196 protein-coding genes, 4 tRNA genes and 4 pseudogenes (2 of these 204 running past the window's edge) are annotated in these 227,950 nt (G+C 60.4%); 94 read left to right on the top strand and 110 right to left on the bottom strand.

Translation table 11 applies throughout. The features are described from left to right. On the top strand, positions 1–683 hold the 3' portion of the coding sequence (locus ACNYC6_RS28765; protein ID WP_419710269.1) for a class II aldolase/adducin family protein. It extends 112 nt beyond the left edge of the window; the window shows 683 of its 795 coding nt (coding positions 113–795); its start codon lies off the left edge, out of view; it ends in the stop codon at positions 681–683. A gap of 123 nt (positions 684–806) precedes the next feature. Here the strand turns inward: ACNYC6_RS28765 and ACNYC6_RS28770 are convergent, their stop codons facing one another. Continuing rightward, positions 807–1,895, bottom strand: coding sequence for an LLM class flavin-dependent oxidoreductase (locus ACNYC6_RS28770; RefSeq protein WP_419710270.1), 1,089 nt, complete (start codon positions 1,893–1,895; stop codon positions 807–809). Between the two features lie 382 nt (positions 1,896–2,277). Here ACNYC6_RS28770 and ACNYC6_RS28775 point away from each other — a divergent pair, with 382 nt between their 5' ends. From ACNYC6_RS28775 to ACNYC6_RS28805, 7 genes are all read left to right on the top strand, one after another. Beyond that, positions 2,278–3,162 carry an ABC transporter permease gene (locus ACNYC6_RS28775; protein ID WP_419710271.1) on the top strand — a complete coding sequence of 295 codons (885 nt, stop codon included), beginning with the start codon at positions 2,278–2,280 and terminating at the stop codon, positions 3,160–3,162. Between the two features lies 1 nt (position 3,163). Then, entirely contained in the window at positions 3,164–3,964 is an 801-nt protein-coding gene (locus ACNYC6_RS28780; protein ID WP_419710272.1) for an ABC transporter ATP-binding protein, read from the top strand. Between the two features lie 37 nt (positions 3,965–4,001). Continuing rightward, a complete protein-coding gene (locus ACNYC6_RS28785) occupies positions 4,002–5,027 on the top strand; it encodes an ABC transporter substrate-binding protein (RefSeq protein WP_419710273.1) in 1,026 nt (341 codons plus the stop codon). Between the two features lie 48 nt (positions 5,028–5,075). After that, positions 5,076–5,876, top strand: a complete 801-nt coding sequence (locus tag ACNYC6_RS28790) for an energy transducer TonB (protein WP_419710274.1) — start codon at positions 5,076–5,078, stop codon at positions 5,874–5,876. An 86-nt stretch (positions 5,877–5,962) separates the two neighbouring features. Beyond that, entirely contained in the window at positions 5,963–6,685 is a 723-nt protein-coding gene (locus ACNYC6_RS28795) for a MotA/TolQ/ExbB proton channel family protein (RefSeq protein WP_419710275.1), read from the top strand. 1 nt (position 6,686) lies between these two features. Further along, entirely contained in the window at positions 6,687–7,088 is a 402-nt protein-coding gene (locus ACNYC6_RS28800; protein WP_419710276.1) for an ExbD/TolR family protein, read from the top strand. 806 nt (positions 7,089–7,894) lie between these two features. Beyond that, positions 7,895–8,551 carry a trypsin-like peptidase domain-containing protein gene (locus ACNYC6_RS28805; protein WP_419710277.1) on the top strand — a complete coding sequence of 219 codons (657 nt, stop codon included), beginning with the start codon at positions 7,895–7,897 and terminating at the stop codon, positions 8,549–8,551. 109 nt (positions 8,552–8,660) lie between these two features. Here the strand turns inward: ACNYC6_RS28805 and ACNYC6_RS28810 are convergent. Beyond that, positions 8,661–8,748: transfer RNA gene (locus ACNYC6_RS28810), tRNA-Ser, on the bottom strand. Between the two features lie 123 nt (positions 8,749–8,871). On the opposite strand from ACNYC6_RS28810, the gene ACNYC6_RS28815 reads away from it, so the two are divergent. Beyond that, positions 8,872–9,543: a Bax inhibitor-1/YccA family protein gene (locus tag ACNYC6_RS28815; RefSeq protein WP_338581136.1), complete on the top strand. Its 672-nt coding sequence runs from the start codon at positions 8,872–8,874 to the stop codon at positions 9,541–9,543. Positions 9,544–9,610: 67 nt separating this feature from the next. On the opposite strand, the gene ACNYC6_RS28820 is transcribed toward ACNYC6_RS28815, so the two are convergent. Beyond that, positions 9,611–10,048: an Lrp/AsnC family transcriptional regulator gene (locus ACNYC6_RS28820; protein ID WP_007987480.1), complete on the bottom strand. Its 438-nt coding sequence runs from the start codon at positions 10,046–10,048 to the stop codon at positions 9,611–9,613. Between the two features lie 136 nt (positions 10,049–10,184). On the opposite strand from ACNYC6_RS28820, the gene ACNYC6_RS28825 reads away from it, so the two are divergent. Further along, positions 10,185–11,078, top strand: a complete 894-nt coding sequence (locus ACNYC6_RS28825) for a DMT family transporter (protein ID WP_419710278.1) — start codon at positions 10,185–10,187, stop codon at positions 11,076–11,078. Between the two features lie 8 nt (positions 11,079–11,086). Here ACNYC6_RS28825 and ACNYC6_RS28830 read toward each other — a convergent pair whose 3' ends face one another. Together ACNYC6_RS28830 and ACNYC6_RS28835 are read right to left on the bottom strand one after the other, a co-directional pair. Next, positions 11,087–12,067, bottom strand: coding sequence for an FUSC family protein (locus tag ACNYC6_RS28830; protein WP_419710279.1), 981 nt, complete (start codon positions 12,065–12,067; stop codon positions 11,087–11,089). A gap of 104 nt (positions 12,068–12,171) precedes the next feature. Then, the gene (locus ACNYC6_RS28835; protein WP_419710280.1) at positions 12,172–13,797 is read right to left on the bottom strand and encodes an NADP-dependent glyceraldehyde-3-phosphate dehydrogenase; all 1,626 of its coding nucleotides are present in this window, start codon (positions 13,795–13,797) and stop codon (positions 12,172–12,174) included. Positions 13,798–14,054: 257 nt separating this feature from the next. Here ACNYC6_RS28835 and ACNYC6_RS28840 point away from each other — a divergent pair, with 257 nt between their 5' ends. From ACNYC6_RS28840 to ACNYC6_RS28880, 9 genes are all read left to right on the top strand, one after another. Continuing rightward, complete coding sequence (locus tag ACNYC6_RS28840; RefSeq protein ID WP_419710281.1) at positions 14,055–14,942, top strand: Dyp-type peroxidase; 888 nt, start codon at positions 14,055–14,057, stop codon at positions 14,940–14,942. A gap of 147 nt (positions 14,943–15,089) precedes the next feature. Next, positions 15,090–15,842, top strand: coding sequence for a GntR family transcriptional regulator (locus ACNYC6_RS28845; RefSeq protein ID WP_419710282.1), 753 nt, complete (start codon positions 15,090–15,092; stop codon positions 15,840–15,842). After that, complete coding sequence (locus ACNYC6_RS28850; protein ID WP_419710283.1) at positions 15,839–17,569, top strand: fumarate reductase/succinate dehydrogenase flavoprotein subunit; 1,731 nt, start codon at positions 15,839–15,841, stop codon at positions 17,567–17,569. Before ACNYC6_RS28845 ends, ACNYC6_RS28850 begins: the two co-directional genes overlap by 4 nt. A 26-nt stretch (positions 17,570–17,595) precedes the next feature. Then, entirely contained in the window at positions 17,596–17,841 is a 246-nt protein-coding gene (locus ACNYC6_RS28855; RefSeq protein WP_003180418.1) for a 4Fe-4S dicluster domain-containing protein, read from the top strand. Positions 17,842–18,067: 226 nt separating this feature from the next. Next, positions 18,068–19,474 carry an ABC transporter substrate-binding protein gene (locus tag ACNYC6_RS28860; protein WP_419710284.1) on the top strand — a complete coding sequence of 469 codons (1,407 nt, stop codon included), beginning with the start codon at positions 18,068–18,070 and terminating at the stop codon, positions 19,472–19,474. Between the two features lie 138 nt (positions 19,475–19,612). Beyond that, complete coding sequence (locus tag ACNYC6_RS28865) at positions 19,613–20,395, top strand: ABC transporter permease (protein ID WP_419710285.1); 783 nt, start codon at positions 19,613–19,615, stop codon at positions 20,393–20,395. Next, positions 20,395–21,243 carry an ABC transporter ATP-binding protein gene (locus ACNYC6_RS28870; RefSeq protein WP_419710286.1) on the top strand — a complete coding sequence of 283 codons (849 nt, stop codon included), beginning with the start codon at positions 20,395–20,397 and terminating at the stop codon, positions 21,241–21,243. The genes ACNYC6_RS28865 and ACNYC6_RS28870 overlap by 1 nt, the downstream gene beginning before the upstream one ends. Continuing rightward, positions 21,240–22,202, top strand: coding sequence for a HEAT repeat domain-containing protein (locus ACNYC6_RS28875; protein WP_419710287.1), 963 nt, complete (start codon positions 21,240–21,242; stop codon positions 22,200–22,202). Before ACNYC6_RS28870 ends, ACNYC6_RS28875 begins: the two co-directional genes overlap by 4 nt. Further along, entirely contained in the window at positions 22,199–22,471 is a 273-nt protein-coding gene (locus tag ACNYC6_RS28880) for a DUF971 domain-containing protein (RefSeq protein ID WP_419710288.1), read from the top strand. Before ACNYC6_RS28875 ends, ACNYC6_RS28880 begins: the two co-directional genes overlap by 4 nt. 122 nt (positions 22,472–22,593) lie before the next feature. Here ACNYC6_RS28880 and ACNYC6_RS28885 read toward each other — a convergent pair whose 3' ends face one another. Together ACNYC6_RS28885 and ACNYC6_RS28890 are read right to left on the bottom strand one after the other, a co-directional pair. Then, entirely contained in the window at positions 22,594–23,331 is a 738-nt protein-coding gene (locus ACNYC6_RS28885) for a TorF family putative porin (protein WP_419710289.1), read from the bottom strand. 108 nt (positions 23,332–23,439) lie between these two features. Next, a complete protein-coding gene (locus ACNYC6_RS28890; RefSeq protein ID WP_419710290.1) occupies positions 23,440–25,182 on the bottom strand; it encodes an amidohydrolase in 1,743 nt (580 codons plus the stop codon). A 103-nt stretch (positions 25,183–25,285) separates the two neighbouring features. Between ACNYC6_RS28890 and ACNYC6_RS28895 the strand changes: the two genes are divergently transcribed. The 5 genes from ACNYC6_RS28895 to ACNYC6_RS28915 are packed head-to-tail and all read left to right on the top strand — an operon-like array spanning position 25,286 to position 31,988. Next, positions 25,286–26,209 (top strand): LysR substrate-binding domain-containing protein, encoded by a 924-nt coding sequence (locus tag ACNYC6_RS28895; protein WP_419710291.1) that lies wholly within the window; start codon positions 25,286–25,288, stop codon positions 26,207–26,209. A 47-nt stretch (positions 26,210–26,256) separates the two neighbouring features. After that, the gene (gene lexA, locus ACNYC6_RS28900; RefSeq protein ID WP_419710292.1) at positions 26,257–26,874 is read left to right on the top strand and encodes a transcriptional repressor LexA; all 618 of its coding nucleotides are present in this window, start codon (positions 26,257–26,259) and stop codon (positions 26,872–26,874) included. After that, positions 26,874–27,491 carry a translesion DNA synthesis-associated protein ImuA gene (gene imuA / locus ACNYC6_RS28905; RefSeq protein ID WP_419710293.1) on the top strand — a complete coding sequence of 206 codons (618 nt, stop codon included), beginning with the start codon at positions 26,874–26,876 and terminating at the stop codon, positions 27,489–27,491. The genes lexA and imuA overlap by 1 nt, the downstream gene beginning before the upstream one ends. Positions 27,492–27,498: 7 nt before the next feature. Next, on the top strand, positions 27,499–28,914 hold the full coding sequence (locus ACNYC6_RS28910) for a Y-family DNA polymerase (protein WP_419710294.1): 1,416 nt from the start codon (positions 27,499–27,501) through the stop codon (positions 28,912–28,914). Next, entirely contained in the window at positions 28,911–31,988 is a 3,078-nt protein-coding gene (locus ACNYC6_RS28915; RefSeq protein ID WP_419710295.1) for an error-prone DNA polymerase, read from the top strand. Before ACNYC6_RS28910 ends, ACNYC6_RS28915 begins: the two co-directional genes overlap by 4 nt. Positions 31,989–32,114: 126 nt before the next feature. On the opposite strand, the gene ACNYC6_RS28920 is transcribed toward ACNYC6_RS28915, so the two are convergent. The 7 genes from ACNYC6_RS28920 to ACNYC6_RS28950 form a co-directional block, all read right to left on the bottom strand. Continuing rightward, on the bottom strand, positions 32,115–32,777 hold the full coding sequence (locus ACNYC6_RS28920) for a flavin reductase family protein (RefSeq protein WP_419710296.1): 663 nt from the start codon (positions 32,775–32,777) through the stop codon (positions 32,115–32,117). 12 nt (positions 32,778–32,789) lie between these two features. Next, positions 32,790–34,277 (bottom strand): amidohydrolase family protein, encoded by a 1,488-nt coding sequence (locus ACNYC6_RS28925; RefSeq protein ID WP_419710297.1) that lies wholly within the window; start codon positions 34,275–34,277, stop codon positions 32,790–32,792. Next, positions 34,274–35,470, bottom strand: coding sequence for an amidohydrolase family protein (locus ACNYC6_RS28930; protein ID WP_419710298.1), 1,197 nt, complete (start codon positions 35,468–35,470; stop codon positions 34,274–34,276). The genes ACNYC6_RS28925 and ACNYC6_RS28930 overlap by 4 nt, the downstream gene beginning before the upstream one ends. A gap of 157 nt (positions 35,471–35,627) precedes the next feature. Continuing rightward, positions 35,628–36,677, bottom strand: a complete 1,050-nt coding sequence (locus ACNYC6_RS28935) for an extracellular solute-binding protein (RefSeq protein WP_419710299.1) — start codon at positions 36,675–36,677, stop codon at positions 35,628–35,630. A 17-nt stretch (positions 36,678–36,694) separates the two neighbouring features. Next, positions 36,695–37,483, bottom strand: a complete 789-nt coding sequence (locus ACNYC6_RS28940) for an ABC transporter permease (protein WP_419710300.1) — start codon at positions 37,481–37,483, stop codon at positions 36,695–36,697. Then, on the bottom strand, positions 37,480–38,397 hold the full coding sequence (locus ACNYC6_RS28945; protein WP_419710301.1) for an ABC transporter permease: 918 nt from the start codon (positions 38,395–38,397) through the stop codon (positions 37,480–37,482). Before ACNYC6_RS28945 ends, ACNYC6_RS28940 begins: the two co-directional genes overlap by 4 nt. Position 38,398: 1 nt before the next feature. Next, positions 38,399–39,484 carry an ABC transporter ATP-binding protein gene (locus ACNYC6_RS28950; RefSeq protein ID WP_419710302.1) on the bottom strand — a complete coding sequence of 362 codons (1,086 nt, stop codon included), beginning with the start codon at positions 39,482–39,484 and terminating at the stop codon, positions 38,399–38,401. Positions 39,485–39,624: 140 nt separating this feature from the next. On the opposite strand from ACNYC6_RS28950, the gene ACNYC6_RS28955 reads away from it, so the two are divergent. Beyond that, entirely contained in the window at positions 39,625–40,314 is a 690-nt protein-coding gene (locus tag ACNYC6_RS28955) for a GntR family transcriptional regulator (RefSeq protein WP_419710303.1), read from the top strand. A gap of 199 nt (positions 40,315–40,513) precedes the next feature. Next, complete coding sequence (locus ACNYC6_RS28960) at positions 40,514–42,625, top strand: ATP-binding protein (protein WP_419710304.1); 2,112 nt, start codon at positions 40,514–40,516, stop codon at positions 42,623–42,625. A gap of 48 nt (positions 42,626–42,673) precedes the next feature. Here ACNYC6_RS28960 and ACNYC6_RS28965 read toward each other — a convergent pair whose 3' ends face one another. Genes ACNYC6_RS28965 through ACNYC6_RS28990 form a run of 6 tightly spaced genes read right to left on the bottom strand, consistent with a single transcriptional unit; the run spans position 42,674 to position 48,095 of the window. Continuing rightward, positions 42,674–44,617 (bottom strand): response regulator, encoded by a 1,944-nt coding sequence (locus ACNYC6_RS28965; RefSeq protein ID WP_419710305.1) that lies wholly within the window; start codon positions 44,615–44,617, stop codon positions 42,674–42,676. After that, positions 44,607–45,482, bottom strand: coding sequence for a sensor histidine kinase (locus ACNYC6_RS28970; RefSeq protein WP_419710306.1), 876 nt, complete (start codon positions 45,480–45,482; stop codon positions 44,607–44,609). Before ACNYC6_RS28970 ends, ACNYC6_RS28965 begins: the two co-directional genes overlap by 11 nt. Next, positions 45,475–46,479: an ATP-binding protein gene (locus tag ACNYC6_RS28975; protein WP_419713033.1), complete on the bottom strand. Its 1,005-nt coding sequence runs from the start codon at positions 46,477–46,479 to the stop codon at positions 45,475–45,477. The genes ACNYC6_RS28970 and ACNYC6_RS28975 overlap by 8 nt, the downstream gene beginning before the upstream one ends. Next, positions 46,476–46,880 carry an anti-sigma regulatory factor gene (locus ACNYC6_RS28980; protein WP_419710307.1) on the bottom strand — a complete coding sequence of 135 codons (405 nt, stop codon included), beginning with the start codon at positions 46,878–46,880 and terminating at the stop codon, positions 46,476–46,478. The genes ACNYC6_RS28975 and ACNYC6_RS28980 overlap by 4 nt, the downstream gene beginning before the upstream one ends. Further along, complete coding sequence (locus ACNYC6_RS28985; RefSeq protein ID WP_338581101.1) at positions 46,877–47,239, bottom strand: STAS domain-containing protein; 363 nt, start codon at positions 47,237–47,239, stop codon at positions 46,877–46,879. Before ACNYC6_RS28985 ends, ACNYC6_RS28980 begins: the two co-directional genes overlap by 4 nt. A 4-nt stretch (positions 47,240–47,243) precedes the next feature. After that, complete coding sequence (locus ACNYC6_RS28990) at positions 47,244–48,095, bottom strand: STAS domain-containing protein (RefSeq protein WP_419710308.1); 852 nt, start codon at positions 48,093–48,095, stop codon at positions 47,244–47,246. Between the two features lie 260 nt (positions 48,096–48,355). On the opposite strand from ACNYC6_RS28990, the gene ACNYC6_RS28995 reads away from it, so the two are divergent. Next, positions 48,356–48,580, top strand: a complete 225-nt coding sequence (locus ACNYC6_RS28995) for a hypothetical protein (protein WP_419710309.1) — start codon at positions 48,356–48,358, stop codon at positions 48,578–48,580. Between the two features lie 58 nt (positions 48,581–48,638). Here the strand turns inward: ACNYC6_RS28995 and ACNYC6_RS29000 are convergent, their stop codons facing one another. Next, entirely contained in the window at positions 48,639–49,163 is a 525-nt protein-coding gene (locus ACNYC6_RS29000; protein ID WP_419713034.1) for a DUF4142 domain-containing protein, read from the bottom strand. Positions 49,164–49,371: 208 nt separating this feature from the next. On the opposite strand from ACNYC6_RS29000, the gene ACNYC6_RS29005 reads away from it, so the two are divergent. After that, positions 49,372–49,605, top strand: a complete 234-nt coding sequence (locus tag ACNYC6_RS29005) for a DUF465 domain-containing protein (RefSeq protein ID WP_150700636.1) — start codon at positions 49,372–49,374, stop codon at positions 49,603–49,605. A gap of 163 nt (positions 49,606–49,768) precedes the next feature. On the opposite strand, the gene ACNYC6_RS29010 is transcribed toward ACNYC6_RS29005, so the two are convergent. The 10 genes from ACNYC6_RS29010 to ACNYC6_RS29055 form a co-directional block, all read right to left on the bottom strand. Next, entirely contained in the window at positions 49,769–51,724 is a 1,956-nt protein-coding gene (locus tag ACNYC6_RS29010; RefSeq protein ID WP_419710310.1) for an acetoacetate--CoA ligase, read from the bottom strand. Positions 51,725–51,861: 137 nt separating this feature from the next. Next, positions 51,862–52,635, bottom strand: coding sequence for a 3-hydroxybutyrate dehydrogenase (locus ACNYC6_RS29015; protein WP_419710311.1), 774 nt, complete (start codon positions 52,633–52,635; stop codon positions 51,862–51,864). Positions 52,636–52,642: 7 nt separating this feature from the next. After that, positions 52,643–54,034, bottom strand: a complete 1,392-nt coding sequence (locus tag ACNYC6_RS29020) for a GntP family permease (RefSeq protein WP_419710312.1) — start codon at positions 54,032–54,034, stop codon at positions 52,643–52,645. A gap of 265 nt (positions 54,035–54,299) precedes the next feature. Then, on the bottom strand, positions 54,300–55,715 hold the full coding sequence (locus tag ACNYC6_RS29025; protein WP_419710313.1) for a sigma-54 interaction domain-containing protein: 1,416 nt from the start codon (positions 55,713–55,715) through the stop codon (positions 54,300–54,302). A 53-nt stretch (positions 55,716–55,768) separates the two neighbouring features. After that, a complete protein-coding gene (locus ACNYC6_RS29030) occupies positions 55,769–57,349 on the bottom strand; it encodes an ABC transporter ATP-binding protein (RefSeq protein WP_419710314.1) in 1,581 nt (526 codons plus the stop codon). A 27-nt stretch (positions 57,350–57,376) separates the two neighbouring features. Next, a complete protein-coding gene (locus ACNYC6_RS29035) occupies positions 57,377–58,399 on the bottom strand; it encodes an ABC transporter permease (RefSeq protein WP_419710315.1) in 1,023 nt (340 codons plus the stop codon). After that, positions 58,399–59,457 carry a microcin C ABC transporter permease YejB gene (locus tag ACNYC6_RS29040; protein ID WP_419710316.1) on the bottom strand — a complete coding sequence of 353 codons (1,059 nt, stop codon included), beginning with the start codon at positions 59,455–59,457 and terminating at the stop codon, positions 58,399–58,401. The genes ACNYC6_RS29035 and ACNYC6_RS29040 overlap by 1 nt, the downstream gene beginning before the upstream one ends. Then, entirely contained in the window at positions 59,457–61,325 is a 1,869-nt protein-coding gene (locus ACNYC6_RS29045) for an extracellular solute-binding protein (protein WP_419710317.1), read from the bottom strand. Before ACNYC6_RS29045 ends, ACNYC6_RS29040 begins: the two co-directional genes overlap by 1 nt. 134 nt (positions 61,326–61,459) lie before the next feature. Further along, entirely contained in the window at positions 61,460–61,741 is a 282-nt protein-coding gene (locus ACNYC6_RS29050) for a peptidylprolyl isomerase (protein WP_419710318.1), read from the bottom strand. Positions 61,742–61,847: 106 nt separating this feature from the next. After that, entirely contained in the window at positions 61,848–62,729 is an 882-nt protein-coding gene (locus ACNYC6_RS29055) for an esterase/lipase family protein (RefSeq protein WP_419710319.1), read from the bottom strand. A gap of 337 nt (positions 62,730–63,066) precedes the next feature. Here ACNYC6_RS29055 and ACNYC6_RS29060 point away from each other — a divergent pair, with 337 nt between their 5' ends. After that, positions 63,067–64,101: a hypothetical protein gene (locus ACNYC6_RS29060; protein WP_419710320.1), complete on the top strand. Its 1,035-nt coding sequence runs from the start codon at positions 63,067–63,069 to the stop codon at positions 64,099–64,101. Positions 64,102–64,150: 49 nt separating this feature from the next. Here ACNYC6_RS29060 and ACNYC6_RS29065 read toward each other — a convergent pair whose 3' ends face one another. Beyond that, positions 64,151–65,239: a 3-deoxy-7-phosphoheptulonate synthase gene (locus tag ACNYC6_RS29065; protein WP_419710321.1), complete on the bottom strand. Its 1,089-nt coding sequence runs from the start codon at positions 65,237–65,239 to the stop codon at positions 64,151–64,153. A gap of 338 nt (positions 65,240–65,577) precedes the next feature. Beyond that, the gene (locus ACNYC6_RS29070; RefSeq protein ID WP_419710322.1) at positions 65,578–65,706 is read right to left on the bottom strand and encodes a hypothetical protein; all 129 of its coding nucleotides are present in this window, start codon (positions 65,704–65,706) and stop codon (positions 65,578–65,580) included. Between the two features lie 152 nt (positions 65,707–65,858). On the opposite strand from ACNYC6_RS29070, the gene ACNYC6_RS29075 reads away from it, so the two are divergent. The 7 genes from ACNYC6_RS29075 to ACNYC6_RS29105 all read left to right on the top strand — a co-directional run bounded on the left by ACNYC6_RS29075 (position 65,859) and on the right by ACNYC6_RS29105 (position 70,768). Beyond that, complete coding sequence (locus tag ACNYC6_RS29075) at positions 65,859–66,302, top strand: GNAT family N-acetyltransferase (RefSeq protein WP_419710323.1); 444 nt, start codon at positions 65,859–65,861, stop codon at positions 66,300–66,302. Positions 66,303–66,429: 127 nt separating this feature from the next. Next, a complete protein-coding gene (gene uvrY / locus ACNYC6_RS29080; RefSeq protein WP_008015884.1) occupies positions 66,430–67,071 on the top strand; it encodes a UvrY/SirA/GacA family response regulator transcription factor in 642 nt (213 codons plus the stop codon). A gap of 2 nt (positions 67,072–67,073) precedes the next feature. Next, positions 67,074–68,897: an excinuclease ABC subunit UvrC gene (gene uvrC, locus ACNYC6_RS29085; RefSeq protein ID WP_419710324.1), complete on the top strand. Its 1,824-nt coding sequence runs from the start codon at positions 67,074–67,076 to the stop codon at positions 68,895–68,897. Between the two features lie 32 nt (positions 68,898–68,929). Next, complete coding sequence (pgsA, locus tag ACNYC6_RS29090; protein WP_419710325.1) at positions 68,930–69,490, top strand: CDP-diacylglycerol--glycerol-3-phosphate 3-phosphatidyltransferase; 561 nt, start codon at positions 68,930–68,932, stop codon at positions 69,488–69,490. A gap of 63 nt (positions 69,491–69,553) precedes the next feature. Beyond that, positions 69,554–69,629: transfer RNA gene (locus ACNYC6_RS29095), tRNA-Gly, on the top strand. Positions 69,630–69,674: 45 nt separating this feature from the next. Further along, a tRNA-Cys gene (locus ACNYC6_RS29100) sits at positions 69,675–69,748 on the top strand. A 933-nt stretch (positions 69,749–70,681) separates the two neighbouring features. Continuing rightward, a tRNA-Leu gene (locus tag ACNYC6_RS29105) sits at positions 70,682–70,768 on the top strand. Between the two features lie 88 nt (positions 70,769–70,856). Here the strand turns inward: ACNYC6_RS29105 and ACNYC6_RS29110 are convergent. The 11 genes from ACNYC6_RS29110 to ACNYC6_RS29160 form a co-directional block, all read right to left on the bottom strand. Continuing rightward, positions 70,857–71,267 (bottom strand): hypothetical protein, encoded by a 411-nt coding sequence (locus tag ACNYC6_RS29110; RefSeq protein ID WP_419710326.1) that lies wholly within the window; start codon positions 71,265–71,267, stop codon positions 70,857–70,859. Between the two features lie 217 nt (positions 71,268–71,484). Then, a complete protein-coding gene (locus tag ACNYC6_RS29115) occupies positions 71,485–71,754 on the bottom strand; it encodes a hypothetical protein (protein ID WP_419713035.1) in 270 nt (89 codons plus the stop codon). A 145-nt stretch (positions 71,755–71,899) separates the two neighbouring features. Further along, complete coding sequence (locus tag ACNYC6_RS29120; protein ID WP_419710327.1) at positions 71,900–72,100, bottom strand: hypothetical protein; 201 nt, start codon at positions 72,098–72,100, stop codon at positions 71,900–71,902. A 258-nt stretch (positions 72,101–72,358) separates the two neighbouring features. Further along, positions 72,359–72,643, bottom strand: coding sequence for a hypothetical protein (locus ACNYC6_RS29125; RefSeq protein WP_419710328.1), 285 nt, complete (start codon positions 72,641–72,643; stop codon positions 72,359–72,361). 205 nt (positions 72,644–72,848) lie between these two features. Continuing rightward, on the bottom strand, positions 72,849–73,079 hold the full coding sequence (locus tag ACNYC6_RS29130) for a hypothetical protein (protein WP_008031039.1): 231 nt from the start codon (positions 73,077–73,079) through the stop codon (positions 72,849–72,851). A gap of 129 nt (positions 73,080–73,208) precedes the next feature. Continuing rightward, complete coding sequence (locus tag ACNYC6_RS29135; protein WP_419710329.1) at positions 73,209–73,430, bottom strand: hypothetical protein; 222 nt, start codon at positions 73,428–73,430, stop codon at positions 73,209–73,211. A gap of 72 nt (positions 73,431–73,502) precedes the next feature. Next, positions 73,503–74,522 (bottom strand): DNA topoisomerase IB, encoded by a 1,020-nt coding sequence (locus tag ACNYC6_RS29140; protein WP_419710330.1) that lies wholly within the window; start codon positions 74,520–74,522, stop codon positions 73,503–73,505. A gap of 75 nt (positions 74,523–74,597) precedes the next feature. Next, on the bottom strand, positions 74,598–75,677 hold the full coding sequence (modC, locus tag ACNYC6_RS29145) for a molybdenum ABC transporter ATP-binding protein (protein ID WP_419710331.1): 1,080 nt from the start codon (positions 75,675–75,677) through the stop codon (positions 74,598–74,600). A gap of 3 nt (positions 75,678–75,680) precedes the next feature. After that, positions 75,681–76,361: a molybdate ABC transporter permease subunit gene (modB, locus tag ACNYC6_RS29150; protein ID WP_419710332.1), complete on the bottom strand. Its 681-nt coding sequence runs from the start codon at positions 76,359–76,361 to the stop codon at positions 75,681–75,683. Next, positions 76,362–77,129: a molybdate ABC transporter substrate-binding protein gene (gene modA / locus ACNYC6_RS29155; protein ID WP_419710333.1), complete on the bottom strand. Its 768-nt coding sequence runs from the start codon at positions 77,127–77,129 to the stop codon at positions 76,362–76,364. Positions 77,130–77,267: 138 nt separating this feature from the next. Beyond that, on the bottom strand, positions 77,268–78,332 hold the full coding sequence (locus ACNYC6_RS29160) for an NAD(P)H-dependent flavin oxidoreductase (RefSeq protein WP_419710334.1): 1,065 nt from the start codon (positions 78,330–78,332) through the stop codon (positions 77,268–77,270). A gap of 266 nt (positions 78,333–78,598) precedes the next feature. On the opposite strand from ACNYC6_RS29160, the gene ACNYC6_RS29165 reads away from it, so the two are divergent. Continuing rightward, on the top strand, positions 78,599–79,582 hold the full coding sequence (locus ACNYC6_RS29165) for an MDR family oxidoreductase (protein ID WP_419710335.1): 984 nt from the start codon (positions 78,599–78,601) through the stop codon (positions 79,580–79,582). Positions 79,583–79,601: 19 nt separating this feature from the next. Here the strand turns inward: ACNYC6_RS29165 and ada are convergent, their stop codons facing one another. From ada to ACNYC6_RS29190, 5 genes are all read right to left on the bottom strand, one after another. Next, positions 79,602–80,666 carry a bifunctional DNA-binding transcriptional regulator/O6-methylguanine-DNA methyltransferase Ada gene (gene ada, locus ACNYC6_RS29170; protein WP_419710336.1) on the bottom strand — a complete coding sequence of 355 codons (1,065 nt, stop codon included), beginning with the start codon at positions 80,664–80,666 and terminating at the stop codon, positions 79,602–79,604. A gap of 86 nt (positions 80,667–80,752) precedes the next feature. After that, positions 80,753–81,418: a DNA oxidative demethylase AlkB gene (gene alkB, locus ACNYC6_RS29175; RefSeq protein WP_419713036.1), complete on the bottom strand. Its 666-nt coding sequence runs from the start codon at positions 81,416–81,418 to the stop codon at positions 80,753–80,755. Positions 81,419–81,423: 5 nt separating this feature from the next. Beyond that, entirely contained in the window at positions 81,424–82,128 is a 705-nt protein-coding gene (locus ACNYC6_RS29180; protein ID WP_419710337.1) for a 2OG-Fe(II) oxygenase, read from the bottom strand. Between the two features lie 120 nt (positions 82,129–82,248). Then, positions 82,249–82,422, bottom strand: a complete 174-nt coding sequence (locus ACNYC6_RS29185; protein WP_191630475.1) for a hypothetical protein — start codon at positions 82,420–82,422, stop codon at positions 82,249–82,251. Between the two features lie 29 nt (positions 82,423–82,451). Beyond that, on the bottom strand, positions 82,452–82,754 hold the full coding sequence (locus ACNYC6_RS29190; RefSeq protein WP_007912251.1) for a DUF1883 domain-containing protein: 303 nt from the start codon (positions 82,752–82,754) through the stop codon (positions 82,452–82,454). Between the two features lie 213 nt (positions 82,755–82,967). Here ACNYC6_RS29190 and ACNYC6_RS29195 point away from each other — a divergent pair, with 213 nt between their 5' ends. Both ACNYC6_RS29195 and ACNYC6_RS29200 read left to right on the top strand, forming a co-directional pair. Further along, on the top strand, positions 82,968–83,324 hold the full coding sequence (locus ACNYC6_RS29195) for a hypothetical protein (protein WP_419710338.1): 357 nt from the start codon (positions 82,968–82,970) through the stop codon (positions 83,322–83,324). A 72-nt stretch (positions 83,325–83,396) separates the two neighbouring features. Continuing rightward, positions 83,397–83,627 carry a hypothetical protein gene (locus ACNYC6_RS29200; RefSeq protein WP_338580573.1) on the top strand — a complete coding sequence of 77 codons (231 nt, stop codon included), beginning with the start codon at positions 83,397–83,399 and terminating at the stop codon, positions 83,625–83,627. Between the two features lie 11 nt (positions 83,628–83,638). Here the strand turns inward: ACNYC6_RS29200 and ACNYC6_RS29205 are convergent, their stop codons facing one another. Further along, positions 83,639–83,920, bottom strand: a complete 282-nt coding sequence (locus ACNYC6_RS29205; protein WP_419710339.1) for a hypothetical protein — start codon at positions 83,918–83,920, stop codon at positions 83,639–83,641. 139 nt (positions 83,921–84,059) lie between these two features. Next, entirely contained in the window at positions 84,060–84,248 is a 189-nt protein-coding gene (locus ACNYC6_RS29210; RefSeq protein ID WP_338580575.1) for a hypothetical protein, read from the bottom strand. Positions 84,249–84,538: 290 nt separating this feature from the next. Here ACNYC6_RS29210 and galU point away from each other — a divergent pair, with 290 nt between their 5' ends. The 3 genes from galU to gorA all read left to right on the top strand — a co-directional run bounded on the left by galU (position 84,539) and on the right by gorA (position 88,467). Beyond that, positions 84,539–85,378 (top strand): UTP--glucose-1-phosphate uridylyltransferase GalU, encoded by an 840-nt coding sequence (gene galU / locus ACNYC6_RS29215; protein WP_008065368.1) that lies wholly within the window; start codon positions 84,539–84,541, stop codon positions 85,376–85,378. A gap of 117 nt (positions 85,379–85,495) precedes the next feature. Then, the gene (locus ACNYC6_RS29220) at positions 85,496–86,914 is read left to right on the top strand and encodes an IS1182 family transposase (RefSeq protein ID WP_419708291.1); all 1,419 of its coding nucleotides are present in this window, start codon (positions 85,496–85,498) and stop codon (positions 86,912–86,914) included. A 194-nt stretch (positions 86,915–87,108) separates the two neighbouring features. Further along, on the top strand, positions 87,109–88,467 hold the full coding sequence (gene gorA, locus ACNYC6_RS29225) for a glutathione-disulfide reductase (protein WP_419710340.1): 1,359 nt from the start codon (positions 87,109–87,111) through the stop codon (positions 88,465–88,467). Here the strand turns inward: gorA and ACNYC6_RS29230 are convergent. Then, positions 88,464–89,477 carry a DNA-binding protein gene (locus ACNYC6_RS29230; RefSeq protein WP_419710341.1) on the bottom strand — a complete coding sequence of 338 codons (1,014 nt, stop codon included), beginning with the start codon at positions 89,475–89,477 and terminating at the stop codon, positions 88,464–88,466. The two genes, gorA and ACNYC6_RS29230, sit on opposite strands and share 4 nt — an antisense overlap. 177 nt (positions 89,478–89,654) lie before the next feature. On the opposite strand from ACNYC6_RS29230, the gene ACNYC6_RS29235 reads away from it, so the two are divergent. The 3 genes from ACNYC6_RS29235 to ahpF all read left to right on the top strand — a co-directional run bounded on the left by ACNYC6_RS29235 (position 89,655) and on the right by ahpF (position 92,988). Continuing rightward, entirely contained in the window at positions 89,655–90,593 is a 939-nt protein-coding gene (locus ACNYC6_RS29235) for a site-specific integrase (protein ID WP_419710342.1), read from the top strand. Positions 90,594–90,731: 138 nt separating this feature from the next. After that, the gene (gene ahpC, locus ACNYC6_RS29240) at positions 90,732–91,295 is read left to right on the top strand and encodes an alkyl hydroperoxide reductase subunit C (RefSeq protein ID WP_007975937.1); all 564 of its coding nucleotides are present in this window, start codon (positions 90,732–90,734) and stop codon (positions 91,293–91,295) included. Between the two features lie 127 nt (positions 91,296–91,422). Continuing rightward, positions 91,423–92,988 (top strand): alkyl hydroperoxide reductase subunit F, encoded by a 1,566-nt coding sequence (gene ahpF, locus ACNYC6_RS29245; protein ID WP_419710343.1) that lies wholly within the window; start codon positions 91,423–91,425, stop codon positions 92,986–92,988. Positions 92,989–93,059: 71 nt separating this feature from the next. Here ahpF and gloA read toward each other — a convergent pair whose 3' ends face one another. After that, positions 93,060–93,581 (bottom strand): lactoylglutathione lyase, encoded by a 522-nt coding sequence (gene gloA / locus ACNYC6_RS29250; RefSeq protein ID WP_416127085.1) that lies wholly within the window; start codon positions 93,579–93,581, stop codon positions 93,060–93,062. Positions 93,582–93,726: 145 nt separating this feature from the next. Here gloA and ACNYC6_RS29255 point away from each other — a divergent pair, with 145 nt between their 5' ends. Continuing rightward, a complete protein-coding gene (locus ACNYC6_RS29255; RefSeq protein ID WP_419710344.1) occupies positions 93,727–94,248 on the top strand; it encodes a DUF4946 domain-containing protein in 522 nt (173 codons plus the stop codon). Positions 94,249–94,423: 175 nt separating this feature from the next. Here the strand turns inward: ACNYC6_RS29255 and ACNYC6_RS29260 are convergent, their stop codons facing one another. The 3 genes from ACNYC6_RS29260 to ACNYC6_RS29270 all read right to left on the bottom strand — a co-directional run bounded on the left by ACNYC6_RS29260 (position 94,424) and on the right by ACNYC6_RS29270 (position 97,541). Continuing rightward, positions 94,424–94,789 carry a histone-like nucleoid-structuring protein, MvaT/MvaU family gene (locus ACNYC6_RS29260; RefSeq protein WP_008075430.1) on the bottom strand — a complete coding sequence of 122 codons (366 nt, stop codon included), beginning with the start codon at positions 94,787–94,789 and terminating at the stop codon, positions 94,424–94,426. A gap of 234 nt (positions 94,790–95,023) precedes the next feature. Then, positions 95,024–96,556 carry an EAL domain-containing protein gene (locus tag ACNYC6_RS29265; RefSeq protein ID WP_419710345.1) on the bottom strand — a complete coding sequence of 511 codons (1,533 nt, stop codon included), beginning with the start codon at positions 96,554–96,556 and terminating at the stop codon, positions 95,024–95,026. 112 nt (positions 96,557–96,668) lie between these two features. Beyond that, positions 96,669–97,541: a LysR family transcriptional regulator gene (locus ACNYC6_RS29270; protein WP_419710346.1), complete on the bottom strand. Its 873-nt coding sequence runs from the start codon at positions 97,539–97,541 to the stop codon at positions 96,669–96,671. A gap of 78 nt (positions 97,542–97,619) precedes the next feature. Between ACNYC6_RS29270 and ACNYC6_RS29275 the strand changes: the two genes are divergently transcribed. Both ACNYC6_RS29275 and hppD read left to right on the top strand, forming a co-directional pair. Continuing rightward, positions 97,620–98,549 carry a DMT family transporter gene (locus ACNYC6_RS29275; RefSeq protein WP_419710347.1) on the top strand — a complete coding sequence of 310 codons (930 nt, stop codon included), beginning with the start codon at positions 97,620–97,622 and terminating at the stop codon, positions 98,547–98,549. Positions 98,550–98,815: 266 nt separating this feature from the next. Then, positions 98,816–99,892, top strand: a complete 1,077-nt coding sequence (gene hppD / locus ACNYC6_RS29280) for a 4-hydroxyphenylpyruvate dioxygenase (protein ID WP_419710348.1) — start codon at positions 98,816–98,818, stop codon at positions 99,890–99,892. 66 nt (positions 99,893–99,958) lie between these two features. Here the strand turns inward: hppD and rarD are convergent, their stop codons facing one another. The 3 genes from rarD to ACNYC6_RS29295 all read right to left on the bottom strand — a co-directional run bounded on the left by rarD (position 99,959) and on the right by ACNYC6_RS29295 (position 103,555). Continuing rightward, entirely contained in the window at positions 99,959–100,840 is an 882-nt protein-coding gene (rarD, locus tag ACNYC6_RS29285; RefSeq protein WP_419710349.1) for an EamA family transporter RarD, read from the bottom strand. A 196-nt stretch (positions 100,841–101,036) separates the two neighbouring features. Then, complete coding sequence (locus ACNYC6_RS29290; RefSeq protein WP_419710350.1) at positions 101,037–102,050, bottom strand: aldo/keto reductase; 1,014 nt, start codon at positions 102,048–102,050, stop codon at positions 101,037–101,039. A 194-nt stretch (positions 102,051–102,244) separates the two neighbouring features. Next, positions 102,245–103,555, bottom strand: coding sequence for an MFS transporter (locus ACNYC6_RS29295; RefSeq protein WP_419710351.1), 1,311 nt, complete (start codon positions 103,553–103,555; stop codon positions 102,245–102,247). 160 nt (positions 103,556–103,715) lie between these two features. On the opposite strand from ACNYC6_RS29295, the gene ACNYC6_RS29300 reads away from it, so the two are divergent. Next, positions 103,716–104,837 (top strand): sugar diacid recognition domain-containing protein, encoded by a 1,122-nt coding sequence (locus tag ACNYC6_RS29300; protein ID WP_419710352.1) that lies wholly within the window; start codon positions 103,716–103,718, stop codon positions 104,835–104,837. A gap of 115 nt (positions 104,838–104,952) precedes the next feature. Continuing rightward, the gene (locus tag ACNYC6_RS29305; protein WP_419710353.1) at positions 104,953–106,095 is read left to right on the top strand and encodes a glycerate kinase; all 1,143 of its coding nucleotides are present in this window, start codon (positions 104,953–104,955) and stop codon (positions 106,093–106,095) included. Between the two features lie 124 nt (positions 106,096–106,219). Here ACNYC6_RS29305 and ACNYC6_RS29310 read toward each other — a convergent pair whose 3' ends face one another. Continuing rightward, positions 106,220–106,579: a DUF6124 family protein gene (locus ACNYC6_RS29310; RefSeq protein WP_419710354.1), complete on the bottom strand. Its 360-nt coding sequence runs from the start codon at positions 106,577–106,579 to the stop codon at positions 106,220–106,222. 415 nt (positions 106,580–106,994) lie between these two features. Between ACNYC6_RS29310 and ACNYC6_RS29315 the strand changes: the two genes are divergently transcribed. From ACNYC6_RS29315 to ACNYC6_RS29325, 3 genes are all read left to right on the top strand, one after another. Then, on the top strand, positions 106,995–108,182 hold the full coding sequence (locus ACNYC6_RS29315) for a pyridoxal phosphate-dependent aminotransferase (RefSeq protein WP_419710355.1): 1,188 nt from the start codon (positions 106,995–106,997) through the stop codon (positions 108,180–108,182). Between the two features lie 133 nt (positions 108,183–108,315). Continuing rightward, complete coding sequence (locus tag ACNYC6_RS29320; protein WP_419710356.1) at positions 108,316–108,690, top strand: hypothetical protein; 375 nt, start codon at positions 108,316–108,318, stop codon at positions 108,688–108,690. 202 nt (positions 108,691–108,892) lie between these two features. Continuing rightward, positions 108,893–111,094: an autotransporter outer membrane beta-barrel domain-containing protein gene (locus tag ACNYC6_RS29325; RefSeq protein ID WP_419710357.1), complete on the top strand. Its 2,202-nt coding sequence runs from the start codon at positions 108,893–108,895 to the stop codon at positions 111,092–111,094. A 470-nt stretch (positions 111,095–111,564) separates the two neighbouring features. On the opposite strand, the gene ACNYC6_RS29330 is transcribed toward ACNYC6_RS29325, so the two are convergent. The 5 genes from ACNYC6_RS29330 to ACNYC6_RS29350 all read right to left on the bottom strand — a co-directional run bounded on the left by ACNYC6_RS29330 (position 111,565) and on the right by ACNYC6_RS29350 (position 118,174). Continuing rightward, the gene (locus tag ACNYC6_RS29330; RefSeq protein WP_419710358.1) at positions 111,565–112,173 is read right to left on the bottom strand and encodes a LysE family translocator; all 609 of its coding nucleotides are present in this window, start codon (positions 112,171–112,173) and stop codon (positions 111,565–111,567) included. 38 nt (positions 112,174–112,211) lie between these two features. Further along, positions 112,212–113,066 carry an AraC family ligand binding domain-containing protein gene (locus ACNYC6_RS29335; RefSeq protein ID WP_419710359.1) on the bottom strand — a complete coding sequence of 285 codons (855 nt, stop codon included), beginning with the start codon at positions 113,064–113,066 and terminating at the stop codon, positions 112,212–112,214. A gap of 76 nt (positions 113,067–113,142) precedes the next feature. Next, positions 113,143–113,784, bottom strand: coding sequence for a DUF1345 domain-containing protein (locus ACNYC6_RS29340; RefSeq protein ID WP_419710360.1), 642 nt, complete (start codon positions 113,782–113,784; stop codon positions 113,143–113,145). A 118-nt stretch (positions 113,785–113,902) separates the two neighbouring features. After that, complete coding sequence (locus tag ACNYC6_RS29345) at positions 113,903–117,001, bottom strand: multidrug efflux RND transporter permease subunit (protein ID WP_419710361.1); 3,099 nt, start codon at positions 116,999–117,001, stop codon at positions 113,903–113,905. Positions 117,002–117,016: 15 nt separating this feature from the next. Further along, on the bottom strand, positions 117,017–118,174 hold the full coding sequence (locus ACNYC6_RS29350) for an efflux RND transporter periplasmic adaptor subunit (protein ID WP_419710362.1): 1,158 nt from the start codon (positions 118,172–118,174) through the stop codon (positions 117,017–117,019). 229 nt (positions 118,175–118,403) lie between these two features. Between ACNYC6_RS29350 and ACNYC6_RS29355 the strand changes: the two genes are divergently transcribed. Both ACNYC6_RS29355 and ACNYC6_RS29360 read left to right on the top strand, forming a co-directional pair. Continuing rightward, positions 118,404–119,105, top strand: coding sequence for a response regulator transcription factor (locus ACNYC6_RS29355; RefSeq protein ID WP_057714693.1), 702 nt, complete (start codon positions 118,404–118,406; stop codon positions 119,103–119,105). A gap of 4 nt (positions 119,106–119,109) precedes the next feature. Continuing rightward, complete coding sequence (locus tag ACNYC6_RS29360) at positions 119,110–120,426, top strand: ATP-binding protein (protein WP_419710363.1); 1,317 nt, start codon at positions 119,110–119,112, stop codon at positions 120,424–120,426. Here ACNYC6_RS29360 and ACNYC6_RS29365 read toward each other — a convergent pair. Genes ACNYC6_RS29365 through ACNYC6_RS29375 form a run of 3 tightly spaced genes read right to left on the bottom strand, consistent with a single transcriptional unit; the run spans position 120,415 to position 122,261 of the window. Next, the gene (locus ACNYC6_RS29365; protein WP_419710364.1) at positions 120,415–121,176 is read right to left on the bottom strand and encodes an anti-sigma factor family protein; all 762 of its coding nucleotides are present in this window, start codon (positions 121,174–121,176) and stop codon (positions 120,415–120,417) included. The genes ACNYC6_RS29360 and ACNYC6_RS29365 overlap by 12 nt on opposite strands. After that, positions 121,173–121,673 (bottom strand): RNA polymerase sigma factor, encoded by a 501-nt coding sequence (locus tag ACNYC6_RS29370; RefSeq protein WP_419713037.1) that lies wholly within the window; start codon positions 121,671–121,673, stop codon positions 121,173–121,175. Before ACNYC6_RS29370 ends, ACNYC6_RS29365 begins: the two co-directional genes overlap by 4 nt. A gap of 54 nt (positions 121,674–121,727) precedes the next feature. Beyond that, the gene (locus ACNYC6_RS29375) at positions 121,728–122,261 is read right to left on the bottom strand and encodes a tetratricopeptide repeat protein (RefSeq protein ID WP_419710365.1); all 534 of its coding nucleotides are present in this window, start codon (positions 122,259–122,261) and stop codon (positions 121,728–121,730) included. Positions 122,262–122,558: 297 nt separating this feature from the next. Between ACNYC6_RS29375 and ACNYC6_RS29380 the strand changes: the two genes are divergently transcribed. Further along, positions 122,559–123,371 carry a crotonase/enoyl-CoA hydratase family protein gene (locus tag ACNYC6_RS29380; protein WP_419710366.1) on the top strand — a complete coding sequence of 271 codons (813 nt, stop codon included), beginning with the start codon at positions 122,559–122,561 and terminating at the stop codon, positions 123,369–123,371. Positions 123,372–123,378: 7 nt separating this feature from the next. Then, on the top strand, positions 123,379–124,209 hold the full coding sequence (gene nudC / locus ACNYC6_RS29385) for an NAD(+) diphosphatase (RefSeq protein ID WP_419710367.1): 831 nt from the start codon (positions 123,379–123,381) through the stop codon (positions 124,207–124,209). On the opposite strand, the gene ACNYC6_RS29390 is transcribed toward nudC, so the two are convergent. From ACNYC6_RS29390 to ACNYC6_RS29405, 4 genes are all read right to left on the bottom strand, one after another. Continuing rightward, positions 124,177–124,956, bottom strand: coding sequence for a TSUP family transporter (locus ACNYC6_RS29390; protein WP_419710368.1), 780 nt, complete (start codon positions 124,954–124,956; stop codon positions 124,177–124,179). The two genes, nudC and ACNYC6_RS29390, sit on opposite strands and share 33 nt — an antisense overlap. A 102-nt stretch (positions 124,957–125,058) precedes the next feature. Further along, on the bottom strand, positions 125,059–125,598 hold the full coding sequence (locus ACNYC6_RS29395) for a hypothetical protein (protein WP_419710369.1): 540 nt from the start codon (positions 125,596–125,598) through the stop codon (positions 125,059–125,061). Positions 125,599–125,948: 350 nt separating this feature from the next. Then, positions 125,949–126,425, bottom strand: a complete 477-nt coding sequence (locus ACNYC6_RS29400) for a DUF1348 family protein (RefSeq protein ID WP_419710370.1) — start codon at positions 126,423–126,425, stop codon at positions 125,949–125,951. Positions 126,426–126,481: 56 nt separating this feature from the next. Next, the gene (locus ACNYC6_RS29405; protein WP_419710371.1) at positions 126,482–127,045 is read right to left on the bottom strand and encodes a TetR/AcrR family transcriptional regulator; all 564 of its coding nucleotides are present in this window, start codon (positions 127,043–127,045) and stop codon (positions 126,482–126,484) included. 216 nt (positions 127,046–127,261) lie between these two features. Between ACNYC6_RS29405 and pssA the strand changes: the two genes are divergently transcribed. Next, positions 127,262–128,605, top strand: a complete 1,344-nt coding sequence (pssA, locus tag ACNYC6_RS29410; protein ID WP_419710372.1) for a CDP-diacylglycerol--serine O-phosphatidyltransferase — start codon at positions 127,262–127,264, stop codon at positions 128,603–128,605. A gap of 136 nt (positions 128,606–128,741) precedes the next feature. On the opposite strand, the gene efeO (ACNYC6_RS29415) is transcribed toward pssA, so the two are convergent. From efeO (ACNYC6_RS29415) to efeU, 4 genes are read right to left on the bottom strand one after another with little or no spacing between them, the layout of a single operon-like run. Continuing rightward, entirely contained in the window at positions 128,742–129,566 is an 825-nt protein-coding gene (gene efeO / locus ACNYC6_RS29415; RefSeq protein WP_419710373.1) for an iron uptake system protein EfeO, read from the bottom strand. 24 nt (positions 129,567–129,590) lie between these two features. Further along, positions 129,591–130,889 (bottom strand): iron uptake transporter deferrochelatase/peroxidase subunit, encoded by a 1,299-nt coding sequence (gene efeB, locus ACNYC6_RS29420; RefSeq protein ID WP_419710374.1) that lies wholly within the window; start codon positions 130,887–130,889, stop codon positions 129,591–129,593. An 18-nt stretch (positions 130,890–130,907) separates the two neighbouring features. After that, the gene (gene efeO, locus ACNYC6_RS29425) at positions 130,908–132,107 is read right to left on the bottom strand and encodes an iron uptake system protein EfeO (RefSeq protein WP_419710375.1); all 1,200 of its coding nucleotides are present in this window, start codon (positions 132,105–132,107) and stop codon (positions 130,908–130,910) included. Between the two features lie 8 nt (positions 132,108–132,115). Further along, positions 132,116–132,955, bottom strand: coding sequence for an iron uptake transporter permease EfeU (gene efeU / locus ACNYC6_RS29430; RefSeq protein WP_419710376.1), 840 nt, complete (start codon positions 132,953–132,955; stop codon positions 132,116–132,118). Positions 132,956–133,227: 272 nt separating this feature from the next. Here efeU and ACNYC6_RS29435 point away from each other — a divergent pair, with 272 nt between their 5' ends. From ACNYC6_RS29435 to ACNYC6_RS29460, 6 genes are all read left to right on the top strand, one after another. Beyond that, the gene (locus tag ACNYC6_RS29435; protein ID WP_419713038.1) at positions 133,228–134,244 is read left to right on the top strand and encodes an AraC family transcriptional regulator; all 1,017 of its coding nucleotides are present in this window, start codon (positions 133,228–133,230) and stop codon (positions 134,242–134,244) included. Between the two features lie 246 nt (positions 134,245–134,490). Continuing rightward, the gene (locus tag ACNYC6_RS29440; protein WP_419710377.1) at positions 134,491–136,155 is read left to right on the top strand and encodes an AMP-binding protein; all 1,665 of its coding nucleotides are present in this window, start codon (positions 134,491–134,493) and stop codon (positions 136,153–136,155) included. A 16-nt stretch (positions 136,156–136,171) separates the two neighbouring features. Further along, a complete protein-coding gene (locus ACNYC6_RS29445) occupies positions 136,172–136,933 on the top strand; it encodes an SDR family NAD(P)-dependent oxidoreductase (RefSeq protein WP_419710378.1) in 762 nt (253 codons plus the stop codon). Positions 136,934–136,945: 12 nt separating this feature from the next. Next, positions 136,946–138,139 (top strand): acetyl-CoA C-acyltransferase, encoded by a 1,194-nt coding sequence (locus ACNYC6_RS29450; RefSeq protein ID WP_419710379.1) that lies wholly within the window; start codon positions 136,946–136,948, stop codon positions 138,137–138,139. Between the two features lie 66 nt (positions 138,140–138,205). After that, entirely contained in the window at positions 138,206–139,333 is a 1,128-nt protein-coding gene (locus ACNYC6_RS29455) for an acyl-CoA dehydrogenase (protein WP_419710380.1), read from the top strand. Positions 139,334–139,349: 16 nt separating this feature from the next. Next, positions 139,350–140,123 carry an enoyl-CoA hydratase gene (locus ACNYC6_RS29460; RefSeq protein ID WP_419710381.1) on the top strand — a complete coding sequence of 258 codons (774 nt, stop codon included), beginning with the start codon at positions 139,350–139,352 and terminating at the stop codon, positions 140,121–140,123. A gap of 123 nt (positions 140,124–140,246) precedes the next feature. Here the strand turns inward: ACNYC6_RS29460 and ACNYC6_RS29465 are convergent, their stop codons facing one another. The 7 genes and pseudogenes from ACNYC6_RS29465 to ACNYC6_RS29495 form a co-directional block, all read right to left on the bottom strand. Continuing rightward, a complete protein-coding gene (locus tag ACNYC6_RS29465) occupies positions 140,247–141,398 on the bottom strand; it encodes an acyl-CoA dehydrogenase family protein (RefSeq protein ID WP_419710382.1) in 1,152 nt (383 codons plus the stop codon). 3 nt (positions 141,399–141,401) lie between these two features. Continuing rightward, entirely contained in the window at positions 141,402–142,508 is a 1,107-nt protein-coding gene (locus ACNYC6_RS29470; protein ID WP_419710383.1) for an enoyl-CoA hydratase/isomerase family protein, read from the bottom strand. Positions 142,509–142,701: 193 nt separating this feature from the next. Beyond that, positions 142,702–143,409, bottom strand: a complete 708-nt coding sequence (locus tag ACNYC6_RS29475) for an HPP family protein (RefSeq protein WP_419710384.1) — start codon at positions 143,407–143,409, stop codon at positions 142,702–142,704. Positions 143,410–143,569: 160 nt separating this feature from the next. Continuing rightward, positions 143,570–144,748: an MFS transporter gene (locus ACNYC6_RS29480; RefSeq protein WP_419710385.1), complete on the bottom strand. Its 1,179-nt coding sequence runs from the start codon at positions 144,746–144,748 to the stop codon at positions 143,570–143,572. Positions 144,749–144,900: 152 nt separating this feature from the next. Next, positions 144,901–145,239, bottom strand: a pseudogene (locus ACNYC6_RS29485) (MmgE/PrpD family protein); the annotation flags it as partial. Beyond that, positions 145,152–145,748 (bottom strand): annotated as a pseudogene (locus tag ACNYC6_RS29490) (hypothetical protein); the annotation flags it as partial. The pseudogenes ACNYC6_RS29485 and ACNYC6_RS29490, both read right to left, overlap by 88 nt. Positions 145,749–145,855: 107 nt before the next feature. Then, positions 145,856–146,158, bottom strand: a complete 303-nt coding sequence (locus tag ACNYC6_RS29495) for a hypothetical protein (RefSeq protein WP_419710386.1) — start codon at positions 146,156–146,158, stop codon at positions 145,856–145,858. On the opposite strand from ACNYC6_RS29495, the gene ACNYC6_RS29500 reads away from it, so the two are divergent. Then, on the top strand, positions 146,148–146,423 hold the full coding sequence (locus tag ACNYC6_RS29500; RefSeq protein WP_419710387.1) for a hypothetical protein: 276 nt from the start codon (positions 146,148–146,150) through the stop codon (positions 146,421–146,423). The two genes, ACNYC6_RS29495 and ACNYC6_RS29500, sit on opposite strands and share 11 nt — an antisense overlap. A gap of 80 nt (positions 146,424–146,503) precedes the next feature. On the opposite strand, the gene ACNYC6_RS29505 is transcribed toward ACNYC6_RS29500, so the two are convergent. Continuing rightward, entirely contained in the window at positions 146,504–147,880 is a 1,377-nt protein-coding gene (locus ACNYC6_RS29505) for a UDP-glucose dehydrogenase family protein (protein ID WP_419710388.1), read from the bottom strand. A gap of 181 nt (positions 147,881–148,061) precedes the next feature. Here ACNYC6_RS29505 and ACNYC6_RS29510 point away from each other — a divergent pair, with 181 nt between their 5' ends. Beyond that, positions 148,062–149,000 carry a site-specific integrase gene (locus ACNYC6_RS29510; protein ID WP_419710389.1) on the top strand — a complete coding sequence of 313 codons (939 nt, stop codon included), beginning with the start codon at positions 148,062–148,064 and terminating at the stop codon, positions 148,998–149,000. 33 nt (positions 149,001–149,033) lie between these two features. Here the strand turns inward: ACNYC6_RS29510 and ACNYC6_RS29515 are convergent, their stop codons facing one another. The 7 genes from ACNYC6_RS29515 to ACNYC6_RS29545 all read right to left on the bottom strand — a co-directional run bounded on the left by ACNYC6_RS29515 (position 149,034) and on the right by ACNYC6_RS29545 (position 156,335). Continuing rightward, positions 149,034–150,104: an ABC transporter ATP-binding protein gene (locus tag ACNYC6_RS29515; protein ID WP_419710390.1), complete on the bottom strand. Its 1,071-nt coding sequence runs from the start codon at positions 150,102–150,104 to the stop codon at positions 149,034–149,036. Continuing rightward, positions 150,101–151,699 (bottom strand): ABC transporter permease, encoded by a 1,599-nt coding sequence (locus ACNYC6_RS29520; protein ID WP_419710391.1) that lies wholly within the window; start codon positions 151,697–151,699, stop codon positions 150,101–150,103. Before ACNYC6_RS29520 ends, ACNYC6_RS29515 begins: the two co-directional genes overlap by 4 nt. Before the next feature lie 3 nt (positions 151,700–151,702). After that, positions 151,703–152,716, bottom strand: a complete 1,014-nt coding sequence (locus tag ACNYC6_RS29525; protein ID WP_419710392.1) for an iron ABC transporter substrate-binding protein — start codon at positions 152,714–152,716, stop codon at positions 151,703–151,705. Positions 152,717–152,853: 137 nt separating this feature from the next. Continuing rightward, positions 152,854–153,411, bottom strand: coding sequence for a PqiC family protein (locus ACNYC6_RS29530; RefSeq protein ID WP_419710393.1), 558 nt, complete (start codon positions 153,409–153,411; stop codon positions 152,854–152,856). A gap of 17 nt (positions 153,412–153,428) precedes the next feature. After that, positions 153,429–155,105, bottom strand: a complete 1,677-nt coding sequence (locus ACNYC6_RS29535; protein WP_419710394.1) for an intermembrane transport protein PqiB — start codon at positions 155,103–155,105, stop codon at positions 153,429–153,431. After that, complete coding sequence (locus ACNYC6_RS29540; protein ID WP_419710395.1) at positions 155,086–155,742, bottom strand: paraquat-inducible protein A; 657 nt, start codon at positions 155,740–155,742, stop codon at positions 155,086–155,088. Before ACNYC6_RS29540 ends, ACNYC6_RS29535 begins: the two co-directional genes overlap by 20 nt. Further along, complete coding sequence (locus ACNYC6_RS29545) at positions 155,739–156,335, bottom strand: paraquat-inducible protein A (protein WP_419710396.1); 597 nt, start codon at positions 156,333–156,335, stop codon at positions 155,739–155,741. Before ACNYC6_RS29545 ends, ACNYC6_RS29540 begins: the two co-directional genes overlap by 4 nt. Before the next feature lie 205 nt (positions 156,336–156,540). Between ACNYC6_RS29545 and ACNYC6_RS29550 the strand changes: the two genes are divergently transcribed. Then, a complete protein-coding gene (locus tag ACNYC6_RS29550; protein WP_419710397.1) occupies positions 156,541–158,514 on the top strand; it encodes a BCCT family transporter in 1,974 nt (657 codons plus the stop codon). Between the two features lie 52 nt (positions 158,515–158,566). Here ACNYC6_RS29550 and ACNYC6_RS29555 read toward each other — a convergent pair. The 3 genes and pseudogenes from ACNYC6_RS29555 to ACNYC6_RS29565 all read right to left on the bottom strand — a co-directional run. Next, positions 158,567–159,934, bottom strand: a pseudogene (locus ACNYC6_RS29555) (NAD(P)/FAD-dependent oxidoreductase); the annotation flags it as partial. Further along, positions 159,865–160,953 carry a polyamine ABC transporter substrate-binding protein gene (locus tag ACNYC6_RS29560; protein ID WP_419710398.1) on the bottom strand — a complete coding sequence of 363 codons (1,089 nt, stop codon included), beginning with the start codon at positions 160,951–160,953 and terminating at the stop codon, positions 159,865–159,867. The gene ACNYC6_RS29560 and the pseudogene ACNYC6_RS29555, both read right to left, overlap by 70 nt. A gap of 172 nt (positions 160,954–161,125) precedes the next feature. Then, positions 161,126–162,484 carry a glutamine synthetase family protein gene (locus tag ACNYC6_RS29565; RefSeq protein WP_419710399.1) on the bottom strand — a complete coding sequence of 453 codons (1,359 nt, stop codon included), beginning with the start codon at positions 162,482–162,484 and terminating at the stop codon, positions 161,126–161,128. A gap of 161 nt (positions 162,485–162,645) precedes the next feature. Between ACNYC6_RS29565 and ACNYC6_RS29570 the strand changes: the two genes are divergently transcribed. Next, on the top strand, positions 162,646–163,575 hold the full coding sequence (locus ACNYC6_RS29570; protein ID WP_419710400.1) for a helix-turn-helix domain-containing protein: 930 nt from the start codon (positions 162,646–162,648) through the stop codon (positions 163,573–163,575). Here the strand turns inward: ACNYC6_RS29570 and ACNYC6_RS29575 are convergent. Together ACNYC6_RS29575 and ACNYC6_RS29580 are read right to left on the bottom strand one after the other, a co-directional pair. Continuing rightward, a complete protein-coding gene (locus ACNYC6_RS29575; protein ID WP_419710401.1) occupies positions 163,572–164,168 on the bottom strand; it encodes a cupin domain-containing protein in 597 nt (198 codons plus the stop codon). The genes ACNYC6_RS29570 and ACNYC6_RS29575 overlap by 4 nt on opposite strands. Positions 164,169–164,243: 75 nt before the next feature. Further along, positions 164,244–166,205, bottom strand: a complete 1,962-nt coding sequence (locus tag ACNYC6_RS29580) for an FAD-dependent oxidoreductase (protein ID WP_419710402.1) — start codon at positions 166,203–166,205, stop codon at positions 164,244–164,246. A 232-nt stretch (positions 166,206–166,437) separates the two neighbouring features. Here ACNYC6_RS29580 and ACNYC6_RS29585 point away from each other — a divergent pair, with 232 nt between their 5' ends. The 18 genes from ACNYC6_RS29585 to ACNYC6_RS29670 all read left to right on the top strand — a co-directional run bounded on the left by ACNYC6_RS29585 (position 166,438) and on the right by ACNYC6_RS29670 (position 188,843). Continuing rightward, positions 166,438–167,229 (top strand): class II aldolase/adducin family protein, encoded by a 792-nt coding sequence (locus ACNYC6_RS29585; RefSeq protein ID WP_419710403.1) that lies wholly within the window; start codon positions 166,438–166,440, stop codon positions 167,227–167,229. Positions 167,230–167,449: 220 nt separating this feature from the next. After that, the gene (locus ACNYC6_RS29590; protein WP_419710404.1) at positions 167,450–168,097 is read left to right on the top strand and encodes a TetR family transcriptional regulator C-terminal domain-containing protein; all 648 of its coding nucleotides are present in this window, start codon (positions 167,450–167,452) and stop codon (positions 168,095–168,097) included. A gap of 92 nt (positions 168,098–168,189) precedes the next feature. Then, positions 168,190–168,906: a response regulator gene (locus ACNYC6_RS29595; protein WP_419710405.1), complete on the top strand. Its 717-nt coding sequence runs from the start codon at positions 168,190–168,192 to the stop codon at positions 168,904–168,906. Next, positions 168,906–169,685 carry a substrate-binding periplasmic protein gene (locus ACNYC6_RS29600; RefSeq protein WP_419710406.1) on the top strand — a complete coding sequence of 260 codons (780 nt, stop codon included), beginning with the start codon at positions 168,906–168,908 and terminating at the stop codon, positions 169,683–169,685. The genes ACNYC6_RS29595 and ACNYC6_RS29600 overlap by 1 nt, the downstream gene beginning before the upstream one ends. Further along, the gene (locus tag ACNYC6_RS29605; RefSeq protein WP_419710407.1) at positions 169,682–171,943 is read left to right on the top strand and encodes an ATP-binding protein; all 2,262 of its coding nucleotides are present in this window, start codon (positions 169,682–169,684) and stop codon (positions 171,941–171,943) included. Before ACNYC6_RS29600 ends, ACNYC6_RS29605 begins: the two co-directional genes overlap by 4 nt. Before the next feature lie 207 nt (positions 171,944–172,150). Further along, the gene (locus ACNYC6_RS29610) at positions 172,151–173,563 is read left to right on the top strand and encodes an amino acid permease (protein ID WP_419710408.1); all 1,413 of its coding nucleotides are present in this window, start codon (positions 172,151–172,153) and stop codon (positions 173,561–173,563) included. Positions 173,564–173,895: 332 nt separating this feature from the next. Continuing rightward, positions 173,896–174,687, top strand: a complete 792-nt coding sequence (locus ACNYC6_RS29615; protein WP_419710409.1) for an enoyl-CoA hydratase/isomerase family protein — start codon at positions 173,896–173,898, stop codon at positions 174,685–174,687. Positions 174,688–174,729: 42 nt separating this feature from the next. After that, complete coding sequence (locus ACNYC6_RS29620; protein ID WP_419710410.1) at positions 174,730–175,890, top strand: acyl-CoA dehydrogenase family protein; 1,161 nt, start codon at positions 174,730–174,732, stop codon at positions 175,888–175,890. 18 nt (positions 175,891–175,908) lie between these two features. Further along, positions 175,909–178,008, top strand: a complete 2,100-nt coding sequence (locus ACNYC6_RS29625) for an acetate--CoA ligase family protein (RefSeq protein ID WP_419710411.1) — start codon at positions 175,909–175,911, stop codon at positions 178,006–178,008. A gap of 10 nt (positions 178,009–178,018) precedes the next feature. Beyond that, the gene (locus ACNYC6_RS29630; protein WP_419710412.1) at positions 178,019–179,626 is read left to right on the top strand and encodes a 5-guanidino-2-oxopentanoate decarboxylase; all 1,608 of its coding nucleotides are present in this window, start codon (positions 178,019–178,021) and stop codon (positions 179,624–179,626) included. A gap of 24 nt (positions 179,627–179,650) precedes the next feature. Then, positions 179,651–180,841, top strand: a complete 1,191-nt coding sequence (locus tag ACNYC6_RS29635) for a pyridoxal phosphate-dependent aminotransferase (protein ID WP_419710413.1) — start codon at positions 179,651–179,653, stop codon at positions 180,839–180,841. Continuing rightward, on the top strand, positions 180,834–182,249 hold the full coding sequence (locus ACNYC6_RS29640; RefSeq protein ID WP_419710414.1) for an aldehyde dehydrogenase family protein: 1,416 nt from the start codon (positions 180,834–180,836) through the stop codon (positions 182,247–182,249). The genes ACNYC6_RS29635 and ACNYC6_RS29640 overlap by 8 nt, the downstream gene beginning before the upstream one ends. 98 nt (positions 182,250–182,347) lie before the next feature. Next, the gene (locus tag ACNYC6_RS29645; protein ID WP_419710415.1) at positions 182,348–183,949 is read left to right on the top strand and encodes an ABC transporter substrate-binding protein; all 1,602 of its coding nucleotides are present in this window, start codon (positions 182,348–182,350) and stop codon (positions 183,947–183,949) included. Between the two features lie 79 nt (positions 183,950–184,028). Beyond that, the gene (locus ACNYC6_RS29650; protein WP_338581011.1) at positions 184,029–184,988 is read left to right on the top strand and encodes an ABC transporter permease; all 960 of its coding nucleotides are present in this window, start codon (positions 184,029–184,031) and stop codon (positions 184,986–184,988) included. Positions 184,989–184,991: 3 nt separating this feature from the next. Further along, positions 184,992–185,819 carry an ABC transporter permease gene (locus ACNYC6_RS29655; RefSeq protein ID WP_419710416.1) on the top strand — a complete coding sequence of 276 codons (828 nt, stop codon included), beginning with the start codon at positions 184,992–184,994 and terminating at the stop codon, positions 185,817–185,819. Positions 185,820–185,821: 2 nt separating this feature from the next. Next, positions 185,822–187,468, top strand: coding sequence for an ABC transporter ATP-binding protein (locus ACNYC6_RS29660; RefSeq protein ID WP_419710417.1), 1,647 nt, complete (start codon positions 185,822–185,824; stop codon positions 187,466–187,468). Positions 187,469–187,477: 9 nt separating this feature from the next. After that, the gene (locus ACNYC6_RS29665; protein WP_419710418.1) at positions 187,478–188,188 is read left to right on the top strand and encodes an NAD(P)H-dependent oxidoreductase; all 711 of its coding nucleotides are present in this window, start codon (positions 187,478–187,480) and stop codon (positions 188,186–188,188) included. A gap of 199 nt (positions 188,189–188,387) precedes the next feature. Further along, complete coding sequence (locus ACNYC6_RS29670; RefSeq protein ID WP_419710419.1) at positions 188,388–188,843, top strand: hypothetical protein; 456 nt, start codon at positions 188,388–188,390, stop codon at positions 188,841–188,843. Positions 188,844–188,856: 13 nt separating this feature from the next. Here ACNYC6_RS29670 and ACNYC6_RS29675 read toward each other — a convergent pair whose 3' ends face one another. From ACNYC6_RS29675 to ACNYC6_RS29685, 3 genes are read right to left on the bottom strand one after another with little or no spacing between them, the layout of a single operon-like run. Next, positions 188,857–189,894, bottom strand: a complete 1,038-nt coding sequence (locus tag ACNYC6_RS29675; RefSeq protein WP_419710420.1) for a DUF2955 domain-containing protein — start codon at positions 189,892–189,894, stop codon at positions 188,857–188,859. Then, entirely contained in the window at positions 189,884–191,020 is a 1,137-nt protein-coding gene (locus tag ACNYC6_RS29680; protein ID WP_419710421.1) for an HlyD family secretion protein, read from the bottom strand. The genes ACNYC6_RS29675 and ACNYC6_RS29680 overlap by 11 nt, the downstream gene beginning before the upstream one ends. Further along, positions 191,013–192,551, bottom strand: coding sequence for an efflux transporter outer membrane subunit (locus ACNYC6_RS29685; RefSeq protein WP_419710422.1), 1,539 nt, complete (start codon positions 192,549–192,551; stop codon positions 191,013–191,015). The genes ACNYC6_RS29680 and ACNYC6_RS29685 overlap by 8 nt, the downstream gene beginning before the upstream one ends. 240 nt (positions 192,552–192,791) lie before the next feature. Between ACNYC6_RS29685 and ACNYC6_RS29690 the strand changes: the two genes are divergently transcribed. From ACNYC6_RS29690 to ACNYC6_RS29710, 5 genes are all read left to right on the top strand, one after another. Further along, a complete protein-coding gene (locus ACNYC6_RS29690) occupies positions 192,792–194,795 on the top strand; it encodes an aminotransferase class I/II-fold pyridoxal phosphate-dependent enzyme (RefSeq protein WP_419710423.1) in 2,004 nt (667 codons plus the stop codon). 25 nt (positions 194,796–194,820) lie between these two features. Next, positions 194,821–195,603, top strand: a complete 783-nt coding sequence (locus tag ACNYC6_RS29695; protein WP_419710424.1) for a transporter substrate-binding domain-containing protein — start codon at positions 194,821–194,823, stop codon at positions 195,601–195,603. Between the two features lie 152 nt (positions 195,604–195,755). After that, positions 195,756–196,469 (top strand): ABC transporter permease, encoded by a 714-nt coding sequence (locus ACNYC6_RS29700; RefSeq protein ID WP_416127006.1) that lies wholly within the window; start codon positions 195,756–195,758, stop codon positions 196,467–196,469. Positions 196,470–196,487: 18 nt separating this feature from the next. Further along, entirely contained in the window at positions 196,488–197,186 is a 699-nt protein-coding gene (locus ACNYC6_RS29705) for an ABC transporter permease (protein ID WP_419710425.1), read from the top strand. Further along, positions 197,186–198,190 (top strand): DMT family transporter, encoded by a 1,005-nt coding sequence (locus ACNYC6_RS29710; protein WP_419710426.1) that lies wholly within the window; start codon positions 197,186–197,188, stop codon positions 198,188–198,190. The genes ACNYC6_RS29705 and ACNYC6_RS29710 overlap by 1 nt, the downstream gene beginning before the upstream one ends. Here ACNYC6_RS29710 and ACNYC6_RS29715 read toward each other — a convergent pair. Continuing rightward, positions 198,146–198,685: pseudogene (locus tag ACNYC6_RS29715) on the bottom strand (TetR/AcrR family transcriptional regulator); the annotation flags it as partial. The gene ACNYC6_RS29710 and the pseudogene ACNYC6_RS29715 overlap by 45 nt on opposite strands. 107 nt (positions 198,686–198,792) lie before the next feature. Between ACNYC6_RS29715 and ACNYC6_RS29720 the strand changes: the two are divergent. From ACNYC6_RS29720 to aspT, 3 genes are all read left to right on the top strand, one after another. Next, positions 198,793–199,809, top strand: a complete 1,017-nt coding sequence (locus ACNYC6_RS29720; protein WP_419710427.1) for a succinylglutamate desuccinylase — start codon at positions 198,793–198,795, stop codon at positions 199,807–199,809. Between the two features lie 185 nt (positions 199,810–199,994). Next, positions 199,995–201,605 (top strand): mechanosensitive ion channel family protein, encoded by a 1,611-nt coding sequence (locus ACNYC6_RS29725; RefSeq protein ID WP_419710428.1) that lies wholly within the window; start codon positions 199,995–199,997, stop codon positions 201,603–201,605. Between the two features lie 25 nt (positions 201,606–201,630). Continuing rightward, a complete protein-coding gene (gene aspT, locus ACNYC6_RS29730) occupies positions 201,631–203,322 on the top strand; it encodes an aspartate-alanine antiporter (RefSeq protein WP_419710429.1) in 1,692 nt (563 codons plus the stop codon). A gap of 34 nt (positions 203,323–203,356) precedes the next feature. Here aspT and ACNYC6_RS29735 read toward each other — a convergent pair whose 3' ends face one another. From ACNYC6_RS29735 to ACNYC6_RS29780, 10 genes are all read right to left on the bottom strand, one after another. Next, complete coding sequence (locus tag ACNYC6_RS29735) at positions 203,357–205,453, bottom strand: HlyD family efflux transporter periplasmic adaptor subunit (protein ID WP_419710430.1); 2,097 nt, start codon at positions 205,451–205,453, stop codon at positions 203,357–203,359. After that, on the bottom strand, positions 205,453–206,799 hold the full coding sequence (locus ACNYC6_RS29740; RefSeq protein WP_419710431.1) for an efflux RND transporter periplasmic adaptor subunit: 1,347 nt from the start codon (positions 206,797–206,799) through the stop codon (positions 205,453–205,455). Before ACNYC6_RS29740 ends, ACNYC6_RS29735 begins: the two co-directional genes overlap by 1 nt. Next, positions 206,796–207,602, bottom strand: coding sequence for an efflux RND transporter periplasmic adaptor subunit (locus ACNYC6_RS29745; protein WP_419710432.1), 807 nt, complete (start codon positions 207,600–207,602; stop codon positions 206,796–206,798). The genes ACNYC6_RS29740 and ACNYC6_RS29745 overlap by 4 nt, the downstream gene beginning before the upstream one ends. Then, positions 207,583–209,118: a TolC family protein gene (locus tag ACNYC6_RS29750; protein ID WP_419710433.1), complete on the bottom strand. Its 1,536-nt coding sequence runs from the start codon at positions 209,116–209,118 to the stop codon at positions 207,583–207,585. The genes ACNYC6_RS29745 and ACNYC6_RS29750 overlap by 20 nt, the downstream gene beginning before the upstream one ends. Positions 209,119–209,161: 43 nt before the next feature. Continuing rightward, a complete protein-coding gene (locus tag ACNYC6_RS29755; protein WP_419710434.1) occupies positions 209,162–220,507 on the bottom strand; it encodes a VCBS domain-containing protein in 11,346 nt (3,781 codons plus the stop codon). Between the two features lie 389 nt (positions 220,508–220,896). Continuing rightward, positions 220,897–222,213: a spinster family MFS transporter gene (locus tag ACNYC6_RS29760; RefSeq protein ID WP_419710435.1), complete on the bottom strand. Its 1,317-nt coding sequence runs from the start codon at positions 222,211–222,213 to the stop codon at positions 220,897–220,899. A 69-nt stretch (positions 222,214–222,282) separates the two neighbouring features. Next, a complete protein-coding gene (locus ACNYC6_RS29765; RefSeq protein WP_419710436.1) occupies positions 222,283–223,746 on the bottom strand; it encodes an amidase in 1,464 nt (487 codons plus the stop codon). Between the two features lie 93 nt (positions 223,747–223,839). After that, positions 223,840–225,168 (bottom strand): carbohydrate porin, encoded by a 1,329-nt coding sequence (locus ACNYC6_RS29770; protein WP_419710437.1) that lies wholly within the window; start codon positions 225,166–225,168, stop codon positions 223,840–223,842. Positions 225,169–225,423: 255 nt separating this feature from the next. Beyond that, complete coding sequence (locus tag ACNYC6_RS29775) at positions 225,424–226,980, bottom strand: PLP-dependent aminotransferase family protein (RefSeq protein WP_419710438.1); 1,557 nt, start codon at positions 226,978–226,980, stop codon at positions 225,424–225,426. After that, positions 226,941–227,950, bottom strand: the 3' portion of a protein-coding gene (locus tag ACNYC6_RS29780) for an efflux transporter outer membrane subunit (RefSeq protein ID WP_419710439.1). The gene runs 415 nt beyond the window's last position; only the last 1,010 of its 1,425 coding nucleotides appear in the window; its start codon lies beyond the right edge, outside the window — the gene reads right to left on this strand; it ends in the stop codon at positions 226,941–226,943. Before ACNYC6_RS29780 ends, ACNYC6_RS29775 begins: the two co-directional genes overlap by 40 nt.

Here is a 227,950-nt window from a genome sequence, read left to right on the forward strand (position 1 = left end):
TGTTCAAGTGGACCGACCACATCTACACGCACTTTTCCGCCCGGGTGCCGGGGCCGGACGAACATTTCCTGATCAACGCCTTTGGGCTGTTGTTCGACGAAATCAGCGCCTCGAATCTGGTCAAGGTCGACATCGATGGCACCGTCGTCGATGACCCCACCGGGCTCGGCATCAATCCTGCCGGCTATGTGATCCATAGCGCGATTCACGCGGCACGTCCCGACCTGCAAGCCGTCCTGCATACCCATACACGCGACGGCATTGCGGTGTCCGCGCAGCGCGACGGGTTGTTGCCGATCTCCCAGCATTCGATCGGTTTTTCCGGGCGGGTGGCCTATCACGGTTACGAGGGTGTGGCGCTGGACCTGGACGAGCGTGAGCGTCTGGTGGCGGATCTCGGTGATAAAAGTGTGTTGATCCTGCGCAATCACGGCTTGCTCACTGCGGGCGTCAGCGTCGAGCATGCGTTTCAACAGCTGCACGGTCTGGAGCGGGCCTGCAGCATTCAGATCGCGGCGCAGGCTGCTGGCAACGTCGAATTGATTTTCCCGCCGGCGGAAGTGGTGGCCAAGGTCGAGAAGCAAGCCGAGGTGTTCAAGAGCGGTGACGGGCCGGGTGTGGCGCGGCACTGGGATGCGTTGATCCGTCAGTTGGAGCGCAGTGATACCGACTACAAAAACTGAGCCTCTCCTACAGCGTTCCGTGATGAACACAACCCTTGTGGACACCCGGAACAACTGTGGGAGATTCTATGTTGCAGGGGAGCCCTGCAACATAGAATCTCCCACTTTGGATAGTTGCTGTTCTTAAGCGACTTTTTCCGCCGCTTGCCGCTCACGTTCCGCCACCAGTTTGCGGGTCAGCGGGATCAGGCGTTTGCCGTAATCGATGGCGTCTTCAAGCGGATCGAAACCACGGATCAGGAACGTAGTGATGCCCAGGTCGTAGTAGTCGAGCAAGGCTTCGGCCACTTGTTCCGGGGTGCCAACCAGTGAGGTCGAGTTCCCTTGTGCGCCCAGCAGCCCGGCGATACCGGTCCAGAGTCGTTTGTCCAGGCGTGAGCCTTGGGCGGCAGCAGCGAGCAGACGACGAGAGCCCTCATTGGGAGGTTCGCGGCGCACAAATCCGTTCTGCTCAGCCAGCGCGGTGGCCTGTTGCAGGATGCGCTCGGCACGTTCCCACGCCTGGTCTTCGGTGTCCGCCAGAATCGGGCGTAACGATAAACTGAAGCGAATGCTGCGACCATGCCTGGCGGCCTCGGCACGCACTTGCTTCACCACGTCGCGCACTTGTTCGTAGGTTTCACCCCACAGCGCGTAAACGTCCGCATGCTTGCCCGCCACTTCGATGGCCGCCGTCGATGAACCGCCGAAATACAACGGTATGTGCGGCTGTTGCGGCGATTTCACGGCTGAGTGCGCACCTTCGACCTGGTAGTACTTACCCTCATAATCGAAGGGTTTTTCGCGGGTCCATTCCTGACGCAACACACTGAGGTATTCATCGGTGCGAGCGTAGCGCTCGTCCTTGCCGATGTAGCTGCCATCGGCACGCAGTTCGCGATCATCGCCTCCGGTGATGATGTGGACAGCAGTGCGTCCGCCATTGAAGACGTCGAGGGTGGTGAACTGTCGTGCGGCCAGAGTCGGCGCGGCAAAACCCGGTCGATGGGCAATCAGGAACTTGAGGTTTTTCGTCACGCTGGCGGCGTGCGAGGCAATCAACGTGCTGTCCGGGCTGTTGGAGTGGAAGGCTACCAAGGCTCGGTCAAATCCGGCTTCGTCATGGGCGCGGGCGACTTTTTCCACATACTCGGGTTGCAGGACAGGACCGCTGCGAGGGTGGATTTCCGAAGAATGGTGACCGCCGATGTAGCCGATGAATTCAATACTCATGGGAGTTCCTTGTCGTTGGATTGGCGTGATTTAAGCCTCCACCTGGCATTGGGGTCGGTCTGTGGGATCAAAAATAGGCGTAGCGGGTGTGCGTGTGAAATGCCGTTTGGTTCTAAGTTAATTATTAAAATACAGAATGAATAAATGTATTTTGTATAAAAAATGCGCATTTTAGGCAGGGACTGCCATGCAGCCCGCAGCGGACAAGGAAAGCGCATATTTATTATGCAAAGAATTTATTAGGCTGTCCTGATATCTAATTTTTAATCATATTAGGTTATTCCTAAAAAGAATTTCACTGAGGTTTTTTATGCGAATAGCATGAAAACCGAAGCTGATGCATGGCACCTCTGGCCATGTTCTTTTTGAGGAAGGAAGCCTGATGACTGAAAAGACCTTCGATACATCGAGCGCCAGCAGCTCGTTTTCCGTCACCAAGGCTGCTCGCCATCCAGGTGAGTTGCAGGGCGCGTCGAAGCTGCTGCCCAATGGGTTGCGTAACTGGCGGACACCTGAAGTGCTACTGCGTTTGCTCAGCCCGATCGCACTGTTGCTGTTATGGGAATTGGCGTCGCAAGCAGGGCTGATCCCGCAACGTGTCATCGCCGCGCCCTCGCAGATCGGCGGCACGCTCTGGGCGATGATTGCGTCCGGCGAACTGGGCAAGCACTTGCTGGTGTCACTGCAACGGGCGTTGGTGGGCCTGAGTATCGGCGTCAGCATAGGTGTCGTCGCGGCCCTGATCAGCGGGTTGTCCAAGCGCGGCGAGGTGATACTCGATTCGCCGCTGCAAATGCTGCGCACCATTCCGTCGCTGGCGTTGGTGCCGCTGTTCATTCTCTGGTTCGGCATTGGCGAATTCACCAAGATCGCGCTGATCGTCACCGGCACGACCTTTCCGGTGTACCTGAACCTTTTCGCCGGTATCCGCAACATCGACCCCAAGCTGATCGAGGCCGCCAACACCTTGGGCCTGAGCCGCCGCGAGTTGATCTGGCACGTGATTCTGCCGGGCTCCTTGCCTTCCTTCTTTGTCGGCCTGCGCTACTCCCTGGGGATTTCCTGGTTGGCGCTGGTGTTCGTCGAGCAAATCAATACCACCGCCGGCATCGGCTTCCTGGCCAGTGATGCGCGGGATTTCATGCGCACGGACGTGATCGTCATTTGCCTGCTGATTTACAGCGTCCTCGGTCTGTTGATCGACGGACTGATCCGCACGCTGGAGCGTTTCGCCCTGGCCTGGCGCCCAACTTTTGTGAGGAATTGATATGTCGAGCATTGATCTTCTGGACGCGTCCAAAACAATACATTCGGCAGCACCGGTACAACTGCGCAATGTGGTTCGCCAGTTCGGCCAGCAGCGGGTTATCGATGGTCTGGATCTGGATATCGCCCCCGGCGAATTCGTCGCATTGCTGGGGGCCAGTGGTTCGGGCAAGACCACGTTGCTGCGCAGCCTGGCCGGGCTCGACAGTATTGACAGTGGTCAATTGCTGGTGCCGAAGGCGAGGGCGGCGGTGTTTCAGGAACCGCGTCTGATGCCCTGGAAGCGCGCCTGGAAGAACGTGATTCTTGGTCTGCACATCCCTGATGCCAAGGCTCGCGCAGTGCAGGCGCTGACCGAAGTGGGATTGGCTCACCGGCTCGAAGCCTATCCGGCCACGCTCTCCGGCGGTGAAGCACAACGCGTGGCCCTGGCCCGTGGTTTGGTTCGCGAGCCCAAGCTGTTGCTGCTGGATGAACCGTTCGCCGCACTTGATGCGTTGACCCGGATTCGCATGCATCGGCTGATCATCGAGTTATGGCGTAAACATACACCGGCCGTGCTGTTGGTCACCCACGATGTGGATGAAGCCATTTTGTTGGCCGACCGGGTCATCGTTCTCGCCAATGGCAAGATCGCCGACCAATTGACCATCGATCTGCCTCGGGCCCGAGACACCGGCCAGGACGGTTTTCAAGCCATCCGCGCGCGGCTGTTAGGTTTGCTGGGGGTTGAAGTGGAAACCACGGCCGTCGCTGAGCGCCGGGCATCCCACACATCGGTCCGGCGTTTCGCCCATGGCTGATTCCGTTTCCGGTTTTTTGATCCAGGGAGGGTCCACCATGTTGCAACGAGTCTGGAAATCTGCAGCTTTTTTGCTCTCGGGAGCCGCACTGCTGCTCAGCGGTTGCGGTGAAGCGGTCGACAACAAATCCGCATCCGCCATCCAGGCCGACTTGTCCGGTGTGACGCTGGTGCTGGGCGATCAAGCCAAAGGCTTGCGCACGGTGGTCGAAGCTGCGAATGCGTTGGAAGGCATCGACTACAAGGTCGAGTGGGCGAACTTCCAGGGCGCGGCGCCGTTGTTCGAAGCCTTGCGCGCCGGCGCTGTCGATCTCGCGCCGGCCGGTGATACGCCAGTGCTTGCGGCTGCCACGGGCGGCACGCCGTTGCGCATCGTCGCCGTGCGGCGCAGTCAGTCGAGGGGGATTGCGATCCTGGTGCCCGCCGATTCAGCCATTCATAGCGTCGCGGATTTGAAAGGCCGAAACGTTGTGGTGTCTTCGGCCCGAGGCAGCATTTCCCAGTATCTGTTGATTCGTGCGCTGGCCAATGCCGGGGTCGACGAGAAAGACGTCAACATCGGATTCGTCCTGCCGACCGACGCTCTCGCAGCGTTCAATGCCGGCAAGATCGAAGCCTGGGCAACGTTCGGTATCTATCAGGCTTTTGCCGAGCAGCAGGGTGCGCGGGTGTTGATCAGCGGCGAAGGCATCAATACCGGGCTGACGTTCCTTACTGCTTCGGACGAAGCCCTCACTGACCCGCTCAAGCGTAAGGCGCTCAGTGACGCGTTGCAGCGTTTCGCCAAGGCGTTCGAGTGGGCCCGGCAGAACCCTGACGAGTACGCCCGGGTGTTCGCCAAGGTCAACGACATTCCTCTGGACGTCTCGAAACGCCTGCGCAGTTGGGGCGATGAGTCGCTGCTGCCACTCGAACCGCGAGATGTTCAGGCGTTGCAGCAAGTCGATGATCTATTCGTGGAAAAGAACATCTTTCCCCATCGTGTCGACGTCGAGAAGCTCACGGACACCGCAGTGTTCTGCGCAGCACCGTTGACGGTGACGCAGTCCGGGTCGGTGCGCTAGTCCGGGTCGCGGTACGCGTTCTATTTGAAGCATTACAGGAGTCTTTCAATGGGCAATGTCCAGAGCGCCACCAGTGCCCTAGAGGTGTTTCGACGCCCGTTACCCGGTGGCGAACTGCTCGATATCGGTCGGGTTTTCCGCGAACCCCTGGCGTTGTCGCGTCTGCACAGCACGCCCAAGCGTGTGTTGAGTCGTCGTGAGGTGGTCTTGCTGGGGGTGTTTGCGCTGGTGCTGCATGGTGCGGTGATTGTCTGGCTCAACCAGGCACCGCCGCCGCAGCTGCCGGTGGTGCCGCCGGAGATTCCGCCGATGACCATCGAGTTCTCGCAACCGGCACCGCCCGTGGTGGTACCGCCGCCCGAGCCGATTCCGCAGCCAGTGGTCGAGCCGCCACCGCCGGTGGAGGATGAACTGGCCGTGAAACCACCGCCGCCGAAACCGGTTCCCAAGCCAAAACCGGTGGTCAAGCCCGTGCTTAAACCCGTGGCGAAACCGGTGGAGCAACCACCGGCACCGCCACAACCGGTCGCCGCGCCAGCTCCACCCGCACCGCCTGCACCGAAACCGGTGACGCCGGCCTCGGCCAGCGCCGCTTACTTGAAGAATCCGGCACCGGAATACCCATCGCTGGCGATGCGTCGCGGCTGGGAAGGCACAGTGTTGTTGCGGGTGCATGTGTTGGCCAGTGGCAAACCGGGTGAAATCCAGATCCAGAAAAGCAGTGGCCGCGATCAACTCGATGACGCGGCGCTGGCAGCAGTGAAGCGCTGGAGTTTCGTTCCGGCCAAGCAGGGCGATGTCGCCCAGGACGGCTGGGTCAGCGTGCCGATCGATTTCAAAATCAAGTAACTCAAACCTACTGAAGTACACCGCGGGCTACCTGACACAAGGCGCATCGCTACAACCGATCCAATGCCTTGCTGGAGAGCCTGACCATGAACATGATCGCATCCCCTTTCGAATCCATCGAACACGCCGTCATCTGGCTGTTGATCCTCTTTTCCGTCGCGACCTGGGGCCTGGCGTTGCTCAAGGGTTTGCAGTTCACTCGCCTGAAGACGCAAGACCGAAAATTCCATAAACAATTCTGGGCCGCTTCCAGCCTGGACTCGGCCGCCGAACTCGCCAATAGCCAGCCCGGCGCGGCGGCCCGCGTGGCGCTTGCTGGTTATGCAGCGATTCAGGTCAGCGATAATCAGAACACCGATTTGAGTCAGTCGATCAACCATCAAGACCGTCTCGAGCGCGCCTTGCGTCAGCAGATCGTGCGTGAGCGGCGTTCGCTGGAAAGCGGCCTGGCGATCCTTGCCAGTATCGGCAGCACGTCGCCCTTTATCGGTCTGTTCGGGACGGTGTGGGGAATCATGTCGGCGCTCAAAGGCATTAGTGCGGCGGGCTCGGCGAGCCTGGAAACGGTCGCCGGGCCGATCGGTGCGGCACTGGTCGCCACGGGCGTCGGCATTGCTGTCGCGGTACCGGCGGTGCTGGTTTACAACTACTTTCTGCGTCGCCTGAAATTGACTGCGGCCGACCTCGACGACTTTGCCCATGACTTCTACAGCCTGGCGCAAAAGCATTCGTTCCGCGTGCTGTTGCACCCGGTTTTGAGCAAGTCCGGCGCCACCGTCGCCGGTCAGAAAGTCAAGGAGGCTTCCTGACATGGCATTTTCCACACAAGATAGCGATGAAGTGCTCAGTGAGATCAACGTCACACCCTTGGTGGACGTCATGTTGGTGCTGCTGGTGGTGTTCATCGTCACCGCGCCGTTGCTGACCAACTCGATTCCGATCAACTTGCCGAAGACCGAAGCGGTGGCGCCGGTGGAGCAGAAAGACCCGCTGGTGGTGAGCATCGACGACAAAGGCAAGGTGTTCATCAACAAGGATGAAATCCAGCCTGACTTGTTGGAAGTCAATCTCAAGTCCGCCAAGACCAAAGATGCGGAGGTGCGCGTGCAGCTTCAGGCGGACAACGGGGTGAATTATGGCGAAGTGGCCCGCGCGATGGCCTCGATCGAGCGGGCGGGGATTACCAAATTGTCGGTGATTACAGCGAAGTGATTTCAGGCTCTAACGCGTGTTGAGAATGAACTAAAAAACAAGAGGCTCAGGCCTCTTGTTTCGTTTTATTGAGCCGCCATTTTCAGTGATCTAGCCAAGCCAGCCATTGCTGCCGATATAGATGTTCTTACGCTTGCGATCGCTGGCGCTTGTCCAACTCATGTCTCCCTGAAAACAGTGCAGAACGGTGCAGTAAGTGAGGGCGCCGTTATATATTCCATCGTGAATTTCGTTGGCGTAGTTCCATCCTTCGTTACGCATATCCGCTGATATTGTCCATATAAACATTATGCGGGCCACGGTTAATCAAGCCGTCTCCGTTATTGTCGCGAACAACCAGATCGCGAACAAAGCCTTCATCTTGATCGGCAACCGAAGCGTTGCTGGAATCCCCTTGGAATTACCAAGGTGCCCGCTACATAGGTTCGAGCGCCAAGACGTACCGTGCGGGCGTTGGAGTGAAACAGGTGTAAACCTATTTCAGGACTAGACATTCATCAGGCTTTCTACGGGTAGACAATTTCAGCGGACTCAGTTGATCCGTAAACCGTCGAGGAGTCTAGAGTGGATCCAAGTTTCTGTTTTCATTGTTGGCGTTTTTATGGCGCCAGATATTTGAATCTTTGAAGTTGATCAAAAGGCGATTGGCCTTAGTGCGATTTGTTCATGCGCGTCGTGGCAATCTGAACCATAAGTAAAATAACGTCCAGCTATCGCCAGCGGCGAGGAGTTCTGCTACCCGACAAAAGACAAAATAATGACAACAAAAAACAGCCGTACTCTCCCTATTAAGTCGGTGATCTATCATGATCAAGATCATGGCCTGCTTTCTAATAGGAGCTTTAACTGCAGGATGCAATGGCATCGTCAAACCCGACTTTTCGGGTCCTGTTAATGATTCATACTTCCTGATCTACTCAGGCTTTCCTCTGCCCTATGTATACATGGCCTCGGCCGTGCAGTGGAACGATGACTACGCCGTCACCATCCGCCACATACCGTTCATCCCCAACGTTAAATACAGTTGCAGCACAGGCTGCGATCTGGTCTTCATCCAGCACAAGGCCAATGGCCGCTACCCGTCCTGGCGCGCACCGCGTGCGGGCGAGAGCATAACGGCCGTGGGGGTGAGTCCTTACCTCGTGACTACGACCGGGACAGGCAAGGTCTATCAGACGCCGTTCATCAACGCCGATGAACAGAGCGGTGAACACTATGCCATCCATGATGCCCCGCTGATCAAGGGCATGTCGGGTGGGCCGGTCATCACCAGTGACGGCAGTGTCGTCGGCATCAATATCGGTTTCTACTCAACCATACTGAACGACGTGAGCAATCACTCCGGCATAAACAAGGCTGAAAGGATCAGCATCTTCATTCCTTACTCGATCATTCAGCGCGAGTGGGGGATGTTACAGGCAAAGCTTGGGGATTCGCGGGGGACGAAATATGTGGCGAAGTAGGTTTCGGTGTTCCGTCGGATGCGGAGCACGCGTCTGAAGGGTGTGAGAGGTTTCACCAAACCCCAGAAACGACAAAGCCCTGAAAAATCAGGGCTTTGTCGTATAAAGATGGCGGAGGCGATGGGATTCGAACTCATGGACCTGTTACAGTCGACGGTTTTCAAGACCGTTGCCTTAAACCACTCGGCCACACCTCCGTTTGCGTTGCGGGCGCCATAATACCTGAATGAAACACACTGTCAAACTCTCTGCATCGCTTGTTACAGAGCGTCTGTTATTATCTTTGCGACTGAACGTTTCAAACCAACAGGAGTGTCGCCATGCGCGAACAGGATTACGCAGTTAATAACAGCTTGCAGGCTGAGCAGCTAGAGGTTAGCCGCGTCCTGCGCAACACATACGGCTTGCTCGCACTCACCCTCGCATTCAGCGGTGTGATGGCCTTCGTTGCACAGCAGATGCGCGTCGGTTACCCGAACATTTTCGTGGTGCTGATCGGCTTCTATGGCCTTTTCTTCCTCACCAACAAACTTCGTGATTCCGCCTGGGGCCTGGTGTCGGCATTTGCCCTGACCGGTTTCATGGGTTTCCTGCTCGGCCCGATCCTGAACCGCTACCTGGGCATGCAGGGCGGCGCTGAAGTCGTCAGCTCGGCCTTCGCGATGACGGCGCTGGTGTTCGGCGGTCTGTCGGCCTACGTGCTGATCACCCGCAAGGACATGAGCTTCCTCGGCGGATTCATCACCGCAGGCTTCTTTGTCCTGTTGGGCGCGACGCTGGCGAGCTTCTTCTTCCAGATCAGCGGTCTGCAACTGGCGATCAGCGCAGGTTTCGTGCTGTTCTCCTCGGTCTGCATCCTGTTCCAGACCAGCGCCATCATCCATGGCGGCGAGCGCAACTACATCATGGCGACCATCAGCCTGTATGTATCGATCTACAACCTGTTCATCAGCTTGTTGCAGCTGTTCGGCATCATGAGCCGCGATGATTAATCGTCGGCACTGAGTTAAAAAACCCGCTTCGGCGGGTTTTTTATTGTCTGCAATTTGCTGAAAACGGCTAGGCCATCGGCGGCAACCGGCGCTTTACCGGGGTTTTCTTGACGATCGCGGTGTTGGTTTCGGCGTGGGTATTGAGACGGTCGAGCAGGGTGTCCAGTTGTTCCATCGAGCGCACGTGCAGGCGGGCGATGAAGCAGTCGTCGCCGGTGACCTTGTCACACTCGGTGAACTCGGGAATCGCCATGATCTGCCGTTCGACCTCCTGCAACTGGCCCGGCAGCGGGCGAATGCGCACGATGGCCTGGAGTTGATAGCCGAAGCATTTCGGGTCGATTTCCACAGTGTAACCCTTGAGCACGCCGCGCTCTTCGAGGCGACGCAGGCGTTCGGCGACGCTGGGCGAAGACAGGCCGCTGATTTGCGCCAGGGCCTTGAGCGAGCGGCGCGAGTCTTCCATCAATGCCGTGATCAGCACTTGGTCGATATCATCGGTCATGGCCAAAACCTCGATTAGGCATTTCTTAAAAATGGCCTTCGTATTAAAGGCAAATTTCAAGTTTAGCCTGCTTTTTGCGCTGGAGAAGCCCCTTGGCTGATCGGCATAATTTGCCCATCAACAAAGGGGTCTGAAGATGGACAACACAATACGCCGCGGCTCGCTCGAAATGACCGCCGCCATGCTGATCTCCGGGACCATCGGCTGGTTTGTGCTGGTGTCAGGGCAACCGGTGCTGGACGTGGTGTTCTGGCGCTGCCTGTTCGGCGCCGGCACGCTGCTATTGATTTGCGCGGCATTCGGCTTCCTGCGCCCCGACATTCTGACCCGCACCACGTTCCTGTTGGCCGTGCTCAGCGGGGTGGCGATTGTCGGCAATTGGGTGCTGCTGTTCGCTTCCTATTCCCGCGCCTCGATTGCCATCGGCACTGCGGTCTATAACGTTCAGCCGTTCATGCTGGTGGGGCTGGCCGCGGTGTTTCTCAACGAGAAGATCACCTTGCAGAAAATGGCGTGGCTGGGTGTCTCGTTTCTCGGGATGCTGGCGATTGTCAGTGCCCATGGCGGGCAGGGCGAGAACGGCAACGAGTATTTGCTGGGTATCGCTCTGGCGCTGGGCGCTGCGTTCCTCTACGCGATTGCCGCGTTGATCATCAAACGTCTGACCGGCACGCCGCCGCATCTGATCGCGTTGGTCCAGGTGAGCACCGGCATGCTGTTGCTCGCACCGTTCGCGCACTTTTCAGCGCTGCCGCAAGCGCCGAGTGCCTGGGCCAGCCTGATCACGCTGGGTATCGTGCACACGGGCGTGATGTATGTGCTGCTGTATGGCGCGATCCAGAAGCTGCCAACGGCCTTGACCGGTGCGCTGTCGTTCATTTATCCCATCGCAGCGATTTTCGTCGACTGGTTTGCCTTCGGTCATCGTCTGGAGCCGCTGCAATGGCTCGGGGTTGCCGCCATTCTGCTGGCCGCTGCGGGCATGCAGCAGGGCTGGAGCCTGAAGTTTCGGCGGGCGGCAACACAATAAAATGTAAATCAGATGTTCCAGCGTGGCGCGGTTTTGGCCAGTCGCTGGCGCATCTCGCCAATGTTCGCGGCCAGTTGCTGAGTCAATAAACGGTAACCGTCCAGGGCGTTGTAGACCGGAGCATCGAGGCTGACGGTCGGCAACGCCATGGGGCGATTCAAACGGTGGACGACGCCGGTCTTCAGCGACCGGGCCATGCCGATCAGTTGCACATGGATCAGCCGGTGCTCTGCTGTCAAGGCCGAGCGCAGGCGAGCCACCGTCTCGGGGTCACTGGTATCCGGTCGGGTGTTGGCGAGAATCTCCAGCGTGCTGACACACAGGCGTAGCTGACGCTGAATGGCATCGAGTTCGTTCATGGAAATCTTCACCTCCTTGGATACCGATGGCATCAGCGAACGCTGTTGCACCATCACGGTATTCAGGCGCCCCATCAGCTTGAGGTGTTCGTCAGCGGTGACGGGTTGGCCGTTGATAATGCGCGCGTAGATCGTCGCGCAATCACGCAGGGCGTCAGCCAGGTTGTAGCGCCAGGAGTAGACCGCATACAGCGGTAGGGCGAAGGAAAACGCCAAGGCCAGGGCAATGCCGATCAGGATGTCCACTCCGCGCCACAACCCGTCAGCGACTGGATTGTCACCGTGCCCTGCGACGATGAATACGGTAATGCCGGCCAGTAGCGCGGTGTAGCCGCCTTTGCCGATGGCATGATACGAGAAAAATCCGCACACCACGGCCATGGCGAAATAGGTCAGCCACGGCATGCCGAGCCAGGATTGCTGCACCACCAGGACAAGGCCGACAGCCGCTCCGACCAGGGTGCCGATGGCCCGTTCCGCCGCTTTTTTGCCGATGTTGCCGTGATGCTGCAAGCCGCCGATCACCACCAGCATCGTCACCGACGCCCACTCACCGTGAGGCAGGTTGATGCCGGTGGTCAGCGCGATCGACGCCAGTAACCCGAGTGACACGCGGACCGCATGGATCATCCGTGCATGGCGATAGCGCCGGTACGGGTCCAGCAGCGGACGCAGTAACCGGCGCAGTAGTGGTGGCAGGCGATGCGCAGTGGATGTGCTCAGGTTTGCGCTCCTCAGAAAATGTAATCAGTGGTCAGGAAGCTCGAGCTGCGGCCGCTGATGATCTCGCTGATCAGGTCCTTGTTGGTCTCCTGGAATTTGGTCGCCACTAACGTACGGATCGAAAACACCCGCAAGGCGTCATGCACCGACAAGGTGCCCTCGGCGGAGTTTTTGCGGCCGTTGAACGGGTACGTGTCGGGGCCGCGCTGGCACTGGGCGTTGAGGTTGATGCGCCCGACCTGATTGGCAAAGGTGTCGACCAATCGGCCAACCGCGACCGGGTTGGTGCCGAAGATGCTCAGTTGCTGGCCGAAGTCTGATTCCAGGACGTAATCGATCACCGTGTCCAGATGACGGTACGGCACGATCGGCACCACCGGGCCGAATTGTTCTTCCTGATAGACACGCATCTGCGGCGTCACCGGATACAGCACGGCGGGGTAGAAGAACGATGCGCGAGCTTCGCCGCCATGGGGGTTTACCACTTTTGCCCCTTTGCCGACCGCGTCCGCCACTAGAGAGTGCAAATAATCGACCTTGCCCGATTCCGGCAGCGGCGTCAGGGCCACGCCACTGTCCCAGGGCATGCCCGGTTTGAGGGTGGCGAGTTTGGCGTTGAATTTCTCGATGAAGGCATCGACCACGTCTTCATGGACGAAGAGGATTTTCAGCGCGGTGCAGCGCTGGCCGTTGAAGGACAGGGAGCCGGTAACGGCTTCATTCACGGCGTTGTCCAGATCCACTTCCGGCAACACGATGCCGGGGTTCTTCGCATCCAGCCCCAGCGCCGCACGTAAGCGGTGAGGGCGCGGATGCAGTTTTTTCAGGTCGCTGGCAGCCTTGTTGGTGCCGATGAACGCAAAGATATCGATGTTGCCGCTGGCCATCAGCGCGCTGACCGTTTCGCGGCCGCTGCCGTAGATCACGTTGATCACCCCGGCCGGGAAGCTGTCGCGGAAGGCCTCCAGCAACGGACGAATCAACAGCACGCCGAGCTTCGCCGGTTTGAATACGACGGTGTTGCCCATGATCAGCGCCGGAATCAGCGTGGTGAAGGTTTCGTTCAACGGATAGTTGTAAGGCCCCATGCACAGTGCCACGCCCATCGGTACGCGGCGGATCTGGCCGAGGGTGTCCTGCTCCAGTTCGAAGCGGCTGGAGCGGCGGTCGAGTTCCTTCAGGGCGTTGATGGTGTCGACGATGTAATCGCAGGTGCGGTCGAACTCTTTTTCCGAGTCCTTGAGGTTCTTGCCGATTTCCCACATCAGCAACTTGACCACGGCCCCTCGCTGCTCACGCATGCGCCCGAGGAAGGTTTCGACGTGCTGAATGCGTTCGGCCACGCGCATCGTCGGCCACAAACCCTGGCCACGGTCGTAGGCGCGCACGGCGGCGTCGAGGGCGGTCAAAGCGGTTTCGGCGTCAAGCAGCGGCGTGCTGCCGAGGATCACTTGTTCGTCGCCATTCGCCCCGCTCAGGTATACCGGACTGCGGACTTGGGCGAGGGCGCCCGGCCAGGTTTTCAGGACGCCGTCGACCAGGTATTCGCGCTGCTCGATCTGGCCGTCGAGACGGTATTTTTCCGGGATGCTGCCGGCCTCGGGAAACAGGTTGCCAAGGAGATCTGCTGTGCTCATGTCGCTACCCCGTGTGAAATGTCAGCCGTACGCTGATGACTTGCCGTTCGGTAATCGCTTCAAAGGTTATACGCCCTAATGACCCGACTTTTTAAGTCAATCGAGCGGCGATGGGCAGAGTAGAGGGGTTAAGGGTTTGAATCTTGTGCCTCAAGCGTAGACCGCTTTACCCGGTTCTTGAAACGCGACTTTTGACCTTTGAGCACACAACAGCCGGTGCTGCGGTTAAACTTCGCGCTCTTTCTAAAGGAGTTCACATGAGTCACTACCAGCCGGGCATTCTCGCCACCCCTGTTCCGCCTCACGCCCGCCACATGTTCTTTGCTCTCGAATCTGCTGCTGAATTGCCGGCGGCACTCGACAAGTTGATGCAGCTGGCGGACGGCAAATCGGCAGTGGTGGGTTTCGGTGAATCCCTGGTCAAAGCGCTCGATTGCAACATTGAAGGGCTGCGGGTGTTCCCGGCGATGACCGGCGTCGGCGTGGACAATCCCTCGACGCAGCAGGCGCTGTGGTGCTGGCTGCATGGCACCGACCGCGGTGAATTGCTCAATCGCAGCAACGCGTTTGCCGCCGCACTGGCACCGGCGTTGCGCCTGGTGCAGGTGACCGAAGGTTTCCGCCACCGCGATGGCCACGACTTGACCGGCTACGAAGACGGCACCGAGAACCCACGCGACGAAGCCGCTGCGGCTGCCGCGCTGGTGGGCCAGGGCGCTGAAGGCATGATCGGCGGCAGCTTCGCCGCGATCCAGCAATGGCAGCATGACCTCAAGCGCTTTCACGCGATGCCGTCCCATGAAACGGACGACATCATGGGCCGCCGCCTTAGCGACAACGAAGAGCTCGATGACGCGCCGATCTCCGCCCACGTCAAACGCACCGCCCAGGAAAGCTTCGCCCCCGAAGCGTTCGTGGTCCGTCGTTCGATGCCGTGGATCGAAGACGAGCGTGCCGGCCTGATGTTCCTTGCCTTCGGTTTCTCCCTCGACGCCTTCGAAGTTCAGCTTCGCCGCATGAGCGGTCTGGAAGACGGCATCACTGACGGCCTGTACCGCATCAGCCGACCGATCACTGGCGGCTACTACTGGTGCCCGCCGCTGAAGGACGGCCGACTGGATCTGCGTGCCTTGCGCATCGGCTAACGGGTCTGTAGCAGCTGCCTCGCAAGCTCGACAGCTGCTACCAAAATCCGTGGTTGCCGAATCTAACCTTATGCTCAAACAGTATTTCTCAAGCCCGTCATTAGAACTCTAAGATCACGTCATTACTCGTTATGACAAGTGATCTTCATGACCGATAACGTTCTATCCCTCAGCAGCGTCCCGTTGCACACCCAATTGCGCGACGTATTACGTGCGCGCATTCTCGACGGCGAATACCCGCAAGACAGCCAGATGCCTTCCGAAAGCGAGCTCGGCGCGCTGTTCAAGGTAAGCCGCATCACCGTGCGCCAGGCGCTCGGTGATCTGCAGAAGGAAGGGCTGATCTTCAAGATCCACGGCAAGGGCACGTTCGTCGCCAAGCCGAAAACCTTCCAGAATGTCAGCACCCTGCAAGGCCTCGCCGAGTCCATGACCGGGCGTGGCTACGAGGTGATCAACCGCCTGCGCAGTTTCAAATTCATCGCCGCCGACAAACTGGTCGCCGAGCGTTTGCAGGTCGCCGAAGGCGAGACTGTGGCGCAGATCAAACGGGTGCGTTTGATCAACCGCGAGCCGATTTCGCTGGAAATCACCTACCTGCCCAAAGCCATCGGCGAGCGCCTTGAGAAGGCTGATCTGGTGACCCGCGACATCTTCCTGATCCTGGAAAACGACTGCGGCGTGGCGCTCGGTCATGCCGATCTGGCCATCGACGCAGTGCTGGCCGACAGCGACCTGACCCAGGCGCTGAATGTTGAAGCGGGCTCGCCGATCATGCGCATCGAGCGCCTGACCCACGATGCAGCAGGCCAGCCACTGGACTTCGAACACCTTTACTACCGTGGCGATGCCTTCCAGTACCGCCTGCGGATCGACCGGCAAAAAGGGGAGCAGGCATGACGCGAAACACCCTCGAACAGGAATACGACATCGTCGTCATCGGCGGCGGCACGGCCGGCCCGATGGCAGCGATCAAGGCCAAGGAACGCAACCGCGATCTGCGGGTTTTGTTGATCGACAAGGCCAACGTCAAGCGCAGCGGCGCGATCAGCATGGGCATGGATGGCCTGAACAACGCGATCATTCCCGGCCACTCGACACCGGAGCAGTACACCAAGGAAATCACCATCGCCAACGACGGCATCGTCAATCAGGCGGCGGTGTATGCCTATGCGACACACAGCTTCGAGACCATCGAGCAGCTGGACCGCTGGGGCGTGAAATTCGAGAAGGACGAGACCGGCGACTACGCGGTGAAGAAGGTCCACCACATGGGCGCTTACGTGCTGCCGATGCCGGAAGGGCACGACATCAAGAAAGTCCTGTATCGTCAGTTGAAACGGGCGCGGGTGAGCATCACCAATCGCCTGGTCTGCACCCGTTTGCTCACGGATGAAGAGGGCGCAGTCAACGGCGTGATGGGTTTCGATTGCCGCACGGCTGACTTCCATGTGATCAAGGCCAAAGCGGTGATCCTCGCCTGCGGCGCCGCCGGACGCTTGGGCCTGCCGTCCTCGGGTTACCTGATGGGCACCTACGAAAACCCGACCAACGCCGGCGACGGATACTCGATGGCCTACCACGCCGGGGCCGAGCTGGCGAATCTGGAGTGCTTCCAGATCAACCCGCTGATCAAGGATTACAACGGCCCGGCTTGTGCCTACGTCACCGGTCCCCTGGGCGGCTACACCGCCAACAACAAGGGCGAGCGCTTCATCGAGTGCGACTACTGGAGCGGGCAGATGATGTGGGAGTTCCATCAGGAGCTGGAAAGCGGCAATGGCCCGGTGTTCCTCAAGCTCGATCACCTGGCCGAGGAAACCATCCAGAACATCGAAGAGATCCTGCACAGCAACGAGCGCCCGAGTCGCGGCCAGTTCCACGCCAATCGCGGCACCGATTACCGCACGCAGATGGTCGAAATGCACATCTCCGAGATCGGTTTTTGCAGCGGTCACTCGGCCTCCGGTGTGTGGGTCAACGAGAAGGCCGAGACCTCGGTCAAGGGTTTGTACTCGGCGGGCGACATGGCTGCCGTGCCGCACAACTACATGCTCGGCGCGTTCACCTACGGCTGGTTCGCCGGCAACAACGCGGCGGATTTTGTCGCCGGGCGTGAGTTTTCCGCGCTGGATGCCGCGCAGATCGAAACCGAAAAACAACGGGTCTACGCACCGCTGGACCGGGAACACGGACTGCCACCAGCCCAGGTCGAATACAAGCTGCGGCGCTTCGTCAACGACTACCTGCAACCGCCGAAAGTGACCAAGAAGATGCAGATCGGCCTGCAACGTTTCAGCGACATCCAGCGCGATCTCGATCAGATCAAGGCTCACAACGCCCACGAACTGATGCGCGCCATGGAAGTCAGCATGATCCGCGACTGCGCCGAAATGGCCGCCCGTGCCTCGCTGTTCCGTGCCGAAAGTCGCTGGGGGCTTTACCACTACCGGGTCGATCACCCGCAGCGCAACGACAGTGACTGGTTCTGCCATTGCCACCTGAAGAAGGGTGAAAACGGGCTGATGACCAGTTTCAAGAAAGCCGTCGAGCCTTACATCATCCCGCTTGACGTGGACGAAATGCAGGCTTACGACCGGTTACGGGTCGGTGCCGATGCGGCTTGAGCAAGACACTAGAGAGAAACCGTGAAATGGCCTACCAACCCCAGGAAATCTTCTTCCGCTCCAATGCCCCCGTCACGGTCGACGAGGACAAATGCATCGCCCACAAGGGCTGCACCGTGTGCGTCGACGTCTGCCCGATGGACTTGCTGGCGATCAACCCGGCCACGCAAAAGGCCTACATGGCCTTCGATGAATGCTGGTACTGCATGCCCTGTGAAAAAGACTGCCCGACCGGGGCGGTGAAAGTAGAAATCCCGTATTTGTTGCGTTGAAACACTGACCCTGTGGGAGCGAGCCTGCTCGCGATAGCAGTGGGTCAGGCAATGAAATGTTGGATGTGTCATCGCCATCGCGAGCAGGCTCACTCCTACATGGGTGACAACACCCAAAAGCTACCCGGCAACACCGGACGCCTGCTTCAAAACACCCCTCGTTTCCCACCGCGCCCTGATCGTGGCGGAGACGAACATCCTATAAATGATTCGAGGGGAAACACTCATGATGTTGCGTGCAGCTTTGGCCGGTCTGGTACTGGCTTCATTCACCTTGTCGGCTTCGGCCGAAACCATCCGCATTGCCATCGGCACCCAGGACACCACGATCAACTGCGCCGCCGGCGGTCTGTTGATTCGCGAACTCGGTCTGCTGGACAAATACCTGCCCCACGACGGCCCATACAAAGACGCCAGGTACGAGGTGGAGTGGAAGAACTTCACCAGTGGCGCGCCGCTGACCAATGAGATGGTCGCCGGCAAACTCGACTTCGGCGCCATGGCCGATTTCCCGGGTTCATTCAATGGCGTGGCGTTCGAAGCGGCGGGCAAGCACAGTCTGTTTATCAGCGTGTTGTCGGGCAGCACCAAGGGCAGTGGCAACGGCATTGTGGTACCGAGCGCTTCGGGCGTGCAGTCGCTGGCCGAGCTCAAGGGCAAGACCATTTCCGTGCCGTTCGCTTCCACCGCCCATGGCATGTTGCTGCGTGCCGTGGCGGCTCAAGGCTGGGACCCGCTCAAAGACGTGAACATCATCGCCCAGCCGCCGGAAGTCGCCGGTTCTGCGTTGCAGGCCGGCAAGATCGATGCCCATGCCGACTTCGTGCCGTTTGCCGAGCTGTTCCCGAGCCGGGGCTTCGCACGCAAGATCTACGACGGTTCCCAGGCCGGTGCGCCGACCTTCCACGGAGCGTTGGTCGATCAGGCCTACGCGAAAAAGTACCCGGAGATTGTCGTCGCTTATCTGCGCGCCAGCATCGAAGCCAATCAACTGCTCGCCGCCGAGCCTGAGAAGTACAGCGAACTGATCGCCAACGTCACCGGCGTCGATGCCGAGGTCAACTACCTGTTCCACGGCCCGCTGGGTGTGCAAACCCGTGACCTGAGCTGGAAACCGGAATACCGTCAGGCCGTCGGCACTGCCATCGACACCCTCAAACTGTTGAAGAAGGCCGATCGCGGTCTCGATTTGAACACCTTCATCGACGACCAATACATCCGCGCCGCCTTCAAGGCGTCGAACCTGGATTACACCGCGCAACTGGCCAACTACGCCCAGACGCCACTCAAGGCCGTGGATGCTTCCAGCGGCAAGGCCATCACCGACTTCAGCCATGTGGCCGAAATCTGGGTACGCGGCGAGCCGAAAGTCCGTCAATACGCCTCGGCGCAAGCGGCGTTTGCGGCGCTGGCCACCCTGAAACAGGAAGGCAAGAACATCCGCGCGGTGTACGCCCAGGCCAGTGACAGCGGGATCAAGTTGCTGGCCGATCAGGCGTGGTTCGCCAGTGATGCCAAGGGCCGTCTGAGTGCGTTCCTGCTCAAGGGCCAGGCCCAGCAATTTGCTACCGCGCAGGGTGGCAAGGTGTTCGACTTCACGGATGCCACTGCGCAGGCTGTGGCGGTGCGCTAACCCCCGAAACACCGCAATCCCCTGTGGGAGCGAGCCTGCTCGCGATAGCGGTGGGTCAGTCGACATCAATGTTGAATGTGATACCGCCATCGCGAGCAGGCTCGTTCCCACAGGTTTATCGGGTTGAGAGGAAGAATTGTGTACGGATCAATTTCACGCTGGATACCAAGAACGGCTTCACTGGTTTTCTGCCTGCTGTTCTGGCAACTCGCCGCCAGCCACCACTGGAACCTCGGCCTCGTCACCTTCGCCAACGTGCCCACGCCGCTGTCGGTGATCGACGCCGCATTCGGCCTCGGCGACTCGGGCAAACTCGCCCGGCACCTGAGCAGCAGCCTGAGCCGGGTCTTCGCCGGTTACCTCGCGGCGCTGATCACCGGCGTCGCGTTGGGCCTGGCGATCGGCCGCTCGAAATGGGCCGAGGATCTGTTGCTGCCGCCGCTGGAAGTGCTGCGGCCGATACCGGCCGTGGCGTGGATCCCACTGGCGATCCTGATGTTCCCGTCGTCGGAGCTGTCGATGGTGTTCATCACCTTCACCGGGGCCTTGTTTCCGATCCTGCTCAACACCGTGCACGGCGTGGAAGGCGTTGATCCACGGCTGATCGCTTCGGCAAAAAGCCTCGGGGCAGGGCGCCGGGCGATGTTGCTGGAAGTGATTCTGCCGGGCGCCGCGCCGAGCATCATCACCGGCCTTGCCATTGGCATGGGCACCTCGTGGTTCTGCCTGGTGACCGCCGAGATGATCTCCGGGCAATACGGCATCGGCTATTACACCTGGGAGTCCTACACCATCCAGAACTACCCCGACATCGTGGTCGGCATGTTGCTGATCGGTGTACTCGGGATGGGCAGCAGTCTGCTGATCAAACGCCTGGGCGGGTTGTTCACGCCCTGGCATCGACCACGAGGAAAAGCCTGATGAGCGTTTTTCAACACCCGCAAGGGCGTATCGATATTCGCGGCCTTTCGATCAGCCTGGGCGAGGGCCGCGCGGCCTTCGAAGCCGTGCAGGGCCTCGACTGTCAGATCGAACCGGGGCAGTTTGTGTGCATTCTCGGACCGTCCGGTTGCGGCAAATCCACGTTGCTCGGCGCCTTGGCCGGGCATCTGCAACCGCGTACCGGCAGCCTCAGCGTCGACGGCGCTGCGGTGTCTGGCCCGTCGCCGCAGCGCGGCATGGTGTTCCAGCAGCACACATTGTTTCCCTGGCGCACGGTGCGTGACAACGTCGCCTTCGGCCTGAAAATGCGCGGCGTCGGCAAGGCCGAACGGCACCGGGCTGCCGATGACATGCTCGCCCTGGTCGGCCTCGAAGGTTTTGCCGAGCGTTGGCCGGATCAGCTTTCCGGCGGCATGCAGCAACGGGTGGAAATTGCCCGGGTGCTGGTCAATCGTCCACGGCTGTTGCTGATGGACGAACCCTTTGGCGCCCTCGATGCCTTGACCCGGTTGAACATGCAGGAACTGTTGCTGGACATTTGGACGCGCATTCGCACCACCGTGGTGTTCGTCACTCACGACATCGACGAGGCGCTGTTCCTCGCCGATCGCTTGCTGGTCATGAGTACACGGCCCGGTCGGATCATTGAAGACCTGCGCCTGGATTTCCCCCGGCCACGCACCACTGAACTGGTGACGAGCCATGAATTCTCCCGTTTGAAGCGTCACTGCCTCGAACTGTTGCGTCACGAAGACGGTCGGCAGTTGCCTCGCCTGAACCCTCTCGGACTTCCCCCAGAAAACAAACTGCCGCGATTTGCCCTATGACCTCACTATTCGATGTAACCGATAACGAAGACATTCTCGCCCTGCAATCGCGCCTGACTGATGACGATGCGGGCGTGCGCCGCATCGCGCTGATCGAGCTGGCCGATCTGGAAGAGCCGGACGGCCTGCTGTGGCTGGTCAATCGATTGGCCCAAGACCCGGCCCCGGAGGTCCGCGCCGAAGCCGCGCGTTTGCTCGAAGCCTGGGAGGACGCGCCGGTGGTCGAGGCGCTGTGCCAGGCGCTCACCGATCCATCGGACGCGGTGCAAGCTGCCGCCGCGCAAAGCCTCAGCCTGCTCAAGAGTGAAGCGGCGGGGAAGGTGATTTTGCCGTGGACCGGGCATGCCGACCGCGGCGTGCGTATCGCGGCGTTCAGGGCCTTGCGCGAATTGCGCTTTGCCGAGGCGGCGCCCGCGGCATTGCTCGCGTTGGATGACAAGGACGCGAGCGTTCGGCGTGAAGCGGTCGGTGTGCTGGGCTGGCTCAAACAGCTCGATGCCTTGCCGGCACTGGCGCGTCTGGCCAGCGCGGACACGGACGTCGAGGTCCGCCGCGCCGCCACCGGGGCATTGGGCCTCGCCTCTGACGAGCAAGTCTTGCCGGCGCTGCGTCAGGCGCTGCGGGACGATGCCTGGCAAGTGCGCGAGGAAGCCGCCACCACGCTGGGCAAGGTCGGGCACGTTGACGCGGGCTTGGCGCTGGTCGACGCCTTGAGCGACGATTACTGGCAAGTACGCCTGCGTGCCACCCGCAGCCTTGGTCGCTTGCGCTACGCGCCGGCCCTCGATGCGCTGATCGAAACCCTCGGCCATCGCATCAGCAACCTGCGCAAGGAGGCCGCGCTGGCCCTTGGCGAATTGAACGATCGTGGCGCCATCGCGCCATTGCAGGCCGCACAGGACGACGGCGACCCGGAAGTGCGCAAAGCCGTGCGCATCGCCTTGAGTCAATTGCAATGAACCCGGTGGCGATTGGCAACTCCCGGAGCAAACAGCAGTTGCGATTGGGCTGGCCGGACGGTCGTGAACAATGGCTCGGTCACGCCGAACTGCGCCGGCAGTGTCCGTGTTCGCAATGCCGGGCGTTTCGTTTACGCGGGATGACGCCGCTGGTTGATGAGCGTGTGTGCGTGGTCGAACTGAACCCGCAGGGATATGGTTTGCAACTGGTGTTCAGTGACGGGCATGAGCGCGGGATTTATCCGTGGGATTATCTGGCGCAACTCTGAAGCGACCACATAACTCCTGTAGGAGCGAGCCTGCTCGCGATAGCGGACGGTCATTCGACATTGATGCTGAATGTGCCGGCGTCATCGCAAGCAGGCTCGCTCCTGCAGGGGATTAGTGGTGGTTAGAAGGACTTGCTGACGCTCGCCACCACTGTCGCGCTGCACACATCATCGAAGCCCCAATTACTGGCGCACTGGCTCTTCGACAAATCAGTATCGATGTAACTCAGTCCGAGCATGACCCCAGCCAACTCGTGGGTCAGTTTGACCTCCCATTCACGGTACGAGTCTTCGGCCTCACCCGAGCGCGAGTACAGGTGCGGGTCCTTGAAATCCATGTCGCCGTAGCGCAGCTTCAGGCCCACGCCGTAAGGCAATTCGGTTTCGTAACCGACGTAGCTGTAGAGCGAGTTCTGTTCGCTGTCGATACCCGGTGCATCGGCGGAGTAATAGGCCGCCAGTTTCACCCCGTAGACGCTGAGAATGCCGTAGGCCTCGCTCTGGTTGAACTGACTCTCCTTCGGATACGAATACTTGAGATAGCCCAGGTCCAGGCTGACGTCATCGGTGGCCTGCCACAGCCAACCGGCGTAGTAGTCGACTTCCTGACGGGTTTTCAGGCCGCCGCCAAAGTCGACGTTGGATGTCCACGCGCCCAGGTACAGGCCACTGCTGTGGGCCAGGGTCATGCCGAATTGAAGGGTCGGGTCGTTCTGGGTCTGCGAGATGCCGCGGGTGCGGTAGTCGCTGGCCAGGGTTGCGTCCAGCAACAGTGAAAAATCATCGTTCAAGGTGATGGCCTGGCTGCTCAAGGGCAGCAAAGTCAAGGAGCCGAGGGCTAACAGGGTGAAGGCTTTCATGAGGTGCGTCCCGCTATTGTGATTGTTATGGGCAGATTCGAAGCAAAGCTGCGCCGGGCCTCGTGCTGAAAAACACGAGGTCGGGCAGCGGGGTGGTGGCGGTTTTTGTTAGAGAGTCGGTGCGTAGACTTGGCGACCGGCGAACCAGGTTTGCAGCACTTGAGTGTCGTGCAGGGCTTTCTCATCGACGCTGAACACGTCGCGGTCGAGCACGATGAAGTCAGCCTGTTTGCCGGCGCTCAGCGAGCCGATGGTTTTGTCCAGGCCAATGGTGCGCGCAGCGTTGAGGGTGTAGGCGTAGAACATGGTTTCGCGATCGATGCGCTCGTCGGCGTTGAGCACACCCAACGGACCGACCCGCGTCATGGCCTGGGCCATGGCGTTGAACGGGTTGGGCGACGACACCGGCCAGTCGCTGGCGCCGGCGATGGTCGCGCCCTGTTTGAGCAACGAGTGCGCCGGGTACTGGTAACGGAACGCCAGGGCGCTGACGTAAGGCTTGATCATGTCGGTGGTGTAGTCATCGGCAGCGGCCCAGAGCAATTGCATTGAAGCGATGACGTTGAGTGGCTTGAACCGGGCGAATTCTTTCGGGTTGACCATTTGCAGGTGCGTGATGGAGTGAGTCACGCCGCTCTGCCGGTCTTTGCGTGCCTGTGCGATACCGTTCAGCGATTCACGTACCGCGCGGTCGCCGATGGCGTGGATATGCACCAGCCAGCCTCGCTGGTCGATGGCGCTGACCAGCTCGCCGAAGTGTTTTGGATCGATCAGCAGCTCGCCCTGTTTGTGCGAGTTGCTGTAGGGGTCGATCATCGCCGCGCTCTGCGCCGGGTACTCGATCACGCCGTCGGCGAAGATCTTGATGCCGGGCAGCGTCAGGTTGGGGATGCCCTGAAATTGTTGGCGAACCTTGTCCAGGGTGTCGAGATCGGCGGGCACGCTTTTCGAGTTGGCCACCAGCAGCGCCGCGACGTGGGCGGTCAGGCCGCCGCTTTTGGCCAGTGCCTTGTAAACCGGCAAAACGCCGACGGTTTTTTCCGTGGGCTTGAGGGCGAACACCGGCTCGCCCGGCGCAGCGTTGGCAGCGGGGTCCATCCACGCGGTAATGCCGACGCTGTTGTTGTAGCTCACGGCGGTTTGCGCAGCCTTGAGCATGTCGGCGGCACTCGGCGCTGGCGTTTTCGAGGCGACCCGGTCCCAACCGGCGTCTACCAAAAAGCCGTTGGGCCTGCCGTCCTTGAGCTTGCCGATGGTGCCGTCTTCAGCCGTCGGCAATGACTTGATCAACGCGGCATCGACCCCGGCGCGCTTGAGCATCACGTCGTTGGCCCAGGCCGTGTGGTGGTCACTGCCGATAAACACAACGGGCACGCTGGCCCATTCGCCGCCGTTGAATTTCTTGCCCAACGCTTCGGCCTGCGCCCAGTACGCCGAGCTCATGCCGGCAATGCTGAGCACGTCGCCGTGCTTCGCCGTGCCGTTATCGCGCCAGGTGCGCAGGCGTTTTTCCAGTTCGTCGAGCTCGACCACTTCATCCGCCATGTTGGCCGAGACCATTTCCAGACCGCCGAAAATCGCGTGGGAGTGGCTGTCGATCAGGCCGGGCATCAAGGTCTTGCCCTGTAGATCGATGACCTGGGTTCCCGATTCGATCAAGGCTTTGATCTGCGCATCGCTGCCCACTTGCAGCACTTTGCCGTCCTGCACCGCCAGCGCCTGAACCTTGGGTTGGTTGCGGTCGGCAGTGAATATCTTGCCATTGAACAACACCAGGTCAGTCGCCGCCATGGCTTCCAGCGAGGCAAAACTCACTGCGGCCACCAAGAGATTCGGGATGAATCTTTTCATTGAATGTTTCCTTGTTATTGCGTCTGATGGCCAGATTAGTGGCTTGCCGTGCTCGGCAGAACGCCTCGCGCACGAAAAACATTTTTGCCTGAATGGAAAAAGTATGGACAAGCTGGGTGCATTGAAAATGTTCGTGGTCACGGCGCAACTGGGCAGTTTCAGTCGCGCCGCCGAGCAATTGGGCAAGACCCCGTCGGCGCTGACCAAAGCGGTCAATCACCTGGAGGCGGAGCTCGGTGCGCGGCTGTTCGAGCGCAGCACCCGGCGAATATTGTTGACGGAATCCGGGCGGCTCTATCTGGAAACCGCGCGTCAGGTGTTGCAGCGGTTGGACGAGGCCGGTGAGGAAATCGAGCAGTTGCAGCATGGTTTACGCGGCAGCCTGAAAATCACCGCGCCGCTGGCTTACGGGCAGGCTTTTCTCGATCAGGTGTGTGGCGGTTTTCTTGAGCAGTATCCGCAGATCAACCTGCAAGTGGACTTGTGCGATGAGTTCGTCAATCTGCTGGAGAGCGGCTATGACCTGGCCTTGCGTGAGGGCCACGACGATTTGCCCGGGCTGATCGCCCGCGTGGTCGGCAGCAATCGCCTGGCACTGTGCGGCAGCCCGGAATACCTGGCGCGCAAGGGTTTACCGGTCACCCCGCAGACCCTCGATGACCACGAATGGTTGCTGTATCGCCATCCGTTGCTGAGTCGCGAATTCTGGTGGGCCGAGCGTGACGGGCAGCGCCTGAGCCTGCCGCAACCCCAGGCACCACGCCTGCGCAGCGACAATTACGACTTGCTGCTGGCCAATGCCCTGGCCGGGCGCGGCTTGCTGCACACACCGTTGTGGAGCGCTGCACCGTACATCGCCGATGGACGACTGGTGCGGGTCATGGCCGACTACGACATCGACCCGGACAGCTTTGGCCCGGATATTCTGGCGGTGTACCCGAGCCACCGACGGGCTACGGCCAAGGTATTGGCGTTCATCGATTACATTGCAGGGTTTCTGGCGTCACGTGGATTGAGCAGCGACTGAACGGAACTCCTACAAGTCCTTGCCAGGAAAATGCCAAAAGAGTACAAATGTACTCCATGACGACGCTCACTCCCCGCCGTACCGCCATCCTGACCTTCATCCGCGAACGCATCGCCGAACACGGTCAGTCCCCGAGCCTCGCTGAAATCAGCGAGGCGTTCGGTTTCGCCTCCCGCAGCGTGGCGCGCAAGCATGTGCTGGCGCTCACCGAAGCCGGGTTTATCGAGGTCAATCCGCATCAGGCCCGGGGCATTCGCCTGCTCGGGCAACCGCCGCGCCCCGAACTGCTGGACATCCCGGTACTCGGCCGGGTGGCGGCCGGTGCACCGATCGGTGCCGATGCCGAAGTCCATAGCCGCTTGCTGCTCGATCCGTCGATCTTCTCGCGGGTGCCGGATTACATGCTGCGGGTGCGCGGTGATTCGATGATCGAGGACGGCATTCTCGACGGCGACCTGGTGGGCGTTCACCGCAGCCCCGAGGCGGTCAACGGCCAGATCGTCGTGGCGCGACTCGACGGCGAAGTCACCATCAAGCGCTTCGAGCGGGTCGACGACACGGTTCGCCTGTTGCCGCGCAACCCGGCTTATCAGCCGATCATCGTCGAAGCCGACCGGGACCTCGCTATCGAAGGGGTGTTCTGCGGTCTGGTGAGGCAAGGCTGATGGGCGCCGTCGTTGCGTTGGATACGCTGTTCAATGGCGGCCAGGTCTGGAGGGGCCGGCCTGCGCCGCCGGCCGTCAGCCCGCAACCCACCGGGCATGCCGCGCTGGATGCGGCGCTACCCACCGGTGGCTGGCCCGAGGCGGCGCTGACGGAAATCCTCCTGGCCGGGCAGGGCGTCGGCGAGTTGCAACTGGTATGGCCGGCGCTGGCGCGGCTGTCGGCGGCGGGCGAGCGCATCGTGCTGGTGGCGCCGCCTTACGTGCCATACCCCCAGGCCTGGCAGAGCGCCGGGGTCGATCTGCGTCAGTTGTCGATCATCCAGGCCAGCGAGCGCGATGCGCTGTGGGCTGCGGAGCAATGCCTTCGTTCGGGCAGTTGCGGTGCGGTGCTGTGCTGGCCGCACAAGGCCGATGATCGCGCCTTGCGTCGTTTGCAGGTGGCGGCGGAAACCGGCCAGACCCTGGCGTTTGCCTATCGCTCGCTCAATGAAGCGATCAACCCGTCGCCCGCGGCCCTGCGCATCGCCATCGATGCCAGGCCTGCGCAATTGCGGGTGCTCAAGTGCCGGGGCGGGTTGGCCCGTTCGGCGCCGATTGCCTTCGCCGTGGGGCATTGAGGTTGCCATGCGCTGGGTCTGTATTCTTTTCCCGCAATTGGCGCTGGACGCGGTACTGCGTCAGCGCGCCGATCCCGATGAGCCATTGGCGCTGCTGACCGGTCCGGCCCAACGCCGGGTATTGCAGGCGGTCAACGGCCCGGCGCGGGAACTGGGCTTGCGCCCCGGCCAGTCCATGAGCGCCGCGCAGGCCTTGAGCAAAGGCTTTGCCACCGCGGAGTATGACGCCGCTCAAATCGAACACTGGCAGCAGTTTCTGGCCGCTTGGGCCTATCGGTTCAGCGCCCAGGTCAGCGTGCATTACCCACGGGCGCTGGTGTTCGAGATCGAGTCCAGCCTCGGCCTGTTCGGCAATTGGTCGCAGTTCGAGGCGCGTTTGCGTCGTGAACTCGGCGAACTGGGTTTTCGCCATCGCATCGTTGCTGCGCCCAACCCGGTGGCGGCACGAATGCTGGCCAACGCCTACGACGGCCTGGTGGTGCCCGACGATCAAGCCTTGCAGCATCACCTCGGGCAAATGCCCGTCGACCGCATCGGCCTGGAGACCAGCGTCGCCACGGCGTTGTCGCGCATGGGGCTGCGCACCCTGAATCAGCTGCAGGCGTTGCCCCGGCAGAGCCTGGCCCGGCGTTTCGAGGCTCAGGTGCTCAAGCATCTGGACGTCTTGCTCGGGGTGCGGCGGCTGGCGCTGGCGTTCTATCTGCCGCCGGACCGTTTCGATGTGCGCATCGAACTCAACTTTGATGTGCAATCCCATCAGGCCCTGCTGTTTCCGCTGCGCCGGTTGACCGGTGACCTGTCGGCGTTCCTGTGCGGTCGTGACAGCGGCGTGCAGCGTTTCGACCTGCACCTGGAGCACGCCGGATTGCCGGACACGGTCATCAAGGTCGGCCTGCTCAGCGCCGAGCGCGATCCGGCGATGCTGTTCGAACTGGCCCGGGGGCGACTGGAGCAAGTTCAGGTCGAGGCGCCGGTACGCGGTTTTCGTCTGCGCGCCGAAGACTTGCCGGCCTTCGTGCCGCAGTGTCAGGAACTGTTCGACGACCGCCCGCAGCAGTCCTTACCCTGGGAGCAACTGCGCGAACGCCTGCGCGCACGGCTGGGAGATGACGCGGTGCATGGCCTGCGTTTTCAGGCCGATCACCGGCCCGAGTGCGCGTGGCAGGCCAGTGCCGACAGTCATCCCTGCGGCGGATTCCCGACCGTGCAGCGACCGGGTTGGCTGCTGACGGAACCGCTCGCGGTGCACGAAGGTTCGACCCGCATCCTCATGGGACCGGAACGCATCGAGTCAGGCTGGTGGGACGGTGCTGATGTGCGCCGCGATTACTACCTGATCGAAACCCGTGCCGGCCAGCAGGGCTGGGCTTATCGGGCGGTGGGTGAAGACGGCCCGTTGTGGTTGCAGGGCTGGTTCGCATGAGCGCCGAATATGCCGAGTTGCACTGCCTGTCGAATTTCAGTTTCCAGCGCGGTGCCTCCAGTGCCCTTGAGCTGTTTCAACGGGCGAAAAAACAGGGTTATCAAGCCCTGGCGATCACCGACGAGTGCACCTTGGCCGGCATCGTCCGTGCCTGGCAAGCGGCGAAGTCCGTGGAGTTGCCGCTGATCATCGGCAGCGAGATTCGCATCGAGAACGGTCCGAAACTGGTTCTGCTGGTGGAGAACCTCGAGGGTTACCAGACGCTGTGCCGGCTGATCACCCGCGCCAGACGGCGCACGCAGAAAGGTCAGTATCAAATACTGCGGGATGACTTCAGCGAGCCGTTGCCGGGGCTGTTGGTGTTGTGGGTGCCGGACGCGGTCGATGATGTCGAGCAGGGCCACTGGTTGAAGCAGGTGTTCGCCGAACGCCTGTGGCTGGCGGTGCAGTTGCATCGTGGCCAGGACGACACCCGGCGCCTCAACGATCTGCTGACCTTGGCCCGGGAGCTGCAAATTACTCCGGTGGCCAGCGGCGATGTGCACATGCACGCGCGCGGACGGCGGGCCTTGCAGGACACCATGACCGCGATCCGTCATCACCTGCCGGTGGCCGATACCGGGTTACGCCTGCACCCCAACGGTGAACGGCATCTGCGCAGCCTCGACGTTCTCTCCAGCCTGTACCCGCCAGCCTTGCTTGATGAAACGCGGGTCATCGCCCGGCGCTGCACGTTCGACCTCGGCCAGTTGCGTTATCAATATCCACGGGAGTTGGTGCCCGTCGGACATACGGCCACGTCGTGGCTGCGTGACCTGACCGATAAGGGCATCGCGTGGCGCTGGCCAAAAGGTCCGAAAGTCGAGGTGCTGGAGCAGATCGACAAAGAGCTGGAGCTGATTGCCGAGCTAGGCTACGAAAGCTATTTCCTGACGGTCCACGACATCGTGCGCTTCGCCCGTGACCAGCAGATCCTGTGTCAGGGACGCGGGTCCGCAGCCAACTCGGCGGTGTGTTTTGCCCTGGGTATCACCGAAATCGACCCGGATCGCACCACGCTGTTGTTCGAACGTTTTCTGTCCAGGGAGCGCAACGAGCCGCCGGACATCGACGTCGACTTTGAGCACGAGCGCCGTGAAGAAGTCTTGCAGTACGTGTTCCAGCGTTACGGTCGGGCCCGGGCTGCGCTGACCGCCGTGGTCAGCAGCTATCACGCGTCTGGCGCCGTGCGCGATGTGGCCAAGGCGTTGGGCCTGCCGCCGGACCAGATCAACGCCCTGGCTGACTGCTGCGGTCACTGGAGCGATGAAACGCCCCCCGTGGAACGCTTGCTTGAGGGCGGTTTCGACCCCGAAAGTCCGATTCTGCGGCGGGTGCTCAGCCTCACGGGACAACTGATCGGTTTCCCCCGGCATCTGTCCCAGCACCCCGGTGGTTTCGTGATTTCCGAGCAACCGCTGGACAGCCTGGTGCCGGTGGAGAACGCGGCCATGGCCGATCGCACCATCATCCAGTGGGACAAGGACGATCTGGACGCGGTGGGCCTGCTCAAGGTTGATATTCTCGCGCTGGGCATGCTCAGCGCGATTCGCCGCTGCCTGGATTCGTTGCGTCGCCACCGCAATCTCGACCTGAGCCTGGCGACGATCCCGTCCGAAGATGCGGCCACCTACGAAATGATCGGCCGCGCCGACACCATCGGCGTGTTCCAGATCGAGTCGCGGGCGCAGATGTCGATGCTGCCGAGGCTGCGCCCCAAGACGTTCTACGACCTGGTGATCGAGGTGGCGATCGTGCGCCCCGGTCCGATCCAGGGCGGCATGGTGCATCCGTACCTGCGGCGGCGAAATAAAGAAGAACCGGAGATTTACCCGTCGCCCGAGCTGGAAGTGGTGCTCAAGCGCACCCTCGGTGTGCCACTGTTTCAGGAACAGGTGATGCAGATTGCGATTGTCGCCGCCAACTACAGCCCGGGCGAGGCCGATCAGTTGCGCCGCTCCATGGCGGCCTGGAAACGTCACGGCGGACTCGAACCGCACAAGGAACGGCTGGCCGCCGGCATGAAGAAAAACGGCTACACGGCTGAGTTCGCCGCGCAGATTTTCGAGCAGATCAAAGGCTTCGGCAGTTACGGTTTTCCCGAATCCCACGCCGCCAGTTTTGCCTTGCTGACCTATGCCAGCTGCTGGTTGAAATGCCATGAACCGGCAGCGTTCGCCTGTGCGCTGATCAATAGCTGGCCCATGGGTTTCTACAGCCCGGACCAGATTCTGCAGGACGCACGCCGTCATCATTTGCAGATTCGCCCGGTGGACGTGCGGGCCAGCGACTGGGATTGCAGTCTGGAGCCGATGACCGGTGCGCAGCCGGCGATTCGCATGGGCCTGCGCATGATCAAGGGCTTTCGCGAGGACGATGCTCGACGCATCGAGGCGGCGCGCTCAAGAGGCGCGTTTGCCGACATCGCCGACCTCGGCGAACGGGCGCGACTCGATGCCCGCGCCCAGGAGCAACTGGCCGATGCCGGTGCGCTGCGCGGGTTGGCCGGTGATCGTCATCGGGCGCGCTGGGAAGTGGCGGGGGTGCAGAAACAGCTTGGGTTGTTCGCCGGGCTGCCGAGCCAGGAAGAGGGCGCAATCGCGCTGCCCAAACCCACCGTCGGCGAAGACCTGCGGGCCGATTACGCCAGCGTCGGCACCACCCTCGGGCCGCATCCGTTGGCGTTGTTACGCGCTGAATTGAAAGCCCGGCGTTGCCGCAGTTCGAAGGAGTTGCTGGAGGTCGAGCACGGACGACCGGTGAGCGTCGCGGGGCTGGTGACCGGTCGACAACGGCCGGCCACCGCCAGTGGCGTGACCTTCGTCACCCTGGAAGACGAGTTCGGCAACGTCAACGTGGTGGTGTGGCGCGACCTGGCCGATCGGCAGCGAAAGGTATTGGTCGGCTCGCAGTTGCTCAAGGTTGATGGGCGCTGGGAGAAGGAGGGCGAGGTGCGTCATTTGATTGCCGGGCGCTTGAGTGACTTGAGCCCGCTGCTCGATGGCATCAGCGTGCGCAGCCGGGATTTCCACTGAAACACGCATTCCCCTGTAGGAGCGAGCCTGCTCGCGATGGTGGATAACGATAACGCGGCCTTTCTGAATGAACGCGGCGCTCTCAAGTCCATCGCGAGCAAGCTCGCCCCTACAGGGTTGTGTGTGCTACTTGGTCACGGGCCAAAACCGCTCGCCACCCCCCGGTGCATCGGTCCACGCCTGCAACGAACGTGTCGGCAAATCGAAGTAATCCCGCGTACGCGCATAGCCATGCCCGCCCATTCGACCAATCGCATCAAGCCCCAGTTGATCGATGTACAGGGTTTTCGGGTCGATCAATTCATCCCGCACATGAGCCATCAGCACTTCACCAAAGATGATCTCCCGGGATTGACCAATGTTCAGCGCCATCATCCGTCGGCATTCCAGCGCAACTGGAGCTTCGCCGATGCGCGGGCATTTGACCGTGGTGCCGGGGATGGCAGTGAGGCCAGCGGCGGTCAGTTCATCGAAGCCGGGAGCGAAGGGCACTGCACAGACGTTCATGGCTTCCACCAGCGCATCGCTGACGATGTTGACGGTGAATTCCTGGTTGAGCTGGATGTTGCGCGTGGTGTCCTTGGGGCTCTGGTCGCCGTAGTTTTCCACGCCCAGCGCCAGGATCGGCGGATCGGCTGACAGCGCGTTGAAGAAGCTGAAGGGTGCGGCATTGATGCGGCCTTCACCGTCGATGGTGGTGACCAGGGCAATCGGCCGTGGCACCACACTGCCGATCAGAATCTTGTATTTTTCCCGTGGGCTCAGTTGACTGAAGTCGAAGCTTTGCATGGGCAGAAATCTCTAAAGAAGTGGATCAATCGCGCTCAGTGGCGCTTGCGCGCTGTAGTCGTCGGCGAACGGAATGGCCGGTTGGAAAAGACGTTTCCAGTCCGGTTGGCCGAAGGCCCGGTCGCTGTGACTGCGCATCAGTTTTTCGAATTGAAGCTGGGCCTTGCGTTGCAGGGCGGGGTAGTCGACACCGTTGACCTGACCGTTGTGCATGACGCAGCGGCCATCGATGTAACTGGCGATGCAGTCATCTCCGCGCCCAGCCAGCACGAGGTTTTTCAGTGGATCGAACAGCGGCCCCAGGTGCAGGCCGCGCAGGTTGAACACGGTGATGTCGGCTTTTGCCCCCGGCGCGAGACGCCCAAGGTCGTCGCGGCCCAAGGCTTTGGCCCCGCCGAGGGTGGCGGCGTTGTACATGTCCAGCGTGCAGGTCAGTGCATTGCCGCCCTCCATCAACCGGGCGATGTTCAGACCCTGACGCATGTTTTCAAGCAAATCCGCCGGCCAGGTATCGGTGCCCAGTGCGAAGTTGATGCCCTTGGCCCGATAGCGCCCAAACGAGTTCAGTGCCTCGCCGTCCCGGGCAAACACCACCGGGCAATGCACCAGGCTCGCGCCGCCATCCACCACTCGTTGCAGGTCGTCATCGCCACGGGTGTAGATGCCGTGGGGCAACACGCTGCGTGGCGTCAGCAGGTCCAATTGCTGCAACCAGCCCAGCGGTGAGGCCCCACGCAGTTGCTCGACCATCGCCACTTCGCCGAGGCCCTGGCAGCAATGAAGACGCATCGGCGCGTTGAGTTCTCGGCTCAGTGCGGCGGTACGTTGAAGCAAGGCGGGCGTGCAGGTCTGGATGCGATCCGGCAGCAATGCGCCGCGAATCAACCCTTCATGAGCGCCGTCGAAATCCCGGAAAAACCGCTCGGCGGCATCGAGCCCGGCCATGCCCCGGTCTTCATCCCAGTGGTGGGCCAGCGCGCCGTCGGCTCGCCAGTAACTCATGCCGCTCATGTAGCAGGGGCCGAGGTACGTGCGCAGCCCCAGTTCAGCCGCCACATCGGCGACTGCGGCACATTCATCGTAGGTTTCCGCCCACTCGCGGTAATACATCGAAGTGATCGGCATGGCCGTGGTGATGCCGTTGCGGATCAACTGCGTGAAGGCATAGCGGTATTTGAAAACCTCTTCTTCGGGGCTGTAGCTTTCCCGCGATCCACGCGCCAGATATTGCGCCGACCACATCCGGCCCATGTCGCGCTCGTCGCCGTTGTCCAGGGTCAACACCGTGGAATCGAGATCGCCCAGCGCATCCAGGTCGATGAATCCCGGACCGATCAACGCGTTGCCGTAGTCGATCCACTGATCCACCGGACCTGCATAACCGCGCCCGACGAACTCAATGCGCGAACCTTCGAAGACCACTTCGCCGTCGCGCCATAAAACATGCTGCGTACCGTCGAAGCCGACCACGCAGCTGGCCCGTAAGCCGATGCGTTTCACAGGCGTCTGTCCAGCAAACGACCGCCCGACGCGATCAACTGTCCGCCGCGATAAACCTGGCGCAGCGGCCGCGAAACCACCGCTTCACCGAGCGTTTGCACCGGCATCAGCAAAAAGTCCGCCGGTCTGCCGATGTCTACGCCATACCCGTCGCAACCCAGTGCGCGAGCGCCATTGACCGTCGCGGCGTCGAAGGCCGCCGCCAGTTCTTCGTCCTTGTTCAAATCAAAACGGAACGCCAGCAACATCGCCCGTTCCAGCATGTCGCCGTTACCCATCGGCGACCAGGCGTCGCGAATGCCATCGGAGCCCAGGCACACATTGACTCCGGTTTCGCGCAGGGCGAGGAACGGCGGCACCGCGCAATCGGCCGGCGCCGAACTCATCAGTGAAATACCCAGCGTTGCCAGACGTTCAGCCACCGGTTTGACCTGACTCCACGGCAGCATGCCGAGGCAATAGGCATGGCTGATCATCACTCGGCCCTGACGTGCGAAACGCTCGGTGTAGTCGGCGATCAACGCGATCTGCCACAGGCCCAGCTCAGCCTTGTCGTGCAGGTGAATGTCGACGCCACGGTCGAACTCGCTGGCCAGTTTGAACACGAAATCCAGTTGCGCGACGGGGTCGTTGTCGATGCCGCACGGGTCGAGTCCACCGACGTTTTCCACGCCCAGAGCCATGGCTTCACGCATCAGCTCGGCAGTGCCGGGCCGGCTGATCAGGCCGGTTTGCGGGAACACCACCAGTTGCAGGTCGATCAGGTCGCGGTATTTTTCGCGCAGTTGCTGCATGGCTTCGACGTGACGCAGGCCGAATTCCGGGTCGATGTCGACGTGGCAGCGCATGGTCAGCGAGCCACGGGCGATGCAGTTTTCCAGCAGCGCGCCGGCCCGTTGCGCAATGGGTGTGGTGACTTCGCGCAGGATGCGCCGCTCGTTGGCGATGTAGTCCTTAAGGGTGGGGCCCGCGCTGTTCGGGCGCCAGGGTTGGCCCCAGAGGGTTTTGTCCAGGTGCACGTGGCTTTCCACCAAGGCCCCTGTGAGCAGTTGGTTCTGGCCGTCGATGTCGGTGGCGAGCAGTTCGGTGGTCGAGGCCGGGCGGCGTTGGGTGAAGTGGCCGTTTTCGATCAGCAGGTCTTCGGCGGGTGCGCCGTAGCGGCGCACGTTGCGTAGCCAGCGGGGTTGGGTCATACAAACCTCATTCATTCTTTTAATCAGCGGTGTTCCGGCCGACCTGATCGCTAGCTGGCTAGCTCCCACAGTGGTTTTGTGTGGGACACAGAATCCGGGGCAACCCCGAATCCTGTGGGAGCTAGCCTGCTAGCGATGGCCACGACCCGGTCTCGGATCAGCCCTTGAGCTTGGCCCAGATCCGGTCCTGCAGCTCCCGCGCTTTGTTGCTGCATTCCTTCTCGGGCCGTAGGCGCGAGGCGAATTCGTCGGGCATGTTGATGGCGTCCATCACTCGCCACTTGGCGTCGATCAGCTTGTCGCTCTGGATGCCGTTGGCGTAGGCGATGGCGTTGGACACGGCGGCGGCGTTTTCCGGTTTCATCATCCAGTCGATGAAGATCCTGGCGTTGCCCGGATGCGGCGCGCTTTTCGGCACGGCGAAGTTGTCCTGGAACATCGCCAGGCCTTCCTTCGGATACACGTACTTGATCGTGCTCTTCTGCAAGGTGGCCCGCGCGGTAGAACCGTTCCAGTTCTGCATCATGATCACTTCACCCGAGGCCATGCGGTCGACGGTGTTGTCCGAGCTGTACATTTTCAGGAACGGTTTCTGTTTTTGCAGCAGTTCGAGAATGCGCTTGGCGTCCTGCGGGTTTTCACTGCATTCGTCGACGTTCAGGTAGTGGCTGGCGGCGTTGATCACGCTGCTGGACGTGTCGAGGGCGGCGAGCTGGCCTTGCAGCTCCTTGCGTGGTTCGAAGAACTCTTTCCACGAGTCGTCCAGTTTGCCGCCGGGCACCCGCGCGCTGTCATAGGAAAACCCTGTGGTGCCCCACAGATACGGTGCCGAGAATTTGCGGCCCGGGTCGAAGCTCGGGTCGCGGAACGCCGGTTTGACGTACTGGAAGTTGGGCAGGGCCGAGGCGTCGATTTCCAGCAGCAGGTTCTGGTTGATCAGGGTGCGCATGATCGACTGCGACGGCACGATTACGTCATACGCCGCGCCACCTGCCTGCAACTTGGCCAGCAGGGTTTCGTTGCTGTCGTAGCCGTCCATGGTGACCTTGATTCCGGTCTCCTTTTCGAACTTGGCCAGCAGTTCGATCGGGTAGTAGTCGGTCCAGTTGTAGAAAAACAGTTCCTTGGGTTCGGCGGCCTGGGCGCTGAAGGCGGTGAAGCAACTCAGGGCCAGACCGGCAACGGCGAAACGCATGTTTTTTTTCATCAGAGAACGCTCCAGGTTCATTGTTGTTTGCCGCGCTGTCCCAGCCAGAAGGCCAGCACCACCAGCACGATGGAAATCACCAGCATCAGGGTCGAGATCGCGTTGATCTCCGGTGTCACGCCGGCCTTGATCGCCGAGAAGATGTACACCGGCAACGTCGTGGAACCGGGGCCGGCAACGAAAAAGGTCATGATGAAATCATCGAGGCTGACCACGAACGCCAGCACCGAACCCGACAGCACCGCCGGCCACAGCAACGGCAGCGTCACCCGGCGAAACACTTGCCACGGGTTGGCATATAGGTCGTTCGCCGCTTCCAGCAGGCTCTTGTCGAGGTCATTGAGCCGCGCACGGATCGGCAGGTAGGCAAAGGGAATGCAGAAGCCGATGTGCGCGATGATCACCGTCAGCAAACCGAGCTTGATCCCCAGCGCCATGAACAGCAGCAGGGTCGCCACGGCGGTGACGATCTCCGGCAGGATCAACGGCAGGTTGATCCCGCCCTCGACCATTTTCTGCCCGTAGAACGGCCGGTACGTCGCCAATGCCGCGAGCAAGGCAATCGCCGTGGCGCAGACCGTGGCGATGCTGGCGACGATGATCGAGTTCAGCGCCGCCGTCTGGATCGACGGGTTGGCGAGGATGCGTCCATACCAGTCGAACGAGAACTCGGTCCACACCGTCGCCGAGCGGTTGGCGTTGAAGCTGTAGGCAATCAACACGAAGATCGGCAGGTACAGATAGGCCAGGATCAGCAGGCTGATTTCCCGTGTAAGCGGCAGTTTTTTCAGGTGCAGGGCGATCATGCTTGGGCTCCTGAGCGTTGGGTCTTGGCGGCATTGCGGCTATAGAGGGCGTAGAGCACCAGGGACACCAGCATGATCCCCAGCAACAGGAACGACAGCGAACTGCCCAGCGGCCAATTGCGCGCAGTGCCGAACTGCTGCTGGATCAGGTTGCCGATCATCAAGGTCTTGCCGCCGCCGAGAATCGCCGGGGTGATAAAGGCACCGAGGCTCGGCACGAACACCAGCAGGGAACCGGCAATCACCCCCGGCATCGACAGCGGCAAGATGATCCGCCGCAGCGCGTGCCAGCGGTTTGCGCCCAAGTCGTAGGCCGCCTCTACCAGACGCCAGTCGAGTTTTTCCAGGGTCGAATAGATCGGCAGGATCATGAACGGCAGGAAGCTGTAGACCAGCCCGACGCTGACCGCGAAGTCGTTGTAGAGCAGGGTGATGCCACCGGCCTGGGGGAGCAGCGCGTTGAGGCTCTGGGCGACCCAGCCGTGTTCACGCAGGATGATCAGCCACGCGTAGTTGCGGATCAGCAGGTTGGTCCAGAACGGAATGGTGATCAGTAACACCATCAGGTTGCGCCGGCGCGGCGTCAGGCTCGACATCCACAATGCCACCGGAAAACCGAACAGGAAACACAGGACCGTGGTGCCACCGGCCTGGAACACCGAGCGCAGCAACGCCTGGGCGTAGACCCAGTTCAGCTCCAGTTCACCGTCGAAACCTTCCTGGAAAAACAGCTGCACGTAACTTTGCAATTGCCAGTCGGCCTGCCAGTCGACGCCGCCATAGACGTTGCGCGGCAACAGGCTGATGTAGCCCATGATGCCCAGCGGAATGGCGATCAGGGCCAGCAGGGTCAGGACCACCGGGCTGAGCAACAGCGCGCGGTTGAGGGCTGGGGAAGTGCTGCTGACGCTCATCTCAGGCCTCCATCAACAGGCAGGCGTGGGGCGGCAAGTTGACCGCGACGCGATCGCCGACCACCCGGCCATTGTTCAGGCCTTCGTTGTTCTCGCGCAGCATGACCTTGATGTCGTTGTTCAACCGGCATTGGTAAAGCGTCGCGGTGCCGACATACAGCACGGCTTCGATCACGCCACGCAGATGGTGCGGTTGCGTCGGGTCAACCAATTGTGAACGCTCGGGACGAAACGCCAGTTGCACCCGCGAACCGTCGAAGCCTTGAGGCGGGCAGGGGATTTCCACCGGCATGCCGTTGGGCACGAAGAGGTTTTCGTTTTGCTGGCCGCGCTTGAGGTGGCCGGGCAGGAAATTGATGTCGCCGATGAATTGCGCGACGAACTGATGTTGCGGGCGTTCGTAGATCTCGTTGGGCGTGCCGATCTGCAGGATCTTGCCGGCGGACATCACGGCAATGCGGTCAGACAGGGTCAGCGCTTCTTCCTGATCGTGGGTGACAAAAATGAAGGTGATCCCTGCTTCTTTCTGCACGCGCTTGAGTTCGACCTGCATTTCCTTGCGCAACTTGAGGTCCAGCGCCGACAGCGGTTCGTCCAGCAACAACACTTTTGGTTTCGGCGCCAAGGCCCGGGCCAGAGCCACGCGCTGCTGTTGTCCGCCGGACAGTTCGGCCGGTTTGCGCTTGGCCAGGTGTTGCATTTGCACCAGCGCGAGCATTTCATCGACACGCTGCGGAATCAGTTTGCGCTCAAGACCCTGCATCTCGAGGCCGAAGGCGATATTCTGCGCAACACTCATGTGCGGAAACAGCGCGTAACTCTGGAACACCGTGTTGACCCGGCGCTTGAACGGCGGCAAATCGTTGACCGGTTCACCGGCCAGACGAATCTCACCCTCGCTGACCTGTTCGAAGCCGGCGATGGTGCGCAACAGGGTGGTTTTGCCACAGCCGGAGGGGCCGAGCAGGGTGAAGAATTCGTTGTCGGCAATGTCGACAGAAACGTTGTCCAGCGCTGGGGCCAGCCCCGGATCGTCGGAATACCGTTTTGAAACGTTGCGCACTTCAATTGCAACTGGATGACCCATAATGGTGCATTCCTCTGATTATTGTATGCAAAATCTGGATGCAATTTAGAAATACCCGGATTAACCTGTTCGTGCAAGCCCCTTTTTCAATGGCTGTTCATTTGCCAGGGTCGGTTGCACTGGGCGTAAGGAGTTGATGAATGACGGAAAAGAAACTGGAAACCACGGTCGACCGCGTCTACCAAGGGGTTTACGAGGCGATCAGCAAACGCTCGCTGCGTCCGGGGATGAAGCTCGGCGAAGCCTCGTTGGCCGAACTTTTCAATGTCAGCCGCACGTCCGTGCGTGCCGCACTCAAGCAGTTGGAAGCCGATGGACTGGTCACCACCGAGCCCAACAAAGGTGCGTCGGTGTCGTTGCCGAGTGACGAAGAGATTCGTTCATTGTTCGAAACCCGGCGTCTGATGGAGATCGGCATCGTCAGTGAGCTGTGCCGTCGTCGCGATACCGCGGTGACCCAGGATCTGCGCGATCACCTGCTGCTGGAGGACGAGGCGCATCAAAGCGGGGATCATGAACGGCTGATCCATTTGCTCGGTGAGTTCCATATCAAACTGGCCCGCAGCCTGAACAATCCGGTGCTGCTCGACTGGTTCCAGAAACTGATCTCCCGCGCCTCGCTGTACGCCGCTGCGCTGGATGACGACAGCCACGAAGCCTGCCGCGACGATGAGCACCTGCGGCTGATCGAGTACATCGAGGCGGGCAACCAGAGCGCGGCCATTGAGCTGACTTGCATGCATTTGAATGGCATCGAAAAGGCGATTCTCGATGTGGCGGCGACGTTGAAAAGCAGCTACAACCCGCTCAAGCATTTGATTGAGGTGTAAGGCACACTGAAAATCAAACTGTAGGAGCGAGCCTGCTCGCGATAGCGCCGGCACAGTCAGCATCGATGTCATCTGATACACCGCTTCGCGAGCATGGGATCTCCAGTGGCCCGTGAGATTCAGCTATACCTCTATGAAACGAATAACGATCACCGTGCTCGAAACAAACGGGTGCGGATGACCGGGATAGAGACAAGCGATGCAGTTTCTAGACGATAGCCACGGGTGTTCCGGCTGGAGCGGCGAAATGGCCGGGCGCATTCGTGCGTTCGACTGGAGCCGGACCGAGTTGGGGGCACTCGATGCCTGGACCCGGAGCCTGAGCAGCGCGGTGCAACTGATGCTCGCGTCGCCCCTGCCGATGGTGATGCTCTGGGGCCAGCCCGGCTACATGATCTATAACGACGCCTATTCGACATTTGCCGGCGGGCGCCATCCTTATTTGCTGGGTTCTCCAGTAGAACTGGGCTGGCCGGAAGTTGCCGAGTTCAACCGGCATGTGGTCGATACATGCCTGGCCGGGGGAACGCTGTCCTATCGCAACAAAGAGCTGGTGCTGCTGCGCGACGGGGTTCCCGAACAGCTCTGGTTGGACCTCTATTACAGCCCGGTTGCCGATGATGACGGACGTCCGGCCGGGGTCATGGCGATGGTGGTCGAAACCACTGAACGGGTGAATTCCGAGCAACGCCGCCAAACTGCCGAAGATGCCTATCGCGCCGACAACGAACGGGTGCGCCTCGCGCTCAATGCCGGGGCCTTGCTCGGTTCCTTCGTCTGGGACATCAAGGCCAACGTGCTGTCCGGCGATGAGCGTTTTGTTCGAACCTTTTCCTTCCCGCCGGGGCAAGACCTGAGCAACCTGTCACAGGCATTCGCCGAAACGCGGATCCATCCGGATGACCGCAGTTGGGTGCAAGAGCGGGTCAAGCTGTCGGTTGAAACCGGTGAGACCTATAACGTCGAGTACCGCATTCTGCGCCCCGACGGCGGTTACCTGTGGGTCCTGGCCAGCGGTTGTTGCGAGTTCAACGAGCAGGGCGAGCCGTTTCGGTTCCCCGGTGTATTGATCGATATCCATGAACGCAAGATCGCCGCAGAGTCGCTGCTCAGGTTCACCCGCAACCTGGAGCAACGGGTGGCCGACGAAGTCGAAGCGCGGTTGGCGGCCGAAGAGCAATTGCGCCAGTCACAAAAGCTCGAGGCCATCGGTGGCCTCACCGGTGGCGTGGCCCACGACTTCAATAACCTGCTGCAAGTGATCGCTGGCAACCTGCACTTGTTGGCGCGGCATGAAGCGGGCAACGCCAACGTGCAGCGTCGGGTCAGCGCTTCCATTGCCGCCGTCGAGCGCGGTGCTGAGTTGTCCTCACAGTTGCTGGCTTTCGCGCGCCGCCAGCCGCTGTCCCCGGCGATTTGCACGCCACAGCAGATTTTCGACGGCCTCGGTGAACTGTTGCAGCGAGCGCTGGGGGAAACAATCCAGGTGAACATGGCCGGCCCCGAAGATTGCTGGCCGGTGTTCGTCGACCGCAATCAACTGGAAAACGCCATCCTCAACCTGGCGATCAACGCCCGCGATGCGATGAAGGGCGAAGGTACCATCGAACTCAGCGCCGACAACCTCAGCCTCGATCGCGGGTTTTGCGCAGGCAAAGGCATTGTGGCCGGGGACTATGTGCGGGTCTGCGTGGCTGACACGGGTGTCGGCATGCCCGCGCAAGTACTCGCGCAGGCCTTCGAGCCGTTTTTCACCACCAAACCCGACGGTCAGGGCACGGGGCTGGGTTTGAGCATGGTGTTCGGTTTCGTCAAGCAGAGTGGCGGCCATATCGAGATGTCCAGCGTCGTCGGCGAAGGCACGCGGGTGCAACTGTATTTCCCCCGCAGCTTGCGTGCGATGGACAGTGAAACAACCATGCCGGACGCGCCTCAGCGGGGCGGACACGAGCGGGTGCTGGTGGTGGAGGACAACGAAGCGGTGCGCGCTTCGTCGGTGGAGTTGCTGTGTGAAGAAGGCTATCAGGTGCTGACGGCTGCCAACGCCGACATCGCCATGCAAATGCTGCTGGAGGGCGCGCAGGTGGACTTGATCTTCACCGATGTGGTCATGCCCGGCCTGATCAAGAGTTCCGATCTGGCCGCATGGGCCAAGGTGCAAAATCCTCCGGTGGCAGTACTGTTCACCTCGGGGCATACCCGTGACATTATCTCGCGCAATCACCAGCTCAGCCCGGATACCCATTTGTTGAGCAAACCCTATGGCCCGCAATCGCTGGCTCGAATGATTCGCACCGTGCTTAACGGCTGAACAAAAAACGGAAGGTGCGAGCCTGCTCGCGATGGCGGCTGTCAGCTTTCATGCGCCGTCGATGGTACGCCGAACCTTGTCCAGCAGTTCATTGATCTGGAACGGCTTGATCAGCATTTCCATGCCTTCCCCCAGAAACACCTGACGGTTGATCGCGGTTTCGGCGTAGCCGGTCATGAACAGGATCGGCAATTCATTGCGCCAGCCTCGGGCGACATCGGCCAGTTCGCGGCCGCTCATGCGCGGCAGGCCGACGTCGGTCAGCAGCAGATCGATGGTTTGGTCATTCTGCAGTCGCTCCAGAGCCCCCTCGATGTCACCCACTTGCGTGCAGCGGTAACCGGCGTCCACCAACACTTCAGCCACGAACATACGCACGGACGGCGTGTCCTCGACGATCAAAATATGCTCGCCGGCCCCTTGCGGATCGACAGCGGTGGGCAACACTTCGCTGGCCGTCGGATCGGAGCTGGCCGGCAGCATGATGGTCACTTCGGTGCCACGCCGCGCCACGCTGCGGATGTGTGCATCGCCACCGGACTGACGGGCGAAACCATAGATGGTCGACAGCCCGAGCCCGGTGCCCTGGCCCAGCGGCTTGGTGGTGAAGAACGGATCGAACACCTTGTCGATCACGCTGTGCTCGATACCGGTACCGTCGTCGCGCACCGACAACGCGACATACGCGCCATCGGCCAGGTTGGGATCACCATGGGAGTACGCCGCATAGGTGTTGACCCAGATATTGCCGCCAAGGGGCAGGGCGTCGCGGGCGTTGATCACCAGATTGAGTACGGCGCTTTCCAGCTGGATCGGGTCGACCAGGGCAATCGCGGCTTTGCTCGTCAGTTCAAGTTTCAGGGCAATGCGTTCGCCGATGGTCCGCACCAGCAGTTCTTCAAGGGAGCGGATGTGCTCGTTGATGTCCACGGGGCGGGTGTCGAGCGGCTGTTGCCGGGCGAACGCCAGCAGGCGATGGGTCAGGGAGGCTGCACTCATCGCCGAACTCAACGCGGCCTCGGCGTAGAACTGAACCTTGTCGATACGCGCATCGGCGACTCGCTTCTGGATCAACTCCAGGCTGGTGATGATGCCGGTGAGCAAGTTGTTGAAATCGTGGGCAATGCCTCCGGTGAGCTTGCCCAGTGCATCCATTTTCTGCACCTGCAACAACTGGGCTTCGGTGCGCACGCGTTCGGCGACCTCCTTGGCCAGTTGAGTGGTGGCGTCGTCCAGGCGAGCCAGGTGCGAGCGCTCGCGGTGGCGATGCTCGGTGACGTCCTCGACAAACACCAGGTTGAGTTCCGGTGAACGGTAGGGCGAGATCTGCCACTCGGTTTCGCGGTTTTCGCCCTGGACCCGCATGCTCAAGGTGCCTTTCCAGCGTTCGCCGTAGCTCAGGCGCAGACGCAGCTCGTCGATGATGCCGGATTGATCGTCAGCGAAGCATTCGCGCAGCGTGTCAGGGGTGAGGTTGTCCTGAATCAACCGCGAGAAGGCATGGTTGCATTCATGCACCTTGAGCTGGGCATCCAGCACAGCAATGGGCGCCGACACATTGATGAAAATCTCGCGAAAGCGCGCCTCGCTTTCGCGCAGGGCGTTTTCCGTTTCACGCACCCGCAGCAAGGTGCGCAGGGTCGCCAGCAGTACGTCCGGGTCCACCGGGTGGATCAGGTAGGCATCGGCGCCGGCATCCAGGCCGGTGATGATGTCGCCAGTCTGGATCGATGCGGCCGACACGTGGATCACCGGGAGCAGGGCGGTCGCGGGGTCCGAGCGTAGAATGCGGACGATGTCGAAGCCACTCATGTCGGGCAGGTTGACGTCGAGAATCAGTGCGTCGAGGGTGACACTGTCAATCAGCTCCAGGCCCTCGCTGCCTGTGCCGGCTTCGAGCACTTCATAGCCATGACGCTCCAGGCGTCGGCGCAGGGCATAGCGCGTGGCGACGTTGTCGTCGACGATCAGCAGGCGCAGGTCACGTTTCATCGGCAGGCTCCGTGGCGATGGCCAGCGGGATGATCACGAAAAAGGTCGAGCCAGTGCCCGGTGTACTCTGCACGCCGACTTCGCCACCCAGTAAGCCGGCGAAGCGCTTGCACAGGGAGAGTCCGAGCCCGGTGCCACGCAGACGCTTTTGCAGCGGTGAGTCGACCTGGGAAAAGTCTTCGAACAATGCGCCATGTAGCTCGGCAGCGATACCTATTCCGGTGTCGCTGACCGCAAATCGCACCTTGGAGCTGTTTTCCAGACGCGCCGACACCCGAACTTCTCCGCGGGTGGTGAACTTCAGCGAGTTGGAAATGAAATTGCGCAGGATTTGCGCGAGTTTCTTGTCGTCGGTGTATAGCCGAGGCAGTCCCACCGGTTCTTCGAAAATCAAGTCCACGGCGGTTGCGTCGACAATCGGCCGGAACATGCCGCGCAGCGCCGCGAACAGGTCGAGCATGTCGAACCACGCCGGGGAAATGGTGATGCGCCCGGCTTCAATTTTCGCCAGGTCCAGCAGGTCGTCGACCATATCGCTCAGCTCGCGGGCGGAGCTGCTGACGAACGCTACCTGTTTGTGCTGTTCGGGGCTCAATGGCCCGTCGAGCTCGTCGGTCAACAGGCTGGCGATGCTCAGGATCGAGCCCAACGGGGTGCGAAACTCATGGCTCATGTAAGAAAGAAAGCGACTTTTCAGGTCCGAGGCTTGACGCAATTGTTCGGCCTGGGTGTCGAGTTCCGCGTACAGCGCCAGTACGCCCTGATTGGTTTCATCCAGTTCCGAGCGCAGGGCCTCGGCTTCGTTTTGCAGCCGGGTGATCAGCGCCGCTTGTTCGTCAGTCTGACTCATCGGTGCTTCAGGCATGGGCGGCCTCCAGAGCAATGACCAACACCGTGACATCGTCCCGTCCACGACAGAAATCACGGTGCAGAATGGCGGCGATCACGGCGGGGTGGCGGTGCACCAGACCGGGGTAATCCTGCAGGTTCCAACGCGACTGCAGACCGTCGCTGTACATGATCAACAGCTGTCCACTCACCTGAGCATAGTCAAAGGCTTGCGCCTTTCGATACTGGCCGCCGACGATACCGGGATGGGAGGCCAGCCCGCGGGACTTGTCCGCCGCCATCAGGCAAGCACCGATATTGCCGATGCCGAGGAACTCCAGTGCGTCGCCGTCAAATTGCGCGATGGCCACTGCACCGCCACGGGTGCCGATCATGGCGTGATGCATCTCCTCCAGTACCAGCACCGGTGACGCGAAAGGCGACAGTGCGAAGGCCTCCTCGCCGGCGCGAGCGGCCCGTTCGGCTTCTTCGCCGTGGCCCAGACCGTCGATCACCAAGGCGCAGATACGTGCCCCGTCGAACGCCAGGTGCCAGGCGTCGCCGCAGGCCGGGTCGTTGTGCAACGAATGCTGGCTGATGCCGACGCGTCGATCCGGGGCCTTGTCCTGGCGTGGATACAACCGGGTCAGCAGCACGGCACCCCGTGAATCGGCGTAGACGTCGAACACTTCGGTCTGACGCGACACGGCGCCCAGCCCGATGCCCTGGGTCCCGCCAGTGGAGAAACCATCGGTCAGGCATGCGTGCAAATCAAAGCCTTGGGCGCGGTCGACGGCAAGCATTTCGATGCCGGCGCCAGCCGCCCGGGGCAGCACCCTCAAGTGCAGCTCGCCGTGGGTCGCATGCTTGAGAATGTTGCTGGCAAGCTCGGTCGCCACCAGCGCCACGCGCCCGGCATCGGTGCTGTCGAAGCCGTTTTTTTCCGCTAGTTTTTGCGCAGTACGCCGTGCGTGGCCGATCTGACTGCTGTCTTCGATCACCAGCACCTGCGTCAGCGAACTGCCAATGTTCATGTCCATCGCGTGATCGTCACGCGAGTGCCCTGGCCCGGCGCGGTGTCGAGTTCGAACTCGTCCACCAGACGCTTGGCGCCGGTCAGGCCCAGGCCGAGGCCATTGCCGGACGTCCAGCCGTCGGTCATCGCCAACTTGATGTCGGGGATGCCGGGGCCTTCGTCGCGAAACACCAGGCGCAGACCGCAGCGAGCTTGGTCGTCGAGGATCTGCCAGTCCATGTTGCCACCACCGCCATACACCATGGTGTTGCGCGCCAGTTCGCTGACGGCGGTCACCAGTTTGGTCAGGTCGATCAGGCGCATGCCGCATTCTTGCGCGAGCTTGCGCGCCAGTTGCCGGGCCAGGACCACATCCTGTTCGATATGAATCGGATGAGTGCCACTGCTGCGTACGTTCATTGGTCACGTACTCGATCCTGAAGCAGTTTCATCCCGCGTTCGACATTCAGCGCGGTGCTGACCCCCGGCAGTGTCAGGCCAAGCTCCACCAGGGTAATGGCCACCGCCGGTTGCATGCCGACCAGCACGGTCTGGGCATCCATGATTTTCGACAGCCCGGAAATCGTCCCGATCATCCGGCCGATGAACGAGTCCACCATGTCCAGCGCTGAGATATCGATCAACACGCCACGGGCGGAGGTCCGGCTGATGCGTTCGGACAGGTCGTCCTGCAGGGTCAGGGCCAACTGGTCATGCATGTCGACCTGGATGGTCACCAGCAGGAAGTCGCCCATCTGCAAAATCGGAATGCGCTCCATGGGCTCATACCGCCTTGCTGATGGTCATTCCCAACCGGGTCAGGGCCAGTTTCAGGGCGTCGGCCAGATTGGCCTTGGTGACGACGCCTTGCAGGTCGAGGCCTAAATGCACGATGGTCTGGGCAATCTGCGGGCGCACACCACTGATGATGCAATCGGCACCCATCAGGCGAATGGCGGTGACGGTCTTGAGCAGGTGTTGCGCCACCAGGGTATCGACGGTCGGCACACCGGTGATGTCGATAATGGCGATTTCCGATCCGGTGTCGACGATTCGCTGCAACAGCGATTCCATCACCACTTGGGTGCGTTGCGAGTCCAGCGTGCCGATCATTGGCAGCGCCAGTACGCCATCCCAGAGCTTGACCACCGGGGTCGACAATTCCAGCAGCTCTTCCTGTTGACGCTTGATCACCGCTTCGCGGGATTTCTGGAAGGTGCGGATGGTGTGCATGCCCAGGGCGTCGAGCAATTCGGAGATTTCCCACAGTTGTTCGGCCAACATCGCCGGACTGTCCTGATAGTGATTTTGCAGCAGCGCAAACAATGGGCCTTTCAGGGCGAAAATGAAACTGGCGGTCTGCTGCGAGTCCTGGCCGAGCAGGGCACGGCTATGGGAGAGCTTTTCCAGAAACAGGCGAATTTCGTCCCAGCCGGAGGCCGCGATGTTTTGGCCGTTGCCGCCCTGCAGGCCCGAGACGATCAGTTGCAGGAATTGCGACGTCTGCTGTTGCAAGTCCTGGTCTTTGAGATTGCGCGTGGCGCCACTGGCTTCGAGGCCGGCTGTCCATTCGGTAAGCAGTTGCGCCTGATTCTTTTGCATCGCATCGAGAGTGCTGGATTGCAGTGCCGCCATGAGACTTGACTCCTTGTAGTGTAAGCGCCGACTCCCCAAAAAATGACCGGCGCAAATCAGTGACATTTGCCGGATGAAATAGTTGTTTGCTTTCGAGAGCATTTTTCATCCGCTGCACATGGACTGTAGTCGGCGCCGGTTCTTACGGCAGTTTTTCATGGCAAATCAGCGGCCCGAGGGAACCCTGCCGGCCAGGCGACTTCGAACCTTCAAGGCTCGACTATTCCGGCCGCGCACATGCAGTGACGAGCGAGGTAGTGATGAAAGACCCAACGATGACACCGCAAAGGGATCGAGCGCAGAGCGAAAACCTTGGCGAACCCCTGGAAAGCACCCCGGAGCCGCAAAGCGGTGATGAGGCCGTTGATCAAAAAAACCGCCATACCGACAACGACAATGAATTCAGCCCCGGCTTCAAGCCCAATCCGGATCGACCCAAGCCCAGTGATGACACCGATGCCGATATCGATACTGATGGCGGTTAGGTGATCCTTCAAACATAAAAGCCGCATCCTGGATGCGGCTTTTGCAAGTGCAGCGTGATTATTTGCTCGGATGCGCAGCCTGGAGTTTTTTCGCCATATCCAAGTGCTTTTCCAGACCCGGCAGCATTTTCTGCGCGAATCCTTTGAGTTCAACCGCGCCATTGGTTTTGTCGTCCGTCACGGTGTTGGCTTCTTTTTTGAACAGCTCAATAGCTTCTTCATGAGCCTTGACCTGATTGTTGGCATACGCCGCATCGAAGGATTCGTCACGCATGTCGAGGATCTTTTCCTTGGCCTGCTTCACCAGCGTCGTGCTGTCCGGCACTTCGATATCGTTCTTCTTCGCGATGGTCGCCAGTTCGTCATTGGCGTTGCCATGATCAGTGATCATCATGTTGGCGAATTCTTTGATGTCCGCCGATTGGCTTTTTTCAAGCGCCAGCCGACTGGCCTCGATTTCGGCGATGCCACCGGCAGCGGCCTTGTCGACAAAATCATTGGAAGTTGCGGCAAATGCCGCGCCCATCATGCCGGTGCTCAACGCAACGGCCATAGCGAGGTGGCGCAGGTTAAATCCGTCCATTGGTGTTTCTCCACGCAGATGATCAGGGTGATCGTTAACCAGTGGAGGCCGGCGCTTGGGCAAAGGTTTTATCCCATTTGCCGGAGGACGACGAATGGACACCGCTGGTCTGACAGACGGTCGACAGAACCGGCTAACCGAGGCCATTCTGATAGTTGGCGAGCGCAATCAGTCGCGTTTGCTACCGATCAACAAACGGAGGTGTTCCATGCCGGTGTCCCATGACCTTTATCAGGACCTGAGTTGCACAAAGGAAGAAATCCAGCAGAAACGCACCAAGGATCCGTTATTGGATTCGCTGATCAACAAGTATTCCCTGGCAGATGCCGAGGTGGTGAAGGCGGAGCAGGCCAAATCCAGCGATGACGCGGTGACAAAGCTCAAAGCGAAGCGCCTGGAGGTCAAGGACAAAATCGTCAAACAACTGCAGTCGCCGTCCTGACCCATGGTCATGAGTCACCGACGACCGGTGACTGAAACGTCGGAACGGCGATAAACATCGGCACCTCGAATGTTCAGAACCCGACAAGACGGGCGGCAGGCGAGGTGCCTCTTGAAACAGAAGTATCCCGATGAGCCGGCGCGTTCCTACCGGGAAACGAATTTCAATCCTTCAGTTCCGGCCGGTCGCGAAATTGCTCCAGCGCCTCTGGATTGGCCAGCGCATCGGTGTTCTTCACCTTCTGCCCATGCACCACATTGCGCACCGCCAACTCGACGATTTTGCCGCTGATGGTCCGGGGAATATCCGTCACCGCAACAATCTTCGCCGGTACATGGCGCGATGTGGTGTTGGCGCGAATGACCTGGCGAATCTCTTGCTGCAACGCGTCGTCCAATGCCACGCCGTCGGGCAAACGCACGAACAGCACCACCCGCACGTCGTCCTGCCATTGCTGACCGATAGCCACGCTGTCCAGTACCTGCGGGACTTTCTCCACCTGACGGTAAATCTCCGCCGTGCCGATGCGCACGCCGCCGGGGTTGAGCACGGCGTCGGAACGGCCGTGGATCATCATTGCGCCGTCAGGCAATTGCTCGGCGTAATCGCCTTGGGCCCAGACTCCGGGAAACTGGCTGAAATAGGACGCCTTGAGCTTTTCGCCGTCCGGGTCGTGCCACAGGCCGATGGGCATCGCCGGAAAGTGCCGGGTGCAGACCAGCTCGCCTTTTTCACCCACCACCGGTTGGCCGTCGTCGTTCCATACCTCGACGGCCATGCCCAGGCTTTTGCCCTGCATTTCGCCACGGCGCACCGGTTGCAGCGGATTGCCATTGGCAAAACACGAAACGATATCGGTGCCACCGGACATCGAAGCCAGGCACACATCAGCCTTGAGGTCTCGATAAACGTAATCGTAACTCTGTGGCGAAAGCGCAGAACCGGTGCAAAGCAAGGTTTTCAGACTGCCCAGGTCATGGCTGTGCATGGGTCTCACACCGCTGCTTTGCAGCGTGGCAAGGAATTTTGGGCTGGTGCCGAAGACACTGATGCGCTCGTCATCGATCAGATCGATCAAACGCTCGGGATCAGGCTGGAATGGCGAGCCGTCGTACAGCACAACGGCGCTGCCCACCGCGAGGGCCGACACCAGCCAGTTCCACATCATCCAGCCGCACGTGGTGTAGTAGAACAGGCGTTCGCCGGGGCCGAGGTCACAATGCAGGCCGTGTTCCTTGACGTGTTGCAGCAGCACGCCACCGGTGCTGTGGATGATGCATTTCGGTACGCCGGTGGTGCCGCTGGAATAGAGAATATAGAGCGGATGGGCAAAGGGCACCGGGACGAAGACCGGTTCGCCGCCGGGGAAGTAGAAGTCGTCCCACAGCGTGACGTTGGCCACCGTGTGGAAATCCTCGATGCGCGCCTCGTGTCGTGCGTAAGGGACGATGACCAATTGCTGTAACGTCGGCAGGCGTTCAAGGATTTCATTGATCTTGACGGTCTGGTCGATCTCTTTGCCGGCGTAGCGATAGCCGGCGCAGGTGACCAGCACTTTGGGTTCGATCTGGCCGAAGCGGTCGATCACCCCCTGCGTACCGAAGTCCGGCGAAGAGCAGGACCAGATCGCGCCGAGGCTGGTGGTGGCGAGCATGGCCACCAAAGTCTGCCAGGTGTTGGGCATACACGCCGCCACCCGATCACCAAGACCGACGCCGGCGGCGACCAAGCCGCTTTGAAAACCGGCGACATGCTCCGCCAGTTCGGCCCAGGTCAACTGTTCGCGCTGGCCGTTTTCCGCCACAGCCACCACCGCCACGGCGTCGTCGCGACGGCGCAGCAAGTGTTCGGCGAAGTTCAGGGTCGCACCGGGAAACCACTGGGCGCTGGGCATTTGCGCGCCTTCGAGCAATACCGCGTCGGGTTGCTCATGGAAGCGAATATCGAAGACGTCGACGATGGCTTGCCAGAAATCCTGGCGCTGATTGATGGACCAGTGATGCAGGGCAGGGTAGTCGTCGATGTGCAGGTGATGCCGCTGATTGATGAAACGCCGAAAGGCTTCCATGCGCGTCTTGCCGATGCGTTCGGCGCTGGGTTGCCACAGGATCTCGGACATGGTTTGCCTCGCATTGATTGGTTTTTTGTGGCGAGGGAGCTTGCTCCCGTTGGGTGGCGAAGCCGCCCCAAAAAGAGTTGCGACTGCTATGCAGCCGAGCGGGAGCAAGCTCCCTCGCCACAGGGGCCAGCGGTTACTTACTGCGCCAACCACCCACCATCAATATTCCACGCCGCCCCCCGCACCTGAGCCCCGGCTTCGCTGCACAAAAACAGCACCAGTTCGCCCAGTTGCGGTGGGGTCACAAACTCGAGTGACGGCTGTTTCTCAGCCAGCAGGTCATGCTGCGCCTGCTGCGGGTCGATCCCGGTCGCGGCACGATCATCGATCTGTTTCTGTACCAGCGGCGTCAGCACCCAACCCGGGCAAATCGCGTTGCAGGTGACGTTGCTGGTCGCGGTTTCCAGGGCGACCACTTTGGTCAGCCCAATCACGCCGTGCTTGGCTGCAACGTAAGCGGCCTTGCCCGTCGAACCGACGAGACCATGCACCGACGCAATGTTGATCACCCGGCCCCAGCCCTTGGCACGCATGCCCGGCAAACTCAGGCGAGTGCTGTGAAACACCGACGACAGGTTGATCGCGATGATCGAGTCCCAGCGCTCCACCGGGAACTCGTCCACCGGCGCCACGTGCTGGATGCCGGCGTTGTTGACCAGAATGTCGACGCCGCCGAACGCACGCTCGGCATAGGCAATCATGTCGGCGATCTGCGCCGGGTCGCTGACGTCGGCCGGGTGATGGCCGACCTTGCCGCCGAATTGCTGTACTTCGGCGATCACTGTGGATGCATCGCCAAAACCGTTGAGGATCAGGTTGGCGCCAGCCTTGGCCAGGCTTAAAGCAATGCCCAGGCCGATGCCGCTGGTGGAGCCGGTGACCAGTGCGGTCTTGCCCGAAAGAGTCGTCATGAATACCTCACACAATGCCAGTGGCGTAGAAAGTACCGATCACCACGAAAACCGCCAGGGTCTTGATCAGCGTAATACAGAAAATGTCTTTGTAAGCCTCGCGGTGGGTCAGGCCGGTGACCGCAAGCAAGGTAATCACCGCGCCGTTGTGCGGCAGGGTGTCCATGCCACCACTGGCCATCGCGGCTACGCGGTGCAGCACTTCCAGCGGGATGTTGGCGGCGTGCGCCGCCGCGATGAACTGCTCGGACATGGCCGCCAGGGCGATGCTCATACCGCCCGATGCCGACCCGGTGATACCCGCCAGCAAGGTGACGGTGATCGCTTCGTTGACCAGCGGGTTGGGAATGCTCTTGAGCCAGTCGGCCAGCACCAGGAAGCCTGGCAGGGAGGCGATCACGGCACCGAAGCCGTACTCGGACGCGGTGTTCATCGCCGCCAACAATGCACCGCTGACCGCACTTTTGCTGCCTTCGGCGAGTTTGCTGCTGATGGCTTTATAGCCGAATGCCAACACCATGAGGATGCCGACCAGCAGCGCCGCCTGAACCGCCCAGATCGCGGTGAGTTTGGCGATTTCGGTGGTCACCGGTGCGGCCATGCCCGGCAGCGCCAGACTGTGGGTCTTGCCGTACCACTGCGGAATCCACTGGGTGAACAGCAGGTTCATGATGCCCACGGCCAACAGCGGCGACAGGGCGATCCAAGGGTTGGGCAGTTTGATGTCGGCGGCGGTTTCCGGCTCGTTGCGCAGGTCAATGCCATAGCCTTCACCGGAGCGCTGGGCCTTGTTGCGTTGGCGCTGGAGGAACAGCATGCCGGCGCAGAAGACGAAAATCGTCCCGATCACACCCAGCCACGGCGCCGCCCAGGCGGTGGTGTTGAAGAACGTGCTGGGGATGATGTTCTGAATCTGCGGGGTGCCGGGCAGGGCGTCCATGGTGAACGAGAAGGCGCCGAGGGCGATGGTCGCCGGGATCAGGCGCTTGGGGATGTTGCTCTGGCGGAACATTTCAGCGGCAAACGGATAGACCGCGAACACCACCACGAACAGCGACACGCCACCATACGTGAGCAAGGCGCAAACCAGCACGATCACCAGCATCGCCTGACGGGTGCCGAGCAAGCGGATGGCGGCGGCGACGATGGAGCGCGAGAAACCGGACAGTTCGATCAGCTTGCCGAACACCGCGCCGAGCAGGAACACCGGGAAGTACAGTTTGATGAAACCGACCATTTTCTCCATGAACACGCCGGTGAAGGCGGGTGCAACGGCGGAAGGGTCAGTCAACAGGACAGCGCCGAGGGCGGCAATCGGGGCAAAAAGGATAACGCTGTAGCCGCGGTAAGCAGCCAGCATCAGCAGCGCGAGGGCTGCCAAGGCAATGATCACACTCATGGTGTGTCTCCTGGATTGTTATTTTTGTAGATGAAGCATTGGGTAGGAGAGGCGTTAGCGAGTTTCGTGCCAGATAGTTAAGATGTTGAAATATAAGGATTTATATTTGTTTTTGGTGTTGTGCTTTTGTGGTTTGTCTCTGATTGGAGACTCTTGTGGGTTGGGATGGCCTCATTGCGAGCAGACTCGTTCCTACAGTTGACCGATTTTTGTAGGAACGAGCCTGCTCGCGATGGGTTTTCTAATAATGGAGATTAATATCTCGTTATAGAGACTCTGCAATCCCCAGCGCCACCATCTTCTTGTATAAGGTCGACCGTCCCAACCCCAGCCGTGCCGCTGCGTCGATCACCTTGCCCCCGCATTGCGCCAGGGTCGCTTCGATCAATTGCCGGTCGAAACGCTCCCGCGCCGCGCTGAACGTCTCGTGTTCCAGCGGTTCGATGGACAACGGCGCGACACGCTCTACCGGGGTAAACGTGCCGATCGCCGCGCGGATGTCTGTTGCCGAAAGCCGCAGGTCATCACTGAGCAGTGCGGCCCGTTCCAGCACATTGCGCAATTCGCGAATATTGCCCGGCCAGGCGTGCTGACCCAAAAGCGCCAGCGCTTCGCCGTGGAGTTCGTGTTGGCTGCGCAGCTCTTCAAGGATCGCTTCGCTGAGGGCGGGCAGGTCGTCGAGGCGATCGCGCAGCGGCGGAACGTGGATCGGCAGGACGTTGAGGCGGTAATACAAGTCGGCGCGAAATTCGCCGCGTTTGATCGCCGCTTCCAGATCGGTAGAGGTGGCGGCAATGACCCGCACATCGCTCTGGATCACTTCATTGGAGCCGACGGGTTCAAATTCCTTTTCCTGCAATACCCGCAGCAGTTTGCTTTGCAGCGGCAGCGGCATGTCACCGATTTCATCAAGGAACAGCGTACCGCCCTGAGCGATCTGCAATTTGCCGGCGCGGCCCTTGCGATCGGCGCCGGTAAAGGCGCCGGGCGCGGTGCCGAAAAATTCGGCTTCAAGCAATGACTCCGGGATCGCCGCGCTGTTGATGCTGACAAACGCCTTGTGTGCACGCGGCGAGGCATTGTGGATCGCCTGCGCCAGCAACTCTTTGCCAGTGCCGGTTTCGCCGAGCAGCAGCACTGGCGACTCGGTGCTGGCGCTGCGCCGGGCGCGACGTTTGACTTCCAGGCTGGCGGCGCTGGTGCCGATGAAGTGAGCGAAGTTGTATTTGGTCTGCCTTGCCCGCAACAGCGAGCGAGTCGACGCCAGTTCTTCCTGCATGCTCATGTAGCGCTTGAGCATCGGCGACAGGCTGCGCAACTCGTCGAACAGGGCAAAACCGATGGCGCCGATCACCTCGCCGGCATCATCGTGAATCGGCAGGCGCATGACCACCAGCGGCTCTTTGGGCGTGTCTTGCATGTCGAGCAGAATCGGTCGGCCAGTGCGCACCACCTCACGCAACAGACTGCCGGGGATCACGCTTTCGCAGGCCTTGCCGATGGCGCCCTCGGCCGATTGCAGGCCGAAGCGCCGGGCATAACGCTCGTTCATCCAGACGATGTTGGCGTCGCGGTCGACAATCACCGTGCCTTCACTCGACTGCTCGATGATCTCGAACAACGAACGGATCGCCAGCAGGCGAACGCGCTGGTAGTCCTTGAGGCTTTCGGTGGTGTTCATGGTGTGCATCCATTTCTAGAATCAAGGTCAAAAGATCGCAGCCTTCGGGAAGGTTATACCTGCCCCACATGCGCCGCCGCCAACAACTCCTTGGTATACGGATGCTGCGGCGAATCGAACACGTCGTGGCTGGCACCGCTTTCCACGACTTTGCCGTCCTTGACCACGATCATGTCATGGGCCAGGGCGCGCACCACCGCCAGGTCATGACTGATGAACAGATAGGTCAAACCGTGTTTTTCCTGAAGCTGACGGAGCAAGGCAACCACCTGTTTTTGCACGGTGCGGTCCAGCGCCGAAGTCGGTTCGTCCAGCAGGATCAGCGCCGGTTTCAGCACCAGTGCACGGGCGATCGCGATGCGTTGGCGTTGGCCACCGGAAAATTCGTGGGGATAGCGGTGGCGGCTTTGCGGATCGAGACCTACTTCTTTCAATGCACGAATCACTTCGGCGTTGCATTCCTCAGCGCTCAACTCGCTATGCACTTCCAGGCCTTCGCAAATGATCTGCTCCACTGACATCCGTGGGCTGAGGCTGCCGAACGGATCCTGGAACACCACTTGCATTTTCTTGCGCCACGGCCGCAATTGCTTCTGCGTCAAGCCGTCCAGTGATTCGCCCTGGAAGCGAATGCCGCCCTCGGAATCGAGCAGGCGCAGGATCGCCTGGCCCAGCGTGGATTTGCCGGAGCCGGACTCGCCGACGATGCCCAGTGTCTTGCCACGCTGAATGCTCAAACTGATGCCGTCGACGGCTTTCAGATACGTCTTGCGCTGGAACAGTCCGCCGCCAACGGGAAACTGCACGCGCAGATTGTCCACCTCCAGCACGTTTTCACGCTCGTCACGGGGCAACGCTTCGCCTTCCGGCTCGGCGTTGAGCAGCACGCAGCTGTACGGGTGTTTCGGTTCGGTAAACAGGGTTTCGCAGGTGGCCTGCTCGACAATTTCCCCGGCTTTCATCACGCAGACGCGTTGGGCGATGCTGCGCACCAGATTGAGGTCATGGCTGATCAGCAGCAGCGACATGCCGAGCCGCCGTTGCAGCGACTTGAGCAGCAACAGAATCTTGCGCTGCACGGTGACGTCGAGAGCGGTGGTGGGTTCGTCGGCGATCAACAGCTCCGGCTCGCAGGCCAGGGCCATCGCGATCATCACCCGCTGACGCTGGCCACCGGACAATTGATGCGGGTAGGCCTTGAGGCGTTCCTTGGGTTTCTGGATGCCCACCAGGTGCAGCAACTCAAGAATCCGTGCCTGCGCCGCTTTGCCGGCCATACCTCTGTGCACCAGCAGGGTTTCGCCAATCTGCTTTTCGATGCTGTGCAGCGGATTGAGGGAGGTCATCGGCTCCTGGAAGATCATCGCGATGCGGTTACCGCGCAGTTCACGCAACTTGCGGGTATCGGCGCCGACCAGTTCCTTGCCGCGATAGCGGATGCTGCCGGTGGTTTCAGTGCCACATTCAGGCAGCAATTGCAGGATCGAATGGGCGGTCACCGATTTGCCCGAACCCGATTCACCCACCAGCGCCAGGCATTCGCCGCGGCGGATGTCCAGGCACAGGTTGCGCACCACGGTCTGGCCGCTGAAGGCCACGCTGAGGTCACGGATTTCGATCAGGTTGTCACTCATATCAACAGTCCGCGTCAGGCTCTTGGATCAAGAGCGGGGGTCAAAGGCATCGCGCAACGCTTCGCCGATGAACACCAGTAAAGAAAGAATCAATGCCAGGGTGAAAAACGCCGTCAGGCCCAGCCACGGCGCTTGCAGGTTCTGCTTGCCCTGACCGATCAACTCGCCCAGGGACGCACTGCCGGCGGGCATGCCGAAACCGAGGAAATCCAGGGCGGTGAGCGTCGAAATGGCCCCGGTCAGAATGAACGGCAGGTAACTCAAGGTCGCGTTCATGGCGTTGGGCAGGATGTGCCGCACGATGACTTTGCGATCGGTCAGGCCCAGTGCGCGGGCGGCCTTCACGTATTCCAGATTGCGTCCGCGCAGGAACTCGGCACGCACCACGTCCACCAGCGCCAGCCAGGAGAACAGTGCCATTATCCCCAGCAACCACCAGAAATTCGGCTCGACAAACCCTGACAGGATGATCAGCAGATAAAGCACCGGCAACCCGGACCAGACTTCCAGCAGCCGCTGACCGAGCAAGTCGACCCAGCCCCCGTAATAGCCTTGCAGCGCACCGGCGGCGATGCCGATCAGCGCACTGACGAAGGTCAGCATCAAGGCAAACAGAATCGATACCCGCGCGCCGAAAATCACTCGGGCCAACACGTCCCGTGCCTGATCGTCGGTGCCCAGCCAGTTCACATTCGTTGGCGGGCTTGGGGCGGGCTTATTGAGGTCGTAGTTCGGCGTGTCGTCGCTGAAAGGGATCGGCGGGAACAGCAGCCAGCCGCCGTCCTTTTTGATCAGGTTCTGCACGTAATCGCTGCGGTAATCGGCCTGGAATGGCAGTTGTCCGCCAAACTCCTGCTCGGTGTAGCGCTTGAGCGCAGGGAAGTACAGCGTGCCTTGATAGCTGACGATCAGCGGTTTGTCGTTGGCGATCAGCTCGCCGCCGAGGGTCAACAGGAACAGGCCGACAAACAACCACAACGACCACCAGCCACGGCGGTTTTTCTTGAAGCGTTCGAAACGACGACGGCCTAACGGCGAAAGCTTGAACATCAGGCGTTCCTCGCGGCGAAGTCGATCCGCGGGTCGACCAGGGTGTAGCACAGGTCGCCAACCAGTTTTATCAGGAGGCCGAACAGGGTGAAGATGAACAGCGAGCCGAACACCACCGGATAATCCCGTGAAACCGCCGCTTCATAGCTCATGCGGCCCAGGCCATCGAGGGAGAAGATCACCTCGATCAACAGTGAACCGGCAAAAAACACGCTGATGAACGCCTGCGGAATCCCCGACACCACCAGCAGCATCGCATTACGGAACACATGGCCGTACAGCACGCGACGCTCGCTCAACCCCTTGGCGCGAGCGGTGACGACATACTGCCGGGTAATTTCATTGAGGAACGAGTTTTTGGTCAGGATGGTCAGGGTCGCGAATCCACCGATCACCAGCGCCGTCACCGGCAGCACCAGGTGCCAGAAGTAATCGGTGATTTTACCCAGGGTCGACAGCGACTCGAAGTTGTCCGACACCAGGCCGCGCACCGGGAACCAGTTCAGCGAAGTGCCACCGGCGAAGACAACGATCAGGAACATCGCAAACAGGAACGCCGGCATGGCGTAGCCGATGATGATCGCGGTGCTCGTCCAGATATCGAAATGACTGCCGTGGTGTACCGCCTTGCGGATGCCCAGCGGGATTGACACCAGATAGGTGATCAGCGTCGCCCAGAGCCCCAGGGAGATGGTCACCGGCATTTTCTGCAGGATGAGGTCGGTGACCGTGGCGCCGCGGAAGAAGCTCTTGCCGAAGTCCAGTCGGGCGTAACTGGTGAGCATCAGCCACAGGCGCTCGTGTGCCGGCTTATCGAAACCGTACTGTTTTTCGATGTCCTTGATCAGTTGCGGATCGAGGCCGCGACTGGCGCGGGAGCTGGGCATTGCCTCGCTCGAACTGCCGCCGACACTGGCACCGCCAATGCCTTGCAGGTGCGCGATCGCCTGTTCCACCGGCCCGCCCGGTGCGGCCTGCACGATGACGAAGTTGACCAGTAGGATGATCACCAGTGTCGGAATGATCAGCAGCAAACGCCGCAGTATGTAAGCCCACATCAATGCGGCCCTCCGGGTCTGCCACGGCGAATGCGCTCGGCGGTCATTTCCTGGTTGGTCAGCGGCGTGGTGCTCACTTCCCACCAGCTCTCGATGGCTTCGTCATTGCTGGCTTGCACGTCGGGAATGCCGAAGCGGTTCCACCACACGGTGGATGTTCCCGGCGGGTAATAGTTGGGGATCCAGTAGTAGTTCCATTGCAGCACCCGGTCCAGCGCATGGGCGTAGCGCAGCATGTCCTGTTGGGTGTTGGCGCGCACCAGGCCGTTGATCAAAGTATCCACTGCCGGGTTTTTCAACACCATGTAGTTGTTGGAGCCGGGATCGTTGGCCGCGGCCGAGCCGAAATAGTTGAACAATTCGCCGCCCGGAGAGGTGGTAACCGGGTAGCCGGTGACGATCATGTCGTAGTCGCGGCTCATCAGGCGGTTGACGTACTGGGACGAGTCGATGCGACGGATGTTCAGGTCGATACCGATCTGTTTCAGGGTGCGTTTGTACGGCAGCAACAACCGATCCATGCCGTTCTGGCTGACCAGGAAGGTAAAGCTCAGCGGCTTTCCATCCGCGTTGACCAGTTGATCACCCTTGGGTTTCCAGCCGGCCTGTTCGAGCAGGTCCAGGGCCTGGAGCTGCTTGTCGCGAATCAAGCCGCTGCCATCGGTTTTCGGCGCTTCGAACACTTTGGTGAAGACTTCGTCGGGGATCTGCCCGCGCAAGGGTTCGAGAATCGCCAGCTCGCCGGCATCCGGCAGCTTCCGCGCGGCGAGGTCGGTATTGGAGAAGAAGCTCTGCTGGCGGATGTACATGTTGCGCATCATCTGCCGGTTGCTCCATTCGAAATCCCAAAGCATGACCAGCGCCTGGCGTACGCGGCGGTCCTGGAACATCGGATTCTGCAGGTTGAACACAAAGCCCTGGCTTGGTTGCGGGGCTTCTGTGGCCAGGTGGGATTTTTGCAGGCGACCGTCGCTCAGGGCCGGGCTTTCGTAACCGATGGAATACCCGGTGGCGGAAAACTCGCGGTTGTAATCGTAGGCGCCACCGCGCAGGACCTGGCGGGCCACGTCGGTATCGCCGAAATACTCGATTCTGAAATGATCGAAATTGTACAGGCCGCGACTGACCGGCAAGTCCTTGCCCCACCAGTCGGCGTTGCGCTCAAAGGTGATGCTGCGCCCGGAATCGACCTTGCCCACTTTATAGGGGCCACTGCCCAGCGGAGCCTCGTAACCGCCGCCACCGGCGAAATCGCGGCTCTTCCACCAATGCTCGGGAAACACCGGCAGGGTGGCGATGTCCAGCGGCAGGGTACGGTTTTCGTTGTTCTTGAAGTCGAAGCGCACGGTCAGCGGTGACTCGACTTCGACGCCTTTGACGTCGGCGAATTGCGTGCGATAACGCAGGCTGCCCTGGGTCATCAACAGATCGAAGGTGTAGCGCACGTCTTCGGCGGTGATGGGTGTGCCATCGGCAAAACGTGCCTTGGGATTGAGAAAGAAGCGCAGGGAAAGTCCGTCATCGGAGCGTTCCATCTGCTGAGCCACCAGGCCATACACGGTGTAAGGCTCGTCGAGTGAACGCTGGGCCAGGGGCGAGTAGAGCAGGCCATCAATCTGCGTGACGCCGATGCCTTTGTCGATGTATGGCAACACATGATCGAAGTGACCGATCTCGATCGCCGAGCGACGCATCGTGCCGCCCTTGGGGGCCTGCGCATTGGTGTAGGCGAAGTGGCTGAAGCCGGCAGGGTACCTGGCCGGTTCACCGTATACGGTCAGCGCATGTTGCGGTGCAGCATCCACACCGGCGGCGCCCAGCAGCAGGGCCACGGCAGTGAATAACACAGTAGGGAAAGCGAGTCGCATTGTCAGCCTTAGAGCCGGGTGTCGTTATCGACAATTTGTACGCTAGCGGCGCGTCCCTCGCCAGCCGAATTACGTATATGAAACACAACGGCCCACCAGAAGGCGGGCCGTTGAGGAACAAAGTCAGGCGTCGATCAGTCCTGACGGCTGGTCACTTCCAGCAGGTGATAGCCGAACTGGGTCTTGACCGGGCCTTGCACGATGTTGATCGGTGCGCTGAAGACGACGGTGTCGAATTCCTTGACCATCTGGCCCGGACCGAACGAACCCAGGTCGCCGCCCTGGCGGCTGGAAGGGCAAGTGGAGTTGGCCTTGGCGACTTCGGCGAAGTCTGCACCAGCCTCGATTTGGGCCTTGAGTTCGTTGCACTTGGCTTCGCTGGCTACGAGGATGTGGCGGGCAGTGGCTTTAGCCATGGGAAAATACTCCTTTCAATGTTCGGTAAAATGTCGAGCGTACCGCAATCAGTGAGCTATTTCTCCTCATAATTCCGTGCGATGCGCCGTAGTCTGCCGGCATTCGTTAAAGACCGGCTTTTTTCAGGCGCTCGGCGTGCTCCACGTACAACTGAATCGGGTCGATGCCTTTTACCACGGGAACGCCTGCCTGGCGGAGGGTACCCAGATGGTCGAGCGGATAGTCGGAGCGGATGACGGTCCCAAGATGAGAGCTGCAGCGACCGACCATGCCATCGTTTTGATCGGCTTCGGTGATGAAGTAACGGGAAAAGGCCCGCAAAAATCCGTGCAGTGGGTCAAGGGCATTGACGCCTTCATCCAGAGGGTTTGCCGACAGAATGCCGCTCCAGGAGTAATAACGGACGCCATTGACCCGCTCGCAACCATTGCCGCCCCAGGTTTTCGGTAGTCCTTGCGGGTACTTGTCGTTGAATTCGCCTACACCCTCGGTGGTCAATGCGTTCAGTGCCGCGACAGCGTCCTGGGGCAGGCGAGGGTTGCCACTGAGTAACGACAGAAAGTCTGCAAACAGGGTCGCGACCGTTTCGGCGATCTGCTCCGGCAGGCTTTCGGGCGTCAGGGCCTTGCGCAGGAAGTCGGCCAGCTCCGAGCCATGATTTGGGCCGCTGACTGAAGTCACCGAAGCGATCGACGTCGGCGCAACCGCGGCCGCATAGCGAGCAGCGAGTGCGCCCTGGCTGTGACCTATGAGGTTGACTTTTTTTGCGCCGGTGCCTTCCAGAACCCGGTCGATCTGCCAAAGCAACTGCTCGCCCCGAGCTTCGTTGCTGTGGGTCGCCGACAATTGCGGCACGAGCACTCTTGCCCCAGCGCTTCTAAGCGCCTGTTTGACGTCATGAAACAGCTCGAAGGAGCCGATCCGGTCGAAGCCGAAAAGTCCATGAACCAGCAACACTGGATAAAGCGTGCTTGCATTCCTTTGCATGTTTTTTTCCTTTTTGAGCGGTCAGGGAGTTGCCTTGGGCCTCACTCTAAAGCACTCGGACATGCGCGCGATGTATGAAAAAGCCGCTGTAACTTGAGGAAAACGGAATAGAAAAGTGTCGAAAAGTCAGATGTGCCTGAGGGCCTAGTCGGAATGTGTCGCCATCTTTTCATCGGCTTGAGGACGCTTTTGATCATTGACCTACCTCGCTGACGTCATTTATCCGTGCGATCCGAAGCGTTCTCCCGACATCGCCGTTCCTGCTGATGGGGTTCAATGGGCTTCGTTGTGATGCCCGTTCGCACAGGGCATCTATTCCAAGGACTGGAGCCTTCAGATGAACACGTATGAAACCGATTTGAACTTGTCCATACCGGTGATGGAGCAGGCTGAAAATGCCATGCTCGATCCCTCCGAAAGGAAAGCTGTCATTAAGGTCAGGCCATATCTCGGCATGGCCTGTGGAGACAAGTTGGTGTTGTTCTGGACAGGACTGGATTTCGAGGGGCTGGTCTACAAACATGAAGTGATGCGTTTTGTCAGCGATGGACAGGCAGGCACGGACCTGGTCTTTATCGTTCCCGCCACACATATCGCAGCACTTGATGGCGGCTCGGTTGAGGTTTACTACACGCTAGAAAGTGCACAGCGGCCTCAGCCTGTGCAATCCCGGCGATTGCAGTTGAGTGTCGGCGATGCCCGGCAAGACCTGTTGCCAGTGATTGCGAACGATTCAGTGGGCAACACCCTTGACCCTGACCGGGTCGAAGAGGGGGCACTGGTGACTATCAAGCCTTATGCGCGGATGGCCATGGGAGATCAGGTTCTGCTGAGCTGGGCAGGTGTTTCGGCTCAGGCCAGCTTCAATGACATGCTGAGAGTCGAGTCGTTTGCGGTGGGCGGTGAACTGTCGTTCTGGATCAGCCCGGAGTACATCGCCCCCAACCTCGGCTCCAGCGTCACCCTCGGTTACTGTGTCTTGCAAGAGGGGCGGGTCGCTCGTTACTCGGAAACGGCTCAACTGCTGATTGGTCCTCTGACGCGTCAGCCCCTTTCCGCGCCTGAGGTGCTGGAGGCCGATGAGGGCTTGCTGGACCTGCAAGATGCGATGGATGGCATCACCGTCGTGATCGATGACGCGCGGGCAGAAGAGGGCGAGCTGGTCTACCTGAAATGTGATGGCGACTATTTCAATCACCGGGATGATCGCGAGATATCGAGGGACACGGCCGGTCAACCATTGGTGTTTATCGTTCCCTACCGGTTTTGGCGGGAGCATCGGGATTCAACTATCCGTGTCTCCTATTCGGTCGAACGTCTCGATGATGTCAGCCAGTTGTCAGACGTCACGTTGGTGAAGGTGCAGTCTTAGTGCTGCTACCGCCAACCAGTCTTTTCTGAAGACTGGTTGGCGGGCGAGGTCATGCCGGTTGTTGAGTTTCGTTTTGAGCGCGCAGGCGCTTCGCCGCCTGCCGCAACAGTTGCTCGGTACCGTCCCAGCCCAGGCAACCATCGGTGACCGACACGCCGTATTTCAGAGAGGGAGTCAGCGGCTGGCAACCTTCGAACAAATGACTCTCGATCATCATGCCGATCAGCGAACGATCGCCTTGCAGGCGTTGCTCAAGCACATCATTGAACACCGCGGGCTGACGCAGCGGGTCTTTACCGCTGTTGGCGTGGCTGCAGTCGACCATGATCCGGGCCGGGATCTTCAGCCTGGTCAAGTCGCTGTGCACCCTGGCAACGCTGGCACGCTCGTAGTTCGGTCCGTTATGACCTCCGCGCAGCACCAGGTGGGAGTCTTCATTGCCCGGAGTCTGGATGATCGCGGGGTGTCCCTGGCTGTCGACGCCGAAGTGGCGATGCGGATGGGCTGCTGAACGCATGGCATCGCTGGCGACGGTAACACCGCCATCGGTGCCGTTCTTGAAGCCGACCGGCATGCTCAGACCGCTGGCCATCTCACGGTGGATTTGCGACTCGGTGGTGCGGGCCCCAATAGCGACCCAACTGAGCAAGTCGTCGAAGTAGCCGGCGGCCATGGGCTGCAGCAGTTCGGTCGCGACCGGCAAGCCCATCAGCAACATTTCGCGCATCAGTTCACGCGACAGCGTCAGGCCAGCGGCCATGTCATCGCTGCCATCGAGATGCGGGTCGTAGGCCAGGCCTTTCCAGCCGATGGTGGTGCGGGGTTTTTCGACATAGGCGCGCATCACCAGCAGCATTTCGTCACTGACGTCAGCGGCCAGGCGGGCCAGATTGCTTGCGTATTCGAGCGCGGATTTCGGGTCATGAATCGAGCAGGGACCGACGATGACCAACATTCGGGAGTCTTCACCGTTGAGGATCGCGCGGACCGCTTGGCGGTGGGCGGCGACTTGCCGGGTCAGGACGTTGGTGAGCGGCAGTTGCTGTTTGAGTTGCAACGAGCTTGGCAGGCGCAGGGTCAGCGCTTCATTGGCTGGGCTCAGGGTGGACAGTGGCAGAGCAGAGACGGACGAGTTCATGTTCAGGCTTCCTGGGCTGGCGGCGGGTTCGTTCCCGCGCGCTCGGCCCTAGTGGGGTGTTCGACAATTGGCCGGATTGGCTGCGTGTGTGTGCTTGCCACCTGTGGGTGACCGATCGGAGGCGGCAGGCTGTCCCGAACGGAGGGTGGTAAATCGCCAGGCGGTAAAACTGTCGTAACGGTAATAAGTGGCGTAGTTCATGTTCTTGATCCTCTAGATGTCTGGTGTGTCGTTAAAAAACAGGTGGGGCTGAAAAAACAAAACCCCCGGTCGGGAGGCCGACCGGGGGTTGAGAATTCTCTGGTGGCGACCCGTTTGAAGTGGGCGCCGTGTGGGTATCAGGCGCGCCAGTGGCTAAACCAATACCCAAAATAAAAGCTTGCCGGAGCGCAAACGTCGTTCACCCGGGCAGCCGCAACCGAGCGCAGGGCGCTGGCGGAAGAAAGCTGTGTGAGGGCGTTGAACATGGTCTGTCTCCGATGGATGCACCGAGCTTACTAGAGGCCGGTGCGTGCATTCAATCAGAAAATGCTATCGGACACAGAAGGCGCTTTCTATCACTTGAGCGGGCCGGCGGTTGTGACACACTTCGTGATCCCGCAACGACCCTGGAGTCCAGATGGAATTTGAATGGCGTCCGACGACGGATCACGACCTCGGTTTCGCCCGCGAACTGACCTGCCGGAACATGCTGCGCTATTACATTCAGCACGATCTGTTGTGGCAGGACGAAGCCTTTGATGTTGCCTGGGCAGGGCGCGACAACCGATTGATCATGCGCGGCGAAAGTCGGGTGGGGTACGTCAGTCTGAGTCGGGACGCCAGGGCCCTCTACATTCGTGAACTACAAGTCGTCGAAGCGTTTCGCGGGCAGGGCGCAGGTTCCTGGGCAATCGATCAGGTATTTGCCTTGGCATGCAGCGAGCATCGTCCGGCATTGCGCTTGACGGTGTTTGAAAACAACCCGGCGCGGGCGTTGTATGAAAGAAAAGGACTACAGGTAGTCGGAACGGACGAGTGTTTCCTGAGAATGCAACGCGACGTTGAAGGCATGCATCGCTGAAACACGCTTGGCACAGGCCTTTCAAGATAAGTTGAAACTTTTTATATGACGCTTTCCGCTAGGTCTGCCAGTTGCTTTTTTGCTAAGGTGTCGGCAACCCAATAAGACCATATCGCGAGGTGTCTGCTTGATTAGGGTGCTAGTAGTCGATGACCATGATCTCGTTCGTACAGGCATTACACGAATGCTGGCTGACATCGATGGCCTGCAAGTGGTCGGCCAGGCTGAATCAGGGGAAGAGTCCCTGCTCAAGGCGCGTGAACTCAAGCCCGACGTGGTGTTGATGGACGTCAAGATGCCGGGAATTGGTGGTCTTGAAGCCACTCGCAAATTGTTGCGCAGTCATCCGGACATCAAAGTCGTCGCGGTGACCGTGTGCGAGGAAGATCCGTTTCCCACTCGACTGTTGCAAGCGGGTGCCGCAGGTTACCTGACCAAGGGCGCCGGTTTGCCGGAAATGGTCCAGGCCATCCGCCTGGTGTTCGCCGGGCAGCGCTACATCAGTCCGCAAATCGCCCAGCAACTGGCGATCAAATCTTTCCAGCCAACCAACGATTCGCCGTTCGACGCTTTGTCCGAACGGGAAATCCAGATCGCATTGATGATCGTCGGTTGTCAGAAGGTCCAGATCATTTCCGACAAGTTGTGCCTCTCGCCGAAAACCGTGAACACCTACCGTTACCGCATCTTCGAAAAGCTTTCGATCAGCAGTGATGTCGAGTTGACGCTGTTGGCGGTTCGTCACGGCATGGTTGATGCCAGCCTCTGAAAATGACTGAGACCTTTGATCCAAGCGCCTTCCTGTCGACCGTCAGTGGGCGTCCCGGTGTGTACCGCATGTTCGACAGCGATGCGCGCCTGCTTTATGTCGGCAAGGCCAAGAATCTCAAGAATCGCCTGTCCAGCTACTTTCGCAAAACCGGTCTCGCACCGAAAACTGCCGCGCTCGTTGCACGTATCGCCCAGGTCGAGACGACCATCACGGCCAACGAAACCGAGGCGTTGTTGCTTGAGCAGACGCTGATCAAGGAGTGGCGGCCGCCGTACAACATCCTGTTGCGCGACGACAAATCCTATCCGTATGTTTTTCTATCCGACGGGGCGTTCCCACGTCTGAGCATCCATCGCGGTGCGAAAAAGGCCAAGGGCAAATACTTCGGCCCTTATCCCAGCGCCGGTGCGATTCGCGAAAGCCTGAGCTTGCTGCAGAAAGCATTTTTCGTTCGCCAGTGTGAAGACAGCTATTACAAGAACCGTACGCGTCCTTGCCTGCAATACCAGATCAAGCGCTGCAAGGCGCCTTGCGTCGGGCTGGTGGAGCCCGAGGTGTATGCCGAAGATGTACGGCACTCGGTGATGTTCCTTGAGGGCCGCAGCAATGCGCTGGCAGACGAGTTGTCCGCCGCAATGGAAGAGGCCGCGATCAACCTGGAGTTCGAGCGTGCCGCCGAGTTGCGCGACCAGATCTCGCTGCTGCGTCGGGTTCAGGACCAGCAGAGCATGGAAGGCGGGACGGGTGATGTCGATGTGATCGCTGCATTCGTCAATCCTGGCGGTGCTTGTGTGCACCTGATCAGCGTGCGCGGCGGGCGAGTGTTGGGCAGCAAAAACTTTTTTCCGCAAGTCGGTATTGAAGAAGATGTATCCGAAGTCATGGCGGCGTTTCTTGGCCAGTACTTCGTCAGCAGTCCTGAGCGCGACTTGCCGAGCGAGTTGATCGTCAACGTGGTTCATGAGGACTTTCCGACACTGATCGCGGCCATCGACGAACTGCGTGGTCGCGAACTGACCATCAGTCACCGGGTGCGCGGTACGCGAGCACGCTGGCAGCAACTGGCGGTGACCAACGCCGAACAGGCCTTGAGCGCGCGCCTGGCGAATCGTCAGCACATCACGGCACGCTTCGATGCCCTGGCAGAAGTGCTGAAGCTGGACGAACCGCCGCAGCGCCTCGAGTGTTACGACATCAGTCATTCCAGCGGCGAAGCGACCGTGGCGTCCTGTGTGGTGTTCGGTCCTGAAGGCCCGATCAAGTCTGACTACCGTCGCTATAACATCGAAGGCGTGACGGCCGGGGATGACTACGCCGCAATGCACCAGGCACTGACCCGACGCTTCAGCAAACTGAAGGACGGGGAGGGCAAACTGCCGGACATTCTTCTGGTGGATGGCGGCAAGGGGCAGCTATCCATGGCCCGTGACGTGCTCAATGAGCTGGCGGTGCCCGACCTGATTCTCCTCGGTGTGGCCAAGGGAGCGACGCGCAAGGCTGGTTTCGAAACCTTGTACCTCAATGATGCCGCCCATGAATTCACGTTGCGCGGTGATTCCCCCGCGCTGCATTTGATCCAGCAAATTCGTGACGAGGCTCACCGCTTTGCCATTACCGGGCACCGCGCCCGTCGTGGCAAAACCCGCCGTACGTCTACACTCGAAGGCGTCGCCGGTGTCGGACCGACTCGTCGGCGTGATTTGTTGAAACATTTTGGTGGATTGCAGGAGCTGTCTCGTGCCAGCATCGACGAAATTGCCAAAGCCCCCGGGATCAGTAAAAAGCTCGCAGAGTTGATTTATGCAAATCTGCACAGCGAGTAGAATGCCCCCTCACCTCGTAGCCAGTTGTGCCGATGAATATCCCTAATCTGATTACCGTTCTACGCGTCCTGCTCATACCGATTTTCATTTTGCTGTTCTACCTGCCTTACCAATGGAGTTACGTGGCCTCCGCCTCGGTCTTCGCATTCGCTGCCGCCACAGACTGGCTGGACGGGTATCTGGCCCGCCGTCTGGAGCAAAGCACGCCGTTCGGGGCTTTCCTCGATCCCGTTGCCGACAAGCTGATGGTTGCGGTTGCATTGGTGTTGCTCGTACAAGAACACGGCAATCTGTGGCTTACCCTACCGGCCGCCGTGATCATCGGCCGCGAGATCGTCGTCTCGGCACTTCGCGAGTGGATGGCCGAGCTCGGTGCTCGTGCTCACGTTGCCGTATCGAACCTCGGTAAATGGAAAACCGCTGCACAGATGTTGGCGTTGGTGATCCTGCTGGCGAATCCGTCCGACTTCACCTTCTGGGTCTTGCTCGGTTATGCCTTGCTGATGGTGTCTGCCGGCCTGACTTTGTGGTCGATGGTCCAATACTTGCGAGCTGCCTGGCCGCATCTGAAGACCGACGTTGAAAAGAAATAAAACTTTTTTGAATCAAGGGGTTGACGGGGCTTCTGGATTCTATAGAATGCGCCACACCAAGACGCGGGAATAGCTCAGTTGGTAGAGCACGACCTTGCCAAGGTCGGGGTCGCGAGTTCGAGTCTCGTTTCCCGCTCCAATTTGTACGCATTTGATGTTGTGCTACTGACAGCAAATGTTTTGAGGCCGAGTAGCAAAATGGTTATGCAGCGGATTGCAAATCCGCCTACGCCGGTTCGATTCCGACCTCGGCCTCCACTAATAAACAACCCCGTAGATTAACGTCTACGGGGTTTTTTATTGGTGCGCCAGGCATGGCGCGTTGCGCGTAAGCGCAACCAGCTTGGCTGTGGTGGCCACGCTGGTGACTTGGAGGTGAAAGTCCTCTACACACCCGGCAAGGGGAAGTGTTAGCCAGAGGCAAGGGTGTCGCGGGTGACTGCGAATCTGAAGGAAGCCCGAGGCAAAATGCTGGCCTGACGAACAGGAAGCGGATTAGGCGGTGCAGCGGGGTAAGAAGGCCAATATCTTCAAAGCCCAATACTTGTACGGAACGCTGTGACGTAGATCCGACAGGCATAAGCAGGAAGGTCGCGCGAATTACCCAGGGAGATCTGTATAGCCTGCCATGTGCTACCGGCGTCGCGAGATGACGGGATGGGCGACAGAAGTCAGCAGAGGCCGTAGTAGTTGCTCGACACCGGAGTAACGAAGGGCTGAACCTGCCATGAGTGGATAGTCGGGTGTGATCTCTGTTGGAGCGTAAAGCAGAAACACCGCATAGCGGGGGTCGAGACCATCAGGAGGTAGGAGCCGGAAGCTCCGAGGGCCGGTCTGGGCGCTTAGATACCACAGGCGACACATCAACGGAACCAAGCTCGCTGACGTTGTATGTCAGTAGGCAGGAACCGCCGTATACGGAACCGTATGTACGGTGGTGTGAGAGCACGGCGGGGGCAACCCCGCCTCCTACTCGATCCCGCAGGAAAGTGCCTGGGGGAACACTTGTCTGCTGTTGGCGACACCTTCATGAAAAAACCACCCATAAACGGCAGTCATTCGTAGATCCATGATTTACTGAGCTTTTTTTATTTCGGTGTTAGTAAGATTTAGTCTCGAAAATTGCACATGCAACCTTGCTTCACCGGAGCTGGGTGTATATATTTCCCCCCTCTGATTCACCGCGCTACCGCCCGAATGGCGAAACTGGTAGACGCATGGGACTTAAAATCCCCCGCTCGTAAGGGCGTGCCGGTTCGATTCCGGCTTCGGGCACCATGAATATCAAGGGCTTGCGTGAGATACCTCATGCAAGCCCTTATTTTTTGCTCCGCAAAAATCAACCACAATCGAAATTGTCAGAACGTCATTTACACGCGGTGGTGACTGCCTTTTCCGCACGCTGTATTTCCTGTTTGACGTCGGTGGTGATCCGCTGCTCTTTGAGCTGTTGCCCGAGGAATGGTTGATCGCCGCGCGATTTCACTTCCGCGTCTGTTGCGGCCACCTGCGCTTCGACCGTGGCAGAGTGCTCCGATATGACGGCTTCCGCCTCTTCTTTGTTCTTGGCGTTATCCAGGGCGTGGATGAGCTTGCCCACTTCGGCCTTTTCCGCCTCGGCGTACCCTTCGACAGACAGCCCGGCCGCCATGGCCCGAGCCTGGATTTCAATGGCCTTCAGATGATCTTGCGCGACCTTGCACAGCTCATCCTGCCGCTGGTTTTTACTGGCCTCCCAAGTGCTTAGTCCGTAGGCGAGGACGCCCACTGCGGTCATGACGACTGTCGCGCCAATCAATCTGCCTTTCACTATTTACGTACCCACAAAAGACCAGGGAAAGTGGAGTGATCTCAATTCCATTTTAGAGTTGAAAGACTAGCCCAGGATACGGGGGACGATTGCCGATTAAATCGGTTGCAAAGAAAAGACCGCGCCGGGAAGCGCGGGCTGGGGTGTTGCACCTTGATGCTTAGCCGCCGGAATCGATACTGGGCTATTTTTTTTCGACGTCTTTCGGCTTGCTCGAAGATGCCGCTTCTTTCTCCAGGGTTTTCGAATCAGCCCCGGAGTTTGAGCCCGACGCTTCCTCGCCCTTTTTGTCGGCCTTGTCCTCATTGGACTCAGCGCCTTGGGCCTGATTGATTCCGGGCAGGGCGGTCGGCGGAAGGGCGGATCCCTGCTTGATCGTCTCCGCGGCCAATGCGTAGAGCGATCCGCTCGACAACAGGCCAGCGAGCGTGAGAACAGCCAGTTTTCTGTTCATCATTTTTTGTCTTCCGCATAAAGGGGAGGGTATAGCGTTGGAAGATCGGCACAGGGGAAGGTGCGGACCACCTGACGAATGGCAAAAACCAACAAGCCCGGCATTGGGCCGGGCTTGTGAGTGTTTGTCGTTTACTGTCGTCGACTTAACCGTCGGTGTCCGGTTCAGCCTTGCGTCGATCACTGCCGTCAGGGTTGCCGCTGTTGAGCAGCCTTCTTTCCAGCAAAATGTTTTGCAGCGCCTGACGGTCTGACGGTTCTAGCTGATGCTCTCGCTCCTTGAGTTCGAGCAGGATCGGGCTGGACCACTGGCGATAGGTGTGTTCGGCACTACGAATGGATGACATCGTTTCCTCCTTGATCAGGCTCCTGCCAATTAAGGCACCGCAGTTCGATACGAAAGACACCCTAGTCGAGGAAGTTGATTGCCGCCAATGCAGCACATCGGCGTTTAGCCCCATGAAGCCAGATACACGTTGCCGCCGTGCGCCGGACGTACTCGGAAAAGTCTCGCGCCGGCCGCCCCAAGGCAGCGGGTGTACCCGCACAGTGCAGCCAGCGGCGGCCGCGCCAAATCCGTTCGATCCGGCCGCCGAAGCTGTCGACTAAACGAAAGGCTGGTCGGTGAAGCCGCGGGGCAGTCTTTGCAGCCCGGGCAGGGCGGTCAGGCGTTCGGTCCAATCCTGGCGCCAGTCAGTCACGGTCGGGGTAGCCTTGGCTTTGCGAGCGGCGCGTCGTGCAGCGTTACGCTGATCTTTGCGCGCTTCTTTATATGCGTCGGTATTGCGGCAGCTTCTGCATTTGACCCGGTTGAGCTCGCGGGTGGAGGTAAGGTTGTTGCCTTTGTGACCGCAGGCAAGGTGCCCGCTGATTTTGAAGTGAGTGACCATCGGAACGTCTCCTGGTGACGTGTGATCGTTGGACCACCCGTGCGCGGTGACGTTCGCTGCTTTTAACGGCACAAAAAAATCCCAGCGCCTGGCTGGGGTGGGGACAAGCACAGAAGCGACAGACAGGGAGACGCTCGGTGACGATACGGTCGCCGATCATCTGTCCCGTGTCAGGCTGTAGAACGGATCGTGTGCCCGGATCAAATCATCTGAACCGTGGCAGCGGTGGTTCGACAGGTTTGAGCGACGACAAGGTGTTGCGGATCAGCGGCGTGTCCTTTTCGATGTCGTTCAGACGATCGCGGATTCTAAGGGCAGTCGGATGTCCGCCTTGGTGATCGACCCAATCGGCGATTTCCTTGCACGCCGCAGCCAAGCGAACCTGGCGGGAATCAAGCAGGGTGAGCAGGGTGGTGATGGACTCTTTTTCGGACATGGGAAACACCTCCGTTGAAGACACCTGGCAGGGCAGTAAAAAGCCCGCCGGGAGCGAGCTGTCTACTGATGGGACGCTAGTCCGTCAGCTCCCATCAGTATAGACCCGTTACAGGCGCGTGCAGGCTCATCAGCCTTGGCGGGCCGTAACGTGTGATCTGGCATTCAACTGTCGGCAAACATGCCGTGCGTCCTCTTCAAGATCGTAGCCGTCACCGATGAAACCGTTGGTACGAGTATCGGCGATGCGATACCAGACGGCGGCGTCAGGCGGTTGATGAGCAGATTCTCCGACCCGGCGACCATGAACGATGATCTTGTTGCAGCGCTTCACGACGAATATGTCTTCCATGGCTTCACCGCAGCTGATTCGTGTACAGATCAACTATAGAAGTCATTTGTAATCGTGCAAAAAATAGGCAGGTCAATTCGTCGGTTCAGACGCTAGTTTCTCCAGCAACATGGCCAGCCCGACTTCTTCGGCTCGCAAGCCTTTGCGCGTTCTCGGCCTGGGTAGCTCGGCCAGTGCACCCAACAGGAAGCCTTCGAGCACGCCCGGATGGATGTAGCACTTGCGGCATACCGCGGGGGTGTTGCCCAACTGTGTGGCGACGTTTTTCACCATGTCCACCACGTGCCGTTTCGCTTCCGACTCCGGTTGCCACTGCAATTTGCGCAACACTGCCAAGGCCAGGGCGCTGCCGGCCCAGGTGCGGTAGTCCTTGGCGGTGAAGTCGGCACCGGTCAGGGTTTGGAGGTAGGCGTTGACGTCAGCGGAGGTGATGGTGTGCCGCTCGCCGTTTTCATCGAAGTATTGAAAGAGGTTTTGCCCGGGGATTTCCTGGCAGCGTTTGATGATCCTCGCCAGGCGCCGGTCCTTGACGGTGATTTGATGTTCGACGCCGCTTTTGCCGCGAAACTGGAACAGGATCGCACTGCCGTTGATCTCCACATGGCGGCTGCGCAAGGTGGTTAAGCCGTAGGATCGGTTGTCCCGGGCGTATTGAGTGTTGCCGACCCGGATCAGCGTGGCATCGAGTAAGGTGATGACAGTGGCCATCACCTTGTCGCGGCTGAAACCTGGCGCGGCCAGCAACGCTTCCAGTTGCTGGCGCAGTTTCGGCAGGGCCAGGCCGAAATCCCGCAGGCGCGAATACTTGTCGCTGTCACGTACCTCGCGCCAACGCGGGTGATAGCGGTATTGCTTGCGACCGCGAGCGTCACGGCCGGTGGCTTGCAAATGTCCACGCGGATCGGTGCAGATCCACACGTCGGTGTAGGCCGGCGGTACGGCGAGGGCGTTGATGCGCTGGATTTCATCCGGGGCGGTAATGCGTTGACCTGCCGGGTCGAAATAGCAGAATTTGCCACGCAGTTTCTTGCGGGAAATGCCCGGCTGGGTGTCATCGACGTAGTGCAGGTCGCAAGGCAGCGCATCGGGCATGGCGAGAGTCCTCGGCGTGGGATCAGGGGCCGTTACAGCCATTGACCCCACGCCGCCGCAGTCGTGCCAGTGAAGTTAGGCGAGCACGGCCACAGCTTTGATCTGCGCCCAGAGTTGCTGGCCCGGATGCACGTTCAACTGATCGCGGGAGAACCGCGTGATCCGCGCCAGCAGTGGCGTCCCCGCCGCGTCCAGGCGCAACAGCACATGGGCGGCGTTGTCGGCCCCCATTTCACTGACCACGGTCACGGGCAAGCGGTTGAGGATGCTGCTGTGTTCGGCATTGTGCAGGCTCAGGCTGACATCCCGAGCCTGAATCTTGCAGCGCAACGTTTGGCCCGGCGCCATCGGCGTGTGGGCCACGCGAATGTTCAGGGCCGTGTCCGGCAGTTGCAAGGTGAGCAATTGGTAGTCGGCGTCGTAGGCGCTGACACGGCCTTCGATCACTACGCCAGCGTCGTCGCCCAGCGCCAAAGGCAAGTCAAGGCGCGCCAGTGTCTGGCCGATGGGGCCACTGGCCAGCGCCTTGCCCTCACTGAGCAGGACGATATGGTCGGCCAGTTGCGCCACTTCATCCTGGGAATGGCTGACGTACAGCACCGGAATGTCCAGTTCATCGTGCAGCCGTTGCAGGTAAGGCAGGATTTCGCTTTTGCGCTTGGTGTCCAGTGCCGCGAGTGGTTCATCCATCAGCAGCAGTTTGGGGCTGGTGAGCAGGGCGCGAGCGATACCGACACGTTGCCGTTCGCCGCCTGAAAGATGTTGCGGATGACGATCCAGCAGATGACCGATTCCCAGCAACTCGGTGGCGTGTGCCAGATCAACCCGGCGCTGTTGTTTCGGGATGCGCTTGAGACCGAACGCCAGATTGGCCAGCACCGACAGATGTGGAAACAGACTGGCTTCCTGAAACACGTAACCCAGGGCACGTTTGTGCGGCGCGACGAAAATCTTTTTGTCGCTGTCCTGCCAGACTTCATCGTTGACCTGGATAAAACCCTGGTCGACGCGCTCCAGCCCCGCGATGCAACGCAGGCACGTGGTCTTGCCCGAGCCGGAATGCCCGTAAAGCGCAGTGACGCCGCGACCGGGCAGCTGCAAATCAACGTCCAGGGCGAATCCCGAATAACTCAACTTCAAACGCGTGTGAATCATCGATCAGCTCCAGCCTGCTTTGGTTTTACGGCTGGAGTACAGCGCCAGCAATACTGCAAAAGAGAACACCAGCATCGCTCCGGCCAGCCAATGGGCCTGGGTGTATTCCATGGCTTCGACGTGATCGTAGATCTGCACCGAGACCACGCGGGTCTTGTCGGGAATATTGCCGCCGATCATCAGCACCACGCCGAACTCCCCGACGGTATGGGCGAAACCGAGGATGGCGGCGGTGATGAAACCGGGGCGCGCCAGCGGCAGCGTTACGCTGAAGAAAGTGTCCCAGGGATTGGCGCGCAAGGTCGCGGCCACTTCCAGCGGGCGAGTACCAATGGCGGAAAAAGCGTTTTGCAGCGGTTGGACCACGAACGGCATCGAGTACAGCACCGAGCCGATCACCAACCCCGCAAAACTGAACGTCAGGGTGCCGAGTCCGAGTGATTGGGTGAACTGGCCGACAATCCCGTGAGGGCCTAGCGCCAGCAACAGGTAAAAACCGATCACCGTGGGCGGCAGCACCAGGGGCAGGGCGACGATCGCCCCGACCGGGCCGCGCAACCAGGACTGGGTGCGCGACAGCCACAACGCCAGCGGAGTGCCAATGATCAAAAGGATGACGGTCGTCAGGGACGCCAGTTTCAGGGTCAGCCAGATGGCAGAAAAATCGGCACTCGATAGCGACATTTAGATTTGATAACCGTAGGACTTGATGACAGCCGCCGCTTTCGGCCCCTTGAGGTACTCAACCAGTGCCTTGGCGGCCGGATTGTCCTTGCCCTTGTTGAGGATGACCGCGTCTTGTTTGATTGGGTCGTGCAGCTCGCCCGGAACGATCCAGGCCGAACCGCTGGTGATTTTGCCATCTTTGTAGATTTGCGACAGGGCAACGAAGCCCAATTCGGCGTTACCGGTGGACACGAACTGGTAGGCCTGAGTGATGTTCTGGCCTTCGACGATCTTGTCCTTGACCTTGTCGGTCAGGCCTTGCCTGGCCAGGACTTGGGTCCCCGCCAGGCCATAAGGCGCGGTCTTCGGGTTGGCGATGGACAGGTGCTGATACTGATTGTCGGCCAGCACGTTGCCCTTGGCATCGACGTAGCCTTCTTTGGCCGACCACAGCGCCAGGGTGCCAATGGCGTAGGTGAAGCGCGAGCCCTTGGCGGTATCACCTTCTTTTTCCAGTTTTTCCGGGGTGGTGTCGTCCGCCGAGAGGAAGACTTCGAACGGCGCACCGTTCTTGATCTGGGTGTAGAACTGACCGGTCGCACCGAACGAGGTCACCAGTTTGTGGCCGGTGTCTTTTTCGAAGTCGGCCGCGATCGCCTGGATCGGCGCGGTGAAGTTGGCAGCGACCGCCACCTGGACCTCGTCCGCATGGGCAACGCCGAAAGCGAAAGTAGCGAGCAGGGTTGCCAGGCAGGTAGGGGCAAAACGTGAGGCACGCATGGTCATGTAACGGCTCCGTGATAGGCAAGTGCAGCAAGGGGGTAAGCGCTATGTATGGAAATATATAGCGAAATGCCTGCAAACGGAAAGCGGGAGCTTTTGTAGCCGCTGCCGAAGGCGGCGTTCGGCAGCGGCTACACGGCGTTAGCGGCGGAGCAGTTTTGCCAGGCCTTCCTCGGCCAGGCGCCGGGTCAGTTCTGCGGTGGTCAGGTCGACCCCCAACGTAAAGGCCTGTCCGGCCCAGAGATTGCTGAAGTCTGCTTCGCCCTTGGCGCGCAACGGCATCAGCGCCCCACCCGCGAGCGGGAAGGTGGGCGCCTTGGAACTCATCGGACCGAGCTCGCGCATCACCCGATTGAGAATCCCCCGCGCCGGTCGACCGGTGAAAATGTTGGTGACGGCCGTCTCGCTTTCCTTGGCGGTACGCAATGCCTTGTGATGCGAAGCGCTGACCTTGGCCTCCGGGGTGAACAGATACGCCGTGCCCACTTGCACCGCCGAAGCCCCCAGCATGAACGCCGCCGCGACTCCCCGTGCGTCGGCGATACCGCCCGCGGCAATTACCGGCACTTTCACCGCATCGACGACCTGCGGCACCAGCGCGAACGTGCCGACCTGGCTGCTCAGATCATCACTGAGAAACATTCCGCGATGGCCGCCCGCTTCGTAACCCATGGCGATGATCGCGTCGCAGCCATGCTGCTCAAGCCAGATGGCTTCCTCGACCGTGGTGGCCGAGGACAGTACCTTCGCCCCGGTGGCTTTCACCCGATCGAGCAGGGATTTTTCCGGCAGGCCAAAGTGGAAACTCACGACTTGCGGGCGAAACGCTTCGATCACCTCGCAACCAGCGGCGTCGAACGGCGCGCGATTGGACACCGGGGTCGGCGCATCGAAATCGACGCCCAGTTCCCGATAATAGGGTTCCAGCAGGTTTTTCCAGTCTCGCGCGCGTTGCTCGTCAAGTGGCGGTGGTTGATGGCAGAAGAAGTTGACGTTGATCGGCCGCTGGCACTGTTGGCGAATGGTCTTCAGTTCTTCGCGCAACTGCTCGACGCTCAGCATGGCCGCTGGCATGGAACCGAGGCCACCAGCGTTGCTCGCCGCGATGACCATCGAAGCATTGGTAGCACCGGCCATGGGGCCCTGGATGATCGGCAGTTCGATCCCGAGCAGGTCAAGAATGCGGGTGTCTGGCCATTGACTCATTTTGGGGTTCTCCGACGTTAAACCGGGCAGGGCGGCAAGAGCGGTTTTGTAGCAGCAATGACTGACCAAAAGCCAGTCATGTTTACCCCCCGATGTCGCCCGCCACCGCCACCGAGCGATGGCATTTCAGAGCCGCGAAAAAAGCATAGCCGCAGGTCACGGAAAAACCGGCGGATCGGTGAATTGGCTTAAAGTCGAGTACGGTGTTTTTTTGCGATGTGGTATTTAATTCAAACCACAACGGGTGATCCCACCAGGAGGCAGCAATGTTCCAAGGTATTTTGATCGACAAAGATGAAAGCGGTTACCGGGCCACACTGCAACAGATCAATGACGATCAATTGCCCGAGGGCGATGTGACGGTGCGGGTGGCGTACAGCACGCTGAACTTCAAGGATGGCCTGGCGATCACTGGCAGCAGCCCGGTGGTGCGAAAATTCCCGATGGTGCCGGGGATCGATCTGGCAGGGACTGTCGAAGTCAGCGGGCATCCGGACTACAAGGTCGGTGACAAAGTCCTGCTCAATGGCTGGGGTGTAGGCGAAGGGCATTGGGGCGGATTGGCGCAGAAAGCCCGCCTCAATGGCGACTGGCTGATTCCATTGCCCGATGCATTCACCGCTGCGCAAGCCATGGCCATCGGCACCGCAGGTTACACGGCGATGCTGTGCATCCTCGCGTTGGAGCACAACGGTGTGATGCCCGAGCAAGGCGAAATCCTGGTCACCGGCGCCAATGGCGGCGTCGGCAGTTTTGCCATCGCGCTCTTGAGCCGGTTGGGTTACCGAGTGGTTGCGTCCACCGGCCGCACCTCGGAGCACGACTACCTCAAGCAATTGGGCGCCAGCGAAATCATCGACCGCGCCACGCTTTCCGAACCGGGCAAACCGCTGGCGAAGGAGCGCTGGGCGGCGGTCATCGATTCGGTTGGTAGCCACACCCTGGCCAACGCCTGTGCCAGCACCAAGGCCAACGGCACAGTCGCGGCGTGCGGTCTGGCGCAGGGCATGGATTTTCCGGCGTCCGTCGCACCGTTCATTTTGCGTGGCGTGACCCTGGCGGGTATCAACAGCGTGACCCAACCGAAGGCCAAACGCGTAGACGCGTGGAATCGTCTGGCCCAGGACCTGGATTTCAATCTGCTGCCGCTGATCAGCCGCGAAATCGGTTTGAGCGAAGTGATCGAAGCCGCACCGCGCTTGCTGGCCGGGCAATTGCGCGGACGGGTTGTGGTGGATGTGAATCGCTAACAGGCTGCGAACTGTTGATTCACTGCGTTTCGCGCTCCAGCAACTGCCGTTTGCGCTCTACTCCCCAGCGATACCCCGAAAGATTGCCATCGCTGCGCACCACGCGATGGCAAGGGATTGCCACCGCCAGACTGTTCGCGCCGCAGGCTTGTGCCACGGCGCGAACGGCTTTCGGTGCGCCAATACGCTGGGCAATGTCGGCGTAGCTGGCGGTGCTGCCGACGGGAATCTCTTTCAGTGCTTGCCAGACCCGCTCCTGAAACGCCGTGCCGCGCACATCCAGGGGCAAGTCCAGGCCGAGGGCGGGGGCTTCGATGAAGCCGACAACCTGTGCGATCAGTTGCTCAAAGTCTTGATCGGCGCCAATCAGATTCGCTCGGCGAAACGTGTCCTGCAGGTCGCAGACCAGTTGCTGCGGATCATCACCCAACAGGATCGCGCACACCCCGCGTTCACTTTGCGCCACCAGAATCGCCCCAAGGGAGCACTGGCCGACCGCAAAGCGAATGTCGTTGTTCTGCCCGGCTGCGCGGTAGTCGGTGGGCTTCATGCCCAACACCTGATCCGCCGCTTCGTAGAAACGGCTGTTGGAGTTGAAACCGGCATCGTACAAAGCGTCCGTCACCGAACTGCCATCGGCCAGTCGCTCGCGCACCCGGCGTGAGCGATGGGCGGCGGCGTAGCCTTTGGGTGTCAGGCCGGTGACAGCCTTGAACACCCGATGAAAGTGAAAACTGCTCAGCCCTGCGGCTTCAGCGAGTTCGCTCAGCGCAGGCAGCGCCTCGGCGGTTTCGATCTGGCGGCACGCGGCGGACACGGTGGCGGCATGTTGCGCGGCGATGTCGCTTTGATCTTTCGCTGTGCGCTTGCTCGGACGATAACCCGCCGCTTCGGCAAGTTCGGCGCTGTCGAAGAATTCGACATTCTGCGGTTTCGGCAAGCGCGACAGGCTGCTGGGATTGCAGTAGACCCCGGTGGTTTTCACCGCATAAACAAACTGCCCGTCGGCCTGCGGATCGCGGGCGACAACGGCGGCCCAGCGTGGATCGTTTTCGGTGGTGATTTTTGTCGATTGGCTTGTCATGGTTTACATCCGTTGACCCGTTTGCCGCAGATTAACCACCGACCGGTCGTCCCACACTCCGGCGCTTGCGGTCAAACTCCAGGGCTTCATCGCGCTGTACGAAAAGTGAAGTTGATTCGCTGCCCACCCAGTTTCGGGTGCTGGCCATCCTTGATCGGCAAGACGCCGTGATAACGCAGGCGATCTACGCCGCCCCAGACCACGATGTCGCCATGCAGCAACGGCACTCGCCGGCTTTTATCGCTGCGTTCAAAACCACCAAACAGAAACATCGCCGGCAAGCCCAGCGACACCGAAACGATGGGCGCCGCGTAGGATTTTTCATCCTTGTCCTGATGCAATGACATTTTCGCGCCGGGGACATAGCGATTGATCAGGCAGGAATCCGGCACAAAATCGGTAAAACCGGCCTCGCGCGCTGCCGCGTGTGCCAACTCGAAGAAGACGTCGGGCATGGGCGGCCAGGGCAGGCCGGTTTGCGGATCGTTGCGACTGTAGCGATAACCGCTGCGGTCGGTGGTCCAGCCCCATGCGCCGCAACTGCTCAGGGCCACCGACATGGTGAAACCGCCGGGCGTGATCATCTGCCGGAATGGCGCGGCCGCCAGCACCGCGTCCAGAGCGGGCAGCAAGCGCTCCAGCCACGGCAGGGCAAAGCCTCGCAGAACGAAGGATTGTTCGCCGATCTGCTCGGATTTGGGCTGCTGCTCAGGCTCAGCATCGGCAAACAGATCGAAGGTCGTCGGGGTCATGGTGTTCATGATGCGTCGTGAAAGATGATGCCTAGGGTATGCCGTTTTCCACTGTGCAGGCGACTGACGCCGTGGCGCAGGGTCACACGATAGTAGCCGCGCACGCCTTTGACCGGGCGCTGGTTGACCGCGAAGATCAAGCCGTCACCTTTCTTCAGGCCGATGACCTGCGGGCGCGACTGCATTCGCGGGCGTTGCTCGGTCAACACGAACTCGCCACCGGTGAAATCTTCACCCGGCGCTGACAGAAGAATCGCCACTTGCAGCGGGAATACGTGTTCGCCGTACAGATCCTGATGCAGGCAGTTGTAGTCCTGCGGCCCATACTGCAGCAGCAACGGTGTCGGGCGTTGTTGGCCGGCGGCATGACAGCGTTCGAGGAAGGCTTGATGGCTGGCAGGGAAACGGACTGGCAGGTCCATTTGCTCATGCCAGCGATTGGCCAGTGGTACCAGTCGCGGGTAAAGCGCGCTGCGCAGACGGGCGACGAGACCCGGCAAAGGGTACTTGAAGTACTTGTACTCGCCGCGACCAAAACCGTGGCGGGCCATGATCACTTGTGATCGGAAGGGCTCCGACTGGGCATACAAGGCGCTGATTTCATCGCAGGCCTTGTGGCTCAACAGTGACGGGATGATCGCGCAGCCGTCCTGATCGAGTTGCTGTTCCAGCAGGGGCCAGTCCAGTCTGTCCAGATATTGCTCACTCATTGCCGGGCCTCACGTTGTTGAGGTGGCGAGTCTAGGAGGCCTTGAGGGTGCGAACACTCCGACACTTGCGGTCGAATTTTCCCAGGGAGCAGACGTCCATGTTGTCGCTCCGGGCAGATGTTACAGCGCTTTGCTGACGCTGATTTCGCTGATCACGTCGTCCTGCCCATGAATGGCGTCCAGGGCTGCCTTGGCTTCTTCGGCAGTGCCGTTTTCGAGCTGGGCGAACTCGAAGCGGCGTTCGCCGTTGAGTTTGTATTTGATGACGTACTTGGTCGTTTGAGCCACGGTCATACCTGTCTGTCTGCGTGTGGGGGCGTTACTCAGCTGAGTTTCGTGCTGGAGCGACGGATGATTTTGATCGAGTGGGTCAGGGTCGGCTTGCGGGTCACGCTGATCGCACGGCGGTTGACCGTGTCGATGGTGATGTTCCAGAAACCGGTGCTCGGCGCGGTAATGCGGGCCGGGAAAGTGTCGAACGCGCCGCCGTGGTAAGTGTGGCGACCACCGTTTTTGAAGCTGCGGAAGTTGGCGTCGTTCATCAAACGGATGTTGCACATTTGCGAGCATTGGATGACGACGATGTCGTCTTCGTTGAGGTGCTCGCGCTGGTGAATAAATTTCATGGGCGCCTCCAGAAGGGCTTTTTCTACAAAATCAAAACGATAGCAATGGGCGATGCGGCGCAGTTTATCAGCCTCGGCACGTTATTATCCGGCTGCGGTTAAGCGGTTTGACAATAAAACACAGTTATTCGGCATTCAAAGCGCGATAAATGCGCTCGTCTTCGGAGAAAAACCGCAATGGCGCTGTCGGAGGATCTTTATCGGAGGTTTCGTATGAAGTGGGGTGTGTGGTTCCTGCCAGTGGCGTTGGCGACAAGTGGTTGCGCAAGTGTTTCGGACATTAACGAGTCATTGCCGACCATGAACGTGATTTCCGGCAAGAAACCCCATGAGTACGCGCAATGCCTGAGCGAAAAACTCGCCGACAGCCGTGGCGCCCTGCAAATCGAACCGCAGAAAGACGGCGTTCGGGTGATCGTGCCGCAGAAGCTGTCATCGGGGCCGGCCGCCGTGTTCGACATCGAAGAGCGCTCCGGCGGCAGCGCCATCAAGCTCCATGAGCGCATCTCCAATGTGCCGCTGCGTCCTTGGGATGTGCGCGATGCTGCGACCGCGTGCATTTCCGGCTGATAGACTAGCGCTATTCAACACACATGCCGTCAAAGCGCTGCTTTGGCGGCATTGTCATTTCTGGAGTCGGGCATGAAGCGAGAGAGGGTACGGGAGTGCCATGCAGAGGGTCAAATCTGCACCACCCATGTGATTCAGAATCCGGCGAGTCCCGGTGAGTGGATCGTGTTTTTCAAGAAAAGCGCCGGCCGCAGTTTTTTCCTGGTGGATGACAACGACGAAGTCGAATCCTTCACGAGCGTCGACGAATTGATCGAAACCGTGCGCGGCCTTGGGATCAAATTCGCCGAAATCCACATGTAGGGCAGGGCGCCTTACTTGCAGACCACCACCACGCTGCGGTTCTTGTAGTTGCCGACGTCGACACCCAGGGTTTTTTCGCTTTCCGCGGGGGCCGGGCTGCCGTCTGTGCCGACGATGCGATAACCGGTGCCGGCACACGAGGCATCGGCTTTTTCGTAGCAACTCGCCCAGGAATTGGCTTCTCCGGAGCAATCGATAGCCAGGCCTTGCTCGCCGTTGTTCAGGTACGTGGTTTCGGACGTCGCGCAGCCACTCAGGGCCAGAACCGCAATCAGTGGCAAAAATCTAGTCATGTGTTTGTCGTCGTCATAGTGGTGGGCAAAGCCTGTGACAGCGCCGCGGGCAAAAGGTTATAGCCAAAGGCCACTTCCTGCACGTATTCGCAAAAAAAGCCCTGCGCAATGGCAGGGCTGTGGGCGCGTCGGCTGACGATCAGTTTTTGTCCTTTCCGCGGCGCTTGGGCTCCGGGTGTTCAAGTTGCAACACCGATGCCACTTCGACCGCCATGGCTTCAGAAGGGAAAGGCCCGGCGATGTTCTCGCCGCCGACGCTGTCTACCCACCATTGGCCGTCTTTCGCCTTGTTGATCAGGTACCCGTTGACGCTTTTTGCTGCCGACATCTATCTGCCTCGTTGGCTGGTTCAAGTGCGCCATGATAGCGCCAAACGCACATGACGGGTGCCGATGGGTGTAGGGTGGTGCGATTGTTGACAATTGATAACCGTGCAAGTCTGCCGGTCTCTGCTATCAATAAGGGGTCGCGCAGCGATCTGCGCGGGCCCGTGCGGAACTATCCGCGAGAATATTTCTCTATGTTGACATCGGTTGGCCAGCGCGGGGCATTGTAAGGTGCACGCCGCCTGATTAGACTGCGCCGAAACTCGTACACACAGCCCTTTCAAGGACTTATATGATCAAGAAATGCTTGTTCCCAGCAGCCGGTTACGGTACTCGCTTCCTGCCAGCGACTAAAGCCATGCCCAAAGAAATGCTGCCGGTGGTAAACAAGCCACTGATCCAGTACGGCGTCGAAGAAGCACTGGATGCCGGTTTGACCGAAATCTCCATCGTCACTGGTCGCGGCAAGCGCGCCCTGGAAGACCACTTCGACATCAGCTACGAGCTGGAAAACCAGATCAAAGGCACCGACAAGGAAAAATACCTGGTCGGCATCCGCAAACTGCTCGACAACTGCTCGTTCTCCTACACCCGCCAGACCGAAATGAAAGGCCTGGGTCATGCGATTCTGACCGGCCGTCCACTGATCGGCGACGAACCTTTCGCGGTAGTGCTGGCGGACGACTTGTGCGTCAACCTCGAAGGCGACGGCGTATTGACCCAGATGGTCAAATTGTACAAGCAGTTCCGTTGCTCGATCGTGGCCATCCAGGAAGTCGATCCGCAAGAGACCAACAAGTACGGCGTGATCGCCGGCGAGATGATCCGCGACGACATCTACCGCGTACACAGCATGGTTGAAAAGCCAAAGCCGGAAGATGCGCCGTCGAACCTGGCCATCATCGGCCGCTACATCCTGACCCCGGACATCTTCGACCTGATCGAACAGACCGAACCAGGCAAGGGCGGCGAAATCCAGATCACCGACGCCCTGATGAAACAAGCCCAGAACGGCTGCGTAATGGCCTACAAGTTCAAGGGCAAGCGTTTCGACTGCGGCGGCGCCGAAGGCTATATCGACGCGACCAACTTCTGCTTTGAGAATTTCTATAAGACGGGTAAGGCTTACTAAAAGCTTTTGACCTGACTGTATTGAAAAGCCACCTTCGCAGACTGTGTGAAAACCTAGCAATCTGCGCAGCGCTCAAAGAAAATGCTCCGTATCGAAAGATACGGAGCATTTTTCGTTATGGCCTACATCCAAGGCGAATCCCGCAGCCAGACCAGCCTGTTCCCGGTTTCGCTGGAAGAACTGATCCCCGAGGATCACCTCGTTCGAGTCATCGACCTCTACGTCGCCAAGCTGGATCTGTTGCAGTTGGGCTTCGATAAGGCGCTGCCCAAAGGCACCGGCCGCCCCTCTTATGACCCTGCCGATCAGCTAAAACTCTATCTCTACGGCTATTTTCAGCGGATTCGCTCATCGCGGCGTCTCGAAGCCGAGTGCCAGCGCAACATCGAAGTGATGTGGCTGATCAACCGGCTAAAACCCGACTTCAAGACCATCGCCGACTTTCGTAAAAACAACAAACTCGCTTTTGTGGCGACGTGCCGTGCCTTCGTCCGGTTTTGCCGCACTGCCGGCCTGATCGCCGGTGAATTGGTGGCCATCGATGGCAGCAAATTTCAGGCAGTGGCGTCCTCGCGGCGTCATATGAATTTGAAACAGCTCAAACGTCAGGAAGAGAAGCTGGATAAGCGCATTGCTCAGTATCTGGCCGAGCTGGATGAAGCCGACCAGGCCGAAACCACAGAGACGATTGATCGCAGCGCAATCAAAACAGCCCTGGCGCAGCTTGAAGTTCGCCAGCAGAACAATCAGAGCTGCCAGGCGCTGATGAGCTCGATGGGACTTGAGCAGTTCAACACCCACGAAAGTGATGCCCGCATGATGCGCACCGCCAAGGGCCCGCGGGTGGCCTACAACGTACAAACCGCCGTGGACGCCGCACATTGCCTGATTCTGCATCACGAAGTGACCCAGGACGGCGACGACCGAAAACAGCTTGAGCCAATGGCCAAGGCCGCCAAAGAACACCTGGAACAAGAGGCCCTCAGCGTGACGGCCGATGCCGGCTATTCAAACGGCCAGCAGTTTCAGGCCTGCGAGGAGGCTGCCATTACGGTCTATGTACCACCCAATCGTTCGGTCAATCCTGGCGGCGAGGCGCTCTTTGAGCGCAAAGATTTTACCTATGAAGACGAACACGACCGTTATCAGTGCCCGGCGGGCAACTGGCTGACGCTCAAGCAGCGCAACAAGGGGGATCGGATCTATCAGGCCGATGTCAGCGACTGCGCTGCCTGCCCGCTCAAATCCCAATGCACTGGCGCCCAACGCCGCTATGTCTCACGCCATGCCCACGAGGAAGCTTTTGAGCGAATGGAGCAGCGAATTCTGGCCCATCCGCAGATGATGGCCAGCCGAAGATCCATCGTCGAGCATCCTTTCGGCAACCTCAAGCAATGGCTGTTTGGGAATGGTCGGTTCCTGCTGCGCCAGTTGGAGGGAGCAAAAGCAGAAATGGCCTTGGCGGTGAACGCTTATAACCTCAAGCGAGCGATTAGCGTGCTCGGAGCCCGCCAGTTAATCGCGCTAATGGGCTGAAAGGCCTTTTTTCGTCTGTTGCTCACACAAAAAAAAACGCCCCGAACAAGTCGGGGCGTTTGTTGGGCTGGCCTTCAGTGCGTTTTCACACAGTCTGTTCGGGTGGCTTTTTCATTTTCCGCCCCAATAACATTCGCAACGCTTGCCCAACAGACGTCCGCAGGTATGCTGGTCGCCTGCCGAGGAGATTGAAAATGGCCTACGATTTTGACCTTTATGTGATTGGTGCCGGTTCTGGCGGTGTGCGGGCTGCGCGGTTTGCGGCGGGGTTCGGGGCGAAAGTGGCCGTGGCCGAGAGTCGTTATCTGGGCGGGACCTGTGTGAACGTTGGCTGCGTGCCGAAAAAACTGCTGGTCTACGGTGCGCACTTTGCCGAGGATTTCGAGCAGGCTTCAGGTTTCGGCTGGACTCTGGACGAGGCGCAGTTCGATTGGCCGACGCTGATCGCCAACAAGGACCGCGAGATCAATCGCCTGAATGGCATCTACCGCAACCTGCTGGTCAACAGCGGCGTGACCTTGCATGAGGGGCACGCCAAGATCGTCGACCCGCATACGGTCGAGATCAATGGTCAGAGTTTCACCGCGAAAAACATTCTGATTGCTACTGGCGGCTGGCCGCAGATCCCGGAGATTCCGGGGCATGAGCACGCGATCAGTTCCAACCAGGCGTTCTTCCTCAAAGAGCTTCCCAAGCGTGTATTGGTGGTGGGTGGTGGTTACATCGCCGTCGAGTTCGCCGGGATTTTCCATGGCCTTGGCGCGCAAACTACGCTGCTGTATCGCGGTGAATTGTTTCTGCGCGGTTTCGACGGTTCGGTACGCAAGCATTTGCAGGAAGAACTGAGCAAGCGCGGCATGGACCTGCAATTCAATGCCGACATCGAGCGCATCGACAAGCAGGTCGATGGCAGCCTGAAAGTCACGCTCAAGGATGGTCGTCAGTTGGATGCCGATTGTGTGTTCTACGCCACCGGTCGCCGTCCGATGCTGGACAACCTTGGGCTGGAAAACACCGGGGTCAAACTCGACAAGAAAGGCTTTGTCGAAGTGGACGAGCTGTATCAGACCGCCGAGCCGTCGATCCTCGCCCTCGGTGATGTGATCGGTCGTGTGCAGCTGACGCCCGTGGCGCTCGCCGAAGGCATGGCCGTGGCGCGACGCTTGTTCAAGCCTGAGCAGTATCGTCCGGTGGACTACAAGATGATTCCGACGGCAGTGTTCAGCTTGCCGAACATCGGCACCGTCGGTTTGACCGAGGAAGAGGCTAGCGAGGCCGGCCATGAAGTGCAGGTCTACGAAAGCCGCTTCCGGCCGATGAAGCTGACCCTGACCGAATGCCAGGAGCGCACGCTGATGAAGTTGGTGGTGGATGCCAAGACCGACAAGGTGTTGGGTTGCCACATGGTCGGTCCGGATGCCGGTGAAATCGTTCAGGGCCTGGCGATCGCCTTGAAAGCCGGTGCCACCAAGCGCCACTTCGACGAAACCATCGGCGTGCACCCGACGGCCGCCGAAGAGTTCGTCACCATGCGTACGCCGGTCGCCGGTTAATCGTCTTTGGCTGCGTCTGCCACTGCTGCAACAGCAGCGGCCAGGCGCAGGCTTTCTTCCAGTTCTGCCTGGGCCTTTGCCAGTTTAATTTCCAGCGATTTGTTGATCTGCGCCTGCTCATCGATGTTCTGTTTTTGCGCCTGACTTTCCAGCAGGGCGACACGCAAGCGTTCCTGGAGGAGGGTGCGCTCGGCATCGACGCGGTTTGCCTGTTCCAGTAACTGGTCCTGACGGCTGTTGCTCTGCTTGAGTTGCTCTTGCATCAAGCTCAACTCGCGCAGCGTGCCGCGGTTTTCGGTCAGCAAACGCTCATTGTCGCGGTGCAGTTGGGTGACTTCATCCTGGCGCACCAATGCGCTTTGTTGTGCCTGACGCAACTCCATCTGCAACTGCTGCACCTGACCTTCATGACGACTGTGTTCCTGCTCGCGCTGTTCCTTGACGGCGTTGCGATAGTGCTCCAGTGCATCGCGAGCATGCAGGTGCTTTTCTTCCAGTGAGCGGATCTGCTCATCCTTGTCTTGCAAGCGTAATTCGAAATCCGCCAGTGCCTGATTCAGCCCGGCGTTGCGGTTTTGTTCGGTTTGCAAACTGGCGCGGGTTTCGTGCAGTGCCTCCGATTCCTGGGTCAGTGCCAGGCTCTGAATCTCGTACTGCTGGTGCAGTTCGGTGTTGGCTTTCTCGGCTTGCGCCAGCTGCGTTTCCAGTGCTTTGCGCTGCTGCTCGAATTGTTCGCGGGCCTGATCGATCGGCTCCTGCGCCTGTTCCTTCAGGCGTTGCGCCAGTCGAGAGACCAGCGCCATCAGTTCGTCATCGATCGGTTCTGCGGACTCCGCTTCAGCGCTCGGCGTGCTGTCGTCCAGCTCTTTCAGGTAGCGATGAATCGTGGTTTTCGAACCGGTATTGCCCATTTCGATCCGTACTGCATCGATGCTGGGGTTTTCGCCGCGGGCGAGGATCGCCATTCGTGCAGCTAGAACCACTGCTTTGTTTACACCGCCACGGGCCATGATTACTCCTACGATTTCGTGATGTGGTACGTATTACGAGAATACACATTGTACCATTCAAATATAAAAGATAAATACGGATGGGTATTAACACGGGATATACTGGTATTACCCCGTGTTAGACGACGAAAATCCACTTCTACCGGCAAAAGCAGTACGCATTCGAGAGTTGGACCCATGACCGAGCTGGATCGTTACCTGCACGCCGCGACGCGCGACAACACCCGTCGCAGCTATCGCGCGGCCATTGAGCATTTCGAAGTGACGTGGGGAGGTTTTCTGCCGGCCACCAGCGACAGCGTGGCGCGCTATCTAGTCGCTCACGCGGGCGTGCTGTCGATCAATACCTTGAAACTGCGATTGTCGGCACTGGCGCAATGGCACAACAGCCAGGGTTTTGCCGACCCGACCAAAGCGCCAGTGGTGCGCAAGGTGTTCAAGGGCATTCGTGCGCTGCATCCGGCTCAGGAGAAGCAGGCTCAACCGTTGCAGCTTCAACAACTGGAGCAAGTCATCGCCTGGCTTGAGCAGGAGGCGCAAACCGCGAGGGCGCAAGGCGATCAGCCCGGTTTGCTTAGAGCCAGGCGCGACACGGCGCTGATTCTGTTGGGCTTCTGGCGCGGTTTTCGTAGTGACGAGCTCTGTCGATTGCAGGTCGACCATGTGCAAGCCCACGCCGGCTCCGGCATCACCTTGTACCTGCCGCGTAGCAAGAGCGATCGCGAAAACCTCGGCAAGACTTATCAGACGCCGGCCTTGCAGCGATTGTGCCCGGTGCAGGCCTACATCGACTGGATCAGCGAAGCCGCATTGGTGCGCGGGCCGGTTTTTCGCGGGATCGATCGCTGGGGGCATTTGAGTGAAGAAGCCCTGCACGCCAACAGCGTGATTCCACTGTTGCGCCAGGCGCTTGGGCGCGCGGGCATCGCTGCGGAACACTACACCAGCCATTCCTTGCGCCGCGGGTTTGCCTCGTGGGCGCATCAGGCTGGCTGGGACTTGAAGTCGTTGATGAGTTACGTGGGCTGGAAGGACATGAAGTCCGCCATGCGCTACATCGAAGCCAGCCCTTTTCTGGGCATGACACGCGTCGACGAAAAACCGCTGCCACCGTAAATTCAGATTTCTTCTATTAATACTGATGGCTAATAGCGAAAGCCAATCAGCAGCATCAGGTTTGCCAATGAGCTATCGAGCGTTTGGATAGGTAAAGTTCTTTCCATCAACTTCTTAACCCCTGACGGAGAGTCAACGATGCCTATCATCAACAGCCAAGTAAAACCGTTCAAAGCTGACGCATTCAAAAACGGCGACTTCGTAAAAGTCTCTGACGCTGACCTGAAAGGCAAGTGGTCTGTCGTTTTCTTCTACCCAGCAGACTTCACCTTCGTATGCCCAACCGAACTGGAAGACCTCGCTGACAACTACGACGCCTTCCAGAAATTGGGCGTCGAGATCTACAGCGTTTCCACCGACACCCATTTTGCCCACGCTGCCTGGCACAACACTTCGCCAGCCATCGGCAAGATCCAGTACACCATGATCGGCGACCCAACCCACGCCATCTCCCGCAACTTCGACGTGCTGATCGAAGAAGCGGGTCTGGCTGACCGTGGCACCTTCGTGATCAACCCTGAAGGCCAGATCAAAATCGTTGAATTGAACGATGGCGGTGTAGGCCGTGACGCTTCCGAGCTGCTGCGCAAAATCAAGGCTGCTCAATACGTCGCGGCTCACCCAGGCCAGGTTTGCCCAGCCAAGTGGAAAGAAGGCGAGGCTACTCTGGCTCCGTCCCTGGACCTGGTCGGCAAGATCTAAGTCTGTGACGCGCTTCATCAGGGCGGACTTCCGCACCTTCTAAGCAAGCTGCACCGCCCAATAAAAACGCCCGGGCGAGATTCGCTCGGGCGTTTTTTTGTCTCAAAAATTCAAGGAAATCGCCCGTATGTTGGACACCAATCTTAAAGCCCAGTTGAAATCGTACCTGGAACGGGTCACCCAGCCGATCGAGATCGTTGCTTCTCTCGACGACGGTGCGAAATCCCAGGAAATGCTCGAACTGCTGAAGGACGTTGCCAGTCTTTCCAGCCAAATTACCTTGATCGATAACGGTGACGATGCACGCAAACCGTCGTTCTCGATCAATCGCCCAGGAGCCGACAACAGCCTGCGTTTCGCCGGCATCCCGATGGGCCACGAATTCACCTCCTTGGTGCTGGCCTTGCTGCAAGTCGGCGGCCACCCTTCGAAGGCCAGTGTCGACGTCATTGAACAGATCCGTTCGCTCAAAGGCGAGTTCAACTTCGAGACTTACTTCTCGCTGTCCTGCCAGAACTGCCCGGACGTGGTCCAGGCGCTGAACCTGATGGCGGTGCTGAACCCGAACATCCGCCACGTCGCTATCGACGGCGCGCTGTTCCAGGCCGAAGTCGATGAACGCCAAGTCATGGCGGTGCCAAGCATCTACCTCAACGGTGTTAATTTCGGTCAGGGTCGAATGGGCCTGGAAGAGATTCTCGCCAAGCTCGATACCCGTGGCATCGAGCGTCAGGCTGAGAAGATCAGCGCCAAAGAAGCTTTTGATGTACTGGTGGTCGGCGGTGGTCCGGCGGGTGCATCGGCGGCGATTTATGCCGCTCGTAAAGGCATTCGTACCGGTGTCGCGGCTGAACGTTTTGGTGGTCAGGTGCTGGACACCATGGCCATCGAAAACTTCATCTCGGTTCAGGAAACCGAAGGGCCGAAACTGGCCAGTGCCCTTGAAGAGCACGTCAAGCAATACGACGTCGACATCATGAACCTGCAGCGTGCCAGCGCGTTGATTCCGGCGAAGACCCCTGGCGAGTTGCACGAAGTTCGCTTCGAAAGCGGCGCCACCCTGAAAACCAAGGCGCTGATTCTCGCCACCGGCGCACGCTGGCGCGAAATGGGTGTGCCGGGCGAGCAGGAATACAAAGCCAAAGGCGTATGTTTCTGCCCGCACTGTGACGGCCCGCTGTTCAAGGGCAAGCGTGTAGCGGTCATCGGCGGCGGTAACTCCGGCGTTGAAGCGGCGATCGATCTGGCGGGTATTGTCAGTCACGTCACGCTGCTGGAATTCGACAGTAAGCTGCGCGCTGATGCGGTGTTGCAACGCAAGTTGTACAGCCTGCCGAACGTCGATGTCATCACCAGCGCACTGACCAGTGAAGTGAAGGGTGATGGGCAGAAGGTCAATGGTCTGGTCTATAAGGATCGCGATTCAGGTGAGTTCAACACGATCAACCTCGAAGGCATCTTCGTGCAGATCGGTTTGCTGCCGAACACCGACTGGCTCAAAGGCACCGTCGAGTTGTCACCGCGCGGCGAGATCATCGTCGATGCGCGTGGCGAGACATCGCTGCCGGGCGTGTTCGCCGCTGGCGACGTGACCACCGTGCCGTACAAGCAGATCGTGATTGCAGTGGGCGAGGGTGCCAAGGCTTCCCTCAGCGCCTTCGACCACTTGATCCGGACGTCAGCCCCGGCGTAAACCGGGACGCTGAAAACACAAAACCCCATGAGTGATCATGGGGTTTTTTTGTGGATCAAAAGATCGCAGCCTTACAGCGGCGCTGGCTGAATGATCTCAACCCAATAAGCATCCGGGTCCTTGATGAACGCCAGGCTCTTCATGCGGCCATCGGTCAGGCGTTTCTGGAAGTCGCAACCCAGCGCCTCAAAACGCTCGCACGCGGCGACGATGTCCGGCACCGAGATGCAGATGTGGCCGAAACCGCGTGGGTCGGTGTTGCCGTTGTGGTAGGCGAAGTCCGGATCGTTCTCGGTGCCGTGGTTGTGGGTCAGTTCGAGAATGCCGGGGATCGATTTCATCCACTCGGTGCGTGCGGCGGCGTCGGCCGGGATCTGGGCCTTGTCGACCAACGCGAGGAAGTACAGGCTGAATTCTGCTTCCGGGAAGTCGCGTTTTTCAACCAGCGAGAAACCCAGGATGCGCGTGTAGAAGTCCAGGGACTTGGTGATGTCCTTGACCCGCAGCATGGTGTGGTTGAAGACAAACTTCTGGGTCGCGGTGTCAGGTTGTGCGGTTACGCCGGGGAAGGTGTTCAATTCTTGCAGGCTCATGGGCCCTCCGGAAAATAAGTGGGGCTGACGAATGGCGACAATGATACGCAAGGGTTCCGACATCACCAAACCCAAAGCGTCGGCTATTGCCTGACAGTCGGTCGAGGCTCAGACTTTACGGCTCAATACATGAGTGTTTATTGCAATGATTCGATTCGGTAAGTCGCTGTTCATCCTGTTTGGCGTGCTGTCCGTGGTGGCCTGCGCTCATGCCGAGGCGCCGGTCATGACCTGGCCCGCAGGCTGGCAGGTCGAAGAGATCGAAGGTGATACCGCCTCCAGTGTGTCTCGTCAGCGCGCGGTAAAAAACGATCAGGGCGGCACTCCCGTGATGGTCATGGAACTGACCATGACCCCAGTGGAAAGTGGTCATCAGGTGAATCTTGAAGGCGTATTGCTGGAGATGCGTAAGTCGGTGCAGAAAGACTTCTTCCAGGGCGGATATCAAAGTGTCTGCAACCGGATTCATCCGGCTACCTTGAGCCGTTTATCGGCACTGGAAACCACCTGCACCATCACGCAGAACGGTCGCCATGTGCTTTCTCAAACATTGGTCGCCGCAGTGGATGTCGATAAAGCCTACGTACTTTCCTACGCCGGACAAGCGGAAGCTTATAAGGCGAGTCAGGAAGAAATAGAGGCAGCTCGTAACGCCTTGAAACTTTAATCGAAGACTTTAGTGACTACAGGCTTTGCGCCGTTTCTGAAATTATTAGATACCTGAACGGATTAAGCACAAAGTTAAGCGGCAAGTAGCGAGTTAGTCGGCCAATATCGTTGCATTTAGAGGGTGTTCATAAAAAAACCCTGCATTCGCAGGGCTTTTTTCACAGCGCGAGTGCTTAGCCGCGCAGCCAGGAATCAACGGTGGCAGCACCGTATTGTTCCTTCCAGGCTTTCAGGCCGCGATGGTTGCCGCCTTTGGTTTCAATCAGTTCTCCGGTGTGCGGGTTCTGATAAACCTTGACCACACGAGCGCGGCGAGTTTTCGGCGCCGCGGCCTGTTGCAGGCCGGATTTAGCCGGGTTCGGATCGAGAATGGCGATGATGTCGCGCAAGCTCTTGCCGTAAGTTTTCATCAACCCCTGGAGCTTTTCTTCGAATTCGATTTCTTTCTTGAGCCCGGCATCGTTCTTCAGGGATTCAAGCTGCTTGAGCTGTTCTTGAAGGGCCTTTTCAGCGGCACGAAATTCAGCGAGTCTGGACAATATCTTTACTCCAATAGTGTGTTTGGCTGATACCAACCGCAAACAAAGCTATAAGCCAAGAGCCTTGAAGCGACTCGGTGATAAATGGCTCACCTGCCAGATTTCTGCAGGCATGAAAAATTGTAGTAGTTAATTGGCCAAGAGTAAATCATGTCTTTTTCTTCATGTAACGTGAGTAGTGTTTTGATTCAAATTGGTGCGGTAAATCGTTGCCTCGTCGCTTAAAACCATTAGTTAATGGTCACTTAATGCACTAATGAACTCCGCGCCAGGCACTGGCCGACCAAACAGATAGCCTTGCTGGGAGTTAACGTGGTGGGCGGTGAGGTAATCACTTTGCGCCTGGGTTTCCACACCTTCTGCAACCATTGCCAGATCGAGCTTGGTCGCCAGTTCGATGATGCTGTCCAGAATGTGGCTCGACAGTGTGTCGATGCCGATCATGGCGACGAAACTCTGGTCGATTTTCAAAAAGTCGACATTGAACTGGCGCAGATAGCCGAGGCTGGAATGACCGGTTCCGAAGTCGTCGATGGCGATCTTCACGCCAAGCCCGTGGAGCTGCTCGAACAGTTGGTGGGTAATGGCCGTGGGTTCGATCAGATCGCGTTCGGTAAGCTCCAGCACCAAGTGGATGGAACCAGGTGCGAAAGCCGCGAGGAGTTCGCGGCAGTCCTCAACCAGTTCCAGGTCCTGGCAGTGGCTGGCGGTGATGTTGATGCCGATGTGAAAGGGTTCAACGAACGACGGGGACAGAGGCCCGAGCAAGGTCGCAGTCTGTTGCATCAATGAACGGGTCATCGGCACGATCAACCCGGAATGTTCGGCAAATGGAATGAACAAATCAGGCCGCACCAGGCCTTCTTTTGGATGGTTCCAGCGCATCAAAACTTCCACGCCTGAGACTTTTTTACTGTCGCTTTGCACAACCGGCTGAAAGTACGGAACGAACTCCGCAGCGTCCAGCGCACGCTTCATTTCATGGGTGGGGGACGATGAACGCTTTTGCAAAACATGTCCGATAAAGCCGGCCACAACACCGAAGAAGATCAGCAGGCTGAACAGCGGCGGATATTGACTGCTCATGTAGCGCCAGGTTTCACCTTCCGGAAAACCAGCGGCCACGCTGAATTCATAACGTGATGACGTCAGCATGCTTTGCGCGACGGGAAAGTCGGGCAGGGCGCTGTTGTGAAAGCGACCTTCGGCGGTCAACCAGTTGGGGCCTACTTGCAGCACCAGTATCGTCTGACGGCCGATCAAGCGCAGCACGTTACTCAAGTGATAGCCGTCCAGCGTGCTCATCGCGCCACGTTTACCTTCGCTGAGTCGATACACCAGTAACGCGGTGTCAGGCGTTACCGGGTTGCCCTTCATCAAGAACAAGCGGCCACCGATGTAGTCCCCGGGCGAAACTCTTTCGTTATATTCGCCAAACAGAGAAGTGCAATAAATGGTGTCGTCCCACAACAAAGTGGTCGAACGCACGAATGGGCGCCGGGTGACTTGTTCGCGCAGGGCGAGGTTGACGTCGATGCAACTTTGTCCGGCCAGCGGCAGCAACTCGCGTGCAGCCTGGGCCGTGTTGTCGAGCATCAGCTCGAACTGGCGAATCGCTTCTTCGGCAGTCAGTTGCGCGGTTTGTTTGAGTGCGCGCTCAGCCTGCAGATAGAGGATGACAAAACCCAGGATGACCGGGAGCAATCCGCTCGCGAGGGTGATAGCAATCCTGGTGCTGCGATTGCGGCTCTTGGCTTTCAGTGGCATTCGTGAAACCTGTGACGATGTAATAGGGCTCTCAAATGCTGGCCGGACGCAACGCCTTCCAAGAAGAGTTCAGGTAGAGCCCATGATAGTTGGTGCTTGGAAAATATTCCGCTCATGGATAGTTCAAAGACCGGGCGAGTTGGATGAAGGCCAGTGTCGCCGGCGATGCCTGGCGCTGATCGAGTACAGCCACGCCGACCTGGCGTGTCACCGTCGGCGCCAGTGGTTTTTTTACATAGCGGCTGTCGTTGTGTTCGGGCAGCGAACCTTCGGCGACCACGGTCAGTGCATCACCACGGCCGACCGTATCCAGCGTACTGAGCAGCTGCGAGCAGCGAAACCGGATGTTGGGTGTCAGTCGGGCGGCACTGAACAGTCGTGAAACCAGCTCCGAGGAGCCGGCCTCGGTCAACACAAAAGGGTCGTTGCACAAATCCTTCAAACTCACGCTGTCGAGCGCCGCCAACGGGTGGCCGGTCGGTAGCAGCGCGACCATTTGATCTTCCACCAGCGTCACCGTGTCGAAGCGCTCGTCGGGCAGCACCACAAAACCGATATCGATGCGTCGCTCTTCCAGCCACTGGACCACCTGGCGGTCCGGCCCTTCATCGATGTGCACCTCAATGCCCGGATGGGCCGCACGGTAGTGCTGCAGAATCAGCGGCAGCAGCTTGATCGACGACGTCGGCCCGAACGAGCCGATGCGCAAGGTACCGCGCTTCATGCCACGGGCATCTGCCGCTTCCTGGCGCAAAGTGTTGGCCAGGCCAAGCATGGCCCGTGCGCGCAATAGAAGCAGCTCGCCGATATCGCTCAACTCGACCTGCGATTGATGGCGGCGCAGCAACTCAACGCCTAATTCTCGCTCCAGCGATTTCAAGGCATGAGAGATCGCGGACTGACTGACCCCCAGGCGATTGGCCGCAGCCGTGAAGCCTTGGAGCTCGGCGATGAGGGAGAAGATCTCCAATTGAGTGAGGGTCATGAGTCTTTACTCATTTTACGATGACTGGCTATTAGTTGAATGATACGTCATCCCAGCGATCGCCAGTTCGGAAGACTTATGACCCCATGTGAGCAGAGCCTGACCCAATCCTCCGATGTGCGGGTTTATTTAAAACTGGCGGCGGTCACTATGATCTGGGGCGGTACGTTTGTTGCGGGGCGGTTTTTGGCCGACGGCCTCAGCCCGTTGTTTGCGGCCAGCCTGCGGTTTCTGTTGGCCAGCGCAGCGTTGTTGCTGTTTTTACTGTTGACCCGCGTACCGCTGGCGCGACCCAGCCCCAGAGAGTGGCTGCAACTGGCGCTGTTGGGGTTTTTCGGAATCTTCTTTTACAACATCTGTTTCTTTTATGGCCTGCACTACATCAACGCCTCGCGAGCGTCGTTGATCGTGGCGCTCAATCCTGCGGTGATCGGCCTGGCTTCATGGTGGCTGTTCAAGGAGCGATTGAGTCGGGGCAAAGTCGTCGGTATCGCCATTTGCATCGCCGGGGCGAGCCTGGTGATTGTCAGTCGTAACCCGCAGTTGTTGGCCGGCAATGCCGATGCCTGGATTGGTGACCTGCTGATTCTCGGCTGTGTGCTCGGTTGGGGCGTTTACTCGCTGCTCTCCAGGGAACTCAATCACAGCCTCGGGCCGTTGCAGACCGTTACGTATTCGATTTTGCTGGGGACACTGATGCTGTGGTTGACCAGCGCCGTGCGCGGTGAACTGGACCCCACCGCGCTCGCCAGTCTCGGTCCACAACAATGGCTGAGCCTGATGTACCTCGGCGTGTTGGGCTCGGCGCTGGCCTACATCGGCTATTACGACGGCATCCGCAAAATCGGTGCGACGCGCTCGGGCGTGTTTATCGCCCTGAACCCGCTGACCGCCGTGATCCTCGGCGCGTTGCTGTTGGGCGAACAACTGTCGCTGGCGATGTACCTGGGGGGAGGGCTGATTCTGCTGGGGATCTTCCTGTGCAACAAACCCCTTGCACGCGGATGAAAAAGGGGGATTTTATACAGAGGGCGGACAAACTGATTTACGCTGTGTAGAATCAGGTTACGCATACAAGAATAATGGACTTCTGGCAGCAGAAGCCTCGCCCGCAACAGCCTTGGGTCGACAATGAAGATTTTCGGGTTTCAACTGATCTACGGTGACTTTCTCGCCCGCAGCGTGCGTGGCATCTCCTGCGCGCCACCCACCGGTCTCAGCATTGCTAGCAACTAACATTTGTTAATTCTAAAAAGCATGATGAGGCGCCAACCATGGCAGATTTATACGAAAACCCAATGGGCCTGATGGGCTTTGAGTTCATCGAATTCGCATCGCCGACCCCGAATACCCTGGAGCCGATCTTCGAGATCATGGGCTTCACCAAGGTCGCGACCCACCGTTCCAAAGACGTGCACCTGTATCGCCAAGGCGCGATCAACCTGATCCTCAACAACGAACCCAACAGCGTCGCTTCGTACTTTGCGGCCGAGCATGGCCCGTCGGTGTGCGGCATGGCGTTCCGCGTCAAGGATTCGCAAAAAGCCTACAAACGCGCCCTGGAACTCGGCGCCCAGCCGATCCACATCGAAACCGGTCCGATGGAACTGCACCTGCCAGCGATCAAAGGCATCGGCGGCGCGCCGTTGTACCTGATCGACCGTTTCGGTGAAGGCAGCTCGATCTACGACATCGACTTCGTGTACCTCGAGGGCGTTGACCGAAACCCGGTGGGTGCGGGCCTGAAGATCATCGACCACCTGACCCACAACGTGTATCGCGGTCGCATGGCTTACTGGGCCAACTTCTACGAGAAGCTGTTCAACTTCCGCGAAATCCGCTACTTCGACATCAAGGGTGAATACACCGGTCTGACTTCCAAGGCCATGACCGCGCCGGACGGCATGATCCGCATCCCTTTGAACGAAGAATCGTCCAAGGGCGCCGGGCAGATCGAAGAGTTCCTGATGCAGTTCAACGGCGAAGGTATCCAGCACGTTGCGTTCCTGGCTGACGACCTGATCAAGACCTGGGATCACCTGAAAAGCATCGGCATGCGCTTTATGACGGCGCCGCCGGACACCTACTACGAAATGCTCGAAGGCCGTTTGCCGAACCACGGCGAGCCGGTGGGCGAGCTGCAAGCGCGGGGCATTTTGCTGGACGGTTCGTCCGAGTCGGGCGACAAGCGCCTGCTGTTGCAGATCTTCTCGGAAACCCTGATGGGCCCGGTGTTCTTCGAGTTCATCCAGCGCAAGGGGGATGACGGCTTCGGCGAAGGTAACTTCAAGGCGCTGTTCGAATCGATCGAGCGTGATCAGGTGCGTCGTGGTGTTCTCTCCACGGACTAAACCATTACACCGATAAACAACTGTGGGAGCTAGCAGGATAGCTCCCACATTTGTTTTGTGGTGCGTTTAAGGCCTGCGCTGTCGCATCAAATGCTTGAACCCTTCAAACATCAGCACCAGCACCGCCATCCAGATCGGGATGTAGGTCAGCCATTCGCCAGCCTTGATGCTTTCCCCCAGCAACAACGCCACGCCCAGTAACAGCACCGGTTCTACGTAGCTCAACAAACCAAACAGACTGAACGGCAGCAAGCGACTGGCGATGATGTAGACCACCAGCGCCGATGCACTGATCAGACCGAGCAACGGGATCAGCCAGGACAGCGCCGGGTGCTGATCGAACACGCCGAAGCCTTGCTCGCCACCGTGCACAAACCAGTAGGCGATCGGCAGCATCAGGGTCATGTCCAGCCACAGCCCGCCGAGGTTGTCGGTCTTCAACCATTTGCGCAGCACGAAATACAGCGGATAACCGACAACCACCACCAGCGTGGCCCAGGAGAAACCGCCGACCTGATACAGCTCATTGATCACGCCAAGGCTGGCAAAGAACACCGCGACCTTTTGCAGATACGACAGCTGCTCCCCGTAGGCGATGCGCCCGGTCAGCACCATGGCCAGCGGCAACAGGAAATAACCCAGCGACACATCAAGGCTGTAGCCGTTGAGCGGCGCCCACATGAACAGCCAGAGTTGCACGCCCAGCAAGACCGACGAGAGCAACATGCCAGCGATCAACCTGGGTTGCGCACCGATCCGGCGCAGCAGGTCGACCACACGCCGCCATTCACCCGATAGCAGCATGAACACGGTCATGCAGGGTACGGTCAGCAACATGCGCCAGCCGAAAATTTCCACGCCGCTCAAAGGGGTAAGCAGCGAGGTGTAGTAATACATGACGGCAAACAGCACCGAGGCTGAAACCGATAGAGCGATACCTTTAGACAAGCTGTCCTCGCGAGGTTGAAGGTGAAACAGGGGGGGCGGAGGATACGTGGTTTTCGAACTGAATATTGACCAATCAATCAACTCTGTCCAACTGTGGGAGCTAGCCTGCTAGCGATAGCGATCTTCCAGCCAACATCTCTGTTGAATGTTGCACCGCAATCGCTAGCAGGCTAGCTCCCACAGGCGATAGAGGGGATCAGGTATTACGCGGCTTGCGGCCAGACACAAAATGGCTCACATCATTGAACCCCGGTGTTGATGCATGCCCCGGTGTCACCAGCGAATCAATGAACGCTTCGTCTTCCGCCGTGATCTTCACCGCCTGCGCCTTAGTGTAGGCATCCCACTGCGCTTCGGTGCGCGGGCCGACAATGGCGGAAGTAACGGCGTTGTTGTTCAGCACCCAGGCAATGGCGAATTCGACGATGCCCACGCCGCGTTGCTCGGTGTATTGCTGGATCTGCTGGGCGATGCGCAGGGACTCGACGCGCCATTCGGTTTCCAGGATGCGTTTGTCCTGGCGCCCGGCGCGGCTGTTGGCGTCCGGTTTCGCGTCCGGCGCGTATTTGCCGCTCAGCACGCCACGGGCCAAAGGGCTGTAAGGCACGACACCGAGGCCGTAGTTCTGCGCGGCGGTGATCTGTTCGGTTTCGGCCTGACGGTTGACGATGTTGTACAGCGGCTGGCTGATCACCGGCCGGTCGACCCCGAGTTTGTCAGCGATACGAATCACCTCGGCGATCCGCCAGCCACGGTAATTCGACAGGCCCCAATAGCGGATCTTGCCCTGGCGGATCAAATCGCCGATGGCCGACACCGTCACCTCCAGCGGCGTGTTGTGGTCTTCGCGGTGCAGGTAATAGATGTCGAGATAGTCGGTGCCCAGGCGCGTCAGGCTGGCTTCGAGACCGTTGAAAATATGCTTGCGGCTCAAACCGCTGCGGTTCGGTACGCCATCAACCGGGCCGAACCCGACCTTGGTTGCGAGCACCCATTCATGGCGGCGACGGGCGATGGCCTCGCCGACGACTTCTTCGGAGTGGCCATGGGTGTAGACGTCGGCGGTGTCGATGAAATTGATGCCCTGGTCCCAGGCCTTGTCGATGATTCGCAGGGAATCTTCGGTGCTGGTCTGTTCGCCGAACATCATCGTACCCAGGGTCAGGGTAGACACTTGCAGGCCCGAATGACCCAGTGTGCGGTAGCTCATGAGGAAATCCTTTTGCCGGAGGGAAAGGCTCAATCAAATACCAGAACCCTCACCATGAGCAAACGGAAATCTCAAACATCCCCGGAGCAAGTGTGGGAGCTAGCTGCCAGCGATGGCGGTGTGTCCGTAACATCAATGCGGACTGACACCCAGTTATCGCTAGCAGGCTAACTCCCACAAGGGATTTGCGGTGCTTAGGCGCGCAGGGTGCGGGTCATGCGCAACGCCAGCAAACTACCGCAGACAATCACACCGGCCAGCAGATACAACGCCGCATCGGTCGAACCGGTGCTGTCCTTGACCCAACCCACCAGGTACGGGCTAAGGAAGCCAGCCATCTGGCCCATCGAGTTGATCAACGCCAAGCCGCCCGCCGCCGCACCCGCGCTGAGCAGGGCGGTTGGCACTGGCCAGAACATCGGCAGGCCGGTGAGGGCGCCCATGGTGGCGATGGTCAGGCCGAGGATGGCGATGGCCGGGTTGGCGGCGAAGTTCACCGCAATCAGCAAACCGAGCGCGCCCATCAGCATCGGTACGACCAAGTGCCAGCGGCGTTCTTTGCGCAGGTCCGCCGAGCGACCCACGATCAGCATGAACACCGCGGCCAGCAGGTACGGAATCGCACTCAGCCAGCCAATCACCAGGTTATCGCTGAAACCCAGGTTCTTGATGATCGACGGCAGCCAGAAGTTGATCGCGTACACGCCGCTCTGGATGCAGAAGTAGATCAGGCCGAACGCCCAGATCGCCGGATTCTTGAACACGGCCAGCAGCGAATCTGTGGTGGTTTTCGGCTTGTTGACCAGGTCTTCGGCGTGGTCGGCTTCCAGCACCGAACGCTCGAATGGAGTCAGCCATTTGGCATTGGCGTAACTGTCGCTGAGCAGGAAATAAGCCAGCGCACCGAGGATCACGGTCGGAATGCCTTGCAGCAGGAACATCCACTGCCAGCCAGCGAGGCCGCCCTGACCTGCGGCGAAGTGGTTGAGAATCCAGCCAGAGAACGGACTGCCAAGCAGGCCCGACACCGGGATCGCGGACATAAACAACGCCATGATGCGGCCACGGCGGAAGGTCGGGAACCATTGCGAAAGATAAAGCACCACGCCCGGGAAGAACCCGGCTTCAGCCGCGCCGGTGAACAAACGCAAAGTGTAGAACTCGGTCGGCGTGGTGACGAACAGCAGGCAGGTCGACAGCGTGCCCCAGGTGATCATCATCAGCGCGATCCAGCGTCGCGGGCCGAATTTGGTCAGCGCCAGGTTGCTCGGAACGCCGCACAGCACGTAGCCAATGAAGAAGATCCCGGCGCCGAGGCCGTACACGGTTTCGCTGAATTTCAGTGCGTCGAGCATCTGCAGCTTGGCGAAGCCAACGTTTACCCGGTCGAGGTAGTTAAACAGGTAGCAGATGAAAATGAAGGGGATCAAACGCAGGGTAATGCGCTTGTAGACGGCGTTTTTGTCGTCAGCGATGGCATCGGACGCTACGGCGCTCTGTGTCATAACGGCTCTCTCTTTATTATGATTTTTTGCGATGCAAAGGGTAACGTTGATCGCCCCCAGAGTCTCGACCACCCTCGGGGCTGCTGTCTTTGTGCCTGAGCACAGGGTTTGTCACCAAGCCCTGTGCGGGTGAACAACCACGCTTTCAAGGATCACCATTATGTTCGAACTCGATCACGACCTGGCCCAGGACATCGTCGACCGCGCGATGGCGATCCTGCCGTACAACGTCAACGTCATGGACAGTCAGGGATTGATCCTCGGCAGCGGCGAGCCGGAGCGGGTCAACACCCGGCACGAAGGCGCGCAACTGGTGTTGGCCAACGGTCGCGTGGTGGAAATCGATGCACAAACCGCGGTCCACCTCAAAGGCGTGCAGCCGGGAATCAACCTGCCGCTGATGCTCGATCAGCGCTTGATCGGCGTGCTGGGCATCACCGGCGAACCCGAACAACTGCGCACCTACGCCGAGCTGGTGCGGATGACGGCCGAGATGCTGGTGGGCCAGCGCAACCAGCAAGCCGAGCAACAATGGCGGCGCCAGCGTTGTGATGACCTGCTGGCGTTGTTGCTCAGCGATGCCGGGGGTTCGCCCCGTTTGATCGACGAGGCACAACAACTGGGGCTCAAGCCGCAGATGACACGGGTGCCGTACCTGTTCGAATTGGGCATGGAACACGGGCCGGGGCAAACCGTCGAGGCGCTGAGTGCCTGGCTGACCTCGCGCTATCCCGATAGCTGGTGCGTCAGTTCGGCGAAGTCCTCGTTGCTGTGGTGCCGGCCGGCCAGCCAGACCGTCGAGAATGATCGGCTGCTGGAAAAACTCGACGGCCTGGGCTGGAACATTCTGCGCCTGGCGGTGGGCGGGCAGGCCGATGGGTTGACCGGGTTGCGCCGCTGCTATCGTCGGGTCGGCGACTTGCTGGCCTACGGGCGCGATGTGTTGCCCGGTTCCCGATTGCTGACGCTCAACCGCTATCGATTGCCCGTGATGCTCTGGCGCCATCGCAACGACGATGCGCTGGACGAATTGCTCAACCCGTTGCGTAAAGTCATCGCCAAGGACAGCAACGGCCAGTTGCTCGCGACCCTACGCAGTTGGTGCGAACACGATGGCCAGAGCCAGGCGTGCGCCGAGGCGTTGGGGATTCATCGCAACAGCTTGCGCTATCGGATGGAGCGTATTGCCGAGTTGAGTGGGGTTGATCCGTTGAAACTGGACGGCATGCTGGCGCTGTATCTGGGCGTGCAACTGCTTCCCCAAACCGATACGAACCTGTGAATGGCGCCGGGTTTTGTGGAAATGAACAATAATCCTATTGCCCGCTTGTGCAGCGGACCGGCGTTATTGTGTGTGTCGGCTGGCAGCATGTGGGCATTGGAACTGGAGAATTCCCATGAAAATCGTGATCGCCCCCGATTCGTTTAAAGACAGCCTCAGCGCACAAGGTGTGGCCGATGCCATCGCCCTTGGGTTGGCCGAAGTCTGGCCTGATGCGCAGTTGATCAAATGCCCGATGGCCGACGGCGGGGAAGGGACCGTCGAGTCGATTCTGGCGGCGTGCGATGGCGAGCTGCGCCGCACTGAGGTTCGCGGGCCATTGGGCGCCACAGTGAATGCCGCATGGGGCTGGTTGCCCGACAGCCACACCGCGATCATCGAAATGGCCGAAGCCAGTGGTTTGCAGTTGGTGCCACTGGCTCAGCGTGATGCCTGCGTCAGCAGCACCTTCGGCACCGGCGAGTTGATACGCGCAGCGCTGGATGCCGGCGCGCAACGGGTGATTCTGGCCATCGGCGGCAGTGCGACCAACGATGGTGGCGCCGGGGCCATGCAAGCCTTGGGGGTGAAACTGCTCGACGCTCAAGGTCAGTCACTCGCTCCGGGCGGTTTGGCCCTCGGACAATTGGCGCGCATCGACCTCAGCGACATCGACTCGCGTCTGGCCGATGTGCGTTTCGATATCGCCGCCGACGTCAACAATCCACTGTGCGGCCCCCACGGTGCCTCGGCGATTTTCGGTCCGCAAAAAGGTGCGTCACCTGAGCAGGTCCAGCAATTGGATCGCGCCCTCGGACACTTTGCCGAGCACTGCGCAAGCGTTCTGGAAAAGGACGTGCGCGACGAACCGGGCAGTGGCGCGGCGGGCGGTTTGGGGTTTGCCGCCAAGGCGTTTTTGGGTGCGCAATTCAAGGCCGGTGTTGAGGTGGTGGCCGAACTGGTGGGCCTGGCTGATGCGGTCAAAAATGCCGATCTGGTGATCACAGGCGAAGGGCGTTTCGATGCGCAAACCCTGCGCGGCAAGACGCCGTTTGGCGTGGCGCGTATCGCGCGGCAGCACGGTGCGCCGGTCATCGTCATCGCCGGGACGCTGGGTGAGGGTTATCAGGCGCTGTACGAGCATGGCATCGATGCCGCGTTCGCGTTGGCGAGCGGGCCGATGACGCTGGAGCAGGCGTGTGCTCAGGCACCGCGTTTGCTGCAAGAGCGGGCGAGTGATGTGGCGCGGGTTTGGCGGGTGGCCAGGCGCCAAAGCTGATTGACCTGTGGCGAGGGAGCTTGCTCCCGTTGGGTCGCGTAGTGGCCCCAAAAAAGAAGGCCTGCTACGCAGTCCAGCGGGAGCAAGCTCCCTCGCCACAAATTATTCACCACTGAGACCGCAACTACTGCGGTGGATCAATCTGATCCAGCACCCGATTCGCCGTGATTTCCGCCAGCATCACGCTGTTGGAAATGCCCAGCAGCGCATTGCGTGATTCACCGTCCAGGTGATCAACCAACTGATGGACCATCACATCCACCGAGGCCAGGGTCTCGACTAAATAAACGGCCAGGGTTTCGAGCGTCACCTCAGGGTCGACGGTGAAGAGGGTGCTGACGGTGCGCGGTGTGGCTTTGATGTCGGCGGTTGAGGGGAAGTGAAAGTCGAGGGCGCGTTCGGCGGCTTCGTTGAGCTTTTCTGAATCGAGTTCGTACGGGGAGGCTGGATCGGTGTTCGGCGGGTTCGGTGATACTTTGGACATATGCTTGCTTCTCTGATGGGGTGCCAACCCTCTTGCTGCGAAACGAGAAGGAGGCAGCTGTGCGCAGGTTAGCTGACCGGGGAAGCGAGCAAAGCTGGCGCGCCCGAAGGCGTCCTGCGCACAGCCACCATCAAGTGCAGGCATGGGAATACCTGACTAACAGGAGCTTATGCACCTTACTTACAACCCCGAGTTGCTAAACCCGATCACTGTTGAGCAGTGACACGAATCAAGTTACCGAGGGCCTCCAAAGCGCACAAGCCGGCGAATTCTGGCGTACCCGTAGGCAACGGCGCCAATTCTTGTGGCTTTTAGGAAGTAACCTTAAACACCATTAAACAATGACTTACGGGGTGGCGTGTTTGGCGATTTAAGATAGGGTTGTCGCAAGGAAACCGCGCGACAGGAGAACCGCATGCGCTACTCAGCCTTGACCCAACGAATCGCCGGTGATGGAGCGGCGGCCTGGCAGATTCACGATCGAGCGCTTGAGTTGCGCGAGCAGGGTGTCGATGTACTGCTGCTGTCGATTGGCGACCCGGATTTCGACACGCCAATACCCATCGTCCACGCGGCCATCGACAGTTTGTTGGCCGGCGACACGCACTACCCGGCAGTGCGCGGCAGCCAGGGTTTGCGCGCCAGCATTGCCCGGCGTCATCAGCAACGCAGCGGTCAAACAGTGGACGCCGAGCATGTGATTGTGTTCCCCGGCGCGCAATGCGCGGTGTATTCGGTGGTGCAATGCCTGCTCGATCCGGGCGACGAAGTACTGGTCGCCGAACCGATGTACGTGACCTACGAAGGCGTGTTCGGCGCCTGCGGGGCGAAAGTGGTGCCGGTGCCGGTGCGCTCGCAGAACGGTTTTCGGGTTGATCCTGCGGATGTCGCGTCACGGATCACGCCGAAGACCCGTGCCATTTTACTCAACAGCCCGAACAATCCTTCCGGCGCCAGCCTGCCGCTGACAACCTGGCAAGCGCTGGCCGCATTGTGCATTCGCCATGACTTGTGGCTGATCAGCGACGAGGTCTACAGCGAGTTGCTGTTCGAGGGCGAACACGTCAGCCCCGCGAGTTTGCCGGGTATGGCCGAACGCACCGCGACCATCAACAGCCTGTCGAAATCCCACGCCATGAGCGGCTGGCGGGTGGGCTGGGTGATCGGGCCGAAACCCTTGTGTGAACACTTGGTGAATCTGTCGCTGTGCATGCTGTTCGGCATTCCGGATTTCATCCAGAACGCCGCGCAATTGGCCCTCGATAATCACCTGCCGGAAGTGGCGCAGATGCGTGAGGAATATCGCCTGCGCCGCGACCTGGTGTGCGCCAGCCTGAATCTGTGCCTTGGCATCCGGGCGATTCGCCCCGATGGCGGCATGTTCGTGATGGTCGATGTGCGCCCCACCGGGCTTTCGGCGCAGCATTTTGCCGAGCGATTGCTGGAAGGGTATGGCGTGTCGGTACTGGCCGGCGAAGCCTTCGGGCCGAGTGCGGCGGGGCATATTCGCATCGGTCTGGTGGTGGACCGGCCGAAGCTGGCGGATGCCTGCCGGCGCATTGCGTTGTGTGCGGAGGACGTGCTCGAGGAACGGCGGGCCTGAGGTTTCCTGTCTTTAGTTGAGTGCTTGAACATCCGATAACAAACCCTTGTGAACGCCTTCCCACTGAGCAAAAAAATGCGGGGACCTGTCAACTTTACAGTATCGCGTTGTTGCTTTATTCGCTCGAGGTCCAGTGATCGAGCAGAGCGAAGGGACAGTGTTTTTCTCACCCGATATCTCGATCTGCCAGACAGACTTGGTGGCCATTGCGTGTGCAAGGGCCGAAGTATTGTTCATGGGAGAACGACGTCATGACGAGTTACGCAGCAAGAAAAAATTACCCGCTTGGAGTCAACGCGAACCTGGGCGTTATGGCTCGACGAGCTTCGTCGAGCCGGATGTCAGTGCTGTAACGAAGCCTGGAAATCCACCCGGCCTGCTCCCTCGGGAGTTTCCGGATGCCGAAACCGTAATACTCCAGATTGCGAGTGCCGGCATCGGAAACACAGGTGGTGCTCTCGGCGGGATCGGGAACTTGTGTCATTCCCTGACCTTGGCAATGGCCTGAAAGCAATGGTTTGGGATACACGGCATGCAAGTCGTTGCTTTGGACTGAGGTGGGTCTAGGTAATAAATCCTACAAAGGTTTAAGGAGACTCCTGCATATCAGAAAGTTGTTTCTGGATACCTTGCGTCGCCTTGTAGTACGGAACGTCCCGGTGTGTAGGGGTGTTCCGGACTTTTATCGTCCAGATACCGTGGAGTCTGTTATGGCTGTTTGCCCTTTGTTCACCTTGAATCCTGTGTCACGTATGTTGCGACTTCTTGCCATCGCGCCCTTGTTGATGATCAGCGAACAAGGCATGTCCGCCGTTCGCACGATCAATGGCACCACACTCGATATCGACGGCAGCGTCAACTTTGATAGCTATCGATTGATCAACGGCGCGACCCTGAACGGGAACAACACCGTTACTCAAGACATTCAGGTGACCCAGTCGACTTTGAATCTGGTCGGAAGCCAAGCTCAGGGGGGCGCAGCCACCGGTGTCGCCTTGAACGCCAGCAACGCAACCATCAGCGGCAGCACTATCAGCAGCAACCGGATTGGCCTGGTGCTCAGTCACGATGCCGCCAATACCCAAGGCTCTACAGCGCAAGTGAGCGGCAGCACCATCACCGGTGGGCAAAACGGTGCAACGGTCAACGCGCTGAGCACGTTGACTCTGACGGGCAGTACGGTGACGGGAACCAGCGCAGCGGGCTTGCGTGTGTTTAACGGCACGGTCAACGCCAATGACAGCAGCATTGTCGGGGGCAAGAGCGGTGTTCAATTCAATTTCGATCCGGCGATTGATGCGCCTGGCACGCTGAACCTCAGTGGCTCGAACGTTACTGGGCAAGATGGCTCGGCCATTATTGTCGATACCCTGAACGCCGGGAGCGTATCGGCCAATATCGCCGTACTGAATGGCTCAACCCTGACGGGCAGCAATGGCGTATTGATGGAAGTCGTCAATGGTGCTGAAGGTAATCTGCGTGTTGGAAACAGTCATCTGGTGGGCGATATCGTTGCCGATGGCACCAGCACGGCCAATGTCACCCTGGAAAACGCCGCAACCCTGACCGGTCGCCTCGACAATGTGCAAAACCTGGCAGTCAACAGCGATGCCCTTTGGGTAATGGTTGGCGATGGCAGTGTCGAAAACCTGGCCTTGAACGACGGTGGCGTACAGTTCGGCAACCCTGGGGAGTTCTTCAAGCTCTCCGTGGGAACGTTGTCGGGCGAGGGCGGCACGTTCTACATGCACAACAACTTCACCACCGGCCAGATCGATACCCTGACCGTCACCGGCAATGCCAGCGGCAACCATACGATTGCGCTCGACAGCAGCGGCACTGAACCCACGGCGGCGGGATCGACGGCGGTCGTGCATATCGGCTCGGGGGATGCGACGTTCAAACTGGCGGGCGGCGCTGTCGACCTCGGTGCGTTTTCCTATGACCTGATCAAGCAGGGCAACAACGACTGGTTTCTCGATACCGCTACTAAAACCATCAGCCCGGGCACTCAATCGGTGATGGCGCTGTTCAATGCCGCGCCTACCGTTTGGTACGGTGAACTCAGCACTTTGCGCAGTCGCATGGGCGAAGTGCGCATGGACAACGGCAAGGCCGGCGGCTGGATTCGCGCGTACGGCAACAAGTTCGATGTCAGCGCCAGCTCCGGTGTGGCTTACCAGCAAACCCAGCAGGGTCTGTCGTTCGGTGCCGATGCACCTATGCCAATCGGCGATGGCCAGTGGCTGGTGGGGTTGCTGGGTGGTTACAGCAAGTCCGACCTGGACATGGCCCGTGGCTCCAGCGGCACGGTAGATAGCTACTATTTGGGGGCCTACACCACTTGGCTGGATGAACCGAGCGGCTACTACTTCGACGGCGTGCTCAAGTTCAACCGCTTCCAGAATGAGTCCGACGTACGACTCAGCGACGGCACAAAGGCCAAGGGTGACTACGACAACAATGGTGTCGGTGCATCGCTGGAATTCGGCCGGCATATCAAGTTGGCTGACGACTACTTTGTCGAGCCTTTCACTCAGTTGTCGGGCGTGGTGGTGCAGAGCGCCAGTTACGACCTGGACAACGGTTTGTCCGCAGAGGGCGATCGCGCGCGTTCCTTGCTCGGCAAGGTCGGTGCCACCGCCGGACGCAATTTCAATCTGGGTGAAGGCAAGGTCGTGCAACCGTACCTGCGGGCGGCTTATGTACACGAGTTCGCCGAGAACAATGATGTCGAGGTCAACAACAACCCGTTCAAAACCGATCTTTCCGGCTCCCGAGGTGAGCTGGGAGCGGGGGTCGCCATGACCTTGACCGACAAAGTCTCGTTGCACGCTGATGTTGATTACAGCAATGGCGACAAGATCGAGCAGCCGTGGGGTTTCAACGTGGGTGCTCGCTACAGCTGGTAATCGAAGTTGTGCAGTGACCAGCGAATACTGTCGGGTACGGGCATTGATGGCCGTACCCGGCGCTCCCGAAAACGGAGCTGGGTGTCGATTGCGCTCGGGGTATGTTGACTCACTGAGTCTCCGGCGTTCGGCACCCGGCGCAGGAGAACGTCATGTCTTCAGAGCTGGCCGTTGTGCCACTGCCAGCACCGACCACGAACCCGGCGCCTTTGGCTGATGTCGCGGGAGGGGAAATCAACATGCTGCATCGCGTTGCTCACTTGGGACGAGCCCTACGCAAGGTGCGACGTGTGCCCCAATGTCCATGGCTATGAGGTATCCGGTTCCGACATGGTGCCCATCAACGTGGCGCGGCCGCACTGGCGCCCGGAAAGAGGTACCGTGCAAAAGTCTGGGCGAGGAGTGTCGCAGGCGGATTATCGGCTCCGGCGACCACAACGTTCACTGCAGGCTAAGCAGCCTTTTGCCGATCACGCCAGCACGCTCAACCAGGCCGAACACAGCAGCAACAGTGCCATGCAACCATTGAACCGTTGTATCGCACGGGGCGAGCGCAACCAGCGACCGGAGCCTGCGCCGAGCAATGCCCAAACCCCGAGGCAAGGCAAGGAAATCAGGAAAAATGCCAGGGACAGGCAGATCACATGGGCGAAGCGCTCTTCACCTGCACCCGCAAACACACTCACCACCGCCAGCGCCATCATCCAGGCTTTCGGGTTGATCCATTGCAGGCTCGCGGCGCCGATCCAGCCGAGGCGGGATTCGGTGTCCTGAACGGCAATGGCCTCGACCGGCGCACGGAAAATCTGCCAGGCCAGGTAACTCAACCACGCCACGCCGGCCCATTGCATAAACGTTTGCAGCCAGGGCCATTGCATCAATGAAGAACCGGCGCCAGTGCCCACCAGCAGCACAAGCGTCGCAGCGCTGGCACAGGCGCCAAGGATGATCGGGAGGGCAGCAGCCAGTCCGTATCGGGCGCTGTTGCTCAACACGAGAATGTTGGTCGGGCCGGGGGTTATCGCCGCGACAAAGGCAAACATCAGGAAGGGCAATAGCGTTGGGAATGAGGACAGCATGGTGGGCAAACTCCGGTGAAGATCAGTGAGTGCGATCTTCACAATCCCGGCGTCTGGCTGTCTGGAAGGTTTGAGCAACGTTTGCGATACAGCGCCGGCGTCAGACCGTAGGCGCGCATGAACCAGCGGCCCAAATGGCTCTGGTCAGCAAAACCCAGTGCCATTGCCACGGTCGCCGGTTGTTCGCCACGGGCCAGCATCCGCCGCGCCGTGGCCAGGCGCAATTGCACCAGATAGGCGTGGGGCGCGATGCCGTAAGCCGCTTTGAAAGCGCGGGTCAGCCGGAAGCGATCGACACCGGTGACGGTGGCCAGTTGATCGAGGCCGATGTCCAATTGAGCATTGGCGTGCAGGTATTCCCGTGCCTTTTGTGCCACCAGCGGCAGGCGAGGATCTTCGCCGTAGCGGGTGCGCCAGTGCAGGTGGCTGGTCAGGCGTTCGAGCAGTCCGTCGAGGGCAGTCTGGCGGACGATCTTCAGTTCACCGCCGTGCAGGGCCTCAAACGCCAGGCTGGTGGCGTGGGCCAGGCGCGAATCGCTGGCCAGGGTGTTGGCGAAACTCAGCTCGCTGTTGTCCGGAGCGTTGTCGAATACGGCGCCTAACTCGCGCCGCAACCACTGCGGGTCGAGGTACAACATGCGATAGGTGAAACCGCCTTCGGTCGGCGCTTCACCGTCGTGGATGTCGCCTGGTTCCAGCAAAAACACTTTGCCCGGCGTGCTTTGGTGTTTGGCCCGCCGACAGTTGAACTGCTGTACCCCTTGCTCGGTGACGCCCACCAGATAGCTGTCATGCCAGTGCGGGTCGTAGGCATGGCCTTCGAAATGCGCGCGCAGGGTCTCGATGCCGGTGTTGGCGTCCTGGGTCAGGTCGATCCAGTTGTGAGTGGTCATGCGGCACCTGTGGGACGGATTGCCTGACTATTTAACGCCCGCACCGAGGGTGATGCCTAGAACGTTTGTGCAGTCTTCAGCCGAACAGTCCTGCGGCGATGTTGATCGAGAACCCGAGAATGGCGGTGTTGAACAGAAACCCGATCAACGACTGTGCCAGCACGATCTTGCGCAATTCCCGAGTCGCCACGCCAACGTCCGAGGTTTGCACCGCCACGCCGATGGTGAACGAAAAGTACAGGAAGTCCCAGTAGTTGGGCGTCGTCAAACCCTCGGCAAACCGCAGCGCCGGTTCCTTGCCCTCCCAGGTGTAGAACAGCCGTGCGTAGTGCACGCTGAAAATGACCCCGATCAGCAGCCATGAACCGATGACGGTCAGGGCGGTGAAGCCGTAATGCAAAAGCTTGCGCGTGGTGTCCAGGTCTTTGCTGCCGGCCAGCTCGAAGGTGATGGTCGCCAGGCTGGCCAGTGCCGCAATGCACACCAGCGCCAGCACCAGCCCGGCGTTTTCGTCTTCGATTTCGGCGATGCGTTTCACGTCAGGCGCTTTCGAGCGCACGGTGAGCCAGAGCATCAGCAGCAGGTAGATCCAGACGCCGGCATTCCAGCCGATGAGGACCTTGCTGATGGGCGATTCGGCCGGAACCAGAAAGCCTGCCGCGATGCCAAGGAGGATGGCGGCAGACAGGCGCGGGTGGGTGCGGGTGAGAAAGGACATGAAGGCTCGGCGGGTTGGGGCTTTGCAATCACCTTAGCCCAGGTGACCCCAATCTTGAAATCACCGAGATCCCCTTGTAGGAGCGAGCAGGCTCGCTCCTACAGGGACCAGTGTGTGGTCAGGTGTTTCTGTGGCGCTTGCGCACCAGTTTCATCACCACCACAAAGAACACTGGCACAAACACCACGGCCAACGTCGCCGTGATCATCCCGCCAATCACCCCGGTGCCGATGGCCTGCTGGCTCGCCGAGCTGGCGCCGGTGGCGATCGCCAGCGGCACCACGCCAAGGATGAACGCCAGCGAGGTCATGACAATCGGCCGCAACCGTAGGCGCGCGGCTTGCAGGGTGGCGTCGATCAGGTCGTGGCCTTCGTCGTACAAGCTCTTGGCGAACTCGATGATCAGGATCGCGTTCTTCGCCGACAGGCCGATGATGGTGATCAACCCGACCTTGAAGAACACATCGTTGGGCATCCCGCGCAAGGTCACGGCCAGCACCGCGCCGAGTACACCGAGCGGCACCACCAGCAGCACCGAGGTCGGGATCGACCAGCTCTCGTACAACGCCGCCAGGCACAGGAACACAATTAACAGCGACAGCCCCAGCAGGATCGGCGCCTGACTGCCGGACAAGCGTTCCTGCAACGACAGGCCGGTCCATTCCTGGCCCAACCCCGCTGGCCCCAACGCCACCAGTCGTTCGATTTCCGCCATGGCTTCGCCGGTACTGTGGCCAGGTGTCGGTTCGCCGGAAATGCTGATCGCTGGATAGCCGTTGTAGCGGGTCAATTGTGCCGGGCCTTGAATCCACTTGGCCTGGACGAACGCCGACAGCGGCACCATTTTTCCGTTGTTGTTGCGTACGTGCATTTTCAGCAGATCTTCCACCTGACTGCGTTGATCGCCTTCAGCCTGCACCACAACACGCTGCATCCGCCCCTGATTGGGGAAGTCGTTGATGTAGCTTGAACCGACGGCGGTGGACAGCACGCTGCCGATGTCGGCAAAGGACACGCCCAAGGCATTGGCCTGTTTGCGGTCGACGATCAGTTGCACTTGCGGCGCTTCGGCCAGGGCGCTTTCGCGCACGTTCATCAGGATCGGGCTCTTCTCGGCGGCTGCCAGCAACTCGGTGCGCGCCAGCATCAACGTGGCATGGCCGAGACCTCCACGATCCTGCAAACGGAACTCGAAACCGCTGGACGTGCCGAGACCATCCACCGGTGGCGGCAGGACGGCGAAGGCCATGGCGTCCTTGATCTGGCTCAGGGCGATGTTGGCGCGGTCGGCAATCGAACTCGCCGAATCATCGCTACCACGCTGCGACCAGTCCGTCAGCGTCGAGAACGCCAGCGCCGCATTCTGCCCGCTACCGGAGAAGCTGAAACCGAGAATCACCACGCTGTCACCGACACCCGGCTCGCCGGCGTTGTGTGCCTCAATCAGCTCGGCCACTTGCACCGTACGGTTTTTGGTCGCGCCCGGTGGCAATTGAATGTCGGTGATGGTGTAGCCCTGGTCTTCCACCGGCAGAAACGAGGAGGGCAGGCGTACGAAACACAGCCCCAAGCCGACCAACAGCACGCCGTAGATCAGTAGATAACGGCCGGTGCGCTTGAGCGCATAGGCGACCCAGCCTTGATAGCGGTCGGTCAGTTGCTCGAAGCGACAGTTGAACCAGCCGAAGAAACCGGTTTTCTCGTGATGCTCGCCCTTGGCAATCGGCTTGAGCAAGGTCGCGCACAGCGCCGGGGTCAAGGTCAGTGCGAGGAATGCCGAAAACAGGATCGAGGTGGCCATCGACAGCGAGAACTGCTGGTAGATCACCCCGACCGAACCCTGCATGAACGCCATCGGAATGAACACCGCCACCAACACCAGCGTGATGCCAATGATCGCCCCGGTGATCTGCTTCATCGCCTTGCGCGTAGCGTCTTTGGGCGACAGACCTTCAGTGGCCATGATCCGTTCGACGTTCTCGACCACCACAATCGCGTCGTCCACCAGGATGCCGATGGCCAGCACCATGCCGAACATGGTCAGCACGTTGATCGAAAAACCTAGGGCGAGCATCGTCGCGAAAGTGCCCATCAGCGCCACTGGCACCACCAGCGTCGGGATCAGCGTGTAACGGATGTTTTGCAGGAACAAAAACATCACCGCGAACACCAGCAACATCGCCTCAAAGAGGGTGTAGACCACTTTGGTGATCGAGACTTTGACGAAGGGCGAGGTGTCGTAAGGAATCTTGTATTCGACGTTCGCCGGGAAGTAGCGCGACAGCTCATCCATCTTCGCCCGCACCAGCGTCGCGGTGTTCAGGGCATTGGCCCCCGGCGACAATTGCACGCCGACGGCGGTCGACGGCTTGCCGTTCAGGCGCGTGGAAAACTGATAGTCCTGACTGCCGATCTCGACCCGCGCCACGTCGCCGATGCGCACGGTGGAACCGTCGGGGTTGGCCTTGAGCACGATGTCGGCGAACTCTTCAGGCGTCGACAGCTGACCCTTGACCAGAATGGTCGCGGTGATTTCCTGAGTGATGCGGCTCGGCAAGTCGCCGATGCTGCCGGCCGAGACCTGGGCGTTCTGCGCGACGATTGCAGCGTTGACGTCGGCGGGCGTGAGGTTGAAACCAATCAGCTTCTGCGGATCGATCCAGATGCGCATCGCCCGTTCAGCGCCGTACAACTGCGCCTTGCCGACACCGTCCAGACGCTTGATTTCGTTCATCACGTTGCGCGCCAGATAGTCACTGAGCGCCACGTCGTCGAGCTTGCCGTCGCTGGAGGTGAGGGTGATCAACAACAGGAAGCCGGCAGAGACTTTCTCCACCTGCAAACCCTGTTGGTTCACCGCTTGCGGCAGGCGCGACTCCACGACTTTCAGGCGGTTCTGTACATCGACCTGAGCCATTTCCGGATCGGTGCCTGGCTGGAAAGTCGCCTTGATCGTGGCGCTGCCGAGGCTGCTTTGCGATTCGAAATACAGCAGGTGATCAGCGCCGTTGAGTTCTTCCTCGATCAGGCTGACCACGCTCTCGTCTACGGTCTGCGCCGAAGCGCCGGGGTACACGGCGTAGATTTCGATTTGCGGCGGCGCCACGTCGGGGTACTGCGCCACCGGCAGTTGCGGAATGGCCAGGGCGCCGGCCAACAGGATGAACAGGGCGACCACCCAGGCAAACACCGGGCGGTCAATAAAGAACTGCGGCATAAACAAGCGTCCTGCTTACTGACCAGAAACCTGGGCGAGGGGAAGAGGGGAGTCATCGATCTGCACTTTCTCGCCGGGGCGGGCGTGTTGCAGGCCTTCGGTGACAATGCGATCGCCGGGTTTGAGGCCGTTGGTCACCACCCAGCGGTCGTTCTGCACCGGGCCCAGTTCGACCGGTTGCTGACTGACGCGCTGCTCGGCGTCGAGCACCAGCACTTGCGCGATGCCGGCGCTGTCACGCTGGATCGCCCGTTGCGGCACGCTGATACCTTGCTGATTGACCGCTTGCTCCAGGCGCACGCGCACAAAACTGCCGGGCAGCAGGTCGAGGTCCGGGTTGGGGAATTCGCTGCGCAGAATGATCTGGCCGGTGCCCGGATCGACGGTGATGTCGCTGAACAACAGTTTGCCGGGCAACGGATAGAGGCTGCCGTCGTCCTGAATCAGCGTGGCTTTGGCCTGGCCTTGGCCGACTTCTTTCAGCTGGCCGGAACGGAAGGCCCGGCGCAGGTCGTTGAGTTCGCGGGTCGATTGGCTGAGGTCGGCATGAATCGGGTTCAGTTGCTGGATCAGCGCCAGTGGCGTGGTCTCGTTCTGTCCGACCAGTGCGCCTTCGGTGACCAGCGCCCGGCCGATGCGACCGGAAATCGGTGCGATAACCGTGGCATAGCCGAGGTTGAGTTTCGCTCGTTCTACGGAAGCTTTATTGGCGGCAACATCGGCGGCCGTCTGGCGCACCATGGCCCGGGCGTTGTCGTAGTCCTGCGCGCTGATGGCTTTGTCATCGATCAGTTGGGCGTAGCGTTGCGCTTGCAGTTTCGCCTGGAACGCGTTGGCCTCGGCCTTGCGCAACGCCGCTTCGGCGCTATCGAGGTCAGCCCTGAACGGCGCCGGGTCGATGCGGAACAAAACGTCGCCTTTTTTTACGTCGCTGCCTTCGCGGAAGGTGCGCTGCAGGACCACGCCAGCCACCCGGGCGCGCACTTCGGCGATGCGCGGCGCGACGATGCGCCCGCTCAATTCACTGCTGATCGACAGCGGCCGGGCTTCGATGGTTTCGACGCGAACGCTGGCCAGCGGCGCCTGTTCTTCGGCAATGGAGGACTTGTCGCACGCACTCAGCGTTAACGCCAGTGCCAACAGGCTGAGCCCGGCAAGCAGATTCTTTGACATGAATGACCCCAATAATGACCCCCAGCATCCTACTGGGCGTCGGCGAGGGTAGCGGTGAAGCTTTGTAGGCGCTGTGTGAAATTGTGTAAGGGTTTTACTCAGGTGTGTGTGAGGGCGTATATCCTTCAGACCTTGAATTTTATTGCGCCTGTTAGATAGCCATCGCGAGCAGGCTCGCTCCTACAGTTGAAATGCGGTCCCCTGTGGGAGCGCTCTCTGGAAACACCCCATGCCCAACATCCTCCTGGTCGAAGATGACACCGCCCTCGCCGAACTCATCGCCAGCTACCTGGAACGCAACGGTTACTCCGTCAGCGTGATCGGTCGTGGCGATCATGTGCGCGAACGGGCGCGGCTCAATCCGCCGGACCTGGTGATCCTCGACCTGATGCTGCCTGGCCTCGATGGTCTGCAAGTCTGCCGCTTGCTGCGCGCCGATTCGGCGACACTGCCGATCCTGATGCTCACCGCCCGCGACGACAGCCACGATCAAGTGCTCGGCCTGGAAATGGGCGCCGACGACTACGTCACCAAACCCTGCGAGCCGCGGGTCTTGCTGGCGCGGGTGCGTACCTTGTTGCGGCGCAGCAGCCTCAGTGAACCGCAGACCGCCAACGACCGCATTCTGATGGGTAACCTCTGCATCGACCTGTCCGAGCGCACGGTGACTTGGCGCGGCCAATTGGTCGAGCTCTCCAGCGGCGAGTACAACCTGCTGGTGGTGCTGGCCCGGCATGCCGGCGAAGTGCTGAGCCGCGACCAGATCCTGCAACGCCTGCGCGGTATCGAATTCAACGGCACTGACCGCTCGGTGGACGTGGCGATTTCCAAGCTGCGGCGCAAATTCGACGACCACGCGGGTGAAGCGCGCAAGATCAAGACCGTGTGGGGCAAAGGTTATTTGTTCAGCCGTTCCGAGTGGGAATGCTGATCTGATGTTCAGAATCCTCTTTCGTCTGTACCTGGTGACCATCGTCTCGTTCAGCGCGGCGATTTATTTAGTGCCGGACCTGGTGATCAAGGTCTTCCACGAGCGCTTTATAGCTTACAACCTCGATTATTCCCGAGGCCTGCAAACCCTCATCGTCAAGCAGTTCAAAGCCGTGCCCACCGAACAATGGCCAACGCTGGCGGTGGAAATGGACAAGGAGTTCGATCCGCTGCACATCGTGCTCAGTGGCAACGACGATGCCGGACTCTCCCCCGACGAACAGCAGAAATTGCAGCGCGGCGAGAACGTGGTCCGCGTCGGCGACTGGGGCTGGCGCACGTTGGCGGTGGCGCCGCTGAACGAGCAGACAGTGGTGCAAATGGTGGTGCCGCCGGACCCGATGGACGTCAGCCTGTTGTACTGGAGCATCAACGTGCTGATCGGCGCGACCCTGCTCGCGTGCCTGTTGCTGTGGCTGCGTCCACACTGGCGTGATCTGGAGCGCCTGAAAAGTGCGGCCGAACGCTTTGGCAAGGGCCACTTGAGCGAACGCACGCAGATTGCGCCGAGTTCCAATATCGGCAGCCTGGCCAACGTCTTCGACACCATGGCCGGCGATATCGAAAACCTGCTGAACCAGCAGCGGGATCTGCTCAACGCGGTCTCCCATGAACTGCGCACGCCGCTGACGCGCCTGGACTTCGGCCTGGCGCTGGCCCTGTCCGACGACTTGCCGGCCACCAGCCGCGAGCGCCTGCAAGGCCTGGTCGATCACATTCGTGAACTCGATGAGTTGGTGCTGGAGCTGCTGTCCTACAGCCGCCTGCAAAACCCGGCGCGGGTGCCGGAACAGATCGAAGTGGCGCTAGACGAATTCATCGACAGCATTCTGGGCAGCGTCGATGACGAGCAATCGCCCGAGATCGTCATCGACGTGTTGCTTCACGGTCAGCTCGAACGTTTCAGCCTCGACCCAAGGCTGACCGCCCGCGCACTGCAAAACCTGCTGCGCAACGCCATGCGTTATTGCGAAAAACGCATTCAGATCGGCGTGCAGGTGTGCCCCAAAGGCTGTGAAATCTGGGTGGATGACGACGGCATCGGCATTCCGGATGGCGAGCGCGAGCGGATTTTCGAACCGTTCTATCGCCTCGATCGTAGCCGCGACCGAGCCACCGGCGGGTTTGGCCTGGGGCTGGCGATCAGTCGGCGGGCACTGGAAGCGCAGGGTGGCACATTGACGGTGCAAGCCTCGCCGTTGGGTGGGGCGCGGTTTCGTCTATGGCTTCCTACACCCGCTACAGGTCATTCAGGTGTTTAGTCGGCCGCGCAAGGATTTGGCCATGCTTTCCAGGTCGGTCAAGGAATTGCGCCCGATCAGCATCCAGGCATGTTGCATGTCGGCCCAATAGACGATGTTCATGCCATGTCGGCGTTCCCGGGCAAAATGCCGGCTGCCGCTGTCGGAGCGGGTGATGCACAGCGCCAGCGGGCCGTGCACGGGATCGAGGTAAGTGATCTGGGCGATGGGCACGCCGTCGTACTCGAGGATTTGCGCGCGCTTGAGTTCAGCGCGTGGCAAGGCCAGCTGTGCGGGAGCAAGCTTCAGGTCCAGGCTGGTCTCGATCGTGCGCAATTGCGTGCGTTGGGCGGTTTCGTCGTTGGGCAAGTGGTCGAGCGTCTGAGGAATGTACAGCACCATGTAATCGGCCACCAATTGGCGCCAATTCTCCTCTTCCTGACTGGCCTGCCAGCCGAGGAACAGGCGATCCGCCAGTACACCGCTCACCACCAGGCCCGCTGCCGCCGCTAGGAACCAGCGCCGATTGAGGGCCGGGCGAGCCGGCGCGGGCAGGGTGTCGAGCATGGCTTGCAGGTGGTCGACGGGGGCCTGTCGCCCCAACTCATCGTAGGCGGTCTTGAAGGGCAGGCTGCTGCGGTTGAGCCATTGCAGGCGCAGGCCGAGCATCGGGTCTGCGGCGACGGCTGCGTCGATGCGCTTACGCTGTTCGGTGTCGAGTTCGTTGTCGAGGTACGCCACCAGTTGCTCGTCAGTGGGGTTCACGTTCATCGACGTTCTCCGGTCGTGGAGGGGTTCGGTACCGCTTGCAATGGCGGATACTCGGCCAGTTTTGCCCGGGCAGTGGCCAGGCGACTCATCACGGTGCCGATGGGCACTTGCAGCACTTCGGCGACTTCGCGATAGGACAAACCTTCGACATAGGCCAGAAACACCGTCTCGCGTTGGGTTTCCGGCAGCGCATCGACGCGACGGATGACTTGCGCCGCCATCACATGGGTTTGCGCTGCATATTCACCGTCGAACGACAACACCTGTTCACCCTCTATCGTGCCTTGTCCGGAACGCACCCGACGCGCTCGTATTTCATTGAGCCAGATCGAATGCAGAATGCTCATCAGCCAATGGTCCATGCGCGTGCCCGACTCAAACTGCGCAGCCCGTTCCAGTGCTCGCACGCAAGTGGCCTGCACCAGATCTTCGGCGACATGCCTTTGTCGGGACAACAGCAACCCGTAACGCCACAAACGCGCCAGATGTTGGCCCAGTTCCGCCCGTATTGCCTGATCGCTGGCGATAGCGACCTCCGCGTGTCCGATAAGTCAGGTTTTCGATGAGCCGTTGATGGCCTCGGCCAGGTCCTGGTATTCCTCGCAGGTGGTGTTGCCACAGATCGATTTGATCTGTTGCAACTGTTCTTGCGCAAGGTCCAGTTGTCCTTTGATCACGTAGGCTTCACCCAGGTATTCGCGTACTTGCGCATAGTGAGGGTCGAGTTTCACCGATTGCAGGTAAAAACCGATGCCTTCGTCGGTGCGCCCCAGTTTACGCGTGGCGTAGCCGCGATAGTTCAACGCCTTGGCGGTGTTTGGCTCTTTGAGTGTATCGAGCAGTGCCAAGGCTTCTTCATAGCGCCCGTCCTTGGCCAACTGATAGGCGTAATCGGTTCGATCGGTGTCCGAGACGTGTTTGCTGGTTTGTTTGACGCATTTCTGCGCCTTGGTATCGAACACCTGATCTCTGGGACACTGCGGCTTGGCGGGCGTGTCTTCCTCGCCATTGGCCCAGGCCTGTGAACCGGACAGCACGACAGCAAGCATCAACGGTGCCGTAAGAATCGAAAAGCGGCTATTCATGGGTAAAGCTCCACGGGTGTCAGGGTTGGGGCATCGAACGGACCGAATGAATTGAGTGCTGGTGACTGTCAAAACGAGAACACGCCAGCGTGAACATTTATTCATTTATTTGTGCTGTTCTACCTAAGGAAAGCTCAAATCGAAGGGTTATGCTCGTTGGCATTCTCGATGGGCTTACGGCGCCTACAAAACCTCGGCGGGAGCAGTCCCGCATTTGGCCGAACCACTGCCTTACTGCCGGCCTCGATGCCTTGTTATAGTTCGGGCCTCTTTTTTGCACGGTAAAGGATCACTAGCATGTCTCAATACACCGCGTTCAGCGTCGAACTGGTCGATAAAATTGCTTATGTGCAGATCAATCGCCCGGAAAAGATCAACTCGATGAACGCCGCGTTCTGGAGCGAGATCGTCGAGATTTTCCAGTGGATCGACGACACCGACGACGTGCGCGTGGTGGTGCTGAGCGGTGCCGGCAAGCATTTCTCTTCGGGCATCGACCTGATGATGCTGGCAGGCCTCGCCAATGAAATGGGCAAGGACGTCGGGCGCAATGCGCGCCTGCTGCGCCGCAAAATCCTGACCCTGCAAGCGTCGTTCAACGCCGTCGACAACTGCCGTAAACCGGTGCTCGCGGCCATTCAGGGTTATTGCCTGGGCGGTGCCATCGACCTGATTGCTGCTTGCGACATACGTTACGCCGCCGAAGATGCGCAATTCTCGATCAAGGAAATCGACATCGGCATGGCCGCCGATGTCGGCACACTGCAACGCTTGCCGCGGATCATCGGTGACGGCATGCTGCGTGAACTGGCTTACACTGGTCGCACCTTCGGCGCCGAAGAAGCGCGTGGCATGGGCCTGGTCAATCGCGTCTACAGCGACACCGCCAGCCTGCTCGACGGCGTCATGGGCATTGCCCGCGAAATCGCGAGCAAGTCGCCGATAGCCGTCACCGGTACCAAGGAAATGATCAGCTACATGCGTGATCATCGCATTGATGACGGCCTCGAATATGTCGCCACCTGGAACGCCGCCATGTTGCAATCCACTGACTTGCGCGTGGCCATGGCCGCCCATATGAGCAAACAGAAACCCGAATTTCTGGATTGATTGAAAAATGACCTCACGCTGGACCACTGCAGTACTGGACACTGATCAACCCGGCGGCTGGGCCGTGGCACGCAGCCCGGAAGGCTTCTTGTTCGATGACAACGGCGCGCTGTTTCCCCGTGAATGGCTCAAGCGCCAGGACCTGTCGGTTCTTGCCGAACATGGCATCGGCCACCTCGACGGCGAGCCGGTGTACTTGCTGGAGTTGCGCAGTCACAGCGAAGTGCCGGGCTGCAACTGGAAAGGCTTGCGCGCGTTCATGCTCGAAGGCGATCACACGCTGTACAAGGTGCTCGGTTACGCGGCGCAAATCGGCACCTGGGCGCGTGAACACCGTTTTTGCGGTAACTGCGGTCAGGCCATGACCCAAGTGCCGCGCGAACGGGCGATGTATTGCCAGCCGTGCGATATGCGCAGCTATCCGCGGATTTCGCCAAGCATGATCGTACTGGTGACCCGTGGCGATGAAGTGCTGCTGGCGCGCTCGCCGCGCTTCGTCACCGGGGTCTACAGCACGTTGGCGGGGTTTGCCGAACCGGGTGAATCAGCTGAGGACTGCCTGATTCGCGAAGTGCGCGAAGAGGTGCGGATTGAGGTCAAGAACATCCAGTACATGGGCAGCCAGTGCTGGCCGTTCCCGCATTCGATGATGCTCGGCTTCCATGCCGAATACGCGGGTGGGGAGATTGTCTGCCAGGAAGACGAGATCGAAGACGCCCAGTGGTTCAACGTGCACGAGCTGCCGCCGTTGCCCGCGTCTCGCTCGATTGCCCGTTACCTGATCGACGTCTACGTGGCGCGGCGTTTAGGCCACGCTGAACCAGTGTTGCCAGGCTAGCCGCACGGTCAGCCCCAGCACCACGGTGATGAACACCGGACGAATGAATTTCGCGCCGCCGCTGATGGCGGTGCGCGCGCCGAAGAAGGCGCCGACCATCAAAGACGAGCCCATGCTCAAGCCGATGATCCAGTCCACCTGACCGGAAAAAATGAAGATCGACAGCGCTGCTGCGTTGCTGACGAAGTTCATGCTGCGCGCCACGCCACTGGCCTTCACCAGATCGATGGGGTAAAGCAACAGGCTGCTGACGGTCCAGAACGCGCCGGTGCCGGGGCCCGCCACGCCATCGTAAAAGCCAAGGCTGAAGCCCTGGGTCGATTGCCACTTTTTCTTGATCGGCGCGTTGCTGTCCAGCGGCGCTTTGGGGGTGCCACCAAACAACAGGTAAACGCCACAGGCGAAGACGATCACCGGCAACATCTTGTTCAGCCATTCCGCCGGCAGGTAATGCGCAACCACCGCACCGGTCAGTGCACCGACCAGCGTGCCGACAATCGCGTGAACCCACTGTGCCGGGTGGAACAGTTTGCGTCGGTAGAAGGTGAAACTGGCAATGGCCGAGCCGAAGGTCGAGCTGAGTTTGTTGGTGCCCAGTACCAGGTGCGGCGGCAACCCGGCAGTGAGCAGGGCCGGGGTGGTCAACAGGCCACCGCCGCCGGCAATGGCATCGATGAAACCGGCAACGAAAGCGACCGCGGCCAGAATGGCCAGGGTGGTGAGGTCAACACTGAGTTCGAAAGGCATGGAATCGACTTGAATAGCGGGGAAGAGCGGGCCGCCATCATATCCATAACCCGCGATCCCTGCGACTCGGATTGTCTTCAGGGAGGCTGGCTGTGCGCGAAATCATGCAGGCATTAAAAACTGTATATCGTCGAGGTAGTAAGGCCCCTTGTTGCCAAATGGATCATTTGGAATAGCCAAGTGAACATCCACGTGCTGATAACCTGGTTGAAGAGTGCCCTCAACGGTAACCAGTTTATTTTGCGGTCCTACATAGATCAATCCGGACCAGGCTTCCGATTCTCCGTCGATTGGCGACGTTGCCCAGATGGTGTAGACGACGAACGCATTAACCAGTGGATCACTATTTTCCCTTGCGCCCGTGATGTGCACACGTCGACTTTTACTGTCTATCAACGGGACCGCCTCGGGAGCCTGGATATTGAAACTAAACCTGAAGTCCCCTGGCGCTGTTTTGAAAGGATCAGACGCCAGGTTTTGCCCCAGGGTTCTGCCACCGCTCAATCGAGCGACATAGTTAAAGTCCCTGAGCTCGACTGACATAGGCGTGTGATGGTTGTTTGCCGTCCAGTGGCTGAAGTCACCGGTACTGAAGTTACCATTCACAAGGTAGTTCTTGCTCTTGGTCTTGTTCTTGCTCATGTTATGTACTCGATCATCGCTTTAACCGGGAAAGTCCTCGGTGTGCGGCAATGATGGGATACATCCATGCCTGCAACTACTGTCACAATTGACAGTGGGTAAGAGTATTTGGCAATTAAAAGAACATCTGGCTGATGTCTTAATGAAAAAAATGTTTTGGTGCGCGCAATGACGTCAGATGTACTGACTGGGTAGATCGCAATTGTCGCCTGTTACCCCCCGGATAAAAAAGTTGAAAGCCATGTTGCTGAAGGTGATCTGGCATCATCGACCAACGACAATGTCTTCAACGGGGCCAATCACCTCCAGCGTGCTGACAAACCAGGCAGCGGTCTGCCATTGAATCCGAATTACAGTCCCAGATCCGACAAGCCCGGATGATCATCAGGGCGACGGCCCAGTGGCCAGTGGAACTTGCGCTCGCTTTCCTTGATCGGCATATCGTTGATGCAGGCAAAGCGATTGGCCATCAAGCCGTTCTCGTCGAATTCCCAGTTCTCGTTGCCGTAGGAACGGAACCAGTTGCCCGAATCGTCGTGCCATTCATAGGCGTATCGCACAGCTATACGGTCGCCGGTAAACGCCCAGAGTTCCTTGATCAGGCGATAGTCCAGTTCCTTGGCCCACTTGCGCGTCAGGAAACCCTTGGCTTCTTCACGGTTGTAGGCGAACTCGGCGCGGTTACGCCATTGGGTGTCCAGGGTGTAGGCCAGCGACACACGTTCCGGGTCTCGGGAGTTCCAGCCATCTTCGGCCAGGCGTACTTTTTCGATGGCCGACTCACGGGTGAACGGCGGCAATGGCGGGCGAACTTCGGCGTTGGACATTTCAAATCTCCGAATCAATTAAAGTGGTAAGCAAGTTGTCGAGCTTGATGAAGTTGCTACAGGTCCAATAACTTTCGCGCCATGCATTGCGCATTATCGGCGGCACTGTGATCACCCATGACAAGCGCCACGGTAATGGCACCATCGATCAGGATCAGCAGCTGCTTGGCCAGCAACTGCGGATCTTCGGCACCATGTTCGGTACACAGCTCGCACACGTAGTCGAGCAGCTTCTGTTTGTGGTCCTTGGCGACCAGGCGAACCGGGTCTTGCGGGTCGCCGGTTTCGCCACTGGTATTGATGAACGCGCAGCCGCGAAAACCTTCGGAGGTGAACCACGAATTGAGCACGGTGAACAGGTTGAGGAGCCGGTCGGCCGGGGTTTCGGCCCGTCCGACTTCGCTTCTGTACCAGTGCATCCAGCGTTGGTCACGGCGTTGCAGGGCCGCGACGGTCAGCGCCTCCTTGTTGGCGAAGTAGCGGTAGATGCTTTTTCTGGAGACGCCGGCGGTTTTCACCAGAAGATCCATGCCCGTGGCGGCGATGCCACTTTTGTAGATCAACTTTTCGGTGACATCCAGAATGATGTCGCGTGTGTCGGAGCTATTGATTTCGTTCATGCGATCAACAGTAGAACGAACGTTCTCCTTGGTCAATTATTTTTTTGCGGTGTTAGATAAATTGCCATCGCCAGCAGGCTGGCTCCCACAGATGTACGCCTTCCAAATGTGGGAGCCCGCCTGCTGGCGATGGGGCCATAACAGACAGTAACAAGACCCGAACCGATCCATGGTGTAAGCTCTCAAACTCTCTGGATTCGACCCATTGCGAGCCCTATGCCGTCGCTTTTCAAACGCTCCCTGCTGCCCAAACTGCGCAGTTTTCCGCTGACCGCCGATGCCGTCACCATCCTCTCTGGCGCTGCCGAGTTCCGTCGTTGCCTGCTGGAAAAAATCGCCAGCGCCACCCAGCGCATCTATATCGTTGCGCTGTACCTGCAACAGGACGAGGCGGGCCAGGAAATTCTCGATGCCTTGCACGCGGCCAAACGGGCGCGTCCGCAACTGGAGGTGGCGGTAGTCGTTGACTGGCTACGCGCCCAGCGCGGTTTGATCGGTGCCGGCAAGCAACCGGGCAACTCGGCCTGGTATCAGGAGATGACCCGTACCCACGCAAGTGAAGTGCCGGTGTATGGCGTCCCGGTGCAAACCCGCGAGCTGTTCGGCGTATTGCATTTGAAGGGTTTTGTCATCGATGACTGCGTGATCTACAGCGGTGCGAGCCTGAATAACGTTTACCTGCACAAGTTCGACAAGTACCGCTACGACCGTTATCACGTGCTGAACAACCGTGCGCTGGCCGATTCCATGCATCACTTGGTTCAGCACGGTCTGGTGGCTTCCAAAGCGGTGCATCGCCTCGATTTGCCGAACTTGCCGACCACCCGCAGCCTGCGCAACGACATCGGCGATCTGCGCAGCCGCCTCAAGCATGCCGCGTATGACACCACCCAGGGTTCAACGGACAAGAACGGTCTGTCGGTCAGCCCATTGCTGGGCGTCGGCAAGAACAACCCGTTGAGCCGGGTGATTGGCGAACTGATCGGCAGCGCCCAGCATCAACTGACCATCTGCACGCCGTACTTCAACCTGCCACTGGCCGTGACCCGGGAAATCAACCGGGCGCTGGCGCGGGGTGTGAAGATCGACATCGTGGTCGGCGACAAGACGGCCAACGACTTCTACATTCCACCGAGCGAGCCGTTCAAGGTGATCTCGGCGCTGCCATACCTCTACGAAATCAGCCTGCGGCGCTTCGCCAAGCGCCATCAGCGCAACATCGACAGCGGCCAGTTGAACCTGCACCTGTGGAAGGAAGGCGACAACACCTATCACCTCAAAGGCATGTGGGTCGATCAGCGCTACACCTTGCTGACCGGCAACAACCTCAACCCGCGCGCATTTCGCCTCGACCTGGAAAACGCCTTGTTGATCGATGACCCGAAAGGCGAATTGCTGGGGCCACGTCGCACGGAACTGGCGGAGATTTTCCAGCACACGCGGCGCATCGAGCGTTATCAGGATCTGGAAACCTTGCCGGAGTATCCGGCGGGCGTGGCCAAGTTTCTCAAGCGTGTGAGCCGTGTGCGGATCGAGCGGTTGCTGTATCGCATTCTTTGAATGTGTGGCGTGGCCACTGGCGCAATCGCGAGCAGGCCCGCCCTCATGAGGTTTGTGTCGTTCACATCATTGAACTCAACACAAATCCACTGTAGTGAGCCTGCTCGCGATGAGGCCTTTTCAGACGCTACACAACTCAGTTCAAACCCAGCTTCCCACGCAACGTCGACAAATCCTCAGCCAGTGTATTCACCGGGCCGACCAGCGCCTTGCGGTCGTTTTCCTTCACTTTGTCGTAGGTCTCGAAACCGCCGTCTTTGGTTTTGTACTTGGCCAGAATAGTGTTCACCGTGGCGAAGTTCTTGTCGACTTTGGCAACGAATGCCGCGTCCTGCTTCTCGATCTGCGGACGGAACAGGTCGACGATTTTCTTCGCACCGTCGATGTTGCCCTGGAAGTCATAGAGGTCGGTATGGCTGTAGCGATCTTCTTCACCGGAAATCTTGGTGGCCGCTACTTCTTCCAGCAGTGCAGCAGCGCCGCCGACGACTTTTTCCGGCGGGAAGGTCAGGCCGGCGACGCGGGCTTGCAGGTCTTTGACGTCTTTGTTCAGACCGTCCGCCAGCTCGCCCAGGGCCTTGGTGCTGTTTTCCGAAAACAACGAGTATTCGATGCGATGGAAACCGGTGAAGTCTTCGGCTTTCACGCCTTTTTCGTGGTCGTCGACGCGGGAGTCGATGGACGCGTCGAGGTCACTGAACAGCTCGGCAATCGGCTCGATCGACTCGTAGTAAACCCGGGTCGGCGCATAGAGTTTTTTCGCGGTGGCCAGGTCACCTTGTTTCACCGCATCGGTGAACTGTTGGGTATGGTTGGCCAGTTCGTCCAGTTGCTCGGTGACGTAGATTTTGTAATCGGAAATCGGCTGCACCAATTCCAGCGGTGCCGTCGCCGCGAACGCGGCAAGCGGGGTGTTGAGCAAGCCTAAGGTCAGCATTAACGCCAGTGGCGACTTTTTCATGGGACGGCTCCGTGTTGTGGGTGTTTATGTGGTTTTTGTGGGGTGTGTGGCAGCCAGCAGCGAACGCCCGATGAAATCCTGGTCGCCGGTAACGCCGGGCAGGGTGAAGAAATAACCGCCGCCAACGGGCTTGAGGTATTCCTCCAGCGGCTCGCCATTGAGGCGGGTTTGCACGGTGATAAAGCCTTTCTCCAGGTCCGCCTGGTAACAGATGAACAGCAGGCCCATGTCGAGCTGACCGTTCTTGTTCACGCCGTTCGAGTAGTTGAACGGCCGGCGCAGGATCAGGTTGGCCTGGGTCGCGGCGGTGCGCGGGTTGGCCAGGCGAATGTGTGCGTCGAGTTTGGTCAGTTTGCCTTTCGGGTCTTTGTTGTAATCCGGCACTTGTGTTTCATGTGATCCGCCCATGGGCGCACCGGTGCTTTTCACGCGGCCGAGGATGCTTTCCTGCTCCTGCAGCGGCGTGCGATCCCAACGCTCGACGAAGTTGCGGATGATCCGCACCGCCTGATAACTCCCACCCGCCGCCCAGACGGGTTCATCGCTGCCCGGTTGAACCCAGACGATGCTGTCCATGGCTTTGGCATCGTTGGAGTCAGGGTTGGCCGAACCGTCGCGAAAGCCCAGGAAGTTGCGCGCGCTCTGCGCCGGTACGCCGGGTTTTGCCGGGGCCTGGGGCGGCACGCTGCCTTCCTGTTTCCAGCGTACCAACAGCAGGTCCGGCAGGTTTTTCACGATGTCGCGCAGGGCATGGATGTTGGTGTCGGTGGTGTTGGCACAGAACTGCAAGCTCAGGTCACCGTGGCAGCAATCGGCTTCCAGCGCATCGTTGGGGAAACCGACCATGCGCACCAGGCGCTTGGGTTTGGCACCGGTCAGTCCGAAACGCTCGTCGAACAGCGACTCGCCGACTGACACGGTGATGGTCAGGTTATCCGGGGTGACGACCGGGCCGAGAATCCCCGAATCCACCGGTGGCAATTTCGGGTCGACCTGAGTGACCGGGCCGCCCTTCATCAGGAACGCGATCCGTTCGTTGAGGGTACGGAACAGACGTTCGAGGTCTTCGCGGTTGCTGGCCAGCACATCAAACGACACCAGCATGCCGGACGCCGGGCGCGGGGTGACGATGCCGCTCTGGTGCTTGCCGTGGAAGTCGTGTTGATCTTCGGTGCGGTCGCTGCTTGGCGCTTCGGTGACTTGCGCTGGGCTGGCGGCCATGGCCGGGCAGCTCAGCGCGGAGCCTGCAAGGGCGACACCGGCGGCGCCCATGCCCATCAATACCCGGCGACGCTGAAGGTTGAATTGCTCTGAATCGTTCATTTGAAAGTCGTCTTCTGCTTACAGGCCAGAAAGGCCAAGGGCGGGATCGATCCCGTCGAGTGCATCGGCCAGGGTCTTGGCCTTGTCGGCAATCTGTTTGCGCTGTTCGGCGCCGACGCTGTCGTAGCTGGCGTAACCGTCGTTGACCTTGAAGCCATTGAGTTCGGTATCGAAGGCGTTCAGTGCGCTGTCGATCTTCGACAGTAGCTCGGTGGCGGACTTGGCCAGCAACGGGCGTAGCAGTTCGACGACTTTGCGCGCGGCGTCGAGATTGCCGGCGAAGCCGTTGAGGTCGCTGTGGCTGTAGCGTTCCTCTTCACCGCTGGCGGCACGGACGTCGGCGAGGGTGTTGAGGTTGCGCACAACGATGCTCACCAGTTGCTCGGGTGGCAGCGTTTGCGCCAACAGTTGTTGTTTGAGGGCAGTGACATCGGCCAGCAGGCGCTGGGCGACCGGCGCCAATCCGTCCACGTTGCGTTGCTGGAACAGCGCGTACTCGAGGCGATGGAAACCGCTGAAGTCCGGGTCCTGTTCGCGTTTTTCGAAGTAATCGGCGCGGGCGTTGATGGCGTTGTCCAGTTCGGCCAGGCGTTGAGCCGCCGGGGCCAGCCGTTGATACGCGGCGCGGGCCGGTAGATACAAGGCTTGAGCCTGACTCAAGTCGCCAGCTGCAATGGCCTGATCCAGCGCGGTAACGGCTTTGATCAGCGTCGTGCTCTGGCTGCTCAGGTACACGCGGAACTCCGACAATGGTCCGACAAACGCCACCATCGACGGCTTGGCTTTGGCTGCCGCATCGGACGCGGCAGTCGGCGTGACGTGCAGCGTACCGCGCGGATTGCTCAGCAGGCCGCAGGTGATCGTGTAGTCGCCGGGCATCAGGTTAGCGTTGATCACCTGGCTCAGGCCCGGTGCGATGTTCTCGCGCTCTTCGATCACCAGCACGCCGTCGAGGATTTCCCATTCAACGGCACGATCGGAGCGGTTGACGATGCGGAAACTGGCACGACCGGCCGGCACCGTCAGGGCATTGGGCTCGCAACTGTGCGGATGAATCGTCACCAGCACTTCATCGTGGTTGGCCTGGCGCTTGGCCGCGGCGATTTTCGAGGCGTAGTAGAACAGGCCACCGGCGGCGATCATCACAATCACCGAACCGGCCACCGCCCAGCGCAAGGCGCGGGGAGGGGAAGTCTGGGGAGGGACTGGATTTGGCATGGTTGCCCTTACTGGCTGGAAACTGAAGAAGGCTGTTTGACGGGGGCCCGTGCGGGGAGAAAAAACATCACCAGCGCCACCGCCAGGTAAATCAGATAAGCGCCGAGGGTGCTGAGGGTTGGCGCGTCCTGATAACCGAACATGCCGGCCAGCACCGAGCCCAACGGGCCGTCCATCGGCAGCGTCGCGCTGATGTCGAAGAGCACGGTTTGCAGGTGGTTCCACACGCCGGCTTCATGCAGTGCCTGCACGGAATTGGCGAGGATTCCGGCCGCCACCACGAGGATGAACAGGCCGGTCCAGCGAAAGAACGCGCCAAGGTTCAGGCGCATGCTGCCGGTATAGATCAGGAAGCCGACGATGATTGCCAGGATCAGGCCGAGCAGGGCGCCGATCGGTGCCGCCGGGCCTTCGCTTTGCTGGAACACCGCGAGCAGAAAGAACACCGTTTCCAGGCCTTCCCGCGCCACGGCGAAAAACACCATGGCGATCAGCGCGGTCACTTGATGTCTGGAACCGGTCAGCGCCTGATCGAGGGACACGTGCAGCGAATGCTTGATCGAACGCGCCACCTTGCGCATCCAGAACACCATCGAACTCAAGATGCCAACAGCGACGAGGCCGACAACACCTTCAAACAGTTCCTGTTGTTTCTGCGGGAATTCAGCGCTGACCAGTTCCAGGCCGCCACCGACCAGCAGGGCGAGGGCGGCGGCTAGAAATACGCCGATCCAGACGGCGGGCATCCATTGGCCGCGGCCCGTTTGTTTCAGGTAGCTGGCGATAATGCCAACGATCAACGCGGCCTCGATGCCTTCGCGCAGCATGATCAGAAAAGGAACGAGCATTCAGCAGCGTCTCTAATTTAGATAGGGTGCTAATTTGTAACATAATGACACTCATTCCCATATGGGACTCATTGACAATTACCTGAACGTAAGCTGAACAACCTTGAAGATCGCTTAATCCCCTGTGGCAACTAGCCTGCTAGCGATAACGGATTTACATCCCGCGTCTATGTTGGCTGATCCACCGCAATCGCGCGCAGGCTCGCTCCCACAGGGGGCTGCGTACGCTAATATGCCCACCACTCAAACAAGAACAGGGCTTGCCTCGCTCAATGTCGGAAAAAGACACCATCTCCATACAACTGGTGCGTGAAGCGCTGTTGCAAAGTTGCGCCCCAGGCGTCGCCACCGACGTGGTGTTGAGCAAGGTCGGCATTGATAAGCGGCTTTTGAACAGCGCCAACGCTCGCGTTCCGGCGACGGCATACGCCAGGCTCTGGCGCTTGCTGGCCCGACGTGGGGATGATGAGTTTTTCGGGATGGACCCACGCAAGCTCAAATCCGGCAGTTTCGAGTTTTTGTGTCGCTGCGCCATGATCCAGCCGAACGTGGCGACGGGCCTGGCCAGTGGCCTGAATTTCCTGTCGTTAATGCTTGAGCGCATGCCCGCTGAACTGGTGCGTCAGCAAAGCCTCGCGGAGATCGTGCTGCTGGAGGACGACCACGATCCGCGCCGCGCTTTCACCTATTTCACTTACTGGATGATCGTGCACGGTGTGGCGTGCTGGCTGGCGGGACGGCGGATTCCGATCCTGGCCATCGAATTGCGCTGCCCGCAGCCGGATTTCTGCGATGACTATCAGGTGATGTTTTCCGAGAACCTGCGCTTCGACCGGCCACGTACGCGGATGATTTTCTCCGCCGATTGCCTGGACCTGCCCATCAAACGCACGGCGGAAGAGCTCAAACGCTTCCTGGCCCATGCGCCGGCGAACATTCTGGTCAAGTACCGCGATCCGCAAAGCCTGGCCAGCCGGATCAAGCACGACCTGCGACAACTGCCCGCCGAGCAATGGCCGGAAACCGAAGCCCTGGCGCAACGCCTGTGCATGTCGGCTTCGACCCTGCGCCGCCGACTGGCCGAGGAAGGCCAGACCTACCAAGGGCTCAAGGACAGCGTGCGCAAGGAGCTCGCGATTGTCTGGCTGGCCGAATCCAGCATCAGCTTCGCTGAAATTGCCACGCGGCTGGGATTTGCCGATGCGAGTTCGTTCTACAAGGCGTTTCGCAAGTGGTCGGGGTCCAATCCGGGGCATTACCGGAGTTTGATTCTTAACGAGGCTGATTGATCCAGGATTTGCATTGCCCTGGCTGACCTCATCGCGAGCAGGCTCCCACATTTTGAAATGCGTTCCCCTGTGGGAGCCAGCCTGCTCGCGATGAGGCACTGACAGGCGCTGCACCTCTCAAACCTTGGCCAAACCAGTCAAGCAACTTGATAACTTTGACCATTGCCCGACGCCCCGTGCGGAGCGAGTATTTCCCTGTTGTTTACGGTTCCCCCAACCAATAAAAAACACAGAGGGATTCTGGCAATGCGCGATTACTTGTCTGCTGTTTCACAGTTCAATTATCAGCACACCGTCGACGCCGCACTCGCAGGCGATCTGACGGCCCTCAACGCCTGCGTCGAGTGTTGCGACCGGCATGCGTTGCCCGGCCGGATCGCTTTGTTCTGGGAAGGTCGCGATGGCTCCAGCGCCACGTACACCTTCACCGACCTGCAAGACAAAGCTGCGCGTTTCGCCAATTTCCTGTTGGCCCAGGGCGTGAAAAAAGGCGACAAGGTCGCCGGCCTGTTGCCACGTAACATCGAATTGCTCATCACCGTGTTCGCCACCTGGCGCATTGGCGCGGTCTATCAACCGTTGTTCACCGCCTTCGGCCCGAAAGCCATTGAACATCGCCTCGGCTGCTCGGGTGCCAAAGTGGTGGTCACCGACGCAGTCAACCGCTCGAAACTCGCCGAAGTCGCCGATTGCCCGACCATCGTCACTGTCGGTGGCCCGAAGGGCCAAGGCATCGTTCAGGGCGACTTCAGTTTCTGGGCTGAACTGGCCAACTATTCCAATGCCTGCGAACCGGCGATGCTGACCGGTGAAGACCCGTTCTTGCTGATGTTCACCTCGGGCACCACCGGGCCGTCGAAAGCATTGTCGGTGCCACTCAAGGCCATCGTTGCCTTCCAGAGCTACACCCGCGACGCCGTGGATCTGCGCCCGGAAGACGCCTTCTGGAACGTCGCTGATCCGGGTTGGGCCTACGGCATCTATTTCGGTGTGACCGGGCCAATGTCGATGGGGCACCCGATCACCTTCTACGATGGTCCGTTCACCCTCGAAAGCACCTGCCGGGTGATCAACAAGTACGGCATCACCAATCTCACGGGTTCGCCGACGGCTTATCGTTTGCTGATTGCTGGCGGCGATGAATTCGCCAAGTCGATCAAGGGCAAGCTGCGCATTGTCAGCAGCGCCGGCGAGCCGCTGAACCCGGAAGTTATTCGCTGGTTCGCCGATCAACTCGGCGTGGTCATTCACGACCATTACGGCCAGACCGAACTGGGCATGGTGCTGTGCAACCACCATGGCCTGGAACACCCGATTCACATGGGCGCCGCCGGTTTTACCTCGCCCGGCCACCGCATCGTGGTGCTGGACGATGAGTACAAGGAACTGGGTGTCGGCCAGCCGGGCATTCTGGCCATCGACCGCCCCCAGTCGCCGATGTGCTGGTTCGCCGGTTACGAAGGCGTACCGACCAAAGCCTTCGTCGGCGACTATTACCTGAGCGGCGACACCGTCGAGTGGAACCCGGACGGCAGCATCAGCTTCGTCGGTCGCAGCGATGATGTGATCACCACGTCCGGCTACCGCGTCGGCCCGTTCGACGTGGAAAGTGCACTGATCGAGCACCCGGCCGTGATCGAGGCCGCCGTCGTCGGCAAGCCCGATCCGGAGCGCACCGAATTGGTCAAAGCCTTCGTCGTGCTCAGCGCGCAATACCGCGCCGCACCAGAGTTGGCCGAAGAGCTGCGACAACACGTACGCAAGCGTCTGGCGGCGCACTCGTACCCCCGTGAAATCGAATTTGTCAGCGAGTTGCCGAAAACCCCAAGCGGCAAATTGCAGCGCTTTATCTTGCGCAATCAGGAAATCGCCAAGGCTCAAGAGGCCGCGGCAAAGAACGTCTCAGCTTGAATCCAAGGACACCATGATGCAGATCGAAAACAAGGTTTTTCTCGTCACCGGCGGGGCTTCCGGCCTCGGTGCGGCCACCGCTGAAATGCTGGTCGCGGCCGGCGCCAAAGTGATGCTGGTGGACATGAACGCCGAAGCCGTTGCAGCCCAGGCCCAGCGCCTGGGCGTGCAAAGCGTGGTGGCGGACATCAGCAACGAAGCGGCGGCCGACGGGGCGGTGCAGGCGACGGTCAAAGCCTTTGGCGGCCTCAACGGCCTGGTCAATTGCGCCGGCATCGTGCGTGGCGAGAAGATCCTCGGCAAGAACGGTCCGCACGCGCTGTCCAGTTTCAACCAGGTGATCAACGTCAACCTGATCGGCAGCTTCAACATGCTGCGCCTGGCCTCGGCGGCGATTGCCGAGACCGAAGCGGACGCCGATGGCGAGCGCGGCGTAATCATCAACACCGCGTCCGCTGCAGCCTATGACGGCCAGATCGGCCAGGCGGCGTACGCGGCATCCAAAGGCGCCATCGTCAGCCTGACATTGCCCGCCGCCCGTGAACTGGCGCGCTTCGGCATCCGCGTGATGACCATCGCCCCAGGCATTTTCGAAACGCCGATGATGGCCGGCATGACCCAGGAAGTGCGTGACTCCCTGGCGGCTGGCGTACCGTTCCCGCCGCGTCTGGGCAAACCTGCCGAGTATGCGTCGCTGGTGCGGCATATCATTGAAAACAGCATGCTCAATGGCGAGGTGATCCGTCTCGACGGTGCCTTGCGCATGGCCGCGAAATAAGGAGGATTTGTCATGAGCCTTTCCAACGATCCGATTGTCATTGTCAGCGCCGTCCGCACCCCAATGGGTGGGTTTCAGGGCGAACTGAAAAGCCTGACTGCACCGCAACTGGGCGCTGCCGCGATCAAAGCAGCGGTGGATCGGGCCGGTGTCGCCGCCGACGCCGTCGATGAAGTGCTGTTCGGCTGCGTACTGCCAGCCGGTCTCGGCCAGGCCCCGGCACGCCAGGCTGCGCTGGGCGCCGGGCTGGATAAATCCACCCGCTGCACCACCCTCAACAAAATGTGCGGCTCGGGCATGGAAGCGGCCATCCTGGCCCACGACATGCTGGTTGCCGGCAGTGCCGACGTGGTCATCGCCGGGGGCATGGAAAGCATGTCCAATGCGCCGTACTTGCTGGACCGCGCTCGCAGCGGTTATCGCATGGGCCACGGCAAAGTGCAGGATTCGATGTTTCTCGACGGCCTGGAAGATGCCTACGACAAGGGCCGCCTGATGGGCACCTTTGCCGAAGACTGCGCGCAAACCAACGGTTTCAGCCGCGAGGCCCAGGACGCCTTTGCCATCGCCTCGACCACCCGTGCCCAGCAGGCGATCAAGGACGGCAGCTTCAAGGATGAGATCGTGCCGCTGACCGTGACCGTCGGCAAAGAACAGGTGACGATCAGCAATGACGAGCAGCCGCCAAAAGCCAAACTGGACAAGATCGCCTCGCTGAAACCGGCCTTCCGTGACGGCGGTACGGTGACGGCGGCGAACTCCAGTTCGATCTCCGACGGCGCGGCGGCATTGGTGCTGATGCGCCGCTCCGAAGCGGAAAAACGTGGTCTGAAGCCATTGGCGGTGATCCATGGTCATGCGGCATTTGCCGATACGCCAGGCCTGTTCCCGGTGGCACCGATCGGCGCCATCAAGAGGCTGATGAAAAAAACCGGCTGGTCGCTCAATGAAGTCGATCTGGTGGAAGTCAACGAAGCCTTCGCCGTGGTCGGCATGGCCGCGATGACGCATCTGGATATCCCCCACGAGAAACTCAATGTGCACGGCGGCGCTTGCGCCCTGGGCCATCCGATTGGTGCGTCTGGCGCGCGGATCCTGGTGACCTTGCTCTCGGCCCTGCGCCAGAAAGGCTTGAAGCGCGGCGTTGCGGCGATTTGCATTGGTGGCGGTGAAGCGACGGCAATGGCCGTGGAATGCCTGAACTAAGCCAACCCCACCCCTGTGGGAGCCAACAGGCTGGCTCCCACATTGTTCTATGTTTAAGGATTCACCATGATCCCCAATGACGACCAACAACAAATCCGTGACATGGCCCGGCAATTCGCCGAGGAACGGCTGAAACCGTTCGCCGCCGAGTGGGACCGTGAGCACCGTTTTCCCAAGGAAGCCATCGGCGATATGGCCGGGCTGGGCTTCTTCGGCATGCTGGTGCCGGAGCAGTGGGGCGGTTGTGACACCGGCTACCTGGCCTACGCCATGGCCCTAGAAGAAATCGCCGCCGGCGACGGCGCCTGCTCGACCATCATGAGCGTGCACAACTCGGTGGGCTGCGTGCCGATCCTGCGTTACGGCAACGATGAGCAGAAAGAACGCTTTCTCAAACCGTTGGCCAGCGGCGCAATGCTCGGCGCTTTTGCGCTGACCGAACCCCAGGCCGGTTCCGACGCCAGCGGCTTGAAAACCCGCGCCAAGCTGAACGGCGATCACTACGTGCTCAACGGCTGCAAGCAGTTCATCACTTCCGGGCAGAACGCCGGGATCGTGATCGTGTTTGCGGTGACCGACCCGACTGCCGGCAAGCGCGGCATCAGCGCCTTCATCGTGCCCACCGACTCGCCGGGCTACAAAGTCGCGCGAGTCGAAGACAAGCTCGGCCAGCACGCCTCCGACACCTGCCAGATCCTCTTCGAAGACGTCAAAGTCCCGGTGGCCAACCGCTTGGGCGAAGAGGGCGAAGGCTACAGGATTGCCCTGGCCAACCTCGAAGGCGGACGCGTCGGCATCGCTTCTCAATCGGTGGGCATGGCCCGCGCCGCGTTCGAAGCGGCCCGCGATTACGCCCGTGAGCGCGAGAGCTTCGGAAAGCCGATCATCGAGCATCAGGCTGTAGCGTTCCGCCTGGCGGACATGGCGACCCAGATCGCCGTGGCGCGGCAAATGGTGCATTACGCCGCCGCCCTGCGTGACAGCGGCAAACCGGCACTGGTCGAAGCCTCGATGGCCAAGCTGTTCGCCTCGGAAATGGCCGAAAAGGTCTGTTCGTCGGCCTTGCAAACCCTCGGCGGTTACGGTTACTTGAACGACTTCCCGCTGGAGCGGATCTACCGCGACGTGCGAGTCTGCCAGATCTACGAAGGCACCAGCGACATTCAGCGCATGGTCATTTCGCGCAATCTTTGACAGAAGGAACCACTCCGTGAGCTACGAAACGATTTTGTTGGAAACCCACGGCCGCGTTGGCCTGATCACCCTCAACCGTCCGCAAGCACTGAATGCGTTGAACGCACAGATCGTCAGCGAACTGAACCACGCCCTCGATGGCCTGGAAGCCGATTCGAACATCGGTTGTATCGTGCTGACCGGCTCGAAAAAGGCCTTCGCCGCCGGTGCCGACATCAAGGAAATGGCGGAGCTGACCTATCCGCAGATCTACATTGATGACCTGTTTAGCGACAGCGACCGCGTGGCCAACCGCCGCAAGCCGATCATCGCTGCGGTCAACGGCTTTGCCTTGGGCGGCGGCTGTGAGCTGGCGCTGATGTGCGATTTCATCCTGGCCGGCGACAACGCCAAATTCGGCCAGCCGGAAATCAACCTCGGCGTGCTGCCGGGCATGGGCGGTACCCAGCGCCTGACCCGCGCCGTGGGCAAGGCCAAGGCCATGGAAATGTGCCTGAGCGGGCGCCTGATCGATGCGGTGGAAGCGGAGCGTTGCGGGATCGTGGCGCGGATCGTGCCGAGTGATGAGCTGCTGGATGAAGCGTTGAAAGTCGCGGCGCTGATCGCCAGGAAGTCCTTGCCGATTGCGATGATGGTCAAGGAAAGCGTCAACCGTGCCTTTGAGGTGAGCCTGTCAGAAGGCGTGCGCTTTGAGCGTCGGGTATTCCATGCGGCGTTTGCGACGCAGGATCAGAAGGAAGGGATGGCGGCGTTTATTGCCAAGCGTGAGGCCGAGTTCAAAGGTAAGTGATGCGGCGTTACTACTGACGCTATCGCTGGCAGGCCAGCTCCCACAGTTCCCGGGATGTACACCGTATGTGTGAACGACCGAAAACCCTGTGGGAGCTGGCTTGCCAGCGATGCTTTTAGGGCTTCAAACCAGATAGTTCTTCAGCTCGCGGGCAATCACCATCCGCTGAATCTCGCTCGACCCTTCGTAGATCTGCGTGATCCGCGCATCCCGGTAATATTTCTCTACCGGGTAATCTTCCAGATACCCGTACCCGCCATGAATCTGAATCGCTGACGAGCAGACTTTCTCGGCCATTTCCGAGGCAAACAGCTTGGCTTGCGAAGCTTCCGACAGGCATGGTTTGCCGGCCGTGCGCAGACGCGCCGCATGCAAGATCATCAGCCGTGCAGCGTTCAATTGCATGTGCATGTCCGCCAGCAGGTTGGCGATGCTTTGGTGTTCATTGATCGTTTTGCCAAACTGCACACGATCACGGGAGTAAGCCAGCGCCGCTTCAAACGCCGCACGGGCGATGCCCAGTGCCTGCGCGGCGATGCCGATGCGGCCGCCTTCGAGGTTGGACAGGGCAATGGCCAGGCCTTTGCCGCGTTCACCCAGTAGGTTCGCTTCGGGAATGCTGCAGTTATTGAGCGTCACGGCACAGGTGTCGGACGCGCGAATCCCCATCTTGTGTTCCGTGCGGTCGACGATGAAACCGGCGGTGTCGGTCGGCACCAGGAACGCTGAAATACCGCGCTTGCCCAGGTCCGGATCGGTCACGGCAAACACAATTGCCAGTTTGGCCCGTTTGCCGTTGCTGACGAATTGCTTGGCGCCGTTGATCACCCACTGACCGTCGCGCAGTTCGGCGCGGGTGCGCAGGTTGTGCGCTTCGGAACCGGCCTGGGGTTCGGTCAGGCAGAAGCAGCCGATGGTCTGGCCGCTGGCCAAATCCGCCAGCCAGGTTTGCTTCTGTTCTTCAGTGCCATAGTTCAGCACCGGCCCGCAACCGACCGAGTTATGAATGCTCATGAATGCGCCGGTGGCGCCATCGCCGGCAGAGATTTCTTCCACCGCCAATGCATAGGCTACGTAGTCGACATAGGTGCCGCCCCATTCCTCGGGGACCACCATGCCCAACAGGCCGAGTTCACCCATCTTCGCCACCAGACCGTCGTCGATCCAGCCGGCCTTTTCCCAGGCCTGCGCGTGAGGCGCGATTTCACCACGGGCAAAGTCCCGGGCCATGTCGCGGATCATTACTTGTTCTTCAGTCAATTCGAGATCGTGCATCGCTCAGCTCCCGCTCTCATCGAAACCGTTGAAGAAACTCGCCACGTGTTCGGCGTCCAGCGCCTGCAAGGTGGGCGGGTTCCAGCGCGGATTCTTGTCTTTGTCGATCAGCAAGGCGCGCACGCCTTCGATCAGGTCGCCGCGCTCGAACCACTGGCGGTCCAGGTGCAGCTCAAGGGCAAAGCATTGTTCAAGGTTCAGGTGTCGACCGCGACGCAGCATTTCCAGGGTTACACCCATGGCCAGCGGCGAACGGGACTCCAACAGATCGGCCGTGTTTTTCGCCCACTCATGGCTGTCGGCGACCGTGACTTCGCGCATTTGCTCAACAATACTCGGCACGTCGGGCAGGGCGAAGAAATGGTCGATGGCCGGGCGCAACACAGCCAGCGGCGCGTCTGGCAACTGTTGCACGGCGAGCTTCGCCAGCAGGCTTTGCAGGTCTTTGAGCGGCGTGTCGTGCCACTCCAGTTGATCGAGTTTTTCGTCCAGCGTGGTCAGCTTGCTGCTGTCCAGATACCAGTCGGCCAAGCCGCAATACAGCGCATCGGCCGCGCGGATCTGCACGCCGCTGACGCCCAGATAAATCCCCAGCTCACCGGGGATGCGCGGCAGGAAGTAGCTGCCGCCAACGTCCGGGAAATAGCCGATACCGACTTCCGGCATCGCCAGACGGCTTTTTTCGGTGACCACCCGCAGGTCGGCGCCTTGCACCAGACCCATGCCGCCGCCGAGGACGAATCCGTCCATCAACGCCAGTACGGGTTTGCGGTAGTGGTGAATCGCGAGGTCGAGGGCGTATTCCTCGACGAAGAACTCTTCGTGCAGCGTGTCACCGCTTTTGAAGCTGTCGTAGAGCGAACGGATGTCACCACCGGCACAGAACGCTTTCTCGCCGGCACCGCGCAAAACCACGGCGTGCACCTGCGAATCCTGAGCCCAGGCGTCGAGCTGGCGGTGCAGGTTGCGCACCATGTCGAGGGTGATGGCGTTGAGGCCGGCGGGGCGGTTGAGGGTCAGGTGACCGATGTGGTTGCGTACTTCGGCCAGCACTTCGTTTTGCGTGGCATCCATGGACGGGGCTGCCTTCGATGAAACCTGAGCAGTCATCACTAACTCCCTGCTTTTATTGTTCTTTATTAGAGTAGCTCGCGCGCGAGCGATGCAGGATCGTAACAGTGCAAATTTGTGATGTACAACCGGGATATATGCAGGTGCTCACTGCATTTTTGCATTATGGCAACGAAAAAAGATCGCAGGCTTCGGCAGCTCCTACAGGAGAAAGGCTGCGATCTTTTGATCTTTAATGCGTACGCGACAGGACGTCACCAATACTGCGGCGCTTGGCGTGCCGTTCGCTCGCATGGATCAGTTGTTCGAGGTCTTCGGGGGTGACGTCGAAGAAGGCTTCCATTTCAGCCAGGGCCAGTTTCAGGTCTTGCGCGGTGATCGCCTGGGGTTCCACGGGCGGATGGTCGGCCGGGACCACCGCGACCGGTTCACTGGCACGTTTGGGGTAACGGATACGGGTCAGGTTGTTATAGGCCAGGGCGCTGAGCAGCATGGTCGATGCGGCGAGCATCACCGGGCCAAGCGCTTTCCAGTCCATGGCGATGGTCGCGGGGTCGGCCAGGACCAACAACAATGCCAGTGCCCCGGCCGGCGGGTGCAGGCAACGCAGCCAGCACATCAGAATCACGGTCATGCCGGCCGCGAGGCAAGCGCTGCCGAGGGTTCGTCCGAGCACGTGGGCGACCAGCAAAGAGACGACCCCGGCACTCAAATAACCGCCGAGTATCGACCAGGGTTGTGCGAGTGCGCCGGAAGACACCGCGAACAACAACACCGCCGAGGCACCCAGCGGGCCAACCAGATGCTGCGCTACTTCCATGCCGAATACCTGAGCACAGGCCCAGACGCTGAACATCGTCCCCAGCGCCATACCGATGGCAGCGCGGCTCCATTCAGTCGGGCGGGTGTTGACAGCGGCGGGCAACCAGCGAGCGAGCATGATGACGATCGTTCCATAGACAAAACATCAGGAAAAAAAAGGCTTATCTGGGATACCCAGAAAGCCCTTGAAGTGTGTTCCAACTATTGGGGGAGGAACGAGCACAGTGTGCCGTTCCTTGCTGATGCTGACAAATTCATATTAATGAGGCTTCAATTCATTAATTCTGATGTAAAGCCACGCGACGCCCACTCATGAAGCACAGGAAACCACCCATGGCGGTGAGTGCACTCAGCGCGTAGAACATGGTCGGCGCCGGGGTGTGCATCAACAGGAACCCGCAAATCACCGGGCTCAGCGCACCGCCGAGGGCCGCCAGGTTCTGGGCACCGTAGTAACTGCCGCGCAGTTCTTCCGGGGCCAGGGTGTCGACGAAGAGGAATTCGGCCGGGTAAATGATCATTTCCCCGAGGGTGAAGATGAACATCGCCACGCACCAACTGACCATGCTGTCCGCCAGGCTAAAGCCGATCAAGCCAAGGATGAACAGGCTGGTGCCGCCGGCAATCCAGTAGCGCAGCTTTTCCCGATTGAGGAAGCGGCCGATCTGGTATTGCAACACAATCACGCTGATGGCGTTGCAAGCGAGCAGGGCTGCCATGATTTCCAGGGCGCGTTTGGAATCGTGGGTCACCAGCAGGTATTGCGACAGGTACAGGGTGAAGCGGCCGTGCACGACAGTACTGAGCAGGCAACCGCAGGTGAACATGATCAGCGTGCGGTCATTCTTCAGGGTGACCAGGGTCTTGAGGAAACTCTGCGGCTGGCCAAGCGTTGGTGTTTGCGCCGAATCCTTCGGGATGCCGATCATCAAGAAGATACTGAAGAACGCGATGGCGCCGGCAATCAGGAACGGCGCAATCGGATACACGCCAGCGATCACCACGCCGAGCATGGGGCCGGTGGCGTAGCCGATGTTGGTCAGGGTGTAGCGCAGGGAAAACGCCTTGGCGCGTTGGCCCATGGGCAGGTTTCCGCTGAGGATCGCTTTTGAGCCGATCAGGAACAATGCCGATGCGGTTTCGGTGATCACCAGAGTGGCCGTGGTCAGGTAAAGGTTTTCGGCAAAGGTCAGCAGTACGAAGCCGATGGCGCTGGAGAGCATCGCCAGGATCAGCAACCGGCGTTTTTCCAGGCGGTCGATGATGTAGCCGCCGTACAAGGCGAGCAGGGTGGCGATGAACACCGCGATACCCAGCAGCAAGCCAACGTCCTGTTGGTTGAGCCCGAGCTTGTTGCTCAGGAACAACGTGAGCAACGGGCTGGTGATGGCGCGGCTGACGACGATGGTCAGTGACACGATCATCAACCGGCGAATAACGAGCGAGTAAGTGGCCACGGTGAGTGCAAATGTCCTTATTCAGTATTTTTGGTGTTCGTCGGGAGACCGCGTCACGGCCCATCGCGAGCAGGCTCGCTCCCACATTTCGAACGCGATCCCCTGTAGGAGCGAACCTGCTCGCGATGAGGCCGGTACAGCCAACGCCATGTTCAAGCGAGCCACCGCTCGAGCGTGCACACCGATTCCATTTCTTCAATCCGCCACAACTGCCCCAGCAATCCCTCAGCTTGCCGCCGGGACATCACCCGCACCGCCAAACTGAAAAACTTCTCTTCCAGCGCCGCATCACACAGCGGATTACCCGGCGCGCCCAACGCCACTTCAACGCACAGTTTCGCCTGCCGACCGTCCACGGTCCGCGGCGTCACCACGGGCTCGCCATCCTCGGACAGTTGCGGGTTCACTTCAAGGCGAATGCGCGACATCCACTGGGCAATGCGTGGCTCGCGGCGTTGCTCATCGTCATAGGCCTGCAACCTGCTGACGCCGGATGGTCATCAGTCACGGGCGCAGCGGATTCGGCCCACCATTGGGTGACTTCGGCGCCAGTGGCGATCCACACGTCATCGTGCTGCAAAATCCATTCAAGCAGCTCGCCAATCCGTCCCGGCGTGGCGATGATTACCGGGTGCAGGCGCAGCACGTAGCACAGGCCAAAACGGTGGAACCCGGCGAAATCCATTTGCAGGTTGCCCAAGGTGTGGCTGTAAGAGGCGATTCGCGATTGCGCCGGTGGCACGGCCGGGCTGAGGTTAAAGGCGAAGTAGGGTTCGTCTTCCAGTTCATAGTGCAACGGCAACTCGATCACCTCTGGCGCCGTCGGGTGAGCGAACGGCAGATCATCGCCACGCCATGACGACGACCAGCGAATGCCCTGATCGCGCAACGCTTCGATGAAACCCGGCGCACCGTTGCCGGCGGGGATACGGATACCGGTTGGACGCTGGCCAGTCAGCTTTGCCAACGCATCGCAACCCTTGACGATGTCGGCGCCCTGGCCCTGAAGCCGAAGTCCGGGCGTTTCAGACTGTATCGAGCAGGAGGTGATTCAAATGCCCGGGCTGCAATATTGTCCCGTGGATCTAAGCTAAACAGGGCATTTCCTCATGTGCCCTGTAGTTCGTTGAGTCGTAGAGCCATGATCGATAAGTCCCACTTCACCAGTGCGGAGATCGTTCCATGAAGCTTAGCGAAACCCTTGGCCAGTCGATCTCGGACTTCTGCCAAAACGGGTTCACCAATCCCGACGACAATCATTGCGCCCATTTCGTTTGCCATGTGCTGAATCTCGATGTGGGGTATTCCTGCCGCATCCATACCAGAGGCAGGCATTCCGGTGCCTGCATTCGCGTGCAGGAGTTGTTTTCGGTCTGTCCCGGCGTTGGCAATTGGGGTGATGAGCCACAAGGCATGTACCTGGTTTTCGTTGATTGCTGACAGTCACCACCAGGGGCGCGGTGCGAAAACGCAGGTGAAGGCTGCACTTGCGGGGTCAAACACGGTAAAGGGCAAGCTCAACCTGCTATGCAAGATTGGCGCAGATGACTACGCCGAGCGTTGTTTGGCACTCAAGTCCGCACTGACGAAGGCCCAGAGCGATGGGCACCTGGGCAAAAACGTTTACGACAAAGCCAGTGGTTTGTTCCGTCCGGGTACTGGTTGGGAGGAATGAGCCTGTCAGTTCAGCACCGCACTCAACGACAGTGTCGACAGCCCGATCAAGGACTGTCGACCGATGACGGGACTCGGTGATCAAGCGACCACTGCTGCAGGCCATTGCTGATGAGGAATCGGCAGCTTGCGCGACTCGCCCCGGCCCATCGGGAAGTACATGAAACCATTGCGCGCCAGGCGTTCGGCGTCGTACAGGTTGCGGCCGTCGAAGATCACCGGCGCATTGAGCCGCTGGCGGATCAGGTCGAAATCAGGTGCCTTGAACTGTTGCCACTCGGTGCAGATGATCAGCGCGTCGGCGCCGTTCAACACCGATTCCGGCGTGCCCATCAGCATCAGCTTCGCTTCCTCGGGATACAGGTTCTGGGTTTCCTGCATCGCTTCCGGGTCGAATGCGCGCACATTGGCGCCGGCGGCCCACAGCGCTTCGAGCAGTACGCGACTCGGTGCATCGCGCATGTCGTCGGTGTTTGGCTTGAACGCCAGGCCCCACACGGCAAAGGTCTTGCCGCGCAAATCGCCCTTGTAGAACGCCTTGATGCGTTCGAACAGTTTGTGTTTCTGCCGTTGGTTGATGGCTTCCACCGCTTGCAGCAGGTCGCTGGAGCAGTGCGCCTCCTCGGCGCTGTGGATCAGGGCGCGCATGTCCTTGGGAAAGCACGAACCGCCATAACCGCAACCGGGGTAGATGAAGTGGTACCCGATGCGCGAATCGGCGCCGATGCCCAAGCGTACCGATTCGATGTCAGCGCCCAGGTGTTCGGCCAGTTCGGCGATCTGGTTGATGAAGCTGATCTTGGTCGCCAGCATGCAGTTGGCGGCGTACTTGGTCAGCTCGGCGCTGCGCAGGTCCATGAACATGATGCGCTCATGATTGCGGTTGAACGGCGAGTACAGATCGCGCATCACGTCGCGCACTTCTTCGCGCTCGCAACCGATGACGATGCGGTCCGGGCGCCGGCAATCGGCCACGGCCGAGCCTTCTTTCAAAAACTCCGGATTGGAGACGATATCGAATTGCAGCAAACGGCCGACTTTGATCAGGCATTTGTCGATGTGCGCACGCAAGGTATCGCCGGTGCCCACCGGCACCGTGGATTTCTCCACCAGGATCACCGGATGTTCACGATGCCGCGCCACCGCTTCACCCACTGACAGCACGTATCGCAAATCCGCCGAGCCATCCTCACGGGACGGCGTGCCAACCGCGATGAACAACACCTGGCCATGTTGCACGGCGAGCTTTTCGTCGGTGGTGAACTGCAACCGTTTGGCGTCCAGGCTTTCGCGCACCAGGCTGGCCAGCCCCGGTTCGAAAATGCTCACGTGGCCCTGTTGCAGTAACTCGACTTTTTTCTCGTCAATGTCCATGCACACCACGTCATGGCCGACTTCAGCCAGGACGGCGGCTTGCACCAGGCCAACGTAACCGCTACCAAATACACTGATTTTCATGGCTTGCTCCTGCCGCGATCAACTGCGTTCGAGGATTGCATCACCATGTTTCAATTCATCTATCACCAGGGCAGTGGCCCCTGTCGGCGATATTTGACTTTGTCGGCCATGACCGGCAGCGTAACGACCCTCTCTGCATGCACGCCGTTTGTTGCTGCTTCTTTTTTCAAGGCCGTTTCGTTTGACTGACTTACCCGTTGCTGATCCAAGTACGCTCAAGACCAACCCGCTGACCCTTTATCTGGCGCGTTTGGCGCCCTCCAGCCAATTGACCATGCGGTATGTGTTGCAGGACGCCGCCGACCGCCTGGGCTTCGACGAAGTCAACATCGAAGAGATTCCCTGGCACAACCTGCAACCTGAAGACGTCATTGCGCTGGTCGCCACTTTGCGCACCGATGGCTATGCGCCGAATACCTCGTCGCTGTACGTCAACGCGGTGCGCGGAGTGATGAACGAGGCGTGGCGCATGAGCCTGATCAGCCAGGAACACCTGCTGAAAATGCGCTCGGTCAAGGGCATCGCCGGCACACGTTTGTCACAGGGGCGCAATCTGCGGCGTACGTTGATTCAGGAATTGATGGAAGTCTGCGCCGCCGATCCACGGCCACAGGGCCTGCGCGATGCGGCCATCATCGGGATTCTGTACGGTTCGGGGATGCGCAAATCGGAATCGGTGAACCTGGACCTCAACCAGGTGGATTTCTCCGAACGCAGCCTGCGGGTCACGGCCAAGGGCAACAAGCAGTTGATCAAGTACGCCCCGGCCTGGGCCTTCGCCAAACTCGATGCCTGGCTGGAGTTGCGCCGTTCACAGCTCAAGGAAGGCGAATCCGACGATACGTTTCTGTTCAATCGCATTCGCCGTGGCAGCCACATCACCCGTGAGCGCATTACCAAGCATGCCATTTACTACATCGCCCGCCAGCGCGGGGCGCAGGTGGGGGTGAAAATCATGCCCCATGATTTCCGCCGTTCGTTCATCACCCGGGTGATCGAGGAACACGATCTGTCGATCGCGCAAAAACTGGCTCACCACAGCAACATCCAGACCACCGCCAACTACGATGTGCGAGATGACAACGAGCGGCGCCGTGCGGTGGATCGTTTCGATCTTTGATCGCAAGGGCGCATCCTCCTGCGGGAAATTACCTCAAGGCTCGCTCAGCACATGAGCATGGCCGATGGTCGAGACATGCACGGCGCTGCCGGCCGGAGGCGCGTACATGCCCGAACTGCGCACCAGCAGTGAACGGCCGGTCTCTTCGCCGGGGGCCAAGGCCTTCAATTCCACGGTCAGGGTACAGGTGTTGCCGCTGAAATCACGGTCGGTCACCACCGCGCGGCAACCGGCGACTTCCGTGCTATTGGGCAGGACGCTGGCGACCTGCAATTGCTCGGGCCGTAGCATGATTTGCGCCGCGGTGTTGTTGCGGTGGTTGTTGACCGGTATCCGGCCCAGATCGCAATGGGCCCAGCCGGCTTCGATGCGGGCGGGCATGACCACCGCATCACCGAGAAACAGCGCGGTCTGGACATCGCCGGGATAACGGTAAAGGTCCAGCGGATGCCCCGACTGCACCAATCGGCCGTGGCGCATAACCGCCAGTTGATCGGCAAAGGACAGCGCTTCGCTCTGGTCGTGGGTGACCAGGATAGTGGTGACCCCGGCTTCCGCCAGCAAACGCGCGACCAGTTTGCGCATGCTCGCACGCAGGCCGGTATCGAGTGCGGAGAACGGTTCGTCCAGCAGCATCAGCCGAGGCTGTTGGGCCAGGGCGCGTGCCAGCGCTACCCGTTGTTGCTGGCCGCCGGACAGTTCGTGGGGCCAGCGCTGGGCCATGTTCGAATCAAGGGCCACACTGTCCATCAGTTGCTCGACACGGTGCTGCTTTTCGCTGCCCTTGGTCGCCAGGCCGAAACCAATGTTGGCGGCCACCGTCATGTGCGGGAACAGCGCGCCGTCCTGCGGCACATAACCAATCAGGCGTTGATGCGCCGGTACTTCATGGGTGCTGTCGACCAGCGTCTGGCCGTTGAGCGACAGTCGCCCCGAGTCCGGAAATTCGAAGCCGGCGATCATCCGCAGCAACGTGGTTTTGCCCGACCCGGAAGGGCCGACAATCACCGTGCGGCTGCCGCTGGGGACGGACAGGCTGACATCGTCCAGCGCTTGGTGGGCGCCGTAGGATTTGTTCAGTGAATGCAGTTCTAGAGCGTTCATCGGCCAGCCGTTTTTTTGGATTGGTGATAAAGGATTCCGGTCAACGGAAGCGACAGCACAATCATCAACAGCGCGTAGGGAGCCGCGGCGGCGTAGTCGATTTCGCTGGTCAGCGCCCAGAACCCGGTGGCCAGCGTGCGCGTACCGTTGGGGGCGAGCAGCAGGGTGGCGGTCAGTTCGTTGGTGATCGCCAGGAACACCAGCGCAGCGCCTGCGGCGGCGCCCGGTGCGGCCAGCCGCAGAGTAATCAGCCACAACGCCCGGACCGGCGAACGACCGAGGCTGCGGGCGATGTTCTCCAGCTCCACCGGCGCCTGGGCAATGCCTGCACGCAGGCTTACCAGCGCGCGGGGCAGGAACATGAGCAGGTACGCCAGCAACACGGTGATGGTGGTCTGGTAGATCGGCCGGGCAAAATGGATGGTCACGGTGACCAGGGCCAACGCCACGATAATTCCCGGTAACGAGCTGGTGATGTAGTTGCAGCTTTCCAGTACCCGTTGCAATCGGCCCGGATAGCGAATCGACAGCCAGGCAATCGGGATCGCCGCGCAGGTCGTCAGGGTGGCACCGGCCACGCCGAATAACAGCGTCTGTTCCAGGGCCGGCAACAGTTCGCTCAAGTCCCAGACCTGCACGCCGCCGGCAATCAGCCACTGGCCCAGGGTGATCAATGGCACGCCCAGTGCCAGCGCGCAGGTGGTGATCTGTAACGCAAGCCCGAGTGCGGTCGATGGGGTGCGCAGGATTACGATCCGCTGTTCACGGGCACTGCCGGAGCCGACGCGGGCATAGCGCGCCGTGCCACGCGCAGCCGATTCTGCGGTCAGCATGGCCAGGCAGCACAGTGCCAGCACGCTGGCCAGCATGTGCGCGGCCGCGCCGTTGAAGGTGGACTTGAACTGATCGAAGATCGCCGTGGTGAAGGTGTCGAAGCGAATCATCGCGTACAGGCCATATTCGGCCAGCAGATGCAGGCCCACCAGCAGCGCGCCACCGCAGATCGCCAGTCGCAGTTGCGGCAGCACCACCCGGAAAAACACCGCCCACGGCTTGAGTCCGAGCGATTCGGCAACGTCCTCGATGGCCGGATCCAGGCGACGCAAGGTGGCGGCAACCGGCAAGTACAAAAACGGAAAATAGGCGATGACCGAAACCAGCACTCCGGCAAATAACCCGTGAATCGGCGGCACCAGGCTGACCCAGGCGTAACTGTGCACGAACGCCGGCACCGCCAGTGGCGCCGTCGCCAGCAACGACCACCAGCGCCGTCCCGGCAGATTGGTGCGTTCGGTCAGCCAGGCCAGCGTCACCCCGAGGGCGATGCACAGGGGCACGGTGATGACCACCAGTAACACGGTGTTGACCAGCAATTCGCCGACCCGTGGCCGGAACACCAGCGTGACCACTGTGGACCAGCCTGTCTGCAAGGACACGCCGATGACATAGGCAATCGGCAGCAGCGCCAACAACGAAACCAGCACCGACAAACCGACCACCCACGCGCCGCCACGGCTCGCGAACAGGCCGCGTGATCGTCGGCGCAGGTTGGCGGGTACTGCATCTGTGACACCCGCCGGCAGGATTTCAGGCATCAATTAAAGCAGTCCGGCCTGAGTCATCAGCTCCACGGCTTTTTTGCTGTCGAGTTTCGAGGCATCGACGGTTGGCGCGTCGAGCTGCTGCAAAGGCACCAGTTTTGGATTGGATTGAGCGTTCTTGCCCACGGCGTATTCAAACGATTTGCCGTCCTTGAGGATGGCCTGGCCGTCCTTGCCGGTAATCCACTTCAGGAACGCCTGGGCTTGTTCCTTGTGTTTGCTGGACGCCAGAACGCCGCCACCGGAAATGCTGACGAACGCACCCGGGTCCTTGTGCTTGAAGTAGTGCAGGGCGGTGTTCTTGCTATTTTCGCCAGTCTTGGACTGATCGACGAAGCTGTAATAGTGATAGATCACGCCACTGTCGATCTGCCCGGCGTTCACCGCCTTGAGCACCGAACTGTTACCGCGGTAGGCGGTGAAGTTGGTTTTCATGGCTTTGAGCCAGTCAAGTGTCGCGGCTTCGCCTTTCTGTTCGAGGATGGCGGCGACGATCGCCTGGAAGTCGGCACCGCCCGGCGATGCGCCCCAGCGACCTTTCCAGCTCGGATCGGCCAGGTCCATGATCGATTTAGGCAGTTGCGCTTCAGGCAGTTTGCTCGGGTTGTAGACGAACACCGTGGCGCGTGCGGCGATGCCCACCCATTTGCCGTGGGCCGGACGGTAGGCGGAGTCGACTTGCTCCAGGGTGGTGTTGTCGACCGGCGCAAACAGCCCCGCGTTGTCGACCAGCACCATGGCCGGAGAGTTTTCGGTCAGGAACACATCGGCCGGCGAGGCGGCGCCTTCCTGCACGATCTGGTTGCCCATTTCGGTGTCATCACCGTTGCGCAAGGTGACCGGAATTCCGGTTTCCTGAGTGAAACCTTCAACCCAGGCCTTGGTCAGGCCTTCGTGTTGTGCGTTGTAGACCACAATGCCGACGCCATCGGCTGCATACACGTGGCCGGCGCTTACCAACGCGGTGGCCAGCAGGGCTTTTTTCAGGAAAGACGGGATACGGGACATCATGCTGTTGCAGCTCCTGGTTTTTTAATCGAGCAAGCAGATTCGACAAGAGTGACGTCGATTATTGTAGATCAATAGGAATCATTTGCATGTTTGCGGCGCGGCAAATGTAAAGGGCCAAATGAGAAAAAAACGTCAAATCATTGGGCCGACGGACAACCTTTTTGCGAGCCGTTCGCTGCCTGGCTGATCACCGCGGCCAGACGCTTGACGTTGTTCTGCTGGGCCGCCACCAGTTCATCGATGGACGGCCCTGACGGTGTCTGCAAGGTGCTGCGGCAGCTCATCAATGAGGTTTCATCGCCATTGGCGCCGCGCAGGCGCCATTTCACATCGATCAGCCCGTACTGACCGGGAATCGAATCGAAACGCTGAACCTCCAGGCGCACCGATATTCTGCGTTGCGGATTGTTGTTGATCATCTGGTCGAGCAGGGCGCTACGCAGTTCATCCACGAAGCTGGCACCCCACCACTGGGTTTCGAGAATCGCCATGCCCGTATTGCCTTCGCGCACCACAATCTGCGGCCGATCGACCTGAGGTGGCACGGTGAGACCTTCGATCTGGATATCCGTCGTGGTCCTGGTATTACCGGGCAATTGCGCCGGGGTCAGGGTGTGAAACTGGATCGGATCGCTGCGGCAAGCGGCGAGCAATGACAGCGCGGCGACCAAGGTCAACTTCAACGGAAAAGCCATGGGTATTACTCCTGTAGTCATTTGCTTGGTGGCCCTTGCAGATCCATAGGGGCGGCATTTTCGGGGCGGCCGCGAATCAGCGACTCCGGATGACGACCCAGGTAATCCGCGAGATCACGCAAGGACCGCGATGTGCGTCCAAGCTCGTCCAGGGTTTGCCCCAGTTGCTCGCGTTGCGGCGAATCTTCGGCGAGGGTCGAATTGGCTGATTTCAGCGTGGTGTCGGCTGACTGCAAGGTCTTGCTCACGTTCGACAGGGTGTTCTGCACGCCTGGCAACGTCTTGCTGTTGAATTGACTCAGGGTTTTGCGCATTTCCGCGAGGTTGCCGTCAAGGTTGCCGGCAATACGCTCCACCGGCAGCTTGTTGATCTTGTCGACCATGGCTTCGAGTTTTTCCTGCAACTGTTCCAGGCTACCCGGAACGGTCGGGATCATGACCGGGCGAGCGCTGGCATCGAAGGCGACTTTTTCGGCCTTGGGGAAGAAATCCAGCGCGACGTAGAGTTGGCCGGTCAACAGATTGCCGGTTCGGGCCTGGGCACGTAGACCGTTCTCGATGAACGTGCCGATCACGCGCACGCCACCGGCTTCATCATTGGGATCATGATTGAGCGCTGCGAGCATTTTTATGTGGGCCTGACCCAGACGTTGCGGATAGATCACGATGCCGACGTTGAGCGGGAAGCTGCGCTTTTTCGCATCAAAATCCAGGTTGATCGACACCACTTTGCCGATTTCCACCCCGAGGAATTCCACCGGGGCATCGATCTTGAGCCCGCGCAGGGCCTGATCAAAGCGTAACGCCAGGTATTGCGGCTTGCCGTTGGGTGGGGCGAGCGCGGTTTGCTGGTCGTCGAACAGTTCGTAGGCGTATTCCTCGGAGGCCGGCTTGTCGTCGGGGCTGTACTCCGGCGCGCGGAAGGCAATGCCGCCCACCAGGATCGAGGACAAGGATTCGGTCTTGACCGCAAAGCCATTGGCGCCGACGTTCACGTCAACGCCGCTGGCGTTCCAGAACCGGGTGTTCTCGGTGACGTACTGATCGTTGGGCGCATGGATGAACAGCTCGATGTTCACACCTTTACCGTCCGGGTCCAGGGCGTAAGCCACCACCTGGCCGACCGGAATCTTGCGGAAGTACACGGGAGATCCGATATCCAGCGATCCCAGGTCCTGGGTGTGCAGGGTGAAGCGCTTGCCCGGCTCGCCGTAGGTGATCGGTGGCGGGTTTTCCAGGCCTTTGAAGTTCTTCGCGCGACCGTTTGCCTGGCCGATATCGGCGCCGATGTAATCCCCGGACAGCAAGGTATCGATCCCCGACACGCCGCCGGCGCCGATACGTGGCCTTACCACCCAGAACTGTGAGTCTTCGCGGGTGAAGCTCTCGGCCTGTTTCGCCAGCTTGATGGTGGCGTTGACGCTTTTCTGGTCGTTGCTCAACTCGACGTCGGTGACGTGGCCGATCACCACGTTGCGGTATTTGACCTCGGTCTTGTTCGCCGTCAGGCCGTCACCGGTCTTGAAGGTGATGACGATGGTCGGCCCTTCTTGCAGGATGCTGTGCACCACCAGCGAAATACCCACCAGCACCGCGACGATGGGCACGATCCACACCAGCGAAATGCTGAAGCGCCGGGTCTTGATGGGCGCCTGCCCTGGGGCTTGTGGCGGGTTAGTGGTTTGCGACTGCATCCTTGACCTCCTGATTTTGCGGAACTTCCCGATCGTTATCCCAAATCAACCGCGGGTCGAAACTCATCGCCGAGAGCATGGTAAACACCACCACCAGTCCAAAGAAAAGAATCCCCGGGCGCGGCTCAATGTCGGCCAGGGCTTGAAATTTCACCAGCGAAGCTACCAGGGCGACGACGATCACATCGAGCATCGACCAGTAACCGATCACCTCGACAAAACGATAGAGCTTCGAACGCTCTTTGCGCGCCCATTCGCTGTCGCGTTGCACGGTGACCAACAGCAACGTGATCGCCACGAACTTGATGCCTGGCACCGCGATACTGGCGATGAAAATGATCAGGGCGATGTCCCAGGCGCCGGCCTCCCAGAATTCCAGCACGCCACTCATGATCGTGCTGTCGGCGCCGTCGCCGACCATTTTGGTGTTCATCACCGGCAACAGATTGGCCGGTATGTAGAACACCAGGGCGGCAATCATGAAGGCCCAGGTGCGGGTCAACGAGTTGGTTTTGCGTCGATGCAGCGGCGCGCCGCAGCGCTCGCATTCGTGCGGCTGGTGGGTGACGTCGCAGGCCAGGCCACAGGTGTGGCACAGGCATAGATTGAGCTCGTCGGCTACCGGTGGCGTAGTCATTGGATGTCCCATAGGTCGCGGATATCGCGGCCGGCAATACGGATCATCATCAGGCTGAGTGCAGCCAGGGCGAACAAACCGATGCCGGGCAACACGTCAAGCAAGCCGGCCAGTTTGATCACTGCCACCATGGCCCCTAACAGACAGACTTCGAGCATGCTCCAGGGTCGGAGGGTTTCCAGCCAGCGCATGCAGAATGTGAACCCGGGCGAGCGTTTGTTGGAGAGCGCGAAGCTCAAGACCCAGATCAGCAGCGTCAACTGGATAATCGGCGCGATGATCATGGCGATCGCGGCCACCATCGCGATGAACGTGATCGGCCCCAGACTCAGTGCCAGCACAGAGTCCCAGAGCGTCGCGCTGTTTTTCAGGCCTTTGAGGCTGATGCTCATGACCGGATAGAAATTGGCGAAGATCCACAGCATCAAAGCGGTGAAGGTCAACGCAAGGCGTTGCTCTACCGTGAGGCCGTTATAGCGCTGAAGCACGCCGCCACAGCGCGTGCACAGGGTTTTTTGATGTTTGGCGAGCGCCACTTTCTCGTACACGCAGTCGCAGTGCTCGCAGATGATCAATTGATCAGTAGTTGCCATAGATCAAGCTCAACAGAAGGCAGGAAATTCAGAGCACCCCCTCAATATAGAAGTGACTCGCAAATGAGCAAATCGAAAGTCGTTGCCGGCCATTGCCCGATCGTGGCTGTAAATGAAATGCGACTACACTCGATCGAGCACATGTGGCAGGCGAGCATGTCGATCAAACATGCGACTCTTTGCAGCAGGGGAGTACGACGTTTTCATGGACAATCCTTCCAGACCCAAGAGCACGCTCAACCCGCCGGTGTTCTATACCAGTGCGGTACTCATTCTGTTACTGGTGCTCTATGCCGTCGTTTTCCAGGTTGAGGCACAGTCCCAGTTCGACAGCATCCAGCAATGGATCAATACCAATGCAAGCTGGTTTTATATCCTGGCCGTCGCGCTGGTCCTGATCAGTGTGGTGTTTCTCGCTGTGAGCCGTTACGGCGACATCAAGCTGGGTCCGGACCACAGTGAGCCGGACTATCGCAACAGCAGCTGGTTTGCCATGTTGTTTTCCGCCGGCATGGGGATTGGTTTGATGTTCTTCGGGGTCGCCGAGCCGGTCATGCACTTCACCAGCCCTCCGGTAGGTGAGGGCGGTACAGTGGCCGCTGCACGCGAGGCGATGAAGATCACGTTTTTTCACTGGGGCCTGCATGCTTGGGCGATCTACGCCATGGTGGCGTTGATCCTGGCCTATTTCAGTTTCCGCAACGGTCTGCCACTGACCTTGCGTTCAGCGTTGTACCCGCTGATTGGCGAGCGAATCTACGGCCCGATCGGTCATGCGGTGGATGTGTTTGCGATCCTCGGCACGGTGTTCGGTGTTGCGACTTCACTGGGGTATGGCGTGCTGCAGATCAACAGTGGTTTCCATCACTTGTTCGGTTTGCCGGTGAACCCCACCGTCCAGGTCATGCTGATCACGGCGACTTGCGCCTTGGCAACCCTGTCGGTCGCGACCGGCCTGGACAAGGGGATCCGCATACTGTCGGAGATCAATCTGGGTCTGGCCGTGGTGTTGTTGATCTTCGTGTTGCTACTGGGGCCTACGGTCTTCCTGTTACAGGCTTACGTGCAAAACACCGGCGCGTACCTGTCCGACATCGTCAACAAGACCTTCAACCTGTACGCCTACGAGCCCACTGACTGGATTGGTGGCTGGACGCTGCTGTATTGGGGTTGGTGGCTGTCCTGGTCACCGTTCGTGGGATTGTTCATCGCGCGCATTTCCCGCGGAAGAACGATTCGGGAATTTGTCTGCGGCGTGCTTTTCGTGCCGGCCGGCTTCACGTTGTTATGGATGACGATTTTTGGTGATACCGCGATCCACATGATTCTCAACGAAGGTGCGAAGGATCTGGCGACGATTATTGGTCAGGACAGCTCGCTGGCATTGTTCGCATTCCTCGAGCACTTTCCGTTTTCCGGCGTGGTGTCGATGGTGGCCGTGCTGATGGTGGTGGTGTTCTTCGTCACCTCCGCGGATTCCGGCGCGCTGGTGGTGGACATGCTGGCGTCGTCCGGGCACGACCATTCGCCGTTGTGGCAGCGTATTTTCTGGTCGGTGAGCATCGGCGTGGTGGCGATTGCGCTGCTGCTCGCCAATGGCCTGAAGGCACTGCAGACCGCGACGATCGCCAGTGCGCTGCCGTTTTCGATCATTTTGCTGGCATCCATCTGGGGGCTGTTCAAGGCGTTGGCACTGGATGCGACTCGCCGCGACCTGCGTGGTCAGGCGCTACCGGGTCCGCGTCATGCGCCAAACCCCCATGGCGGCTGGCAACGACGGTTACGCAATATTGCCATGATGCCCAGGCGTGCTCATGTCCGGCGGTTTATTGAAGAGGTGGTCAAGCCTGGTTTTGAAGAAGTGGCTGTCGAGTTGCGCAAGCAGGGCTACGAGGTGACGGTCAACGAGGGCAATGACGGCGGCGTGACGCTGGAAGTGGACCATGCCGGGGAGGGACGCTTCCTCTACGAGGTCCGCCCGCGCGCCTTTAACACCCCGAGTTTTGTGGTCAGTGACGGCGACGAAGGCACCGATGCCCGCAAGTATTTCCGCGCTGAAGTGTACTTGCGCGAAGGCGGCCAGGATTACGACGTCATGGGGTGGAGTCGTGAGGACGTCATTGGCGATGTCCTCGATCAGTACGAGCGTCACTTGCATTATCTGCATGTGGTGCGTTGACGCCGGTGGCGCGGGATGAACTCCCGCGCCACCCACGCATAGGGCGTGAGGTTTAACCGAGCACTTCACGCATCCGGTACCACAACATGCCAAGGGCCAGCAGTGGCGAACGCAGGGCGCGGCCGCCGGGGAAGGTCATGTGCGGCACGGCGCTGAACACGTCGAAACCTTTGCTGTGGCCCGCATGGATCGCCTCGCCCAGCAACCTGGCGCACCAGTGGGTCACGTTCAGGCCATGACCGGAATACCCCTGGGCGTAGAACACGTTCGGGTGCTGGCTCAGGCGCCCGACCTGCGGAAATCGATTGGCGGTGATGCCGATCTTGCCGCCCCATTGGTAGTCAATGCGCACGTTCGCCAGTTGTGGGAAAACCTTGAGCATTTGCGGGCGCATGTACGCGGTGATGTCCCGTGGATCGCGTCCGGAATAATGGCAGGCACCGCCAAACAACAGGCGTCGGTCCGCCGAGAGCCGGTAGTAATCCAGGCCGACTTTCTGGTCGCACAGCGCCATATTGTGGGGGATCAACTCGGCGGCAAGCGCCGGCGACAACGGTTCGCTGGCAATGATGTAGCTGCCGGCCGGCAGCACCTTGCCGCTGAGTTTCGGTTCAAGTTCTTCCAGGTGCGCATTACAGCCAAGCACCAGGCTGCCGGCGCGAACTGTGCCGCCGGCACATCGCACCTGCACCGTGCTGCCATGGATCAACTCCAGCACCGGGCTCTGTTCGAAGATCTTTACGCCAAGGGATTGCGCAAGCTTCGCTTCGCCCAGGACCAGGTTCAACGGATGCAAATGGCCCGAACCCATGTCGATCAGGCCACCGGCATACACACCTGAGTTCACCACTTGCTGACGAATCTGCTCAGGTTCGACCAGCCGGGTTTCGTGGGCGTAACCGGATTCCTTGAGCTCTGCGTATTCAGCTTTCAACCCGGCGAACTGCGCCGGGGTGTTGGCCAACTCGCAAAAGCCCCAGCGCAGGTCGCATTCGATCGCGTTTTCGCGGATGCGATTGCCCACCACTTGCACCGACTCCGTTCCAGCGTGCTCCAGATAGCGCACGCCTTCGACACCGATGTGTTTGGCAAAACCGCTGACGTCGTGACCGATCCCGCGTATCAATTGCCCGCCGTTGCGCCCACTGGCGCCCCAGCCAATTCGCCGCGCCTCCAGCAGGATCACCGAGAGCCCGCGCTGGGCCAGTTCGATGGCGGTATTGACTCCGGTAAAACCGCCGCCGATCACGCAGACATCGGCCACGAGGTCTTCGGCCAGCGTCGGCCAGGGCCCGATGCCATGGGCCGACGCCGCGTAGTAAGAGTGGGTATGTTCCTGGGTGTACTGGTTCATTTGTTGGACTTCACTTTGCTCCACGAACGGGTCATCAGTCGCATGATCGACTGCGGCGGCGTGGTCGAGATGTAGAGCTTGTCGAGGACTTCCTGGGACGGGTAAACCTCGGGGTTGTTGACCAGTTCAGCGTCCATGTACTGCTTGGCGGCCGGGTTCGGGTTGGCGTAGCCGACCGAGGCGCTGACCTTGGCGATCACCTGCGGGTCGAGCAGGTTATTGATGAAGGCGTGGGCTTCTTTCGGGTTGCTGGCATCGGCGGGAATGGCCAGCAGGTCAAACCACAGGTTGGCGCCTTCCTTGGGAATGGCATAGGCGATGTTCACACCGTTGCCGGCTTCCTTGGCGCGGTTGGCGGCCTGGAACACGTCACCCGAGTAACCGAAGGCGACGCAGATATCGCCGTTCGCCAAGTCGGAGACGTACTTGGAAGAATGGAAATAGGTGATGTACGGACGGATGCTCAGCAGCTTGGCTTCGGCTTTCTTGAAGTCCTCAGGGTTCTCGCTGCGCGGATCCATGCCCATGTAGTTGAGGACCGCCGGGAACACTTCATCCGCCGAATCCATCATCGACACGCCGCAGGCGCTGAGTTTCTTGATGTTTTCCGGCTCGAACAGCACCGCCCAGGAGTCGATCTTATCGATGCCCAGCACTGCCTTGACCTTTTCGACGTTGTAACCGATGCCGTTGGTGCCCCACAGGTACGGCACCGAGTGCTCGTTACCCGGATCGTTTTTTTCCAGCAGCGTCAGCAGTTTCGGGTCGAGATTCTTGAAATTCGGTAGTTGTTCGCGGTCCAGTTTGAGGAACGCGCCAGCCTTTACCTGACGGGCGAGGAAGTGGTTGGACGGCACCACCACGTCATACCCGGTGCGCCCGGCGAGCAGTTTGCCTTCCAGGGTTTCGTTGGAATCGAACACGTCGTAGATCACCTTGATCCCGGTCTTGGCCTGGAAGTCGGCGAGGGTGGTTTCGCCGATGTAGTCGGTCCAGTTATAGACGCTGACCTGCGGCTGGGCCTGGGCAACGGCGCTGAACAAGGTTGCCAGGGCGAGCGGGACCACGGATTTCAATAGACGCATATCGATACCTTCTTGGAATTATTGGGGTCTATGGGTATTCACCACTCCCTGTGGGAGCTGGCTTGCCCGCGATGGCGGCCTGTCAGTCAACAACGATGTTGAATGCGCCGCCCTCATCGCGGGCAAGCCCGCTCCCACAGGGGATGAGTGATCCCTTGGGGGAGCGAGGGGGTTAGACGCTGAGCATCAGGAACTCACGCTCCCACGAACTGATCACGCGCTTGAAGTTCTCGTGCTCGGCGCGTTTGACCGCGACATAGCCCCGTACGAACTTGCTGCCCAGGTAGCGGCTGACGGTGTCGCACTCTTCCATCTGGGTCAGGGCGTCTTCGATGGTGATCGGCAGGCGCAGGTTCCGACGTTCATAGGCGCGGCCTTGTACAGCGGCGCTCGGTTCGATGCGCTCGACCATGCCCAGGTAACCGCACAACAGACTGGCGGCGATGGCCAGGTACGGGTTGGCGTCGGCGCCCGGCAAGCGGTTTTCCACGCGCATGGCGTCCGGGCTGGAGGTCGGTACGCGCAGGCCGACGGTGCGGTTTTCTTCGCCCCATTCGACGTTCACCGGTGCCGAGGTGTCCGGCAGGAAGCGGCGGAACGAGTTGACGTTGGGCGCGAACATCGGCAGCACTTTTGGGATGTACTTCTGCAAACCGCCGATGTGGTGCAGGAACAGTTCGCTCATGTTGCCGTTGGCATCGGCGAAGATCGGCTGGCCAGTGGCGATGTCCACCACGCTTTGGTGAATGTGCATGGCGCTGCCCGGCTCGTCGCCGACCGGTTTGGCCATGAACGTCGCCGCCACGTTGTGCTTGAGCGCGGCTTCACGCATGGTGCGTTTGAACACGGTGATCTGGTCGGCCAGGTCCAGCGCGTTACCGTGACGGAAGTTGATTTCCATCTGCGCCGGGCCGTCTTCGTGGATCAGCGTGTCGAGGTCCAGGCCCTGCAATTCGCACCAGTCATAGACGTCTTCGAACAGCGGATCGAATTCGTTCGCCGCGTCGATGGAAAACGACTGACGACCGCTTTCGGCACGGCCCGAACGGCCCATCGGTGCCTTGAGCGGCAAATCCGGGTCTTCGCAGCGCTGGGTCAGGTAGAACTCCATTTCCGGCGCAACGATCGGGCGCCAGCCTTTTTCGGTGTACAGCTGCAGGACTTTCTTCAGCACGTTGCGCGGCGACAGTTCGATCGGGTTGCCGAACTTGTCGAAGGTGTCGTGGATCACGATGGCGGTCGGCTCGATGGCCCAAGGCACCACGTAGACCGCATCGGCGTCCGGCTTGCAGACCATGTCGATATCGGCGGGGTCGAGCAGGTCGTAGTAAATGTCGTCGTCGACAAAGTCCCCGGTTACCGTTTGCAACAACACACTTTCCGGCAGGCGCATGCCTCGCTCATGCAGGAACTTGTTGGTGGGTGCGATTTTGCCGCGTGCAATGCCGGTCAGATCGCTGACGACGCACTCGACTTCGGTAATCTTGTGATCTTTCAGCCAAGTGAACAGCTGATCGAAAGGGACATTCATAAAGACCTCGTTATTGGTTTTATTAACGCCAGGAGAGGCCAGTTTCATCCGCCGGACACTTCCCCTGTAGCGCGTTGACGTCTATCTTGGGCGAGCGTTACGGTTCCATCTATCCACTTTAAGCAGCACAAAGCGCACCAAAAGAGTGCGCAAGGTCACCCATGACACACTGCAATTCACTACAGGTTCAAGCATTCAGTACCGCCGATGTCGCCGAGCAAATCCGCGCCACGCCGGGCTGGACCCAGCATTACCAACAGATGTCGCCGGGGCATTTCGCCGGTCTGGTGCGCTATCTGGATTTACAGGGCGTGGAGATCTACGAGGAGCACATGAACACCCGGGTCGAGCAGAATTTCAGCGCGCCCCAGGGTGCGCTGGCGTTCTGTTTCGATCGCAGCGACAACGCGCTGTACGTGCTGAATGGCGAGAGCCGCAACATCTGGATCACCCCGGAGAACTATCAGGAAATCGCCGTGGTGTTCGGGCCGGAATTTGTCCAGCGCAATAGCCTGGACGTGGCCCGGCTGGAAGGGTTGTTCATGGCGCCGCTCAATTCGCAGCAGAACGCGCTGTTTTGCCGTTGGCTCAGCGGCACGCTGACGCGCCTCTCGCAAACCTTCGATCCGCCGACCCGGGAAGTCCTGACCCAGCAATTGCTCGATGACTGCCTGTTCATTCTCGACAACGCCTGTGTCTGTCTCGATCAAGGCGCGTTGCACCGCCGGGCCGGGGAACGGGCGATCATGAAACGGGTAGGGGAATGGGCGGCGGATACCCCGGAAGAACACCTCAATTTGCTGGAATTGTCCCAGGTTGCCGGGGTTTCACTGCGTCAGTTGCAGCATGCGTTCAAGGCCTACACCGGCATGGCGCCGACCCAATGGCTGCGCCTGCGCCGACTCAACAGCGCCCGCCGCGAATTGCTCATCCGTACACCGACACAAACCACCGTGGCCGAAGTCGCGATGCACTGGTCGTTCTGGCATTTGGGGCGGTTTTCCAGCAGTTATCGGGCGCTGTTCAAAGAGTTGCCGAGCGACACCTTGAAGCGTGCGGGCAACACCGCACTGGCTGGTCGGCGGCGTTAGAACGTCGGCGGCGTGATCACCCAGATCACCACCGCATCGACATCGCCGGGGTTGCCGTAGCGGTGCGGCTCCTGGCTGGAGAAACTGAAGCTGTCGCCTTCGCTGAGCTGAAAATGACGCTCGCCCACCCACAACTCGAAACTGCCGGACAGCAGGTAACCGGCTTCTTCGCCTTCGTGGCTGTAGCTTTGCTGGCTGTAGGTGCCGGGCGGAAAACGCGAGTGGAGCATTTCCAGTTGTTGATTGGGTTGCGGCGTCAGTAACTGGTCGACGATGCCGTCTTCGTAATGCACGCTCAAGCGGCTGTTCTTGCGCACCACGACGCCGTCATCTTCAGGCGCGGTGTTGGCTTCGCTGGCGAAAAACCACTGGATGGTCACGCCGAGGCTGCGGGCGATGTTGAACAGAGCGGGAATCGACGGGTAGGCGAGGTTGCGCTCCAGTTGGCTGATGTAGCCGGCGGTCAATTCGCTCTGTTGCGCCAGTTCCGCCAGGGTCATGCCCCGGCGTTTGCGCAGGCCGCGAATCCGCGTGCCGAGGAAGTGCGGTTCGGCGGCGCCAGTTGCGGGCTGTGATTTGCTGTGGGTGCTCATGGAAAATTCCGAACCGGAAAGAGGGTCACGCCCATGTAGGCGCGTTGACCTGAAAGCCCCGGAGTATAAACAGCCTCAGAGCGCCCACGCGACTTTCAAACCTTCATAAATTGCTTCTTCAGCCGTACGCGGCGCCAGGCAGTCGCCGATGCGGCGGAATTCCACCAGGCCTTGTAGCTCGGCGCCCAGCGTATCCACCGGCTGATGCCCCTGACAGAGCACCAACGTATCGATGTTTTCCATCAACATCGGCTCACCGCTGGCGGTGTGTTGCAGGTACACGGTGTTGTCGTCGCAACCGTAAAGGCGTGCGTATGGCGTGATGGGAATCCCGAGTTTGTGCAACTCGCCGGCCAGTTGATCGCGAACGTACAGCGGCAGGTTTTCCCCGCAATGGGTGCCGTTGACCGCCAATTGCACCTGATGCCCGGCGCGGGTCAGGCGTTCGGCGATGCCCGGGCCGATCCAGTCGCAGCGCCAGTCGACCACCACCACGGAACGGCCGACCTGCACCTCGTCACGCAAGACCTGCCAGGCGTCCACCACCTGCAATTCTCCACCGCGTTCGAACGTCGGCCAGTACGGTTCGGCGCCGGTGGCGATGATCACCATGTCCGGTGTTTCCTGCTCCACCAAGGCACGGTCGACGCGGGTGTTACGCACCACGCGCACACCGGCCAATTCCATCTCCCGTTGCAAGTTAGTGCTGGCGCCGCCGAACTCGCTGCGCCGTGGCAGCAATTGCGCGAGCAACACCTGACCACCGAGTTGCGAACTGGCTTCGTACAGCGTCACCTCATGCCCGCGCTGCGCGGCGACGGCGGCTGCTTTCATCCCGCCGGGGCCTCCGCCGGCAATCATGATGCGTTTGCGTGTTTTCGCCGGTTGCCGATCACCGAACATCAGCTCACGACCGGTTTCCGGGTGCTGGATGCAGGAAATCGGCAAGCCCTTGTGGAAGTGGCCGATGCACGCCTGATTGCAGGCAATGCAGGCGCGCACGTCTTCGGCCCGGCCGGTGTCGGTCTTGTTGGGCATTTGCGGGTCGCAGATCAGCGCGCGAGTCATGCCGCACACATCGGCTTGCCCACGGGCCAGAATCAGTTCAGCTTCCTGGGGCTGGTTGATGCGCCCGGTGACGAACAATGGAATGTCCAGGCTCGCCTTGAACGTCCCGGCTTCCTTGGCCAGGTAAGCCGCCTCGATCGCCATCGGCGGCACGATGTGCACTGCGCCCCCCAATGAAGCCGACGTGCCGGCGACGATGTGCACGTAATCCAACTGCGCCTGCAGCGATTGCACGGCGGCCAGGGATTCGTCTTCGGTCAGGCCTTCGGGATCTCGCTCATCAGCGGAAATTCGCAGGCCGATGATGAACTGCTCGTCGGTTGCCGCACGCACGGCGGCAATGACTTCGCGCAGGAAACGCAACCGCTGTTCCAGTTCACCGTTGTAGCCATCGGTGCGGCGGTTGACCCGTGGGTTGATGAATTGCGCCGGCAAATAACCGTGACTGGCGACCACTTCGACGCCGTCGATGCCAGCCTGATGCAAGCGTCGTGCGGCAGCGGCATAACCGGCGACAATCTCATCGATCATCGCCTGATCCAACGCCCGTGGCATCACCCTGAACCGCTCGTTGGGCACATTCGATGCCGAATAAGCCACGGCCAGCAGGCCATCGCTGGACTCCATGATTTCCCGCCCCGGATGGAACACCTGCGACAGCACCACGGTGCCATGGGCATGGCAGGTTTGCGCCAGTTTGCGGTAACCCTCGATGCATTCATCGTCGGTGGCCATCAGCACATGTGAGGTGTACCGCGCGCTGTCATGCACCCCGGCTACTTGCAGCACGATCAGCCCGACACCGCCTTCGGCACGCGCCCGGTGGTAGGCGATCAGTTGCGCGTTGACCAGGTTGTCAGTGGGCATCGACGTGTCGTGACCGCTGGACATAATGCGGTTTTTCAGGCGCTTGCCACGGATCTGCAAGGGTTCGAACAGGTGCGCAAAAGCTGGGGTCGTGGTCGGCATGGTGCGGGCACTCCAGGCAGGCTGAAGCCGAAAGGTCGGGTTTTCGGCGTTGTTATTATTTCACTATAGAAATTTACCCGTAGTAAAAAATCAACATATTTCTTTACTATTAATTGCAGTCATTCGTTTTGAGCTCGCACCTAGGGCGCACAACTGCCGCAATGGGTGCTGGACGTGTTGAAGCGTCCAGACTTACTGTCTGCGCAGCCGAAGAGCCTGGAGGGCCCGAACGATGAACAAAATCGCCACTGCGCTGACCGCCTCCGAGCGCAGCGCCACCGAACAGCGCCTGCGTGAAGAATTGGCGGCCTGTTATCGCTTGATTGCGCATTTCCGCATGACCGACCTGATCTTCACCCACATCTCGGTGCGCATTCCGGGGCCGGAACATCACTTTTTGATCAACCCCTACGGGTTGATGTTCGATGAGATCACCGCGTCGAATCTGGTGAAAATCGACCTCGATGGCCATGCCGTCGAAGCTTCACCTTACCCGGTGAACCCGGCCGGTTTCGTGATTCACAGCGCCATTCACGGTGCCCGCGACGACGCGCAATGTGTGCTGCACACCCACACCAGGTCCGGTTGCGCCGTGGCGGCGTTGAAGTGCGGGTTGTTGCCGGTGAACCAGATTTCCATGGAGTTTTACGGCCGGGTCGCTTACCACGACTACGAAGGCGTGGCACTGGACATGAGCGAGCAGCAGCGGCTGGTGGCGGATTTGGGCGACAAGCCGGTGTTGATGCTCCGCAACCATGGCTTGTTGACCGTCGGCGATACCGTGAGCCAGGCGTTTTTGCGTATGTATTACCTGGAAAAGGCCTGTGAAATTCAGTTGGCTGCGCAGGCTGCGGGGGAGATCGTTCTGCCACCGGCTGAGGTGTGCGCGCACACCGAACGGCAGTTCAATGATCCGGGTCGACCGCTGGATGAGGGTGAGTTGGCTGATCCGGATGCAATGCAACTGGCGTGGGCGGCGTTGTTGCGGTTGTTGGATCGGGTGGCTCCGGGGTATCGGGATTGATCTGAATTTTCGGCTGTTTGTGCCGACCTCATCGCGAGCAGGCTCGCTCCCACAGGAGGAAGCATTCCAAATGTGTGCGAGCCTGCTCGCGATGGCGGCCTGTCAGGCACCACAGTCTCTCTGGCTGCAACTGACTGGAGATTTTTCCTGCTCTTGCTGTACATTCGTTCAGCTCGCAGACAAAACCCGAGCCCCACGATTGAAACCAGGAGCAGTCGCCATGAATCAGGAAGCCCGTTTTTCCCGCATGGAACCGGAGTTGCGCAAGGCCAATCTGATCGAGGCAACGCTGGTGTGCCTCAAGCGTCATGGTTTCCAGGGCGCCTCGATTCGCAAGATTTCCGCCGAGGCGGGCGTTTCGGTTGGCCTGATCAGCCATCACTATTCCGGCAAGGATGAGTTGGTGGCCGAGGCCTACATGGCGATCACCGGACGCGTCATGACGCTGTTGCGCGACGCCATGGAGCAAGCCGCACCCAACGCCCGCGAGCGTTTGTCGGCGTTTTTTCGTGGTTCGTTTTCCGCCGAATTGCTCGACCCGCAACTGATCGACGCCTGGCTGGCGTTCTGGGGTGCGGTGAAAACCGCCGAGGCGATCAACCAGGCTCACGATCATTCCTACGGCGAGTATCGCGCCATCCTGAGCAAAGTGCTGATGGAACTGGCGCAGGAAGAAGGCTGGGAAAACTTCGACGCCGATCTCGCGGCGATCAGCCTCAGTGCCTTGCTCGATGGCCTGTGGTTGGAATTGGGTCTGAACCCTGGCACGTTCACCCCGGAGCAAGGCATGCAGATTTGCGAGGCCTGGGTCGACGGTTTGCAGGCCGGTGGCCGGCAGCGCTTTTGCGGGCAGACGAGTAGCTGTTGATCGCCTGTTCAACAGTGGCTACTCTCTGGCGCGGATGCAATAAAACACTCTAATAAGAAATACGCCTTCGGGCTTGTGCGGGACACCCAGCAATGACTCCTCGGGTACTGATCGTCGACGACGATCCGCTGATTCGCGAACTGTTGCACGCCTACCTGTCCCAGGAAGGCTACGACGTTCATTGCGCCGCGACGGCGGAACTGGCCGAGGCCTTTCTGGTCAGCCAGGCCGTTGACCTGGTCATGCTCGATATCCGCTTGCCGGGCAAGGATGGCCTGACCCTGACCCGCGAACTGCGGGTGCGCTCGGAAGTCGGGATCATCCTGATCACCGGGCGCAACGATGAAATCGACCGCATCGTCGGCCTCGAATGCGGCGCCGATGACTACGTGATCAAACCGCTCAATCCGCGTGAACTGGTGTCGCGGGCGAAAAACCTGATTCGTCGGGTTCGTCATGCGCAGACTCCGCAACCGGTCGCGACGGTTTCCAAACCCGTCAAACAGTTTGCCGATTGGGCGCTGGACACCGACCGTCGACGCCTGATCGATCCCTCAGGCAGTGAAACCCTGCTGACCCACGGCGAATTCCAGTTGCTCAGCGTGTTCCTGCGCAACAGCGGCCACACCCTCAGCCGCGACCAGTTGATGGACCAGATCCGCAACCGCGAATGGGTGCCCAACGACCGCTCCATCGACGTACTGGTAGGCCGTTTGCGGCGCAAGTTGCACGACGACCCGGCCGAACCGCAACTGATCATCACCATCCACGGCGCCGGTTATCTGTTCACTGCCAGCCTGGCGGGGTGATGGCTGTGAGGCGGTTGTTCTTCCTGGTGTTGATACTGTTGGCGGGCAATGCGCCGGCAGCGGAAAAGGTCCGTTATTGCGATTATCCGGTGTACCCGCCGATTTCCTGGAGCGACGGCAAACAGGTCCGTGGCCTGGCGCCGAGCGTGGTGAAAAAACTGTTCGGCCAGCTCGGCTACGAAGTCGAAATCGTGGTGCTGGGCAACTGGAAGCGCTGCCTGCTCGACGCCGCCGAAGGCCGGGTCGATGTGGTGCTGGCCTACAGCACCGCGCAACGGGAACAAAGCATGCTGTTTTCCACGGTGCCGGTGCTGCGCGAAGAAGTGGCGTTGTTTGTCAATCGCCAGCATCCGGTGACATTCGAGCGGCTGGAAGATCTGTCCCGTTACCGTGGCGGCCTGCTGTTCGGTGAAAGCTACGGCGTGGAGTTCGATCGCATGGTCGCGCAAAACAACAACATCGAATGGGTCTCGGACAGCCGTCAGAATTTCGGCAAGCTGATTCGCGGGCGCATCGATTTCATCACCCAGGAGCGCCGCACCGGTGAGCTCTACGTGCAGAACCTGCCCGGTGCCCAAGACATCGTGGCCTTGCCCAAGGCCTTGAGCGTGGATTACTTGCGGGTCGCGGTTTCCCGCCGTTCGCCGCTGGCCGCGCGCATGCCGCGGATCAATGAACAATTGCAGCGCATGGTCGATGCCGGTGATATCGAACGCCTGCTCAATGAAAGCGAAGTGATCTACCGCGACATGATCAACCTGCCGGCGAACGCGCAATGATCCGCGCCCGGCCCGGTGGACTGTTGCGACGGCTGTTGCTGTTCATTCTGTTGTTCAGCCTGTGTTTCACCGTACTCGCCAGCAGCGTGCAGTTGTACATCGAGTACCGCCGGGAAATGCGCGACATCGACGCGCGTATGGCGCTGATTCGCGCCGGGTACCTGGCGAGCCTGGAACGCAGCCTGTGGGATTTGAACCAGGAGCAGTTGAACGTGCAGTTGCGCGGTCTGGTGGATTTTTCCGATGTGGCGCGGGTACACCTGACCAGCCCCGATTTCGATTTGCTGCACGGCAATCCTGAGCCGATCGGTCCACTGCGTATCGAGCGATTCCCCCTGGATTATCAACCGCCATCCGGCCCGTTGCGTCACCTCGGCGAACTCGAAGTCAGCACCGATCTGGGCGCGGTGTATCAGCGTCTGTATGCCACCGGGTTCACCAGTTTGTTGTGGATGGCGGTATTTCTCTGTGGACTGGCGGTGGCGCTGTCGGGGTTGTTTTATCGCTTGGTGACCCGGCACCTGAAAGTCATGGCCGAATTTGCCCGGCGCATTGCTGCCGGTGATTGGCACGAGCCGCTGCGTCTCGACAAGCAGCGCAGCGCGCAAAGAGACGAGATCGACACCGTGGCTTACGCCTTGGACGACATGCGCCGGGCGATCCTCAATGACATCGATCGCCGCGAAAGCGATCGCCTGGCCTTGCAGGATAACCGTGATGAATTGCTGAAAATGGTCGAGCGGCGCACCGCCAGCCTGATGCGCGCCAAGGACGAAGCCGAAGCGGCCAACCTCGCCAAGTCGCGATTCCTGGCGACCATGAGTCACGAACTGCGCACGCCGCTCAACGGCATTCTCGGAATGGCCGAATTGCTGCGCGGCGCCAGCCTGGATCAGCAGGACAGCAAGCGCCTGGATGCCTTGCACAAGGCGGGCGAGGGTTTGCTGACGATTCTTAATGAGGTGCTGTTTTTCGCCAAACTGGAGGAGGGCGCGAGCCTGCCCGAGCCGGTGGATTTCTCGATTCGCCAATTGCTCGACGAAGTGCTGACGCTGCTGGAGCCCAAGGCGCTGGATAACGACACGATCCTGCATTGCCGGGTCGACCAGCGGTTGGCCGAACATCATCACGGTGCCGAACAATTCTTGCGGCAAGTCTTGAGCAACCTGTTGGCCAATGCCATCAAGTTCACCGAGGGCGGCGAGGTCAGTGTCGAAGTGGCGTTGCTCACGCAGCCCGAAGGGGTTAGCGGCGATCGCCTGCGGGTGAGTGTCACCGACAACGGTATCGGCATTGCGCCGCAGATGCAGGCGAAGATTTTCGAGCGCTTCACACAGGCCAGCGAGGAAGTGGCGCAGCGCTTTGGTGGCACCGGGTTGGGACTGGCGATCTGCAAACATTTGGTCGAACAAATGGGCGGCAGTATCGGTGTCACCAGTGCAATCGCGCAGGGCAGTTGTTTCTGGTTCGAGCTGACGTTGCAACCCGCTACCGGCGTGACGGCGCCGTTGCCGTTGGCGGTGGCCGGGCCGGCATTGAAGGTGCTGGTGGTGGAGGACGTGGCGCTCAATCGCGACGTGGTCAAGGGTTTGCTGCAACGTGACGGCCATCAGGTGTGGCTGGCCGAGGAGGGTGAACAGGCGTTGGCGCAGTGCGCCGCGCACACTTTCGATCTGATTCTGCTGGATGTGCATCTGCCGGGCGTGAGCGGTGTGGATTTGTGTAAACAGATCCGCCGCCTCGACGGGCCGAACCGCGCCGCGCGTATTTTCGCCCTGACCGCGAGTGTGCAACCGGCATTGGTACGCGGTTATCTGGATGCCGGTATGGATGGCGTGCTGTCCAAACCGCTGAAGCTGGACAACCTGCGCAAGGTGCTGAGCGGGCAATTGATGACGCCAAAGCCGGTGCAGGATGACGTCGCCATCGACTGGCCGCTGCTGCAAACCCATCGCAATCTGCTCGGCGAGCAGAAGGTGCAAGGGTTGCTGGCGGTGCTGCGCGAATCGATCGTCCAGCATCGCGAGGCGTTGAACGAGGCCATCGAAGCCGACGACTTCACTGAGATTGCGCACCTGGCCCACCGTTTGGCAGGAAGCTGCGACTCACTGGGTTTTCGTGCCTTGGCCGGTGTGCTGAGATCAGTGGAAGAAGCGGCGCTGATTAACGATCAATCGGCCATTGAACAGTTGGCGCCTACGGTCCTTGAGCACTGCAAGCACGCGCTGCAAACGCTGGAGCACCTGTTGCAGAGCTGACGTACAAGTTTGTTACGACTTTTCACAACTTCGATCTTTACGTTCAACGGGACCTTACATGGCTTTCCAATAATCGACGCAACCGCCGCAGCGCGGTCTTCGAAGCTTATTGGAGATAATAATAATGAATGGCCGTAAAGCTGATCCGTCCCCGCGCCGTGACGCCCTGTCATGCGCTGTCCGCCTCATCGACGTGAGGCTGCGGACATGAGTGAACACAACGATCGCAAAGGCATCCAACTTACCCGCGCCCTGAAGAGCCGGCATATTTTCATGCTGTCGCTGGGTGGCGTGATCGGTACCGGGCTGTTCATGGGCTCCGGCGTGACTATCAATCAGGGGGGGCCGGTGGGGGCGATCCTGGCGTACCTGGTCGCCGGTTTCCTGATGTACCTGGTGATGGTCTGCCTCGGTGAGCTGTCGGTACAGATGCCGGTGTCCGGTTCGTTCCAGACTCACGCCACTAAATACATCGGGCCAGCCACCGGTTTCATGATCGGTTGGGTGTACTGGATGAGCTGGGCGACCACCGTCGGCCTGGAATTCACGGCCGCCGGCATGCTGATGACCCGCTGGTTTCCGGCGGTGCCGATCTGGTATTGGTCGGCGCTGTTCGTGGTGGTGCTGTTCGGCATCAATGCCATGGCGACCCGTGCGTTCGGCGAAGCGGAGTACTGGTTTTCGGGGATCAAGGTCGCGGCGATTCTGGGATTCATCGTCGTTGGCGTGCTGGTGATCTTCGGTGTGATGCCGCTGAGCAGCGGCGCACCGGCGCCAATGGCGACTAACCTGATTGGCGATTCGCTGTTCCCCAATGGCTTGTCCGCCGTGTTCGCGGTGATGATGACCGTGGTCTACGCCTTCCAGGGCTGCGAGATCATGGGCGTGGCTGCCGGCGAAACCGATCAGCCGGAAAAGAGCATTCCGCGTGCGGTGCGCAACGTGGTGTTCCGTGTGCTGATTTTCTACGTACTGGCGATCATCGTGCTGTCGGCCATTGTGCCGTGGCAGCAGGCGGGGCTGATGGAAAGTCCGTTCGTGCAGGTGTTCGACATGGTTGGCATTCCCTATGCCGCCGACCTGATGAACTTCGTGATCCTCACGGCAATCCTGTCGGTGGGCAACTCCGGGCTGTACGCCTCGACGCGGATTCTGTGGGCGATGTCGAAAACCGGCATGGCGCCCAAAAGCCTGTCGCCGCTGAGCAAACGTGGCGTGCCATTGCGCGCCTTGAGCATCACCCTGTGCTTTGCGCTGGTGTCGCTGATGACCAGTTTTGTCGCGGCCGACACCTTGTTCATGGTGTTGATGGCGGTGAGCGGCATGTCCGGCACCGTGACCTGGATCGTCATCGCGCTGGCCCAATACAAATTCCGCAAGGCCTACCTGCGTGAGGGCGGCAAACTCAGCGACCTGAAATACCGCGCGCCGTGGTTCCCGGTGCTGCCGCTGATGTGCATCACGCTGTGCTGTTCGCTGTTCGTGTTCCTGGCATTGGATGAAACCCAGCGGCCGTCGCTGTACTGGGGCTTCGGGTTTATTGCGCTGTGTTATGGCGCGTACTTCCTGATTCATCGCAAGCGGCAGGGCGTGTTGGCGCCGAGCTTGCCGACTGCTTAATTCCTTCAATCCAGCACATCCCCTGTGGGAGCCAGCCTGCTGGCGATAGCGGTGTATCAGTCAACAGAGATGTTGAATGTGATGCCGTCATCGCCAGCAGGCTGGCTCCTACAGTTGTTTTTGTGGTGCCTGTGGGCAGTTGTTCGAAGTTGTAACAGCGTTAGCCGCCAGAATCCGTAATTTCTAGAAAAAACCTTTAAATACAATCTGATAGCTGATTTTTATAGCTGTTACAGCTTATTTTTTCGCCGATTGCCGCCTTACTGAACACTCGTTTAGTATGGCCTCAAGTCGCATCACCTCAGACCAATCACAATAATTCGAGGATTCGCATGACTACTCATGATTCGTTGCTCAGTCAGGTCGAAGCAGGCGTTGCCTGGATCACGCTCAATCGCACCGCTCAGCGCAATGCGCTGGACATCCCGACGCTGAAAAACCTGCATGCCTTGCTCGATACTTTCAATGCCGATCCTGCCGTGCGCGTCGTCGTGTTGACCGGCAGCGGACGCAGCTTCTGTGCCGGCGCCGACCTCGATGAGTGGGCCGACGCCGAAGCCCGGGGCGCGCTGGAAACCTACGGCTGGACCGAAACCGCCCACGCCCTGATGACCCGCCTGCACAGCCTGGAAAAACCGACCATCGCCGCCATCAACGGCACCGCTGTCGGCGCCGGGATGGACTTGACCCTGTGCTGTGACCTGCGCATCGCCGGGCAGTCCGCACGCTTCAAGGCCGGTTACACCAGCATGGCGTATTCGCCGGACGCCGGTGCCAGCTGGCACCTGCCGCGCCTGATTGGCAGCGAACAAGCCAAGCGCCTGTTGTTTCTCGACGAATTGTGGGGCGCTGACCGTGCCCTTGACGCCGGTCTGGTCGGCGATGTCTGCGCCGACGATCAACTGCTGACCGTCGCCAACGAACTGGCCACGCGCCTCGCCGCCGGACCGACCTTCGCCTTCGCCCAGACCAAAAAGCTCATGCGTGAAGGCGCCGAGCGCAGCCTGCCAGAACAACTGCAAGCAGAACTGGCCGCCGGCCTGCTCTGCGGGCGCAGCGAAGACGGCAGCGAAGCCCTGCGCGCGGCCATGGAAAAACGCCCGGCGCGCTTTATTGGCCGCTAAGCCTCGCACCCCTCTATTAGCACACGAACAACAGGTAGCACCATGAATTTCCAACTGACCCAAGAACAAGAAATGTTGGTGGACTCGGTACGCAGCTTCGTCGAAAAGGAGCTGCTGCCCTACGAAACCGAGGTCGATCGCGCCGATGAGGTTTCCCCGGAACTGGCCGCACAGATTCGCGGCAAGGCGATTGCCGCCGGTTTCTATGCCTTCAACATGCCGGAAGAGGTGGGCGGTGGCGGTCTGGACTACCTGTCCCAGGCGCTGATTGAGCGTGAGTTGTCGAAGGTGTCCTGGGCGCTGCATGTGTTCGTCGCCCGGCCGTCGAAAATCCTCATGGCCTGCACCGGCGACCAGATCAACGACTACCTGCTGCCGTGCATCCAGGGCGAGAAAATCGACTGCTTCGCCCTGACCGAGCCGGGCGCCGGCTCCGATGCCAATGCCATCAAGACCCGCGCCGTGCGTGAAGGCGATGATTTCATCCTCAACGGCAGCAAGCATTTCATCAGCCATGCCGGCCATGCCGATTTCGCCATCGTCTTCGCCGTGACCGACACCTACGAACACAACGGCCGCAAGCGTAACGCCGTGACCTCGTTCCTGGTCGACCGCAACACGCCGGGCATGACCATCCGCCGTGGCCCGAAGTGCGTGAGCAACCGTGGTTATCACACCTTCGAAATGTTCTTCGACGATTGCCGCGTACCGGCCAGCAAAGTGCTGGGCGAAATCGGCAAGGGCTGGGACGTGGCCAACGCCTGGCTGACCGCCGGGCGCGTGATGGTCGCGGCCAACTGCGTCGGCCAGGCGCAACGGGCGCTGGACGTTTCGCTGCAATGGGCGGCTGACCGCAAGCAATTCGGCCAGGCCATCGGCAACTTCCAGGGCGTGTCGTTCAAGCTGGCCGACATGGCCACGCAAATCCGCGCGGCTGAACTGCTGACCCTGCACACCGCGTGGAAAATGGACCAAGGCACCATGACCGATGGCGAGGCCGGCATGGCCAAGCTGTTCGCCAGTGAAGTGCTCGGCCGTGCGGCTGATGAGGCGGTACAGATCTTTGGCGGCATGGGCCTGATGGATGAAAGTCCGGTGGAGCGTATCTGGCGTAACGCGCGGATCGAGCGGGTCTGGGAAGGCACTTCGGAAATCCAGCGCCACATCATTTCCCGCGAATTGCTGCGGCCACTGTTGCGCTGATCGTCCCGGAGAATTGCCATGTCCCAATCCATTCGCGACAACCTCAAGCGCATGCTCGCGCCGCAACACGTGGCGTTTGTCGGCGGCCGCAGCATGGCGCGCGCGCTCAAGCGCTGTGCCGAGGGCGGCTACCAAGGGCAAATGTGGCTGGTCAATCCGCAGCACGACAGCCTTGAAGGCGTACCGTGCGTGCGCAGCATTGCTGACCTGCCGTGTGGCCCTGATGCAGTCTTCATTGCCACCAATCGCGACCTGACACTGACTTGCGTCGCCGAACTGGCCGCCATCGGCGCGGGCGGGGCGATCTGCTACGCCTCGGGTTTCGCCGAGACCGGCGCCGAAGGCCAGGCCCTGCAACAAAAATTGCTCGAAGCCGCCGGCAACATGGCCTTGCTCGGCCCCAACTGCTACGGCCTGCTCGACTACCTGCACAGCTCCGCGCTGTGGCCGGTGGCCCACGGCGGCAAAGCGGTAGAGAAGGGTGTGGCAGTGCTGACCCAGAGCGGCAACTTCGCCTACAACCTGTCGATGAGCGACCGCTCGCTGCCGGTGGCCTACATGGCCTCGGTCGGCAATCAGGCGCAACTGGGCGTGGCCGAACTGCTGGACGTGCTGCTCGACGAGCCGCGCGTTACGGCCATCGGCCTGCACCTTGAAGGCCTGAAAAACGTACCGGGTTTCGCCCGCGCCGCGCACAAGGCATTGGAGAAGGGCATTCCGATCATCGCCCTGAAAACCGGCGTGTCGCAGATCGGTGCCGAACTGGCCTTGAGTCACACCAGTTCGCTGTCCGGTTCCGATGCGTTGTACGACGCGCTGTTCGATCGTCTCGGGGTGATCCGCGTCAGTGGCCCGGTGAGTTTTGTCGAAACCCTGAAAGCCGCCGCGTGCGGCAAACTGCCAGCGGGCAACAGCCTGATCGCACTGGCCTGTTCCGGTGGCGATGCCGGGCTGATTGCCGACTACTCCGAGCGCAACGACCTGGGTTTGCCGAAACTCGATGACGGCCAGGTCGGCGAACTGGCGCAGGTGCTGCCGACCTACGCCAACCTCGTCAATCCGCTGGATTTCACCACGGCGATCTGGGGTGACGGCGATGCCTTGAACACCATGCTCGACAGCGCCCTGCGGACCGAGGCCGATGCAGCGATGCTGGTGCTCGACTACCCGGCGCAGTTCACCGGCGAACGCAAGGAGTGCGACCTGCTGCTGGACCTGTTTTGCAAGGCGCTGGTGCGTCACGGCAAGACCGGCTTTGTCACTTCGGCGTTCCCTGAATTGCTGCCGGCCCATGCCCGTGAGCGTCTGCATGCCCAAGGCGTGGCGGCGTTGCAAGGTGTCGAGGATGGTTTGGCGGCGTGGGGCCGTATTGCCGGTTACCAGTGTAATCGTCAGGCCTTGCTGGAGCTGGGTGAATCGGCATTGGTGCCGCTGTCCCCGCAAGCACTGACAACCGAAGGTGAATTGCTCAACGAGTGGGATTCCAAACAGGCGTTGAAAGCCTTCGGCCTGCCGATTCCAAACGGCGTTTTGAGCACTGCGCAGAATGCCTTGAAGGATGCCGAGTCATTGGGCTATCCGCTGGTACTCAAAGCCGTCAGCGCGCAACTGCCACACAAGACCGAAGCCGGAGCCGTGGCTCTGAATCTCAAGGATGGCGCGGCGTTGAGCGCGGCACTGGACAAGATGAACGCGAGCATCGCGGCTTATGCGCCGGGCGTTCCTTTCGATGAGTTGCTGCTGGAACCGATGGCCAAGCCACCACTGGCCGAGCTGATCGTTGGCATCAAGCGCGAAAACGATTTCGGCCTGGCACTGGTGATTGGCGCTGGCGGGATTCTGGTGGAGTTGCTCAAGGACAGTCGCAGCCTGTTGCTGCCGACCACCGACGGCGCGATCCGCAATGCCTTGTTGAGCCTGCGCAGCGCGGCATTGCTGCAAGGTTTTCGCGGTCGTGAAGCGGCGGATCTTGATGCGTTGGTCACGGCGATCCGTGCCGTGGCCGACTACGCCTGCGAGAACGCCGGTCAATTGCTCGAACTCGATGTGAACCCATTGTTGGTCGGTGCCGATGGCACGACGGCGGTCGACGCGTTGATTCGCCTCGGCCATGCGTGAGGATCTGAACATGCAAAGCAAAACCTTGACCGGTGGCCAGGCGCTGGTGCGCCTGTTGGCCAACTACGGCGTCGACACCGTGTTCGGCATTCCCGGCGTGCACACCCTGGAGCTGTATCGCGGCCTGCCCGGCAGCGGCATTCGCCACGTGCTGACCCGTCATGAGCAGGGTGCCAGTTTCATGGCTGACGGCTATGCGCGAGTCAGCGGCAAACCCGGCGTGTGTTTCGTCATCACCGGCCCCGGCGTGACCAACGCCGCCACCGGCATCGGCCAGGCCTACGCCGACTCGATTCCAATGCTGGTGATTTCCAGCGTCAACCACACCGCCAGTCTCGGCAAGGGCTGGGGCATCCTGCACGAATGCCAGGACCAGCGCGCCATAACCGCGCCGATCACCGCGTTCTCGGCCGTAGCATTGACCGCCGAAGACCTGCCGGAACTGATCGCCCGTGCCTACGCGGTGTTCGACAGCGAGCGTCCGCGCCCGGTGCACATTTCGGTGCCGCTGGACGTGTTGGCGGCACCGATTGCCCGCGACTGGAGCAACGACGTGGTGCGTCGTCCGGGGCGTGGTCCAGCATCCGCCACGGCACTCGATGAAGCGGTGGCCAAACTCAACAGCGCAAAACGGCCGATGATCATCGCCGGTGGTGGTGCGTTGAAGGCTGTTTCGGAGCTGCAAGAAATCAGCACCCGTTTGGCCGCACCGCTGTTCACCAGCGTCGCCGGCAAAGGCTTGCTGCCTCCAGACGCACCGCTCAATGCCGGCTCATCGTTGTGCGTGGAGCCGGGCTGGAACTTGATCGCCGAAGCCGACGTCGTGCTGGCGGTCGGCACCGAAATGGCCGACACCGATTTCTGGCGCGAACGTTTGCCGCTCAATGGCGAGCTGCTGCGGGTGGATATCGATCCGCGCAAGTTCAACGACTTCTATCCATGCGCGGTGGCGTTGCACGGCGATGCGCAACAGACCCTCAGTGGCTTGTTGGAACGTCTGCCGTCCGACGTGCGCGACGCCGGCGCAGCCGTTGCCTCGGTGGCTGCACTGCGGGAAGCGGTCAAGGCCAGCCATGGCCCGTTGCAGTCGATTCATCAATCGATTCTCGAGCGCATTGCTGCGGAGTTGCCGGAAAACGCGTTCATCAGCACCGACATGACGCAACTGGCCTACACCGGCAACTACGCCTTCGACAGCCAGGCAATCCGCAGCTGGTTGCACCCGACCGGCTACGGCACGTTGGGCTATGGCTTGCCGGCTGGTATCGGCGCCAAATTCGGTGCGCCGCAACGTCCGGGTCTGGTGCTGGTGGGCGACGGCGGTTTCCTCTACACCGCGCAGGAACTGGCGACGGCGGTCGAGGAACTGGACACCCCGCTGGTGGTGCTGCTGTGGAACAACGATGCCCTGGGGCAGATCCGCGACGACATGCTCGGCCTGGACATCGAACCGATCGGCGTATTGCCACGCAACCCGGATTTCGCCGCCCTTGGCCGTGCGTTCGGTTGCACCGTGACCCAGCCGCAAAGCCTGGCCGAATTGCAAACCGACCTGCGCCACGGCTTCAAGCGTAACGGCGTGACGCTGATCGAACTCAAGCATGCCTGTGCGCATTGATGTGTATTTCAAGGGGATGAAGCCATGCGCTTTTCCGATCTGACTCAACGTATTGCCGGTGACGGCGCCGCCGCATGGGATATCCATTACCGTGCGCTGGCCATGCGCGAGCAAGGCGAAGACATTCTGTTGCTGTCCGTGGGCGATCCGGATTTCGACACGCCGGTACCCATCGTGCAAGGCGCCATCGACAGCCTGCTGAACGGCAACACCCACTATGCCGAGGTGCGCGGCAAGCGTGCCTTGCGTGAAGCCATCGCCAAGCGTCATCGCCAGCGCAGTGGCCAAACCGTCTCGGCGGATCAGGTCACGGTGCTGGCCGGGGCGCAATGTGCGCTGTTCAGCGTTGCCCAATGCGTACTCAATCCGGGCGATGAAGTGATCGTCGCCGAACCGATGTACGTCACCTACGAGGCGGTATTCGGTGCTTGCGGCGCCGTCGTCGTGCCAGTGCCGGTGCGTTCGGAAAACGGTTTCCGCGTGCTGCCGGAAGACGTGGCGACACGCATCACCCCGCGTACCCGGGCGCTGGCCCTGAACAGCCCGCACAACCCATCCGGCGCAAGCCTGCCGCGCAGCACCTGGCAGGCGTTGGCCGAACTGTGCATCGGCCACGACCTGTGGCTGATGTCCGATGAGGTCTACAGCGAACTGCTGTTCGACGGTGAACACGTCAGCCCTGCGAGCCTGCCGGGCATGGCCGAACGTACCGCGACGCTCAACAGCCTGTCGAAATCCCACGCCATGACCGGTTGGCGCGTCGGTTGGGTGGTGGCGCCGCCATCGCTGGCCGCGCACCTGGAAAACCTCGCGTTGTGCATGCTCTACGGTTCGCCGGATTTCATCCAGGACGCCGCCGTCATCGCGCTGGAAAGCAACTTGCCAGAGCTGGACGCCATGCGCGAAGCCTATCGCCAGCGCCGCGATCTGGTCTGCGACAGCCTTGCCGGTTGCCCCGGTGTGCGGGCGTTGAAGCCCGATGGCGGGATGTTCGTGATGGTCGACATCCGCGAAACCGGTCTCAGCGCCCAGGCGTTTGCCGATCGCTTGCTCGATCGCCACGGCGTTTCGGTGTTGGCCGGTGAAGCTTTCGGGCCAAGCGCCGCCGGGCACATCCGCCTCGGCCTGGTGGTCGGCGCCGCTCCGCTGCGTGATGCCTGTCAGCGCATCGCCCGTTGTGCCCACGAATTAATGGAGGCTCAGGTCCATGCTTAACCACAAGGCACTGTTTATTGATGGCCGCTGGCAAACCCCGTCGGGGCAGGGTATCGCCGAGGTGATCAACCCGGCCACCGAGGAAGTGGCCGGCAGCGTACCGCTGGGTGATGAGCGTGATGTCGACAACGCTGTGGCGGCCGCACGCAAAGCGTTTGGATCATGGTCGCGTACGCCTTCCAGTGTGCGCGCCGGTTATATCCGCGCACTCGCCGAACAACTGCGGGTTCGTGCCGATGAAATGGCGGCGGTGATCACCGCTGAACTGGGCATGCCGGTGCAGTGGTGTCGCTCGGTGCAGGTTGACGGGCCGATCGAGGGCCTTGAGCAATACGTCGAACTGGCGCACCTGATGGACGAAGTGCGCGAGGTCGGCAATTCGCTGGTGATTCGCGAAGCGGTCGGTGTCTGTGCCTTCATCAACCCGTGGAATTACCCGCTGCACCAGTTGATCGGCAAGCTCGCACCCGCACTGGCCGCGGGTTGCACGGTGGTGGTCAAGCCGAGCCAGGAAACGCCGCTGCACGCGTTTTTGCTGGCGCAGATGATCGAAGCCATCGGCCTGCCGGCCGGGGTGTTCAACCTGGTCAGCGGACCGGGATCGAAAGTCGGCGAAGCATTGGCCAGACACCCGGACGTGGACATGGTGTCGTTCACCGGCTCCACCGGCGCCGGCGTTCGCGTCGCACAAGCGGCGGCGCCTTCGGTGAAGCGGGTGTGCCTGGAACTGGGCGGCAAGTCGCCGCTGTTGATCGCCGAGGATGCCGATCTGGCGGCGGCAGTGCGTTACGGCGTGCAGGACGTGATGATCAACTCCGGCCAGACCTGCACCGCGTTGACCCGCATGCTGCTGCCGGCCAGTCGTTATGCCGAAGCCGTTGAATTGGCGTTGGCTGAAACGCTGAGCCTGCGCATGGGCGATCCACTCGACCCGCAAAGTTTCCTCGGCCCGATGTGCTCGGCAGGGCAAAAGCGCACGGTGCTCGATTACATCAAGGTCGGTCAGCAGGAAGGCGCGCGTCTGTTGTGCGGTGGTGACACGCCGTCAGCATTTGAACGCGGTTTCTATGTCAGCCCGACGCTGTTCGCCGATGTCGACAACCGCATGCGCATCGCCCAGGAAGAGATCTTCGGACCGGTGCTGTGCCTGATTCCTTACGCCGATGAGGCGCAAGCGATCCAGATTGCCAATGACTCGCCGTTCGGCCTGTCCAGCGGCGTTTGGGCCGGTAGCGCCGAGCGCGCCTTGCAGCTGGGTCGGCAGATGCGCGCCGGCCAGTGCTTCCTCAATGGGGCGGCGTTCAACTATCAGGCGCCGTTCGGTGGCTACAAACAGTCGGGCAATGGTCGGGAATGGGGGGAAGAAGGGCTGAACGAATTCGTCGAAATGAAGGCGATTCAGGTGTGACCGTTGGCGATTCAAACGTTGTAAGCACCGGGCCATGGCCCGGTGTTTGGCGTGGTTTTGAATTGGAATTCTATTAGCGTTTGATCAGGGGCAATGCAATGAGCGATAACAAAAACAAGATTACTCAAGCGAACCATGAATTCAGTTTTCCGCGCCGGGACTTTCTCAAGTACAGCGCGACTGCAGCCGCGGTAGTCGGGGCGTTCTCCATGGGCCTGCCGTTGGGTGCGTTCGCCGAGGAAGCCACACCTAAGCCCGGTGGCGTCCTGCGCCTGGGCCTGGCCGGTGGCAGCACCACGGACTCCAAGGACCCGGGCTCGTGGGCCGACACCTTCACCTTCGTCGGTTTCTCGGCGGTCTATAACACCCTGACTGAAATTGCCGTCGACGGCACAGCGATCCCCGAACTGGCCGAGAGCTGGACGTCCACGCCCGATGCACGTATCTGGACCTTCAAAGTCCGTCCGGGCGTGACCTTCCACAACGGCAAAACCCTGGACGCCAATGATGTGGTGGCGTCGATCCAGCATCACCTGGGCGAACAATCCACCTCGGCGGCCAAAACCGTGCTCGGCGATGTCGCCAAAGTCAGCGCCAATGGCAGCGACAGCGTGGTGTTCGAATTGAAGTCGGGCAACGCCGATTTTTCCTATGTGGTCGCCGACTATCACCTGGTCATTCTGCCGAGCAAGGACGGCGTGCCCGACTGGAAGGCCGGTGTCGGCACCGGCGGTTATCGCCTCAAGGATTTCGAACCGGGTGTGCGCATGACCCTGGAACGCAGCCCCGATTACTGGAAACCGGGCCGTGCGCACTTCGCCAGCGCCGAGCTGATCGCGATTGCTGACGGTGCAGCCCGGGTCAATGCACTGGTCACCGGCCAAGTGGACGTGATCAACAAGGTCGACCTGAAAACCGTGGCGTTGCTCAAGCGCAACCCGAACCTGGTGATTGAGGAAACCAAAGGCGCGCAGCACTACACCTTCCCGATGCTCACCGACAGCCAGGTGTTCCAGAACAACGACGTGCGCCTGGCGATGAAGCACGCGATCAACCGCGAAACCTTGCTGGCTTCCGTGCTGCATGGCTATGGCCTGGTGGGCAACGACCATCCGATCCAGCCTGGCAGTCGCTTCATCAATACCGCGCTGGAACAACGCACCTACGATCCGGACAAGTCGCGCTTCTACCTGAAAAAGGCCGGCCTGGATTCGCTCAAGGTTCGCCTGCAAGCCTCCGATGCAGCCTACACCGGTGCCGTCGACGCCTCGGTACTGTTCAAGGAACAGGCACGTGCGGCCGGGATCGACATCGACGTGGTCCGTGAACCCGCCGATGGTTTCTTCTCCAACGTGTGGATGAAGCAACCGTTCACCACGTCGTTCTGGTACTCCAGCCTGACCGCCGACCGCATGTTCAGCATCGGTTACGCCAAGGGGGCGGCATGGAACGAAACCCACTGGGATAACACGCGTTTCAATCAACTGCTCAACGCCGCCCGCGGCGAGATGAACGACCCGCTGCGCCGCGAGATGTACAACGAAATGCAGGCGCTGTGCCGCGATGACGGCGGGGCGATTGTGCCGCTGTTCGCCAGCTCTGTGGCGGCGCGTTCCAGCCGGGTGAGTCATGGTGGACAGACCGCGCCGTACGGCGAGCTGGATGGGTTGCGGGTGATTGAGCGGTGGTGGCAGGCCTGAGGAAATTGTCGATGCAATGAAGACCCCCTGTAGGAGCGTCATTGTTTTCTGAAGCGTGCCCAATCCAAGGAATTGCACGATGAGAAGTATTTTCAAGCTGTTAGGGCAGCGTTTGGCCTTGGGCCTGCTGTCGCTGTTCGCCGTATCGGTGATCATTTTTCTCGCCGTCGGCCTGCTCCCGGGTGACATCGCCCAGGCCATGCTCGGCCAATCCGCCACCCCGGAAACCGTGGCCGCTTACCGCGCACAACTGGGCCTGGACCTGCCGCCGCTGACCCGTTTCGGTCACTGGATCTGGCAATTGCTGCACGGTGACCTCGGCGTGTCGCTCGCCAACCAGCGGCCAATCGCCGAACTGGTCGGCGCGCGTTTGGGCAACACTTTCAGCCTCGCATTGCTGGCGGCGCTGGTGTCGGTGCCATTGGCGTTGCTGCTGGGCATGCTCGCGGCGTTGTACCGCAACAGCTGGTTCGACCGTTTGCTCAACACCTCGGCCTTGAGCGCGGTGTCGTTCCCCGAGTTCTTCGTCGCCTACATCCTGATCCTGGTGTTCGCGGTGAAGCTCAACTGGTTCCCGAGCATTTCCAACCTGGCGCCGGACGCGTCCCTCGGCACGATTCTGGAACGCTCGGTATTGCCGGTGGCAACACTCAGCCTGGTGGTGATCGCACAGATGATGCGCATGACCCGCGCCTCCCTGATCAACCTGCTCGCCAGCCCCTACATCGAAATGGCCCGGCTCAAGGGTATCAGCCAGTCGCGGATCATCTTTCGCCATGCTTTGCCCAACGCCTTGGCACCGATCGTCAACGTCGTCGCGTTGAACCTGGCGTACCTGGTGGTCGGCGTGGTGGTGGTCGAAGTGGTGTTTGTGTATCCGGGGCTCGGCCAGTTGCTGGTCGACTCGGTGGCCAAGCGTGACATCCCGGTGGTGCAGGCGTGCAGCCTGATCTTTGCCGCGACGTACATCCTGCTCAACACCAGCGCCGATGTGCTGTCGATTGCCAGCAACCCACGCCTGATGCATCCGAAGGGGTAGTCCATGAACGTGTTCAAACAGTTAATGCGGGCGCCGCTGAGCGCGAAGTTCGGGCTGCTGGTGATCGTGCTGTACATCTTTGTCGCGTTATTTGCACCGATTTTGGCGCCGTTTGGCGAAACCCAAGTGGTGGGCGAGGGCTTTGCGCCATGGGGCGGGCAGTTCCTGTTGGGCACCGATAACCTCGGGCGCGACATGTTCAGCCGCCTGGTCTACGGCGCACGCAACACCCTGGGCATTGCCTTCCTGACCACGGTGCTGGCGTTCTTGCTCGGCGGCTCGTGCGGTTTGATCGCTGCAATCAAGGGCGGTTGGGTCGATCAGGGTTTGTCGCGGGTGGTGGACATCCTGATGGCGATTCCGCAACTGATCTTTGCCTTGCTGATCCTCAGCGTGGTTGGCACCACGGCGACCTCGCTGGTACTGGTGATCGCGCTGCTGGACGCGACCCGGGTGTTTCGCCTGTCCCGCGCCGTGGCGATGAACGTGGTGGTGCAGGACTTCGTCGAAGCCGCACGCCTGCGCGGTGAAGGCCTGTACTGGCTGGTGACCCGCGAAGTGCTGCCGAACGCGGCGGCGCCGTTGATTGCCGAATTCGGTCTGCGGTTCTGCTTCGTGTTCCTATTCATCAGTGCGCTGTCGTTCCTCGGCCTCGGTATTCAACCGCCCACCGCCGATTGGGGCAGCATGGTCCGCGATAACGCGGTGCTGATCACCTTTGGCGACATTAGCCCGTTGCTGCCCGCCCTGGCCGTGGCCTTGATCACGGTCAGCGTCAACTTCGTCGTCGACTGGATGCTGCACAAATCCAGCGGCCTCAAGGAATGCTGAACATGACGACTACCCAACCTTTGCTGGAAATCCGCGACCTGCACATCGAAGGTCACTACGAAGACGCATGGCATCCGCTGATCAAGGGCATCGACCTGACATTGCAACGCGGCGAGGTACTGGGGCTGATCGGTGAATCCGGCGCGGGCAAGTCGACCCTTGGCCTGTCGGCCATGGGTTACACCCGCGACGGTTGCCGGATCACCGGTGGCTCGGTGCATTTCGACGGCATCGATTTGCTCAAGGCCAAACCCGATGCCCTGCGCAAGTTGCGTGGTTTGCGCATCGCGTATGTGGCGCAGAGCGCAGCAGCCTCGTTCAACCCGGCCCATCGGCTGATCGATCAACACGTCGAAACGGCAGTCAAGAACGGCGGCATGAGCCGCGAACAGGCGATGCGCGAAGCCGTCGAGTTGTATCGCGTGCTGCGCCTGCCCAATCCCGAAACCATCGGCCAACGCTATCCGCATCAGGTTTCCGGCGGCCAGTTGCAACGTGTCATGACCGCGATGGCCATGGCCTGTCACCCGGACCTGATCATCTTCGACGAACCGACCACCGCGCTGGACGTCACTACCCAGATCGAAGTGCTGGCGGCGATTCGCGATGCAGTGGCCACCTACGGCAGCGCCGCGATCTACATCAGTCATGACCTGGCGGTGGTCGCGCAAATGGCTGACCGCATCATGGTGCTGCGCCACGGCAAACTGGTGGAGGAGGCCGAGACCCGCCAAATGCTCGGCGACCCTCAAGAGGATTACACCAAGTCGTTGTGGGCGGTGCGCAGTTTCCGCACTGAACCCAAGGCCTGCCCGCACCAGGAAAAACCGCTGCTGGAACTGCGTAACAGCTGCGCCAGCTACGGTCAGCAACCAGTGCTGCACGACGTGTCGCTGAAACTCTATCGCGGCCAGACCCTGGCGGTGATTGGCGAATCCGGCAGCGGCAAAAGCTCCACGGCGCGCTTGATCACCGGCCTTTTACCGCCGACTTACGGCCAGGTGCTGTACGACGGCGAGCCACTGCCAGCGGACTTCCGTCAGCGCAGCAAGGAGCAGCTGCGGCGCATCCAGATGATTTATCAGATCCCCGACACGGCGTTGAACCCACGCCAGCGCATCGTCGACATCATCGGCCGGCCGCTGACGTTCTACCTCGGCCTCAAGGGCAAGGCCATGCGCGCGCGGGTCGCCGAGTTGCTGGAAATGATCGAACTCGACCCGGCGACCTTCATGGAGCGCCAGCCCCGTGAATTGTCCGGCGGACAAAAGCAACGCATCTGTATTGCTCGGGCACTGGCGGCCGACCCACAATTGATCATCTGCGACGAAGTCACCTCGGCCCTCGATCAACTGGTGGCCGAAGGCGTGCTCAAGCTGCTCAACCGCATTCAACAACAACTCGGCGTCGCCTACCTGTTCATCACCCATGACGTCGCCACGGTGCGGGCGATTGCCGATGAAGTGCTGGTGATGCAACGGGGCAGGGTGGTCGACCACGGCTCGCGCAACCAGATTTTCACCCCACCACATCAGGATTACACCGGACTGTTGTTCTCGTCCGAACCGCAAATGGACCCGGACTGGCTCGACCAATTGCTGGCCAGCCGCGCGACCGTAAACGCATCCGATTCGCTGGAAAAAGTCTAAGGAATCACCATGAAAGTACTGATCGTTCACGCCCACCCGGAACCAAAATCCTTCACCGCCGCCCTGCGGGACCAGGCTGTCGCCACCCTTGAAGCCCAGGGCCATGAAGTGCAAGTCAGCGACCTGTACCAAATGAACTGGAACCCGGTGGCCAGCGACGCGGACTTCTCGTCACGGGAAAACCCCGAATACCTGGTCTATGCGCTGGAACAACGCCTGGGCGTGAAGAGCCAGTCGCTGGCGGCCGACATCCAGGCCGAACTCGACAAACTGCTGTGGGCCGACCTGCTGATCCTCAACTTCCCGATCTTCTGGTTCTCCGCCCCGGCCATGCTCAAGGGCTGGATCGACCGGGTGCTGGTGTCGGGCATCTGCTATGGCGGCAAGCGTTTCTACGACCAGGGTGGTTTGGCGGGTAAGAAGGCGCTGGTGACGGTGACCCTGGGCGGGCGTGAGCATATGTTTGGCGACGGGGCGATCCACGGTCCGCTGGAGGACATGTTGCGGCCGATCCTGCGTGGCACGTTGGCGTATGTCGGGTTCGATGTGCTGGAACCGTTCGTGGCCTGGCACGTGCCTTACATCAGTGAAGAGGCGCGGCAGCAATTTCTGGTTGATTACGGGCAGCGGCTGCAGCATCTGAGTGATGAGCAGCCGCTGGTGTTTCCGAAGTTGGCGGAGTTTGATGACAAGCTGTACCCACTGGTCACGAACGCCTGACCAACCCCACACATCCTGTGGGAGCCAGCCTGCTGGTGATGAGGGCATCAGCTTCGCCATCGCGAGTAAGTTCGCTCCCCAAGGGGCTGGGTGTTTTGAAGCGTGAGTTAATGGCCGTTGGGCGATTGCCTCAGGCAGGCACCGGGCGTGAACTACACTGTTTCTACTTCACCCAGTCCGGCTGCTGTCGGAGGTCATGATGAATAGGTTGCCACCCATCGGCCTGTGCGTCGCTTTGTCGCTTTTCAGTGCCCAGGGATGGGCACAGTCGGTGGTACCGATGAAAGGCCAGAGTTCGCAACAAACCCAAGCAGACATCACCGAGTGCAATAACATCGCCGCCAGTCAAACGGCGTCGACATCCTCGACACCTTCTGGCGGGCGGGTCAAAGGTGCCGCGGCGGGCGCTGTCGCCGGGGCCACGGCGGCCCAGGTACGCGGGCGTCAGCACGATGAGTTTTATGATCGCGTCGACGACGACAACAAGCAGGATTATCGCCAGGACCGCGCCAAGCAGACCGCCGCGGCAGGCGTGGTAGTGGGCGGCTCGCGCCAGCGTCAGGAGCGCCGCGAACAGGACAAAACCAACAGCGCAAACACCGCCACGGCCTACACCAGTTGCCTGCAAGGCAAGGGCTATCAGGTCAATCCCTGACGATACTCAACCCCTACAAAATCGTGTTGGCGTCAGGTTGTTTTTGCCGCTGATCGAGCAGATGCACCATCAAGCACGCATACAGCGTCACGCCGATGAAGAGTGTCATGCGCACGGCGAACGCGGTTTGCACGTCCTTGCCCGCGACACTGTCCTGCACCGACTGACCCAACAGGATAACCAGGGTCATCAGGCTGTTGAGCCAGAATCCCGGGCTCAAGCGAGTCGATTTCAAGCCATACAGTCTGCGCGCCAGGAACAGGGCAAACAGCAGCATCCATAAAAAGAACATCCACAGGTGCACGAACAGGCTCAGCGCATTCCAGAACAGGAAGGCCAGCAAGCCACCGAGCAGGGTCGAGCCGATCAGCTCGCGGGCGGCATTGCGCGCGCTGGTCGTTTCACTTTGCTGACCGAGGTTGACGGCCTTGAGCACGATGGGCAGGTAAGTGGCCGGATCGATCAGCGCCAGCAAGAAGGCCGGAATCACGATCAGGGTGGCGCGCAATGCCACCCGGTCGACTTCGCTCGCCGGAAAAACTGGCGGGACGGGTGGCGCTGGGGCGTTGGCCGGTTCGGGGAACAGCCAATGACTGAACATGCCGACCACCACCGCCAGCATCAGCCCCGCGACCATAGCCTTGATGACCATCACCGCCAGGCCAAAATCGGCCACGCCCGCTGAAGAAATCATGGTCAGGCCAATCACCAGAAACGTGACGATCAGATTGCTGCCACCGCGCAAGCCAAAGCGAAACACCAGAAACAAACACAAACCGATCACCAGCACGCCGCTGTTGGGGTAATAGCGCAGTAGCGGGATCAGCAGCAGGCCACTGCCGGTGGTCAGCATTGCAGCCACCGCCAGCACCAAGGCTGCCTTGAATGGCAGCGGACGATTGGCCGAGGCCAGCAGCAGCGCGCACAGCACCGGCGCCAGAAAGGGAATCGGCAGTGCCAGGCCAAAACTGATCGCCAGGCACACCGCGGTGCCAGTGGCCAGGCGCAATGCACGCTGCGCCCTCGGCGAGCGCTGTTGCTTAGTAAACATACGACAACCAACTCATCAGCCGCAGAAACACATGGCCAAGCGGGTTCAACAGGTTGCCTTCGCTGGGGAACGCCATGACTTCGGCCTGACCACCGGCACGGATCGCACGGTTGTCGCGCAGCATCGCCAGCGACTCAGGGGAAAACTCGATGATCACCGGAAAACGCTGGGCCGGCCGCAGCCAGTCGCGGCTGTTCTGCACGGTGGGCAGGCTGCCGGGCGGGGCGGGCTGACCGACGCTGACACCGTAGCCGATGCTGCGCACGCGGCCCTCGAACACTTCACCGGGCAGGGCGTCCAATACGATCGACACGGGGGTCTCGGTCTTGACCAGGCCCAGGTTGTTTTCGGTCATGTCGGCGCTGATCCACACATCATGGATCGCGATCAGGGTCATCACCGGGTTGCCGGCCGCCGCGAACTGGCCGACATCGGTGCGCAGGTCAGTGATCAGACCGGCCGAACGGGCGCGGATCTGTGTATTGGAGAGGTCCAGTTCAGCCTTCGACAGCGCCGTGGCAGCGCTGCGCAGTTGGGCGTTGTCTTCCTCGCTACCGCCCTCCGTTTCCTTGGCGCGCTGCACTTCGGCGCGGGCCGCCGCGACGCTGCTCACGGCGGCTTCGCGGTTGGCGCGGGACACTTCCAGCAGGCGCACGGAAATGGTTCCGGGGTCTTCGCGATACAAACCTTCAAGCCGCTGATTGTCCTGACGCGCTTTCAGTTCGTTGGCCTGTGCGGCCCGCAGACTGGCTTGCGCCGAGGCGATGCCGGCGGTGCTGGCGCCGATCTGCCGACGGGTGGATTCGAGGTCCGCACGGGCGCGGTCGACGGCGATCTGGTACGGCTGCGGGTCGATCTCGAAAATCACTTCCCCGGCCTTGACGTCTTGATTGTTGCGCACGTTGACCCGGACGACCCGCCCAGCCACTTCCGCCGCCACCGGAATCACAAACGCGCTGACCCGTGCCTGTTGCGTATAGGGCGTGAATCGGTCCGCCAGCAGATACCACGCGAGGCTGAGCACGATCAGCAGCAGCACCCATTTGATACCTTTTTTCGTCGGGTCAGCAGCGGGCTCCGCTGCTGGCGGCGCGGCGTCGGAGCTGGGAGGGACGGCTTCAGTCATTGGCTTTTACCGGGTTGGCTAAAGGGGCGGCGGGTTGCGCGGAAGGGGGCTCGGCCAGCAGGTCGCCCCAATCGGTGCGTTGTTCCATTTGCCGGCGCGTGGCGGAATCGATTTTTGGCTGGCCGCTGTACCAGCCGCCACCGAGGGCCTTGTACAGGGCGATCATGTTGCTCACCGCGTCGCCACGGCTGACCAGGTAACTGTCCTGGAGTTCGAGCAACGCGCGTTGCGCATCCAGCACCCGCTGGAAGTCCGAGTAGCCTTCGCGGTACAGCGTGTTGGCCAGTTCCAGCGAGCGTTTCGCCGCGCCTTCGGCTTCGCGCAGGATGCGTTCGCGCTGTAACGAGCGGGTCACGCCGTTGGCGGCATCGTCGGCTTCGCGCGCGGCCTGTCGAACCTTGTCGCGGTAAACCTCGATCAACTGCTGCAAACGGGCGTCCTGCACGCGCACGTTGTTGCTGATCCGGCCATAGTCGAACACGTTCCAGCGCAGGCTCGGGCCGCCGATCAGATCAAGGCTGCGGGACGTGCCGCTGAGAGTGTCGCCGGACCAGACGATGCTGCCCAACAGCGTCAGCGACGGATAGAAATCGGTCTCGGCCACGCCGATCAGCGCGGACTGCGCGGCGACATTCAGTTCGGCGGCGCGCACGTCGGGGCGGCGCAGCAGCAGGTTGGCGGGGACATCCTGCAGCACGGCGCGGTCCACCAGCGGAATCAGTCCGGTATTTTCCGCCATCATCGGCAGCGCTCCGGGCGGACGGCCGATCAATACCCCTAAGGCGTTGCGAATACGGCCGATCTGGTCTTCCAGAAGCGGGATCGTGCTCAAGGTGCCCAGGTATTGGGTCTTGGCTTGTTGCAGGTCGAGCTCGGCGGTCTGGCCGCTGTTGAACAGTTTTTCGGTGATCTCGTAATTACGTTGTTGCTGACGGGCGTTTTCCCGGGCTACCCGCAGACGTGCCTCGGTGGTGCGCAGGGAAAAGTAGGTGTCGGCGACTTGCGCCCGCAGCAGGACCAGCGCGTCGTCATAGTTGGCTTCGGCCGCGAAATAGCTGGCGTCGGACGACTCGATGGCGCGACTGAAACGTCCCCAGAAATCCAGTTCCCAACCGACATCGAACCCGGCGCTGTGCTGCCAGAAATGGCTGTCGACCGGGTTGTTGCCACCGTATTGCCGACGGTTGACGTACAGGCTGTCGACACTGACTTGCTGTAATTGCGGATAGAGACCGCTCTGGGCAATGCCTAATTGCGCGCGGGCTTCCATCACGCGCAAACCGGCAATCTTCAGGCTTGAGTTGTGGGCGTCCGATTCAGCGATCAGTTGATTCAGCGTCGGGTCTGCAAATATTTGCCACCATTGACGAATGTCCGGTTGCTGAGCCCGTTGGCTGGCGTGTTCGAGCTCGGGGGTGTTCCAGTGTTCGACCCACGCCTCGCCGGGCGGCTGGAAGTCCGGGCCCAACCGCACGCAACCACCGAGTGCAAGCACGGCAAACAGCAGTAGCTGGCTTGTACCTGGATGCATCGTCCGTTTTCCCGACCAAAGAATCTCCCAGCAGCATAGACGTCCGGATGGAAGCCGGTTTGTTTCAATGCCCCGCCATGTAAAAACGCCACGACTGTCGTAAAAACGACCTGTTTGCGCTGAACACGAACATTCATCAGGTTTCTGTTGAACGAGTGTTCAGCTTGGACTATGTTCGTTCCACCTTCTCTCCCGGCTGGTTGCGGGCTTGCGTTTCTTCTTTCTGAACGAGGCACTGGCATGCGGTTTTCACCCTTTGTTGAGCGGATCTCAGGTCAAGGCGTAGCCGCTTGGGATATTCACTACGCGGCATTCGAAGCGCGCCGCCGGGGCGAGGATGTGATCATTCTCAGTGTCGGCGACCCGGATTTCCCCACGCCCGACTTCATCACCGATGCCGCGATCCAGGCGCTGCGCGAAGGTGACACTCACTACACCGAAATTGCTGGCCGCCTGGCGCTGCGCGAAGCCATTGCCGCGCGCTACGGCACGTTGTTCGATCGTGAACTGCAAGCTGAAAACGTGATCGCCGTGGCAGGTGCGCAGAACGCCTTGTTCGTCGCCTCAATGTGCCTGCTCAGTACCGGTGACGAAGTGATTGCACTCGACCCGATGTACGTGACCTACGAAGCGACGCTCAAGGCTTCCGGCGCCACACTGGTGCGGGTGCCGTGCTCGGCGGCTGATGATTTCCGTGTCGATGCGGCGGTGTTGGCCAAGGCCATCACGCCACGCACCCGGGCGATTTTCCTGTCCAACCCGAACAATCCCACCGGCGTGGTACTCAACCGCGAAGAGCTGCAAGCCATCGCTGAACTCGCCATCGCCCACGACTTGTGGGTGGTGGTGGACGAGGTCTATGAAAGCCTGACCTTCGAACGTGATCACGTGAGCCTGGCGGCGTTGCCGGGCATGGCCGAGCGCTGCGTGGTGATCGGCAGCCTGTCGAAATCCCATGCCATGACCGGTTGGCGGATTGGCTGGATCGTTGCCAATCCCGCGCTGGTCGCGCATGCCGAAACCCTGGTGTTGAGCATGCTTTACGGTTTGCCGGGGTTTTGTATGGAAGCCGCGTTGAAGGCGGTGCAGTCCCACGACGAAGTCACCCACGGCATGCGTGACATCTATCGCCGTCGCCGCGATCTGGTGGTGGCGGGGCTGACTGATTGCCCGGGCATTTCGGTGCTGAAACCCGACGCCGGCATGTTCGTGCTGGTGGACGTGCGCGGCACCGGGCTGACCTCGCTGGAATTTGCCTGGCGCCTGTTGCGCGAGGCACGGGTGTCGGTGCTGGATGCCGCTGCATTCGGCGAGCCGGCGCAAGGCTTTGTACGACTGTCCTTCACATTGGGTGAAGAACGACTGACCGAAGCTTGTCGGCGTATCCGCGCTTTCGTCCTGGTGTTGAACGGGGAAGCGCCCCGGCCGGTGATCACCAGCGTGGCGACCGAGACCCTGGTCCTGCCGACCGCCGCCCGAACCATGATCGAAGTCGAGAAGCTGCACAAAAGCTTCGGCAATATCGAGGTGCTCAAGGGCGTGTCGTTGACGGCCCGCGAAGGCGAGGTGATCTCGCTGATCGGCGCCAGCGGCTCGGGCAAAAGTACCTTGTTGCGTTGCATCAACATGCTCGAAGTGCCGGATCAGGGGCGGATCCTGGTGGATGGCGAAAGCATTCACCTCAATCACACCCGTCCCGGCGCGCCGCTGGTGTCCGACGCCAAGCAACTGGTACGCATCCGCTCAAGCCTGGGCATGGTGTTCCAGAACTTCAACCTCTGGCCCCATCGCACGGTGCTGGAAAACCTCATCGAAGCGCCGACCCAGGTCCTGCGCGAAAGCAAAGCGGAAGCCACTGAACGGGCCGAAGCCTTGCTTGAACGCGTCGGGCTGGCGGCCAAGCGCAACGAGTACCCGGCGTTTCTCTCCGGGGGACAGCAACAACGGGTGGCCATTGCCCGGGCCCTGGCCATGCGGCCCAAGGTCATGCTGTTCGATGAACCCACCTCGGCACTCGACCCGGAACTGGTTGGGGAAGTGTTGCGGGTGATCCGCTCTCTCGCCGAAGAAGGCCGGACCATGATCCTGGTGACGCATGAAATGGCTTTCGCACGCGATGTCTCTTCCAAAATCGCCTTTTTGCATCAAGGCCTGATCGAGGAAACCGGTTCGCCGGACGAAGTGTTCGTACACCCACGCAGCGAGCGTTGCCGACAATTCGTCAACGCTCATCAAACTCGCTAACACCATAAAAAGACGGGAAAACAACATGGGAAATCGACGTTTTGCACACTGGTTGACCGGCGCCGCCTGCGTACTGCTGGCCGGCATGAGCGCGGCACAGGCACAGCCGATCCGTTTCGCGGTCGCGGCCGAACCCTATCCGCCTTACACCGAGAAGCAGGCCAACGGTGAATGGAAGGGCTTTGAAGTCGACCTGATCCACAAACTGTGCAGCGAAATGAAAGCCGAGTGCGAGATCAAGGAAGTGGCGTGGGACGGGATCATTCCGTCGCTGCTGGCGAAGAAGATCGACGTGATTTTCTCCTCGATGTCGGTGACTGAAGAGCGCGAAAAACAGATCGCCTTCAGCAAGGCCTACTACGACTCGGTAGTCGCCATCGTCGGCCCTAAAGATGCCTCCGTGAAAAAGTACCCGGATGACCTCAAGGGCAAGACCATCGGCGTGCAGAACTCGACGGTGAGCGCCAGTTACCTGAAGACCTACTACGAAAAGATCGCCGACGTTAAGTACTACGACACCCAGGATTCGGCCAACGCAGACCTGATTGCCGGTCGTATCGACCTGATGATGGCCGACGGCACCGCCATGGCGTCGTTCGTTAAAACCCCGGATGCGAAAGACCTGGCTTACCTCGGCGCGGTGCCGTACGACCCGATCTTCGGCAAAGGTGTGGGCGCCGGCTTGCGCAAGGACGACACCGAACTCAAGACCAAGCTCGACAACGCGATCAAGGAGCTGCTGGCGAGCAAGGACTATGACGACCTGTCGCAGAGCTACTTCGGCACGAGCGTGAAGCCGACGTTCTGATACCGAGGCTGTACACAGATCCTGCAGGAGTGAGCCTGCTCGCGATGAGGCCATGACAGTCGACGTTGATGTTGACCGAACCACCGCTATCGCGAGCAGGCTCGCTCCTACAAGGGCCGGCGGTGCCTTCTGCCCGCCAACTGGAGACTGAAATGCCAGCAATGTTCGATTTGATCAATTTCACCGAACAAGGATGGGGTGGGGCGCTACTCAAGGGGCTCTGGATGACCCTGCAGATTTCGGCCGGGGCCTTTGTGCTCGGGCTGGCGATCGGTTTGGTGGTGGCTTGCCTGAAGTTGGGTGCGCCGAAACCGATTGCGGCATTGGCCCGTGGCTACACCACGTTGTTCCGGGCGGTTCCGGAGCTGTTGCTGATCCTGCTGCTGTTTTACGTCGGTTCCATGCTGCTCAACTCGCTGATGACCTCGCTCGGTTACGAGGTGGTTAACGTCAGCGGCCCGCTGGCGGCGATCGTGGTACTTGGATTGGTGCAAGGCGCCTATGCGTCGGAGATTTTCCGCGCGGCCATCCAGGCGATTCCCTATGGCCAGATCGAGGCGGGCAAGGCTTTCGGCCTGCACGGTTTCGGTCTGTTCCGGCGCGTCACGCTGCCGATCATGGCGCCCTATGCCATCGCGGGGATGTCCAACCTGTGGATCAACCTGATCAAGGACAGCGCACTGATCAGCGTCGTCGGTACCAATGAGCTGTTGTACACCGCCAAGCAAGCGGCGGGGTCGACGCGTCACTATCTGTTGTTCTACCTCACGGCCGCGGCGCTGTATTACGCGGTGACACTGGTGTCCAACTACCTTTCGGGACGGTTGGAGCGACGCATTCGTCGCTGGATGCCGCTTGTTGACTGAACCGGCAGAGAGAATGAAATGATTCCAGCGTGGATAGTTGAATACGGGGCGCTGTTGGTCCGGGGGCTGCAAACGACCATCGCCATCCTGTTGATTTCCAGTGTGTTCGGTTTTGTGCTGGCGGTGTTGGTGGCGCTGGCGCGGATCTCGAAAAACAAGGTCATCGCCAAGGTCAGCCTGTTCTATACCAGCGTGACCCGCGGCACACCGTTGCTGATCCAGATCTACATTTTCTACTACGGCCTGGGCAGCCTGTTTGCGCAGTTCCCGTTGATTCGCAGCAGTTTCCTCTGGCCGTATCTGCGCGATGGTTACTGGTACATCGTCTTCGCGCTGGTGGTGTCGGTGGGCGCGTACGTCGGCGAAGTGATTCGCGGCGGCCTGCTGGCGGTGCCCAAAGGCGAAATGGAAGCGGCCTCGGCGTTCGGCATGACCCCGCGCCAGGCCCTGCTGCGGGTACGTTTGCCCCGGGCGCTGCGCCTGCTGTTGCCGACCCTGGCCGGGGAAACCGTGATGTTGCTCAAATCCACGGCGCTGGCCTCGACCATTGCGGTGATTGACCTGCTGGGCGCGGCCAACGTGGTGCGGGCGCAGACCCTGCAAGTGTATGAACCGTTGCTGCTTGTGGCCGGTGTCTACGTTTGCCTGACGTTCCTGATCGAGGCCATGTTTGCGTTTTTCGAGCGCCGGGGCACTCCGGTGCGCAGGTCCGCCTGATGAACAAGCCAATAGTCGACCGCTCGTTACAAGGCATAGGCCTGTGCACGTTGGGCTACGCGTTCCTGTCCTTGCAGGACGCCGGCATCAAGTGGCTGGTGGCCGATTATTCGGTGTTCACCATTCTGTTCTGGCGCGCCCTGGTGGTAGTGGTCGCCTGTTTGCTGATCGGGCGTTTACAACTGGTGCAGCGTGCCTGGCGTTCGTCCAGCCGGCGCTTGCTGGTGGTGCGCGGGTTGTTGTCGATCGCCGCCTGGCTGCTGTATTACACGGCCGCCCGGGACCTGACCCTGGCGGAAATGACCACCCTGTATTTCTCGGCGCCGATCATGGTCACGGTGCTGGCGACGGCGATTCTCAAGGAGCGCGTCACCGGTTGGCAGTGGTTCACCCTGATCATCGGGTTTATCGGTGTGGTGATTGCTTGCCGTCCGAACAATCTGGCCAACCCTGTGCCGATTGTCCTGACGCTACTGGCGGCGATGTGCTGGGCGGTCACCTACATCCAGTTACGCCAGGTCGACGACCAGACCTCGGTGCTGGAACAGATGTTGATCACCAACGTGGTGTTCGCCGTTTGCATGGTGGTGGCGTTGCCCTGGACCCATACGCCGGCACCGATGCCGGACTGGCTGGGCATGCTCGTCGCGGGGTTGATGGGCGGCATCGGTCAGTTCCTGTTGTTCGCCAGTTTCCAGCGCGCCACCGCGACGGTGCTGGCGCCGTTCGAATACACCGGGCTGATCTGGGCGTTCCTGCTGTCGAGCCTGATCTGGGGCACGCTGATGGATGTCTCGCTGATGATCGGCGCCGGCCTGATCGCGGTCAGTGGCACCCTGGCGATGATTTTCGGGCGGCACTCGTCACAGGACGTCGTCGGTGCCGAATGCTCCGTGTCGCAATCCCTTTATCCAGCAGCGACAGATATGGAGCCCGTTGGCGGGGCTGAACGTGTCGGGGTTCAGGCACCACTCGATCCAGAGACCGTCGAGCATCGCCGATAGGCCGATGGCGGCCAGGCGTGTGTCGTGGATCACGAAACCTTCACTGACCGCCAGTTCATCAAGCAACTGGCGCAGCAGGTCGAGGTAGGCACCGTAGCTTTTTACGTGGGACTGGCTGACGTGTTCGGAGTGGCGGATGAGGCTCCAGAACACCACCCAGGCACCGAGCAATTTCGGGTCCATGACCCGTGGCGAAAAAGAGCCGACCAGAAAGGCGTCCATTTTTTCCGCCGGCGTGCCTGCCTGGCGGATTTCGTGGAGCAGGGCGGCGGTGAGTTCGCTGGCGAGCTTCTGATAGGTGTCGGCGATCAACGCATCGATGCTGCCGAAATGGTGATTGAGCAGGCCCACGGACACGCCGGCCTCGGTTGCAATGCGCCGCACGGAAATCCCGGCGTGGCCATCGCGAACCAGGCAGCGCAGGGTGGCGGCAACCAGCAGTTCGCGGCGTTCATCGGCTTCGGCGCGGCGGTTTTTCGGGGCGATGGTGGTCACAAAGAATTCCTTGGCGGTGGTCCACGCTGGCGAGCTTAGTTGAACGTGTGTTCAATCACCAGTCTCGGCGGTGTGGTTATTAACGTTCATGACGGGAGGACAAGCGTATGGCGCAGGATATTTCGTTCAATGTTCGCAACAACAATGGCGACCCGGTGCAGGTCAACGCCTGGCGTTTCGAAGGCGCCAGCGCCGGACCGAAGGTGCACTTGCAGGCGGGGGTGCATGCCGATGAAATCGCCGGGATGCTGGTGCTGCACCTGTTGATGCAACGCCTTGCGGTGGCCGAGTCCGAAGGCCGACTCAAGGGCACTGTCACCGTGGTGCCACAGGCAAATCCACTGGGTATCGGCCAGTTTCGCCAAGGGCGGATCCTCGGACGTTTTCATGATGCCACCGGGCATAACTTCAACCGTGGCTTCGACCAGTCGACCGCGATGGCGCAGCCGTCGACCAATGTCCAGGAATGGCAAAAGAAACTGGTGCAACTGGCGGCTCCGGCGGACGTGATGCTTGACCTGCACACCGATGACGAAGCGCTGCCCTACATCTACGTGCACCGCAGCTTCTGGCCCCGTGGCCGCGAACTGGCAGCGGCGATGAAGATGGACGTGGCGATCATCTGGGATGACGGCGGCGATGGCTCCTTCGAGGAAACCATCATTGCGCCGTGGCTGCGTGAAGGTACGACGCAAGGGCGCATGGCCGCGACCCTCGAACTGCGCGGGCAGGGCGACGTCAACGATCGCTTTGCCGAACAGGACGCCGATGGGCTGTATGCCTGGCTGTGTCGATACGGCGTCATCGACGAAGCAATGTCGTTGGCCGAGTGGCCCGTCGAGGTCAAGGACATGGCGCAGATGGAGACTATTCTCGCGCCGCAACCCGGTGTGCTGATCTTCGAAAAACACCTCGGCGATGTCGTCGAGCAAGGCCAGCGGTTCGCACGGATCCTGCGTCGCCCCGGTGATCCGTCGTCGGAAGTGGTGTTGGTGGCCGAACAAACCGGGCGCATGGTCACCCGCTATCGCGATCGCTTGATCCCGCAAGGCGTGGTCGTTGCCAAGTTCACCGGCAGCCATGAGTCGCGTCACTGGCGCGGCGGGTTGCTGGACCCGAACTGAACCGCATTCATGTGCTCGCGACAACGCTGGTTTGCAAGCGGCAGCGAAGAGATTGCTGTCGCCGGCAACTTCGCTTCGCAATGCCTGGCGCTGCTGCGCAACCGGAAATCTGACAACCGTTCATCGGTGAACTACGCTGCGATACGTACCCTCGGTGTGAATAATGTGAACTAAGGATCTGAACCATGCGGAGCAGGCTGCTCGCTGTATTGTTTACTGTTTTCGGCATGCTCTGGTCGGTTCAATTGTGGGCCGAAGAGCCGCCGAAGGCGCCTGATTCGCCGGTCGAACTGAAAGTAGCCAACCGCAGCATCATGGTGTTTCGCGCGACCCTCCTCGGCGAAAGCCCGGCATCGCGGGTCAAGCGTGCCAAAGCGGTCATCAGCGAAGCGCTCGATGACGCGGACGAGCTCAACGTCAGCATCGACCCGATCATGAAAAGCTACATGGTGCTGCTGGGTAGCCGGCGGGCCTTTATCGTGTCGCCCAACGATTTCGACGAGACCGAATACGACTCGGTGCAGCAGGCAGCTGAAGCCGCGGCTGAAAAGTTGCGCCAGGTGGTGTCTGAAACGCAGGAAGCCCGCAGCCTGCGATTGATCATCCGATCGATCGTTGCGGCAGTGATTGCCACCGGTATCTATATCGGCTTGTTACTGGGCATGTCCTATCTGCGCCGCAAACTGCTCAATAAACTGCCCGAGCTGATGCATCGGCACACGCAGGCCCTGAAAGTCGGACGAGTGCCACTGGTGGATGCCAAGTACCTCTATCCGCTGGTCAGTCGCCTGCTGGAGTTGCTGCGTTGGGCCGTCGTGTTGCTGCTCACGTACGAGTGGCTCGGGTTTGTCCTGTCACGCTTTCCCTATACACGGCCCTGGGGTGAGAGCCTCAATAACTATTTGCTGGAAGTCGCCAGCTATTTGTTGCAAGGGATTGTCGGTGCCATACCGGGGCTGGGTGTGGCGTTGGCCATTTTCTTCATTGCCCGTGGCGCGACCGGGTTCATGCGCCGGATTCTGCGGCGCATGGCCATGCCAGGCACCCTCAGCTGGCTGAACCATGAAACCCTGCAACCGACCCAGCGCCTGACATCCATGGCGATCTGGCTGTTTGCCTTGGCCATGGCCTATCCCTATCTGCCCGGTGCGGGCACCGATGCGTTCAAGGGGTTGTCGGTGTTGATTGGCCTGATGATTTCCCTCGGTGCCACCAGTGTGGTCGGCCAGGCAGCGGCGGGCCTGATCCTGACCTACACCCGAACCTTGCGTCCCGGCGAATTCGTGCGCATTGGCGACTATGAAGGCACGGTCACCGAGCTCGGCATGTTCACCACCAGTATTCGCACCGGTCTCGGGGAAGTGCTGACCTTGCCCAACTCGATGATCACCGGCACGGTCACCAAAAACTACTCGCGCACGGTGCAAGGCCCTGGTTACGTGGTCGACACCGTGGTGACCATCGGCTATGACACGCCGTGGCGCCAGGTGGAGGCGATGTTGCTGGAGGCGGCTCAACGCACGCAGGGGATTGTTGAAGTGCCGCCGGCTCAGGTGTTCCAGACCGCGCTGTCGGATTTTTACCCGGAGTACCGGCTGGTGGCCCAGGCCATCCCGAGCCAGCCTCGGCCACGCGCCGTGCTGCTGAGCATGTTGCACGCCAATATCCAGGATGTGTTCAACGAGTACGGCGTGCAGATCATGTCGCCGCATTATCTGGGCGATCCGCAACAAGAGAAATGGGTGCCCCGGGACAAGTGGTACCCGGCACCTGCACAAGAACCCAAGGAACCTTGATTTCGAATGGACGGGAGTCCTCATCATGCTTGATTTTGTGCTCCACGCGTTGCGGGCTGACCCGGAAATCGCGGTATTCCTGGCCATCGCATTCGGCGTTTTCATCGGCCGTATCCACATTGGCAGCTTTCATCTCGGCTCGGTCGCCGGGGCGTTGTTGATGGGGCTGCTGATCGGCCAGATCGGCCTGGAAGTGCCGACCGGTTTGAAGTCGGTGTTTTTTGTGATGTTCATCTACGCGGTCGGCTTCAAGAGCGGGCCGGAGTTTTTCGGCAGCCTCAATCGCGGCACGCTGAAACTGGTGGTGTTGTCGGTAGTGTTGTGCGCGACGGCACTGGGCTCGATCCTGCTGATGAACGCGATCTATGATTTTGACGCCGGATTCACCGCCGGGCTGGGTGCCGGGGCACTGACCGACACGGCGATCATGGGTACCGCCACCAGTGCGATCAATCAATTGACGATCGACACCGCCGCCAAGGCCGAGCTCAATAGCCACATGGCGATTGCCTATGCGATCACCTACCTGTTCGGCACCATCGGCCTGATTGTCTTCGTCGGCAGCATTGCCCCGAAATTGCTCGGGGTTGACCTCAGGGCATCGGCCCGGGAACTGGAACTTGAGTTGGGGATCGCCAAGGAAGAAGACGCGATCACCGTGCCGTACACGCGCATTGTCGTGCGGGCGCATCAGGTGGCGGCCACTGGGCCTGCGGACGGCCTGCAGATTACCGAACTTGAAAGTCAGCACGAGTCGCTGACGGTCGAGCGGGTGGTGCGCGCTGGCCAAATCATCGAGCGCGATGAAGGGCTCACCCTCACGGCCGGTGACATCATCGGGGTCTATGCCTTGCGTGAAGCTGTCGGTTCTCTCTCGCAATGGGTGGGGCCAGAGATCGATCATATCGAGTCGCTGTCGTTTCCGACCCGTCAGGTCGACATCGTCCTGACCTCACCGGAGTTCGCCGGCAAGACCATTCACCAGGCCAAATCTCGCCTGGAAAACACACGGCGCCTGGGCTGCTTCATCAACACCATTACCCGCCAGGGCTACGAACTGCCGCTTCTGCCCAATACCGTGTTGCGCCGGGGCGACGTGCTCACCCTGACCGGCCGCACCGCCAGCGTCGAGACTCTGGCCAAACGCCTGGGGCGGATACGCAAAAACAACTACAAAAGTGACATCGCCGTGCACACCCTGGGCATGGTGTTGGGCTCGCTGCTGGGTTTGCTATCGACCCACATCGGCATGATTCCGGTGGAGCTGGGCATTGGCGGCGGGGTGCTGGTCGCGGCACTGGTGATTGGCTGGTACAACTCGCGTCATCCTGAGGTCGGCGCGCTACCCCCGGCGGCGCAATGGGCGTTTTCCGAATTCGGCCTGACGGCGTTTGGTGCGGTGGTGGGATTGTTGGCGGGACCGGCGGCGTTCGCGGCCATGAAAGAACAAGGCCTCGCGCTGTTGCTATCCGGTGCCGTCGTGACGATCTTGCCGCCACTGGTGGCGTTGTACTTCGGCCGCTACGTGCTGCGCTTGCACCCGATGATCCTGTTCGGCGCCCTGGCTGGGGCACAGACCGAAGCGGCGTCAATGAACAAGATCATCGAGCAGTCCGGCAGCAACACACCGGTGATTGGTTTTACCGTGTGTTATGCAATTTCCAATGTGCTGCTGGCGGTGTGTGGTCCGATCATCATTTTTGTGGTGGCGGGGTAATGGGGGCGCGGTGAAGGGTGGGAACGCCACACCATCAGAAACCGCTTTCACGCATGAACACCGCCAGCAAATGCGTCGTACCATCGGCCAGCAGGCTGCGCCGTTCACCCTCGATTTTCAGATGACCACGGGTTTCGCGCAGGCTCGGCAGCGGTTCGTCCAGTTGAATCAATACCTGAAACAGCGCCGTGCTCGGCACCAGTGCATGCTCGGCGGCGGTGGTCGGCACCGGCCCGCCGAAGCGCGAGGACAACATGCGGTGCGAGAGCTGACTGGCGCGAGTGCTGCCAATCTGCAAGACGTGCCCGCTGAGCGGGCTGGTCTGGCCGTCGGGGTAGAACCGCACGCGATCGCCGGTGGCCATGCGGTGCACCTGGTCCTGGGCAACATAGGCATCCACTTGCCAGCTACGTGGATCGATCAACATCCCCAGAGATTCTTGACGGCCTACCCATTGGCCAGGCTTCCAGTCGGGATTGACGTCCAGCCATAAACCGGCAAATGGCGTTTGCAGGTTGAGCCGGGCGATTTCCGAGCGCGCGGCCCGGGCTTCTTCGAATTGCACGTTCAGGCGTTGCCGAGTCACCGCGTCTTCCGCCAGACCACCGGGATCGGCCAACAATCCGGACAACCGCGCTTCATAACTGCGGGCATTGGCTTCGCTGCTGAGCACGCGCGAGGCGATGTCCGGCTCGTCGAGGACGATCAGGGTTTCCCCGGCGTTGACGGGGCCATCGGCGTGAATCGATTGCAGGCGTGCCGGGTAGGGCGCGTAGACCCGTAGCTGATGTTCGGCGCGGGCCACGCCGACCGCATCGATTTGCGTTCGCCAGGGAATCGCCAGTCCCGCCAGGATCACCGCCAGTACGGTGTAGAACAGCATTTTGCGCCGGCTCGGAACGGCTGCGCGGTGTTGCCACCAGTGATTCAATTCACGCACCACCGGCATGGCGATAAACCAGGAGAGTTCGACCATGAACAGGATGATCCCCAGCAATTTGAAGAAAAACAGGTAGACCGCCAATGCGATCCCAAGGAACAGCACCAGTCGATACAACCAGGTGATGATCGCGAACGTCACCAGCAGTCGACGCTGACCGGTCGGGAATGACTCCGGCCAGTCTTCCTGCAAACCCAGCAGATTGCGCCGCAGAGTGACCCGGGCCAGCGCCGATGCACGCTCATGCAGGTTGGGGAAGTCCAGCAGGTCGGAGAGGATGAAGTAACCGTCAAAACGCATGAACGGACTGGCGTTGAGGGCCAATGACAACAGCCAACTGGTGGTCGCCAGATAGAGCAGGGCATTGCGCAGCGCACCCGGATCGCACAACGCCCAACCCAGTGTCGAGAGCCCGGCCAAAGACAATTCGGTAACGATCCCGGCTGAAGCAATCGCCAGACGCTGTCGCGAACGGCTGAGTTTCCAGCTCTCGCCGGTATCGGTGTAGAGCATCGGCCACAGCACCACGAAGGCGATGCCCATGTGCCCGACCCGTAATCCCAGGCGCGTGGCGACCAGTGCGTGCCCGAGTTCATGCAAGGTTTTGGCGACAATCAACGCCAGGGCAAAACTGAACAGACCTTCAGTGGAAAACGACTCGACCACGGCGTGGGTAAAGGTGTCCCATTGTTGCAAGACCAGAATCACCCCGATCAAACTCAGGCAAAACACCAGCAGCCCGGTGAGCGGGTGAAATAGCCAGCCCAGCGCTCGGGCCAGATGTTGCAGCGGTTGTTGCGGGCGCAGCAGCGGAATGCGGAAAAACAGGTAATGGTGCAACCACCAACGCCAACTCAGCCAACTGCCTTCTTCACCTTTGGCCTGGAGCCGCGCCAATGCGGCTGGCCCGGCTCGGAGTAACTGGTGCTGTTCGAGGAACTGGCGGAAGTCGAGGATCTGTTCGACATCCGGCTTGAGCGCGGTGCCTTCGGCGATCTGTTGACTGATTTGCCGGGGTGACTGGCCCCAGCGCAGCAGGCATTCGAACTCCAGCCAGCCGATGCGGTAGAAACGGTTGATCACCGTGTCCTGGATGACCCAGGCCGGTTCGCCGTTGCTGCCGTGTGCAGCTTCGCTCAGGCGCAAATCCTCACGCAGCGGGGGCAGGGGCAGGTCGGCGGGATCAAGCATTACCAGCCACTCCACGCCCGCAGCGTCGCCAATGGTCGGCGCAGCAAGTAATAACCGAGCATGACACGGCCACCATAGAGTTTGGCAGTGCCGTGCAAGCCCAGGCGAGCATGTTCCGGCGAGCCGTCGATGCTCGCCAGCAAGCGATAGGCGACTACACCTTCATCGCTGGGGCGCGCCTGGTAGCTGGTTTCGAGGATCTTGCCCTTGAGCGGGGTCAGCGGGTATGCAGTGAGGAACAACGTGACTTCGGCGCCCGGCTCCAGGGCGATCGCATCGGCTACGGCCAATTGAATCAGCATTGCCGGTTGAGTCGGGTCGGCTACCTGCATGATGCGCTCGCCGGTGACCACCGGTTTGCCCAGCCAGTCATTGGGATCGCTGAACACCGCGACACCGCCCCGTGGCGCCAGCACTCTGGTGCGTTTGAGCTGGGCCTGGACAGCGGCGAGTTCCGCTCGACGTTGCTGGGCTCGGCCTTCAAGCAGGGTCAGTTCGCTTTTGCTTTGCGGGTTGTCAAAGGCCCGTTGGCTGGCAGCCTGCAGTTCGGCATCAGCCACGGCGACTTCCTTGCCCAGCACTTCGGCGCGACTGCGCAGGGTGGTTTCGTCCAGCGAGAACAATGGCGTACCGGCGTCTACAGGTTGATTCGGTCGAACCTGAATGTGTTCGATCACCCCGTCGATGGGCGAACTGATGATCTGCGCCTGACGGGAGACGATTTCCGTGGGCGCCAATGCGGTTTGCCGAACCGGCAACAGGAGCAGGGCACCCAATACCAACAGGCCGAGCAGCAATTGTTTGCGATTGAGACGCCAGCGACTGAAACCCCGACGCCGGGTCAATGCCGTCCAGCAGTAGCCCCAGGTGTTCACCAGCCCTTTGAGGTGCTGCCACAAAACGGCCGGCGGTTCCTGATCCAGCAACAGGATCAATATCCCCAATCGCTGCTGATCGCGGTCTTGCACCGGTACGCACCACAATCCTGACGGCCACCATTCACTCCAGCCTTCGGCAATATCCGCCGGCGGATTGCTGTTGTCTTGTGTCAGCCAGACTGGCTCGCCATCGGGCACCTGTGTCGCGAGCCAGCGACTGGAACGCCGCAACCACACCAGATACGGCGAGTCTTCGCTGGGCCGCGACAGGCCGGAGACGTTCAACAGTTCCAGGGACGATTCACGCTGGGCAAATACCAGCGCCTGATGGAAGGCGAGCAACGGATATAAATCATTGGCCATGCTGAACGCCAGGGCGTTCAGCGAGTCGGCCGCCATCGCCTTGTCACGCAGCGCATCGAGCTCGAGCAGCAGGTGAGGGTGGGGCAGGGGCTCGTTCATTGTCATGGCTGGAGACTGTTTTGCTGGGCATTGGTCTGCTGGGCGTTGTCCTGGTTGAAGCGTGCCGTGCCGCTCATGCCGGCCATGAGGTCGGGGAATTTTTCATCGAGCCGCGCTTCCAGTTCGACCGTTTGGGCCACCGCATCAACCCGTGAGTTGATCGCACTGATATGAGCCGGGTAGGTTTTGCCGGTTTCATGAATGCTCACCTGCAGCGGCAGGCCCGGCTTGAGGGATTTCAGCAGATTGGACGGAACGTTCAGACGCACTTTCAAGGCGCCGTCACTGACGAGGTCGAACAACGGCGTACCGGCCGTGACAGTCTGGTACGGTTTGACGTAAACCTTGGCTACTCGCCCGGAAAACGGTGCAAGGACCTGGCAATAGCCACTCTGTGCGACGCCCATGGCGCGGGCGCCATCGGCTTTCTGCACCTCGGTGTTGGCCATCGAAACTTCGATATCGCCAACGGCATTGAGCTGACGCAATTGTTGCTTGGCTTGCAGGTTCTGTTTTGCCATGGCCAGTTCAGCGGCGGCCACTTTGCTGCGTGCATCGGCCTCGTTGCAGTTGAATCGAGCCAAGACCTCGGCTTTTTTCACTTGCTCGCCAAAACCGGTTTTCAATTCGCCAAGCGTCCCGCTCATCTGGCTCGAAAGGGTGGTTTCCAGTTCAGCGGCCAGCAAGACGCGAATCGCACTGGCGCTATCGAGGGACGAGGCCGATGGTGTGTCATCGGCGTTTACGGGCAGGATCAGGCAGGCCAACAACAGGGCCCCTAGACGGGACTCAAGGGCGGTTTTGCGCATTCGGCGTTCCTTGCTGAGTGATGAGCAGACGTTGCTGTTCTTGTTCGTTCAATGTGCGCTGGATTTCCCGGGCCAGGGTCTTGATATCGTGTTTCGAGATTTCAGCCGGCAGGACGTCCAGGCCGACGGAGTTGTAGAGGCGTCCCCATGCGGCTTGAGCACTGGAGAATGCCGCTTCACGTTGGTAACGCGAGAGCAGGTAACGACCTTCGGAACGAATCACTTCCAGCTCTGAACCCAAGGCCCCGGTTTTCGCGGCCTGGGCATAATCGAGCAGGCTGCGATCCACGCGCAGGCTTTGTTCGGTGAAATCCACTTCCTGGCGCGCCAGTTGATAACGCAGGGTGCCCACCCGTACCTGAGTCAGGATCGCCATGGACAGCGCCACGCGCCGGGTATCGTCGGTTTCGCTCTGGGATTTTTCCGCCGCGTTGAGTGCCGGCAGTTGCAGCAAGCGCAACAGGTTCATCGACACTTGCAGACCGGTGCCTGTCCAGTCGTTGTTGTAGAGGTATTTGTTGGAGTCGTACTTGTAGCCGAAGTCGACGCTGACGTTCGGCCACAACTGCGCCTTGGCGATGTCCAGGTCTTTCTGGTTGACCCGTTTGCGATACCACTCTTCCATGATTTCCGGGCGATGCTCCATGGACAGCTGTTCCAGCTGCGCCATGCTTTGACGGACTTCCGGTAATGGCGGATCCGGCATGTCGGCCAGGACCATTTTCGAACCCGGTGGCAACGACATCAGCGCGGCGAGTTCGGCCTGGGCAAACTCCAGGTCCTGACGGCGCACGGTCAGCAAGTAGATCGAATCCAACAACGCCCGTTGGTAGGCGAGGATTTCCTGACGGGGCAACAGGCCGCGTTGCTCAGCTTCACGGGCAGAAGTCAGTGCGGTGTGGGTGCGCATCAACAGCTTGTCCACTTCCGGCATCAGCCGTTGCGCGCCGAGTGCACGCCAGTAAGCGTTGCGTACGTCTTGCAGAACGTTTTGCGCGACTTTGCGTCGCCGCTCTTCGGCCATCAGGATCTGATCGGACTTTTGCTGCGTGCGGTAATAAGCCACGCCGAAATCCAGAAGGCTCCAACTCAGGCCCAGCCCATACAGTTCGCGATAGCGCTCTTCAGAGGTCGATGGCCGCAAGCTGACCTGGCGGTCTTCGATGCCGATCGACGTGCCGCCGGAGTCATTGTTGCGCCCGGCGTATCCGGCCGAGGCGACCAGTCGTGGCAGCATTTCATGGCTGGACACGTCACGCAGGTCCGACGCCAGCGCGCTTTCCATCAGTTTGAGGCGGTAGTCGAGGTTGTATTTCAAAGCCCGGGCGGCGGCTTCGTAAAACGTGATCGGCGCGGTGACAGGTTCCTGGCCGGAATACATGCGCGACTGGTCGGCAATGATGCGTTGCCGGTTTTCTTCGTCGGTGGAGGGCTTGGGCTCCAGCGATGAGCAAGCGCTGAGCAACACAGCAGAGGCGAGGGCAGTACTGAGAAACCTGGTCGCGTTTTTCCGCATGTTCAGTCCTTTGTCTTCTTGGTAACTATTCGGGTCGATCACTTCAATTACCCCGTCCGCCTGATCTTAGACGCTCGGCGGCATTGCGCAACTGGGCACTGAAACCCCGTGGCGCCGGACGCTGCTCGTGGCTTGCTTGAGTCTGTGCCGGGCCGTGGATCATGTCCGCCGCGCCGGTGGCAAACAGCGACGGGTCACTCAACAGACCATCGGCCGTCAGGCCGGTACGGCCCTGGCGACCCTGGATCCACAGCAGATCAAGGTCGCTTTCGAGCCGGCTCTCGCGAACTGCCTGGGCGACGAACTGCCCAGGCACAATGCCCAAGCCGTTGCCCAGCGATTCGCTGTTGAATTCGCCAACGGCTGCCAGCCGCAAATTGCTGCCATCGATGCCCCAGGTCGAGAGTTCATTGACCTGCGCGGCACGCTCGACCACCGGCGTCACGAAGACTGCCGGCAGCGGGTCGGGCAGCAACAAGCTGCCGGTTCGAATGTTTGTATCACGCTCGAAGAAGTTGCCTTGCGGCGCTGGAATGAACGGCGTGGCGATGTCCAGATTAATCACCAGTTCAGCCTGGTCGCTAGCGCCGTTGAGGTCATTGATGGTGTAGGTGAAGACGTCTTGAAGCACTTGTCCCAACCCGGCCGCCGCCAACACCTGCGGATTGCTCTGGTCAATGGTGTAGGTGAAGCTGCCGTCGGCATTCAACACCAGAGTGCCGTAGAGACCGATGATGGGCTGGCCAATCACGCCCGCGGAGCCGGAACCCGCTTCGGGCCCGGTACGCACCGCCACCACTTGCAGGTTGTCGTTGGCATCCACGTCGCCATCGTTGGGCAGCACGTTGCCGGTCGCTTGCGGCGCAGGTGTCTGGTCGCTGGCGGTGACGCTGTCGTTCTGCGCCACGGGCGCATCGTTGGCGCCCTGGATGACCACGGTCAAACGCGCATCGGACGTCGCACCGGCGGTATCGGCCATGCGGTAGGTGAAGGTTTCGCTCAGGGTTTCGCCCGCCGTGCGCAAGGCTTGAACCGTCGGGTTGCTGTTGTCGATCAGGTAGGTGTAGCTGCCATCGGCGTTAAGCACCAGTTGCCCGTAACGCCCGATCAGCACTTGCCCTGCGCCACTGGACTGACCGTTTTCGCTGGTGACACTCAGGACCTGTTTGCTTTCACCATTGGCCACGCTGTCGACGTCGGTATCGTTGGTCAGCACATTGCCGGTGGCATCCGTGCCGGGTGTGCCGTTGGCCACGCCGCCGGCTTCGAGTGCGGTCGAGCCGTCGTCTTGGGCAGCAGGTGTGTCATTGCGGCCATCAACGGTGATGGTCAGTTCGGCAAGGCTGGTGGCGCCCCAGAAGTCGACCACGGTGTAGCTGAATACTTCGTTGAGGGTCTGGCCGCTCTGGCGCAGAGCCTGCACCACGGCGAGGCTGTTATCGACGGTGTAGGTGTAGCTGCCATCGGCATTGATGACGAGGTCACCATAAAGCCCGCGCAGTGCGGTGCCCACGGATCCGACCGTGCCGGTGTCAGCCAAGGCGCCCGTACGGATGCCGATGATATGCAGGGCGTCGCCTTCGTTGTCGGTGTCGTTATCCAGCACATTGCCGCCGGGATCGATACCCGCTTGACTGTTGTTGATACCGCCGGCCTCGACTGCCGTCGCTGCGTCCGGGGCGGGGATCGGTGCCGTGTTGCGCCCGCGGATGATGATGTGAATTTCCGCCAGATCGTTTTGCCCACCACGGTCGGTGACCTGATAGGTAAACCGTTCGTTGAGGAACTGCAACGGCCCCAGGGCCAGGACGTCCGGATTGCTGGAGTCGAGGTTGTAGGTGAAGGTTCCGTCGGCACCGATGATCAATTGCCCGTAGAGCCCGTTGATCAAAGTGCCGTTGCTGTTGTTGGTGCCCGTTGTCACACCGCTGAGCGTACCGCCTGCCGCTTCGGTATCGAATCGGATACCGGTCACTTGCAGGCTGTCGCCCTGATCGACATCGGTGTCGTTGGGCAGGACATTGCCGCTCGGGTTGACGCCGTTGCCGGAACCGTCATCGGCCACGGCCAACGCGGTGTCGTTGGCAGCCACCGGAGCATCCCAGGCGCCGTCGATACGGATGTTCAGTTGTGCGATGTCGGTGGCACCCACGGTGTCGCGCATCCGGTAGGTGAAGGTTTCCACCAGCGAATCGCCGACCTTGAGCGCCTGCACGGCGGCCAGGTTGTTGTTGACCACATAACTGTAAGTGCCATCGGCGTTGATGGTCAGGGTGCCGTACAAACCGGCGAGGGTCTGGGCCGTGCCGAGGGTGGTGAACGTGCCACCTGCGGCTTCGGTGCCGGTACGGATATCGGTGACGGTCTTGCTGTCGCTGGCATCGACGTCGGTGTCGTTGGTCAACACGTTGCCGCCCGGGTTCACGCCCGGTGTGCCGTTGGCCGTACCGCCGGCCTCCACGGCGACCGTGCTGTCATCGACCGCCAACGGGTTGTCGTTGGCGCCACGGAGGAGGATGGTCAGCGTGGCAGTGCTGGTAGCGCCGGCAAGGTCACGAATCTGGTAGGTGAAGGTTTCGGTCAGTACATTCACATTGGTGCGCAGGGCCTGGACTTGCGGGTTGTCGTTATTGACCACGTAGGTGTAGTTGCCGTCGGCACCGAGGGTGAGGGTGCCGAAAGCGCCGGCAAAACCGCTGCCGATGACGCCGACCGAAGCGCCTTGATTGACTCCGATCACGCTGAGGACTTCGCCATTGCCGTCAACGTCGCTGTCGTTGGCCAGCACATTACCGCTGGGGTTGAGCCCCGGTGTGGCGTTACCCAGGCCACCGGCCTCGATCGCGGTGTTGACGTCGTTTTGCGCGATCGGGGTGTCGTTGCGGCCCTCAATGGTGATGTTCAGCGTGGCGATATCGGTGGCGGCGGCCGCGTCGATCACCGTGTAGCTGAAACTGTCGATCAGCGTGTTGCCGGCACGCAAGGCCTGAACCACGGCCATGCTGTTGTCGAGCCGGTAGCTGTAGCTGCCGTCGGCGTTGAGGGTCAGCCAGCCGTAAGTGCCGCGCAATTCGCTACCCAAGATGCCGGCGGTGCCGCTGCCGGCTTCAGTGCCGGTCCGCACGGCCGACACGGCACGGGTTTCGCCGTAATCATGAGCGGGCAAGTCGCCGGGCACCTCGCCACCGTCGACATCGTTGTCGTTGTTTAGCACATTGCCGGTTGGGTCCTGACCAGGCTGGTTGTTGTTCAAGCCGCCCGCTTCGATGGCGGTGGCGGCATCATCGACGGCGACCGGGTTATCGTTTTGGCCACGGATCAGGACGATGATTTCCGCCGAGTCGATTTCCGGCGTTGGGTTGACTTGATCGCTGATGGTGAAGGTGAAGCGTTCCAACAACACATCAACGCTGCGGCGGAGGGCCTGAACATCGGGATTGTTGTTGTTGACCTCGTAGGTGTAGCTGCCGTCAGGAAAAATCGTCAGTGTCCCGTACAAACCGGCAACCACAGTGCCGCCGACGTTGACCGCGAGTGGTGTACCGGGATCGCCAATGGCGCCCGCCTTGATCAAGGTCACGGTCAGCGGGTCACCATCGGGGTCAGTGGCATTGGCTGTGACATCGCCAGAAGGATTGACACCGGCCGTGCCGTTATTGATGCCACCTTGTTCGGTGGCGACGGCAATCACATTCTGCGCCACGGGTGGATCGTTGACGCCGTGGACGGTGATCACCAGTTGCGCGGTATCGGTCAATCCTTTGGTGTCGGTGACCCGATAGGTGAAGAATTCGGTCAGGGTTTGCCCTTGGGGCAGTGCCTGGACGGCGGCGTTGGTGCTGTCGACGTCGTAGAAAAACGATCCGTCGGCGCCAATGCGCAGTGTGCCGTACAAGCCGACCACCACCGTGCCGTTGGCTGAAGTCGTACCCGTAACGACGCCACTCAGGATGTCGACAGCCGGGTTGTACGTGGCCTCGCTTTTGTTGATCACGCCGTTGACCAGTAGCTGGCTGCTTGGCTGATCGGCGGCGTCCACGTCCTGGTCGACACCGTTGCCGCCAGTTTGGTTGATCGGGCCGGGGCGGCTTGGGAACTGCACGACGTTGCCGGTCGGATTGCTTTCCGAGGCGGTGCCATTGGTGGAAGCGGCTTGCGCCGAGGCGGCGTCATCGCTGGCCACCGGGTTGTCATTGGCGCCTTGAACCACGATGCGCAGTTGCGCGACATCATCCAGCCCGCCGGCGTCGGTGACCCGGTAGCTGAAAAACTCGACCAATTGCTCCCCGGCACTCAGGCGTTGCACCGTGACATTGTCATTATTGATCACATAGCTATAAGTGCCATTGGGATTGATGGTCAGGGTGCCGTAGAGCCCGGCCACAGATGTGGGGCTGGAAACCGGAGTAAACGCCCCGGTACCGGCCTCCGCAACGGGGCGAACGCCGGTGACGGTTTTGGTTTCGCCATTGGAGACGCTGTCGTCCACATCGGTGTCGTTGGCCAATACGTCGCCGGCGGCGTCGCTGCCCAGTGTGCCGTTGTTGATGCCACCGGCCTCTATGGCAACACCATCGTCATCCACGCCTTGAGGCGTGTCGTTGGCGCCCTGGATCGTCACCGTCAAGGTGGCGGGGAGGAGGGGGGTGGCGCCCGCCAGGTCGCCGACCACGTAGTCGAAGCGATCGACCAGAGTCTGGCCTGGCAGTCGCAAAGCCTGTACCAACGGGTTGTTGTTATCGACCACGTACTCATAGGAACCATTGCTGCCAATCAGCAACTGCCCATATTGCCCGTTGATCACCAACACGCCGTTGACCGGGGTCTGGATCCCGGAACCCGTCGTGCCCACCGACACCACATGCAACTGGTCGGCATTGGTGGCGATGTCCACATCAGTGTCGTTAGCCAGCACATTGCCACGTGGATCGACACCAATGGAGGCGTTGTTGGTGCCACCGGCCTCGACCGCTGTGGCGCTGTCGGCGACCGCGACCGGCGTGTCGTTGACCGCTTCGAGGATGATTTGCAAGGTGTCGGTGTCGGTCAGTGCATCTGTTGCCGTACCGGGTAAGCCATCGCCATCGGCATCACCGTAGTTGCCTTGGTCATTGCTGATGACGGTCAGTGTGTCGGTGCCGTTGAAGTCTGCGTTGCCCAGATAACGCAGGTTGGCCAACGCGGTATTGATATCGTCGAGGTTGCCGGTCAGGGTCAGGTTGGCGGTGTTCGCGCCACTGACGGTGACGCCGGGCGCCGCCGCGCCGAGGAACAGTGTGCCGTGGGTCACACTCAAGATGATGCTGACGGTGCGGCCATTGACGTCCGGATCGCGGTCGGCATCCACATCGGCGACACTGATGCCGCCAATGTTTAGCACGACGTCTTCCTGACCTTGCTGGGTGCCGGGGAGAGTGTTGACCGGTGCGTCGTTCTGTTCGACGTAACCGGCATTGGCCGCTTGCGTGTCAGCGTCGCCGAGGGTGATGGTGACTTGACCAAGGGTGCCGGCATCGCTGTCGACCCTCACACGCAAATCGCCCACCGGTTGCGGGAAACTGACCAGGCCGGCCGGCACATCGATACGGAACACGCCCAGCGGCAGCACGCCAAAATGGTATTGGCCGTTGGCGTCGGTGACAGTGGTGAATATCAGGTTGTCGGCAGTGGTGCTCAGCACTCCGTCGGCACCCGCCCAAGTCAGGGTTACGGTTTGTCCGGCCAGGCCGAGTCCGTCGGGTGTCGCACTGGCAGTCGGCGTAGCGGTGTCGTTCCACAAGGTGCCGGTGATAACGCCGAGTCCGGCGTTGTCGCGCAGGATGTACTGGTTCGGCCCGACGGTGCTGCCGGTACGTTCGCCGTCGACGGCGCCATCGGTGCCGACGCTGTTGCCACCCCAACTGGTGAAATCCTCGGGCAGGCTGCTCCAGGTCAGCGTTGCATTGCTGCTGGCGACGATCGAGGCATTGGGCAGTGTGACTTGATAGCGCACTTGGATCTGCGCACCGACGTCCAGTTGATCGAAGTTGACGCTCACCCCGCCCGTGGTGCTGAAGGTGACGCCGGCAGGCAGGTTGCCCGGGCCGAAACTCGTGCCATTGATGGTCACGCTGACCAACGTGTAATTGCTGCCGCCGGCGAAGCTGTCAGTGATTTGCGCGTCGAATGCCGGCAAGCCGCCGTTCTGAGTGAAACTCAGTTGCACCGTGGCGCTGCCAGTGGTGCCGCTCGGGTTCGGGTCGAAGGCCACAATGGTTTTATCCAGACCACTGAAGCTCGGTTCAACAATGTTTTCGAGAATCGTATTGCTGCTGGCCCGGCCTGCGCCATTGACGATTTCCAGCGCCGAGACGCCAAGCTGCGCACCGGCAATGTTGGTGGCAACGTTGGTGACACGCACGTTGAACTCGAGTGAGATACCTTCCAGGTCGTCGTCATTGCTGTTGCCATTGACCACGTTGCCAAGATTGAAGGTCACGGTCTGCGTGCCATCGGGATTGGTCACGACGGTCAGGCGGCTCGGGTCGAACACACCGGTGGGCGCCAGTCCCGAAAGGTCAGCGGTAATCGGCAAGGCTTCAGGGCTGTTTTCGTTGCCGTCGACATTGAGGGTGCCGCCGACAATCAGGTTGGCGTCGCTGGTCAATCCGCCATTGGAAATAAACGCGATGCGCAAGGCATTGACCAGTGCGTCCGGAGAGATGAACTGCAAGCCGTTGGCCAGGGTGATCTGGATCTGATAGTTGGGGTTGTTGCCCTCGGGCACCAGTACCACGACCCGATAACGGATGACTTCACCGACGGTCACCTGTTCAACAGGCGCGGTGGTCGGGGCGGGGGCCGCGGTGTCCGGCAAACCGCCGACCCGGGAGATCTGAATGGCTTGAGCCACCGGCACGATCAGGGTAGAAAAATTGCGGTAATCGTTGAGGGTGCCGCCGTTGAGTTGGCCATCGACACCGGTACGTTCGGCCGCTTGCGTGCCATCCAGGCTGGTCCATTGCACGTTCGCCACGTTGGTGAAATTGGACTGCGAGGCCGCCGTGGCATTAACCACCCCGGTAATGCTCAGGACAATGCTGCCGCCCTTGGCGATGTCGATGTTGGCACCGTTGACAGTACGCAACTGGCCACCGACGAGCTCGAAATCCACGCCGCCGTTGTTGGTGGCGCCATTCTGGTACAGCACGCCTGTCAGCGTCAGGCCGTTGAGCTGGGTCGGCAGGTTGTCGAGGAACGTGATGTCGAAGGCACTGAAATCGCTGCCGCCATTGCCGTTGCTGATGGTAATGGTGAAGCTGACGGTGTCGCCCTGGTCGTAGCCGCCCAGGCCGGAGGTGGAGGTCAGCACTTGAGTGACCTGCAAAGTCGGTTCGCGCACGATCACGGTGGGCAGGCCGCCGCTGACGGCGACGTTGCGATCCACTGCAACGCTGCCGTTGGGGGTGTCGCTGTCCGGGTCGCTGAAGGTCAATTGCGCGTTGTTTTGCAGCGAGACATTGGCCTGGTTGCTGATGACGTTGTTGGCCACCAGTTGCAGGCGAATCACGAAGGTGTTGTTGCCGGTCTGATTGTCGGCCGAGACGCTGGACACGCTGAATGTCCAGCGCGCATCGACGCCATCGGCGCCTACCGTGCCGCCGACACCGGCGAAACCGCTGACCAGAACGCTGCCGGCAAAGTTGGCAGTCAATGCGCCGCTGCCTGCTGTGGTGGTGATGATTTGATAACCCAGGCCGCCATTGAAGGTGGTGTCCAGACGCATGCCCGGTGGGATCAGATCATCGATGCGCAGAGTCTGTGTGGTGCCTTCCGGCAGGGTGACCACGATGTCGTAGCGCATGCTTTCGCCGACCACCAGGTCGCTGCCCGTGGTGTGACCGGCACTGGAGTCGCCGTTGTCCAGCGTGCCGTCAGCGAACACTTTAGTGATGACGGGCGCTGCGACTTGCTGGTTGGCGAGGTCGGTCAGGTCGGCCGGGGTGAAGTCGGTGCCGCCGTCGACGCTGGCGTAGTTGCTCAAGGTCGCGGTGGATTGCAGGGTGCGGCTCGCTTCAATCGTGTCGCTGACGACAACGTCGTAACTGATGACCACCACATTGGCGCCGCTGGTGTCGGCGGTGGTGCCGCTGCGCCCGGCGAGGAGGGTGGCTTGACTACCCGCATCGAGGAAGGTGATCTGGTTGCCGGTCACGCTGTAATCGGTGCCCAGCACCAGCAACGTGCCGTCGCCACGATAAATCTGCAGGTTCGCCGCCGCCAGGCTACCGCCAACAAAGCTCAGGCCGGAGGGCAGGGTGATACTGGTGCTGACATCGTAGGCTCCGCCGCCGCCCGTGTTTTCAATCGCTGTGACCAGCCGCAGGCTGTCGCCGCCGTCGATATTGATGATGTTGCCGTCCACGGCGGCAAGGTCAGTGACGCTACCGTTGAACGGCACGCCGCTGCTGCCCGGTGGGTTCCAGCTGCCGGTGGTGTTGCTGACAGTGCCGTTAGAACCCGATACCACGCCATGCTTGATGTCCAGCACCGGCTCGGCCACGGAAACAATAGCGACCACGTCGGATGAGATCAGCGTGCGGTCGGTGAGGGTGGTTTGCTGGGTCGATTGAGCCAACACATCCAGCGAGCGTTGGTCACCGAACGGTTGGTCGCCGACCCGTACAGTAAAGCGGATGACGATGCGACTGCCTGTGGTGTCCGCCGTGGCGAAGCTGCCGAAATCGAACACCAGCGAGTTGCCGGGGCCGCTGACAACGCTGACCACGCCCCCGGCATTGGTGTTGCCCGGGGCGATTTCCCACTGTCCGACATCGCTGCCCGTGCCCCAGGTAATGCCGGTGATATCGAACAATGGCAGTGGCAGGTAGGCGGTCAGTTTGAATTGCTCATAATCACCCGTGACCAGGTCGTAGCTCAGCTCGAAGGTCACTTCATCGCCAGGACGCAACTCGCCGTTGCCCGGCGGTGCGCCGTTATTGACCTCGACCAGACTGATATCAACGTTGCTGGTGGGGATGACGCTGGTGGTGGCCGAGCCGTCGGTTTCGCTCCCGGTGGTCAGGTTGAACTGATCCTGCAGCAGCGTGCCGTCCACGGTGGCAGTGTTGCCTAGCTCGTCGCCTTCATTGATGTCCGGGTGTGGGTCGCCCGAAGGCGGCTTATACGTCTGGCCGACGATCGCCGAATAGCTCAGTACTGCAATCACCGCGCCTTGCAAGGTATCGTCGAACGCCAGATCGCCGTTGAGCCAGCCGCGAACATTGGAAAACGCATCGCGCAACGACTGCGCGATGTCGAACACCATCGACGTCGTGCCATCGGCGTTGTTGACCACGCTTTTGGACAGAGTGATGGTCTGCGCGACGCCGTTGATGGTCACCGTCAGGGTCGGCGTGCCGCTGAGGGTCTGACCGTCACTGAGTTGATCGCGAATGACCAGATGGCCTTCGTTGAAGAAGTCCTTGCCGAAGGCAAAGTAGTCGGAAATCGCCAGGTTCAGGGTGTATTGCAGGGTGTCACCGGGGCTGATGCCGGTGTGGCCGATGTCGTTCTGCATCGTCGCGGTTTTCAGCAGTGTGATCGACTTGGCGATGAATTGCGTGCCCTGGCCGGTGCCGCTGAAATCGATGGTGGTGTTCGGCGCGGTGAGGTCGCGCGGATCAAGCGGTACCCATTGCCCCGAAGCCGTCGGTGGGCCAAGGGTCACGGTGACCGCATCGCCGGTCACCGGGTTGATCACCGGTTGGCCGTCGGCGTCGACTTCGGGCACATAAAAGGCCACCACGGTATCGGTCTTGCCGGTAAGGCTGTCGTAGGTGACGGTGAACGAGTTGATGTAAACGTCGTTGGCCGCAATCAGCAAGGCGATTTGCGCAGGACTGGTCACCACCGTGCCGTCGTGCAGGGTGATCGAGGTCAGCCGCCCGCCGGGGCCGGGGGTAATCGAATTGACCTGGATATTGTCCGGCAGCGGTTGGGTGATGACGACATTGGTCAGCGTCTGGCCTGGCGCCGGCGTCGCCGACAGGGTCAGCGTGCGCACGTAGTTGGGGCCTGTGGCGGTTTCGCCTTCCGGGGTGTTGATCGTTTCGCTGACGGTAATCACCGTCGGGTGCACGACGAACGCTGCCGTACCGGCCTGAATCAGGCTGGGATCATTGGTCGGGTTGTCCAGCGCGTCGTTGCCGAATTCGAAGCCGCCACTGGCGCGAATGGTCAGGTCGGGCGAGCCGATGGAAAACGCGGTGTCGGCCAGATTGCTCAGGCTGGCGGTGACCTGCACGCCGATCACCGGTTGTTGATTGGTCACGCTAGCGAACGGCAGTTCAATGATCACCAGTTTGTCACCGGCGCGCATGCCGTAAGTAGCGGCGTTGATGATCAGGAAATTGCCGTTGGCGTCCTTGGCCAGCGGATGCGTGGCGTTGCCATTGGCGTCGAACGTCACCACGTGGCTGATTAGGTTTTGCCCCAGGTACGTGGCCGAAATGAAATTGACGCCGTCGTCGCCGTCCTTGCCGGTGGCGGGCATCGCCAAGTTTATGAACGGTGCGTAACCGACCTGGGTCGAGGTATTACTGAAGTTCACAGTGAACGTGAAGCTATCGCCCAGTAAAACGTCGCTACCGGCGGAGGGTAACGTTATGGTGGGAGCGGCGTCGGCCAGCAATCCGTCGAAGCTGGCCATGGCGGCGCTGCTGATCGCTATGGCTTTATCGATATCGCCGACTTTGGTTTCCAGCGTCCAGTCACCACCTGCCTTGGTGCTGCCGGTGTCATTGCTGGAGGCGGCCACATCGGCGCCGGTCCAGCGCGCCAGTTCGGTGATCAGGGTTTGGCCTGCCAACCCGGCACCGATATCGCAACCGTACAGCTGGATATCCGCGCCTTCGGTCAGGTTGTTGCGCCATTGTTCGAGGGTCTGGCTCAACTGATCGACGTTGTCAGAGGTGATCGTGCGATTGCCGAGGGTGAACTGCCCGGCGGCGCCGTGGGACATGACCTGAATTGAATCCACTTTACCTAGCTGCGCCAGCGCGGCTGAAATCGCCGCCAAGCCATCTTCACCGACATTCACCACAATGGCAGTGACGTTGCCGGGTAACTGGGCAAGCAATTGATCGCGGTTTTCGATGCGGCTATCGAGTACCAGCAGGGTGCGTGCAGCCGATGGCGCCTGCTCGGTAGCGGGATGACCGTCAGTCGGGGTGGCGTGAGGAACGGCGGGTTCAGCGGGGGCAGGGGTGGTTGCAGCCGGGTCGCTGTGATGTTGATCGGTGGCCGCCGATGCCGCTGCGCCGTCGAACAAAATCCGTGGCTCAAGCGCAAGCGACTGGCGCTGAGGACGCAGATGGGAAGCAGAAAAAGTACGCCCTGACTCTTGCATAGTGAGGCCCTCTGACTAAGCGGTGAACCAATCCGTTGATACCCAAGCCCACTATTGGACATGTTGAGCGTAGGACTTTTCCGCGGGATTTCCAGTAACCGGGAAACTTTGGAGAGAGGCGGTCATGCGTTTGATTTGAAAGAGGTGAGGCAAAAAGATGAATAAACGTTCACTACGCTAAATGGTTTTTTGGTCGAATTAAGTCGCTAAGTCCTTATTTCAAGGGGATGTTGGTCGATTGAGCGGAAAAAATGCGACAGATGATTTGCCGTGTTGAGGGCGATAGCAGGGGGAATGGACTTGTAGTAGACACAGGAACGTTTGAGCGGCGTAGCGGCGCCGTTTGCCCCCTTGTCGTAAGGCAAAGGGGCAAGCAGCACGGCTCCTACTCAAACGGCCAAGGCGGGTACTTCGACGGTGCTGATCTGTTTGCCATAGGGGTTAAGCACACTCAGCAAGACCACGCTGGCCAGCAAGTAGCCGCTGGCGCAAATCACCAGCGACCAGCGCAACGCATCGGCACCGGCGATTGCGCTCAAGCTGTCACTGAGGATGCCAACCACCAGCGGTCCGAAGCCTGCGCCGAGGGCCATGATGCCGAAGTTGAACACCGCCACCAGCGTGGCCCGGCGCCGTGGGGCTATCAAGTGGGCGATGGCGGTGTAACTGGGGGCCATCCACCACATGCCGAATACCGACATGCCGAACATGCACGCGGCAGCCTGGGGCACTTTCAAACTGCCCAACAGCCAGGGTTCACCAGCTGGATACAGGGCGAAACCGGCTGCCAAAGGGAATGCCAGCAATGCGCCGATGATCGGGATGCCCAATTGCCAGCGTGCGTCACGCTGCGCCAGGTGAGCGGTCAGCCAGCCGCTGGACAGCGACCCAATGATCGCCCCCGGCCCGGCCACCAGGCCCATGATGGCGCCAGCGTCCTTGAGCGTCAGGCCGTGGCTGCGCACCAGGAAGGCTGTGCTCCAGATGCTGAACGCGTAACCTGAGAATGCCAGCAGAGCACCGGCGATGGCGATGCGAACGTAGGGGTTGCAGGTCCAAGCGCCGCGCAGCACTTGCCAGAGCGATTCGTGATAGTCGGGATTGTTCTCGGCGGTTTCCCAGGTGCCACGCTGCGGCTCCCTGGTGCTCAGGCGCAACATCACGGCGGCGATTAGCCCCGGCACCGCCATCCACATGAAGGCGTCACGCCAGCCGTAGTAGTAAGTGATCCACGCTCCGACACTCAGGCCCACCAGGGCACCAATGGGCGCGCCTAGCATGTACACGCTGATGGCCTTGGCCCGCTGATGGGGCGGGTACAGATCGGCAATCATCGACATCGAAGCCGCGCCGCTGCCCGACTCGCCGACTGCCACACCCAGGCGGGCCAGCGCCAGGCTAAAGTAGCCGGTGACCCAGCCACAGAGCAGGGTCATCGCGCTCCAGAAAGCACAACACAGGCCGATCAGGTCACGGCGGTTGGCCCGGTCGGCTAGGCGTCCCATGGGAATGGCGAACAGGCAGTACACCAGGGAAAAACCAAGCCCGGTCAGCAGGCCGATCTGGGTGTCCGAGACATCGAATTCAGCCTTGATGGGTTCGATGACGATCCCCATGATCTGCCGGTCGATGAGGCTGACTGCAGAGACCAGGAACAACAGGAACAGGGTGTAGTGGCGGCGAAAGCCGTAGGTTTTGGTGGTCATGGAAGACGCTCGCAATGGGCTCTTTTCTGCTGCCGGGGCCCGTCGTTAGTGCAGGCTCGGCAGGCCGTTTTAGTGCTGTGCGGGAATGCAGGCCCAAGGGCGATGCTGCTCTAGTTGCCCGGCCAGTTGAAACAACAAACCTTCCTGGCAATGCGCGGCGCTGAACATCATACCGATCGGCAAGCCTTCGCGGCTCATGCCCAGCGGCACCGACATGGCCGGCTGGCCGCTGACGTTGGCCAGCACGGTGAAGCCGATGCTGCCGACGATCTGCTTGATATAGTCCTCAAAGCTGTTTTGCAGGCTCACCCGTCCCAGCGGCGGCGTGAGCTGGCCGGTGACCGGGGACAGGATCAGGTCGATTTCGTCAAACAGCATTTCCATCTGCAAACCGATGGTTTCGAAGTCACGTCGGGCGCGGTACAACTGCTCGGAACTGGCTTGGCTGGCCTGCTCCAGGACCTGGCGAGTCACGGTCTCCAAGGCATGCGCGGGCATGGGGCGACCCAGCGCCGCCTCGCGGTCGCGCACTGCTGCCAACAGGCTGACGCCGCTGGTGGTGCCGTGGGCGGCGTACAGTCGTTGCGGGTCGACCGGCAGTGTCAACGGCCGCACCTGGTGGCCCAGTTCGCGCAGCACTTCAACGGTCTGCTCCAGCATGGAGGCAATCTCCGGGTGAAGCGCTGTGCCGGTCATATCCGCGTTTACCACACCGATGCGCAGTGCACCAGGCGTACGCGTCACCTCGTCGCTGAACGACCGTGGCGGTTCAGCCAACCAGTAGGGACTGCCGCGTTCGTGGCCATGGCTGACGTCCAGCAACAGCGCTGAATCGCGTACCGTGCGCGAGACCACGTGACCGCAACTGGCACCGAACCAACCTTCAAAACTGACGGGGCCCTGGGGATTGCGGTAGCGCGTAGGCTTCATGCCGAACACGCCGCAATAGGAGGCAGGGATACGAATCGAACCGCCGCCATCGGTGGCATGGGCCACTGGCACTATCCCAGCCGCCACGGCAGCCGCCGCGCCGCCTGACGAACCACCGGCGCTGTAATCCCCATGCCAGGGATTGACCGTGCGCCCCCATTGGGCCGATTCGGTGGTCGTGGTCATGCCGAACTCGGGACTGGCGCTCTTGCCGAACACCAGCATGCCGGCGTTCAAGTAGCGGTCCACAATCGTGCTGCTGGTGCTGGCCGGCGGCGTGTCGGCCAGCAAGCGCGAACCGTTGGTGGTCACGGTGCCCGCCAGGTAGGTGTTCAGGTCCTTGAGCAACATGGGGACGCCGGCCAGCGCGCCCTGGCGTTCGGTGCCTGCTGCCTGGCGGGCGCGCAGTTGGGCAAAGGCAATCTCGTCGTGGCGCATTACCACGGCGTTGACCTGCGGGTCGAGCTGGTCGCACCGCTCAAGGGCGGCACGTAACAAGGCCTCGGGTGCCAGCGTGCCGTTGCGCACGCATTCAGCCATGGCGGTGGCATCCAGTGACAGATAGTCGGCCTGGGACAAGAAAGAACGGGTATTGGTGGTCATGAACATTTCCTTGGTGTGCAGGGACCCGTTCCAGAAAACCAGGGGCTGGAAGCAGGGCGTCTTCGGTCAAGAGGGTGTGAAGTACGGGTGTACTCAGAACAGGAAGTTCAGCGACTCCTGCAACAACAGTGCATCGCTGTGCACCGGGGTGAACACCGGGTTATGGGTGTAAGTCAGACCGCTGATCAGGTAGATGCCGCTCGTCAACCGGGCGGCGTAGGAGGCGGTCGCGGCCAGCGTATAGCCTGCGGTGTCCATGCGATAGCCGGCGTACACGTCACGCAATTCTTTGCTGTAGTAGCTCTTGGTCACGCCGAACGCGAGCATGTCCGCCGGCCGGTTGACGAAGGGCCCCACGTTGAACGCGGTGAACTGAACGGCCTTGTTGATGGCGTTGACCGAGTCCGGCGAATAGTCGACCTTGCTGTCCAGGTACCACCCCCGCGCATCGCCCCACGGTTTGCTGACCTGCAGGGTGCCGGCCAGGTACATTCCGTAGTTGTTGTCGGATTTCTCGCCGGTCTTGAACTCGGTGTATTGACTGGTGTTGTACAACGCGCCGGCGCGAAACCAGGCCGAATTCTCGCTGGCGCTGGCGGCGCGCTTGTAGCCGAACTCATCGATGAACAGTGCCTTGGCGTTCGGTACCTTCAGGCGAAAGCCGCTGGGGTTGTCTTCCACGTCCTGGGCTATGCCGCCTGGGCTGACGCTGCGGGTCACCGCGAAGCTGTTGTAATAACGCAGCGACGGATCACGCACGATCACGTTAAGGGTCGGCGTCGGCTCGGTGGCTGACATGCCCACCTGGAACGGCACCACGCTGCTTGGGCCCAGGGCCGCCGTGGAGGCGTTGCCACCCAGAGCAATGCCGTAGAACAGGCGTACGCCGGTGATATAGCCATATTCCAGTTCAAGCTGATGGTTAAAGAACGACTGGTTGATTGCAAACACGGTCATGGTGGTGACACGCGGGTTGGCTGGCGTGTAGTTGGCGCCCACCCATTGCGCGGCGAGAGTGAATTGCGCGTCGTTGGCAAAACCCACGCGGGTTAGGTCGTAGGTCAGGTAGGTGTTCAAGGACGCGTTGTAGCTGGGGTTCTGCCCGTTGTACATCTGAGGCTTGTCGTTGTGCCCGAGCACGTCATAGGTATATCCATTGTAGGAAGTCGCGGTAAAGCCGACACCGTGCTCGGCCAGGGCCTCACGCAGGCCACCGAGTTCCGGGCTGATGCGGGCACAAACCGGCACGGACTTGATAACGATTTCGGCGCGGGTCAGGTATTGGTCGTAGTTCATACATGTGGGCTTGGGTGCAGCGGCCGAACTTTCGCTGCCAGCGGCGTTGGCAGCGGCACAACCGGCCCAGGCCAACGCGATCAAGTAGGCTTTCATCGAGTACTGCATGGATCGCATCTTCAACATTTCCCCATCCTGTATCAGTCAAGTAGGACGACACCCGACAGTCTTCGCCACCGGGTTGCAGCCCGACTATCCGTGCATATTCGCCACCAGCGCATGGCGCCAACGGAATCTATCGATGGGGCCAGTCAAAGGCCTGGTTTATAAGGGGGAGAGCCAGATGCAGGGACGCAGGAAAGTGCCGGGAAAGTTCTCAAGGGAAAGCTTTGCGCGGGGATGGTGCAGCTGCATGCCCTGGTGCGTTTGGATTGGGCACGATCAGCGTTTCCAGCGCAACCAATTCGCCCTGATCACCTGGCTCAACTCTTTGATGCCAGGGACGATGGCGTCCATGGCGATCGAGCCGAAACCCAGGCGCAATGACGGGTTGGCCGCGCAGTCGGCCGGGTCCAGATAGAACGCGGTGCAGGGGTCGAACAGCACACCTTTGGCCTGGCCTTCCATATACAACTGCGTCAGGTCGTGGCATTGGGGCAGACGCAACCACAGGGTGGCTCCACCGCTGGGGACAATAAAATCCGCCTCGGGCAGGTAGTCACGCAGGGCCTGGGTGATCAGCGCGGCGCGCTGGCCGAGTCTTTCCCGGGCTTGTTGCAACAGTCGGTCGTAATGCCCTTGCTGGATGAACAGCGCGGCGGCCACCTGGTTGTTGCCGGGAATTTGCCGGATCATCAGCCGTTGCAACTGGCGCAATCGCTCGATCACCGGCGTTGGTGCGACGATGTAGCCGATGCACAACCCCGGTGAGAGTATTTTGGACAGGCTGCTGAGGTAGATCACCCGGGAGTTGCGGTCCTGGGCCTTGAGCGCGGGCAACGCTTGGCCGTCGTACTGGGTCTCGGGATCGTCATCGTCCTCGATAATCACCTGGTCGTGCTGTGCGGCCATCGCCAGCAAAGTGGCGCGACGCTCCTGGCTCAGGGTGACACCCGTGGGGCATTGGTAGCCTGGGGTGCAATACAGGTAATCGCAATTGGCGTATTCAGTCGTGGGTACCACTCCCTGTTCGTCGACCGGCAGCGGCACCACCTGCGCGCGGTTGCAGGTGAACACGTTGCGCGGGTCCATGAACCCCGGGTCTTCAAAACCTATGCGCGCGCCATCGCGCACTAAAAGCCGGGCCAGCAAATAAAAGCTCTGCTGGCGGCCCAGTGTCAGCAATACCTGATCGCGGGTGGCGGCGATGCCCCGGCGCGGCAAAACCCGGCGAATCAGTTGATCGATCAGCTGTGCACTGCCGGCATCCTCACCCTCCAGCCACCAACGGTCGACTGCCTTGAGCTCATTGGCCTGGCGCGTGCACTGGCGCCATTGCGACAATGGAAACTGACGGGGTTCGAATTGGCCATAGACAAAGGGGTAGCGCACACGCCGCCAGGCATTCGGGCGGTCAGCCCAAGGCACCCCGTCGCTTCGAGCCTTGAGGCGCAGGTTCCAATCGGGCTGGGCGCTGGAAGCGGGCTCAAGCTCTTGCGCGATTTGCGTGGGCGGGATGTCGCCGCAGACAAAAAAACCGTCGCGCAAGCGCGATTCGATATAGCCCTCGGCGCTCAGCCGTTCGTAGACCAGCACCGCCGTATTGCGCGAGACGCCGGTCAACTGGGCCAGGTCGCGCCCCGATGGCAACCGTGTGCCAAAGGGCAGCCGGCCGTCCAGTATCGCGGTGACGAACGCCGTGCACAGCTGCACCTGCAAGGGCTCGTCATTGCGGCGGGCCTTGGGGAGCAATTGGCGCCACATCAAGTCATGCTTGCCGGCGCGGGTCAGGGTCGGGGTCAAGGTATTCGGGTCAACAACGGAGGCGTTGCCTGCCACCCTAACCCAAGACTCTTGTGCAAGGCTACGTAGTCTTTGAGCAACTGCGCCTGGCGCTGGACCAGATCCTGTTGGGCGCTGAAGTGCGTACGTTCCGCATCCAGCCAGCCCAGCGCGGTGCTGGTGCCGGCGCGATAGCGTTGTCGGGTCAGGGCGGCGGCGCGGCTGGCCGAAGCTTCGACCTGTGCTTGGGCGACGATGTTCTGCCGATCGGTGCCAAACCGCGAGAGGGCCACGTTCGCGTCGCGCAGGGCGGCCAGCACCACGGCGGCGTATTGGGCCTGTGCTTGATCGCGACGCGCTTCGGCCTGATCGACGCGGGCGGCGTTGCGGCCAAAATCCAGTACGTCCCATTGCAGATAGGGCACACCCAGCCAGGACAGGTTGTCCTTGCGCAGCAGCGAACCGCCGTCGCTGCTGGCCACGCTCAGGCTGCCGAACAGGCTGACCTTGGGAAATGCTCCCGCGCGCTGCTGGCCGATGTTCGCCGTGTAGCTCGCCAGTTCACGTTCGGCGGCGCGAATGTCGGGACGCTGACGCAGCAGTTGCGCCGGATCGCCGATGGACAGGTTCACCGGCAGGTCGGGCAAGGGCTGCATTGTGCTCAACTGTGCATCCAGGCTTGCCGGTGCCTGTCCGCACAACAGCGCCAGTTGATCGAGGGACTCGAGTACTGCGCCGTCGAGCGCGATGATCGCCGCACGCGTGGTCTGCACCTGGGTCTGGATGCGCTCGAGGTCCAGCTGCGAGGCCGTGCCGCCGGCACGCCGCTGCTCGGTAAGCGCCAGGGTCTGTTCTTCCAGTGCCTGGGACTGGCGGGCGAGGGCGGCACGTTGTTGCTGGTCGCGCAAGCCCAGGTAGTTCAGGGCGACTTCGGCGCTCAGTTGTACCTGGGCATCGGCCAGGTCATGCAGCGCGACTTGCGCCTGGGCTTCGGCCGCTTCGACGGCGCGGCGGTTGGCACCAAACA

Origin of the sequence: Pseudomonas sp. NFX224, assembly GCF_048565165.1 — a bacterium.
Taxonomy (GTDB): Bacteria; Pseudomonadota; Gammaproteobacteria; order Pseudomonadales; family Pseudomonadaceae; genus Aquipseudomonas.

Excerpts from the sequence above, each read along its gene's own strand:
- ACNYC6_RS28770 (WP_419710270.1), bottom strand. The coding sequence starts at position 1,895 with ATGAGTATTGAATTCATCGGCTACATCGGCGGTCACCATTCTTCGGAA.
- ACNYC6_RS28775 (WP_419710271.1), top strand. The coding sequence starts at position 2,278 with ATGACTGAAAAGACCTTCGATACATCGAGCGCCAGCAGCTCGTTTTCC.
- ACNYC6_RS28780 (WP_419710272.1), top strand. The coding sequence starts at position 3,164 with ATGTCGAGCATTGATCTTCTGGACGCGTCCAAAACAATACATTCGGCA.
- ACNYC6_RS28785 (WP_419710273.1), top strand. The coding sequence starts at position 4,002 with ATGTTGCAACGAGTCTGGAAATCTGCAGCTTTTTTGCTCTCGGGAGCC.
- ACNYC6_RS28790 (WP_419710274.1), top strand. The coding sequence starts at position 5,076 with ATGGGCAATGTCCAGAGCGCCACCAGTGCCCTAGAGGTGTTTCGACGC.
- ACNYC6_RS28795 (WP_419710275.1), top strand. The coding sequence starts at position 5,963 with ATGAACATGATCGCATCCCCTTTCGAATCCATCGAACACGCCGTCATC.
- ACNYC6_RS28800 (WP_419710276.1), top strand. The coding sequence starts at position 6,687 with ATGGCATTTTCCACACAAGATAGCGATGAAGTGCTCAGTGAGATCAAC.
- ACNYC6_RS28805 (WP_419710277.1), top strand. The coding sequence starts at position 7,895 with ATGATCAAGATCATGGCCTGCTTTCTAATAGGAGCTTTAACTGCAGGA.
- ACNYC6_RS28815 (WP_338581136.1), top strand. The coding sequence starts at position 8,872 with ATGCGCGAACAGGATTACGCAGTTAATAACAGCTTGCAGGCTGAGCAG.
- ACNYC6_RS28820 (WP_007987480.1), bottom strand. The coding sequence starts at position 10,048 with ATGACCGATGATATCGACCAAGTGCTGATCACGGCATTGATGGAAGAC.
- ACNYC6_RS28825 (WP_419710278.1), top strand. The coding sequence starts at position 10,185 with ATGGACAACACAATACGCCGCGGCTCGCTCGAAATGACCGCCGCCATG.
- ACNYC6_RS28830 (WP_419710279.1), bottom strand. The coding sequence starts at position 12,067 with ATGATCCATGCGGTCCGCGTGTCACTCGGGTTACTGGCGTCGATCGCG.
- ACNYC6_RS28835 (WP_419710280.1), bottom strand. The coding sequence starts at position 13,797 with ATGAGCACAGCAGATCTCCTTGGCAACCTGTTTCCCGAGGCCGGCAGC.
- ACNYC6_RS28840 (WP_419710281.1), top strand. The coding sequence starts at position 14,055 with ATGAGTCACTACCAGCCGGGCATTCTCGCCACCCCTGTTCCGCCTCAC.
- ACNYC6_RS28845 (WP_419710282.1), top strand. The coding sequence starts at position 15,090 with ATGACCGATAACGTTCTATCCCTCAGCAGCGTCCCGTTGCACACCCAA.
- ACNYC6_RS28850 (WP_419710283.1), top strand. The coding sequence starts at position 15,839 with ATGACGCGAAACACCCTCGAACAGGAATACGACATCGTCGTCATCGGC.
- ACNYC6_RS28855 (WP_003180418.1), top strand. The coding sequence starts at position 17,596 with ATGGCCTACCAACCCCAGGAAATCTTCTTCCGCTCCAATGCCCCCGTC.
- ACNYC6_RS28860 (WP_419710284.1), top strand. The coding sequence starts at position 18,068 with ATGATGTTGCGTGCAGCTTTGGCCGGTCTGGTACTGGCTTCATTCACC.
- ACNYC6_RS28870 (WP_419710286.1), top strand. The coding sequence starts at position 20,395 with ATGAGCGTTTTTCAACACCCGCAAGGGCGTATCGATATTCGCGGCCTT.
- ACNYC6_RS28875 (WP_419710287.1), top strand. The coding sequence starts at position 21,240 with ATGACCTCACTATTCGATGTAACCGATAACGAAGACATTCTCGCCCTG.
- ACNYC6_RS28880 (WP_419710288.1), top strand. The coding sequence starts at position 22,199 with ATGAACCCGGTGGCGATTGGCAACTCCCGGAGCAAACAGCAGTTGCGA.
- ACNYC6_RS28885 (WP_419710289.1), bottom strand. The coding sequence starts at position 23,331 with ATGAAAGCCTTCACCCTGTTAGCCCTCGGCTCCTTGACTTTGCTGCCC.
- ACNYC6_RS28890 (WP_419710290.1), bottom strand. The coding sequence starts at position 25,182 with ATGAAAAGATTCATCCCGAATCTCTTGGTGGCCGCAGTGAGTTTTGCC.
- ACNYC6_RS28895 (WP_419710291.1), top strand. The coding sequence starts at position 25,286 with ATGGACAAGCTGGGTGCATTGAAAATGTTCGTGGTCACGGCGCAACTG.
- lexA (WP_419710292.1), top strand. The coding sequence starts at position 26,257 with ATGTACTCCATGACGACGCTCACTCCCCGCCGTACCGCCATCCTGACC.
- imuA (WP_419710293.1), top strand. The coding sequence starts at position 26,874 with ATGGGCGCCGTCGTTGCGTTGGATACGCTGTTCAATGGCGGCCAGGTC.
- ACNYC6_RS28910 (WP_419710294.1), top strand. The coding sequence starts at position 27,499 with ATGCGCTGGGTCTGTATTCTTTTCCCGCAATTGGCGCTGGACGCGGTA.
- ACNYC6_RS28915 (WP_419710295.1), top strand. The coding sequence starts at position 28,911 with ATGAGCGCCGAATATGCCGAGTTGCACTGCCTGTCGAATTTCAGTTTC.
- ACNYC6_RS28920 (WP_419710296.1), bottom strand. The coding sequence starts at position 32,777 with ATGCAAAGCTTCGACTTCAGTCAACTGAGCCCACGGGAAAAATACAAG.
- ACNYC6_RS28930 (WP_419710298.1), bottom strand. The coding sequence starts at position 35,470 with ATGACCCAACCCCGCTGGCTACGCAACGTGCGCCGCTACGGCGCACCC.
- ACNYC6_RS28935 (WP_419710299.1), bottom strand. The coding sequence starts at position 36,677 with ATGAAAAAAAACATGCGTTTCGCCGTTGCCGGTCTGGCCCTGAGTTGC.
- ACNYC6_RS28940 (WP_419710300.1), bottom strand. The coding sequence starts at position 37,483 with ATGATCGCCCTGCACCTGAAAAAACTGCCGCTTACACGGGAAATCAGC.
- ACNYC6_RS28945 (WP_419710301.1), bottom strand. The coding sequence starts at position 38,397 with ATGAGCGTCAGCAGCACTTCCCCAGCCCTCAACCGCGCGCTGTTGCTC.
- ACNYC6_RS28950 (WP_419710302.1), bottom strand. The coding sequence starts at position 39,484 with ATGGGTCATCCAGTTGCAATTGAAGTGCGCAACGTTTCAAAACGGTAT.
- ACNYC6_RS28955 (WP_419710303.1), top strand. The coding sequence starts at position 39,625 with ATGACGGAAAAGAAACTGGAAACCACGGTCGACCGCGTCTACCAAGGG.
- ACNYC6_RS28960 (WP_419710304.1), top strand. The coding sequence starts at position 40,514 with ATGCAGTTTCTAGACGATAGCCACGGGTGTTCCGGCTGGAGCGGCGAA.
- ACNYC6_RS28965 (WP_419710305.1), bottom strand. The coding sequence starts at position 44,617 with ATGAAACGTGACCTGCGCCTGCTGATCGTCGACGACAACGTCGCCACG.
- ACNYC6_RS28970 (WP_419710306.1), bottom strand. The coding sequence starts at position 45,482 with ATGCCTGAAGCACCGATGAGTCAGACTGACGAACAAGCGGCGCTGATC.
- ACNYC6_RS28975 (WP_419713033.1), bottom strand. The coding sequence starts at position 46,479 with ATGAACATTGGCAGTTCGCTGACGCAGGTGCTGGTGATCGAAGACAGC.
- ACNYC6_RS28980 (WP_419710307.1), bottom strand. The coding sequence starts at position 46,880 with ATGAACGTACGCAGCAGTGGCACTCATCCGATTCATATCGAACAGGAT.
- ACNYC6_RS28985 (WP_338581101.1), bottom strand. The coding sequence starts at position 47,239 with ATGGAGCGCATTCCGATTTTGCAGATGGGCGACTTCCTGCTGGTGACC.
- ACNYC6_RS28990 (WP_419710308.1), bottom strand. The coding sequence starts at position 48,095 with ATGGCGGCACTGCAATCCAGCACTCTCGATGCGATGCAAAAGAATCAG.
- ACNYC6_RS28995 (WP_419710309.1), top strand. The coding sequence starts at position 48,356 with ATGAAAGACCCAACGATGACACCGCAAAGGGATCGAGCGCAGAGCGAA.
- ACNYC6_RS29000 (WP_419713034.1), bottom strand. The coding sequence starts at position 49,163 with ATGGACGGATTTAACCTGCGCCACCTCGCTATGGCCGTTGCGTTGAGC.
- ACNYC6_RS29005 (WP_150700636.1), top strand. The coding sequence starts at position 49,372 with ATGCCGGTGTCCCATGACCTTTATCAGGACCTGAGTTGCACAAAGGAA.
- ACNYC6_RS29010 (WP_419710310.1), bottom strand. The coding sequence starts at position 51,724 with ATGTCCGAGATCCTGTGGCAACCCAGCGCCGAACGCATCGGCAAGACG.
- ACNYC6_RS29015 (WP_419710311.1), bottom strand. The coding sequence starts at position 52,635 with ATGACGACTCTTTCGGGCAAGACCGCACTGGTCACCGGCTCCACCAGC.
- ACNYC6_RS29020 (WP_419710312.1), bottom strand. The coding sequence starts at position 54,034 with ATGAGTGTGATCATTGCCTTGGCAGCCCTCGCGCTGCTGATGCTGGCT.
- ACNYC6_RS29025 (WP_419710313.1), bottom strand. The coding sequence starts at position 55,715 with ATGAACACCACCGAAAGCCTCAAGGACTACCAGCGCGTTCGCCTGCTG.
- ACNYC6_RS29030 (WP_419710314.1), bottom strand. The coding sequence starts at position 57,349 with ATGAGTGACAACCTGATCGAAATCCGTGACCTCAGCGTGGCCTTCAGC.
- ACNYC6_RS29035 (WP_419710315.1), bottom strand. The coding sequence starts at position 58,399 with ATGTTCAAGCTTTCGCCGTTAGGCCGTCGTCGTTTCGAACGCTTCAAG.
- ACNYC6_RS29040 (WP_419710316.1), bottom strand. The coding sequence starts at position 59,457 with ATGTGGGCTTACATACTGCGGCGTTTGCTGCTGATCATTCCGACACTG.
- ACNYC6_RS29045 (WP_419710317.1), bottom strand. The coding sequence starts at position 61,325 with ATGCGACTCGCTTTCCCTACTGTGTTATTCACTGCCGTGGCCCTGCTG.
- ACNYC6_RS29050 (WP_419710318.1), bottom strand. The coding sequence starts at position 61,741 with ATGGCTAAAGCCACTGCCCGCCACATCCTCGTAGCCAGCGAAGCCAAG.
- ACNYC6_RS29055 (WP_419710319.1), bottom strand. The coding sequence starts at position 62,729 with ATGCAAAGGAATGCAAGCACGCTTTATCCAGTGTTGCTGGTTCATGGA.
- ACNYC6_RS29060 (WP_419710320.1), top strand. The coding sequence starts at position 63,067 with ATGAACACGTATGAAACCGATTTGAACTTGTCCATACCGGTGATGGAG.
- ACNYC6_RS29065 (WP_419710321.1), bottom strand. The coding sequence starts at position 65,239 with ATGAACTCGTCCGTCTCTGCTCTGCCACTGTCCACCCTGAGCCCAGCC.
- ACNYC6_RS29070 (WP_419710322.1), bottom strand. The coding sequence starts at position 65,706 with ATGTTCAACGCCCTCACACAGCTTTCTTCCGCCAGCGCCCTGCGCTCG.
- ACNYC6_RS29075 (WP_419710323.1), top strand. The coding sequence starts at position 65,859 with ATGGAATTTGAATGGCGTCCGACGACGGATCACGACCTCGGTTTCGCC.
- uvrC (WP_419710324.1), top strand. The coding sequence starts at position 67,074 with ATGACTGAGACCTTTGATCCAAGCGCCTTCCTGTCGACCGTCAGTGGG.
- pgsA (WP_419710325.1), top strand. The coding sequence starts at position 68,930 with ATGAATATCCCTAATCTGATTACCGTTCTACGCGTCCTGCTCATACCG.
- ACNYC6_RS29110 (WP_419710326.1), bottom strand. The coding sequence starts at position 71,267 with ATGACCGCAGTGGGCGTCCTCGCCTACGGACTAAGCACTTGGGAGGCC.
- ACNYC6_RS29115 (WP_419713035.1), bottom strand. The coding sequence starts at position 71,754 with ATGAACAGAAAACTGGCTGTTCTCACGCTCGCTGGCCTGTTGTCGAGC.
- ACNYC6_RS29120 (WP_419710327.1), bottom strand. The coding sequence starts at position 72,100 with ATGTCATCCATTCGTAGTGCCGAACACACCTATCGCCAGTGGTCCAGC.
- ACNYC6_RS29125 (WP_419710328.1), bottom strand. The coding sequence starts at position 72,643 with ATGGTCACTCACTTCAAAATCAGCGGGCACCTTGCCTGCGGTCACAAA.
- ACNYC6_RS29130 (WP_008031039.1), bottom strand. The coding sequence starts at position 73,079 with ATGTCCGAAAAAGAGTCCATCACCACCCTGCTCACCCTGCTTGATTCC.
- ACNYC6_RS29135 (WP_419710329.1), bottom strand. The coding sequence starts at position 73,430 with ATGGAAGACATATTCGTCGTGAAGCGCTGCAACAAGATCATCGTTCAT.
- ACNYC6_RS29140 (WP_419710330.1), bottom strand. The coding sequence starts at position 74,522 with ATGCCCGATGCGCTGCCTTGCGACCTGCACTACGTCGATGACACCCAG.
- modC (WP_419710331.1), bottom strand. The coding sequence starts at position 75,677 with ATGATTCACACGCGTTTGAAGTTGAGTTATTCGGGATTCGCCCTGGAC.
- modB (WP_419710332.1), bottom strand. The coding sequence starts at position 76,361 with ATGTCGCTATCGAGTGCCGATTTTTCTGCCATCTGGCTGACCCTGAAA.
- modA (WP_419710333.1), bottom strand. The coding sequence starts at position 77,129 with ATGACCATGCGTGCCTCACGTTTTGCCCCTACCTGCCTGGCAACCCTG.
- ACNYC6_RS29160 (WP_419710334.1), bottom strand. The coding sequence starts at position 78,332 with ATGAGTCAATGGCCAGACACCCGCATTCTTGACCTGCTCGGGATCGAA.
- ACNYC6_RS29165 (WP_419710335.1), top strand. The coding sequence starts at position 78,599 with ATGTTCCAAGGTATTTTGATCGACAAAGATGAAAGCGGTTACCGGGCC.
- ada (WP_419710336.1), bottom strand. The coding sequence starts at position 80,666 with ATGACAAGCCAATCGACAAAAATCACCACCGAAAACGATCCACGCTGG.
- alkB (WP_419713036.1), bottom strand. The coding sequence starts at position 81,418 with ATGACCCCGACGACCTTCGATCTGTTTGCCGATGCTGAGCCTGAGCAG.
- ACNYC6_RS29180 (WP_419710337.1), bottom strand. The coding sequence starts at position 82,128 with ATGAGTGAGCAATATCTGGACAGACTGGACTGGCCCCTGCTGGAACAG.
- ACNYC6_RS29185 (WP_191630475.1), bottom strand. The coding sequence starts at position 82,422 with ATGACCGTGGCTCAAACGACCAAGTACGTCATCAAATACAAACTCAAC.
- ACNYC6_RS29190 (WP_007912251.1), bottom strand. The coding sequence starts at position 82,754 with ATGAAATTTATTCACCAGCGCGAGCACCTCAACGAAGACGACATCGTC.
- ACNYC6_RS29195 (WP_419710338.1), top strand. The coding sequence starts at position 82,968 with ATGAAGTGGGGTGTGTGGTTCCTGCCAGTGGCGTTGGCGACAAGTGGT.
- ACNYC6_RS29200 (WP_338580573.1), top strand. The coding sequence starts at position 83,397 with ATGAAGCGAGAGAGGGTACGGGAGTGCCATGCAGAGGGTCAAATCTGC.
- ACNYC6_RS29205 (WP_419710339.1), bottom strand. The coding sequence starts at position 83,920 with ATGACTAGATTTTTGCCACTGATTGCGGTTCTGGCCCTGAGTGGCTGC.
- ACNYC6_RS29210 (WP_338580575.1), bottom strand. The coding sequence starts at position 84,248 with ATGTCGGCAGCAAAAAGCGTCAACGGGTACCTGATCAACAAGGCGAAA.
- galU (WP_008065368.1), top strand. The coding sequence starts at position 84,539 with ATGATCAAGAAATGCTTGTTCCCAGCAGCCGGTTACGGTACTCGCTTC.
- ACNYC6_RS29220 (WP_419708291.1), top strand. The coding sequence starts at position 85,496 with ATGGCCTACATCCAAGGCGAATCCCGCAGCCAGACCAGCCTGTTCCCG.
- gorA (WP_419710340.1), top strand. The coding sequence starts at position 87,109 with ATGGCCTACGATTTTGACCTTTATGTGATTGGTGCCGGTTCTGGCGGT.
- ACNYC6_RS29230 (WP_419710341.1), bottom strand. The coding sequence starts at position 89,477 with ATGGCCCGTGGCGGTGTAAACAAAGCAGTGGTTCTAGCTGCACGAATG.
- ACNYC6_RS29235 (WP_419710342.1), top strand. The coding sequence starts at position 89,655 with ATGACCGAGCTGGATCGTTACCTGCACGCCGCGACGCGCGACAACACC.
- ahpC (WP_007975937.1), top strand. The coding sequence starts at position 90,732 with ATGCCTATCATCAACAGCCAAGTAAAACCGTTCAAAGCTGACGCATTC.
- ahpF (WP_419710343.1), top strand. The coding sequence starts at position 91,423 with ATGTTGGACACCAATCTTAAAGCCCAGTTGAAATCGTACCTGGAACGG.
- gloA (WP_416127085.1), bottom strand. The coding sequence starts at position 93,581 with ATGAGCCTGCAAGAATTGAACACCTTCCCCGGCGTAACCGCACAACCT.
- ACNYC6_RS29255 (WP_419710344.1), top strand. The coding sequence starts at position 93,727 with ATGATTCGATTCGGTAAGTCGCTGTTCATCCTGTTTGGCGTGCTGTCC.
- ACNYC6_RS29265 (WP_419710345.1), bottom strand. The coding sequence starts at position 96,556 with ATGCCACTGAAAGCCAAGAGCCGCAATCGCAGCACCAGGATTGCTATC.
- ACNYC6_RS29270 (WP_419710346.1), bottom strand. The coding sequence starts at position 97,541 with ATGACCCTCACTCAATTGGAGATCTTCTCCCTCATCGCCGAGCTCCAA.
- ACNYC6_RS29275 (WP_419710347.1), top strand. The coding sequence starts at position 97,620 with ATGACCCCATGTGAGCAGAGCCTGACCCAATCCTCCGATGTGCGGGTT.
- hppD (WP_419710348.1), top strand. The coding sequence starts at position 98,816 with ATGGCAGATTTATACGAAAACCCAATGGGCCTGATGGGCTTTGAGTTC.
- ACNYC6_RS29290 (WP_419710350.1), bottom strand. The coding sequence starts at position 102,050 with ATGAGCTACCGCACACTGGGTCATTCGGGCCTGCAAGTGTCTACCCTG.
- ACNYC6_RS29295 (WP_419710351.1), bottom strand. The coding sequence starts at position 103,555 with ATGACACAGAGCGCCGTAGCGTCCGATGCCATCGCTGACGACAAAAAC.
- ACNYC6_RS29300 (WP_419710352.1), top strand. The coding sequence starts at position 103,716 with ATGTTCGAACTCGATCACGACCTGGCCCAGGACATCGTCGACCGCGCG.
- ACNYC6_RS29305 (WP_419710353.1), top strand. The coding sequence starts at position 104,953 with ATGAAAATCGTGATCGCCCCCGATTCGTTTAAAGACAGCCTCAGCGCA.
- ACNYC6_RS29310 (WP_419710354.1), bottom strand. The coding sequence starts at position 106,579 with ATGTCCAAAGTATCACCGAACCCGCCGAACACCGATCCAGCCTCCCCG.
- ACNYC6_RS29315 (WP_419710355.1), top strand. The coding sequence starts at position 106,995 with ATGCGCTACTCAGCCTTGACCCAACGAATCGCCGGTGATGGAGCGGCG.
- ACNYC6_RS29325 (WP_419710357.1), top strand. The coding sequence starts at position 108,893 with ATGGCTGTTTGCCCTTTGTTCACCTTGAATCCTGTGTCACGTATGTTG.
- ACNYC6_RS29330 (WP_419710358.1), bottom strand. The coding sequence starts at position 112,173 with ATGCTGTCCTCATTCCCAACGCTATTGCCCTTCCTGATGTTTGCCTTT.
- ACNYC6_RS29335 (WP_419710359.1), bottom strand. The coding sequence starts at position 113,066 with ATGACCACTCACAACTGGATCGACCTGACCCAGGACGCCAACACCGGC.
- ACNYC6_RS29340 (WP_419710360.1), bottom strand. The coding sequence starts at position 113,784 with ATGTCCTTTCTCACCCGCACCCACCCGCGCCTGTCTGCCGCCATCCTC.
- ACNYC6_RS29345 (WP_419710361.1), bottom strand. The coding sequence starts at position 117,001 with ATGCCGCAGTTCTTTATTGACCGCCCGGTGTTTGCCTGGGTGGTCGCC.
- ACNYC6_RS29350 (WP_419710362.1), bottom strand. The coding sequence starts at position 118,174 with ATGTCAAAGAATCTGCTTGCCGGGCTCAGCCTGTTGGCACTGGCGTTA.
- ACNYC6_RS29355 (WP_057714693.1), top strand. The coding sequence starts at position 118,404 with ATGCCCAACATCCTCCTGGTCGAAGATGACACCGCCCTCGCCGAACTC.
- ACNYC6_RS29360 (WP_419710363.1), top strand. The coding sequence starts at position 119,110 with ATGTTCAGAATCCTCTTTCGTCTGTACCTGGTGACCATCGTCTCGTTC.
- ACNYC6_RS29365 (WP_419710364.1), bottom strand. The coding sequence starts at position 121,176 with ATGAACGTGAACCCCACTGACGAGCAACTGGTGGCGTACCTCGACAAC.
- ACNYC6_RS29375 (WP_419710365.1), bottom strand. The coding sequence starts at position 122,261 with ATGAATAGCCGCTTTTCGATTCTTACGGCACCGTTGATGCTTGCTGTC.
- ACNYC6_RS29380 (WP_419710366.1), top strand. The coding sequence starts at position 122,559 with ATGTCTCAATACACCGCGTTCAGCGTCGAACTGGTCGATAAAATTGCT.
- nudC (WP_419710367.1), top strand. The coding sequence starts at position 123,379 with ATGACCTCACGCTGGACCACTGCAGTACTGGACACTGATCAACCCGGC.
- ACNYC6_RS29390 (WP_419710368.1), bottom strand. The coding sequence starts at position 124,956 with ATGCCTTTCGAACTCAGTGTTGACCTCACCACCCTGGCCATTCTGGCC.
- ACNYC6_RS29395 (WP_419710369.1), bottom strand. The coding sequence starts at position 125,598 with ATGAGCAAGAACAAGACCAAGAGCAAGAACTACCTTGTGAATGGTAAC.
- ACNYC6_RS29400 (WP_419710370.1), bottom strand. The coding sequence starts at position 126,425 with ATGTCCAACGCCGAAGTTCGCCCGCCATTGCCGCCGTTCACCCGTGAG.
- ACNYC6_RS29405 (WP_419710371.1), bottom strand. The coding sequence starts at position 127,045 with ATGAACGAAATCAATAGCTCCGACACACGCGACATCATTCTGGATGTC.
- pssA (WP_419710372.1), top strand. The coding sequence starts at position 127,262 with ATGCCGTCGCTTTTCAAACGCTCCCTGCTGCCCAAACTGCGCAGTTTT.
- efeO (WP_419710373.1), bottom strand. The coding sequence starts at position 129,566 with ATGAAAAAGTCGCCACTGGCGTTAATGCTGACCTTAGGCTTGCTCAAC.
- efeB (WP_419710374.1), bottom strand. The coding sequence starts at position 130,889 with ATGAACGATTCAGAGCAATTCAACCTTCAGCGTCGCCGGGTATTGATG.
- efeO (WP_419710375.1), bottom strand. The coding sequence starts at position 132,107 with ATGCCAAATCCAGTCCCTCCCCAGACTTCCCCTCCCCGCGCCTTGCGC.
- efeU (WP_419710376.1), bottom strand. The coding sequence starts at position 132,955 with ATGCTCGTTCCTTTTCTGATCATGCTGCGCGAAGGCATCGAGGCCGCG.
- ACNYC6_RS29435 (WP_419713038.1), top strand. The coding sequence starts at position 133,228 with ATGTCGGAAAAAGACACCATCTCCATACAACTGGTGCGTGAAGCGCTG.
- ACNYC6_RS29440 (WP_419710377.1), top strand. The coding sequence starts at position 134,491 with ATGCGCGATTACTTGTCTGCTGTTTCACAGTTCAATTATCAGCACACC.
- ACNYC6_RS29445 (WP_419710378.1), top strand. The coding sequence starts at position 136,172 with ATGCAGATCGAAAACAAGGTTTTTCTCGTCACCGGCGGGGCTTCCGGC.
- ACNYC6_RS29450 (WP_419710379.1), top strand. The coding sequence starts at position 136,946 with ATGAGCCTTTCCAACGATCCGATTGTCATTGTCAGCGCCGTCCGCACC.
- ACNYC6_RS29455 (WP_419710380.1), top strand. The coding sequence starts at position 138,206 with ATGATCCCCAATGACGACCAACAACAAATCCGTGACATGGCCCGGCAA.
- ACNYC6_RS29465 (WP_419710382.1), bottom strand. The coding sequence starts at position 141,398 with ATGCACGATCTCGAATTGACTGAAGAACAAGTAATGATCCGCGACATG.
- ACNYC6_RS29470 (WP_419710383.1), bottom strand. The coding sequence starts at position 142,508 with ATGACTGCTCAGGTTTCATCGAAGGCAGCCCCGTCCATGGATGCCACG.
- ACNYC6_RS29475 (WP_419710384.1), bottom strand. The coding sequence starts at position 143,409 with ATGCTCGCTCGCTGGTTGCCCGCCGCTGTCAACACCCGCCCGACTGAA.
- ACNYC6_RS29500 (WP_419710387.1), top strand. The coding sequence starts at position 146,148 with ATGAGCCACAAGGCATGTACCTGGTTTTCGTTGATTGCTGACAGTCAC.
- ACNYC6_RS29505 (WP_419710388.1), bottom strand. The coding sequence starts at position 147,880 with ATGAAAATCAGTGTATTTGGTAGCGGTTACGTTGGCCTGGTGCAAGCC.
- ACNYC6_RS29515 (WP_419710390.1), bottom strand. The coding sequence starts at position 150,104 with ATGAACGCTCTAGAACTGCATTCACTGAACAAATCCTACGGCGCCCAC.
- ACNYC6_RS29520 (WP_419710391.1), bottom strand. The coding sequence starts at position 151,699 with ATGCCTGAAATCCTGCCGGCGGGTGTCACAGATGCAGTACCCGCCAAC.
- ACNYC6_RS29525 (WP_419710392.1), bottom strand. The coding sequence starts at position 152,716 with ATGATGTCCCGTATCCCGTCTTTCCTGAAAAAAGCCCTGCTGGCCACC.
- ACNYC6_RS29530 (WP_419710393.1), bottom strand. The coding sequence starts at position 153,411 with ATGGCTTTTCCGTTGAAGTTGACCTTGGTCGCCGCGCTGTCATTGCTC.
- ACNYC6_RS29535 (WP_419710394.1), bottom strand. The coding sequence starts at position 155,105 with ATGCAGTCGCAAACCACTAACCCGCCACAAGCCCCAGGGCAGGCGCCC.
- ACNYC6_RS29540 (WP_419710395.1), bottom strand. The coding sequence starts at position 155,742 with ATGACTACGCCACCGGTAGCCGACGAGCTCAATCTATGCCTGTGCCAC.
- ACNYC6_RS29545 (WP_419710396.1), bottom strand. The coding sequence starts at position 156,335 with ATGGCAACTACTGATCAATTGATCATCTGCGAGCACTGCGACTGCGTG.
- ACNYC6_RS29550 (WP_419710397.1), top strand. The coding sequence starts at position 156,541 with ATGGACAATCCTTCCAGACCCAAGAGCACGCTCAACCCGCCGGTGTTC.
- ACNYC6_RS29560 (WP_419710398.1), bottom strand. The coding sequence starts at position 160,953 with ATGCGTCTATTGAAATCCGTGGTCCCGCTCGCCCTGGCAACCTTGTTC.
- ACNYC6_RS29565 (WP_419710399.1), bottom strand. The coding sequence starts at position 162,484 with ATGAATGTCCCTTTCGATCAGCTGTTCACTTGGCTGAAAGATCACAAG.
- ACNYC6_RS29570 (WP_419710400.1), top strand. The coding sequence starts at position 162,646 with ATGACACACTGCAATTCACTACAGGTTCAAGCATTCAGTACCGCCGAT.
- ACNYC6_RS29575 (WP_419710401.1), bottom strand. The coding sequence starts at position 164,168 with ATGAGCACCCACAGCAAATCACAGCCCGCAACTGGCGCCGCCGAACCG.
- ACNYC6_RS29580 (WP_419710402.1), bottom strand. The coding sequence starts at position 166,205 with ATGCCGACCACGACCCCAGCTTTTGCGCACCTGTTCGAACCCTTGCAG.
- ACNYC6_RS29585 (WP_419710403.1), top strand. The coding sequence starts at position 166,438 with ATGAACAAAATCGCCACTGCGCTGACCGCCTCCGAGCGCAGCGCCACC.
- ACNYC6_RS29590 (WP_419710404.1), top strand. The coding sequence starts at position 167,450 with ATGAATCAGGAAGCCCGTTTTTCCCGCATGGAACCGGAGTTGCGCAAG.
- ACNYC6_RS29595 (WP_419710405.1), top strand. The coding sequence starts at position 168,190 with ATGACTCCTCGGGTACTGATCGTCGACGACGATCCGCTGATTCGCGAA.
- ACNYC6_RS29600 (WP_419710406.1), top strand. The coding sequence starts at position 168,906 with ATGGCTGTGAGGCGGTTGTTCTTCCTGGTGTTGATACTGTTGGCGGGC.
- ACNYC6_RS29605 (WP_419710407.1), top strand. The coding sequence starts at position 169,682 with ATGATCCGCGCCCGGCCCGGTGGACTGTTGCGACGGCTGTTGCTGTTC.
- ACNYC6_RS29610 (WP_419710408.1), top strand. The coding sequence starts at position 172,151 with ATGAGTGAACACAACGATCGCAAAGGCATCCAACTTACCCGCGCCCTG.
- ACNYC6_RS29615 (WP_419710409.1), top strand. The coding sequence starts at position 173,896 with ATGACTACTCATGATTCGTTGCTCAGTCAGGTCGAAGCAGGCGTTGCC.
- ACNYC6_RS29620 (WP_419710410.1), top strand. The coding sequence starts at position 174,730 with ATGAATTTCCAACTGACCCAAGAACAAGAAATGTTGGTGGACTCGGTA.
- ACNYC6_RS29625 (WP_419710411.1), top strand. The coding sequence starts at position 175,909 with ATGTCCCAATCCATTCGCGACAACCTCAAGCGCATGCTCGCGCCGCAA.
- ACNYC6_RS29630 (WP_419710412.1), top strand. The coding sequence starts at position 178,019 with ATGCAAAGCAAAACCTTGACCGGTGGCCAGGCGCTGGTGCGCCTGTTG.
- ACNYC6_RS29635 (WP_419710413.1), top strand. The coding sequence starts at position 179,651 with ATGCGCTTTTCCGATCTGACTCAACGTATTGCCGGTGACGGCGCCGCC.
- ACNYC6_RS29640 (WP_419710414.1), top strand. The coding sequence starts at position 180,834 with ATGCTTAACCACAAGGCACTGTTTATTGATGGCCGCTGGCAAACCCCG.
- ACNYC6_RS29645 (WP_419710415.1), top strand. The coding sequence starts at position 182,348 with ATGAGCGATAACAAAAACAAGATTACTCAAGCGAACCATGAATTCAGT.
- ACNYC6_RS29650 (WP_338581011.1), top strand. The coding sequence starts at position 184,029 with ATGAGAAGTATTTTCAAGCTGTTAGGGCAGCGTTTGGCCTTGGGCCTG.
- ACNYC6_RS29655 (WP_419710416.1), top strand. The coding sequence starts at position 184,992 with ATGAACGTGTTCAAACAGTTAATGCGGGCGCCGCTGAGCGCGAAGTTC.
- ACNYC6_RS29660 (WP_419710417.1), top strand. The coding sequence starts at position 185,822 with ATGACGACTACCCAACCTTTGCTGGAAATCCGCGACCTGCACATCGAA.
- ACNYC6_RS29665 (WP_419710418.1), top strand. The coding sequence starts at position 187,478 with ATGAAAGTACTGATCGTTCACGCCCACCCGGAACCAAAATCCTTCACC.
- ACNYC6_RS29670 (WP_419710419.1), top strand. The coding sequence starts at position 188,388 with ATGAATAGGTTGCCACCCATCGGCCTGTGCGTCGCTTTGTCGCTTTTC.
- ACNYC6_RS29675 (WP_419710420.1), bottom strand. The coding sequence starts at position 189,894 with ATGTTTACTAAGCAACAGCGCTCGCCGAGGGCGCAGCGTGCATTGCGC.
- ACNYC6_RS29680 (WP_419710421.1), bottom strand. The coding sequence starts at position 191,020 with ATGACTGAAGCCGTCCCTCCCAGCTCCGACGCCGCGCCGCCAGCAGCG.
- ACNYC6_RS29685 (WP_419710422.1), bottom strand. The coding sequence starts at position 192,551 with ATGCATCCAGGTACAAGCCAGCTACTGCTGTTTGCCGTGCTTGCACTC.
- ACNYC6_RS29690 (WP_419710423.1), top strand. The coding sequence starts at position 192,792 with ATGCGGTTTTCACCCTTTGTTGAGCGGATCTCAGGTCAAGGCGTAGCC.
- ACNYC6_RS29695 (WP_419710424.1), top strand. The coding sequence starts at position 194,821 with ATGGGAAATCGACGTTTTGCACACTGGTTGACCGGCGCCGCCTGCGTA.
- ACNYC6_RS29700 (WP_416127006.1), top strand. The coding sequence starts at position 195,756 with ATGCCAGCAATGTTCGATTTGATCAATTTCACCGAACAAGGATGGGGT.
- ACNYC6_RS29705 (WP_419710425.1), top strand. The coding sequence starts at position 196,488 with ATGATTCCAGCGTGGATAGTTGAATACGGGGCGCTGTTGGTCCGGGGG.
- ACNYC6_RS29710 (WP_419710426.1), top strand. The coding sequence starts at position 197,186 with ATGAACAAGCCAATAGTCGACCGCTCGTTACAAGGCATAGGCCTGTGC.
- ACNYC6_RS29720 (WP_419710427.1), top strand. The coding sequence starts at position 198,793 with ATGGCGCAGGATATTTCGTTCAATGTTCGCAACAACAATGGCGACCCG.
- ACNYC6_RS29725 (WP_419710428.1), top strand. The coding sequence starts at position 199,995 with ATGCGGAGCAGGCTGCTCGCTGTATTGTTTACTGTTTTCGGCATGCTC.
- aspT (WP_419710429.1), top strand. The coding sequence starts at position 201,631 with ATGCTTGATTTTGTGCTCCACGCGTTGCGGGCTGACCCGGAAATCGCG.
- ACNYC6_RS29735 (WP_419710430.1), bottom strand. The coding sequence starts at position 205,453 with ATGCTTGATCCCGCCGACCTGCCCCTGCCCCCGCTGCGTGAGGATTTG.
- ACNYC6_RS29740 (WP_419710431.1), bottom strand. The coding sequence starts at position 206,799 with ATGACAATGAACGAGCCCCTGCCCCACCCTCACCTGCTGCTCGAGCTC.
- ACNYC6_RS29745 (WP_419710432.1), bottom strand. The coding sequence starts at position 207,602 with ATGCGCAAAACCGCCCTTGAGTCCCGTCTAGGGGCCCTGTTGTTGGCC.
- ACNYC6_RS29750 (WP_419710433.1), bottom strand. The coding sequence starts at position 209,118 with ATGCGGAAAAACGCGACCAGGTTTCTCAGTACTGCCCTCGCCTCTGCT.
- ACNYC6_RS29755 (WP_419710434.1), bottom strand. The coding sequence starts at position 220,507 with ATGCAAGAGTCAGGGCGTACTTTTTCTGCTTCCCATCTGCGTCCTCAG.
- ACNYC6_RS29760 (WP_419710435.1), bottom strand. The coding sequence starts at position 222,213 with ATGACCACCAAAACCTACGGCTTTCGCCGCCACTACACCCTGTTCCTG.
- ACNYC6_RS29765 (WP_419710436.1), bottom strand. The coding sequence starts at position 223,746 with ATGACCACCAATACCCGTTCTTTCTTGTCCCAGGCCGACTATCTGTCA.
- ACNYC6_RS29770 (WP_419710437.1), bottom strand. The coding sequence starts at position 225,168 with ATGTTGAAGATGCGATCCATGCAGTACTCGATGAAAGCCTACTTGATC.